We start from the raw sequence: 230686 nt of genomic DNA on the forward strand, positions 1-230686 counted from the left end.
TGGCGACACGGTCATTAAAATCATTCCAAATGCATAATATGGCCCATCCCGGCAATGAGCAACCTCAAGTCGGGACGGTCTCTGGTGTGTTTTTCTGCGGTATCAAGCACACTTGATCGCCGCTATCAGACGCTCCGCACCTTAGCCTTGAACGGCTTTGGCGAAATTTGCGAAGAACTCGTCGGCGATCTTCTTGGCCGAGCCGTTGATCAGGCGCTGACCGAGCTGGGCCAGCTTGCCGCCGATCTGGGCTTCCACATTGTAGGTCAGGAGTGTGCCGCCGTCCTTGTCGGTCAGACCGACGACAGCGCCGCCCTTGGCAAAGCCGGCGACGCCGCCCTCGCCCTCACCGGTGATCTTGTAGCCATTGGGCGGATCGAGATCGCTCAGCGTGACCTTGCCCTTGAAGCGGGCCGAGACCGGGCCGACCTTGATCTTGGCCGTGGCGCGGAAGCCGCCCTCCTCTGTAGTCTCGAGCTCTTCGCAGCCCGGGATGCAGGCCTTCAGCACTGCGGGGTCGTTGAGCTTTCCCCATACCACTTCGCGGGGCGCGGCAAGCTGGACTTCACCGCTCATCGTCATGGCCATGGGTCTGTCTCCTGAATTTGTCGCCGTCCGGAATTGAGGCTGTCATCCCCAAGGGATTGAACCCTCAATCCCAAGTAATGCACGGACGGCGCAAAGGAAAGACCGTCCGGCGAGATGGGGCGATGCCTATTCGCAGTGCAACAGACGACGGCGACAAGAAGATTGCGGGGGATTGGCAGACTCTCGCCGGAATGGTTAGGTCCCGCACAGATGAGCACATCCCTGTCCCCTCTGCTGGCACCCTTGTTGTCGAGCCCCGCGATGCGTGCGGTTTGCGATGATACCGCCCATTTGCAGCATATGCTCGACTTCGAAGCCGCACTGGCGCGGGCCGAGGCCGCAGTCGGGGTGATTCCCGCCAGCGCGGTGGCGGCCATCGAGGCCGCCTGCAAAGCCGACCAGTTCGATCTCGCTGCACTCGCCGATGCAGCCACGCGTTCCGGCAATCTCGCCATCCCGCTGGTCAAGACGCTCACCGCCAAAGTGGCGAAGGCCGACGCCGAAGCCGCGCGCTACGTACATTGGGGCGCCACCAGCCAGGACGTCATCGACAGCGCAACCATGCTCGGCCTGCGTGTCGCGATCGACGCCCTGCTCGCGGATCTCGACCGCGCCATCGCCGGCTTTGCAGCACTGGCGATCAAGCACCGCAACACCGCTGTGGTCGCCCGCACCTGGTTGCAGCACGCGCTGCCGATGCCATTCGGGCTGAAGCTCGCTGAATATGCCTCGGCACTGCATCGCTCGCGCCTGCGCCTGAAACGATTGCGCGCCGAAGGTCTCGCACTGCAATTTGGCGGCGCCGCCGGCACGCTGGCTGCGCTCGGCGACAAGGGGCTCATCGTTGCAGAGCAACTCGCCAAGGAATTGCAGTTGCCGCTCCCCGATGCGCCGTGGCACACGCATCGTGATCGTATCGCGGACGTTGCTTCGGTGCTGGCGATCCTGTCCGGCAGTTGCGGCAAGATCGCCCGCGACGTCTCGCTGATGATGCAGACCGATGTCGGCGAAGCGTTCGAGCCCTCTGGCGAAGGCCGCGGCGGCTCCTCCACCATGCCGCACAAGCGCAACCCCGTGGCATCGGCCTCTGCGCTTGGCGCCGCGACCATGGCGCCGAATCTCGCTGCAACGATCTTTGCCGCTCAGATCCAGGATCACGAACGCAGTGCCGGACCGTGGCACGCGGAATGGCCGACGCTGCCGACGCTCCTGCTGGTGACATCGGGCGCTCTTGCCGCCATTGTCGATATCGCCGAAGGACTCGAGGTCGACACCGAGCGAATGCGCCTCAATCTCGATGAAACCAACGGGCTCATTATGGCGGAAGCCGTGACCTTTGCGCTCGCCGAAAAGCTCGGCAAGAGCGACGCCCATCATCTGGTCGAGGCCGCCACCAAGCGCGCCGTCGCCGAGAAGAAACATCTGCGCGATATTCTCACGGCCGATCCCAAGGTCAATGCGCAGCTCAACGCCGCCGCCATCGCCAAACTGTTCGAGCCGATGGACTATCAGGGTGTCTCGCAAGCCCTGATCGACCGCCAGCTCGCCTCACTCAAGTAATAAAGAAACGCGGGAGACACACCATGCCCATGATCGACGCCCACGGCTGCCTGCTGAATGTCTCCGTGGAGGGCCGCGACAGCGGGCCGACGCTGATGATGTCGAACTCGCTTGGCTGCACCATGGCGATGTGGGAGCCGCAGATGCCGGCGCTGACAAAGCTGTTTCGTGTGATCCGCTACGATCGCCGCGGCCACGGCAAGTCCGGCATGAACGGCCCGACCTCGATGGAACGCTACGGCAAGGATGTGCTGGCGATCCTCGACGACCTCAACATCGATAAGGTGCACTGGTGCGGGTTATCGATGGGCGGCATGGTCGGCCAGTGGTTAGGCGCCAACGCGCCTGAGCGTTTCAACAAGATCATCCTGGCCAACACCAGCTGCTACTATCCGGATCCGACCAACTGGCATAACCGCATCAAGGCGGTGCGCGAGGGTGGCCTCAAAGCGGTGGCCGATGCCGTCATCGGCGGCTGGCTCACCGCCGACTTCCGCGAGCGCGAGCCAGAGACCACCGCGAAGATGAAGGCGATGCTGATCGCCTCGCCGGTCGAAGGTTATCTCGCCGCCTGCGAGGCACTGAGCACGCTCGATCAGCGCGCGCTGCTGCCCAAGATCAAAAGCCCAACGCTGGTGATCGCCGGCCGTCAGGACAACGCAACACCGGTTGCGGCTGGTGAACTGATCCGCAGCAACATCCCCGGCGCGAGCATGACTCTGTTGGACGCCGCACACATCTCGAACGTCGAACAGCCCTACGCTTTCACTGACGCCGTCGTTGGCTTCCTGACACAGCGCTGAACGGAGACCTAAGATGGACGAGCAACAGCGCGCCGCCGAAGGCACCGCAAAACGCCGCAAGGTTCTCGGCAATGCCTGGGTCGACAAATCGGCCGCCGGGAAAAACGCATTCAATGCGGATTTTCTCGACCTGATCAGCCGCTACGCCTGGGGCGAGATCTGGACGCGGCCGCATTTCGACGACCGCACGCGCCGCGTATTGGTGATCGGCACCATGCTCGCACTCGGCCAGTGGGACGAATTCCGCATGCATGTGCGCGCCGCCCTCACCGAAGGCGGCTTCACACCGGACGACATCAAGGAAATCCTGCTGCAACAGGCAATCTATTGCGGCGTGCCGGCGGCCAATCACGCTACCAAGGAAGCCGGAGTGATCATCAAAGAGCTCGGGCTGGCCATTTAGGCGACCTTTTATTTAGGCAACCTTCTGTAAAAGCTCCGCGTCGTTGGCTGCCTTGCCCGGCTGCCCGGGATCAAGCTCCTGCGCCGCCGCGCGGCGTAGCGGCGGCTCGATCGCCAGCAGCACTGCAGCGCCGAGCATCAACAGCAATTCTGTGATGTGCAGCCGCATCGCGGCGATCTCGCCGACCTTCGATGCCATCATCATGCTGGCGAACGAGATCACGCCGCCGATGCCAAGCGCCATCATCAACGCTTCGTCGCAGCCGCCCGTCTTGCGGATTTTCGGGCGTGTGATGAACACCAGGAATACCGTGAAGAAAGCAACCACCGTCAGCTTGCCGACGGCGAGCAGCCACGCATAGCGCACCGTGCCCATGCTGGAAAATTGCATGTAGTCGCTGAGAAACAGCGCCAGTGAAATATTGGGGCGCTCATAGAAGCCCTGGATCGGCGAGACCATGATGCGGAACGCGAAGATCGTCCAGGTCGGGATGAAATAGCAGGCGATCAGCGCGCCCGTGAACGTGCTGATCCGCCAAGTCTGAAACGTACCAGTCTGAAACGTGCCAGCCTGCAGAGTTCCACCCTGATGGGCTCCGGTCTGGTCTGCGCTGCTCTGATCCATCACGTCGTCCACCGCTCTGCCGGCGACTCGCAGGAGTCGCACGCCTGCGCCGACGTAACGCCCGTTCAATCAGACGGACAACGTAAACCAATTGGTAACCTTAATTCGAAAATTGCCGGGATAACGGCGGGGAAATACGATCGGGACTTGCCAAACGAAAAGCCCCGCCTTTCGGCGGGGCCTTCCACATGGGTCGCTGAGAACGACCCAAATCTCGATTGATGTCTGCCTGACGGCCTATCTCTGGCCCTGCCGGCCCGGGTCCTGCTCGTGGTCGGGCTTCATTCCACCGCCCTGCTGCTGACCGGGCTTCTGGCCCTGCTGCCCGGGGTTCTGGCTCTGCTGGCCTGGCTTCTGCTGACCGGGCTTTTGCTGGTTCTGATTGGACATTCTTCAATCTCCTGTGTTGAACCATTCAACGCCCGACAACGTGCAGCCCCGATCTTCGTTTCGGTTCCCACGTGATGATTGCAAGGCCGTTGCACGGCGCAACTGTGACATCGGAACAGCCGTAAATAAGGCGGGGGATTTGTGTGCGCTGCGGCGCAAGTGAACGGACGCCAATCGCCGCGAAAAACAGCATGTACAGGCTACTTTAGCCGCACCGGCCCCTGTTGCCGCCTCCAATGGCCGCTGTTAGAAAACGATACAACGACGCAATGATCCGGCTGCCGGATCATGGTGGCGCCTCACTCGAATTCGGCAGCGCATGGATTATTTCGCCCAGCAACTGATCAACGGACTCGTGCTCGGCTCCATCTATGGCCTGATCGCGATCGGCTACACGATGGTCTACGGCATCGTCGGCATGATCAATTTCGCCCATGGCGACATCTTCATGATCGGCGGCTTCATCGCGCTGATCACTTTTCTCATCCTGGTGTCGATCGGCCTTACCGCGGTGCCGGTGATCTTGCTACTGGTGCTTCTGGTCTCGATGGCAATCACCTCGCTCTATGGCTGGACCATCGAGCGCATCGCCTACCGTCCCCTGCGCCACTCCTTCCGCCTCGCGCCGATGCTGTCGGCGATCGGCATGTCTTTCGTGCTGACCAATTTCTCGCAGGTCGCACAGGGCGCCCGCGTCAAGCCGGTGCCGCCGATCATCACCGGCGGCTATACGCTGCATGAAGGCGCCGATGGTTTCGTGGTGCGCCTCTCCAACATCCAGATCATCGTGGTTATCACCACCATCGTGCTGCTGGCGCTGTTCACCTGGCTGGTCGCGCGCACGCGCCTCGGCCGCGACATGCGCGCTTGCGAACAGGACCAGACCATGGCCTCGCTGCTCGGCGTCGATGTGGACCGCACCATCTCCATGACCTTCGTGATCGGCGCTGCGCTCGCCGCCGTCGCGGGGATGATGTACCTGCTCTATTACGGCCTCGTGGATTTCTTCATGGGCTTCGTTGCCGGCATCAAGGCGTTCACGGCCGCCGTGCTCGGCGGTATCGGCTCGCTGCCCGGCGCCATGCTCGGAGGCTTGCTGATCGGCCTGATCGAGACATTGTGGGCCGCCTACTTCTCCACCGAATACAAGGACGTCGCCGCCTTTTCGATTCTGATCGTGGTGCTGATCTTCCTGCCGACCGGCCTGCTCGGCCGCCCCGAAGTCGAAAAAGTCTGACGGGATCCAAGTGGCAGCAATCGCATCACAAGCAAAGACTGCCCGCGGCCCGGACGCCGCATTCATCCTCAAGAAGGCTGTGATCTCCGCGCTGGTGGCGCTGGTGCTGTTCTCGCTGATGATCGGCATCCGAACCGAAGCCGGCTCCGACGGACAGCTGACCTGGTGGACCCGCTTCGGCGATCTCGCCGCGATGGTCGCCGTGGTGTTCGGCGGCAGTATCGTCATGGAGCTGCTGCGCCGCTGGTGGGGGCCGGTGGGTACTGCGCGCGTGATGCCGCCTTCGGCGACCAAGGCATTCTCCTTCGCCGGCCGTGCGCTGGTGCCGGCGCTGTTGATCTTCACCTTCCTCGTCCCCGTGATCTTTTACGACGAGCGCTACATCCTCGATCTCGGCATTCTCGTGCTGACCTACGTGATGCTCGGCTGGGGCCTCAATGTGGTTGTCGGCCTCGCCGGCCTGCTCGATCTCGGCTATGTCGCCTTCTATGCCGTCGGCGCCTATTCCTACGCGCTGCTGGCCACCAATTTCGGCCTGTCGTTCTGGATCTGCCTGCCGCTCGCCGGAATCCTCGCCGCGTTCTTCGGCGTGCTGCTCGGCTTTCCAGTCCTGCGGCTGCGCGGCGACTACCTCGCGATCGTTACCCTGGCCTTTGGCGAGATCATCCGCCTCGTCATCATCAACTGGCAGACGCTGACCGGCGGTCCCAACGGCATCTCCGGCATTCCGCGCCCAACCATGTTCGGCATTCCGCTGACGCCCGGCGATGACGGCCTCGCTGTCCTCCTTCGCATCGAGTTCTCGCCGACCCACCGTATCGTCTTCCTGTTCTATCTGATCCTCGCCCTCGCACTGCTCACCAACTGGGTCACCATCCGCCTGCGCCGCCTACCGATCGGCCGCGCCTGGGAAGCGCTGCGCGAAGACGAAGTTGCCTGCCGCGCGCTCGGTATCAACACAACGACGACGAAGCTCACCGCCTTTGCCACCGGCGCCATGTTCGGCGGCTTCGCCGGCGCGTTCTTCGCGACCCGTCAGGGCTTCATCAGCCCGGAATCCTTCACCTTCCATGAGTCGGCGCTGGTGCTGGCCATCGTCGTGCTCGGCGGCATGGGCTCACAGCTCGGCGTAGCGCTCGCAGCGCTGGCGATGATCGGCGGTTTCGAACTGTTCCGCGGGCTCGAGCAATTCCGCATGTTGGTATTCGGCGGCGCCATGGTGCTGCTGATGATCTGGCGCCCGCGCGGCCTGATCGGCCACCGCGCTCCCACCGTCTTTCTCGAACGCAATACGGCAATCTCGTCCGACCTCGTCAAAGAGGGACACGGATGAACATCAACGACATCCTCAGCGTTGAAAATCTGACGATGCGCTTCGGCGGCATCGTGGCCGTCAACGATCTCTCCTTCACGGCCGAGCGCGGCAAGATCACTGCGCTGATCGGTCCCAACGGCGCCGGCAAGACCACCGTCTTCAATTGCATCACCGGCTTCTACAAGCCGACATCCGGCACCATCAAGCTGCACCACAGCGACGGTGAATGGCGGCTGGAGCGGCTGAACGATTTTCGCATCTCCAAGATCGCCAAGGTTGCGCGCACCTTCCAGAATATCCGGTTGTTTCCCGGGATGACCGCACTGGAAAACCTGATGGTGGCGCAGCACAACACGCTGATGCGCGCTTCGGGCTTCACTCTTCTCGGCCTGTTCGGCGTGCCCAGCTATCGCGCCGCCGAGAAGGCTGCGATCGACCTCGCGCGCTACTGGCTCGATCAGATCGGCCTGCTGGAGCGCGCTGACGATGCCGCCGGCAACCTGCCTTATGGGGACCAGCGCCGCCTCGAAATCGCGCGTGCGATGTGTACCGAACCCGCACTGCTCTGCCTCGACGAACCCGCCGCCGGCCTCAATGCCCGCGAGAGCGCGGCACTCAATGAGTTGCTGCTGAAGATTCGCGCCGAACATGGCACATCGATCCTGCTCATCGAGCATGACATGTCCGTCGTGATGCAGATCTCCGACCATATCAACGTGCTCGATTACGGCGTGAAGATCGCCGACGGCACGCCTCAGCAAATTCGCGACAATCCCAAAGTCATCGCCGCCTATCTCGGCGCGGATGAAGAGGAAGCCATCGCGGTGATGGAGGGCGAGACGTGAGCGCCGCCCCCATGCTCGCCATCACTGGCCTGCACGCATCCTATGGCAAGATCGAAGCGCTGAAAGGCGTCGATCTCGACATCAAGCGCGGCGAGATCGTCGCACTGATCGGTGCCAACGGTGCCGGCAAGTCGACACTGATGATGACGATCTTCGGCAAGCCGCGGGCGCGCTCGGGCGTGATCACCTATGACGGGACGGACATCACCGACCTACCGACCCACGAGATCTCGCGCATGCGCATCGCGCAATCACCCGAAGGCCGCCGGATTTTCCCGCGTATGAGCGTGGCGGAAAATCTGCAGATGGGCGCCGACGTCAATGAGAGCAGTCCTGCCGAACGCGCGGGCAGCCTCGACAAGGTGTTGACGCTGTTTCCGCGCCTGAAGGAGCGCATGACCCAGCGCGGCGGCACGCTGTCCGGCGGCGAGCAGCAGATGCTGGCCATCGGCCGCGCACTGATGAGCCGCCCGCGCCTGCTGCTGCTCGACGAACCCTCCCTGGGTCTGGCACCGCTGATCGCCAAGCAGATTTTCGATGCAATCCGCGTGCTCAACAAGCAGGACGGATTGACCGTGCTGATCGTCGAACAGAACGCCAATCACGCGCTGCGTCTGGCCCATCGCGGCTATGTCATGGTCAATGGATTGATCACCCTCTCGGGCACCGGCGCCGAATTGCTGAAGGCCCCGGAGATCCGTTCCGCCTATCTCGAAGGCGGCCGACACGGCTGACGGATCGATATCCTTCATCAAATGACGCGCAGCGCGATGCAAACAATCGACACTATTCTGAAGGTAGAATGATGCGCCAATCGCGATTCCGTCACGGCGTCGCGTTTGTCTGCATTCGAACGGAACACGGGGACTCCCTATGAAATTCATCAAACTCATCGGCCTGACGGCGGGTGCTTCGATTGCGCTGGCGTCCGTTGCACTGGCGCAGGATATTCCTGTCGCCGTCGCATCCTCGATGACCGGCAGCGAATCTGCCTTCGGCCGCCAGTTCAAGAATGGCGCCGAACTTGCCGTCGCCGATATCAACGCCGCTGGCGGTCTGTTGAACAAGAAGCTGGCGCTACAGGTCGGCGATGACGCCTGCGATCCCAAGCAGGCACGCTCGATTGCCGAGAAATTCGCCAGTGCGCGCATCCCGTTCGTCGCCGGTCACTATTGTTCGTCGTCGTCGATCCCGGCGTCGGAAGCCTATGCCGACGGCAATGTGCTGCAGATCTCGCCGGGCTCGACCAATCCGCTATTCACCGAACGCAAGCTCGCCAATGTGCTGCGCGTCTGCGGCCGCGACGATCAGCAGGGTTTTGTCGCCGGCGAGTACATTGCCAAGAACTACAAGGGTAAGAATATCGCGATCCTGAACGACAAGACGACCTATGGAAAAGGCCTCGCCGACGAGACCAGGAAGGCGCTGAACAAGGCCGGCACTACCGAGAAGATGTTCGAGAGCTACAACAAGGGCGACAAGGATTTTAATGCGATCGTCTCGCGCCTGAAGCGCGACAATATCGATCTGGTTTACGTGGGCGGCTATCACCAGGAAGCCGGCCTCATCGTGCGCCAGATGCGCGACCAGGGCCTTAAGACGGTGCTGATGGCGGGCGACGCTATCAACGACAAGGAGTTTGCCTCGATCACCGGCCCGGCTGCGGAAGGCACGCTGTTCACCTTCGGTCCCGATCCGCGCAACAAGCCGACCGCCAAGGCGATCGTCGACCGCTTCAAGGCCAAGAACATCGATCCCGAGGGCTACACGCTCTACACCTATGCGGCGTTCCAGGTCTGGTCGCAGGCCGTCGCCAAGGCCGGCACCACCGACACCAAAAAGGTGATGGACGTGATCAAGGCCGGCGAATGGGACACTGTACTCGGCAAGCTGGCCTTCGACGCCAAAGGCGACATCAAGGCGATCGACTATGTCGTCTACAAGTGGGACGCCAAGGGCGACTACGCCGAACTGAAGCAATAAGCCTGCAGGCCGCACCTCTCTGCGCACAGCCAGAGGTGCGGCTCGGCTCGCGAAAGCGCTTGCGACGACCTGCCGCAGTCGGAGTCACAGGCAGGCTGTCTGCGGCCGAAAATTGCCGATGACTCGGCATCAAAATAAGTTGAGAATGATCCTATCGTTCGGGCGGCCGGATTGCGTTTGTGGCCGAAAACTCTTTGCGAGGATCATCCCCATGAAACCATTGAATGTAATCGGCCTGGCCTTTGCCGCGTCGCTGCTCTCAACCGCAGCTTTTGCACAGGACATCAACGTCGCGGTCGCCGGCCCGATGACAGGCGGCGAATCGGCCTTCGGCCGCCAGATGAAGAACGGCGCCGACCAGGCTGTGGCCGATCTCAACGCCGCTGGCGGCGTGCTCGGCAAGAAGCTGGCGCTGCAGGTGGGCGACGATTCCTGCGATCCCAAACAGGCGCGCTCGATCGCCGAGAAGTTCGCAAGCTCCAAGGTGCCGTTCGTCGCCGGCCACTTCTGCTCATCATCGTCGATCCCGGCGTCCGAAGCCTATGCCGATGGCAACGTGCTGCAGATCACGCCGGCTTCGACCAACCCGCTGTTCACCGAACGCAAGCTCGCCAATGTGCTGCGCGTCTGCGGCCGTGACGACCAGCAGGGCCTTGTCGCCGCCGACTACATTGCCAAGAACTTCAAGGGCAAGAACGTCGCGATCCTCAACGACAAAACCACTTACGGCAAGGGTCTCGCCGACGAGACCAAGAAGGCACTCAACAAGGCCGGCTTCACCGAAAAGATGTTCGAGAGCTACAACAAGGGCGACAAGGACTTCAACTCGATCGTCTCGCGCCTGAAGCGCGACAATATCGATCTGGTTTATGTCGGCGGCTATCATCAGGAAGCCGGTCTGATCCTGCGCCAGATGCGCGACCAGGGCCTCAAGACCATATTGATGGCCGGCGACGCCATGAACGACAAGGAATTCGCCTCCATCACCGGCCCCGCCGCGGAAGGCACGCTGTTCACCTTCGGCCCCGACCCGCGTAACAAGCCGACCGCGAAGGCGATCGTCGAGAAGTTCAAGGCCAAGAACATCGATCCCGAAGGCTACACGCTCTACACCTATGCAGCGTTCCAGGTCTGGTCGCAGGCCGTTGCCAAGGCCGGCTCCACCGACACCAAGAAGGTGATGGATGTGATCAAGGCCGGCGAATGGGACACCGTACTCGGCAAGATGGCGTTTGACGCCAAGGGCGACATCAAGGCGATCGACTACGTCGTCTACAAGTGGGACGCCAAGGGCAACTACACCCAGATCGACGCGAAGGGAACCTGAGGCGACGCCGCGAGCGCTTCCCTTAACCTCTCCCCGCTCTTTGCGGGGAGAGGTCGGGCGGCGAAGCTGACCGGGTGAGGGGCATGGTATGCACCTGCCCCATCTCGGACTATCGGATCGAATATTGTCCGGGCGGGTTGCTAACTTTGTTGATCTGCCGACCCGATAGATATCGGTTGTGTCTTCTCCAGCGTGAGGCTCCTCACCCGGCGCTGCGCGCCGACCTCTCCCCGCAAGTGCGGGGCGAGGTTACGAGGGACCCCCTCACCCGAAATTCTGCAGCGCGGGAAACGTCTCAAGCAGCCAGATGCTGGCATTCGAGACGGCGCCCGTGAGAAACGCAATGCCGGTGATCACCATCAACACGCCCATGGCGCGCTCGACATGGACGAGATGCTTCTTCATGCGCGCAAACACGCTGGAGAACTGCTCAACCATGAAGGCCGCGATCAGGAACGGAATGCCGAGGCCGAGGGAATAGACCGCGAGCAATCCCGCGCCCTTGGTCACCGTTGCTTCTGCCGCCGCCACCGACAGGATCGCCGCGAGGATCGGGCCGATGCACGGCGTCCAGCCAAACGCGAAAGCCAGACCCATCACATAGGCGCCCCACAGGCCAACCGGCCTGGGCATGCTCAGGCGTCCCTCGCGCATCAGCAGCCCGATGCGCGTGAGCCCGAGGAAATGCAGGCCCATCAGGATGATCAGGATGCCGGCAACGATTGACAGCTCCGCCGCATAGGAGCGGACCACGCTGCCGACCAGGCTGGCGCTGGCGCCGAGCGCCACAAACACCGTGGAGAAGCCCAGCACAAACATGCCAGCCGAGATCATCACCGCGCGCCTGGAGGCCGCCTCCTGCTCGTCATCGGCAATATGCTCGATGGTCGCGCCGGTGAGATAGATGAGATAGGGCGGCACCAGCGGCAGCACGCAGGGCGACAGGAATGAGACAATGCCGGCAATCAATGCGGCGGGGATCGTGACATCGGAGATCATGCGGCTAGATGCACTGCTGACATGACGGGATGCAAGCGGGATGGATCAAATGCCCGCCACTTCCGGCTGTTGTGATCACGCGTGATCGGTTGACCGGGCAGCCTTGCTGCGGTCTGGTCGGACCAAGAGGGAACCGCCATGAAGAACCTGCTCACCGATATCGCCGGCGTTCGCGTCGGCCATGCCGACGACGCCCAACTGGCCTCCGGCGTCACCGCCATCCTGTTCGACAGGCCGGCCGTGGCCTCCGTCGACATCCGCGGCGGCGGACCCGGCACGCGCGAAAGCGCCCTGCTCGACCCGGTTAACACTGTGGACGCCATCCACGGCCTCGCGCTGGCCGGCGGCTCCGCCTTCGGCCTCGAAGCCGGCGGCGGCGTACAGGCCTGGCTCGCCGAACAGGGCCGCGGCTACCAGATCGGCAATGCCGTTATCCCCATCGTGCCAGGCGCGATCCTGTTCGACCTGCTCAATGGCGGCGACAAGAACTGGGGCCGCTTCCCGCCCTATCGCGATCTCGGCTATGCCGCCGCGGCGGCGGCCAGCGATGACTTCAAGCTCGGCAGCGTCGGCGCAGGACTGGGCGCCACGACAGTGAACTACAAGGGCGGCCTCGGCTCGGCCTCCGCCGTCACGCCATCGGGCGTGCGCGTCGCCGCACTCGCGGCAGTCAATGCGGTCGGCAGCGTCACCATCAGCGATGGCCCACACTTCTGGGCGGCGCCATTCGAAGTCGGCAATGAGTTCGGCGGACACGGCATGCCGAACAAGTTGAAGCCCGAGGTGCTGGCGATGCGTATCAAGGGCGGACCGGCGGCAACCTCGATCGAGAACACGACCCTCGCCGTCGTCGTCACCGATGCGATCCTGACCAAGGCGCAGGCCCGGCGTCTCGCCATGATGGCGCAGACCGGATTTGCGCGCGCGATCTATCCGGTGCATGCGCCGCTCGATGGCGACATCGTGTTTGCGGCCGCGACGGGCGAGAAACCGATCGATCCGCTGGTGGGCTTGACCGAGCTCGGCATGATCGCGGGCAATGTGATCGCCCGCGCCATCGCGCGCGGCGTGTATGAAGCGACGGCGCTGTCTTTCACCGGCGCCCTCCCCGCATGGCGCGACCGTTTTCAGCGCGCGACATAATCGGCACCAACGCGCATGCCTGTTTAGGGCCGCGAGACATCGACCGGTCATCGCAAAGCTTCTAGCCGGCCACAATCGGTTCGGCTCAAAGAAAAAGGCCGGGCATCGCGCCCGGCCTCCCAATTCGCATCTTCAGTGGTCAATCAGCCAAGGTGTAAGCTACCACGTGGTCGCCCCGCTCGATGGACTGGCGCGCGCCGCCGGCGGTGATGAGCACATATTGCTTGCCCGTCGCCGGTGACTTGTAGCTGATCGGCGTCGCCTGGCTGCCGACCGGCAAGCGGCCCTTCCAGAGCTCCTTGCCGGTCGCGCTGTCGATGGCGCGCAGATAGTAGTCGAGCGTGGCGGCGAAGAAGACCAAGCCGCCCTGGGTGGCCATCGAGCCGCCGATGGTCGGCATCCCGATCGGCACCGGGAGGCCCATCTTCAGGCCGAGCGGGCCGGTGTCTTGCACGGTGCCGATCGGCTTCTGCCACGCGATCTTCTGCGTCTTCAGATCCACCGCCGTCATGGTGCCGAAAGGCGGCTTCTGACACGGCACTTTGAGGGCCGAGAGGAAGCGGTCCTTCATGATCCAGTACGGCGCACCGGTCATCGGCACGGCACCTGGCAGAATCTTCTCACCTTCCTTGCGCTCGAAGGCGCGCTGCCACAGACCGAGCCGCATGTCGTTCAGGAACAGTGTATTGCTGGTCGGATCGACCGAGATGCTGCCCCAGTTCAGGCCACCCAGCGAGCCGGGATACTGCAACTGCCACTGCTCTGCAGACGGCGGATCGAACAGGCCGATATGCTTGTAGCCCTTGAACTCAATACGGCACAGTAGCTGGTCGAACGGCGTCACGCCCCACATGTCGGCTTCGGTCAATGTGGACCTGCCGATCTCCGGCATGCCGGTGGACAGCGGCTGCGTGGGCGAATAGCGCTCGCCCTTCAGGTTGCCCGCCGGAGCCGGCACTTCCTCGACCTTGGTCAGCGGCTTGCCCGTGGCACGGTCCAGCACGAAGATCTGGCCATGCTTGGTGCCAAAGACGACGGCCGGCGTCGCCGCACCACTGGCATTCGGGAAGTCTGTCAGCGTCGGCTGCATCGGGACGTCGAAGTCCCAGAGGTCGTGATGGACACTCTGGAACGACCAGCGGACTTCACCCGTGGCTGCGTCGAGTGCAACGACCGAAGAGGCATATTTCTCCATCTCCGCCGTGCGGTTGCCGCCCCACAGGTCGGGAGCTGCGTTGCCCATCGGCACGAAGACCAGATTGAGCTTCGGGTCATAGGACATCGGGGCCCAGGAATTGGGCGAGCCGCGCGTATAGGCCTGATCCGCCGTCGGTGCACCCTTGACCGCGGGATTGCCGGCATCGAACGCCCAGCGCTGCTTGCCAGTCACCACGTCGTAGGCGCGGATGACGCCCGATGGCACGTCGATCGCCAGGTTGTCGGTGACGAAGCCGCCGAGCACGAGGACATCGCCCGCAAGCGTCGGCGCCGAGGTAACCTTGTAGACGCCCGTCGGTGCCTTACCCAGACCATCCAGCAGATTGACCCGGCCGTTATCGCCGAAGCCGGGGCAAAACGCGCCCGTATCTGCATCGATGGCAATAAGCTGACCCGTGATCGTGTTGGTGAAGAGGCGTCGCGTGCAGACGGTGCCGGAAGCGTCGCCTGTCTGGATCAGGCTCGCCGACTGACCGCGATTGGAGTCCTTGCCGCTCAGGTCGATATAGGCCAGGCCACGGCAACGCATCCAGCGGGTGTGGCGCGCATTGATGACGGTGCGCCATTTCTCTTTGCCTGTATCGGCGTCGAGCGCGATGACGTTGTTGTGCGGCGTGCAGAGATAGACCGAGCTGCCGATCTGCATCGGCGTTTGCTGGTCTTCCGAGCCGAGGCCTGAAGCGTCATTGTCTGCGATGTCGCCGGTGCGGAACGTCCAGGCGACCTTCAGCTTGTTGACGTTGCTGCGATTGATCTGGTCCAGCGCGGCAAAACGCTCGCCTCCGGGATTGTTGCCCCAGTTGTCCCAGTTCTTCTGCTCGCTGTCCGCCGTAACAGCGACCTTGCCCGTCTCCGCAGACGCGAAGGTTTCGGTGCGATCGACGAACATGCCGGCAACCGAGACGATGATCAGCACCAGCAGGACGCCAGCAACGGCGAAGCTCTTGCCAATCGCGCGTGGCAAACCTGCGCGCCCGCGCAGGAGCGGCGTCACGAGCGCGAGGGCGAACGCCGCCGCGAGGAAGATGAAGAGACGCGCGAAAAGCGGCCAGAATTCGAATCCGCTCTCCCAGACAGCCCAGATCGCGGACGCGACGAATAGCGCTGCATATAAAGGCAAAACAAAAAGCCTGCCGAGAATCAAACCAGCCCCGACGCCGCAAAGCGCGAGACCGGCGATCAGATAATACCAACTTCCACTACGCGAGATGAGAACAGCGCCACCCCAGATAAACGCAATGCCAGCCACGGCAAACAGCACCCCAAGCAAGACGAGCAATACCTTGCTCCTCCAGCCACCATTTACTTCCTTCACTATACCAGCTCCTAGCTGTAACGTTTCCAAAACGCACGCGATCGCCGTTGTTATTTTTCGATTGCGCACGTCGCACACCGTTTCCTCCCACATGCTGTGGATCACATCGGAAACCAATTTGATAGATGCCGAGCCCCTCGTTTCAGAAGGGGTGGCATATCAAAATCAGGATAAGCATCTGGCTCGATCGACATCTTCCGCGTGTGACGTTGATATGCCGATGATGTCGGCCGGTCACGTCATCACCCGCGCCATCGCGCGCGGCGTGTATGAAGCGACAGCACTGCCGTTTCCGGGCGCGCTTCCAGCGTTTCGCGACCGGAACTAGGTCATCGTTCCGCAACCAATCGCTCCGGTAATCGTTTCTACTCAGGAGACATTCGGAGGATTGCGATGCCGTCGACTGCGATTCGACATGTCACTTATGACCCGGTGAGCCGCGAACTACGCATCACCTTCACGAGCGGTCGCCGGTATGCTTATGCGCAGGTGCCGCCGGAAGTGCACGCGGCCTTCAGCAGCGCGGCGTCACGCGGCGCGTTCTTCAATCACCGTATTCGTGATCGCTTCGCCTATCGCGAACTGGCACGTTCGGGATCAGAGCGCAGATCAGGCGCTGATCGCCAACGTCGACTTCGCATTTGAGATCTGCTGCGCCTGACGCGCGATCATCTTTTCGATCGCGTTATAGGACGAGCTTGCGGTTGATGACGTGGACGACGTGGGGACGGCCGTGGTCGAACTCACCGTCGAGCCGTCCGCATATGCGATAGACGTCGTGGTGCTGCCATCGGCATTCACCGTGGTCGTTGTGGTCGAGCCGGCAGTGTCAGAGCCACCCCCAGATCCACCGCCCATACCGCCGCCGCCGGCGTGATGTGCCTTGCCGCCATTCAGCGCCGGGCTCAGTTCATCGATATTGACCGAGCCGTCACCGTTCTTGTCGAGCTCGGCGAATACCTTGTCGGCATTGGCGGTGTTGGTGCCGCCGGCGCCAAGTTTCTTCTCGAACTCCGCCTTGCTGATGCCGCCGCTGCCGTCGCTGTCGAGCATCCCCATCAGTCTTTTCAGCGAGTCGGCTCGTTTCGCCGAAGAGGCTGCCGTCGCGGGCTGGCTCTGGGCATCGAGCAGCGTGCTCATGGTGCCCGGGGCCAGCTTGTAGGAACTATTCGTGCTGCTGGTGGCGGAGGTTGCCGTCGATGACGTGGCGCTCGCCGCCGTCGACGTGCTGGCGACATCGAACGGGCTGGCGGTCTTCTGGGTGACACCGGTCGTGGTGGTCGCGGCCTTCGACTTCGACCTGGTGAGTGCCTGCAGCGCATCGATCGCGGTGGTGGCAGCAGCAAGGGCTGGCAGCATCGTCAAATTCCTGATCATGCCGCAGCGTGCGGCGTGAATTCCCTGGGGAGTACGGAGCAAGCCCCATGCCAGCGAAAAAAGTTCGATAAAACAACGGGCTTGGTCGCACGGGCCGCGCGCGTTCCCGGCAAATCGTGCCCTTGCGGCAGAATGTGCCGGGACTATCCTGCTGCAGCGCGTCGATGGCGCGGCCGTGGCTGGCGCGTTGCCCGTCCCCCGGCCCCATGTTACGCGAGGCGGTCCATTCGCCGCCGCCCAAAAATGTTCAGGAAACCCCAGGAAACCCCGATGTCCCAGAGCTTCACGCCCCGCCCGCTGGTGATCGCCCCGTCCATCCTGGCGGCTGATTTCGCGAGGCTTGGCGAGGAGGTCCGCGCTGTGGATACCGCCGGTGCCGACTGGATGCATCTCGACGTCATGGACGGTCATTTCGTGCCGAACATTTCCTACGGCCCCGACGTCATCAAGGCGATGCGCCCGCACACGACAAAGATCTTCGACGCACATCTGATGATCGCACCATGCGACCCCTATCTCGAAGCCTTCGCCAAGGCCGGCTGCGATCACATCACTGTCCACGCCGAGGCAGGCCCGCATCTGCATCGCTCGCTGCAGGCGATCCGCAATCTCGGCAAGAAGGCCGGCGTCTCGCTCAATCCCGGCACGCCCATCTCGGCCATCGAATATGTGATCGATCTCGTCGACCTCGTGCTGGTGATGTCGGTCAATCCCGGCTTCGGCGGTCAGGCCTTCATTCCGTCCGCGCTCGGCAAGATCTCGGACCTGCGCGCGATGACCGCGGGCCGTCCGATCGACATCGAAGTCGATGGCGGCGTGTCCGCTGCAGTCGCCGGACAACTCGCCGCAGCAGGTGCCAATGCCTTCGTCGCCGGCTCGGCCGTATTCAAGGGCGGCACGGTGGAAAGCTACAAGGCGAATATCGACGGCATCCGCGCGGCGGCAGCGAATGCCCGCGGCGAGATGGTGTAGTCGCTTCTCCGGATTCAAATATCAAACAGCCACGCTCTCGCATTCTCGCGGCGCTTGCGCGTCCGAGGTGTGAGCAGTCCCCCTCAAACGATGAGGGGTGGCAGCGCGCCGTGAGGCGCAAGGGGTGGTTTTATCGCGATCCGCTCCGCCGGAACGCCGGCAAGCTGCAACCGCGCAACGCCTCACGGCGCGCCACCGCGGCGATTTCTGTCCCCGGGACCGTTCTTCCGGGCAAAGGCGCAGAGCTCCGCACTCCGCTGATCCCGACGGTTTCCCGCCGTTCACCAATGCCACGTCCAGCCAGCATGAGTGGCAGACCCCCGTAGTGGGGCCGGACGGTGACCCAAGGCCTCCCGAGTGCGTGAGGGAACGTCTCCCTCCCGCCCGCAGGCGCCGCATCCCTGTTCCACCTCAAGACGCCTCTAGAAGCGCCCCTCGCGAACCGGACAATTCGGATAATAGTCCTTAGGGGAATATTGTCAACACCTGCGGAGAGCAATAAGCGCATGAACTTTGCTTCACGTAGCGCGACCAACCGGGATGACACAGCATTCAATCGCCGGCTTTCGCCGCTTCCTGCTCGCTCCCCTGCTCTCGTTCGCCTTGCTCGGCACGGCGCAGGCCGGGGATGCCGCCGCGCGCAAAGTGATCGGCTTCTCGCCGGACGGCACGCATTTCGCCTTCGAGCACTATACGCAGCTCTATGATGCGACCGAGATCGTCGCCGAGATCCAGGTGATCGACACGCGCACCGACGACTTTGCGAAGGGTACGCCCTTCTCCCTTCGCACCAAAGACGATGACGAGCGCGAAGTGGATGCCGTGCGCGCCGAGCTGATGGCCAGGGCCAAGCCGCTGCTGGGCAGGCTTGGTATCACCGAGCCCGGCACGCGCTTCGCCGGCAAACCGTCGATGGACCTCGACGAGATCGGCATCTACCAGATGGACCCGAAGCCGCTCGCCACCACGCAGGCCATCACTTTGCAGGACGGCCGCAAGCTGGTGCTGACGATCTCCGATCAAGCGCTCGGCAAGGCATCATGTTATGGCGCCGGCGGCCGCGGCACCTTTGGCAGCGTCATCATCACCGGCATGAAGCTGCAACTGAGCATCGACGGCGCCGCGCCCGTCACCCTGCAGCAGGACAAGCAACTGCCGAAGCGACGGCGCTGCGTGACGGCTTACGGGATTGCCGATGTCTATCATCACCAGGCCAAGGACGGCACGCAGACGCTGGCGGTGCTGATCGAGACCGTGGACGCGCATGAATTCCACGCCGGACCGAACCGGCGGTTTATGGCGGTGACGGCGAAGTTGCCGAAATAGCGGAAATGCCTTCGGCCGGCAGCAATATCAGAGACCTTCTCACCGTGACTGCGGGCCGTCCGATCGAGGTTGATGGCGGCGTGTCGGCAGCCGTGGCGGGACAGCTTGCGGCCGCCGGCGCCAACGCGTTCGTTACGGGCTCGGCCGGGTGGCACCGTGGAGAGCTACAAGGCCAACATCGACGGCATCCGCGCGGCGGCACCGAATGCGCGCGGGAAGATAGTGTAGGCTGCAGACGAGATTTAACGGTATTACTTGGCCTCAGATTTATTGATCAATAGAGGACCAAACGGATACATTGTCTTGAGTTCTGGATACTCGTCGCCGTTGGGAAGCTGCAGCATCCACGGCATCAACTTCGAGTAAAAACGCCGGCTCTTCTCATCGTTTTTCACAAGTCGCCTTCTTACAAAAAAAGCACAAGTATCGGCTAACTGAAGAGGTCTCGACTCCGCCTTTTCAGCAAAAAGCACGGGTCCACGTATTCTCTTTAGCGGCACCAAGTCGCTTTTTCTGAGATTGTCAGACGGATTGCGTAAGAGATCAAAACTGCCTTTTATGGCGGCGCGGGCGTCGCTATTGTCTTCGGCAACCAATTGCGCAATTTCATTGCGCCACACTAAACGCATATGCTCTTCGACGTTGAGTGTGCAAGATAGAAATGCAATCGCGTGCGCGTTAACAGAACGATCCCTAGCACTCATAGTAGCCGCGCCGGGATGCTCGCGCAGCATTACGTCCTTCGACAGCCGGCCAAACACAATCGGTATCTCTAATGCTTTAGGAATGGCGGCAAGATCATCAAGTATGCTGGCCCGCCTTTCCCATGGCCAGACATCACGGTTCTTGAAGTACTTTCCACCCGCCCAAATATCCTTGGCATGGAATACAAATCCGGTGCGATCAGGCTTTGGAATATGCTTCTCGATCAGCTCCGAAAGACGCGCCTCAAGCGGCTCTACCTGAGTATCGCCATCTACGATGACCCCACTGACAACGACCATTGGCTCATGAGCGGAAATTCCTCCCTCATCGAGAAACACAAATCGCATACCTTTTGACCTTTCGATAAAATCGCGGCAAGGCGGGGCAGCTAATGAAAACGCGATAGAATCTTCTTGCGCAAGGTAACTCAGACCCTCACCGAAGCCTCACCGGATTTCGGAAATACCGAACTCTCAGGCAATAGTGCACTGTTCTTTATTCCCTCCCTGCTCCCTTTCTGCTAAAGCGCGGCGTAACCCCCAACAGTCAGAGACGTCGATGATCCCTCGCTATACCCGTCCGGAAATGGCCTCCATTTGGGAGCCGCAGACCCGCTTCAAGATCTGGTTCGAGATCGAGGCGCATGCCGCCGATGCGCTGGCGGAACTGGGCACCATTCCGAAGGATGCGGCGAAGACGATCTGGGCCAAGGCCAAGGATGCCACCTTCAATGTGGAGCGCATCGACGAGATCGAGCGCGAGACCAAGCACGACGTCATCGCCTTCCTGACCCACCTCGCCGAGATCGTCGGCCCGGAAGCGCGCTTCGTGCATCAGGGCATGACGTCATCGGACGTGCTCGACACCTGCCTGAACGTGCAGCTCACGCGCTGCGCCGATATCCTGATCGCCGATATCGACCGCCTGCTCGCCGCGCTGAAGACCCGCGCCTTCGAACACAAGATGACGCCGACCATCGGCCGCTCGCATGGCATCCATGCCGAGCCGGTCACCTTCGGTCTCAAGCTCGCTTATGCCTATGCCGAATTCAGCCGCAACCGCGAGCGCCTCGTCGCCGCCCGCAAGGAAGTCGCGACTTGCGCGATCTCCGGCGCTGTCGGCACCTTCGCGCAGATCGATCCGCGCGTCGAAGAACATGTCGCGAAAGCAATGGGCCTCGTGCCCGAGCCGATCTCGACCCAGGTGATCCCGCGCGACCGCCACGCGATGTTCTTCGCCACGCTCGGCGTGATCGCCTCGTCGATGGAGCGCTTGGCTGTGGAAATCCGCCACATGCAGCGCACCGAGGTGCTGGAAGCCGAGGAGTTCTTCTCCGAAGGCCAGAAGGGCTCTTCGGCAATGCCGCACAAGCGCAACCCGGTGCTGACCGAGAACATCACCGGCCTCGCCCGCATGGTGCGCGCCTATGTGACGCCGGCGCTGGAAAACGTCGTGCTGTGGCACGAGCGCGATATCTCGCACTCCTCCGCCGAGCGCATGTTCGGCCCGGACGCCACGGTAACGCTGGACTTCGCGCTCAACCGCATGGCCGGTGTGATCGAGAAGCTCTTGGTCTATCCCGCCAACATGCAGAAGAATCTCGATCGTCTCGGCGGCCTCGTGCACTCGCAGCGCGTGCTGATCGCGCTGACGCAGAAGGGCGCATCGCGCGAGGACAGCTACAAGCTCGTGCAGCGCAACGCCATGCCGGTCTGGCGCGGCGAAGGCGACTTCCAGACGCTGCTGAAGAACGATCCCGAGGTGAAGAAATATCTCACCGACGACGAGATCTCCGAGAAGTTCGACCTCGGCTATCACCTCAAGCATGTGGACACGATCTTCACACGCGTGTTCGGTACCTCATCCTGAGGAGCGACGTCTTCGTCGCGTCTCGAAGGATGAGCGCCACACGCCATGGTTCGAGACGGCGCCGAAGCGGCGCCTCCTCACCATGAGGACGGAGTCCACTGGCTACATCGTCGCCGTATGCCTGCGGCGCGGCCATCACTTCAGCAAGACACCCAGCCTGAGCATTCGCCTGCTCGCGGGTCTCGGCGTCGAAGGCGACGGCCATATGGGCGCATTGGTGCAGCACCGCTACGACCGCCGCCGCGATCCCGCCAGGCCGAACCTGCGCCAGGTGCATCTGATCCCGTGCGAGCTGTTCGACGAATTGCGCGCTGAGGGCTTCACGATCCAGCCCGGCGATCTCGGCGAGAATGTCACCACATCGGGGATCGAGCTCGCCGCACTGCCGACCGGCACGCGGCTGCATCTCGGCATGCATGCGATCATCGAACTCACCGGCCTGCGCGAGCCCTGTGTACTGATGGATCGCTTTCAGCAGGGATTGAAGGCCGCGACGCAGGATCGCGATGCGGATGGCAATGTCATCTGCAAGGCCGGTGTGATGGCGGTTGTCGTTGCCGACGGCGAAGTAGCAGCGGGCGACGCGATAGAGGTCGAGTTACCGGCCGGAGCGCGACAGCCGCTAGCGCCGGTGTAACAGGTCGAGATGCGTGAGAGCGCTCCCTCTCCCCGCATCTTGCGCGGGGAGAGGGGTGGGGTGAGGGGCGAGGCATTGGCCTGTCCTAAGCGTATCGTTTTCGGATCGAAGATTCCGATCCGAGAGAGCGCAACAAGCGGTGACCGCGTGCCTTGCCCCTCACCCGCCCGGCTTCGCTGCGCTACGCCGGGCGACCTCTCCCCGTAAAGGACGGGGAGAGGTTAAGAACCGCCGCCCTTCCCGAAAAAGCCCGAATGCCCCTGTCTTGATTGCCAGACCCGCAGCAACTCCGCAGTAACCATCCTCCCCTAGGCTCTCATAATGCCGACGCGTCCCACCATCCTTGTGTTCGACTCCGGTCTCGGCGGCCTCACCGTCCAGCGCGAGATCGCAAAGGCGCGGCCGGATGCGCGCTATGTCTATGTGGCGGATGACGCGTTCTTTCCCTACGGCCAGCACACCGAGGAGGCGCTGATCGGCCGCGTCGTGCCCTTGATGGGCGAACTGATCGATGCGCACCGGCCCGACCTCGTGGTGATCGCCTGCAACACCGCCTCGACACTGGTGCTCAGCCATCTGCGCGCCGCCTATGCCGTGCCCTTTGTCGGCACCGTGCCGGCGATCAAGCCGGCCTGCGCGCGCTCGGTCAGCAAGCGCGTCTCCGTGCTCGGCACGTCAGGTACCGTGAAGCGCGAATATACCCAGACGCTGATCCGCGAATTCGGCGGCGGCTGCATCGTCACGCTGGTCGGCTCCGCCGAACTCGCCGCACTGGCGGAAGGCGCACTCGGCGGCCAAGGCATCGACGACGCCGATCTGTTTCGCGAGATCGCACCCTGCTTCGTGCAGGACGCCGCCGGTGCCCGCACCGACACCATCGTGCTCGCCTGTACGCATTATCCGCTGTTGCTCGACCACCTCAATCGCATCGCGCCCTGGCCGGTGGCATGGATCGATCCGGCCCCGGCAATCGCCCGCCGCGTGGTCGACCTGATCGGCGATCATCAGCCCGGCGTGCCGCCCGGCGATGCCGTACTGCTCTACACCTCCGGCAAGCGCCATGCCTGGCCGGAAGCACTGGCGCCGTTCTTCGGCGGACAGGTCGCGGCCTAGCGAGCGCTCGACTTTCCCTTGCGCGCTGCTAGCTTTGCGGCGCGCCGTTCCGAAAAGAGAACGGCAAAGGGAGACCAGCATGCTCGATACGAATTTTCTGAAGAATGGCCTTCTCAAGACACTGCTCGTTGGCGCGGCGATCACGGCCTGCGCCGGCGCTGCCAGTGCACAAGGCATCAAGCGCACGCCGCTGCAGGACGTCAAATATCCTGCCGGCCATCGCATCGTGACGGTCGTAGCTGAACTCGGCCCGAACCAGCTCGCCGGCCGCCATACCCATCCAGGTGTCGATACCGGTTACGTTCTCGATGGCGACGCGACGCTGATCGTCGAGGGCCAGCCGGACCAGGCACTCAAGGCCGGCGATTCCTATGCCGTCCCGGCCGGGATTCCGCATGACGTGAAGACCGGCGACAAGGGCCTGAAGATCATGGCAGTCTATGTCGTGGAAGACGGCAAGCCAGTGGCGACGCCCGCGCCGAAATAACAGGATCCAGTTTGACGATGACGACCCCCGCGCCATTTCACGATCTCAAGCAGAAATGGCGCGAGGGCCGCCCCACTTTCGGGGCCATCGCGACCATCCCGTCGATCCAGACCGTGCGCATCATGGCGCAGTCGCTCGACTGGATCATCGTCGACCTCGAACACGGCCCGATCGATCTCAACACGGCGCATGGCATGATCATAGCCACCGCGGGTACGTCCTGCACGCCGCTGGTGCGGATCGCCGCCAACGAGCCATGGCTGGCGAAAGCGCCGATGGATTTCGGCGCGATGGGCATCAACTTCCCGATGATCAACAGCGCCGACGATGCCTACAAGGCCGCGCGCAGCCTGCGCTATCCGACTCAGGGCGAGCGGCTATGGGGACCGTTCCATGCGCCGTTCCGCTGGAACACCGGCATGCCCGACTATATGGCCCGCGCCGACGACAGCATGATCTGCATGATCACCATCGAGCATATCGATGCGGTGAACCGGATCGGCGAGATCATGGCCACACCGGGCATCGACATCGCCGTGATCGGCGTCGGCGACCTCGCGACATCCATCGGCAAACGCGGCCAGCCAGGCGATCCCGAGGTGCAGGCGCTGGTGGCAAAGGCCGAAGCGGGAATCCTCAAGTCAGGCGTGCCGCTGGGCGGCGCGGCGCTGAACGCGGAGATGGGCAACGCCATGATCGAACGGGGCTATGTGGCGCTGGCGTTGGGATTCGACTGGTCACTGTTCCAGCGCGGAATCGCCGCCGGATTCGAGGGCATCAGGCGGTGAAACTGCCATTTCGAGGCCGATTTTGCGCCAAAACTGGCCGGATTGGCGCTATAAGCCCGCCAAACGGCAAAAAGCCTGTCTTTCAATTGACATAACCGGGCCTTCGCCCTAGAAACCGCCTTGCTCGCGGGCCGTTTTCGGCCCGCGAAGCGTTTCGCACCCGTGGTTCTCCACCCAGCTTTGGGAATGAACCTGTCGGTGCCGAGATTTTCCAGACTCTGGACTGATCACGGTACACAGGAGGGCGCGTCTCCTCACATTGACCATTGAACATCGAGGACGCGATGACAAAGCGTAGTGAAGCTAAATATAAAATCGACCGCCGTATGGGCCAGAACATTTGGGGTCGTCCCAAGTCTCCGGTCAACAAGCGTGAATACGGCCCCGGCCAGCACGGCCAGCGCCGCAAGGGCAAGCTCTCCGACTTCGGCACGCAGCTGCGCGCCAAGCAGAAGCTGAAGGGCTATTACGCCAACATCTCCGAGCGCCAGTTCCACTCCATCTATGTGGAAGCCGGCCGCCTCAAGGGCGACACCGGTGAAAACCTGATCGGCCTGCTTGAGCGCCGCCTCGACACCGTCGTGTATCGCGCCAAGTTCGTCGCCACCATGTTTGCGGCCCGTCAGTTCATCAACCACGGCCACATCAAGGTGAACGGCAAGCGCGTCAACATCGCGAGCTATCTCGTGAAGGTCGGCGACGTCATCGAGATCAAGGAATCCTCCAAGCAGCTCGCTTTCGTACTCGAAGCCAGCCAGCTCGGCGAACGCGACACCCCGGATTACGTCGAAACCGACCACAGCAAGATGACCGCCAAGTTCATCCGCATTCCGCAGCTGTCGGACGTTCCCTTCGCCGTGCAGATGGAACCGCATCTGATCGTCGAATTCTATTCGCGTTAATTTCTGACAGCGCAGACGAGATCAAGGCCCCGGATTTTCCGGGGCCTTTTTTGTTTGGCCTCTGTCCCATCAGCCGTCATTGCGAGGTCAAGGAAAGTTGCATGCAACTTTCCCCTTAGCGTAGCGACGAAGCAATCCAGCCTTCGCTCGTTCACTCTGGATTGCTTCGCTCAGCAAAATCGCAAGACGATTTTGCGGGCTCGCAATGACGGGGTAGCTTGTGGTGTGTAACAACGTGGAATTCCCAATGCCCTTCACCCCTGCTCGCCCCGACCCATCACAGCCGCCGGTCCGCATCAACCTTCTGTCGGACACACAGACGAAGCCCACGCCCGCGATGCGCGCGGCGATGGCTGCGGCAGATGTCGGCGATGAGCAGGTCGGCGACGATCCCACCGTCAACGCGCTCTGCGACCGCGTCGCCGAACTGCTCGGCAAGGAAGCCGCCGTGTTCATGCCATCGGGTACCATGTGCAATGTCGCCGGCCTGCTGGCGCATTGCCGGCCCGGCGACGAAATCCTCGCGCATCGCACCGCGCATATCCTCTCGCGCGAGGGCGGCACCCATGCCGCGCTTGGCGGCTTCCAGATTACCGGGCTCGACGGCGCCGATGGCAAGTTCACGCCAGATGCGCTGCGCGCCGCATTGCATCCGCGCACGCGCTACGAGGCAGCGCAGACCGTGGTCAGCGTCGAACAGACTGCCAATATCGGCGGCGGCACCATCTGGTCGAAATCCGATCTCGAAGCGATCGTCACCATCGCGCGTGACCGCGGCCTTGCTACGCATATGGATGGCGCGCGACTGATGAATGCCTGCGTCGCCACCGGTATCGGTGCGAGCAGGATGTCCGACGGCTGGGACTCGGTGTGGATCGATTTCAGTAAGGGGCTCGGCGCGCCGATCGGAGCCGTGCTCGCCGGCACGCGCGACTACATTGATGCAGTGTGGCGCTGGAAGCAGGGATTGGGCGGCTCGATGCGCCAGGCCGGTATCGTTGCCGCCGCCTGCATCCACGCGCTGGACCATCACGTCGAGCGCCTCGCCGACGATCACGCGAATGCGCACGCGCTGGCGCGCGGACTGGCCCAGATCGACGGGATCGCCGTTCAGCAGCCGGAGACCAATCTCGTCTTCTTCGATCCCGCGGGCGCAGGCATCAGCGGTGCTGCTATGGTGAAAGCCTTGCGCGCGAAAGGCGTATTGCTCGCCACCATGGACGGCCGCATCCGCGCGTGTACGCATCTGGATGTCAGTGCGGACATGATCGAGGAGACGCTGGGGTTGATCAGGGACGTGGTGCGCGGGATTTAACCTCTCCCCGCTCGCGGGGAGAGGTCGGGTTGCGAGCGAAGCGAGCAATCCGGGTGAGGGGGAGCCAGCGAGTAAAACACTGGCTCCCCCTCACCCGTCGCGGACTACGTCCGCGCCACCCTCTCCCCGCAAGCGGGGCGAGGGAGCTACAGTGTTCTTACTCCAGCGCCTCGGCGATGATCTTCCGCACATCAACCTCCATCCGCACCCGCTGCGATGGCGATTGCGCCATGACCAGCACGAACATGTCGTTCTTCGGATCGACCCAGAAGAACGTGCCGCCAACACCGTCCCAGCGATATTCGCCGACCGGGCCGGGCTCGCTGGCCAGCTCCTTGGTGCGCACGGCGAAGCCGAGGCCGAAGCCGCTGCCGGCGCCCGGGAAATAATAGTAATCGCGCTTCACGCCGCTATCAGGCCCGACGTGATCGCGCGTCATCTCGGCCACTGTTTCCGGTTTGAGATAGCGCTTGCCGTCGAGCGTGCCGCCATTGAGCAGCATCTGCAGGAAGCGCGCATAGTCCGAGATCGTGCCGACCAGACCGGAGCCCCCCGCCTCCCATTGCATGACTTCGGCGGGATCGTGCATGCCGACCACCGGCCCGACCATGCGATCTCCCGGGAACGGCTCGGCCACACGCGAGCGCCGTTCGCCATCGGTGATGTAGAACGAGGTGTCCCGCATCCCCAATGGACCGAATAGCCGTTCCTCCAGGAAATGATAGAGCGACTGGCCGGACACCACTTCGATGACGCGGCCGAGGATGTCGGTGGAATGGCCGTAGTCCCACAGCGTGCCGGGCTGCTCGGCGAGCGGCAATTTGGCGATGCGATCGGCCCAGGACGCGTTGTCCCAGTCGCGGCCGAAGATATCGAGCTGCGCATAACGTTTCCGCGCGGGATCGTCGCCATAGAAACCGTAAGTGATGCCCGATGTGTGCGTGAGCAAATCCGCGATGGTGATCGGCCGCTGCAGCGGCACGAGGCCGAATGTGGCGTGTTCGTCGCCGCCTTTGACGTCAACGCCCACCTTCGTCTTCGCGAAAGCCGGGATATATTTCGCAACGGGATCGTCGAGGCGCAGTTTGCCGTCCTCGACCAGCATCATCGCGGCGACCGAGGTGATCGGTTTCGACATGGAATACAGCCGGAAGATCGCATCCCTGGTCATCGGGTGGCCGCTGTCGAGATTGCCGAACGTATCGAAATAGACAGGCTTGCCGTGCTGTTGCACCAACACCACCGCGCCGGGAATCTTTCGCTCCGCGACCATGTCGAGAAAGTAGCGATCGAGCGCCAGCAGTTTTTCGGCAGAGAATTCGTGCGCAATGGATTGCGGTTTTTCGGCCCGGGCCGGCGGCGAAGGCATGATAACGGTGCCGACGCAGCAGAGCGCCAGCAACAGGAGTACGGCGCGCCTATTTCTCCAGCGCTTCATAGACCAACAGCTTCAGTGACCTTTGAATGCGCTGCCGTTCCGACGGCGTCTGTTCGAGCAGGATGAAGAAGAAGTCCTGTTTGGGATCGATGATGAAATAGCAACCGCTGGCGCCGTCCCATTTCAGTTCGCCGAGCGATCCCGGCGGCGACGGCTTGGCATTGCCGGGATCGGTGCGCACGGCAAAGCCATAGCCGAAGCCGAAACCGTCGCCGGGGAAATATAGATAATCGCGCGCGACGCCGGAGTCCTTGCCGATATGATCGGTGGTCATGTCCTTGAACGTCGCCGCGCTCATGTAGCGTTTGCCGTCATACTCGCCGCCGTTCAGCAGCATCTGCGCGAACTTCGTATAGTCCGCCAACGTGGAGACCATGCCGCCGCTGCCGGATTCCCATTTCTGATAGGTGTCGGGTCGGCCCTGTCGTCCGGTGCGGAAATCGCGGTCCCAGGCCATCGGCTTGGCGAGCATGACCTCCTTCGACTTCTCCTTCACGAAGAAGCCGGTGTCCTTCATACCGAGCGGCCCGAGAAACGCCTGCTCCTCGTAACCGAGCAGCGACTTGCCGGTGACGACTTCGACCACACGGCCGAGAATGTCGGTGGAATGGCCGTAGTCCCACATGGTGCCGGGCTGGTGCTCCAGCGGCAGTTGCGCGATGCGGTCGGCGAATTCCTTGTTGTCGAAATCGCCGCTGTAGATATCGGCATTGCCATAGGCGCGGCGCACCAGGCTCTCGCCATAGAAACCGTAAGTGATGCCGGACGTGTGCAGCAGCAGGTCGCGGATCGTTACCGGGCGGTTGGGCGCCACGATGTCCAGCGCCTTCTCACCATTCTCCAGCTTCTTCTCGACGCCGACCTTGGCCTTGGCGAAAGACGGAATGTATTGCGAGACGGGATCGTCGAGCTTCAACTTGCCCTGATCGATCAGCATCATCGCTGCGAAGGACGTGATCGGCTTCGACATGGAATGCAGCCGGAAGATCGTATCATCCGTCATCGGCTGCTTCGTGTCGGGATCGCGGACGCCGAAGAATTCCTTGTAGACCGGTTTGCCGTGCTGCTGGATCAGCACGATGGCGCCGGGGATCTTGCCGTCGGCGATCTGCTTGCGGAAGAACTCGCCAATCTTCGCCAGTTTCTCCTGCGAGAATTTGGCGCCGGCGGGAATGTCGAAGGTGCCTTCGGCAGCAAAGCGATCCTGGGCGAGGACGGGCGATCCGGCGAGCAACAGCGCTCCGCAGAGCAGCGCGCGTAGTCTGTGCCGCAAATTCATCGCCGCTCCTTTTGCCTGATCAAAGGAGTGTAACGGCGGGGCGTTCTCAGACAAGGGGAAGTGCGCGTGCGAGCGCGAGGCGATGCAGATCCGCCGATGGCTCGGAAAAGCAGCAGAAGGTGACGGCCGTGACCACCGGTGCGTCTTTCAGCGTCTGGATGACCGAGCCGACGGCGATGGGAGCCGCACGCGCCGCGGGAAAACCATAGACACCGGTGGAGATGGCCGGAAACGCAACGGAGGCCAGGCCATGTGCCTGACACAACATCAGCGCCCGCCGGTAGCAGGACGCCAGCGCCTCATCCTCGCCGCTCCGGCCACCATGCCAGACCGGACCGACCGCATGGATGACATACGCTGCCGGTAGCTTGTAACCTTTGGTGATTTTGGCGTCGCCGGTCTCGCAACCCTTGAGGGTGCGGCATTCAGCGAGCAAGTCGGGGCCGGCCGCCCGATGGATGGCGCCGTCCACACCGCCGCCTCCGAGAAGCGACGCATTGGCCGCGTTGACGATGGAGTCAACGCGGAGGGTCGTAATGTCGGCCACGACGACGTCGAGCGTCGCCGTGCCGATTTGTCGACTTGAAATCAGGCGGAGGCCGGGGCGGCGATCACGCCCTTCTCGGCCAGCAGGCTCTGCAACTCGCCAGCCTGGAACATCTCGCGGATGATGTCGCAGCCGCCAACGAATTCGCCCTTCACATAGAGCTGCGGAATGGTCGGCCAGTTCGAATAGGTCTTGATGCCGTCGCGCAGATCGGCGGATTCGAGAACGTTGAGGCCCTTGTAGCCGACACCCACGTGATCGAGGATCTGGACCACCTGGCCCGAGAAACCGCACTGCGGAAACTGCGGCGTGCCCTTCATGAACAGCACCACGTCGTTGGTCTTCACTTCGTTCTCGATGAATTGCTCAATGCTCATGTCACGTCCCTGTTCAAGGTCCAGATTCAAGGTCTGGAGCTGGCGGCCCAGCCATCGGGCGCTCGCCCGGTCAGACTTGTCATATATGTAGCCGAATCCGTTCCGCACCCCAAGTCTTATGGACGTGATCAAGAGCCTGAAATCACAGGCATTGGGGCTTATTGCCGGCCCGCCACGGTCACTTTTCCGCAGTTTTTGCCAAGTCCGGTCCGGCCAAAGATCATATGACGACAGGCCTTTTATAACCAATCGGATGACCTATTTAGGACAGGCTGCTCGGGAACCCATCACCAAGAGCAACGTTCTCTCCAAAATCGGAGACTTTCGTGACGAATCCAGCTTTCGCCAAGAGTTCAGGCATGAGTTCAGGCACCGCGTCCCCCGCCTCCGAATCCGCCCCCGCAGGGGCACTGGCCCAAAGACTGGGCGACGCCTTCCTGACGGTCCGCAACGAAACCGAACGCCGCGCCGCGCCGCTCTCCCCGGAAGACCAGTTGGTGCAGTCGATGCCCGACGCCAGCCCGGCGAAGTGGCACCGCGCCCATGTGACCTGGTTCTGGGAGCAATTCCTGCTCGGCGATCATGCGCCGGGCTACAAGGTCTATCACCCCGATTACGCCTACCTCTTCAATTCCTATTATGTCTCTGCCGGCCCGCGCCATGCCCGCGCGCAGCGCGGCCACCTCACCCGGCCCGGCGCCGACGAAGTCACCGCCTATCGCAAACATGTCGATGCGGCCGTCATCAAATTCTTTAACGAGACGTCAGACGAGAAACTGACCTCGCTGATCCCCCTCCTCGAAGTCGGCTTCAATCACGAGCAGCAGCATCAGGAGCTGATGCTCACCGACATCCTGCATGCCTTCGCGCAGAACCCGATCCCGCCGGCCTATGACTCTGATTGGCGCTTTCCTGCATCCAACACGTCAGGCGATGCGTGGCTCACGCTGACCGAAGGCATCCACACCATCGGCCATCAGAGCGAGAGCTTCCATTTCGACAACGAGAAGCCCGCACATCGCGCCCTTGTCGGCCCCGTCAAGCTCGCGCGCAACCTCGTCACCAACCGCGAATGGCTCGCTTTCATGGAGGCCGGCGGTTACGAGGAAGCGACGCTGTGGCTGATGGACGGCTTTGCCGCCGCCGCCCGCGAGGAATGGCAGGCGCCCGGTCACTGGCGCAAGGTCAATGGCGAGTGGCAGATCATGACCCTCGCCGGGTTGAAACCGATCGATCTCGACGCGCCGGTGTGCCACGTCAGCTATTACGAATGTGACGCCTTCGCGCGCTGGAGCGGCAAGCATCTGCCCACCGAAATGGAATGGGAAGTCGCGGCGCGTGCCGGCCAGCTCAACGACGCCTTCGGCATCGTCTGGCAATGGACGCGCTCCGCTTACGCGGCCTATCCCGGCTACCGCGCCATCGAAGGCGCGCTCGGCGAATACAACGGCAAGTTCATGATCAATCAGCTGGTGCTGCGGGGCTCGTCGCTGGCGACCCCGGACGATCACAGCCGCGTCACCTACCGCAATTTCTTCTATCCCCACCATCGCTGGCAATTCACGGGCCTGCGGCTGGCCGATTACGGCAACTGACTTCCTGACATCACGGCGCTTCGAAAGCGTTGAGGAGACTGACATGAACGTTCATGCCCCGTTGGCACTGTCGCTGCTGAATGCCTCGGCCTCCGCATTTGCCGCGGATGTCGCCGAAGCCCTGTCGCAGCAACCGAAAAAGCTGTCGCCGAAATACTTCTATGACGAAGCCGGCTCGGAGCTGTTCGAACAGATCACCAAACTGCCGGAATATTACCCGACCCGCACCGAGCTCGGCATCCTCCGCTCGCGTGGCAAGGACATCAACGCGATCATTCCGAAGAATGCCGCCTTGATCGAATTCGGCGCCGGCGCCACCACCAAGGTGCGGCTGCTGCTGGATGAATGCGACGTCGGCGCCTATGCGCCGGTCGATATCTCAGGCGACTTCCTGCAGGCGCAGGCAGCCGAGCTGCGCAAGGATTTCCCGGGCCTGAAGGTGCTGCCGGTGAATGCCGATTTCACCGCACCGTTCGATCTTCCCGCCGATATCCGGATGATGCCGAAGGTCGGCTTCTTCCCCGGCTCGACGCTCGGTAATTTCGAGCCGCACGAGGCCTGCGCCTTTCTGCGCTCGGCCCGCGCCATTCTCGGCAAGGACGCCTTGATGCTGATCGGCATCGATCTGGAGAAAGACGAGAAGCTGCTGCACGCCGCCTATAATGATGCGGCAGGGGTCACCGGCAAGTTCAACATGAATGTGCTGGTGCGCATCAACCGCGAACTCGGCGGCGATTTCGATCTCTCGGCCTTCACGCACCGCGCGATCTACAACAAGGAACGCCACCGCATCGAGATGCACCTGATCGCCAGGAAACCGCAGACCGTGCATGTGCTGGGTCGCAGCTTCGCGTTCCGTGCCGGCGAGAGCATCCACACCGAGAGCAGCTACAAATACAGCATCGAGCGTTTTGCAACGCTGGCCCGCGGTTCGGGCTGGGAGCCGAAGGCGTCATGGACGGATGCTGACAAGCATTTCTCGGTGCATGCGCTGATGGCGGTGGAGTAGCCTTCTTAACCTCTCCCCGTCCTTTACGGGGAGAGGTCGGATCGCCCTTGCGATCCGGGTGAGGGGCCGGGCACACAATTCCAACGAAGGCATGTTCTCGGGTCGGGTCGGCTCTAATCCGCTGTTTGGCCATCTGCACGTAACGCCTGGTCGAGCAGCATCAGCACGCCGTCGATATTGGACAAGACGTCGTTATTCCAGAAACGCACCACGCCATAGCCTTCCGCCCGCAGATACGTGTCGCGAATTTCATCTCGTTTGGATTCTAGGTGTTGGCCGCCGTCGACCTCGATCACGAGGCGCTGTTCCCGACAAACGAAGTCGCAGATATAGGGGCCTATCGCTTCCTGCCGGGCAAATTTAAAACCGCCGACTTGCCGGTTGCGTATGCGATGCCAGAGCTTGGTCTCGGCATCGGTCTGGTTAGCGCGAAGTTTTCGCGAGATCTGAGTGCTACGAACACGACCTCGCATCGCCCCTCACCCGTCTTCGCTGCGCGAAGCCACCCTCTCCCCGCAAGAGCGGGGCGAGGGAAAACTACGCCTCCGGCACGCCCGTCTGCAGCGCCAGCGCGTGCAGGACACCGCCCATCTGGCCTTTCAGCGACTGATAGACAATCTGGTGCTGGGCGACGCGGGATTTGCCGCGGAAGGATTCCGAAATCACGGTTGCCGCGTAATGGTCGCCGTCACCGGCCAGATCACGGATCGTCACCTGCGCGTCGGGAATCGCGGCCTTGATCATGGTCTCGATATCGCGGGCGTCCATCGGCATTAATCGGGTCTCCAGAAAGGTTCGAATCGCGGCCAGTCGGTGCCGCCTCGGATTGCGAGCCTATCGCGGCTGCCGCATGACGTCACGGCTTTCTAACGATAATCCCTCGCATGCCCCTTTTAAAGGCCAGGGGGATCGCACATCTGAAGAAGTGCAATATGACCGTTACAAGGGTTTAACCATGAAGCTTCCCGGCCCGGACCACCCGATCACCATTGCGCCCGCCGGCAAACACATCCGTGTTTCTGCCGGGGGCGTCGTGATCGCCGACACGACCAATGCCCTGAGCCTCAAGGAGGCCAGCTACCCCGCAGTGCTGTATATCCCCCGCGCGGACGCCAATATGGACGCGGTAGCGCGCACCGACCGTGTGACGCATTGCCCGTACAAGGGCGACGCGAATTATTACAGCATCAAGACCGGCGAGAAGGTTCTCGACAACGCGATCTGGACCTATGAGACGCCGTTTCCGGCGATGGCCGAGATCAAGGATTATCTCGCATTTTATCCAGACAAGGTGAAAATCGAGGAAGTGCCTGCGTGATCCTCGGCTGATTGCCGAAGCGGCTTTCGACATTTATCATGACGGCGCGCATCACTGATGCGCCCGGCGACGCCTGTTGCGCGCGGAAGCGAGGGGGCTCGCCGTTCACATGTCAGACCGTAACGCTGCGCTCGATCGCGCCCGCACCTTTGTCACGCTGCTCGTGCTGGCGAACCACGCGGCGGTCGCTTACACCGCCTTCGGGCGCTATTACCCGAACCACTATCTGTGGTCGACCGCGCCGATCGTCGACAGCCAGCGCTGGATCGGCTTCAACATCCTGACGCTGTTCAACGACACCTTCTTCATGTGTCTGATGTTCATGCTGTCGGGCCTGTTCGTGTGGCCGAGCCTGAAGCGCAAGGGCATCGCCGACTTCCTGCGCGACCGCGCGCTGCGCCTCGGCCTGCCGTTCCTGGCAATGATCTTCGTGCTGATGCCGATCGCCTATTATGCGTCGTTCAGCCTGTCGACGCACAAGACCGGCTTTGTCGAATTCTACGTCAACAATTTCAAACAAGGCCAATGGTTCGCCGGCCCCGGCTGGTTCATCTGGTATCTATTGTTTCTCGATCTCGTCGCGATCCCGGTCTTCCTGCTCGCGCCGCGACTGGTGGACGGCATCAACCGGCTGTCGATCCGTGCCTTCGAACGACCGTGGTTGTTCGCCGCTGTGCTCGCCGTCCTCGCTGTGATCTCCTATGTGCCGTTCCTGTTTACGGTCGGCGCTGTCCGCTGGTTCAGCTGGGGGCCGCTCCAGGTGCAGTTCAGCCGCATGGCGATCTATGGCGTGTTCTTCTTCGCCGGCATGGGCATTGGCGCCGCCAATATCGATCAGGGCCTGCTGGCCCGCACCGGCGCGCTGGCACGGCAATGGCTGTGGTGGACCATCGCCGCCGCCGCCTCCTTTGGCTCGCTCGCTTTTCTCGTCAATTTTCGCCGCATGAAGCTCGCCAATCTCACCGGCGCGCCGCCGTTCTGGTGGCAGTCGAGCTACGGCGTGATCTACGCAGTCGCCTGCACACTGATCTGCCTCGCGGTGCTGGCGCTGTTCCTGCGCTTCGGCCAACGCGAGAAGAGCATCTTCGATCCGCTGCGCGGCGATGCCTATGGCATCTTCGTGCTGCACTACATCCCGATGCTGTGGCTGCAATATGCGCTGCTGAACGCGCCGCTCGGCGCCGGATCGAAAGCACTGATCGCCTTCGCGGGCACGCTGGCGGCGAGCTGGGCAGCGACAAGGGCGCTGCGGGCGATCCCAGGCGTGAAACGGATTTTGTAATCCGTTCACGCCGCCCTTTTCCGACAACCGACATTGACAGTGATCTGCAGGAGACCAGCATGCGCGCGCGCAACGGCGACAAGGCGATCAATCTTCTTTTCAACGTCACGCCGGCGCTGTTCGAGGACTATCACGAACCCATTCTGGATGCGCTTCGGCGCCGGAGCATCGACGCGCGAGCCAGTCTCCTGGGTGACATTGCGCATCAGGACGTGGACTACATCATCCACGCGACCGGCGGTCCCATCAGTGATTTCGCCCCTTTCAGCAATGCGCGCGCCGTATTGAGCCTTTGGGCCGGTGTCGAGAAGATCGTCGGCAACGCGACGCTGACGCAGCCGTTGTGCCGCATGGTCGATGACGGGCTGCGGCAGGGCATGGTCGAATGGGTCGTCGGTCATACCCTGCGTGCGCATCTCGGGATGGACCGCTATGTCTGTGAAAAACCTCTGACGTGGTCGCAGCATGTTCCGCCACTCGCCACAGACCGCTCGGTCACGATCCTCGGTCTCGGCGAATTGGGATCGGCTGCGGCGAGCGCACTTGTGCAACTCGGCTTTCGCGTCACCGGCTGGAGTCGGAGCCTGCGCGAGATGCCGGGTGTCCGCTGCCTCGCAGGGATGGAGAAGCTGCCGCAGGCGCTGGCCTCGGCGGAAATCCTCATCGGCCTCCTGCCTCAAACGCCGGAGACGATTGATCTCCTGAATGCGGAGAGACTGGCGCTACTGCCGAAGGGCAGCTTCATCATCAATGCCGGACGCGGCACGCTGATCGACGACGATGCGCTGATCGCGGCACTCGACAGCGGACGCGTGGCGCAGGCGACGCTCGATGTCTTCCGCACCGAGCCCGTACCATCAGGCCATCCGTTCTGGTCGCATCCGGGTGTCACGATCTCGCCCCACATCGCAGCAGCAACGCGTGTTGCATCGGCCGCCGAAAACATCGCCGACAATATCGCACGCGCGGAAAGCGGCACGCCGCTGATGAATTTGGTCGATCGGACGCTGAGCTATTGAGACGGTTGCACGAACGCTCATGGCCTCCCTCCCCCAAGCGAAGCGCAGTGGGGAGGGTCGGCCGATAGGCCGGGGTGGGGGTGCCCCACGCTCAGCATTCCGTGGGGTTACCCCCACCCGTCCGGCCTTCGGCCGGCCACCCTCCCCGCAAGGGGGAGGGAAAAGATCAGCGCCTGTTACGACGCCTTGCCGCTCATATAGTTCGGCAGCCAGCTTTCATGCGCATGCACGAGCGCCTTGATGTCCACCGCGCGCTCGCCGGCAATCGCCACCGCGTGGCCGCCGGTCTTGCCGATCTGCACGCAGGGCACGCCAACATTCTTCAGCTTCGACAGCACGGTCAGCAACTGATCTTCCGCGACAGTCACGATGTAACGCGCCTGATCCTCGCCGAACCACCAGGCATGCGGCACCGTCGATGACGGCGCGGCATCGAGCTTGGCGCCGATGCCGGAGGCCATCGCCATTTCGGTAAGAGCCACCAGCAAGCCACCATCGGCGATGTCATGCACGGCGGTCGCGGTGCCGGCATGGATCATGCCGCGGACCACGTCGCCATTGCGCTTCTCGGTGGCGAGGTCGACCGGCGGCGGAGCGCCCTCTTCCTTGCCGCAGATGTCGCGCAGATAGACCGACTGGCCGAGCCAGCCCTTGGTTTCGCCGATCAGCAGGATCGCTTCGCCCGGCGCCTTGAAGGCCAGCGTTGCGGACTTGGTGAAATCGTCGAGCACGCCGACGCCGCCGATCGACGGGGTCGGCAGGATGCCGCGGCCGTTGGTCTCGTTGTAGAGCGAGACATTGCCGGAGACGATCGGGAAGTCGAGCGCGATGCAGGCTTCCGCGATGCCCTTCAGGCAGCCAACGAGCTGGCCCATGATTTCCGGCCGCTCCGGATTGCCGAAGTTGAGGTTGTCGGTGACTGCCAGCGGCTTGCCGCCGACAGCCGTGATGTTGCGCCAGGCTTCGGCGACGGCCTGCTTGCCGCCCTCGACCGGATCGGCCTCGCAATAGCGCGGCGTGACGTCGACGGACATCGCGAGGCCCTTGGGGCCGTCCTCGATGCGCACCACCGCGGCGTCGCCGCCGGGGCGCTGCACGGTGTTGCCGAGAATGACGTGGTCATACTGCTCCCACACCCAGCGCTTCGAGCACAGTTCGGGCGTGCCGATCAGCTTCTCCAGTGCATCCGGGACCGACGACGGCGCGGCGATATCGCGCGCATGGATCACCGGCAGCGCCGGCGACGGCACATGCGGACGATCGTAGAGTGGCGCTTCGTCGCCGAGCTCCTTGATCGGCAGATCGGCCATCACCTTGCCGCCATGCTTCACGACGAAGCGCAGCGTTGGCGTGGTGTAGCCGACGATGGCGAAGTCGAGGCCCCACTTCCGGAAAATATCCTCGGCCTGCTTTTCCTTCTCGGGCTTCAGCACCATGAGCATGCGCTCCTGGCTCTCCGAGAGCATCATCTCGTAGGCGGTCATGCCCTCTTCGCGGGTCGGCACCGCATCGAGATTGAGTTCGACGCCGAGGTCGCCCTTGGCGCCCATTTCGACAGCAGAGCATGTGAGACCCGCCGCGCCCATGTCCTGGATCGCGATCACGCAATCCGCGGCCATGATTTCGAGGCAGGCTTCCAGCAGCAGTTTTTCGGCGAAGGGATCGCCGACCTGCACGGTCGGGCGCTTCTCCTCGGAATCCTCGTCGAATTCGGCCGAGGCCATCGACGCGCCGTGAATGCCGTCGCGGCCTGTCTTGGAGCCGAGATAGACGATCGGCATGTTCACGCCGGACGCCGCAGCGAGGAAGATCTTGTCGGCATCCGCGAGACCGACGGCCATCGCGTTGACGAGGTTGTTGCCGTCGTAGCGGGTGTGGAAACGCGTCTGGCCGCCGACGGTGGGCACGCCGAACGAATTGCCGTAGCCGCCGACGCCGGCGACGACGCCCGATACGAGGTGGCGGGTCTTCGGATGCTCCGGCGCGCCGAATGACAGCGCGTTCAAACAGGCGATCGGGCGTGCGCCCATGGTGAAGACGTCGCGCAGGATGCCGCCGACACCCGTGGTCGCACCCTGATAAGGCTCGATATAGCTCGGGTGGTTGTGGCTCTCCATCTTGAACACGATGGCCTGGTTGTCACCGATATCGATGACGCCGGCATTCTCGCCCGGCCCCTGCAGCACCCACGGCGCCTTGGTCGGCAGCCCCTTCAGATGGATGCGCGAGGATTTGTACGAGCAATGCTCGTTCCACATGGCCGAGAAGATGCCGAGCTCGGTGAAAGTCGGCTCGCGCCCGATCAGCTTGAGAATGCGCTCATACTCGTCGGGCTTGAGGCCGTGGGAAGCGACGAGTTCGGGAGTGATCTTTGGCTCGGTCATGGGGTCTCTTGGCTCTGTAAGGCTTCTTCATAGGGAGATCGGAGCATGCGGAAAAGGCCTATTCCGGCCCGTTCCCCGCATGTCCCAAGCTTTGCCCGGGCAATGCCCGAACTGCTCGAAAAACAGCCTGCATAAGGCCCTGCGCCGGCGCCGGATTGCGCCCGCCGGATGGATCGGATTTAACACTTTTCGCAGCCAATCCAAGGAGTTCAGACCGTGAATGTGCCCGCCGATGCCACCATCCCGTTCCACGCCGACGCCTATACCGCGACGGAGGGGGAATTTGCGGGCTGGACCACCTGGAAGCGGGATTCCTTCGAATCGGTCTCCGGCCCGTTCTGGCACAAGGTCGAGGCCGACGGCTCCGTCCGCTGCGCCTTCCGGGTCGAGAAAAAGCACCTCAACGGCATGAAAAACGTTCATGGCGGCTGCTTCATGACCTTCGCCGATTATTGCCTGTTTGCGCTGGCCTCCCGCGAGCTGCAGGGCCCCGGCATCACCGTCTCCTTTGGTTGCGAATTCCTCGATGCGGCCCGCGAAGGCGAGCTGGTCGAATGCCACGGCGAAATGACCCGGATCGGCGGCTCATTGATCTTCCTGCGCGGAATCCTGAAAGCCGGTGAGCGTTCGCTGCTGACCTTCTCGGGCACCATCAAGCGCGTGAAGAAGCGCCCGAAGCCGGCGGCCATCGCGGCGGAGTAACCGGGCGTCGATTGGCGGGCATTGGCGCACCCTGCTAGGTTCGTCGACAACACATGTGGGCCCGAACATGCTGAGTTCATTCGAACGGCTACGTCATCCGGCAAACGCAGATCTCCTGATCGCCGCGGACGACGAGCACGCGGCTGTCGCCGGTCGCGGCGATTACGCCATGCCGTGGCACTGGCATGATTGCCTGATGTTCATCCTGCCGAGCCGCGGGACGATCGAGCTGAAGCACGAAGCCGGCCGCGAAGGCACGTGGCTGTCGCAGGACCGGTTCGCGATCGTTCCGCCGAACCAGGCGCATGAGACACGCGCGGGTATCGGTGCACATAGCCATGTCGCGATCTACGCAACTGGCTCGGTCCTGAAGCGCCTCGAAAGAGAGAACGGCTCGCTGAGCGAATTCCGCCGCAGGACATCAACGACCCGGCTGTTTCGCCGGTCAGACAGACTGCGCGCCCTGCAGGCGCTGCTGGTCGGGGATGGCAGGCACGCCTATGGCAATGCCCATGTCCGGCACGGACTGTCCTCTGCCCTGCTCGTTCAGTGCATCGCCGAGGCTCTGACCGGCGATGCCGTATCCAGTGCCTCGCATCGCGAACACGGCATGACATTGGTCGCGGAGCTGAGGGACTATCTCACCCTTCATGCCGACCGGGATGTTCCGCTCGACGCCCTGGAAGAACGGTTCGGCGTTTCGCGGCGTCATATCACCCGATTGTTCCGGGTGGGGACCGGCGCGTCGATCGGCGAATTCCAGCAACGTGTCCGCCTCGACAATGCAAGCGAGCTGTTGAAGGCAACCGATCTCCCGATCGGCGAGATCGCGCTCCGCGTCGGCTTCGACAGCGGTGCGGCGCTGGCCCATGCGATGCGCCGGGCAGACGGCCAATCGCCAAGCGAAGTTCGCAAGCGCATGGCCCGGCCGATCAAAATCTAGGGCCCGCTGCAACGCGCGTCGCAGCAACACCCCCCGTAGCTTCGCACCGGTGAATTCCGTGCAGCGCTGGCTGACGTGCAGTGCGAACGCGCGAGGCTGCTAGAGGGTGCAAACATGATGACGACATCTCCCGAACCGCAGGTTCGATTTGTCAGTGTCTTTGCGGCAGGTCCGCAGGGCGGCAATCCCGCCCCGATCGTCGTCGATGCTGCCGGCATGAGTGATGCGGAGATGCAGCAGGTCGCGCGTACCTACGGTCACGAGAGCGGGTTTGTATTGCCGCCTCCGCCGGGCTCCGACTGCGATTTCGAGTTTCGCTTCTGGGTGCCCAATCATGAGATGTCCATGTGCGGACACGCCACCGTCGGCGCGACATGGCTGCTTCAGCGGCTCGGCCGGCTGCAGCGCGATCGGATCACGATCCTGACGAAGAGCGGCCGCGTCCATGCGCGGATCAGCCAGTCGGCCGGACAGGATATCTCGGTCGAGGTCTCACAGCCTGCGGGTGTCATCGAGCCGCTTCCCGATACGCCCCGAAGCGTCGATGACATTCTCGACGTCCTCGGGATCGGTGCCGACTGCCTCGCGCCGTTCCCGATCCAGAATGCACGCACCAGCCGGATCAAGACCCTCATTCCGTTGAAGAGCGTCGCGATTCTCGACGGGCTGAAGCCTGACTTCTCGCGGATGGAGCGCCTGTGCAATGGCATCGACTCCACCGGTCTCTATCCCTACGCCGTGTCCGGCCAGGACGATCAGATCGTCGATGCCCGCCAATTTCCGAGCTCGTCGGGATATCCGGAAGACGCAGCGACTGGCATCGCGGCCTCCGCTTTGTCATTCGGTCTCCTCGCGAACCGGATGGTGGACGCGTCGGAACGGCAGATCACCATTCGCCAGGGACGCGCCATGAATCGCCCCTCAGCCATCAAGGTGCGCTTCAGCTTCGATGACGGCAATCTCAACGGCTGCTGGCTCGGCGGCGATGTTCAGCCGACCGACTGCGAGAAGATTGCGTCATGACGAGCAAGGGACAGCCATCGGCCTTCGAAGCCAACTATGGTTTTGCGCGAAGCGACGTTCGTCTCGATAACTGGCGGCAGGCGCCCTGGAATGTCTGGGCATTCCGTCACGTGTCCGAACTCATTCCGACGGCACGCATCGCAGCGACGCCGGGACTGATCGAGGATCAGTCCGTCCACGCCGGAGATCTCATCAAGCAGGCTTTTTCCACCGATGGAGAAACCGCGACGATCGAAGACGTTCTACGCAGGACCTCAACCGATGCCCTCGTCGTGATGAAATCCGGCCGTGTCGTTGCAGATTACCATGCGCCGAATTTTACTGCGCAATCGCGGCATATTCTGTTCTCTGCGAGCAAGTCGGTGACATCGATCGTCGCGGGAATTTTATACAGCGACGGCCTGATCGATTTTGACGAGACGGTCTCGCACTACGTCCCGGAACTCAAATCCTCCGCCTATTCGGACGCGAGCCTGCGCGATGTCCTCGACATGCGGGTCAGCCTCGATTTCGAAGAGACCTATCAGGATCCGCGCGGCGATTTCGCGCGGTACCGCCGCGCCGGCCTGCTCGAACCGTCGGTGCCGGGAGATACTCCGGACTCACTGATCGCTTTCCTCGCTACGCTGCAAAAGGGCCCCGGCGATCACGGGGGCCCCTTCCACTACTGCTCGCCGAATTCAGACGTGCTGGGTCTGGTGATCGAGCACGCCTCGGGCCAGCGTTTCGCCGACTTTGCCGCCGCGCGTTTGTGGCAGCCGCTCGGCGCGCGGCAGGATGCCTATATTACGGTCGATGCGATTGGCAGCGCCCGGACCGGCGGCGGCTTCTGCATGACCCCGCGCGACCTCGCGCGCATCGGCGAGATGATGCGACTGGGCGGCATGGCCAACGGCTGCCGGATCGTTGCACAGGATTGGGTGTCGGATACGATCACGAACGGCTCCGCCGAGGCCTGGCGCGCGGGCAAGTTCGTCGACTGGCTGCCAGAAGGTCGCTATCGCAACAAATGGTACCAGACCGGCAACGCAAGCGGCGCCTTCTTCGCGCTCGGCATTCACGGACAATATCTCTACGTGAATCCGCGCGCCGAACTGGTCGTCGCAAAATTCTCGTCCCAGCCGGAGCCGGTGGACAACGACCTGAAACGGCTCAACCTCGCACTGTTCGATACGCTTGCGAGATTGTACTGATGAAGCTGCTGTGTGAGCCGCCCATCTCGCCGCAATACTGCGTTGGCGAAGGTCGGCCCGCGCCTAGCTGTCGTCCGAACGAACCGACGACGGATGCCGGCACAACGGTGTCACGCTGACGCGCATGAAGGGGAAGAGCGGCAATGTCGACAGAATGTCGTGCAGCGCCTCATTGCTCGCCACATCGAAGATACTGACATTGGCGTAACGTCCGGCGACCCGCCAGAGATGGCGCCACTCGCCCGTCTTTTGCAGCTCCTGCGCGCGTTCACGCTCGGTCTTTTTCAGTTGCTCAACCACCTCGGGGGCGAGACCGGGCGGGATCTGAACGTCCATCTCCACCTGAAAAAGCATCGATCAAACTCCTGTTGTTGCGCCGGCCGGTTGAGCGCGCGGCGCGTAACCATCGCGGCGGAAGAATGCGACGCGGTCCATGTCCAGTTCGACGCCGATGCCGGGCGCCGTCGGCACCTGCAACACGAAGTCGCGGTAACGCAGAGGCGTCGCGAGGATCTCCTCGGTCAGAAGCAGCGGGCCGAACAGTTCGGTGCCCCATGCGAGTTTTGGCAGTACGGAGAACACCTGGGCCGATGCCGCGGTGCCGACACCGCCTTCCAGCATGGTGCCGCCATACAGGCCGAGACCTGCGGCATCGCCGATCGCAGCTATCTTCACGGCATCGTACAGACCGCCGGCCTGATTGATCTTCAGGGCGAACACATCCGCAGCACCGCGCGCCGCGATGTCGAAGGCATCCGTCGTGCCATGCAGTGCCTCATCCGCCATGATGGGGACGGCATAGCGACCGCTGAGGCGGGCCTGTGCCCCGCGATTGTCGCGCGACAGAGGCTGCTCGATGAGGTCCACGCCGGCGGCCTCTAAGGCGGGAATGCCGCGGCGTGCCTCGGGCTCGCTCCAGGCCTGGTTCACGTCCACCCGCACGCTGGCGCGATCTCCGAGGGCGCGCTTGATGGCCGCCACATGTGCCACGTCATCGTCCACGGACCGCAGGCCGATCTTCAGCTTGAAGATATTATGGCGGCGCGCATCGAGCATCCGCTCGGCTTCCGCGATGTCGCGGCTGGTATCGCCGCTGGCCAGTGTCCAGGCGACCGGCAAGGTGTCGTGCATGCGCCCGCCGAGCAGCTCGGACACCGGCAGGCCCAGGCGCTTGCCGAGCGCGTCCAGCAGCGCCGTCTCCACTGCGCATTTGGCGAAGCGGTTGCCCTTCACCCGTCGCTTCACGTCGGCCATGAGCACGGCGACGCGTGATGCATCCATGCCGATGATGGCCGGAGCAATATAGGTGTCCACGGTCAGCTTGATGCCCTCAGGGCTCTCCTCGCCGTAGCTGAGGCCGCCGATGGTCGTGCCCTCGCCGATTCCGACCGTTCCGTCGGAGCAGCGGATGATGACCAGAACCAGGGTCTGGCTGTTCATCGTATGCATCGACAATCGATGGGGGCGGATCGTCGGCACATCGACCAGGATGGTCTCGACCTCGTCGACGCGGACTGCCACGCTGGTGCTCATGAGGGGCATCTTCCTGTTGTCCATGGATGGGGCCTTGAACGGATCGCCGATATCTATCCGGCGATCCGTCGCATTGCCGTCTGCCGCAGCGTTACTTCTTGATCAGCGGGCAACGTGACGCCGATAGCGGCTGAAACGCGTCGTCGCCGGAGACAGTCGCCAGCAGCTTGTAGTCGTCCCAGCGTGCCTTCGATTCCGACGGCTTCTTCACTTCGAACAGGTACATGTCGTGCACCATGCGGCCGTCCTCGCGGATCCGGCCATTCTTCGCGAACATGTCGTTGATCGGCGTGTCCTTCATGACCTTCATCACGGCCGCTGAATCGGTGGTACCTGCCTTCTTCACCGCGTTCAGGTAGGTCGTGACGGAGGAATAGACGCCGGCCTGCGCCGATGTCGGCGCGCGCTTGGTCCGCTCCATGAAGCGCTTCGCGAAGGCGCGCGTTTCGTCGTTGAGATCCCAATAGAACGCCTCGGCCAGCAACAGGCCCTGCGCGGTCTCAAGCCCGACGCTGTCGATGTCGGAAATAAATGCCAGCAAGGGCGACAGCTTCTGCCCGGACTGGGTCAGGCCGAACTCGGCGGCCTGCTTGATCGCGTTGATGGTATCGCCGCCCGCATTGGCGAGGCCGATCACGCTTGCCTTGGTGCTCTGTGCCTGGAGCAGGAACGACGAAAAATCCGAGGTGTTGATCGGGTGCTTCACATTGCCGACAACCTTGCCGCCCGCCTTGGTGACGATGTTCGAGGTGTCGCGCTCCAGTTCCTGGCCGAATGCGTAGTCGGCCGTGAGGAAGAACCAGCTATTGAGGCCACGCTTCACCGTGGCCAGGCCGGTGACGCTGGCCAGCGCGTAGGTGTCGTAGGTGTAGTGGACGATGTAGGGACCGCACGCCTCGTTGGTGAGCCTGACTGCGCCGGGACCATTGAACATGATGATCTTGCCGCGCGTCCTGGCCATTTCCGCCGCAGCCAGCGCCGTGGCAGAGCCAGCCACATCGACAATGGCCTCGACACCCTGGTTGTCGAACATCTCACGGGTGAAATTCGCGGCCAGATCGGACTTGTTGAGATGGTCGGCGACCACGATCTGGACCTTGCGCCCGAGAACCTCGCCGCCGAAATCCTCAACGGCCATCTTGGCTGCAGTCTCGCTGCCTAGCCCGGTAATGTCGGCAAACAGGCCGGACATATCGAGGACGGCCCCCAGTTTCAGCGGCCCGGTGCTCTGTGCCATGGCAGCCGAAGTGGTGACGAGCATGACCGATGCCGTCAGGCCTGAAAGTAGCTTCTTCACATCATTCTCCATGAGCGCTCTCACCCCGAGCGCGCGTCTCTTGCGTGATATTCGTCGTGGATCGATCGCGGTGTGTCAGACGCCCGTCGTCACTGGCTGCCGCGAATGCCTGCGGTCTCGACGATCTGCTTCCATTTGGCGCTTTCCTGCGCCAGATGCGCAGCAAGTTCCTGGGGCGACGACGCGATGACGCGCCCGCTGACATCGGCGAAACGCTTCTGCACGTCGGGATCTGCCAGAACCTTGCGGATATCGCCGCTGATGCGCTCCGCGAGCGCCGGCGGCATCTGGCCCGGACCGAAAATGGCCCACCAGTTGGCAAGTTCGAAGCCCGGCAGACCGGATTCGCTGATCGTCGGCACGTCAGGCAGTGCGGCGATGCGCTCCTTGGTGGTGACGGCAATGGCGCGAAGGCTGCCGCCCTGCACCTGCGGAAGCGCCGTCGAGGCGTTGTCGAACATCAGGTCGATCCGGCCGGCCATCAAATCCGTCAGGGCCGGCGACGAGCCGCGATAGGGAACGTGGGTCATCTCGACCTTGGCCTGCTGCCGGAACACTTCCGCCGCCAGATGCAGGGAAGAACCCACGCCGGCTGAGCCATAGGTGGCGCCACCCGATGCCGCTTTTTCTTTCGCGAAGGCGATCAGATCCTTGATGTTCTTGATCGGCGACGAGGGCGGCACAAGCACCACGTTCGGCGTCTCGAGCGCCAATGTCAGCGGTGTCAGATCCTTCACGGGATCGTAGGGCATCGACTTGAAAAGCCACGGATTGACGGCCACGGCGATCGACGCGAGCACCAGCGTGTAGCCATCGGGGGCACTCTTGGCGGCCGCATTGATGCCGATATTCGATCCGGCCCCGCCCCTGTTTTCGACGACGACTTGCTGGCCCCAGGTCTGGCTCAACTTTTCCGCAATCGTGCGGCCGATGATGTCGGCGGCACCGCCAGCGGCGAAGGGAACGATCAACTGGACCGGCTTGGTCGGATAGTCCTGCGCCGTCGCACGGTTTGCGCCCAGGGCGATACAGCAAGCCGCCACCGCGGCGTGGGTCGCCCGGGCAAGTAAGGTGCGTCGTGACAGCATGAAAGAGCCTCCCAGTCGGTTCTTATGTTTCGAAGGCCGCACAAAAGCGTGCCGGCCAGGTCCGATATTGACAAACACTGGCACGGGACGCGTGATAGGCCAACACAGTGAAAACTATAGATGTGATAGAAGATTGTAATCAGCCATGGATCTCAGACGTCTCGGCTATTTTCTGGCAATCGCGACCCACAAACGCATGGCGAAGGCCGCAGAAGCCCTCGGCGTCGCCCAGCCAACGCTGTCGCAGCAGATACGTGCCCTCGAACAGGATCTCGGCACCGTTCTGTTCAACCGGACGCCCCAGGGCATGCAACTGACCGAGACAGGACATGCACTGCGCGAACACGCACAACGTCTGATGGTTCAGACCGAAGCGGCGCGCACGGCAATCGCCGAGCTGGAGGGCGGCATGGCCGGCACGCTGCGTGTCGGCGTCATCTACACCTACAGCACGACATTCCTGCCGAAGATCATCGGCAGCTTCGGCGAGAAATATCCTGAGGTTCGGCTCAGCGTGGAGGTCGGCTCCGCAAACGATGTCGAGCAACGCATCCTGTCCGGAGATCTCGATCTCGCGATTGCTTTCGCGCCGCCCCAGCACGCGGAGTTGGGCGTCGACCTGTTGTTCGAGGAGCGGCTCGTTCTGGTGCTTGCGAAGTCGCAAAATCAATCACGACAACAGTCGATCACGCTGCAGGCGCTCGCCCAACGTCCGTTGGCACTTTTGACCCCCGCCTTTGCGACCCGCCGCATTCTCGACCAGTCGCTGCCACCGGATACAAAACTCGACGTGCGCGTCGAGATGAACTCGGTCGAGGCCCTGATCGAACTCGCGAAATCGGGAGGGCTCCCGACGGTTCTTGCCGACCGAAGCCTGAACGCCCGAAAGGACCTTGCGATCATTCCGATCGGGCCTCCGTGGATACGCCGTTCCGGAGCCTTGCTGTGGGATGCCCATCGCTACCAGACGGCAGCCGCGCGCGCTTTCATGGCGATCGCCCGCAAGACGACCAAAAGCGCACAGACCATTCGCGCGTCATAGCGAACAATCGTGGACATCGGCATGGCGCGAGGAGCGCTGGCTGATGGCACCGCGCGCGTCGATGCGATCAGGCCGCTCAGCGTCCCAGGCGAGCAATGGCCTGGAACGTGGATTCACCGATCCCAGCGCCGGAGCCCTGCAGCAGAGAAAGCGCTGGTGACGTCTCCGTGGTGCCGTTCTTCAGGTCATACATCGCAGAGAAGCGGCCGAGCAGCTTTGTCAGCTTGGCCGGATCCTTGAGATCGCTCAGTTTGAGATACTTCTCCACCACCTTGGCCTGCTGGTCGACATCCATGGCGCCCACCGAGTCCGGCAGGTTGAACGTGGTCCGGAACACTTCACCCAGCGCCTTGTCGGCCAGGAGGTCGTAGACTGACGTGATGCTCGGCGCCTTGCGCTGGAAATAGAGCGCCAGACGCACACCCGGATTGACCTCGCCTTGTTGGGTTTCCAGGTTCTGCTGCAGATAATTGTTCTGCGTCTTCAGGAGCTGATCGCGTGTCTGCGGGCCGACCGGAGCCAGGCGTGCGATGTTGCCGTTCTTGTCGAAATTGAACGACGCCGCGATTTCCGCAAAGCGGGGATCGCTTTGCTTGCTGGCGAAACTGCGTGGATCCGACAGGTCGGAATTGAAGATCTGCTTGAGAAAATCGGTGCTGACCTTCTCGGGTTGCAGGCCTTTTGAGGTCAGGACGATATCGATCATCTTCCGATTGGCGAGCAGATCGGACACGCTCTCGATGTCCGGGATCGTGTTCTGGTAATAGACCGCATCCTTCTCGGCCTTGGCGCGGAGCCCGGCCAGTTCGGTCTCACCAGCAAATCGCGTTTGCGCGATGATGTAGTCCTTCGCGATCTGCCTCACATTGGTGGTGTCCTGGGCCACCAGCGACGTCGTCAGATTGCCCTTGCTGTCGAAATTGAACGCGCGCGCGAGCGCGATATAGCGATCGTCCTTGGTCATATTGGCGTAACTCTTGGGATCGGTCGGATCGCTCTTGAGAACCGCCTTGATGGTGGCTTGCGAGACTTTGTCGGGGTCGAGCCCGACTGCCTTCAGCGCATAGTTATACAAGTTCGGCGTTTTCACGAACACGTCGACCGACCGCACATTCGCAACATTCGCGCGGAACAGCCTGGCCATCAGAGCCGAATTCTCATCATCCGCCGCAAGATAGGCTGCGCCCTGACTGTTGACGAAAAACGCGTTCGTACTGTCACGATCGGCCGTGGTCTGCGCGTCGACACCGGCCGGCAGCGTCCCGTCAGGCGAGAACTCGAAGGCCCGCGCGATATCGAGATAACGCCCGATCATGGTGAGGCCATCATTGGCGCTGATGATATCGCCACTATTTTTCAGAACCCTGCGCTGTTCCATCACGATCTTTGACCGGAGATCGTTGAGATTGGCACCGGGCTGCGCCAGTTGCGTCATGTAGTCGGCGATCTTCAGATTGGCGTCGGCGATCTCGGTATTGGCCTTGGTGACCTTGTCATTGAGGACAGTGACCTGCGGCACCCAGACAGTGTTCACATAGCTGTTCGGGTCCGCCACGTCACTGCTCAGGACTTGCCGGATCGTGTCACGCGACCATTGCGAGTCACTGATCCCGAAGGCCGAAAACACATAAGTGCGCAGGCGGTCGTCATTCAGCAATTCGTCGGCGCTGCGAATGCTGCCGATCTTGCTGTTGTAATAGCCGGTCTGGTCGTCGATCGCGTCGACCTGTTTTTTCACCGCGGCCGAATACAGGCCGACCATCTCGTCGGTCTGACTGGCCGATTGTGCAACATAGGTCCCGGCGCCATTGAAGGAAAACGCCGCGGCAAATTCGCGGTAGCGCTTGTCGTTCAGCCGGTTGGCGAAGCTGTTGGCATCGGACAGATTGCTCTCGAGCACCTTGCGCATGAAGGCCTTGGCATAGGCCATATCTTCCAGCCCATAGGCCTTCGTCGCATACTGATAGAGACGATAGTCTTTCATCAGATCGTCGACGGTCTTCACCTTGCCGATATTATCCCGGTAATAAGCGGCTTCGCGCGTCACGCCCGCCTGCTGGGAGATCATGGTCAGGGACTGCCTGACATTGCGCTGGACGGACGTGTAGCCGAGATATGTCGACACCATGGAAACACCTATCGCTGGTTTACACCACGATACCGCCCCTGGGTTGTCTGAAGCTGGCCGGCTTCGCCCTCGTTGGTAGCCGGACCGGACGCAAACGCTCGCGGACTGACTGTCAGCGCAAGGAGGCCCGCGCCCTGGCGCGACCTACCACCAGCCGGTTTGCGGCTGGCGCTGATACGGCGCGACCCTGCGGCGAGCCTGCACGGGCGCGGGGTCCGCATTCCAGCGCTGGAAGAACGAGCCAAAGCCATCGCCATCCGCATCGTCGCTGCTCGCCATGAGATCGGCAGGCGGCGTCGGCTTACGCGTAATGAAACCACCTTGCGGCTGGTTGCTGAGCACCACGACGAATTCGGTGCGATAGTTGGTCTCGGTGCTGAGCGGCTCGTCGGAGATCACGATCGACGAGCGTGGCAATGCAGTCGCCGCGATCCGGTCGAGCACTTCCTGCGGAATGGTAATGCGGTCGAGGGCGGCCTTCGCGCTATCGCCTTCGTCGATCGTGACGGCGCTCCAGCGCAGGCCTGCGTCGTTCCGGGCCATCGCCGTGAACACATGCGTGCCGATCGGCCTGCCGGGGTCGCGGATGGTGATGGGAACTTCGATGCTTGAATCGAACACTTCGCCGCCGCCGTCCGGCGCCGGCTTGTGCGTGTTGCGCCGAACGTAAAGCATCTGCGTCTCGCGGCTGATATAGATCGAGACCGGCTCGAGTGCGAGTTTCGCATCGCTCGCTGCCTTGGCGGTGGCGACCTTTTTGGTCTCGGCCGCCTTGGCAGCGTCCTTTGCGGCGGCGGCGGCATCGAGCTTGGACGTCGTATCGGTCTTTGCGGTTTCGAATTGCGCGCCGAGTTCCGCGGCCCTAGCGGCAGCCCTCTGCTTGGCCTCCTCGGCCCGCGCCTTGGCCTCATCGGTCTTTGCCGCAACGACGGCCTTGTCGGCGGATACGAGCTCGACATCCGCGCGCGCCTTCAGCGATTGCAGCTTGCGCAGGGCTGCCGGCAGCGGCTTCGTCTCGCGCGCCGAGGTCGCTGCGAGTTTCTTCGTCGCGTCCGCGGCAGCAGCGGCCTCCGCAGCCTCGCGGGCGAGCACCTCGACACGGCCCGGAGCAGCGGCGATGGCTTCCGCTTTCGGCATCAGAAGCGCCGGATGGGAGAACTCAACGGGCGCCGCGTCATTCGGCGAGATGATCACCCGCATCCCGATCCGCGTCTTGTCGAACAACCTGTCCGCGAAGCCGTAGGGCATCCGCACACAGCCATGCGACGCGGCGTAGCCGGGCAACGGCCCGCCATGCAGCGCGACGCCGTTCCAGGTGATCCGCTGCATGTTCGGCATCGCGGCATCGTCATACATGTTGGAGCGATGGTCCTTGTTCTTCTCAAGAACGGCAAAGACGCCTGCCGGCGTCTCGCGGCCGGACACGCCAGTCGAGACCGGCGCGCGCGTAATCCATCCATCGGCGTCGTAGAACGTGACCTGCTGGCTCTTGATCGACACGATCGCCATCATCGGCTCGCCTGCTTCGCGCGGGGCGGTCGCCTCGACGACGCGGGCGGGACGCGCCTGCTTTGCGGCGGCTCCGGCCGCCGGAGCGGCTACCGCAATCATTGCTGCCAACACCACGACGGGAGATATCCAGTGCCGCATCCCGACGTTGGGTTGCGCCGTCGCCAATCGATTTGCCATTCAGTGCCTCGGTCAAATGCCTTCCGATCGCGAATCGTACAGGCGTTTGATTGCGATTGTATCAATTCGCCGCCGCTTCGCTTGCCCGATGTCTCGTTGACGCGGCGAGCGCGGCGAAAGTTCATTCGTAGCCGAGAAACGGCGCCGGACAAAGGTGGCTCACTGCCACACCCGGCACGTGGTCGACTGCGAAATCTGGACAAAACGGCGGTTGGGGCCGGAGTTCAAAATGAGCCCAGTGCGGAGCCCATGGCAATCACGGCGGCAAGAGCGACAACCGAGCTCACGATGCCGACCATCACAATGTCGAGATAACTTTGGCGATGCGTCAGGCCGCAGATCGCGAGCAGGCTGACGACCGCACCATTGTGAGGGAGAATGTCCAGGGTGCCGGAGCCGATCACAGCTACGCGGTGTAGCAACCCGGGATCGATCCCCTCCCGCGTGGCAACGTCCATATAGGTCTGACCGAGTGCATCCAGCGCGATTGTGAGTCCGCCGGATGCCGAACCTGTCAACGCGGCGAGCAGGTTCGTGGAAACGGCCAACGACACCAGCGGCCCACCCTTAATGCCCAGCGCCCAGTCCCGCACCATGTCAAATGCAGGCAGCGCTGCGATGACAGCGCCAAAGCCAACGAGGCTCGCGACAGTCAGCGCTGGCAGTACGGACGCGTTGGCCCCGGCATCCATCGTTTGCCGCAGTGCAGGCAATCGCGTCCAGTTACAGATGACGACTGTCGCGGTCGCTCCCGCGAGCGCGACGACAACGGACCACACGCCAGCAACGGCAGATAGCGACGTGCTGCCCCAGCGCTGCTCGGCCAGGAAGGAGACATCAAGCCGGGGCAGAACAACGAGCGACATCACGAGATTGACGACGACAACGACAACCAGGGGAAGAACGGCATTGACGACAGGCACTTCCGCTTCGCTGCGATGCCCGTGGGAAATTTCGGCCGGATCGAATTCGCGCGCCGTCGTGGCACGCCCGCGCAAGCGCTCGTCATCGGCAGCGGCGCTGGTCGCGATCGACAATTCTTCGCCATACCCCTCATTCGCTTGTCGTGCCGCCTTCTCGGCGCGAAGCAACCACCACAGTCCAATACCCAGCATGATCAATGACGCGATGATGCCGAGGCCCGGCGCAGCGAAAGGCGTGGTGCCAAAGAACGGCATGGGTATCGCATTCTGAATCGATGGTGTGCCCGGCAAGGCTGACATGGTGAAAGTGGACGTTCCAAGAATGACCGTCGCGGGCACGAGGCGGCGCGGAATCCCCGCGGCGCGAAACAGCGACTGGGCCATCGGAACGATCACAAAAAAAGCGACGAAAAGGCTGACGCCGCCATACGTGACCAATGCCCCCGAGAGCACCACGGCGAGGATGACCCGGCGCTCGCCAAGGCGGCGGGTGATGAAGTTCGCGACCGCAGTGACCGCACCGCTGTCGTCCATCAGCTTCCCGAATACGGCGCCGAGCAGAAAGATGGGAAAGAACTGAGCAAGAAACTGGGCTGCGCTGCCCATGAAGGTCTGCGTCCAATTGGCAAGCAATGGCTCTCTGCCGAAAGCCGCCGCAACCAGTGCGGAGAGCGGAGCAAGCAGCAGAACACTCCAGCCCCGGAAAGCCAGCCAGATGAGAAGACCAAGCCCGACGAGAATGCCGAGAAGCCCCATGACGTCAGCACTCCGCCAACAGGATGTCGAGATCGGCCGTCGAACGCTCGCCAAGATCGGCGCCATGCGCGTCGAGAAAGTCACCGGCCGCTTGCCGCCCCTCGTCGCGCAGCTTGGATAGGAAGGCCCATTCGGCGTTGAGCTTGGATGACGCAGCGAAAGTCGCGAGCAGATCGCTCTTGATCCGGTGCGTCTTCATTTGAGCCCAGCGGGCGCCCTCCCCGGTGCCGGGATCCGCCACCTGACGAAGCAGCGCAATCATCCGCAGCTCCTTTGCCAGCGGCGAGTTGAATGAAATTTCATTGAGACGGTTGAGAATGTCCGCAGCCGTGCGCGGCTCCTCCAGTCGCTCGGTCGGATTGATTTGCACGACGATGGTGTCCTGCGCGTCTGTCTCCCGAACAAGCGGCGTGATCGTGGGATTGCCTGCATAGCCCCCATCCCAATAGGCTTCGCCTTCAATCTCGATCGCGCGGAACATCGTTGGCAGGCATGCCGACGCAAGCAACACATCCGCGGTGATCTCGGCGTTACGGAAAATTCGCCCGCGACCTGTCCGTACCCGCGTGGCCGTTACGAAGAGTTTGATCGGCGCACCGGCAAGACGCTCGAAATCGATGCTCTCGGCCAGTATCTCGCGCAACGGATTGTAGCCGAGCGGATTGAGATCATAGGGCGACAGGACTCGCGACATCAGATCGGCGAAGAGATAGGCCGGAGAAGTGTCGAGCGACCAGCGTCCCATGAGGCGGTCGAGGGGTGAGCGTTGAAACGGACTGAAGGCCGCGGCACGCGAGACGCGCCGCCAGTATTTGTCCAGAGCCTCGCGTGCTCCGTCGGCACCGCCGGCAGTCCAACCGTCTGCCAGAACGGCAGCATTCATCGCTCCTGCCGATGTTCCGGATATGCCGGCAATTTGCAGCCACGGCTCCTCAAGCAGCCGATCGAGGACACCCCACGTGAATGCGCCATGGGAGCCTCCGCCCTGGAGCGCCAAATCCACGAGTACCTGCCTTCGGTTCATCATGCAGCTTCTCCAACTGCCGAGACACGCTGGTAGCCAACCGTCGAGCACTTCAGAAACCACGCGCCGAATAGGCGTGGCCATAATAGACTTGGAAAGTCTGCTTCAGGTCGCTTTCGACCGAGCCCTGCGACCTCTGCGTGCTATTTGATGCTCACCTCGCGCCAAAAGCAACCTGCCGGGGCCTGGCCAGAAACACCGTGCTGGACCCGACAATCGCACGCGGCGACCTGCAGAAGGACCTTGGCAGAGGCAAATACCAGGCCGACGCTCCGTGAATGAGGCAATGGGCGGCGCTGAAAATTTGAGCCGTACCGAGATGGCACAGCTTCGAGCAAAGGATGATTACGGCGTCAGGAGCTTGTTGTACTTCGCCACATCGCGCGTCACCAGCTGCTGCAGCACCTCCGGTGCATGCTCATTGGCGTCGGGCGCCACAGTCGACAGATCCTGGAAACGCTTTTTCACCAGATCACTCTCAACCGACGCGCGAGCAGCGGCATTCAGCTTGGCGATGATCTCTGGCGGTGTCCCCTTCGGCGCGAACAGGCCATTCCAGCCCTGCGCCTCGAAGTCGGGCAGCCCTGCTTCTGCCGAGGTCGGCAGATCGGGCAGCGTCGCCAGCCGCACGGTGGAGCCGACCACGATGCCCTTCACCAGCTTGTCGTCGATGGCCTGCGAGACGGAGGCCGCTGAATCGCAAACGCCGTCGATCTGGCCACCGATGGCATCAGTGAGCGCGGGCGCCGCGCCGCGATAGCCGACCAGCGTGACGTCGATGCCGGCGGCCTGCACGAAGCTCTTGCAGATCAGGTAATTCGAGGAGCCAATCCCGGCATGGCCGAGATTGACCTTGCCCGGATTGGCTTTGGCATAGGCGATGAAGCCCTTGAGATCACTCGCCGGGAAATCCTTGCGCAGCGCCACGACGCCGAAGGTCTTGGCCACCATGCCGATGGAGGCAAAGGAGTCCGGCGTGAAGGACAGTTTTGGGTAGATCGTGTAGGTCGCCGCACTGGTGCCGGCATTGCCGATGGCGATGGTGTAACCATCGGGCGCAGACCGCGCGGCGCGGGCCAGCGCGGTGGAGCCGCCGGCGCCGACGACATTCTCGATGATGATGGTCTGGCCTAGCGTCGCCGCCATCTGCTCGGCCACCGCACGCGCGATGACGTCCGACGTACCGCCGGCCGCGAAAGGCACGATCATGGTGATGGGGCGTTTGGGATAATCATCGGCGGATGCCGAGACGCTCGTAGCCAGCACGAGCGCAAGGGTTGCGGCGAGCTTCGACAGCCGCGCCACAGCGGCGATCACGCAGCGCGCTCCAGATGCTCGACAAGACCAGCAAACAGGCCGCGGCCGTCGGTGCAGCCCATGATGTCTTCGACGTGATTTTCCGGATGCGGCATCATGCCGAGCACGTTGCCCTTCTCGCTGACGATGCCGGCAATGGATGCGGCAGCGCCATTGATATTGTGTAGATCGCCAACTTCACCTGTCGGCGAACAATAACGATAGAGCACGCGGCCATCGCCTTCGAGGCGCTTCAGCGTTTCGGCATCGGCGGTGTAGTTACCCTCACCGTGGGCGATCGGCACGCGGATCACCTGACCGGCATTGTAACCGCGGGTAAACGCCGTGTCGGAACGCTCGACGCGCAGATGCACGTCGTGGCACAGGAATTTCAGCTTGGCATTGCGCATCAGGATGCCCGGCAGCAGGCCGGACTCACACAGGATCTGGAAGCCGTTGCAGACGCCCATCACCAGGCCGCCATCGGCCGCAAACTTCCGGACGGCGTCCATCACCGGCGAGCGTGCCGCGATGGCGCCGCAGCGCAGGTAGTCACCATAGGAGAAGCCACCGGGGACAACGACGAGATCGGTGCCCTTGGGCAGCGCGGTCTCGGCGTGCCAGACCATCGTAGACTCCTGCCCGGATGCCAGCTTGAGCGCCCGCGCCATGTCGCGTTCGCGGTTGATTCCGGGGAAGACGAGAACGGCGGATTTCATAGCGATAACCTGGCTCAGAGCACTTCGACGCGATAGTTTTCGATCACCGTATTCGCCAGCAGCTTGTCGGCTGCGGCTTTCAGCGCTTCCTCGGCTTTCGCCTTGTCGGCGCCATTCAGTTCGATGTCGAACACCTTGCCCTGCCGCACAGAGGCAATGCCATCGACGCCGAGCGATTTCAGCGCGCCTTCGATGGCCTTGCCCTGCGGGTCAAGGATGCCGTTCTTCAGGGTAACAGTTACGCGGGCTTTCACGTCTTGATCCTCAGCTCTTGACCAGTACCGGGCCGGTGCCCATCGGGCGTTCGTTTTCGGAGAGAATGCCGAGACGCTTGGCGACCTCGGTATAGGCCTCCAGCACGCCGCCGAGATCCCTGCGGAAACGATCCTTGTCCAGCTTCTCGTTCGACTTGATATCCCACAGCCGGCATGAGTCGGGCGAGATCTCGTCGGCGACGATGATGCGCATCATGTCGTTTTCGAACAGGCGACCGCATTCCATCTTGAAATCGACGAGGCGGATGCCGATGCCGAGGAAAAGACCGGTGAGGAAGTCGTTGACGCGGATGGCGAGCGCCATGATGTCATCGATTTCCTGGGGGGTGGCCCAGCCGAACGCCGTGATGTGCTCTTCCGACACCATCGGGTCGTTGAGCTGGTCGTTCTTGTAATAAAACTCGATGATCGAGCGGGGCAGCTGGGTGCCCTCCTCGATGCCGAGGCGCTGCGACAGCGAGCCCGCCGCCACGTTACGGACCACCACTTCCAGCGGCACGATCTCGACTTCGCGAATCAGCTGCTCGCGCATGTTGAGTCGGCGGATGAAATGGGTCGGCACGCCGATGTCGTTCAGATGCTGGAACAGGTATTCCGAAATCCGGTTATTGAGGACGCCCTTGCCCTCGATCACCTGGTGTTTCTTGGCATTGAACGCGGTCGCGTCGTCCTTGAAGTGCTGAATCAGGGTACCGGGCTCCGGGCCTTCATACAGGACCTTGCCCTTGCCTTCATAAATGCGACGTCGACGGCTCATGGGGATGTACCGGGTGTTGTTGAAATCCATGGATGTGGTGTGCTCCGAATAACGGGATCGACCCACGACGGAGCTGCCGTGAAGGCCAGGAACGGGAAGAAACAGAACGAGAACCGGGCCTGCAGGCAACCTACCCGATCGGCCCTGCCAGTACAATCGACCCGGCCCGCCCAGTGGGGGTTTACCCCAACCTCGCGCAAGCCTGGTCCGATAAGCCTCGCCCGATACCGTCTTGCCTGCGACCTTGCGGCCGATTGTTCCAACGGTATCTCGACCTTATTTAAGCTCCGAACCGGCGTTTACAACGTCGTCCTGACCGCCCAACAACCCCGACGGGAACTTTAACCATGTCATCATTCGACAAGCGCGGCGAAGCCTTCGAGAACAAGTATGCGCTCGATGAAAGCCAGAAGTTCAAGGCCGAGGCCCGCCGCAACAAGCTGCTGGGCCTGTGGGTCGCCGAACAGCTCGGCAAGTCCGGCGACGAGGCCGCCGCCTATGCCAAGGAAGTCGTCGCAGCCGATTTCGAGGAAGCCGGCGACGGCGACGTGGTGCGCAAGGTGCTCGCCGATCTGACCGCCAAGGGCATCGCGATCACCGAGCCGCAGCTCCGCGTGAAGATGGATCAGCTGACCGCTGAGGCCGTCGCGCAGGTGAAGGCGGGAACCTAATCTCCACAGCTTCGAGTTGCAACGAAACGTCTCGCCGCAACTCGCGACGCTTCATAGAGAGCCGCGCATCGTATGATGGCGCGGCTCTTGTCTTTTGAAACGTTCCAGACTCGCAGAGCCTGACTCACGATTCCGAATTGCGATGTGCAAATTCTGAAACAGAGTCGCAGCGTGCCGATGACGGCTCGCATGCGCGTGCTACAAATTGCTCAAAATGCACGTTGATTGTTCAATCGTGTCGCGGCTCACCTTGCGACTGCATCACCGAAGACACACAGGCTCGCCAATCTCGTCGCTTTAGAGCGATTCAACCTCCCATTCGAAGTTTTCATTCAAAGCTACTGCTAGATCGCCTGCGCATGTTTCTCAAACGCGAAGGCGACACAACGTGACGACGGACAACCATTGCAATCTCAACAGCAACGCACGCAGCATCTTCAAGTTGCGCCGCGCGTATTGGTTGATCGGCGCGACGTTCCTGCTCGGCGATTATGTGACCGGGGCCTCGATCGCCAATGCACAGACGAATACGACGCTGCCGCCGGTCACCGTCGAATCGCCGACACAGGCGCGCCGGCCCGCACGTGCTGCGAGCGCCACGCCGAGCCGGGCGCGAGCTGTCGCCGCACGCCGCAATGCCACGCCGCCGCCCGCCCCGCCGACACCGACCGAGCGCGCTATCGCTGCCGCCGCCGCGAAATACGAACAGATCCTCGGCTATCGCGCGATGCCGAATGCGACGACGCTGCGCGGCGCGACGTCGCCGCTCAACACGTCGCAGGTCGTCAACGTCGTGCCGCAGCAGGTGATCAGCGACCAGCGTCCGCGCAATCTCGATGACGCGCTGGTCAACATCAGCGGCATCACCCAGACCAATACGCTGGCCGGCACGCAGGACGCCGTGATCCGTCGCGGTTTCGGCGACAACCGCGACGGCTCGATCATGCGCAACGGCATGCCGATCGTGCAGGGCCGCTCGTTCAATCCTGCTGTTGAAAGTATCGAAGTGCTGAAGGGACCGGCGTCGCTGCTCTACGGCATCATGGATCCCGGCGGCATCGTCAACACCATCAGCAAGCGGCCGGAATTGTATCAGCACGGCGAGGTGACGCTGGAAGGCGCGACCTATGGTTCGCGCAGCGGGGCCAATGCGACCATTGATATCACCGGACCGCTCGGCAAGGATGGCCTCGCCTATCGTTTCGTCGGCTATGGCATCAACGAGGATTACTGGCGGAACTTCGGCACCCGCAAGGAGACGCTCTACGCGCCGTCGCTGGCCTGGTATGGCGACACGACCACGGTTCAGATCAACTACGAACATCGCGACTTTTATTCGCCGTTCGATCGCGGCACGGCCTTCAACAGCGTGACGAAGGCGCCGTTCGCCATTCCGGCGACACGCCGCATCGACGAGCCCTATAACAGCATGTGGGGCACGTCGGATCTCATCCAGGCCTCGGTGGATCAAAAGATCAACGAGGACTGGAAGGTCTATGCGGGCTATAGCTACAACGTCGAAACCTATAATGCTGCGCAGTTGCGCAATACGGTGGTCAACCCGACCACTGGCATCGCGACACGCAGCAATGACGGCACCTACGGCGCACTGACGTCCTCCAGCTTCGGCACCGCCTATATACAGGGCGGATTCTGGATCGGCGGCATGCGCAACGAAGTGCTGTTCGGCGGCGATGCCCAGTATCGCGTGATCTACCGCAAGGATCTGGTCCGGCAGGGGGCTGCGAATTTCAACATCTTCAATCCGGTTTATGATCGACAATTGCCCGGCACCACCGTTGTCGCTACCGACAGCGATCAGACCGACAAGCTCAGCACGCAGTCCTTGTTCTTCCAGGACACGCTGCATCTGACCAATCGGGTCGCCGTGGTCGGCGGCGTGCGTTACATGACATTCGACCAGCTGGCGGGACGCGGGCGCAATCCGTTCATCGCCAATACGGACCTGTCCGGCAACAAGGCGCTGCCGCTCGGCGGCGTGATCCTGAAGGTCACCGACGAAGTCTCGCTCTATGCCAGCTACACGGAATCGCTGAAGCCGAATTCGACCATCGCTCCCAACGGCGCGGTATTCGACTCGCAGACGAAGCCCGAGGAAGGCGTGTCGTGGGAGACCGGCATCAAGTTCGATATCAACAAGCGCCTGTCAGGCACGGTCGCGCTGTACGACATCGACAAAAAGAACGTGATGCTGTCGCAATACAATACGGTCACCACGACCAACGAGGCACGCACCGCGGCTGCGGCGCGCTCACGCGGTGTCGAAGTCGACGTTACCGGCAAGCTGACTGACAGCTGGAGCATGATCGCCAGCTATGCCTATACCGATGCGATCTTGACGCAGGACTCGCAATACACCGGAAACCACCTGCAGAATGTCGCCCTGAACACCGGGTCGCTGTATCTCGTCTATGATTTCGGCACGATGCTGCCGGGTCGTCTGCGCGTCGGCGCCGGTGCACATTATGTCGGCGATCGTCCCGGCGATGCTGCAAACAGCTTCGTGTTGCCGTCTTACACGGTGGCGGACGCCTTTGCGACCTACGAAACGAAGTACCAGACTCTGCCCGTGATCTATCAATTCAACATCAAGAACATCTTCGACAAGGTCTACTATCCATCGGCAGTGAGCCTTCCCAACGTTGCCCTTGGCGATGCGCGGCGCTTCTCGCTGGCAGCGACGGTGAAGTTCTGAGGCAACAGAATGCGACCATCGCGACGACGCAACGTTCGGGCACTACCGCTGGCTCTGACGCTTGCGTCGTCGCTCCTCCTCTTCGGCACGGCCCCAAGCCACGCCGAAGAGATCAATCTCTATTCGACCCGCGAACCGCAGCTCGTCGAACCGGTCGTCGCATCCTTCACGGCGGCGACCGGGATCACGGTCAAGCTCACCTATATCGAGGACAATCTCGTCAAGCGCATGAAGGCCGAGGGCGGCGCCTCCCCCGCCGACGTGCTGATGACCATCGGTCTCGACAAGACCTCGCAATTCGCCGCGAATGATCTGTCGCAACCGACCACGTCTCCCCTGCTCGACAAGGCAATCCCGCCGCAACTGCGCGGCAGGGAATGGATCAGCCTGTCGGTGCGTCCGCGCGTGGTGATGGTGCGGAATGACTCACCGCAAGGCGCGATCCGCTATGAGGATCTCGCCGATCCCCGCTTTCGCGGCCAGCTCTGCATCCGTTCGCCCTTGCATCAGAACAATGTCGCGCTGATATCGGCCTATCTCGTGCATCACGGCGCGGACGCCACCGAGGCCTGGCTGCGCGGCATCAAGGCCAATCTGGCGCATGCGCCTGAAGGCAAGGACAACGACGTCATCCGTCAGCTCGCGGAAGGCCGCTGCAGCATCGGCATCGCCAACACCGTGGCGCTGGCGCAATTGCGCGACGGTCGCGAGGGCGCGGACTGGACCGCCTGGGCGAATAAAGTGAAGACGGTGCCGACGACATTCGCGGGCGGCGGCACGCATGTAAATCTTACCGGCGCGGCGCTGGCGAAACACGCGCCGCATAAGGCGGCTGCGCTGAAGTTTCTGGAATTCCTGGTGACGCCGGCCGCGCAGAAACTCTATGCCGCTGCCGAACTGGAATATCCGGTGACGGCAGGTGCCGAGAGCGCACCGCTGGTGGCGGCGATGGGGGCGTTTCCGAGCGATACGCTTGATATCGATGCGATCGCTGCAAGTCAGAAGGCGGCGCGCGAATTGATCAAGAAGGTTGGGTTTGAGAAGTAGGCGCGCATGATGCGCCACCTCCGCCCACGCGTCATTCCGGGGCGCGTGCGCCTTCGCACGCGAACCCGGAATCCCGGCGTTTGGGGCATTCACCGACGCCCGTGACGTAGAGATGATGAACACGTCAAGATTCCGGGTTCGTGCTCTGCCGGCTTCGCCGGCGGCGCACGCCCCGGAATGACAGTGTGTGGTTCGGTTTCGCGTCAGCCCCTCACCGCCAGCCCATGCCGGGCGCCACGTGCTTCAAGATCGCCTCGATCACATGCGCATTGTAATCGACGCCCAGCTGGTTCGGCACCGTGAGCAGCAGCGTATCGGCCTCCGCGATCGCCTCGTCGCCCTTCAACTGCTTGATCAGTGCATCCGGCTCCGCTGCAAAGCTGCGGCCGAAGATGGCGCGCTCGGTGCCGTGCAGGTAGCCGACCTTGTCCTCGCCCTCGTTGCCCCGGCCGAAATAAGCGCGGTCGCGGTCGTCCACCAGCGCGAAGATGCTGCGACTGACCGAGACGCGCGGGTCACGCGTGTGCCCTGCCGCCTTCCAGGCATCACGATACAGCCGGATCTGCTCGGCCTGCTGCACATGAAACGGCTTGCCTGATTCGTCGATCTTCAGCGTCGATGACTGCAGGTTCATGCCCTGCTTGGCCGCCCATTCCGCCGTCGCATTGGTGGAGGCGCCCCACCAGATGCGCTCGCGCAGGCCTTCGCTATGCGGCTCGAGCCGCAGCAGGCCGGGCGGGTTCGGAAACATCGGATTGGGATTCGGCTGTGCAAAGCCCTTGCCTTGCAACACGTCGAGAAACACCTCGGTATGCCGCCGCGCCATGTCGGCATCGGTTTGGCCCTCAGGGGGCGCGTAGCCGAAATAGCGGTAGCCGTCGATCACCTGCTCCGGCGAACCTCTGGAGATGCCGAGCTGCAGCCGTCCCCCCGCGATGAGATCCGCACTGCCGGCGTCCTCCGCCATATAGAGCGGGTTCTCGTAGCGCATGTCGATCACGGCGGTGCCGATCTCGATCTTCTTGGTGCGCGCACCAACGGCGGCGAGCAGCGGAAACGGTGCGGCGAGCTGACGCGCGAAATGATGCACCCGGAAATAGGCGCCGTCGGCGCCGAGCTCCTCGGCGGCGACGGCGAGATCGATGGACTGCAACAGCGCGTCGCCCGCCGAGCGCGTCTGTGATGAGGCCGACGGGGTCCAGTGGCCGAAGGAGAGAAAGCCGATGTTCTTCATGGGACGGGTACTCGGGGTGGGTTTGCTGACCACCTATTTAGCCGTGAATGGGAGCAAGAAAAGGGAAACGATGGAAACGCATCGTTTCCAATGATGCGAGCATGTTCGCAGACTGCAGATCCGTGTCCACTTTCGCGCCCGGCACGACGTCACACAGCCCCTCGCCCGCACCCCTTAAACGTGCATCCTGTCACAAATCTTCTATAGGTTGACCAAAATACGGCGTTGGGCGAGCATCAGCGTCACGTCGAAAAACGGGGGGACAGGCCATGCGCGTTACGACGTCTGCCGGAGCTTTCGAAGCGAGCGCGATCGCGGGCACGCGCGCAATCATGATCGCCCTCAATTGCGATGAGGCAGCTTGCAAGGGGCTGCTGGGATTTGCGTTCCAGCGCGCCAAGGGCGCCGGCAGACCGGAATTCCTGCGCTCGCTGAAAGTGTTCGAAGAGGTCGAGCCAGAGCCCGACACCGAGCACGGCGAGTATTTCACCGACAAATTTCCGATCCAGAGTTTCCTCTGGAGCGACTACACCGCGGAGCCCGGCACGACTTATCACTTCGAGGTCATCCCCGTATTTGGCGATCCGACCGCGCCCGAACTGCGCGACGCCGAGAAGCTCGCCTTCACCGTCACGACGGAGAAGGAGGACGACGGTCAACACGGCATCTGGTTCAACCGCGGCGCCATTGCCAGCCAGGCCTATGCGCGCAAGTTCAAGAACCACAAGCCGACCGACGCGGAGATGGACAATCCGAAGGACGAGCACACGGTCTGGCTCTCGCGCGGCCTGCTGGAGGCCTGCCTGGACTATATCGACACGACGAAGAAGAGCGAGGCGCTGCGCGCCTGCGTCTACGAATTCACCTACGCGCCCATCATTGAGGCGTTCAAGGCGAAGATCGATGACGGCTTCGACGTCCGGCTGATCGTGCATGACGACAAGAAGGGCAAGAACCGCAAGGCGATGAAGGCCGCCGGTCTCGACGTCAAGGCGAAGCACAATGGCGAGCCGGTGGTGATCTGGCGCACGCGGCCGCCGATCCCGCACAACAAGTTCATCATCAAGCTCGACGGCGACGCGCCGCAAGAAGTGTGGACAGGCTCGACCAACATCACGCCGTCCGGATTCCTCGGCCAGTCGAATGTCGGCCACCTCGTCCATGACAGCGACGTCGCCGAACAATACCTGAAATACTGGACGATCCTGAGCGACAACCCAACCGGCAAGCCGGCGAAGGAAGGCGTCGCGGAGATCTCGCCCTACCCGCCCGCGCTCGTGAAGCCGGGATCGCAGACCTGCATCTTCTCGCCGCGCCAGACGGCGTCGATGCTGAACTGGTATGCCGACCGGATGAGCGACGCCACATCGTCGATCATGTTCACCGCGGCCTTCAACGTCGCCGCCGATTTCATCGAGCCGCTGGCGCGCGACCGCGACTTCCTGCGCTTCGTGCTCAAGGAGAAGCCGCCCACCGCCGACGAGCGCAAGGCGCTCAAGGGCGACCGCGACCTGCAGATTTCGTTCGGCGCCGTGCTGGGCGCCGAGTTCAAGGTGGTCGACGGCAAGCTGGTCGCCAAGCGCAAGGTGAAGGAATTTCCGCTGGACCGCTGGTTTCTCAAGGAGGAGCTCACCCGCGACGAAGGCAATATCTTCTTCGTTCACACGAAATATCTGCTGATCGATCCCCTCAGCGACGATCCCCTCATCTGCACCGGCTCGGCGAATTTCTCGGAGGGGTCGCTGACCACCAATGACGAAAACATGATCCTGATCCGCGGCTCGACCCGCGTGGCGGACATCTACATGACCGAGTTCGACCGGCTGTTCCGGCATTTCTATTTCCGCGATGTCGCCAATGACGTGGCCAGCAAACGCAAAAAAGGCGAGAAGCCGGAGAAGGTGTTCCTCGATCCGGACGACCGATGGACGGAGAGCTATTTCAAGCCCGGCGGATTCAAGTCGCGGCGCCGCGAGATGTTCTTCACGATCCCGGCGTCCAACTGGACCGTCAATGCCGCAACCCATAGCGATGACGAACCGGTTCGTCCGCCGAAAAAGAAGAAGGCGGCGAAGGCTGTAGCGAAGAAGGCGAAGACGAAGACAGCCAAGAAGAAAACAACCAAGAAGACGGCAAAGGCCGCGTCAGCCAAGAAGGCAAAGACCGTCAAATCCAAGAAGGTCGCGAAGGCAAAGGTCAAAAAAGCAAAGACCAAGACGACCAAGGCGAACAAAGCCAAGACCAGCAAAGCCAAGACCAAAAAGTCAAAGGCCAAGTCGAAACGTTGAGCACGACACCGCGCCGGGCCGCCCCGCGCCCGGCTCTAGCTCAGCACGCCCGTGCCATCCCGCGGCGCGCCGCCGCGGGATGTGGCGGCCTTGATGCCCCAGTCGGCCATGAATTTCGGCCGCGGCTTGTCCTGCAGCATGAGCGCGCCGCCGACCAGCGCGCGTGTCGGGATCGCATCGCGGTCGACGGCGCCTTCGAGGGTCATGGCGAGGTCGCGCGCGAAGACGCGGTTGCCGATGTGCCAGGAATGAGTGAAGTCGCCGAAGAACGTGCTCTTCTTCGGATCGAGCGTGGCGAAATAGTCCCCGCAATTGACATTGGTGGCCTTGGCATGCGCATCCGCCGGCAGGCCGACGCGGCCCGCGCGCGGCGCCACGCCGAGCCGCTTGGCATTGGAGGCCGCCAGCACGCTGTCATAGGGGTTGGAATAGTTGGTCAGGCGCAGGATGCGCTTGAACATCGGCCCCGACCAGGAGTCATTCACTGAGAGGCTCGACGACGCCACGTCGCCGGCAATGAAGGCCACCTGGCTGACGCGCCAGTTGCTCTTGAACAGCGCGCCGTCCTTCTCCGCCTGCACGAAGGCTTCCATGGCCACATAGGCGCCGGTGGAATGGCCGAGCAGATGGACATTGGTGACGCAGTCCTTCTCCTGCCCCTGCGCCAGCACGGTGATGCAATCGCTCACCAGTTTCACCGCCACTTCGGCGCCCTTGGAGCGATCCTGCCAATAGGCCAGCGTCTCGTTGTCGCTCGGCCAGTCGAAGCCGATGACGAGGCCCTTCCAGCCCTCGGCCTTGAGATCCTTCGCGAGCTGGCGCTGGCGCTTCATGATGATGTCGAGATCGTTGTTGTAGCCGTGGATGAAGACGAGGATGTCGCCGGCCACGCTGATCGAATTCTGGTTGGGATCGCCGTCGGCGATATCGCGCACCTCCTTCACCCATTTGGCGAGATCGGTCTTGCTCGATGTCGCCATCGCCGGCGTCGGGATCGCCACATTGGTCGGCACCCGCAGATAGCGGATGGTGCCGACATTCTCGTTGAAGGCAGCGCCCGAGACGCCGCGCGCGGTGATGAGATAATCGACACCTGCCATGAAATCCCCCTGCCGTTCCCGCCGGGTTTCCTCCGCATCGCGCCGCCCTCTCTTTGTGAGCCAGGCACGATCGACGTGTGCCAGCCTATCGCGCAATCACAGGTGCAGCCAAGTGACCGGATGCGCGCCTCCCACGATATCGGCGACGACGGACGGCGATGCACCGGACGCCGCACGCCCGGCTTGCGCAACCCCGTGTATAGGTATATATTCTTTAGCATGACCCATCCCTTCTTCGGCCCCATCCTCCGCCTTCGCGTCACGCCCGATGAGCCCGAGGCGCCGGATGCCTTTGTGGGCGGCCCACGCGTGCGCGGCTCAAAGCGGCCGCATGGGGATGCCAAATGCGCGCAGGTGCGCCGCCTGATCGAGACGACAGTGCTGACCTATGGCGAGATCGCGAAGCAAACCGGCGTCGGCCGCGCCTCGATCTGCCGCTGGACGCGCGACGGCGGCTGGCAGCGCCCGCTATTCGCGCCCCGCGCCACCGACACGGTGCCCTCCGCCCGCGCCTCGCAGAAACTCAAATTGCGAAAACTCGCCGAGCGGCTTCACGCGCTGGCAGAGCGCGCCGTGCGCGAGCTGGAAGCGCAGCCCGATGTCGACATCGACCGCCTGATGCAGGCGCTGCAAGTGGTGAAGATGGCGCGGCTGGAGGCGATGGGCCGCCGGCGCCCGCGCCGCCACGTCGACATGCCCGCGCGCACCGGCCGCGAGATGATGGAGCGCGACGCTGCGATCCGCACCGCACTGAAGGAGATGCGCCGCGGCGGCGTCGATGTGACACAGATTCCGGACGACGCGATGGCGCTGCTGGAAGCCGCGCATACGCCGCCGGAGCGGGATCATCCGGCGCTGCGACCAAGGGGGAGCCGGCGGAGATAGAATGCTCCGCGACACGCACACACCCGGCCTGCGTGAAGCTCGCCGTTAGCCCCACCCACTCCGTCATCCCCGGGCAAAGCGCGAAGCGCGGCTTCGCTAGATGACCCGGGGATCCACGCCTTTCTCATCTTGCGGCCAAGACGTGGATGGCCGGGTCAAGCCCGGCCATGACGTGGGGAGAGAACAACGTGCAACACGCGGTGCCGCCCGGCCATGACGTGGAGAGGACGGAGCCGCCTCACACCTCCACCGGCAGATAGAAATCGATCACCGCGCCCTTCTTGGTCGGCGCGAACTCGCTGTCATAGCGTTCGAAATCCGGCCGGTCGACGACCGTGAGCCGCGATGCCGGCACCAGCTCGCCCCAGATGGTCGCCATCGCGCGCTTGATCTGCGGATGCACCGCCCCGCCGTTCAGCACGATGCGAAACACCGCATAACGCGATGCCGCGATGCGCTTCGCCGCAAAGCCCTCAGGCAGCGCCGCGTCTTCCGCGACGCCGACGCCGGCCATGTAATCGAAACTGCCTTCGGCGCGGTCGACATTCCAGACCACGCCATAGGTGGTCCAGCTCGGCGCCTGCCCTTTGAACGGCAATGCGCCCATCAGCTTCGACCACAGTTGCGGAATCTCGGCCTTGTTCGCCTCATCGAACCGCGCCGAAGGACCTGCAACGATGAAGGCATCCAGCGCCACCAGGTCCGCCAGGCGGGTGACAGCGACGGCGACGTCATCGGGCATGGTCATCGGATATTGTCCTTCGATGGGAGTGACACTGAAGCCGCGCCTAAACCGCCCGGGCGCGACGCCGAACAGGCGGGCAAAGGCGCGCGTGAACGCCTCCTGCGAGTCGAAGCCGCAATCGAGCGCGAGATCGACCAGGCGCAGATCGGGATCGGCCGTCAGCCGCTGCGCCGCGCGCACAAGCCTGCGCCCGCGCACATGCGCCATCACGCCCCGCCCCATCGCGGCCGAGAACAGCCGCGAGAAATGATAGGGCGAGAGGTTGGCGTGCGCGGCGATGGTTTCGACGTTCAGGGGATCGTCGAGATGCTGTTCGATCCAGCCGAGGACAGCGACGAGATCGGGCGTGCGGTGCGGCATGGGCTGGTTCATGCGGCGGGTATCGCACGGGCGAATGCGGGTGTCTTGATCGGTCTTGCTGTGGAAGACCGTATGGCGGCTAATTCTGCGCACGCATCACCGCGCTACAAGTCGAGCGGAAGCACACAACGCGTGAGTTTCCGCAGACTTTACGCCATTCCGATTGCGGCGCTGCAAGAAACCATTCAGTGTCAGCTAGAGAAAACGTAGGGTTAGTTCGTGGAACAGGTCATTAAAACGCTACGGTCAATTGCGGTAGCCGTGCGCCAGTTCGTTCGAAAATGCAACAAGGCACCAGACTCCCCACAAAACCGCCAGGTTGACAAAACACATGCAGCGACGCCGCGGGACAACTTGTCAACTTTGCACTGCGAAGAAGAGCGGCTGCATGTCGCGCACCTGGAACAAACTGCGAAAGACAACGAGCTGCGCGACCATATCCATTTGATACGTGAAGCCATGAATATGATCTTCACTCTCACACACGACCACATCAACAGGAACGACGACGAGCTAGTGATGCAGTACTTTGGTATACGGCTGTTCAACACAATGGCCTCATCAATAAGGCTGTCACACGCAGGCTATTACCAAGGTGCATTTTCTTGCTTGAGGGATTTCCTAGAGACTTACTTTCTCGTGGATTACTTTGGCAGTTTTCCTGAACAAATCCAGTTGTGGAAAGCCGCTGACGAGAAGCAGTTAAGAAATGAATTTGGACCAGGGGCAATACGCAACGCGCTCGATACGCGAGACGGTTTCAAGGAGAAAAATCGCAAGAAGACCTACGACTTGATTTCACATTATGCGACTCATGCAACGCCGGGTGGATTCCATCTTGTTACGATCAACGACTTAGGCAAGATCGGCCCCTTTCAAAGGCCAGCGATGTTCACCGCCTGGATGCAGGAAGCCGTCAAGATGGCTTGCAACAGCGGCCTCGTGCTCGGAAGGGCATTCAAGGATGTAGATGCGAGCACCTCCGCTATCAAAGCTAACTATTTGGCTGACCTAAAGCATTGGCAATCCAAATATTTGCCGAACGTATAAGAGATAATATTTAGGTCCCTTGGGGATTTGTGCCGGATTCAGGTATTTAGTTGGTTTTGTGATAACTCATCAATTTCCGTGAACAGTTCCAGTAGACGCGACCCGGATGAGCGCATCGACATTCGGAACTGCCGCCCAGACCACCACATCGCGGCCTCGGCAGATACCTGAGGTTAAAGGACTAGAGCTGGAACATACTCATGAGCTCAAATAAGCGTTTCGACGAACTCAGGAAAATTCCGCCATACGCGGCTGTCGATCACCGCTTTTTTCTCGACGACGGAGGGCGAGACTCGCGATTAAGCCATCTGTCTCGAAGAGAGCGCCGTCAGTTAAAGGCTGAAGGTCGCAAAATCGGTGAGAAATATTCCCGCGTGCTGCGGGATATCGCAAAAAGCGGAGCTGGATTCCCTATAGACAAACTTTTGCGAGCATTTTCTATAGAATACACAAATCGCTATGCTTCGTCTGGAGTTATGACTCAGCCAGTCAGCTTCAACTACTTTGAAGCATTTTGCTCGATTAAGCTATTCAACGGCACTTTGGCCCCGTATGCGGAGCCTCGACCGGAGCTCGATCACCTTTTCAGCGTTCCAGATTTTTTTGATTACCTAACGGCCGAGAACGCACCCAAATTTGATCTTAGAGACCTGCACGAATTAGCCGAAGGACTAGTTCACAACTTCACTCAGAACGGTGCGATTGGAGATTTCACCTATCTAACCGCAGAAGGCAGGGAATTTGTTATTTCCGGATTCTCCATGGTTCGACACGAAAATACAATCCATTGGTCTGTCTTAGGTGGCGAAGTTCTACCCGATACTGAATGGCAGAATCGCTGTGAAAACCAAACAGAAGTTAATACCAAGGACATTCCACCAGAGAAACGTCTGTTCCTCACCGCCGTTGCAGAAAAAACAGGCGGAAAGCCAGGGGCTCCTATGGCTCTCGAGGGTACAACAACTGCAGCACGAACGATCATTGCAGGAGAGACAGACCTCGACCTGGGTAAGCACGTCTCACGTTGCTACATGAGTGAACTTGAGAATAGCTTTGTAATTTTTTGCGACGACCCTGATATATTTTCGAGTATTTCCGAGAGCTCCGAACGTGCTGACCGAATTGCCGAAATGCGCGAACGAGTCGAAAGCGCAGCAGTTATGTGGAACCTAGCGGAAGCCTTCTTCCAGTTACCGAGTTACTTTCGCTTCAAACTAGCCATATCTAGAAGCGTTGTTAAGCTGAGCGGCATGCCCAGCCCTAAGACTCAGAAAGGCGGACAAGGGATCGGCGCACGCTACAAGCACGTAAGCGCGATAGAGACTTCGGACGCCGGGAACAGTATTGTACGCTCATACACTTCGCCGCACTTAGCCGTATATACCGAAGGCTATTGGAGACGATTGGAGCCCAACGCAAACGGCACGGATCGGCAAGGAAACTCGGTCGTGGGAAGAACCTGGGTTAAATCACATGACGAATGGCGTGCCAGACCTAACGAGCAGCGTACTGTTTACATCAAATCTTCGATCGCGGCTGCTAAACTGCAAGCCTCTGAGTATCTCGACGCGGCGCAAAGACTTGACAAAGACAAAACAACGTTAAGTGAGAAAGATGGTGTTCTGTATGTGATGCGCTGCCTAGCAATGAAGGACGAAGTTTATAAAGTTGGCTGCACATCAAAAAGCGCTGACCATCGCGCGCAGGAGCTCTCCTCCGCAACCGGAGTTCCTACTGCATTTGTTGTGGTCGAGAGCTGGCAACACCCTAACCCGCAAGGCTTAGAAAAAGGTGTGCATGCTATGCTCGATCCCTATCGAGTAAATCAAGGGCGAGAATTCTTCAAACTTCAGTATCCCGAACTAAAACGTATCATCGAGACCGAAATCGAACGCGCCCGCCATCACATCGGAGGCGAGCCGTAATCTCATCGTTGTACATCTGCGGAATCTCGGTGGACCGGCAAGGCCAATATACGAAGAATTGGCGACCCGCCTCGCGTTGCATCTCAGCAACGCGAGGAAGCGTAGGATTTGAGACCCTCCACATCGCCATATTTGCTCTTGTCGTTTAAAGGACGCTCGCCTCTGGAATTGCACTTCTAACAACGTAGCAATCAAGCGGCCAAACGAACTCAGCCGTGACGGCCAGCAGATGACTGCTGAGGTCGCTCCTACCCCTCCTTGAACCCATATTCCGGCACATTGCCCGTCGCGCCGTAATACTTGTACGGCAGGAACTTGCCGGACATCGTGATCTGCACGCGGTCGCCCTTCGGATTGGCGATGCGCTGCATCACCATGTCGAAATCGATCGCCGACATGATGCCGTCGCCGAATTCCTCCTCGATCAGCGCCTTCCAGGCCGGGCCGTTCACCATCACCATCTCGTAGAAGCGATAGATCAGCGGATCCTGCGGCGGCATCTGGACGTTTTCGGCGCGCATCGGGATCTCGTTGAGCATCGCAGTCTCGCTCTTCGAGAGGCCGAACAGCTCGCCGGCATTGGCCGCCTGCGGCTTGGTCAGCTTCATGTTGCCGAGAATGGCGCCGACAATCAGCACTTCGGAATAGCCGCCGATCTGCTCGCAGATATATTTCCAGGTCCATTCCTTCTCGCGCTTGATATCGAGCAGCTTTTCGGTGAGGTCGGATCGCAGCATGATGGTTCTCCTTCGGTCGTGAGGCTTCGGGTGACGCGGCTAGCGCGTCGCGCTGTGAAGAGACGGCATCGTTGGCGCCTCGGGGAATGCGGGCCGGACCACCGGCACATGGCGCGGGTCGTGGTGCGGCGTGGTGGCGGTGAACGTCTTGCTGCGCGTCACCAGGAAATCGATGATGTGGTTGCGCAGCGCGTAATAATGCGGGTGCTTGTGTAGATCGATGCGCGAGCGATCCCGCGGCAGCGGGTTCTCGACGATCTCCGCCAGCACGGCGCCGGGGCCGTTGGTCATGAGGAAGATCTTGTCGGCGAGATACATCGCCTCGTCGACGTCATGGGTGATCATGAAAGTGGTCTGGCCGGTCTCCAGCGTCACGCGCCGCACCTCGTCCTGCAGCGTGCCGCGCGTCAGCGCGTCGAGCGCCGAGAACGGCTCGTCCATCAGCATGATCTTCGGCGTGATCGACAGCGCGCGCGCGATGCCGACGCGCTGCTTCATGCCGCCGGACAGTTCCGACGGCCGCTTGTGCTCGGAGCCCGTGAGGCCGACCTTGTCGATATAGGTCTGCGCATGCGCGCGGACTTTTGTTTTGTCCCACTTGCGCCATTTCGACGACACCGCATAGGCGATGTTGCCCATGACCGTCAGCCATGGCAGCAGCGCGTGACTCTGGAAGATCACCGCGCGGTCGAGGCTGGTGCCGGATATCTGCTGGCCGTCGACGATGACGGTGCCCTCAGAGGGCTCATCCAGCCCGGCGAGAATGTTCAGCACCGTGGTCTTGCCGCAGCCGGAATGGCCGATGATGCAGCCGAACTCGCCCGATGGCATCGACAGCCACAGATCCTCGAAGATCGTGGTGCTGCCGTTGCCTGATGACGCCGGATAGCGCTTGGCGATGCCTTCGATGGAGATGAATTTGGTGGTCATGACGATACTTTCAGCGACGCGCCACTCCTTCTCCCCGCTTGCGGGGAGAAGGTCGGGATGAGGGGGAGCCGCAGCGACGTCGTGCTGCCGAGAGTCCCCCTCACCCGACTTCCACGCGCTGCGCGCATTACAGTCGACCTCTCCCCGCCTGGCGAAGCTTCGCTTCGCTGTGCGGGGCGAGGTAAGGAAGGAGCGGCATTCATCAAGATTACAAATCGCATCAGCATCACTCCGGAAACGTGACCATGCGGGTGAAGCGCGCTAATATCTGATCGAGCAGCATGCCGACGATCCCAATCAGCAGGATCGCGATAATCACATTTGTGATCGATAAATTATTCCATTCGTTCCAGACGAAGTAACCGATGCCCGTTCCGCCGACCAACATCTCGGCGGCGACGATCACCAGCCACGCGATGCCGATGGAGATGCGCATGCCGGTGAGGATGGTCGGCGCGGCCGCAGGAAGAATGACGGTGAAGGCGCGGCGGAAGGTGCCGACTTCCAGCGTGCGCGCGACATTGATCCATTCCTTGCGCACGGCGGCGACGCCGAAGGCGGTGTTGAGCAGCATCGGCCATACCGAGCAGATGAAGATCACGAAGATCGCCGACAGCGAGGAGTCCTTGATGGTGTAGAGCGCCAGCGGCATCCACGCCAAAGGCGAGATCGGTTTCAGCACCTGGATGAAAGGATCGAGCGCCTTGTTCATCAGCGGCGACATGCCGATCAGGAAGCCGAGCGGGATCGCGACGATGACCGCGATCAGATAGCCGAGCCCGACGCGGCCGATCGAGTAAGCCAGCTGGATGCCGAGGCCCTTGTCGTTCGGCCCGTTGTCATAGAACGGCCGCTTCAGGTGCTCCCAGAGTTTGGCGCCGACATCGAGCGGCCCGGGCATCGCCGATTTGCCCGACGTCGCCGTGAGGCCCATCAATTTCGCGTATTCCGGCGACATGGTGCCGACCGTTGCTGTCTGCCGCGTGGCAAGGTGCCACACGCCGATGAAGGCGAGGAAGATCGCGATGGAGACGACGGCAGCGCGGAAGCGAAGGGATTGGATCACTGCCTTCTCCCCGCTTGCGGGGAGAAGGTGGACCGGCATAGCGCAGCGACGCCGGGTCGGATGAGGGGGACTCTCCGCGCGCTGCGGAGCGTGCGGAGAGTCCCCCTCACCCGACTTCCACGCGCTGCGCGCGCTCCAGTCGACCTCTCCCCGCAGGCGGGGAGAGGCAAGGAAGAAGCGCTCGCGGCGTTCATCGTCACGTCGCCTTCCTGATCTTAAAACTCGCCAGATATTCCTTCGGCTTTTCCGGATCGAAGGTCTTGCCCATCACCGCGAACGACTTGTAGCTCGTCGTCGGTGGCGTCAGGCCCATTTCCTTCATCACCTTGGCGGTGTCGGTGGCAAGATAGATCTGTTCGGCGACGCCCTTGTAGTCGACATCGCCCTTGATCTGGCCCCAGCGCTGCATCTGGGTCATCATCCACACCGCAAAGGACTGCCACGGGAACGGATCGAAATCGACGCGCTTGGCATCGGTCTTGATGCCACCGAGGCCGTCGGCATAGGTGCCGGTCAGCACCTGCTCCAGCACCACCGGCGGCGCATTGAGATAGGCCGCGGGCGCGATCGCCTCCGCAATCGACTTGCGGTTCTCCGCCTTGGACGCATAGGCGGTGGCATCGACGATCGCACGCGTCAGCGCGGCGAAGGAATTCGGCGACGTGGTGATGAACTCCTTGGACGCCGCGAACGAACAGCACGGATGACCGTCCCAGATCTCCTTCGACAGGATATGCATGAAGCCGACGCCGTCATAGATCGCGCGCTGGCAGATATTGTCGGGCGCCAGGAAGCCATCGATATTGTCGGCGCGCAGGTTGGCGACCATTTCCGGCGGCGGCACCGAGCGCAGCTGCACATCGGTATCGGGATCGATGCCGTGTTCGGCGAGATAGTAACGCAGCAGATAGTTGTGCATCGAATAGTCGAACGGAATGGCGAGCTTGAAGCCTTTCCAGTCCTTCGGATCGCGCTTGTCCTTGTGCTTCATGGCCAGCGTGATGCCCTGGCCGTTGATGTTCTCGATCGCCGGCACGGTATAGGGGATCGGCTGCGATCCGAGGCCCAGCGAGATCGCGATCGGCATCGGCGCCAGCATATGCGCGGCGTCATATTCCTTGTTGATGGTCTTGTCGCGAATGACGGCCCAGCCGGCGGTCTTCACCACTTCGACATTGAGGCCCTGCTTCTTATAGAAGCCGAGCGGATCGGCCATGATGATCGGCGTCGCGCAAGTGATCGGAATGAAGCCGACCTTGAGATCGGTCTTTTCCAGCTTGCCCGCGCCCTGCGCAAACACCTCGGTCGCCGTCTTGATCGGGAAGAACTGCGACAGCGCCGCCAGCGCGCTGGACGCACCGACCGACTTCAGGAAGGCGCGGCGTGCGACCTCCTTCGGGAACACCGCGCGCATCACCGCCGAGGCGACGACGCCCTCGTAGCGTTTGTCCTCGGTCTCGGGAATGTCGCAGCGAAGCTGCAGCGTGGCCTCATGTTCGGACTGGCTGGCATGCTGGCCGCAACTGCAGGCGCCGGCGCGCAAGCGGCGGGCGGGATCGAACGGATTGTCGAATGTGGACATGTGACCTCCTCGGTGACGCTCCGGTCAATTACGCAAGGAGTGTGCCATCCCCGCTCCCGCCGGAATGTCCAATCGCCGCAGGCATTTCGGGCCTGCATTGGCCATTACGAGAATTCGTGCTACACGAAAATTCGTAGCCTGATTACGATTTTTCGGAGTTTTGCCGATGGATTTTGCAACGGCCCAGCCGCATGATTTGCGGACCATCGCCTTCGATTATTCGGTCGAGCCGACGCTGCTGCTCGATCCCCATGCCGACCAGATCATCGACGCCAATCCGGCTGCCTGCACCCTGCTCGGCTATGACCGCGCGCTGCTGCGCCAGATCAAGATCAGCGCGCTGCATGCGGGCCAGTTGCCGGCGCTGATCGTGTTCACCCAGGCGGTGCTGGCCAAGGGCTCCTACTGGACCAACACGCTGACGCCGCGCCACGCCACCGGCGAAGCGTTGCAGCTCGAATATGCGGGATCGCTGGTGCCGCAAGGCGAACGCGCGCTGCTGCTGCTCACCATGAGCGATCTCGAGCAGCGTCGCCGCCGCCATGTGGACGCCGCCGCCGAGGATCACATGCGCGGCGGCATTGCCGCCTGGCAGCGCGTCGAGCGCGTGTTTCAGGACATCGAGCGCGAGAACCAGTTGATCCTGCGCGCGGCGGGCGAAGGCATTTACGGCGTCAATGCCGACGGCAAGACCACCTTCGTCAATCCCGCGGCGGAGCGCATGCTGGGCTGGACCGCCGATGAACTGGTCGGCAAGGAAATCCACCCCATCGTGCATCACAGCCATCACGACGGCAGCCACTATCCGGATCACGACTGCCCGATCTATGCGGCGTTTCGCGACGGCGCCGTGCACAATGTCGACAACGAGGTGTTCTGGCGCAAGGACGGCTCGCCGGTCTGGGTCGAATACACCTCCACGCCGATCCGCGACCGCCACATGGTGGTCGGCGCCGTGATCGTGTTTCGCGATGTCAGCCAGCGCCGCGAGGCCGATGAAAAGCTGCATGCCGCGCTGGCCGAAGTCGATCGGCTGCGCGAGCGTCTCGAACTCGAAAACGCCTATCTGCAAGAGGAAATCCGCATCGAGACCAATCCGCGCGGCATCATCGGCCAGAGCGAGGCGATCCAGAAGACGCTGCGGCAGGTCAAGCTGGTCGCGCCGACCACCGCCGCGGTGATGATCACCGGCGAGTCCGGCACCGGCAAGGAATTGATCGCGCGCGCGATCCACGAAGCCTCCGGGCGCCGCGACCGGCCGCTGATCCGCGTCAATTGCGCGGCGATCCCGCGCGAATTGTTCGAGAGCGAATTCTTCGGCCATGTCCGCGGCGCCTTCACCGGCGCGGTGCGCGACCGCATCGGCCGCTTCCAGCTCGCCGATGGCGGCACGCTGTTTCTCGATGAGGTCGGCGAGATCCCGCTGGAGCTGCAGGGCAAGCTGCTGCGCGTGTTGCAGGAAGGCAATTTCGAACGCGTCGGCGAGGAGCGCACCCGCTCCGTCGATGTCCGCGTCATCGCCGCCACCAACCGCAACCTCAAACAGGAGGTGGCGCGCGGACGGTTTCGCGAGGACCTGTATTTCCGGCTCAACGTGTTTCCCGTGGAGTCGGTGCCGCTGCGCGACCGGCGCGAAGACATTCCCCTGCTGGCGCAGCACTTCCTGCTCAGCGAGAAACTGAAATCCGATCTGCGCCTGTCCGAGGGCGATGCGCGGCGGCTGTCGCGCTACGACTGGCCGGGCAATGTGCGCGAGCTGCAGAACGTCATCGAGCGCGCGGTGATCCTGGCGCAGAACGGCCGCTTGCGGATCGACCTGCCCGATGCGCCCGGCCCGCATCAGGCGACAGGTTCGCATCGCGTGAAGTCCGACGCCCGGCCGGCGGTGATGACGTCGGCCGAACTGCGCGATCACGAACGCAGCAACATCCTCGCGGCGCTTGCCGCGACATCGGGCAAGGTGTTCGGCCCCGGCGGCGCGGCCGAACTGCTGGACATCAAACCGACGACGCTGGCGTCACGGATGAAGGTGTTGGGGATCGAAGGAATGCGGACAAGGACCGGCGCCTAGCGCAGCGTCAGTTGAGCGTCCCCCCGAAATCGGTACATATTACTTTCATTTCGGCGGGGGCCTGTGAAAGCTATGCAGCGTAGTGATCCGCGCCACAACAGGTCAGGTCTTTGTCCAATGCATCCGCGGATCTGGCGAACGTCGATGGCATGGATCCTGTCCACGCAGCTCATAGTCGCAGGCGGAGCGGCACACCTCGCCCAAGCCGCCGATCCGCAGCCGACGCTTGTTCTCTCAGCCTGCCACGGCATGGCCTCCGCAGCGCCGTTCGAGCCAACTTCGAATGCCAGCACTGCAGCGGAAAGAGAAAGAGAGTTCGTTAGAACGATCACCGACCATATGTATGGCGAAGGTTATGAGCGTTCAGTGCAGCAACTGACAGACGCCATCAAGCGCAATCCAACTAACTCCATCTTCTATATCACGCGTGGCCAAGCCCATTATGGGCACCACGAATTCGCCCGCGCTGTGGAAGATTTCAATCATGCGATCATGCTCGATCCCGATTCCTGGATCGCTTACTCTGGGCGTGGAGAGGCTTATGAGCGCATGTTTGAACATGATCACGCCATCGACGACCTCGACAGAGCTATTCAACTCTCTCCTCGCAATGCCCGAGCGCTCACTTTCAGAGGGTCTGCTTACCTCAACAAACGAGAATATGACCGGGCGATCGACGATTTCAGCAGGGCGAACAAGCTCGATCCGCGATGCTCCGCTGTCCTTGTCGCCCGGGGCACGGCCTATGAGCTGCAGGGAGACCGAAACAGCGCAGTCGCCGACCATGATGCGGCCCTTGAACTCAATGCGAGGTGGCTGAATCCTCGCGGCTTTACACTGCGCGCGAGCGCATATGGCAAGACAGGTCAGTACGACCTTGCAATACGGGACCTTAGCCAGGCTCGTGGACGCGATTCCAGAAATGTCAGCTTTTGGAATAACCTGTGTCTCTACCGGGCGATAGCGGGCGCTTTTGACAAGGCGCTTGCCAATTGCGACGAGGCGCTACGGCGTCAGCCAGACGACCCGCATGTTCTCGACAGCCGAGGCTTCACCTATCTCAAGATGGGCTCGCTCGACGAAGCTCTTGCTGACTATGAGGCCGCGCTTCGTAAGGATCCCAAGCTTGCAAATTCGCTATATGGTCGCGGCGTCGTGAAACGATTGAAGGGCGACCTCGCCGCCAGCGAGGCCGATCTGGCATCAGCGCTGGCCATCAAGCCAAGTGTAGCTGACGAAATGGCGAAAAATGGCGTGAAATGATCCGCGTGGCGATCAATCGTCCGCAGCCCGAGCGGAGCTTTTGCGTCCCGGAATGACACCAAAGCCCAGCCGCACCCGTCCGGCACCCAGCCACGCCTCGCTTGCGCTCTCCTGCAATGGGTATATATTCCAATCTCGATTGACCGCAGTCTAAAGGGAGTCAGCATGCGCTATCCTGCCTATCCTCTGTTTCCCTCCAACATCCGCGTCATCGACTCCTCCGCGGATACGGTGGCGCGCGTTCGGGTCGATGCCGATCCCGGACCGCCTCCCGTTCCGGGCGGCCGCCCCAAGGGCTGCAAGAAGCTGCACACCAATGCCACGGTCGCCGCGGCGCGCCGCCTGATCGAGGAGACGACGCTGACCTACAAGCAGATCGCGGCGAGGACCGGCGCGACCCACGGCACTGTCGGGCGCTGGGCCCGCGAGGGCGGCTGGCAGCGTCACCCGTTTGCGCCTGTGGCCAGCGATACCTTGCGGGGCGCCCGCGCCGGCCGCCGGCTGAAGCTGCGCGTGCTGCGCGAGAAGCTGCAGGCGCTGGCCGAGCGCTGTGTCACTGAGCTGTGGAACAGCCCCACGGTCGATCTCGACCGGCTGATCCAGGCCATGCAGGTCGTGAAGATGGCGCGGCTGGAAGCCATGGGCAACCGGCGCCCGCGCCGCCACCCCGATGCGCCGGCGCGCACCGGCCAGGACTGGATCGAGCGCGACACCGCGATCCGCGCGGCGCTGAAGGAGATGCGCCGCGGCGGCGTCACGATCGACCGCATCCCCGATGAAGCCATGGCCCTGCTGGAGGACGCGCATACGCCGCGCGAGCGGGACAACGCGGCGTTCCGGCCGAGGGGGAAGAGACGGAGGCTTTAGACGTGGACGAGTTTATTTGCCGAACTCGGCATCTATCCATCAACAACTGAATCGTAGGAGGATTAATTTAGCAGCCTCAGCATGCGGCGATGTCATCGCAAACAATTTAGTGATCGCGTTCAACTATTCTGGCTGATTGTTTATTCGATTAAGCCAACGGAGGTATTCGCTTGACCCTTTAGGATGCACCAGCCAATTTCCCGACGGGGGAGATTCATGGCAAGTTTAACAGCGCGCTCTTCGTCGGACGGCCAGCGTCCGCAATTGTTCGGCCAACTGGGCGCAGACATCTTCACTGTCTTTTCCGGAGGAAACCGTGTGCTCTACGAGCATGCCGTTCTCGCCGTTTACAAGGAATTCTATCGCTCCGACCTACTTTTCCCAACAGAGGCCGAGATTGTCGGCGTCATCTACAGCTGCCTCACCCGCGAGCCCACTCTCTGGGCCGAGGATGAGGCTGCGGTGGACCTCGATCGCCTCGTGACCAGGAGTGGCCGGCGCGTAAGGCGCCGCCGGGTCGCCGGCGTGGACGATCAAGGCACGGGAGCGGCCATCAGCCGATCGCGGCACATCTATAATCGGCTGCTCCAAACGGGTTGGCTGGACGAAGCAAGCTACGGACTCAAGACCACAGTCGAAATGCCGTCAGGCGCCATGCGCCTTGCCGAGTTTCTTTGCTCGCTTCAGGAAGGCGGCGCAGAACAGCTGGGTGGGCTCGTGGTCGAAGTCAGGAATGCGATAAACGCCGTGCGGGTAAAGCCCGCCGAGAATGCGTTGGGTCTCAACAAAGCTGCACAGGACGCCGCCCGCTTCGGCCGTTACCTGAGGAGCGTGCTCTCCGCTCTTCGCGAAGTCGATCGCCAAATTCTGTCGTCAGACACGCTGGCAGACCGGCTGCGCCACTATTTTGAGGATTTCGTGGAGCGCGTGCTCCTGCGCGACTACACGTCCATTACGACGACGGCACACCCCTATCGGCACCGGAGGACGATCCTTGCCTCGCTCGATGCTCTCGAGGATTCCGAAATCGATCTGGCTGCCGTCGCCGACGCCTATCTTGAAGCCCGGCTCGTATCCGATGGACAGGCGGCGCGGGATCTCGTGCAGGAGGATCTGTTCCGGATCCGCGGCGTTTTCGAGCGGATCGAGGAGTCGTTCGAGGCGATCCAGCAACATCGGTCCAGGCTGGAGACGCGGCTTCGCAACGTTGTCCGATATGCCGGCCGCCGCACGAACTTTCTCGAACGCAGCGAGCACGTCATCCAGGCCCTCGATGACGCGCTCGCGAGCGGCACGATAAAACTTACGATCCGTGGCTCGATCGAACCCCGTGTGGCGATGATCGCAGCAGAACTGCTGGCCCGACCGCGGGGCGCACGTCCTGAAATCTCCGATACCGACCTTGCGTTGCCCGCGCCCGATCCCTTGCGTGAATTCCGCCGCATGCTCGAACGCGAATATCTCGATCGTCTCACCATCTCTCCTGCCAAAGTGAGCCGATTTCTTGAGCGCCGGGTCCCGCCTTTCGGCGCGACCACTGCGGCATCAATGCGCATCGAGACCGTCGACGATTTCCTAGCCTTCGAAGCAGTCAGGATCATGGTTGCCGGAGGCCTAGTGGTGCAGGATGGCTCGCGGCTGGCAAAGGCGCTCGAAGGACGGTTCGAATTCGTCGTCACCGGAGAACGAGTCTCTAACGAGTGGCTCGACTGCGCCGACTTCCGCGTCGCGCGCCTCGACGACAGCATCACGCTGGAGGCCGGTCATGTTGCTTGAGTTCACCACGCTCGAAAGCACCAATCCGCGCGGCTTTCTGAGGGTCACCCAACTCATCGCGCATCTCATGCGCAACCAATTCGTCCATGCTGAGGATCGTGGCGCCGCGCCGCTGCTCGAAACATTGCACCGTCCCGAGCTCAACAAGCTCGTCGAGGCCTATTTCGATATTGCCGGCTATCGCCTGGTTCATCGCCAGACCGAAGGATGGGCGGGCATTCTGCCGGACCTCGAACGAGCGTTGCTGCCACGCATGCGCATTGACGAGACCGTCGTCCTTCTCGTTATGCGCCGGCTATGGGAGGAAGCGCTGCGGAATGACGAGATTTACGACAACGGAACCGTGCGGACGACCTTGAACGAGGCCTATGATGCCTATCAAAACATCGTCGCCGGAACGCGACGCGCCGGCCTCACGGCAAATGATTTTCGCGATGTCCTGCAAACGCTCGAAAGGCGGTCTATCGTCCGCCTGGGAGATCTCGATGCCGATGAGCAGAATATGGAGCTTGATATCCGCGCGCTGGTGACCAGCGTTGCCGGTGATGATTTTCTTGCATCCTTGGAACAGCTCCTCTCGCGCCCGGTCTCGGCAACGGCGGATGCAGACGATCGGACCGGAGCGGGAGGCGACGCATGATGGAATTGCGGCGCATCGTCCTCATCAATTGGCACATGATGGCGCGGGCCGACCTCGATCTCGCCGGCGACGCCGCGATCCTCGGTCAGAACAGATCGGGCAAATCCACAATCATCGATTTGATTCAGGCCATCATGGCGGGCGGTTCGTCCCGGCTATACAAATTTAACAGATCCGCAGGCGAAAGTGGCGGCAAATCGGATCGGACCCTCGGCGGGTACTGCCTCGGGCAACTCAACGAGGACACGTTTCTCAGGCCAAGCGCAAGAAGCCATATCGCGATCGTCTTCGAAGATCCCGAACAGGAACGGTTGCCCGTGAGCTTGGGACTGTCCATCGAAGCAGCCCGCGGCCAGCAGACCGAAGTGGTCGGGCATTTCGTGGCAGAGGGCGTGCGTGTCCACACGACGATGCTGCTGGAAGAAACCGACGGCGCGCTGCGCCCCGCGCCCTGGCAGGCAATCCGGCGACGTCTTGAGCAAGCCTGCTCGGGATCCGGCGCGGCCTTGCACACGCCCGACGACGCCAAGACGTTCATCCGAGAATATATGCGCGTGCTGTTCACCGGTCGTCGCACCTCTGATCCGGAGAGGTTCGTGCGCACATTCGTTGCAGCGCTGTCTTTTACCGACATCGCATCGGTCGAACAATTCGTGCACCGTTATCTCCTTGAGCCCAAGCCGATCGACATCGCAGAATTGAGGGATTCGATCGGCCGCTACCAAGAGATTCAGAAGACCATCGCTGAGCTCAATCTCAGGCTGGAGGCGCTGAAGGACATCCAGAAGCAGATCGGACAATTCGAACACCTGCTCCAAGAAGAAAGCACCTGCCGCGCCATCGAAAAAACCGCAGCGCTCGTGGAAGCGCTCGGCGGCCTGATGGCAAATGTCCAAGCGCTCAGATTCATGTCGAATGAACGTGAGAAGGTCGCATCCGAGTTTCGGCAAACAGAGATTGAAATCGCGCGTGAGAACGATGCGTTAGCCTCCATCCAATTGGAAATCGCGGCGACAGGCGTGGCCGGCAAGCGGGCGATTGTCGAAGGCGAGATCAAGACACTCGACCGCGAACATGCCTTCGTGGCGGAGCGGCTCGCTACGCGCTTTCTGCGTGCCGCGCGGGCCATACAGCTGCTCGATTCACGCGACAAGCTCGGAGTAATCAATCCCGGTGAACTCCTACAATCACTCGAACGGGTAAAGGACGCGAGCCGCGGACTTGCGCCTCCGGATTGGCCACAAGATCCCGCGACCATGGAGAGGTTACTCGCCGCAGTCGCCGATGCTGCCACGGCTCGAATGGAAAAAGCGACCAAGAGCCGCGACGATTCGATTACTTGGTACAACAATATCGAAGCCGAAATGAACAAGGATCGCGCACAGCTTGCCGAAGCACGCCGCGGTCTGATCAGCCTCAATGCGACAACTACGCAACTTATGGATGCCCTGCGACGCGAAGGCATGCGCCCTCGCACACTTTGCGAAGTCGCCGATGTCCTCGACGAGACATGGCGCAATGCAGTCGAGTCATTGCTGACGCGCGATCGAGAAGCGATCATCGTCGATCCTGAACATGCTTATCGCGCCACCGAAATTTTGCGCCATGGCCGCGGTGCCTATCCGGGCTGTCGTGTGGCCAACACCCGCAGGCTGCAGTCGCGGGCGATCACGCCAGAAAGCGGCACACTGGCGTCGATGATCCGCAGCAACGATCCGCTCGCCATGGCGTTCGTCGTCTACCGGATTGGTAATGTGCGGCTTGCCGCCGATCAGCAGGAGTTGCTGTCGGGCGGCCGCGCCGTGATGGCCGACGGTGCTTATTACGATGGGCTGATCACGGAGATCCGCCGCGCCGAAGGCGCCAAGATCGGTCGCGCGGCGGCCCCATTGATGGCGGCCGAGTTGCAACGGCGCCTCGACGAGAATGAAAAACTGTTAGATGTGCACAGCCAGAACAAGCGATTTTTCGAGGATGTCATCCGGCGGCTTGAGGACTGCAGCGCGCCCGTCAAAGACGGTGAGCAGCTCGATAACCTCGCGCTTGCCCTCGGCGATCTCATGGACAAGCGCACCGATGCACGGCGACGTTTTGAAGCAATCTCAGCCGAGACCGATCCACAACTAAATGATGCGGAACAGAGGCTAAAACTGCATCTCAGCCAGCTTGGGAAGCGGAGAGATGATCTGAACCGGCGAGACGCCTCCCTCGGTACGGAAATTGAGGAGATCGAACGCAAACTCGGTAGCTCAGTCCATCTCTTGGGTTCCCGTGATTGCCTGGCGCACCGGAGGCGAATGTTTCGTGATGCCGTAGCATCAGTCCACCAGCTCAAATCACTCCGTGAAGGCTATAGGCGACTTCGTCCGCGATCGCCGGCTAAAATTGCTGCTGATATGGCGGAAGCGGCCAACACAGCCTGGAAAGAGCACCGCGCGCTTGATCAGGATATTCGTACGGCGCTGGGGCGCTATAAACTCACCTTCCCCGACGCACTGGAAGGTTATGCCGAGGCTTCGATTACCGGCACCGTCAAGCCATGGGTCCGCGACGGCATCGCGACGCTCGAAGGCAACGAACTGACGCGATACCGTCAGCACGCCGACGAGGCAGCCGAACGAATGTCAAAACTGTTCAAGACGAATTTTATTCACGAACTCAACAATCGTTTTGGCCAGCTTGACTCGGAAATGGAGAAGCTGTCAGCGGCCCTGAAGACACGCCCGCTGCATGGGGAGACTTACCGGCTCGTTCATTCACCACGGACTGAACAGGAGGACCTCTACCGCCTCGCACGCGATAGCGAGAGCGACGAGACCGTACTCGATGCCTTGTTCGGACGGGCCGAACCGCGTGACGAGCGGCATGCGCGGGCGCTCAGGCAGGTCGAGGAGCTGTTGGTCGACGAGAATGTCGACTTCAAGATCTATCAGGATTATCGCAGCTACTTCACCTATGACCTCAGACTGCGGGACGTCGCCACGGGACGAACCACGAGTTTCGATCGCCGGCGCGGCGTCGCCAGCGGCGCCGAGCGGCAGGTCCCGTTTTACGTAGTCATCGGTGCGGCGCTCGCCAGTGTTTATCATGGTGCGCGTCAGACTTCTGTCTCGAAGAAACGCGGTATCGGACTCGCCGTCTTCGACGAAGCCTTCAGCAAGATGGACGGCCCCAACCAGAGGACCCTGCTGGATTTTTACCGGGAGATTGGGCTCCAGGTGGTGATCGCCGCGCCTACGGAAAAGCGCGCCGCCGTCTACGAGAATCTCGATTATATTATCGACGTCTTCCGCAGCGGAGACGTTTCCATGGCGGAATCCGTCAAGATCAAGGAACGTGTCCGCACGGAGATGCGGGCTGCCAATCCGCAACATGCGACGGATGATGAACTCACCGAACGGCTTGCTCTGCCAACGAGGGCTGCGGAATGAGCCGACGCCAGTTTTCGACAACGTCATCTCTCGTCAAAGACCTGCTCGCACGCTACGAGAAGAATCCCGGCGCAACCAATCTGATCGCAGCGACCGGCAATGTCTTCGCGACGGTCGATCACAGCGACGCATTCGATGAGGAACTTGCCGAGCTCGAACGCGCGGGCGGCATCGAACGCATCTGGAAAGGCCACAAATCCGAGCGGTTCGTCACCAGCGTCAGACTGAAGAATGCCGACGTCCTGTATCGGCGGGCCGGCCGACGACCATCAGGCGAGTTGGCAAGTGAATCCGTTTCAAGTTTACGCGCGAGAGCCGATCTGTCGGAGGGCGCCATGCGTCTGATCGATGACGTCGTCGACGCATGGACGCGCGGCGTTTCTCACATCGGCATCGCTTTCGGCGAGGCGGACGTACTGGCCCGCGTGATCGATCTCGCCATCGCGGTGCATCTTCGGCTTACCGGCGCCTCTTCAATTGAACAGGACTTCCGTACATTCTCGCGATTGACCGTGGGCGACAGCAAGGCTCTCGAAAAGAATGCAAGGTCGGTGATCCCTGCGATGCAAAAGATCTTCGGGACGGACGACGAACAAGCGCGCCTTGATCCTGAGGAACTTTTGGCCAGCGCTGGTATCAAGCGCCTGCCGCAACCGCTTTTGATTCACGGCCCCGTTGCGCTGAGCGGCCGATCATTCCCGTCGATGTCCTATGTGGGCATTCCGACCGAACGCGTCCATGACATCGAGCTTCTGCATGAGCCCGATTACGTCCTCACGATCGAGAACTTCACATCTTTCGTTCGCCATGTGCGAGAAATTGCGCAGCGCGAGAAAGCGCTCGTATTCTATTCTGGCGGCTTCCCCTCTCGCCCGACACTCGCAACCATCGCACGTCTGGCAGCGGAAGCCCGCGTTCCAACATTTCATTGGGGCGACATGGATATAGGAGGCGTTCGAATATTTCAGCATATCGAGCGGAAGCTCGAGGGTTACGGCATTAGCCTTCGCCCGCATTTGATGGACAAGGCATTGCTCGCACGGGTCGGGACCATGTCATCGACCGCCGGCAATACAATCAACAGCATAGGAACAAGTGCCATCGCCGAACTGGCCTATTTCATCGCAGAAAGCGGCCTAGCGCACGAGCAAGAGGAATTCGACCCGCAAAGTCCACGTGCAATCCTCTAGGCGATCATCTGACGCACATCTCCCTTCTTCAGCGAGTTGCCGCGACAACTCACTCACTTCCCGCTTTCGGAATCTTGGCCTTGCTGACAGTAGGTTGAGAGTGACGAGTTAAACTAATTCGCAAACAATTTATTCAACTCCCCGCCCTTCACCCCCTGCGCGAACGCCGTGAACGTCCCCTGCCCGGCGATCTCCTGCGACGCCTGCATGAAGCCGGCCCAGGCCACGCGCGCCAGTGCGCCGCCGACGCTGATGCGGCGGACGCCGAGGCTGGCGAGATGCGCCACGGTCATGGTCGGCTGCACGGTGAGCACGTTGAGCGGCTTGCCGCCGATCGCCTTCACCAGCGTGGTGATCTCTTCGTCCGAGGCCACGCCCGGCGCGTAGAGGCAATCGGCGCCGGCGTCCGCAAAGGCTATGAGCCGCGCCGCGGTCTTCTTGAGGTCGCACTCGCCATGCAGAAAACCTTCGCAGCGCGCGACCAGCATGACAGCGGGATCGACGCTGTCGATGGCGGCGCGGGCGGCCTTGATGCGCTCCACGGCGAGCGTGTCATCATAGAGCGGTTTGTCCGCTTTGCCGGTGGAGTTCTCGATCGACAGGCCGGCGATTCCACTTTTGACCGCGCGGGCGACATTGGCGGCGACGCCGGCGGGGTCGTCGGCGAAGCCGGCCTCGAAATCGGCATTCACGGGCAGATCAGTGGCGGCGGAGAGCAGCGCGAGATGTTCGATGACATCGTCTGCGGTGACCTTGTTGTCGGGGCGGCCGGTGGACCAGGCATAGCCGGCTGACGTCGAGGCCAGCGCCTTGAAGCCGAGATGCGCGAGATAGCGGGCGCTGCCGACATCCCAGGGATTGGGCAGCACGAAACAGCCGGACTCGTGGAGCTTGCGGAAGTTGGCGCGCTTCTCGGCGGTGGAGATGGGCATGGGGCCTCCCGGTCTTAGTGCCGCGTTGATCGCGGCCGGTCACTGCCATCGTAGCTCGGGATGCGCCATTGATCACGCCGTCATTCCGGGGCGCGCCTCTTGGCGCGAACCCGGAATCCCGGCATGGGAGTCACCGGTGAGCCAAGCCACTCAGAGATTCCGGGTTCGCTCGCCAAGTGGCGAGCGCCCCGGAATGACAGTTCTAATTATTGCCCTGCCCCGGCATTCCGCTCGCCAGCAACGCCTCCAGCCGATCCAGCTCCGCCGCAATGTCCCGGGTCACGTCATCCGCCCGCATCGCGATCACGCGATAGCCGCGCTCCTGCAGCCAGGTCTGCCGGGCGGCGCGGTCGCTGACAATCACCTCGGTCTCGCCGGGATTGACCAGTTCGATGGCGATCCGCTCCGGGAACGAGACGAAATCCGGGATGTGACGCCCCACCGGGGTCTGGCGCTTGAACTGGCCGGCGAAGCGGCGATCGGCGCGGAGCTGGTCCCACAGCAGCCGCTCGGCATCGGTCGGGTTGCGGCGGAGCATGCGGGCAAGGCCGCGGACCGTGCCGCTCTCATGCGCCTGCGCGCCCTGCCCGTGTTCGGCCAGAAGCGCCCGCAGCCGGGTCGCCTGTTCGCCGTCGAGCACGCCGCCCTTGGCCGGCCCCTTGCGGCCCTCGGCGATGGCCATGACCACCCCGTGCAAGGTGTGCATGTCCTGCTTGGTCGGCTCCATCCGGGTGAAGATGTTGCGCAGGTTGACCAGCATGGTGTCGCGCTTTTCCGGCGGGCGCAGGAATTCGACCTTGTCGAGCTCGCCGACGAGGTTCTCGAAAAAGGCCGTCATCTGGTGCTGGGAGGCCGGCTCGGACCGTTCCGGCATCGCATAGGGCAGCGCGTTGGAGGTCGCCTGCTTGAACCATTCATAGCCGCACAGCAGAACCGCCTGGGCGAGGTTGAGCGAGGCGAAGGCCGGGTTGACCGGGAAGGTGATGATCCGGTTGGCGAGCGCGACCTCCTCGTTCTGCAGCCCGTAGCGCTCCCTACCGAACAGGATGCCGGCAGTGGCACCTCCGGCGACATGGGCGATGGTCTCGGCGGCGGCGGCCTCCGGAGCGACCACCGGCTTGGCCTGATCATGCGCCCGGGCGGTGGTCGCAAACAGCAGCGTGCAATCGGCGACCGCCTGCTCGACGGTGTCGAACAGCTCGACCTTGTCGAGGATGTGATCGGCGCCCGACGCCGCCCGGCGGGCATGGACGTTTGGCCAGCCGTCGCGCGGATTGACGATGCGCAGCCGGGTCAGGCCGAAATTGCCCATGGCCCGCGCGCACATGCCGATGTTCTCGCCGAGCTGCGGTTCGACGAGGATGACAACGGGGCCGACCAGGTCGGTATGCGCCTTGGTAGAGTCGGTGCCTGAACCGGACATACACTTCACTTTCTGATTCAATCTCTGAAGGTCTTGAATCAACCCGTGAAGGTTTTGATTCAACACCTCATCCGGGCTCCCTGGCGATCGCCACATTGTTGAGCGATACAAGGGACTTAGCCGGGCATCTGGATGCGAATAACCCGCTCTCCGGGGCTATCCGCGATGCAGCCCTACGACGAATTGCCGGCGGATGCCAGACGCGGCCTGCCTGCCGCCTGACAATCCGGATGAAGGCGGGTTCCCGGCCAAGCGCTCGTGATTTGCCGGTCGTGGCAGGGGGTGGGTAATGTGCCACCCCCGGGAACGACCTTGCAGCCTTCATGCCCCAGCTCATCCTCAGCGTTCACTCCGGCGTCCATGACGCCGCCGTCGCCATTTTCGAAGATTACGATCTGAAGGCTGCCATCGCGCTGGAGCGACTGACCCGGCGCAAAAGCGATGGCAGCGCTCACCCCGATGCGGCCATCGACGAGGTGCTGTCGATCGCCGGCGCCACACGGCGCGATGTCGACGTCGTCGCCTATAGCCGCGCGATGTTTCCCAAGGCCTATTTCCCGCGCCTCGGCGGCCTCCGCTGGCTGCACGAGCAGTATCGCAGCCGGGTCGGCAAGGACCGCCTGCTGCTCGGTGCCGAGCAGCATCGCTACCGCGCGCCGCGGGCAGAGGACGTCTTCGATGCCGCGGCGTGGCGGCGCGACGGCGGTTTCCGCGACGACGCCGCGGTCCATTTTTACAACCACCACGAAGCGCATGCGCTGCCCACTTTGTTCTACAGCCCGTGGCCGGATGCCCTGCTGGTGACGGCCGATGGCGGCGGCGACAATGTGAATTACAGCTACCGGCACTTCGCCGACCACCGCCTGACGACGCTCTACGGCGACGACACCTGTCTGTTCCTGCAAAATCCCGTCGACAGCCTCGGCCGCGCCTATAGCGCAGCGACCAAGTCGCTCGGATTTCGCCCCAACCGGCACGAGGGCAAGCTGACCGGGCTCGCGGCCATGGGGCAACCGACCGTGGCCAATACGATTGCCGGGTATTTTTCGGTAACCCCCGAAGGGCGTATCCAGTCGAGCTTTCGCAGCTATCACCAGATGAACGCGTTGATGCGCCGGCTGGCCAAACAGGCCGGCCGGGAGGATTTTGCGGCGTCGATCCAGAAGGTGCTGGAAGACACCATGCTGCTGTCGCTGCAGCGCCTGTTGCAGCGGCATCCGGCGCGCCATCTCGGCCTGTCCGGCGGCGTGTTCGCCAACGTCAAGCTCAACCGCCTGCTCGCCGAGCAATTGTCGATCGATGAATTGTTCATTTTCCCGGCGATGGGCGACGACGGCCTGCCGATCGGCGGCGCGCTGTCCTATCTGATGCAGCGCGACGGCCTGGCGCCCTGGCTCGAGCGCCGCCGCGATCTCGGGGATGTCTATCTCGGCCGCGATTTTCAGGCCGGGCTCGACGCCGGCATCGCAGCCACCCCGGGGATTCACCGCGTCGACGAGGCGCCGGTCGACGGCGCGGTGAAGCGGCTGGTGGCGGGCGAGATCGGCGCAATCTACAATGGCCGGATGGAATACGGCCCCCGCGCATTGGGCGCCCGGACCATCCTCGCCAATCCGGCCCGGCGCGGCACCCACGACCTCTTGAACGAACGGCTGAGCCGTTCCGAATTCATGCCGTTCGCCCCCGTCATCACCACTGAGCGTGCCGCTGACGTGTTCGACGTCAATCCGGTCAATGCGCGCGCCTGCCGCTACATGACCATCGCCTGCGATGTGAGGCCGGAATGGCGGGACCGCATCCCCGCCGTGGTCCATGTCGATGGATCCGCGCGGCCGCAGGTGATCGCGCGTCCGGACAATCCGCTCTATTACGACATTGTCGAGGGGTTTGCAGAGGCCAGCGGATTGCCGGTGCTGGTCAATACCAGCTTCAACGTGCACGAGGAGCCCATCGTCAACAGCCCGGACGAAGCGCTGCGGGCGCTGCTCGACGGGCGGATCGATTTCCTGGTGACCACGGGCGGCCTGTACCGGCGCGACGCGGCGTAATGGCAGCCTGCCGGTGAGCTGGTACGTGGTGGCGGGCACCGCGGCGCAGGCTGCATTTTGAGCAAAAACAGCCTGCGTTTTGGGCTGAAAATTGCGCCGAAACTGCATGACGCCCCGGCTTTCGCCGGGTCCTGCGCGGTGCTATAGCCCCCCTACAAATCATCCCTCCCGCAACGCGCTAAAGGCCCGAACCACCATGGCAAAAATCAAGGTAGCCAACCCTGTCGTCGAACTCGACGGCGACGAGATGACCCGGATCATCTGGCAGTACATCAAGGACAAGCTGATCAACCCCTTCCTTGACGTCAACCTGATGTATTTCGACCTCGGGATGGAATACCGCGACAAGACCGACGATCAGGTCACCATCGACGCGGCCCATGCGATCAAGAAATACGGCGTCGGCGTAAAGTGCGCCACCATCACCCCTGATGAAGCGCGCGTGAAGGAATTCGGCCTCAAGCAGATGTGGAAGTCGCCGAACGGCACCATCCGCAACATCCTCGGCGGCGTGATCTTCCGCGAGCCGATCATCTGCAACAACGTGCCGCGTCTCGTTCCTGGCTGGACCAAGCCGATCATCATCGGCCGCCACGCCTTCGGCGACCAGTATCGCGCCACCGACATCAAGTTCCCGGGCAAGGGCACGCTGACGATGAAGTTCGTCGGTGAAGACGGCACCGTGATCGAGCGCGAAGTGTTCCAGGCTCCGGGCGCCGGCGTCGCCATGAGCATGTACAACCTCGACGACTCGATCCGCGACTTCGCACGCGCATCGCTGAACTACGGCCTGTCGCGCGGCGTCCCGGTCTATCTGTCGACCAAGAACACCATCCTCAAGGTCTATGACGGTCGCTTCAAGGACATCTTCCAGGAAATCTTCGACGCCGAATTCAAGACCAAGTTCGAAGCCGCGAAGATCACCTATGAGCATCGCCTGATCGACGACATGGTGGCTGCCGCCATGAAGTGGTCCGGTGGCTATGTCTGGGCCTGTAAGAACTACGATGGCGACGTGCAGTCCGACACCGTGGCCCAGGGCTACGGCTCGCTCGGCCTGATGACCTCGGTGCTGCTGACGCCGGACGGTTCGGTGGTGGAAGCCGAAGCTGCCCACGGCACCGTGACCCGTCACTACCGCGAGCACCAGAAGGGCAAGGAAACCTCGACCAACTCGATCGCGTCGATCTTCGCCTGGACCCAGGGTCTCGCCCACCGCGCCAAGCTCGACAACAATGCCGAGCTGGCGAAGTTCGCCAAGACCCTCGAAAAGGTCTGCGTCGACACCGTCGAAGCCGGCTACATGACCAAGGATCTGGCGCTGCTGGTCGGCGCCGATCAGCGCTGGCTCTCGACCACGGGCTTCCTCGACAAGGTCGCGGAAAACCTGACCAAGGAACTGGCGGCCTGATTTCCGCCCTCTCCTGACTGCACCATCCGAAAGTCCGGGTTGCCTCAGGCACCCCGGACTTTCTTTTTGAGACGTTCCGTTTTCGAGGTGACCCATGACTGCGCCAAATCCCGCCGACGGCAGCAATGATCCATATGTCTGGCTCGAAGAAATCGAGGGCGAGAAAGCCGTGGCCTGGGTCGAGGCACAGAATGCGCGCACCGACGGCTTCCTCTGCGGCGATGCCTACCAGCGCGACTTCGACGCAGTTATGAAGATCCTCGACGCCGACGATCGCATTCCCTTCGTCGGAAAGTCTGGCGACTATCTCTATAATTTCTGGAAAGACGCCGCTCATCCGCGCGGGCTTTGGCGCCGCACGGTGCTGGAGAGCTACAAGACCGATACGCCCAAATGGGACGTGCTGCTCGACATCGATGCACTGAACCAAGCGGAAGGCATCTCCTGGGCCTTCGCAGGTGCTGCGCGTTCCCCGGACAAGACCCGCGCGTTGATCAGCCTGTCGTTCAACGGCACTGACGCCATCGAGATCCGTGAGTTCGATATTCCCAGCAAGAGCTTCGTTGCCGACGGCTTCATCATCCCGAAAGCCAAGACGCAGGTGAGCTGGGTCGATCAAAACACGCTGCTGCTCGGCAGCGCGCAGACGCCCGAGGACAGCACCGAGGCCGGCTATACCCGCACCGTACGCAAATGGACGCGCGGCACACCGTTGGCTGCGGCTGAAACCGTCTTCGAGGTCGAGAAGCAGGACGTCGCCGCCTGGTTCGGCGTCAACCGCCGACCGAGCCATGAAGGCGTGATGTACTGGCGCGCGCTGGATTTCACGCGCTCGCATATATCAGTCGAGCGCAAGCATGGCCCGCATGCCGGGAAGCGCCTGCGCCTCGAACTGCCGGAGGAGATCTCGGTCTCGGCCGAAGCCAATGATCTTCTGGTCAGCCCGAAACAGGACTGGACCGTCGGCGACCAGACGATCCCGACCGGCGCACTCGCCGTCATCGACCTCGATCGCTTCCTGTCTGGCGCACGCGATTTCGAGATCGTCTTCATGCCGACACCGACCCGCGCGCTACAATCATGGTCGGAGACCCGGCACGGCATCGTGCTCGAAATCCTCGACAACGTCCGCGGTCGCCTCGCTCTGCTGCAGCGGAGCGAGGCTGGCTGGCACGAAACGGCACTTCCGGGATTGCCCGATAACGCCACGATCTCGGCGCAGAATTTCGGCGGCGAAGACGATCCTAATCTCGGCACCGACATGCTGCTCACCGTCACCGGCTTCGATAGGCCGACGACGACGGCACTGTGGAACGGCCAGGGCGCGCCCGAGCCGCTGAAGAGCTCGCCGCCCAATTTCAATCCCGAGGGCATCGAGGTGCAGCAGCGCCATGCGGTGGCCGCTGACGGCACCAGAATCCCCTACTTCCTGATCGGCAAAAATCTCTCGGCCGGCGCCCCGCCCCGGCCGACGATTCTCTATGGCTATGGCGGCTTCGAGATATCGCTGACGCCCGCCTATATGGGCGTCGCCGGCAAGCTGTGGCTCGAACAAGGTCATCTCTACGCCATCGCCAATATCCGCGGTGGTGGTGAGTTCGGCCCGGCGTGGCATCTAGCTTCGCGCAAGATCACCAAGCATGTGGCCCATGACGACTTCGCTGCGGTGGCGCGCGATCTCGCAGCGTCTGGTATCACGACGGCGCAAAAGCTTGCGTGCCACGGCGGCAGCAATGGTGGCCTGCTGGTCGGCAACATGCTGACGCGCTATCCGGAACTGTTCGGCGCGGTCTGGTGCAGCGTGCCGCTGCTCGACATGGCGCGCTATACCAAGTTGCTCGCCGGCGCGAGCTGGATCGCCGAATATGGCGATCCGGAAATTCCCGACGAGTGGGCCTATCTGCAGAAATACTCGCCCTATCACCTGATCGCGCCCGGTAAGACCTATCCGCCGATCTTCATCACCACCAACCGCACCGACGACCGCGTCCATCCCGGCCACGCCCGCAAGATGGCAGCGAAGCTCGAAGAGCTTGGCTATCCCGTCTGGTTCAACGAGACGGTAGCGGGCGGACACTCCGGCGCCGTGGACAATACCAAGCAGGCACAGAGCCAGGCTCTGGGATTTGCGTTTCTACGGCGGACGATTGGAGCTGCGTAAAACGAACGACAGAGCAACTACCAACCAGAGCAAGAGAGGGTTCACATGACCTGCAATACGCCCCATGTTTTCAAACGCCCGATCCTGACCACGATTGTCACGCTCTCGCTCAGTGTCGCGGGCGCATTCTCTGCTTTGGCGCAGGTGCCGGATGCGATTGCAGCCCCCGGCGAGACGCAGATCGCCAAGCTGCATGCTGAAGGCGCGCAGGTCTATGAGTGCAAGGCCGACGCTTCAGGAAAGCTGACATGGACGTTCCGCGAGCCGATCGCCACGCTGATGGCCGATGGCAAGACCGTGGGGCGGCACTATGTCGGACCGAACTGGGAATACAGCGATGGCAGCGCGGTGGTCGGTAAGGTGACCGGCAACGCACCAGGCACCACTGCCAAGGACATTCCGTGGCTCCGCCTCGAAGCCGCCTCGCATCGCGGCAGCGGCATGTTGAGCGGCGTAACCACGGTACAGCGGATCAACACAGTCGGCGGCACGCTCGCCGGCACCTGCAGCGGCGCCGGTACTTTACAGAGCGAGCCCTATTCGGCCGACTACGTGTTCCTGCGCAAGGGCTAAGGACATTTCGCCGGTGGACACTCCGGCGCGGTGGAGAATACCGAGCAGGCACAGAGCCAGGCGCGAGGTTTGCGTTTCTACGCCGAACGATTTGCCGCTAGAGCAGAGAAGACCAGAAAAACAGTCAGGGAGACCGCCTCATGTCATCTAGCAAAGTCGCCATCATCACGGCCGGTGGAAGCGGCATGGGCGCAGCATCTGCGCGCCGCCTTGCCGCCGACGGCTTCAAGGTCGCGATCCTGTCTTCATCGGGGAAAGGTGAAGCGTTGGCGCAAGAGCTCGGCGGCATTGGCGTCACCGGCTCCAACCAGTCGAGCGACGATCTGAAGCGGCTGGTGGATGGCACGCTGGAGAAATGGGGCCGGATCGACACGCTGGTAAACAGCGCCGGTCATGGCCCGCGTGCGCCGCTGCTCGATATCACCGACGAGCAGTGGCACACCGGCATGGATGTCTATCTTATGAACGTGATCCGGCCAACGCGACTGGTGACGCCGATCATGCAGAAGCAGAAATCCGGTGCGATCATCAACATCTCCACCGCCTGGGCGTTCGAACCCTCGGCGATGTTTCCGACTTCCGCCGTGTTCCGCGCCGGTCTCGCCTCCTACACAAAATTGTTCGCGGATAGTTTTGCCGCCGATAATGTACGGATGAACAATGTGCTGCCCGGCTGGATCGACAGCCTGCCCGCCACCGAAGAGCGGCGCCAGAGCGTCCCGATGCAACGCTATGGCAAGAGCGACGAGATCGCAGCCACGGTCGCATTCCTCGCATCGGATGGCGCTGGCTATATCACCGGCCAGAACATTCGCGTCGATGGCGGCATGACGCGATCGGTGTAACGATCTGATCGCAACGGCGCGACTAAACGGCCGCCGTCGCGCCGATCTGCAGCAGCATCGCCTTGGCGATTTCCTGCTCGCCCATGATCACGACATTGGCACCGTGATGTTTGAGATGCGCGATCTCCTCTTCGGAATGCGCGCGGGCGATGATTGGAAGCGTAGGGTTGAGCGCACGGGCCTTGGCGACGATCTGACCGCCTTCGAAGGCGTCCGGGATGGCGACGAGCAATCCCCTGGCGCCCATCACATTTGCAGCCTGCAACATGTCCGGCGCCGCGGCATTGCCGGTGACGACCTCAACACCTTCCTTCTGCAGACGCTCGACAACGCCCGGCGTGTCCTCGATCACCAGCAGCGGCGTGTTGTTCAAGCGCAGCGCCCTGCTGACTACGCTGCCGACACGACCATGGCCGACCAGCACGACGTGATCCTTGAGTTGCGTCTCCGGCAACGGGACGCGCGTGACCGCTTTCTCCTTGCTGTCCGCAGCGGCCGCTTCACTCGCTGCCGCCGCTTTCGCGTCCTTATCGGCCAGTAGGCGATCGAGCAACGCGAAGAACAGCGGATTGAGCATGATCGAGATGATCGCGCCGGCGAGCACGAGATCGCGACCGCGATCGGGCAGCAGACCGAGGCCCACGCCGAGGCTGACGAGAATGAAGGAGAACTCGCCGATCTGCGCCAGCGAGGCGGAGATCGTCAGCGCCGTCGAGGTCGGATAGCCGAACAGCCGGACGATGCCGAAGGCAGCCGCCGATTTGCCGAACAGGATGATGAACACGGTGGCGAGCAGCGGCAGCGGTTCGCGCAGGATGATCGCCGGATCGACCAGCATGCCGACCGAGACGAAGAACAGCACCGCGAACGCGTCGCGCAGCGGCAGCGTCTCATTGGCCGCGCGCTGGCTGAGTTCGGACTCGCTGAGGATCATACCCGCAAAGAACGCACCGAGCGCGAATGACACGTCGAATATGAGAGCTGCGCCGAAGGCGACCCCAAGCGAGATCGCGAACACCGCAAGACGAAACAGTTCGCGCGACCCGGTATGCGCCACATAGTGCAGCAGCATCGGGATGACGCGGCGGCCGACCACCAGCATGAAGATGACGAAGCCCGCGACCTTGCCGAGCGTGATCAGCACCGGCATCGCCAACGCTGACATGCTGGCACCGTTGCCCTCGCCTTTGAGAAGCCCTGCGATCGCCGGCAGCAGCACCAGCGTCAGCACCATTGCGAGATCCTCGACGATCAGCCAGCCGATGGCGATGCGGCCGCGCTCGCTGTCCACCAGCCGTCGTTCCTGCAATGCGCGGAGCAGCACCACCGTCGAAGCCACCGACAGCGCGAGGCCAAACACAAGGCCACCACCGAACGACCAGCCGAGCGCCTCGCCGAGACCGATGCCGAGCAGTGTCGCCACGGCGATCTGCACGATGGCCCCGGGGATCGCGATATTCTTGACCGACAGCAGATCCTTCAGCGAGAAATGCAGGCCGACGCCAAACATCAGCAGGATGATGCCGATTTCCGCCAGTTCATTGGCGATATTCTGGTCGGCCACATAGCCGGGCGTAAATGGGCCCATGAAGACGCCGGCGAGCAGATAGCCGACCAGTGGCGACACGCGAATGCGCTGTGCGATCAGGCCGAGGATGAATGCCAGTACGAGGCCGACGACGACGGTGGAAATCAGCGGGGTGTTATGCTCCATGCCACTTTTTGCCGCATGGGTGCGTGGGATGCCACCCTTAACGAGGGCTACTCATGGTCGCAGGCGCGAGCGGTCACGTCATCGCGAGATGGGGTTGTGTGACCCACACTGCCATTCCGGGGCGCGATCTCAGCGAAGCTGAGAGCGTGAACCTCAGCCATTCCAGTTGGAATGGCGGGGAATCTCGACATAGTAAAACACTACGGGATTCCGGGTTCGCGCCCGCCTGGCGGCGTTCGCGAGACCGGAATGACGAGATTAGTTGCCGATCGCCGCTTCGATTGCCGCCAGCGCAGCATCGGCCTTGGCGCCGTCCGGACCACCGGCCTGCGCCATGTCCGCCCGCCCACCGCCGCCTTTGCCGCCCAAGGCTTCAGAGGCGAGCTTCACCAGATCGACAGCGCTGAAACGCTTGGTCAGATCCTCGGTGACGCCGACCACGACGCCGGCCTTGCCGTCTTCACCGACATTGATGATCGCGACCACGCCGGAGCCGAGCTGCTTCTTGCCGGCATCGGCGAGGCTCTTGAGATCCTTCATCTCGATGCCCGACACACTCTTGGCCATAAGCTTGACGTCGCCGACAGTCTTGACGTCTGCGGACGCGCCACCAGCGGCCGATGCGGCAGCGGCAGCACCGCCGCCCATGGCGATGGTCTTCTTCGCCTCGGAGAGTTCACGCTCCAACTTCTTGCGCTCGTCCATCAACGCGGCGATGCGCGCCGGCATGTCGTCGAGCGTGGTGCGAAGTTCGTTCGCCGCGGTCTTCGCGAGATGGATCGTCTCGTTGGCGTGATGACGCGCATGATTGCCGGTCAGCGCCTCGATACGGCGCACGCCGGACGACACTGCGCTTTCGCCGGTGACCGAGATCATGCCGATGTCGCCGGTGCGCCGGACATGGGTGCCGCCGCAAAGTTCGACCGACCAGCCGAGCGCGTTGCTGCCGCTCTCGCGGGGCATCTTGCCCATGGAGACAACGCGAACTTCGTCGCCGTATTTCTCTCCGAACAGCGCGCGGGCACCAGCTTCGCGGGCATCGTCCACTGCCATCAGGCGCGTGGTGACGGCGTCGTTTTCCAGCACAACATTGTTGGCGATGTCCTCAACGCGGCGGAGCTCGTCGGCCGTGATCGGCTTCTGATGCACGAAATCGAAACGCAGCCGGTCCGGCGCCACGAGCGAGCCGCGCTGCGCGATGTGATCACCGAGCACCTGACGCAGCGCTTCATGCAGCAGATGCGTCGCCGAGTGATTGGCGCGAATCGACGAGCGACGGGTGTGATCGACGTCGAGCGCCAGCGCAGCGCCGACTTTCAGCGTGCCCTGCTCGAGCGTGCCGACATGCACGAACAGATCGCCTGCGCGCTTCTGAGTTTCTGTGACGCGGAAGGTCACGCCCTCGCCGGTAATCACACCAGTGTCGCCGACCTGGCCACCGGACTCTGCATAGAACGGCGTCTGGTTGAGAACGATGGCGCCGGTGTCGCCTGCCTTGAGGTTGTCGACTTCCTTGCCATCCTTCACCAGTGCCGCAACCGCACCTTCCGCAGACTCGGTCTCGTAGCCGAGAAATTCCGTCGCACCGAGTTTTTCACGCAACTCGAACCAGATCGCTTCGGTCGCGGTCTCGCCAGAGGAAAAGCGCGACGCACGTGCCTTCTGTTTCTGCTTCTCCATCGCATCGGTGAAGGACGCGATATCGACCGAGATGCCGCGGTTGCGCAGTGCGTCCTGGGTCAGATCGAGCGGGAAGCCATAGGTGTCGTACAGCGTGAAGGCGGTCTCGCCGTCGAACATGTCGCCCTTCTTCAGCGACGCGCTCTTGTCATCGAGAATGCCGAGACCACGATCCAGCGTTTTGCGGAAGCGCGTCTCTTCGAGGCGCAGCGTTTCCTCGATCAGGCTCTCGGCGCGCACCAGCTCCGGATAGGCCTGGCCCATCTCGCGCACCAGCGCCCAAACCAGGCGCCACATCAGCGGCTCCTTGGCGCCGAGCAACTGGCCGTGACGCATGGCGCGGCGCATGATCCGGCGCAGCACATAGCCGCGGCCTTCATTCGACGGCAGCACGCCATCGGCGATCAGGAACGAGGATGCGCGCAGATGGTCGGCGATAACGCGGAGCGAGGCCTTCATCGGGCCCTGCGGATCGGCCCCCGTCAAATCGGCGATGGCACGGATCAGCGCGACGAACAGGTCGATGTCGTAATTGTCGTGCTTGCCCTGCAGCACCGCAGCGATGCGCTCGAGGCCCATGCCGGTGTCGATGGACGGCTTCGGCAGCGAGATGCGGTTGCCCGGCGCCAGCTGGTCGAACTGCATGAACACCAGATTCCAGATCTCGATGAAACGGTCGCCGTCTTCATCGGGCGAGCCGGGAGGGCCGCCGGGAATCTTGTCGCCATGGTCGAAGAAGATTTCCGAGCACGGACCGCAGGGGCCCGTATCGCCCATCTGCCAGAAATTGTCCGAGGTCGGGATACGGATGATCTTGGAGTCCGGCAGGCCGATCTTCTTCCACAGTGCGAAAGCTTCATCGTCCTCGGAATAGACAGTGACCAGCAAGCGGTCCTTGGCGAGGCCGTACTCCTTGGTGATCAGGTTCCAGGCCAGCTCGATCGCGCGTTCCTTGAAGTAATCGCCGAACGAGAAGTTACCAAGCATCTCGAAAAAGGTGTGATGGCGCGCGGTATAGCCGACATTGTCGAGGTCGTTATGCTTGCCGCCGGCACGGACGCATTTCTGCGACGTCGTCGCGCGCTGATAAGGCCGCTTCTCGACGCCGGTAAAAACGTTCTTGAACTGCACCATGCCGGCATTGGTGAACATCAGCGTGGGGTCGTTGCGCGGCACCAGCGGCGACGACGACACGATGTCGTGACCATTCGCCGCGAAGTAATTCAGAAATGCCGACCTGATCTCGTTAACGCCGCTCATATCAGTCCCATTGCGCCCAAGACTTGTTACGTTCAAGACTTGGCGCCTAAAAATCGCCCACGGCCAAATTGTTTGAAGATTTGCCGCCGGCCAATGCCACAACCGGTTGCTTTTAGACCGGCGGGACTAGGGCTGTCCAGAAACTGTGCAAGAGGATGACAAGGGATCATTCAAGCGGATCAGGGGCTTGCCGCAGCAGCACAGGGCCGTTGATAGGTGCCGGAACCGCGTTGACAGATTCAGGGAACGCATGCTCTTGTGCCGGCGTTGAAAGACGTCACGTCGGGAGAGACCGGCCCCGTTTGGGCCGGCGCCGAAGGAGCAACCGCCCCGGAAACTCTCAGGCAAAAGGACCGCGTGACAGGTTAGCATCTGGAAAGAGATGCCTTTGAGCCCGAATGGGCCAATGGCGTCCGCCGACGGGATAATACTCTCAGGCACAGCGACAGATGGGGCTCGTACAGGCACTCCGGGAATGGTCCCGGGGAACCGCGAGGACCCGTCATATGTCTGCTGTCGATACGCTAGCGACCGATAAACCCTCAATTTTGAAACAAACGCCGCTGCACGCCCTCCACGTCGCCCGTGGCGGCAAGATGGTGCCCTTCGCCGGCTATGACATGCCAGTGCAATACGCCACCGGCGTGCTGAAGGAGCATCTCCACACCCGTGCTGCGGCCGGCCTTTTCGATGTTTCCCATATGGGCCAGCTAACGTTGCGGGCGAAGTCCGGCAAACTCGAAGATGCGGCCTTGGCGCTCGAAAAGCTGGTGCCGATGGACATTCTGGCGCTGGCACCGGGGCGCCAGCGTTATGCCCAGTTCACCAATGAGACCGGCGGAATTCTCGACGACCTGATGGTGGCGAATTTCGGCGATCATTTGTTTCTCGTGGTCAACGCTGCCTGCAAGGATGAAGACGAGGCGCATCTGCGCGCGCATCTCTCCGACAGCTGCATTATCGAGACCCTGCCCGACCGTGCACTGATCGCGCTGCAAGGGCCAAAGGCCGCGGATGTGCTGGCAAAGTTCTGCCCTGAGGCACCGGCGATGAAGTTCATGGATGCCGGCCCGCATCAGGTGAACGGCATTGCCTGCTTCGTCTCACGCTCCGGCTATACGGGTGAAGACGGCTACGAGATCTCGATCCCGAACGATCAGGCCGAGGCCCTTACCTCCGCCTTGCTCGATCGTCCCGACGTCCTGCCGATCGGCCTCGGCGCCCGCGACAGCCTGCGTCTCGAAGCCGGGCTGTGCCTCTACGGCCATGACATCGACACGACGACCACGCCCGTCGAAAGCGGGTTGAACTGGTCGATCCAGAAGAGCCGCCGCACCGCCGGCGCTCGCGCCGGCGGGTTTCTCGGCAGCGACAAGATCCTGGCGCAGCTCGATGGCGGCGCACCGTGCAAGCGCATCGGTCTGCTGCCGGAAGGCCGCGCGCCAGTGCGCGAAGGTGTCCTGCTGTTTGCGGATGCGACCTCCACCGAATCGATCGGCAGCGTCACCTCGGGCGGTTTCGGCCCCAGTCTCGGCGCGCCAATTGCAATGGGCTATCTGCCCAGCGCGCAGGCAGCCGACGGCACCACCGTCTATGCCGAGCTTCGCGGCCAGCGCATGCCGATGAAAGTGTCACCCATGCCCTTCGTCCCCCACAGCTACAAGCGTTGAGGAACTGCCCCATGACCACCCTGTACACCGAAGACCACGAATGGCTCCTGATTGACGGCGACGTCGTCACCGTCGGCATCACCGACTACGCGCAGTCACAGCTCGGCGACGTCGTGTTCGTCGAACTGCCCAAAGTGGGCCGCGCGCTGAAGAAGGCCGAAGCCGCCGCCGTGGTCGAATCGGTCAAGGCCGCCTCCGACGTCTATGCGCCGATCACCGGCGAGGTTGTCGCGATCAATGACGCGCTCGCGGCCGAGCCCGCGCTGGTGAATTCCGATGCCGACGGCAAGGCGTGGTTCTTCAAGCTCAAACTCGCCGACAAGAGCGAGCTTGATGGCCTGATGGATGCCGACGCCTACAAAGCCCACACCGCCTAGTTGTCGTGCCCGGCGAATGCCGGGCATGAGGACTTCTGAAATTCGTTCGAGGAACAACAGATGACCCTGAACAAATCTTCCGGCGACGTCGCCACCGATTTCGTCCGCCGCCATATCGGCCCTTCGCAAGCCGATATTCGTGTGATGCTTGAAACGGTCGGCGCGAAAAGCCTGTCCGCACTGATGGGCGAGACGCTCCCTGCCTCAATTCGCCAGAAGACGCCGCTCGATCTCGGCCGCGCGCTCAGCGAAACCGAGGCGCTGGCGCATATGACCGAGATGGCGGCCAAGAACGCGGTGTTCACGTCACTGATCGGCCAGGGCTATTCCGGCACGGTTCTCCCGACGGTGATCCAGCGCAACATCCTGGAGAACCCGGCCTGGTACACGGCCTATACGCCGTATCAGCCGGAGATCAGTCAGGGCCGACTCGAGGCGCTGTTCAATTTCCAGACCATGATCTGCGATCTCACCGGCCTCGACGTCGCCAATGCATCGCTGCTCGATGAAGCGACCGCCGCTGCGGAAGCCATGGCACTGGCCGAGCGTGCCTCAAACGTTCAGACCAAAACCTTCTTCGTCGATCATGAAGTTCATCCGCAGACCCTCGCGGTGCTGCGCACCCGCGCCGAGCCGCTCGGCTGGAAGCTTCAGATCGGCAATCCGCTCACTGACCTCGACAAAGCCGATGTGTTCGGCGCGATCCTGCAATATCCCGGCACGACGGGCATCGTGCGCGATTTCAAGCCGGCCATCGCCGCCCTTAAAGCGAAGGGCGCGCTCGCCGTCGTCGCCGCCGACCTGCTGGCGCTGACGCTTTTGGCCTCGCCAGGCGAACTCGGCGCGGACATCGCGATCGGCTCGGCGCAGCGCTTCGGCGTGCCGATGGGCTATGGTGGTCCGCATGCCGGCTACATGTCGGTGCGCGACGCGATCAAACGCTCGATCCCGGGCCGTCTCGTCGGCCTCTCCATCGATTCCCGCGGCGAGCCCGCTTATCGTCTGGCGCTGCAGACCCGCGAACAGCATATCCGCCGCGAGAAGGCGACGTCGAATATCTGCACCGCGCAGGTGCTGCTCGCCGTCATCGCGTCGATGTATGCGGTCTATCACGGCCCCGAAGGCCTCAAACACATCGCCCGCACGGTCCATCGCCGCACACTGGTGCTGGCCGCCGGCCTGAAGAAGCTCGGCTTCGCGCCGGAGAGCGAAGCGTTCTTCGATACGCTGACCGTGACCGTCGACGACAAGCGCGACGGCATCATTGCCGCAGCCCAGGCCGAGAAGATCAACCTGCGCATCGGTGACGGCACCATCGGCATCGCGCTCGATGAAACCACGACGCCGGAAACCGTCGAAGCCATCTGGCGCGCCTTCGGCGGCAAGCTTGGCTATTCAGACGTCGAGCATGGCGTCAGCGACGCCCTGCCCGCCTCGCTGAAGCGGAGCTCGGCCTTCCTCACCCATCCCGTCTTCCACAGCCATCGCTCCGAGACCGAACTCCTCCGTTACATGCGTAAGCTCTCGGATCGCGATCTGGCGCTTGATCGCGCGATGATCCCGCTCGGCTCCTGCACCATGAAGCTGAACGCGACCACCGAGATGATGCCGTTGACCTGGCCCGCCTGGGGCTCGCTGCATCCATTCGTGCCCCGCGAACAGGCCGCCGGCTATCACCAGCTTTTCGCGACACTGGAAAAGTGGCTGTGTGACATCACCGGTTACGACGCTGTATCGCTGCAGCCCAATTCCGGCGCGCAGGGCGAATATGCCGGCCTGCTCGCCATCCGCGCCTATCACGCGGCGCGCGGCGACAGCCATCGCAATATCTGCCTGATCCCGTCATCGGCACACGGCACCAATCCTGCCTCGGCCAGCATGGTCAATATGGATGTGGTTGTCGTCGCCTGCGACAAGCGCGGTGACGTGGACGTCAACGACCTGCGCATCAAGGCCGAGAAATACGCTGCCAATCTCGCGGCAATCATGATCACCTATCCGTCGACCCACGGCGTGTTCGAGGAACATATCCGCGAGATATGCGAGATCGTCCACGCCAATGGCGGTCAGGTCTATCTCGACGGCGCCAACATGAATGCGCAGGTCGGCCTGTCGCGGCCCGGCGATTACGGCGCTGATGTCAGCCATCTCAACCTGCACAAGACCTTCTGCATCCCGCATGGCGGCGGCGGCCCCGGCATGGGCCCGATCGGCGTCAAGGCGCATCTGGCGCCCTACCTGCCCGGTCATCCCTCGGCCAACGGCGATGTGCCGGTGGGGCCGGTCTCGGCCGCCCCCTATGGCTCGGCATCGATCCTGACGATCTCCTATATCTACATCCTGATGATGGGCGGTGCAGGCCTCACCTCGGCCACCGAACTTGCGATCCTCAATGCGAACTACATTGCCACACGGCTGCATCCGCATTTCCCGGTACTGTATCGCAACGAAAAAGGACGCGTGGCGCATGAATGCATCATCGATCCGCGCACATTCAAGACGTCCGCCGGTGTCACCGTCGACGACATCGCCAAACGCCTGATCGACTACGGTTTCCACGCACCGACCATGAGCTTTCCCGTCGTGGGGACGCTGATGATCGAGCCGACGGAGTCGGAATCGAAACTCGAACTCGATCGGTTCTGTGAGGCGATGATTGCGATCCGCAAGGAGATCACGGATATCGAGAGCGGCCGCTGGACCGTCGAGGCGTCGCCGCTGCGTCACGCACCGCATACGGTGCACGATATCGCGGATGACGATTGGAAGCGCGCTTACACCCGTGCCGAAGGCTGTTTCCCGGCTGGGACCTCACGCACCGACAAATACTGGTGCCCGGTTGGCCGCGTTGACAACGTCTATGGTGATCGCAACCTCGTCTGTTCGTGCCCGCCGATGGAAGACTACGCACAGGCCGCAGAGTAAAGTTCAACGCCACGCGACGGCCTCGAGCACCCTCGCCCCGCTCTTGCGGGGAGAGGGCTGGGGTGAGGGGCTCTTGCGATCCGCAAATTGTGTAGTCGAGGTGAGCACCTTGCCATGCCCCTCACCCGCCGCGAAGACGCGGCGACCTCTCCCCGCGCAGAGCGGAGAGAGGTTAAGCAAGCGCCACCGATGCAAATTAGTCTACGCCGCAGCAGCCAGATTGACTGCCGATTTCGCCAGCACCGACAATGACTCATCGGTCTTCTTTTCCTGATTGAGCGTCTCGTCGAGCAGCCGCACCGCGTCCTTCATGCCGAGTTCCGTGGCCCAGGCCTTCAAGGTGCCATAGCGCGAGATCTCATAGTGTTCGACGGCCTGTGCCGCAGCAAGCAGGCCGGCATCGAGCGAACTCGTCCCCTTGTACTCGTCCATGATCTCCTTGCCTTCGTCGAGGATACCCAGGATGGCGTCGCAGGTCTTGCCGCGGGCGGGTTTGTCGAGCAGCTCGAATATCTGTTCCAGGCGCTCGACCTGGCCTTCGGTTTCGTCGTGGTGCTTTTCGAAAGCGGCGCGCAATTTGTCCGAGGTTGCGGCCTTGGCCATCTTCGGCAGGGCCTTCAGGATCTGCTTTTCCGCGAAGTAGATATCCTTGAGCGTATCGAGAAAGAGGTCGTTGAGGTCTTTGTCCTTAGTCGCCATGACGCGCACTCCGTTAAGCCAGGGGTTGTTTCCCGCGGCTCAACGTCACCTGTTGTGTCTTGTTCCTGAGGTTGTGACGCAACTATTCAAAATCATTGCGTGGACGCCCGCTGTCAGGCCGCCAGCGTGGTCTCCACCAGCTTCACCCAATAGGACGTGCCGTAGACGATGGCGTCGTCGTTGAAATTATAGGCGGGGTGGTGCAGCCCGGCGCTGTCGCCGTTTCCGCAGAAGATGAAGGCGCCGGGGCGCGCTTCCAGCATATAGGCGAAGTCTTCGGCGCCCATCACCGGCGGCATGTCGATATTGACCTTCTCAGCCCCGGAGATTTCGCTGGCGACCCGCACCGCCATGTCGGTCTCGGCGCGGTGGTTGACCACCACGGGATAGCCGCGGTCATAGTCGAGCACGATCTTCGCGCCGGTCTGCAGCGCGACGCCGTTGACCACCTCATTCATACGCTTCTCCATGAGATCGCGCACTTCGGCGTTCAACGTTCGCACGGTGCCGCGCAGTTCAGCGGTCGCCGGGATGACGTTGCTGGCATGGCCGGCATGGAATTCACAGATCGACAGCACCGCGGATTCCAGGGGATTGACGGTACGGGAAACGATCGTCTGCAGCGCCATCACGAGCTGCGAGCCGACCAGCACGGAATCGATGGTCTTGTGCGGATAGGCGGCATGGCCACCCTTGCCCTCGATCTGGATCGAGATGCGGTCCATCGCCGCCATGATCGGACCCGGACGCAGCGCGAAGGAGCCGACCGGCATGCCGGGATTGTTGTGCATGCCATAGACCTGATCGATCTTGAAACGGTCCATCAGGCCGTCCTTGATCATCGCCGCCGCGCCCGCACCGCCCTCTTCGGCCGGCTGGAAGATGACGACGGCATCGCCCGCGAAATTGCGTGTTTCGGCGAGATATTGCGCCGCTCCCAGGAGCATGGACGTGTGGCCATCGTGACCGCAGGCATGCATCTTGCCGGGGGTCTTCGAGGCGTAAGGCAGATTGGTCTCTTCCTCGATCGGCAGCGCGTCCATGTCGGCGCGCAGCCCGATCACCTTGTGCTCGCCCGAGGCCGGCTTGCGGCCCCTGATGACGCCCACGACACCCGTTCGTCCCAGGCCCGTCACAACTTCGTCGCAACCGAACTCCTTCAGTCGTTCCGCCACGAAGCCCGCGGTCCGGTGCACGTCATACATCAGCTCGGGATGGGCATGCAGGTCACGGCGCCAGGCCATGATTTCCGGTTGCAGATCGGCGACACGATTGATGATGGGCATGGGTCAAGGTCTCGATGCGGTGGAACGGCGATATCCTTGTCTAGCATGTCGCGTGCCAACGGCCCACCCCACCGGCCCCATCACACGCTGTACAGACGCCCGCCGCCTCGTTAATCCCTTTCGGCACGGCAGGTGAGACCGTGAAACGGATGCGGCAGGGAAACGATGACGACACGGCTCGAGGGTGATTTCGATTATATCGTGGTTGGTGCGGGTACCGCCGGTTGCATCGTCGCCAATCGCCTTTCGGCAGATCCCGGCAAGCGCGTCCTCATCCTGGAGGCCGGCGGCAACGACAACTGGATCTGGTTTCACATTCCGGTGGGCTACCTCTTTGCCATCGGCAATCCCCGCTCCGACTGGATGTTTCGCACCGAGCCGGAGCCCGGCCTCAATGGCCGCGCGCTGGCCTATCCGCGCGGCAAGGTGATCGGTGGCTCCTCCGCGATCAATGCCATGATCTCGATGCGCGGCCAGGCGGCCGACTACGATCACTGGCGCCAGCTCGGCCTCAATGGCTGGGGCTATGACGATGTGCTACCGGCGTTCAAGACATTGGAAGATCATTTCCTTGGCGCCAGCGAACACCATGGCGCAGGCGGCGGCTGGCGCATCGAAGAACCACGGCTGTCGTGGAAGGTACTCGACGCCGTCGGCAATGCTGCGGCTGAAATGGGCATTCGCAAGACCGCCGATTTCAACACCGGCGACAATGAAGGCATCGGCTATTTTCACGTCAACCAGAAGCGCGGTCGGCGCTGGTCGTCGGCCCGCGGCTTTCTCAAGCCCGCACTGCACCGCCCGAACCTGCGGCTCGAAACCAAGGTGATGGTCGATCGCCTGATCGTCGAAAACGGCCGCGCCGTCGGCGTACGCTTCACCCAGAACGGCCAAGAGATCGAGGCACGCGCCAGGGGTGAAGTCGTCCTGTGTGCTGGCGCGGTTGGCTCGCCGCATCTGTTGCAGCGCTCCGGCATCGGACCCGCGGAGTGGCTGTCCGCCGCTGGTGTCGACATCACGCTCGATCGTCAGGGCGTCGGTCGTAACCTGCAGGACCACCTGCAGCAGCGCGCGATTTACAAGGTCTCCGGCGTGCGCACGCTGAACGAGACCTACTACAATCTGTTCCGCCGTGGCTGGATGGGCGTCGATTACGCGCTTCGCCGCCGCGGGCCGCTCACCATGGCGCCATCGCAGCTTGGCATCTTCACGCGCTCCGATGCCCATCGCGAACGCGCCAACATCCAGTTTCACGTGCAGCCGCTCTCGCTCGACAAATTCGGCGATCCGCTGCATCGCTTTCCGGCGATCACCATTGCTGCCTGCAATCTGCAGCCGACATCGCGCGGCGAGATCAAACTGCGCTCGGCGAAGCCCGATGACGCACCCGCAATTGCTCCCCACTACCTCTCGACAGACGACGACCGTCAGGTTGCTGCCGATGCGATCCGCGTGACACGCAGGTTGATGAAGCAGCAGGCGCTCGCCGCCTATCATCCCGAAGAATATCTGCCGGGGCCATCGGTTGGTGACGATGCGGCGTCCCTGGCCAAGGCCGCCGGCGATATCGGCACCACCATCTTCCATCCTGTCGGGACCGCGAAGATGGGCACAGCCTCGGACCCGATGGCCGTGGTGGACGAGCGGCTGCGCTTTTACGGGATCTCCGGATTGCGCGTCGTGGACGCCTCGGTGATGCCGACGATTACATCGGGCAATACCAACACGCCAACCGCAATGATCGCGGAAAAAGGCGCGTCGATGATCATCACGGATTCGCGATAACCTCATTTCGCGGGAATAAACACCCGCCATCTCCGATCCAGTCCCCATAGCCCAATGCAGGGCGATGGAGATTGGCGATGAGTGCATTCGATCACGATCATTCCCAGGACGACCCGAGACTTAGCCGTCGAAAGGTATTGGAATGCATGACGTGGGCCGGCACCGGCGTGCTCTGGAGCATTTCCGGTGGCGTCCCGCACGCCCTTGGACTCATTGATTCAGCACAAGCGGCAGAGCCCACCGGCCTGACGTTCCTGCAGATCAGTGACAGCCATATCGGCTTCGACAAGCCCGCCAACCCCAACGTCATCGGCACGCTCGAGGAAGCCATCGGCCGGATCAAAGCCATGCCGGTGAAGCCGTCGTTCATGATCCATACCGGCGATATCAGCCACCTCTCCAAGGCCTCCGAATTCGACGATGCCGACCGCATCATCTCGCAGGCGCGGCTCGATGTGCATTACGTCCCCGGCGAGCATGATTTCATCGACGAGGAGGTCAAGCTCTACCGCGAGCGCTACGGACGTGGGACCAAGGGCTCCGGCTGGTATTCCTTCGACGCAAGCGGCGTACACTTCATCGGGCTTGTGAACGTCGTCGATCTCAAAGCGGGCGGACTTGGAAACCTCGGCGCCGAGCAACTCACGTGGCTGGAAGACGATCTTCGCGGCCGATCAAAATCGACACCTATCGTGGTGTTTGCGCATATTCCACTCTGGACCGTTTATCCGACCTGGGGATGGGGCACCGAAGACGGTGCGCGCGCGCTGGACTACCTCAAGGGCTTCGGCTCGGTCACGGTGCTGAACGGCCATATCCATCAGGTGATGCAGAAAGTGGAAGGCAACGTCACGTTCCACACCGCACGCTCTACTGCGTTTCCACAACCGGCACCAGGGACAGCGCCCTCACCCGGCCCCATGAAGGTGGCCGACGACAAATTACGCGGCCTGCTGGGCATCGCCAGCATCATCTTCAAACCCGGCGATGAACGCCTCGCCATCATCGATACCCCGTTGCAAGGCTGAGGGCATCGCAACATGACATCGGTCGCCTTACGCAACATCTGCATCCGTGTCGCCGTTTTTGCCGTCATAGTCTCTTGCATGACAGCGGCGCGCTGCGAAGACCTCGCGGTGATGATCGACAACTTCACCTTCGAGCCGGCGCAGCTCACCATCAAGGTCGGCATGACCGTCACCTGGAAGAACCGAGACGACATCCCGCACGCCGTGGTCTCAGCCGGAAAATTCAGGTCGAAAACGCTCGACACTGACGACAGCTATTCCTTCACGTTCACGTCACCGGGTGACTACGCGTATTTTTGCTCGCTGCATCCGCATATGACGGGGATGATCAAGGTTGAGTAACCGCCAAAACCAAGGCATCACAACGATGCCCGGCCTCTGGAAACCCGGCAGCCGGGCATCGGCCGGCAAGGACAAGTCGATGCCAGCGCACAGAGCTGACGACGATGGCGAAAGGACGCGCCGTTTTCGCGACGCCGCGCTGCCATGCCTCGACGACGTCTATACGCTGGCCCGCTATCTGCTGCGCGATGCCGACGCCGCCGAAGACGCCGTCCAGGAATGCTATCTGCGCGCGCTGAAACATTTCGACAGCTATCGTGGCCCTGCAATCAAACCATGGCTGTTCGCCATCCTGCGCAATATCTGCCATGCGGAGTTCGCCCGTCGCATGAACTCACCAACCGCGATCGCCGAAATCGCCGAGGCAGAGTCGCAGGAAGCCGCGCCGCTCTGGCATGAGGCACAAGCTTCACCGGAGGCGGAATTGCTCCGACGTCGCGATGCCACGACGATCCAGCGTCTCGTAAGCGCGCTTGCCGAACCGTTCAGGGAAATCCTCGTGCTGCGAGAAATGCAAAACCTGTCTTACCGCGAGATTTCCGACATCGTCGGCGCACCCATCGGCACCGTGATGTCACGCCTCGCCCGCGCACGCGCGATGCTCCGCACCGCGTGGATGGCCGAAGAGGAGCCGCACAAATGACCTGCGATGAGGCCGAGATCCTTCTTCACGCATTGCTCGATGACGAGCTCGATGCCGGGCATGTCCGTGAGGTCGAGGCGCACATTGCCACTTGCCAGCGCTGCGCTGCTCAACTGAACGCCTATCGCGACATGCGATCCGCAATGGCCACCAGCGATCTGCATTTTACGGCGCCTCCACAGCTACGCCAGCGCATCGAGGCGGCGCTCCCCAAGGCTCACACGCCGAGTCGTCGCGCCGTGCTGAAAGGCTTCGCGATGGGATCGGTGTTGTCCGCTGTAGCTGCAACCGGCCTCGTCGTCGTCGTACTTCGCCATGAAGACGAGCAGCGCATTCTTTCGGAGGTGGTATCGGCGCATCTGCGCGCGCTGCAGGCCGGACATCTCGCCGACGTGCTCTCCACCGATCAGCACACGGTGAAGCCCTGGTTCAACGGTCGGCTTGACGTGGCGCCGCCGGTTGTCGATCTCACTGCGCAGGGTTTCACGCTCATCGGCGGGCGGCTTGATTATGTCAATGGACGAGCGATCGGTGCCATCGTCTACCGGCGGCGCACCCATGTGATCAATCTGTTCGTTGCACAGACGACAAATGCAGAATCACGGATGGCCAAGATCGAGACCGTTCAGGGCTTCAACATTCGCCACTGGAGCGAGCGCGGCCTGACCTACTGGGCGGTCAGCGATTTGAATGCCGATGAACTTGCTGATTTCGGCAGCAAGGTCGAACTTGCAACGGGAGCGAGCTGAAACCTAGGCTGACTTCCGCACGGCGTTGTCGACCAGCGTCTTGCCGAGCGACCAGATCGCACCAGGAACCTTATGGCTATCGGCGATCACGGTACGGAACGAGTTCTCGATCCACTTTCCGTCGTCCTCGGTGACCACCAGCGGCGGCAGTAGCTTGATCGTGTGACTGCCGTGGCCGGAGACCTGAGTCAGGATCTTCTGCTCCTTGAACAGTGGTACGGTGATCAACTGGCAGAACAGGCCTTTGCTGGCCGACTCCAGGATGTTCCATGATGCCTTGAGGCGCAGCGACTTCGGCGGGCCGAATTCGACACCGATCATCAGGCCCTTACCGCGCACTTCCTTCAGAAGCTCGAATTCGGGAATCATGTTCTGCAGAGCGAGCCGCAATTCGGCACCACGCTTGGCCGCGTTCTCGACCAGCTTCTCGTGCTTCATGATCTCCAGCGTGGCAATGCCGGCGGCCATCGCCAGATCGTTCTTGCCGAAGGTCGAACCATGGACCAGCGAGCGATCCATCCGGTTGAAGATCTTGTCGAAGATGCTTTTTCGCGTCAGCAGCGCGCCAACAGGAACATGACCTCCCGACAAGGCTTTTGCGAGAAGGATCATGTCGGGCTCGACATTCCAGTGCTCGATCGCCAGAAATTTTCCGGTGCGTCCGAGGCCGGTCTGGATTTCATCGGCGATGAACAGCGTGCCGTATTTGCGGCACAGCGCAGCGGCGCCCGACAGGAATTCGTCGGTGGGCAGGTTGACGCCTTTGCCCTGGATCGGTTCGACGATGAAGCCGGCAACCTGCTTGGACGACAGCGCCTTCTCCAGCGCTTCGAGGTCGTTGAATGGCACCGTGGTGCAGCCCGAGAGCAGCGGGCCGAAGCCGGTGCGGAAATTGGTGTCGTCGGTCAGCGACAGCGCGCCATAGGTCAGTCCGTGATAGGCGTGATCGCAATATACGATCCCGTCGCGGCCGGTCGCATTGCGAGCAAATTTGATCGCCGCCTCGACGGTTTCCGCGCCCGAGTTCGCGAAAAACACCTTGTCCATATAGGGGACGTTTTCCAGCAGCTTCTCTGAGAGGATACCTGCGAGTGTGGAAACATCCATTTGCACCAAATTGGGCATGTCGGCGTCGAGCACGCTTTTGAGCGCATTCCGCATCACCGGATGGTTCCGGCCAATCGCAAAAACGCCAAATCCGCTCAGTAGATCGAGATAACGGGCGCCGTCCCGGTCGAACAAATACTGGCCGATGCCTCGCTGAAAGCCAACGTCATATCCGATGGTCTTGAGGACTCGAACGAGCTGTTCATTAAGATGGCGCGTATGCATCGAGCTACGCTGCGCCTCCCGTTCAACAAACATCTCGGAAACGTCTAGATTCGGATATACCATGAGTTACATACGTCGGTTGATGGTCGCTTCGTCAACTGAAAACCGTAAATGCGGCGATTTGACTTCGCCGAGAACCGCTACTTAAGCATAGGTCTAAACATGTTGCAGCGCCCACGCATTACTACGCGTACTCTTACATATTGCGGAATCCTTTTTTCGGCAGGCTTGTTTTCGGCAGGGCTGGCTCCCGCATTTGCAGCTGACCCGACCGGCGATTGGAAGGTCGAGGACGGCGTCGCGCATATTCGTGTTGCTGAATGCGGTGGCAGCATGTGGGGGGCCGTAGCCTGGGAAAAGACCCCCGGCGGGATCGACAAGAACAATCCCGATGCCACCAAGAAGGCCCGCCCCACTCTGGGCATCGTGACATTGCTGGACATGAAAAAGAATGCCGCAAACGACAAATGGGCGGGTCAGGTCTACAATGCCAAGGACGGAAAATTCTATAAATCGACGATCAAGCTCGGTGATACTGCTGACGAACTTGAAATCGAAGGATGCGTCCTTGGTTTCCTGTGCGGCGGTCAGACCTGGACGCGCGTAGGCCCGTCGATTCCGTCGAGCCCCTCGAACCTCACCGCCAAGGGTGCCCTGCCCAAGGCGGGCGCTACCACCGGCGGCAAGATGGCCCCAGCGGCTACTCCGACAGCTGCTGCTGCACCCAAGGCTGCACCGGCTCCCGCTGCCGGCGCACCCAAGGCCACCGCTCCAGCCGGTCAGAAAACCGCTGCAGCAACGGCGCCGGGACAGCCGGCCGATATCGGCGATATCTGCCTGCTGCCCGAGATCAACAAGGTCACTCACTAGTCTCGCGCGGCTTACCCATGAGAGCCGGCTGGAATAGCAGCACGGCCGCCAGCGTCACGACAAAGGACATCGCGAGCAGTTTACCCATGCTCGCGGTGCCCGGATGGTTCGACAGCCACAGGCTACCGAACGCCGTGGCAGTCGTCAGCGCGCTGAAGAAAATCGCGCGTGTCAGCGATGACTGCAGCAAGTTCTTGTAGCCTGCCCGCCAGGCCGTCACATAGTAGATCTTGAACGCCACGCCGACGCCGAGCAGCAGCGGCAGCGCGATGATGTTGGCGAAGTTCAGTGGCAAGCCGATCAGCACACAGATCTCCAGCGTGACCGTTCCCGCCACCAGCAAGGGAACGATCGTCAGCAACACGTCGCTGATGCGCCGCAAAGCCAGCCACAGCAACAACGAGATCGAAAGCAGCGCCCAGATGCCCGCATGAATGAAGGCGGTGACAATGGTGTCGCCCGACTTCAGGATCGAGATCGGGCCACCGACGGCGAGCGGCTCGGACTTCAGCACGGCATCGGCGAACTTGCGCAACGTATCGTTATCGTTCGGATCGCCGTTGGGCTGCGCCTCGACGCGGATCTGGCCATCCTTGGTCTTCCACGAATTCACCAATTCGGCTGGCAAGGTCTGCAAACTGATCGGGCTCGCCTGCATCAGATTACGCAACTGCCCCAAAGCGAGCTTGAGCGGCACCACAAAGGTCGCCTGCACCTGGTCGCGCACAGGCTGGCTGGCATCAGCGGTCTTGGCCAATGCATCCGCCAGACGCTTCGCGGCGACAGCGCCGGGGCTGGTCTGCGTTCCCGCAAGTTTGCGCAGGCTCGCCGCCGAGTCCTTCAGAGAGGTGACATTTTCCGCATCGGTTGGCGCCTTGTCGATCGACTCAGGGTTCAAAGCCGGCTCGAGAATCTTCGCACCCTCCTGGATCGCCTTCAGCTTGGCGGGCTGATCCTCAGGCACGAAGCTGCCGAGCGAAATCGTACGAGCAACTTCCGGGACCTTCGAGAGACGTTCTTCGACCTGCTTCGCAGCGGCCTCGTTCGGCGCCATGATATTGACGGCATTGGCGCCAGTGTTCGGATCCTTGCGCAGATCGAGGAATGTCGCGATCGACTCGACGTTCGGATTGCGCAGGTTGATCGGATTGAAGTCGAACTTCAGGAAGTAGAGCAATGGCAGACCGGCGATCGTGAGCGCCAATGTGATGCCGATAATCCAGAAGCGCTTCTCTTCCAGGAAACGGTCGACAGGCGCCAGGAACGCATAACCGACGGGCTCCTTTTCGCCCGCGGGATTCAGGAGATCGAGCAGTGCCGGCAGAACGGTGATGCTGGTCAGGAACGCGATCATCATGCCGGCGCCCGCGATCTTGCCGAGTTCAGACACGCCTTTGTAATCGGTCGGCAGGAACGACAGAAAGCCGGCAGCCGTTGCGAAAGCGGCGAGCGACAGCGGCACGGCGCAATATTCGGCCGCCTTCGTCAAAGCGAGCGGCAGGTTGTCGTTCTTGTAACGCTCGGAGCGGTAACGCACGCTGAACTGGATGCCGAAATCGACACCCAAGCCGACGAACAACACGGCAAATGCAATCGACAGTAGGTTCAGCGAACCCACCATCATGAGACCGACGGCGGTCGTTGTGGCGAGGCCCACGAATAGCGTTGCGAACACGGCACCGATGATCTTGGCCGAGTGCAACGCCATCCAGAGGATGACCAGCACGATCAAAACCGTACCGATCCCGTTGACGATGGCGCCATCCTGCACGGTGGAGAATTCCTCGTTTGCGATGGGGACCGGGCCGGTCAACCGCACGCGTGCGCCGTATTCGCCAGCGATGTTCAGGTCGATGGCAGCCTGCCGGATCGCATCTGTCGCGGTCTTGCCGGGCTCAAGCGCGTTGAAGTCGAGGATAGGCTTGATTTCGATGAAGCCACGCTTGTCGCCATCCGTCAGAGGCTTGTCGCTGACCAGCCCGCGCCATGAGAAGGTGCCCTTGCCGTTTTTCAGCACGTCCTCGATGGTCTGCGAGACGGCGTTGAAGGTCGGCGCTGCAGCGTCAAGCTGAAGCTGCCCGCGGCGAATGCCGGTAAGACCGGTCTCCAGCGCGCCGGTGAGACCGCGCAGACTGGGATCGCCGGCCATGATTTCAATCAGGGGAGCAGCTTGCTGGAACTGGCCCGTCAGTTGCGCAACTTCCTTGGTCGGCAGGAACAGCAAGCCGTTTTTCTCGAAGAACGCTCCGCCATCCAATCGGCGAACCGAGTCGAAATCCGTCTTGTTGGTGACCAGCTTCGCTTCCATCGCATTGGCTGCGGCATTGGCGAATTCAGGCGTGGGCGCCTCAACCACCGCGATAATCAGGCGCTCCTGGTCGAAGGCCTTGTCGAAGGCAATGTCGCGCTGACGCCAATCGAGATGGGGCGAGATCAGCTTGTTGATGTCTGTATTGATCGAGAAATTCTTCGCCGTGTAATAGCTCGCACCAATCGAAAGAAGCACACAAACGAGCACCACCGGCAGGGCAAACCGGGTGCAGAAGTTCACGACCGAGACGACAACTCTTGTCAGCACGCTTTTTCTTTCTATTTGGACGAGGCTCGCAAAGAATGCGGTTCACGAGTGAGGGTTCCGCAAACCATTACTTTCGCATTGGATGCGCTTTGCTTTCAGCAATGTGATGGGATGGCATAAAACGTGCTGATCACCGTAGCAACGGCCGTGTTAGCGACGCCTCGTCGCGCCGTAAAGTGACGAACAAGTGAGAGTTTTCAGGTTCTTGGGCGCAACCGCAAGATATTACCGCAACCCGGCCAGTTGTCGCAAACCACGTTTTCGGTTCGTGATTGCATACTGAGTGATTTTTGTCACACAGAACGGCTCAAATATCCAGCTGGGCTGGATATGTGCCTGATTGTGGTACAGAATTAAGGATTATACCGGAATCGATTATGGACTTTGTACCACGTGCTTGATCGTCGTCCCCTTGAAATCTTTCTGGCTCAGCCGCGCGGCTTCTGCGCGGGCGTCGTGCGTGCCATCGAGATCGTCGAGCGTGCTCTCGAGCGCTATGGGGCGCCGGTCTATGTCCGCCATGAGATCGTCCATAACAAATACGTGGTCGAGAGCCTGAAGGCCAAGGGTGCCATTTTCGTCGAGGAACTCTCCGAAGTACCTCCGAATGCCATGACCGTCTTCAGCGCCCACGGCGTCGCCCGGAGCGTCGAGGAGGAAGCGGCCGCCCGTGGCCTGCCTGTTTTGGATGCAACTTGCCCGCTCGTCACCAAGGTCCACAACCAGGGCAAACGGTATATGTCCAAGGGCCGTAAGGTCATCCTGATCGGCCACGCAGGCCATCCGGAGGTCGACGGTACCATGGGACAGGTACCCGGCCCGGTTTACCTTGTTCAGAGCGTTGAGGACGTCAAGGCACTCACGCTGCCACCGCAGGAACCGGTCGCCTATATCACCCAGACGACCCTCAGCGTGGATGACACCAAGGACATCATTTTAGCTCTGGAACAGCGTTTCAGTGACATTGAGGGCCCCGATACCCGCGATATCTGCTATGCAACACAAAACCGCCAATCTGCGGTAAGAGACCTCAGTAAACTTGTAGACGTCATCCTGGTCGTCGGGGCGACCAACAGTTCCAACTCGAACCGGTTGCGCGAAATCGGCACCGAGGTCGGTGTCGCAAGTTACCTCATTGCCGATGGCAGCGAACTCAACCCCGCCTGGTTGAAGGATGCGCGTGCCGTAGGCATCACGGCTGGCGCATCCGCGCCAGAAGTGCTTGTAGATGACGTGATCGAGACCTTACGGCGGATCGGACCGGTTGCGGTGTCGGTGTTGCCCGGACGTGAAGAGAATATCGAATTCAAACTACCCGCCGAACTGACCGCGGTTTGATCCACCTTCGTCACGATGTGATGCGCAGAGAGAAAATTCGAAATGGCCATTCCGTTTTTTAAAGAAATGAAGATCGGCTCCTATCTGTTGAAGAAGAAGCTGACCGGCCAGAAGCGCTATCCGCTCGTGCTGATGCTGGAACCCCTCTTTCGCTGCAACCTGGCCTGTGTCGGCTGTGGCAAGATCGACTATCCGAACGCTATCCTCAATCGCCGCATGTCGGCGCAGGAATGCTGGGATGCTGCGGACGAGTGCGGCGCGCCGATGGTTGCGATCCCGGGCGGCGAGCCGCTGATCCACAAGGAAATCGGCGAGATCGTGCGCGGCCTGGTCGAGCGCAAGAAGTTCGTCTCACTCTGCACCAACGCGCTGCTGCTTGAGAAGAAGCTCGACCTGTTCACCCCTTCGCCTTACCTGTTCTTCTCGGTGCATCTCGACGGTCTCAAGGACCACCACGACAAGGCTGTTTCGCAGGAAGGCGTGTTCGACCGCGCCGTCTCCGCGATCAAGGCCGCCAAGGCCAAGGGCTTCGCCGTCAACGTCAACGCGACCATCTTCGACGGCCATGCCGCCGAGGACATCGCCAAGTTCCTCGACTACACCGTGGAGCTCGGCGTCGGCGTCTCGATGTCGCCTGGCTATGCCTATGAGCGTGCACCGGATCAGGAGCACTTCCTGAACCGCACCAAGACCAAGAAGCTGTTCCGCGACGTCTTTGCGCTCGGCAAGGGCAAGAAGTGGAACATCATGCATTCCGGCCTGTTCCTGGACTTCCTTGCCGGCAACCAGGAATACGAGTGCAAGCCGTGGGGCATGCCTGCGCGCAACATCTTCGGCTGGCAGAAGCCCTGCTACCTGCTCGGTGAAGGCTACACCAAGACCTTCAAGGAATTGATGGACACCACCGATTGGGACACCTACGGCACCGGCAAGTACGAGAAGTGCGCCGACTGTATGGCCCATTGCGGCTACGAGCCGACCGCCGCGGACGCAGCCATCAGCAACCCGTTCAAGGCCATGTGGGTGGCGATGCGCGGCGTGAAAACGTCGGGCCCGATGGCGCCGGAAATCGACCTTACCAAGCAGCGTCCGGCACAGTACGTGTTCTCGTCGGAAGTGCAGAAGCGCCTGTCGGACATCCGCAAGGAAGAAGCTGTCGCCGCTGCCGCAAAGGCCGAGGAAAAGGCCCAGAAGGCTTCGACCGCCGCCTGAGCGATTTCGAGCTGAATATAAAAAAGGGCGCGATGCAAATCGCGCCCTTTTTCTTTGAAAGATTGAATTCGCGAGACGCCCGGCAAACACCGCCAGAGCAGCGCTCAGACGTCCGCGGAAACGAGGTTGGTGTGACCCAGCAGATAGCTGCGGCAGTCGCGCAGGCTGCGTAGCGCGCGATTGAAGTCGCGCCCGGTCGAAACCAGCGCCCGAATCACCAGCGGATTGCGGGCGATGCCGCGCAGCACCTTGCGCAGATCGACATCACCATTGGGTTTGATCGCAGTGGTGGCGATTTCCGGCAGGGCGCGATGGGCGGGATCGCTGACGACGCGCAGTGCGGCGAACGGCAGTCCGGCCATGGCGGCAAATTCCGCGGCGATGTGGCTTTCCATATCGACGGCAGCGGCGCCGAATTCCGAGCGCAGCGCGGCCTTGCCGGCCTGCCCCGTCACGACCTTCTCGACACCAACCAGACCGCCACGAAACACCTTCTGGCGGCCGACGCCGGCACCGGCGATCAGTTCGTCGCTAAGGATCTCAGACGCTGACCAACGGCTGTTGCCGGCCACCACTTCCGTGGCCACAACGACAGCGCCTGATTTGAGATCGGGATCGAGACCGCCGGCGACGCCGAAGCTGATGACGCCGCGGATGGTGGCGGGGTCGAAGTCAGCCAGCAGGCTGCGGAGCTGAACAGGGTCGCTTGAGCTGCAAATCACGGTCATTCCCGGCCCGGCAGCGATCTTCGCTTCCTGGACCAGCCCCGTGACGATCAATACCGGCCGCGGGTCGGTTGTATCACCCGCGGTCGAAATGCCCCCATCGCCCAAAATCACATCCCAACCCCTACGGTCTTGCTGTTGGTGCTCTTCAAATTCCGGAACCGCGCCAACGCCCAGAGCGGGAAGAATTTCGAGTAGCCATGATAACGCAGATAAAACACACGGGGGAAGCCGGTAGCGGTGTAACGGGCCTCGTCCCAGAGTCCTTTTTCCGTCTGTGTGTCCATCAGGTACCGCGTTCCACGGGCGACAGCCGGATTATCGACCTCGCCTGCCGCCATCAGGGCAAGCAAAGCCCATGCCGTTTGCGACGACGTGCTCGGGGCCGCCTCGAATCCCTTGTAATCGAGTCGGTAGCTGACCGCATCTTCGCCCCAGCCGCCGTCCTCGTTCTGGATCGACAGCAGCCAGGCCACCGCCTTGCGGAACGCCGGATCCTGGTGGTCAATGCCAACAGCATTCAGCGCACACAGCACCGACCAGGTGCCGTAGATGTAGTTCAGGCCCCAGCGGCCATACCAGGAGCCCTCCGCGAGCTGGGTACGGCGCAGATATTCCACACCGTCTGCCAGCGGCTTTGAGGTCTCGACGGTGTCACCAAGCTGCGCCAGCATCGAGACGCAGCGCGCGGTGACGTCCTCCGTCGGCGGATCGAGCAGTGCGCCATGGTCCGAGAACGGGATGTTGTTGAGGTAATATTCGAGGTTATCGACCTCGAACGCCGCGAAGCCTCCGTCGCTGCTCTGCATGCCCAGGATCCACTCCCGACCGCGATCGAGCGCAACGTCGTATTCCTTGCCACCAGTCTGACGGCGTGCGCGGTCCATCGCCATCATCACCACGGCCGTATCGTCGAGATCCGGGTAATAGGCGTTGTTGTACTGGAACGCCCAGCCGCCCGGACGCAGGTCCGGCCGCTTCACCGCCCAGTCGCCCTTCACGTCGAGCACCTGCTTCGTCGCCAGCCAGTCGAGCCCTTCTTTCGCCGGACCGAACGCTTCATCGCCGCCGGTCTCCAGCATCGCATGCGCGGTCAGCGCGGTGTCCCACACAGGCGATACGCAAGGCTGGCAATAGGCTTCGACCTCACCGACAATCAGAAGCTTGTCGATACCGCGCCGCTGGATGGCGCGGGGCGGATAGTCGGCGGGGAAGCCGAGCACTTCATACATCATGACCATATTGGCCATCGGCGGATAGATCGCGCCGAGACCGTCTTCGCCGTTCAGGCGCTCCTCGCAGAACTCGACGGCTTTCGCGATCGAATGGGCGCGGAGTTTCTTTGGGAAATACGGTTCGGCGGCGCGGAGCAGAATATCGATACCGGTGAAGAAGGCGAACATCGCGCGGCTCTGATGCGGCGCGCGTTTAATGCCACCGATCCTGGATGGATCTTCCAGGAACAGCTCGTCGATGCCGACGCCCTTCTTGTTCTGCGCGCGCGGCTTCAGCGCTGCGAGCACCATGAGCGGCACGATCGTGGTGCGCGCCCAGTAGGACATCTTGTTGAGGTGGAACGGAAACCACATCGGCAGCAGCATGATCTCAACCGGCAGCACCGGAGTGGCGCGCCACGAGAGGATGCCGAACATCGCCAGCAGGAAGCGTGTGAAGACGTTGACGTTGACGGCGCCGCCGCGCGAGCGGATCGCTTCGCGGGCGCGGACCATATGCGGCGCGTCGATCGAATCGCCGATCATCTTCAGCGCGAAATACACTTTCACGCTGGCGCTCATATCGAAGTCGCCGTCCTGCACCAGCGCCCAGCCGCCATGCTTGCCCTGGGTGCGGCGCAGATAGTTGGCGATCTTGCCTTCAAGCTCGGCATCGACGGGCTCGCCGAGGTAGTGCCGCAACAACACGTATTCTGACGGGATCGTGCCGTCGGCTTCGAGCTCAAATACCCAATGGCCGTCAGGCTGCCGGAACTTCAGCAGGCCCTGCTTCGCCGCAGCGATGCTCGTCTCGAGCGCCGCGTTCTGAATTGTGATCTCTGGACTGACCGAATGCATCTCGCTCGCCATATCTCCGTACTCGTCGTGAATGATCGTCTGGCTGCGCAACGGTCAGCGCATCGCCAGAACGAGATCCGCCGCGCGGTCACCCGACCGCACCGATCCCTCAATAGTCGCCGGCAGACCGGTATCGGTCCAATCGCCTGCAAGAAACAGGTTCTTGAAATCGGTGCGCGTGCCCGGACGCAAGGCATCTTGGGCAGGCGTAGCCGCAAAAGTAGCACGGCGCTCGCGCACGATCTGCCAGGCGGGCAGCGGCGCCTGGATATTCGAAATCTTGCAGATCTCGTCCCAGATCTGTTGCGCAAACTGTTCGCGCGGTGTGTTCACGAAACGATCGCCATTGCTGATCGTGATCGACAGGCGATTGTGGAAAGCAAACAGCCATTCCACCACACCGCCGACAACGCCAATCAGCGGCGCGTGGCCTGCTGGCGGAACATAATTGAAATGCGCGTTCACGATCGCGCGGAATTCGGTCGGCGTCTTCACACCTGGCAATAGCGACTTCGCGGCCCATGGCGGAACAGCCATCACCACGACATCGTCCGCGCCAAGCGTGATGACGTCATCAGCGCCAAACTTCAGCTCGGTGACGCGATCACCACTCATGGTGTAACCGCGCAGCTCATGACCAAAATGAACGCCAGCGCCCTTGGCACGCAGCAATTCGATCGCAGGCTCGACCAGAACATCGCTAAGACCAGCGCGCGCGATCAGCGGGCGGCACGCCTGGCCGCCTGCCAGCAGCGTTTCGCGCACGATGGCGCCGGCCAGACCAGCCGACCCTTCCGGCGGATCGACATTGAGCGCGGCCAGCAACAGTGGCTGTACCAGACGATCGTAGAGGACGCCTTCACAGCGAATGGCGTCGCCGACCAGGCGACTATTCGATGACCAGATCAGCGGCGACAGCGCGAGATAATCGGCGACTGATGTGTCCGGGACGCGGCGCGTCTTGTCGAACAACCATGTCGGGATCTTGCCATCGCCGAGATCGAGCTGCCAGCGCTTGCCAGTCTTGGCATCGGCAAATGCAAATTGCGCCCGCTGCGGACCAACGAGCCCGGCTTCGGTGCCGATCGACTTTGCATAAGCGACGACATGGCTGTTGCCCGACAGAACCAGATGATTGCCATTGTCGATCTGGAGCTGGGTCTGCGCGTCAAAATACGACCGGCAGCGGCCACCGGCCTGCTGCGTCGCCTCATGGACGTGGACCTTGAAGCCGGCATTGACGAGACGCACGGCGGCCGACAGGCCGGAAACGCCGGCACCAATGATATGAGCGGTCTTTTGCATCAGATGATCGCGTATCGCAGCAGGATCGCTATCTTGGAGGCCTTGCCGAGACGAACGGGGTCGCGCGGCAAAGCAAAGCCGCGCGCCACCAGCAATTCCAGGATGGCGTGATAATATTTCGACATGATCCGCGGCGCGCGCACCACGCGGCGCTTGTTACGCGCCATGATCTCGTCGGACTTTTCGAAATGCGCCTGCGCCCGCTTCACCAGCGGCACACAGACCTTCGGCAATGCCGGGCTGGCGCGCACCACGTCCGGATCGCTCGACGTGATGCCGGCGTGATAGAGCAGCTCACGCGGCAGATAGAGACGACCGATACCGGCGTCTTCGTCGATATCGCGCAGGATATTGGTGATCTGCAGCGCACGACCGAGATGATGCGCAAGCAGAATGCCATCTTCGTCCGGCATGCCGAACACCTTCACCGACAGGCGGCCGACGGCACTGGCAACACGATCGCAATACAGATCGAGCGTTGCGTCATCGGGCGCGCGAATATCTGCGGGGATATCCATCTCCATGCCGTCGATGACGGCGATGAAATCCTCCTTGCGCATGCCGAATTGCTTGATTGGCCCGACATAGTCGCGCACACGCGCCGGCGGATTGCCTGCATAGAGCGCATCGATATCTGCGCGCCACTGCTGCATGTCGGCGAGCCTGACGTCGCGCGGACCATCGGAATCCGCGATATCGTCGACCTGACGGCAGAAGCTGTAGATCTGGAACATCGCATCGCGCTGGGCACGCGGCAGAATGCGCATCGCGGCATAGAACGAGCTGCCGGCAGCAACGCCCTGAACCTCGCTCTGAGATTCGCTATTATTCACCTGGCTCGTCATCTGGTTCATGCGCCCGGCGTCGTCGAACGAGGCATCGGCGCGCTGGTGGTGGCGCGGCGCCACAGCCCGCCGGCAATGCCGGCCAGCGCGTAGCCAGCCATGCTGGCCTTAGAGAGGTGAACCTTCTCGCTGAGCGGATCGCGCAACTTCAGCATCTTCAGGATCTGCCAGGCAAAAGTCTCGATGACGGCCACATCGCAGCCCAGCCGGACGTCGGCGATATGGACCGTCAGTGTCTCGCTCTCATGCATCAGGGTCTCGGTCTTGGCGACCAGCTCGCGAATACAGGCCAGCAGCGCCGGCAACGCCTTCGCCTGCTTGAGATCTTCCACCGAGGCGCCGTGCCGGTCCAGCGTGTCCTGCGGAATGTAGACCCGATCGAGATCGCGATAGTCGTTGCCGCAATCCTGCAGGTGATTGTTGATCTGCAAGGCCGCGCACAGCGCATCCGACGCCGGCCAGGTGGCTTTGCTTTCGCCGTGCACGTCGAGCATGAAACGTCCGACCGGCATCGCCGAGAACGAACAATAATGAATGAGCTCATCCCAGTCGGCGTAGCGCAGCTTGGTCACGTCCATCCGAAAAGCTGTCAGGACGTCGAGCGCATGACGCGGGGGCATCTCGCGCATCTGGAGCGCCTCGCGCAGAACGACGGCTTCGGCCTGGCCGTCACCCTGACCGAGCAGGTCGGCCTCCAGCTCGTCGAGCAGGGCCAGTTTCGCCGGCGCATCGAGCAGCGCGTGATCGGCAATGTCGTCCGCGGTCCGGACGAAATTATAGAAGGCAAGAATCAGCGCCCGGTGGCGCGGATGGATAATCCACGACGCGACAGGAAAATTCTCGTCACGATCGGTCTTGCCGGATCGCAGTTCGCTCGCAGGGGTCATCCAGAACTGGCTACGTTGGATTTGAACAGGGTGGCTCGGGGGCCGCCAAGGTCCGGTAATACCGGCAGGCGGGGTCGGCCGCGAGCCCCCATATAGGGCAAATTGGCCCGTGAGACCAATGCCAATATGCCACTTTCGGCCGCAGCCAGTGCCGGACCGGATCACGTCTTGGCGGGCTCGCGGCGAGACCAAAACGGCGCCACGAGCCCGGAATCTCGCATTAGGGCGGGTTATTGGCCGTGGCTGACCAGCACGTCGTTGCAGGCCTTGCTGATCTTGGGGCGGTTTTCCTTCAGGCAGGACAGAACCACGAGGTCGCCCTGATCCATGACGGCGCGGCAGAGCTTCTGCACATCGCGGGTACAGGCCTTCTGCTCCGCGTCGGTGCCGCTGCGGGGCTGGTTTTGCTGGGCCAATGCACCGGTCGAGGCAGATGCGGAAAGCACGGACAGTACCAGGAGAAATTTACGCATTGTCTTCCTTCAGTATGGTGACGAGATCACAGCCCGTGTGGTGCATAGCATAAACTGAAACATTCGCATCGCCGGGAAGGCTTTATCTTCAGGTACATCGGCGAATTCGCGGCGATGGATGCAATCAGGACACAGAACATTCCCGCCCCCACAGACATGAATAAATGCGGCGAAAACTTGCGCACATGGCCGCACTGGCTGCAGGACCGGCCGATGCCACCCCCGCAGGACAAGATAAGGTTTTAGGACAATTGTTCAGACGCGCATGACCTCCACCCGTTCCGCTCCGGGAACCTTCACGCTTGTGGGCGGTGACATGTTACTTTTACAATCGTCCAATTATGATCGCTCTATTGAACCTAAAGATGTGCAGCGACACTTAAGCTTCGATGAGGCGCGGCATAACTCGGTTACACAGCGCTATTTTGGGAAAACTTACATGACATTCCATTCTGCAAAGCGGTTCGGGCACGCCCTCAAGGCCGCTGGCGCTGGCGCGATCCTGCTGCTGTCGGTATCCGCAGGCCATGCCCAGTCCGGACCGTTCGCCGGCTTCGACGGGGCCTGGAGCGGTACCGGAACGGTCTCCATGTCGGACGGGTCCTCGGAGCGCATTCGCTGCCGGGCGACCTACAAGGTGGATGGCGGCGGCAGCGCACTGGCGCAGACGCTGCGCTGCGCCAGTGACAGCTACAAGTTCGACCTCTCCAGCAATGTCACCAGCCAGGGCAACAACGTGTCCGGCAGCTGGAGCGAAGCCAGCCGCAACGTCTACGGCAATCTGGTCGGCAAGGCTGGCGGCGGCCAGATCGACGTCTTCGTCGAGGCCGCGGGCTTTGCGGCCAACATCACGCTGACGACCCGCGGTAACAAGCAGTCGGTGTCGATCAGCTCCAAGGGCGAAATTCGCGGCGTTTCGATCAATATGGTCAAGAGCTGAGACGTGACCCGTGCATCAGGTGCGAAGCCACAGGCTTCGCGCCGCAGAAATTCATTCGACCTCGTCGCATAGATAGCGATTGATCTGGTAGGGACGCGCTGCCAGTCCCGGACAGAACGATGCCACCACAGGCTCCAGGCGCTCGAACAGACCACGCCATTCCGCATTGAGTATCTCGAGCCGATCTCGCGCGGCCTCCGCTTCCCGTGCCAGTCTGGCCATGTCCAGCGTCAGCAAGCGGCCGTCGCGAACCACAAAGCTGCCGCCGATCATCACGTGGCGCACCGAGGTCGCATCTTCGGTATGAACCAGTTGGTTGACGCTCCAGTTGTGCGGGATCCAGTTGATCGCCCCGAGATCCAGGAACACGATGTCGGCCTTGTAGCCCGGCGCCAATACGCCGGTATGCGACAGCCCGAGCGCCCGCGCCGAGCCGGCCGTGGCAGCATAATAAATCTCCTCGACCGCAGCCCATTTGCGTGGGTCGGGCCCTTGTACCTTGGAAGCCATCGATGCGTAGCGCATCGCCTCATACATGTTTTGATTGTCGGAGCAGTTCGCACCGTCTGTCCCGATGCCGACATTGACGCCGAGGTCGAGCGCACGGCGCATCCTGAACAGGCCGTTGCCCAGCCGCATGTTGCTGCCAGCGTTATGCGCCAGCGAGGCGCCACGGTCGGCCATCAGCCGAAAATCATCATCATCGAGCCAGACCGCATGAGCCGCGGAGAATTGTTCGTTGATCAGGCCTAGTTCGTCGAGATGCGCAATCAGCGTCTTACCGTAACGTTCCTTGCCGACCACCGCCTGCACCTTGCTCTCGCCGACATGGCTCTGCAGGGGAATGCCATGGTCGCGTGCCAGCTTGGCGCAGCCGCACATGAAACTGTCGCTGCAATGGATCGGAATGGTCGGCGCCACCGCAGGTCGGATGTCATGTGAAGACCATTTCCAGCGTTCGAGAATCGATCCGATGGCCGAAATAGTCCGATCGCCCGGCCCCAGCCGTAGCCGATCGACCTGGTGCTGAAGATCTTCCGGAAGCGCATCGCGCAGTCCGGGAATGGCTTCGTAGAAACTGTGATCCGCGACCATCGGCGCGATGACGGCACGCATGCCGACTTCCGCATAGGCCTCAGCGACGGCATCCATGCCGTCGATGCTCGGTGCCGGATATTCGTAGTACAGATCATAGGCCGCGGTGCAGCCTTTCAGCACCATTTCGGCAGCGCAGATCTGGGTCGTGAGCTTCTTGTCCTGCAGCGAGCGGCTACCGCTGATCCACGGGGCGGCAGCCAGCAGCACCTCCAGCGTCCAGCGATCGCCCTGTCCGCGGCCGAGGCCACCATGGCCATGGGTATGGGCGTTGACGAGGCCGGCATGAACCAGCATGCCGGAGGCATCGACGATGTTCGCGCCGTCTGGCGCGGCAAGATCAGGCCCCATTTCCGCAATGATCCCGTCTTTGATCAGAATATCGCCCTTCACGCCGCGGCGGGACCCCGCGTCGGAGATCAAAGCGTCACGGATCAGTACATATCCCGGATAGTTCTTTGCCATTGCACCTGACCTAGTTGTTGTCGTTGGAGTTGCTGTCCAGATTGCTCGACCACGGCACGAGCAGGCGCTCGATGACCTCGACCAGTTGGAACAGCGCGATGCCCATGATGGCGAGAATCACCACCGCGCCGAACGCGACCGGTGTGCGGAAGAACGCCATCGAGGTCTGGATCAGATAGCCGAGGCCGGAATCCGCGCCGACGAATTCGGCCACCACGGCACCCACTACGCAAAGGGCAGCCGCGACGCGCAATCCGCCGAACACGAAAGGCAAAGCGTATGGCAGACGGATGCGCAGCAATTCCTGGACACGGGTCGCGCGGCACGAACGTCCGAGTTCGATCAGTTCGGGCGGCGCGGCCAAGAGTCCCGCGACAGAACTCACCACGAGCGGGAAGAACGCGACGAGGAAGGTAATGATCACCCTTGAAAACTCGTTGGCCCCGAGTGCCACCAGAAGAATCGGCGCCAGTGCCACCTTGGGCACCGACTGGGTGAGCACCAGCAGTGGATAGATTGCCGCCGACATCGTGCGCGAGCTTGCAATCAGCATGGCAAGCGGCAGGCTGATCGCAATGGAAGCCGCGAGCCCGAGCAGAACGGTCCGCAGCGTAGTCACCGTATGCATGGCGATGTTGGGCCAGACCGGTACTACCGCTGTCCAGATCGCGCTCGGCGACGGCAACAGGAACGGCCTGATGCCAAACCCTCGGCAGAGCAGTTCCCAGCCGAGCAGGAATGTCAGGGTCGACACGATGACCGGCAGGTTGCGGCGGCCCCAGTCTGCAGCATTAGTGAGCATGGGCCGCTCCGCCATAGATCCGGTCGCGGATCAGTTTCGAGCAGCGGTGGAATTCCGCGCTGGCTTCCTGGTCGAACGATCGCGGGCGAGGCAGATTGACCTCCACGATCTCCGCGACACGGCCCGGCCGCGGCGACATCACCACGACCCGATCCGCAAGCAGCACGGCTTCGGAAATCGAATGAGTCACGAACAGCACCGCCATCGGATTTGCCTGCCACAACGCGAGCAGGGACAGACTCATCTCCTCGCGCGTCAGAGCATCGAGTGCGCCGAATGGTTCATCCATGAGCAGGATGCGCGGCTGTTGCACAAGGCCGCGGCAGATCGCGACGCGTTGCTGCATGCCACCAGAGAGTTCACGCGGCATCCGATGCTCGAAGCCCGCGAGACCCGCCGAATGCAGCAGCACGCGAGCGCGCTCGCGCGCTTCGGGCCCATCACCGCCAGACAGGCTCAATGGAAATGCAACGTTGCGCTCCACATTCATCCACGGCAGCAGGGTCGGCGATTGGAACACCATCGCCGTGCCTTTCGTCGCCCCTGTGACCAGTTTGCCGTCGAGCGTGAGATGCCCGATATCGGGCAGCACCAATCCGGCCACCATGCGCAGCAACGTCGACTTGCCGCAGCCGGAGGCACCGACGATGGCGACGAACTCCCCCGGCCGTATGGAGATCGTGACGTCGTCCAACGCCTGCACATGGCCGCCGCGGCGGGTCTTGAAGGTCTTGCCGACCCGGGCAAGCGAGATCACGGGACGAAACTGTCGTCGATGGCCTGGGCCGGATTCCACGACGCATCGAGTTTGAGGCTCTCGGCCACGGCCTTCCACGTATCTGCCAGGCGATCTTTTGCGAAGTGCCCCTGCCCTGTTGCACGCTGGTGATCGTTGAAGATGAAGCCCATCGTGGCCTTCTGCGACGCTTCGCATTCGTCCTGCAGGACTTCCGGATTTTTCTGCACATGGAGCTTGCAGGTCTCGCCCGGATTGTCGCGCGCCCACGCGTAACTCTTCACAGCGGCACCGACGAAACGCCTCACGAGATCCGGATTGGTCTTGATCGTCTCATCGGTGGCGATCAACGATGACGCATAGATCGCAAAGCCCGCCGAGACGAAGGGCAGCGCTACGATTTCCTCGCCGGCCTGCATGGCTGCCTTGTTCTGATAGTATTGATGGATGGAGTAGAATGGCGCCGCATCGACGCGCTTGGCAATCAACATCGCCGCCATTGCCGATGCGTCCGTCGTGACCCAGGTTACGCTCTCCGGGTCGATTCCGACCCGGCGTGCGACTTCCGGAAAATAGATCCGGTGACTGTTGCCCGGGCTCACGGCGATTTTCTTGCCGGCAAGATCCTTGAAGCCCTTGATCGCTGACGATTTCAGAATGAACAGCGAGTGCGGCGAATAGGTATAGACCGCCACAATCGATTTGACCGGTACTGACTGTTGCGCGCGTCCCGCGAGCACCGCGCCGACGTCGGCAACGCCGAACTTGGCCGCGCCTGCCGCCACCTTGTTCACCGTGTCGCCCGATCCATAACCCCTGACGATGGTGAGATCGATACCAGCGTCCTTGAAAAATCCGCGCTGCTGGCCCGCAAAATACGCCGCGTGCTCCCCTGTCGGGATCCAGTCGAGCTGCAATATGGCCTTGTCCTCGGCGTATGCGCCTTGCGACAGGCCTGCGGCCAATACAACCGCCAGCAGTAAACGCTTCATGCTCATGAACAACCTCGTGAATGTTGCAGTCCGGCTGCCGCCGTTCTCCTCCATTCCCAAGCAACACTGATGCCGAGATACCGGCTGGCATTGTCCAAAAATGAAAGTATGATTTTCAATTATAGACAGTGGCGGGGCAGCAAAGATGGCCGCGTTTACATGGGACGACCTGCGCGTGGTGCTGGCCATCGAGTCCAGCGGCACGGCGCTTGGCGCTGCCAAGCAGCTGGATGTCAGCCACAGCACGGTCCTGCGCCGGCTGGCAACGCTCGAGCTCGCGCTGGACACCAAACTGTTCCGGCGCAGTGAGGGCCGCCTGATTGTGAGCCCGCCCGCGGCCGCGCTGATCGCGAAGGCACGATCAATTGCGGAAGCCCTCGACGCGCTTCCGCAACTGATCGATGGCCCTCATTCAGAGCTGGAAGGGGTCGTTCGCGTTGCCGCGCCCCACGCATTGATCTGTCACGCGCTGACCGATGCCTTCGCCGATTTCCGCAACACGCACCCTTCGATCCGGATCGCACTATGCGCCGACATGCAGTTCGACGAATTCCGGCGCGGCCACGCCGACGTCGCACTGCGGATCAGTCTTGCGGTTCCCAACGAACTCGGAATCCGCCGGCTCTGCGACTACCGCTTCGCCCTTTACGCCCGTGATGATCTGGCGCTCCGCCTGCGTGAGGGTGCCACGTTGGCGGAGATGCCTTTTATCCTTCTCTCCAACGCAAGCCGCGAGATGCCGGAGCGGAAGTGGATGGTCAGTCTCGCCAAGGGGCGTGCACCGGCGGTGGAAGCCAGCTCGACCGTTTCGCTGCGCGCGGCGGTGGCCTCTGGCCTGGGCGTCGGAGTGCTTCCCTGCTACGTGGGCGATGCCCTGCCTGGCGTCACGCGTATCGAGATGGGTCCTGCGGCGCCCCGCGAGGGCATCTACCTGATCACCCATCCGACCCAGAGCAAGCTGGCCAGGTCGCGTGCGGTTGCCGACTTCCTGGTCAAGTTCATAGCGCGCAATCGCGACATGTTTTCCGCCGTCAGACGTAGCTGAGCGGCGGATGCAGCGCCGGCTGACTACTTCTCTTGCTTCGCCAGAACCGAACTGCCCGTAAGGCGCTGCTGCAGATTGATCAGCCACATCGCGGTCGGGCGCAGGATGAACAGATCGGCCACCAGTGCCGCGACCATCGAGAAGGCACTGAGCCAGCCGAACAGCCGCAGCGACGGCAGATCTGAGAATACCGTCACCACGAGGCCGCAGGCCAGCACCACCGTCGTCAGGATCAGCGCGGGACCAACGAGCACAGTCGCACGCTCGACGGCGATCGCGGGATCGGTGCCCGGCGTGTCTTCCAGACGCAAGCGGTTGAGGAAGTGAATCGTCGCGCTGAGGCCGAGGCCGAATGACACCGTGAGTGCCACCACACTGGCGAATTGCAGCCCCTCCCCGAGCAGCCACAACACAAAACCGGCCAGCACCACAGGGAAGATGCCCGGCAGGATACAGGCCAGCATCACCACCCACGAGCGGAACGCGAGGCCGATGAAGACGGCGACCAATCCGAACTCAATGGTCAGGCCGTGATTGAGCTTCTCGATCATCCCGGCGCTGTTGCGCGCCGCGATGGCCGAGAGACCAGTCACCGCGATCTCATAGCCGGGATGCTTGGTGCGAACGGCGTTCAGCGCATTGTCGAGCTTGTCGACCACCGGCAGGATCTTGCTCGAATCGCTGTCGGGCACACGGCCGGACACCACCACCGCCGTCTGATCCGCCGAGATGAAGCGGCGCACCAGATGTTCGGGTATCACGCTGACATATTCCTTCAGCGTCGCGACATCCGACGAACCGGCCTTTTCCGCCAGCCAGCGCCGCAGCGTTTCCAACGACCAGACATTGCCGACACCCGCCTGCTTCTCGACCATGGCGTGGACTTCGGCGATGGTTGCCAACGTGTCCGGCGAATAAAGATCCGCGCCCTTCGGAAATTCGATCAGCACGTCGATCGGATTGGCGCCGGTCAGCTTGGCGTCGAGCCGTCCGCTGGCCGCAACCGCCTGCTCCTTGTCCGGCACCTGATCGGCCAGCCGATAGCGCGGCTCGAGATTGGCGTAAACGATCCCGAGACCAACGACGACGACGAGCGAGATCAGGCTGAACAGGCCAGGACGGCCGACCATGCGCACCGCAATCCAGTAGCAGAAGGCGCGCAGCGCCTGCACGCCGGCATCGGCGGTCTGGAACTTGGCAGCAAAAATCTTCTCGTTACGCACCAGCAGCACGCCGAACACCGGCACCAGCGACAGCACCGCGACCAGCGCGATGATGGTCGCGGTGAGACCGGCCTCGCCGAAGGCGCGGATCAGGTCCGAGTCGGAGAACTGCAACGCCAGGAACGAAATGCCGGCGGTGCCATGGGTGAGGACGCAGGCCGGACCCACGACACGAACGGCATTCGTAAATGCTGAATACTTGTCCTCGCCTGCAATCAACCGGTCACGCGCCGCGAAAGTGAGCTGCATCGAGTCGGCAAAACTGATCACCATGATCAGCGGCGTCATCACATTGAGGAACATGTTAAGGCTGAAGCCGGCCCAGCCGAGCGCGCCGAGCGACAACAGGATCGCCAGCAGCGGCGGAAACGCCGCGATGATCATGAACGAGATCTTGCGGAAGAAGATGATCGCAATGACGCAGCCGGCGAGAATACCGGCGATGTTATAGATCAGGCCGTCGCGCTCGACCGCATTGCGGATTTCGAGCTGCATCACCGGCACGCCCGACAATTCCTTGGTCAGACCGCTATTGGCCAGGTCCTCATTCATGGTCTTGCGGATATCGGCAACCACGGTGCTGAGCTTGCTGTTGCTGACCACGGCCGGGTCGAGCGACAGCACCACCAGCGCCAGAGTTCCATCGTCGGACAAAAGCTTGCCGCGGATCAGCTCGTTCTGCTTCACCGTCTCGATGAACTTGTCGTAGTCGGCGCCTTCAGGAAGATCGTTGGGAAACAGCGCTGCCGGCAACTTGCCGGGGGCCGGCGTCTGGCGCGCCGAGAAGATCGAGATCAGCCCCCGCACGCCATCGACCAATTGCAGGTCGGTGACGAGGTCGCGCATCTTTCCAAGATTGTCGCGCGCAAGCAGCGTCTTGCCTTCGAGCACCACGAGCACGTCGAACTCGGTGGACGGGAAGCGCTTCGTCACTTCCTCGTATTGCTTGTATTCCTTGCTGTCAGAACGAAATAGCTGGCTCAGCGAATCGTCGATCTTGATGCGCTGGATGCCAAAGATCGCACCGATCACCAGCGCGAGCAGGATCACGCAAGACAGCACCGGTGCCTTCACCGCGATCAGACCGATGCGCTCGAGCCCGAAGGCGATGCTGATCGGCCCCTTGCGCAATTTATTCATATCCGCGTCGTGGGGGGGAACCGTATCGTGCATACCCTATCCAGTCCTGTCGTCAGCGGCGTCTGCCTAGCAAGCGTCGCGGGCAGTAGTAAGGCTGGAATCGGCGAGACCGAACAGCGCTAGCCCTTGAAAACATGCGGTAAATTTGCCGCGGGCAGATGTAGCAGGTCTGTATGACATATCGCAAGGCGGCGCGCGCGCCGAGGTTGCGTTTCAGGTCACAAAATGGAGCGCAGAGGCTGTTGTTTCATGCTGGTGCAACGAGCGGTGCTACCAGTTGCAGACCGCTTTCGTCTTTCAGAGCCACACCGGTGATGTTGCGATTCAGCCCTTCGCGCGCCAGCCAGGCAATCTTGCTCGCTGCCTCCTCGAAGGACAGACCGGCCACCTGGATGTTCGACACGCAGTTGCGCGCAGCGTCCGTCAGACCCGGCTGCGGTGCGAAGGTCAGGTAGGCACCGAGACTCTGCGGCGCCGAGAGACCCGGACGTTCGCCGATCAGCATGATCGTCATCCGGGCCCTCAATAACGCACCGATCTCGTCGCCGAGCGCGACTCTGGCCCCGCCGGCAACCACAACAGCGCCGATCCCGACCCCCGCCAATTTGGGCATTAACGCGCCCAGTAGGCCAAGCGCATGCGCATTGACCGCAGCCGGAGACAGGCCGTCCGCAATCACGATCACCAGATCGCACGCGGCGCTGTCGCGACCTTCAAGCATCTCCTGTGACTCGCGAGACAGTCGGCGGCCGAGATCGGGGCGCTTGAGATAGTCGGCCCGATCCGCGACCTGGCTCATCACGACCAACGCGTTCGTCCCCTGCCCGGCCAATACGGCCGCGATGGCTTCAGCCTCGAAGGGCGCATGGACCGCGTCACGGGCGCGGGCATGATCGAGCGTGAAATCAAGCAGGGCCTGCGTGGTCAGACTGGCTCCGGTCCGGCCGAGCCCGACACGCGCCGGGGTCAGCGCCCGCAGCTCTGCGAGAGAGCGCTCCGGCACCGGCGGCGTCACATCATTCCGATCTGTCATGACGCCAGCCTATCGCTCATTCGGCCGGAACGGCAGCGTCCTGCAGCTTCAACGAATAATAGGACGCGTTGGTCTGACCACCGGACGCATCGCGGGCAAAGTTGATCAGGTGGTGCGCCACCATGATCCCGCTGATGAGATACTCGATCTCGCCGCGCGCCAGTCGCCGGAATGCGAATTTCCAGAACGCCCGCTTGTAATCGCCGAGCACACCGACCTTCCAGAAGATGTTGCGCAGCATCACCAGCCCGAGCCGGATGCTTTTCCAGGTGAGCATGGCGCCGATCGGCGGCTTGATCCGGTTGGGATAGGTATGGCGGATCTGGTACTCGAAGCGCTCGAGCAGCTTCTCCGGCACATAGGCACTGCCCATGGCGCGCCGCCAGCTTTTCACCACGTCCTCATACGGCAACAGGAAGTCGACGTTGGAATCGCGGCCCTCGTCCTCGTTCAGGCGGCCTTCCTTCTTCAACCTGTCCCATAGCGGCGTCTGCGGCAGTGCCTGAAGCAGGTTGATGGTCAGAAGCGGAATCTGTGACGTTTCCACGAACTCGAGCAAATGCTGGCCGGTCTCGGGCTTGTCGGTATCGAGGCCGAGGATGATGCCGGACACGACTTCCATGCCAAAACTGTTCAGCGTCTCGATCGCCTCCATGATGGGGACCATCATGTTGTGATCCTTCTTCATCGCCTTAAGGGCGACGGGATCGGGCGTCTCGATGCCGCAGAAGATCGTGCCGAACCAGGCTTCGCGCATCAGCGAAAGGATTTCCGGCCGCTTGGCGATGTTCAGCGTCGCTTCGCAGGACAGGCGCAAGACAAAACCGGTCCTCTTCTGCCACTCGACGAGATGCGGCAGCAGATCGAGTGCGGCCTTGCGGTTGCCGATGAAGTTGTCATCGACGAAATACACTGAGCCCATGATGCCGCATTCGAGCAGCTTGTCGAGTTCGGCGGTGATCTGCTCAGGCGACTTCAGGCGCGGATTGCGACCATAGAGGCCGGGGATATCGCAGAATTCGCACTGATACGGGCAGCCCGAGGAATACTGGATGCTGCCCAGGAAGTAGCGCGGAATATCGGCCAGTTCATAGGCCGGAATCGGAAACCTGGTCATGTCCAGACGGTCGGTGGTCTTCAGCACGACCTGCTGGTCCGGGCGCGACGTATCCTTTTCCAGGATATCGATCAGTTGATCGGTGGCATCACCGAGTTCGCCTATATGGAGATAGTCGAAAGCCGGGTAGTAATCGGGGCATGACGAGACCGACGGCCCTCCGATCGCCACCGGAAGATCGTAGGAATGCGCGCGATAGCAGATGTCGTTCATCTGCGTGCGCTGGATGTGCATGCCTGACACCAGCACAACTTCGGCCCACAGGAAATCATTGGGCGTGGCGGCGCGGATGTTCTCGTCGATGAAACGGACTTCCCAGTTCTCGGGCATATATGCGGCAATCAGCAGCAAGCCCTGGGGAGGCATGAAGGCCTGAACGCCGTCGGTCAGAGGATATGAATATTCAAACGTACCAAATGAAGACGTGTATCGCGGAAAGACGCACAGGATGCGCCGGACCGTCTGCCTGCCCTCAGCTCTCATCAAAATTCCTCTGTGAATGCATCAGCGGTCCCCATAAGCGCTGAACCTTCAATAACGTCGCCGAGCTAAAACCGTTCCACTCCTGCCGAATACTTTGAGCGATCTAATCACGACGTCCGAATCTGGGCCAGAATTTCTTCAAGATTGTGGCAGGCGGTGACAAGGTCGTGACCAGCTCCGCGCAAGTGCGCACAAAGCGCCAAGCCTTATGACGGTTTATTGACGTCAGGCGATCAGACGTGCGGCCAGATCGGGCAGCAGGCCTTCGCGGTCGCGAATGCGAAGGTCCGCTCCGGAGAGCCCGACCCGTTGCAGCCAGTCGTCGAATTCCGGTGCGCGTTTGAGCCCAAAGAGGTCGCGGATATAGAGCGCGTCGTGAAATGACGTCGACTGGTAGTTCAGCATCACATCGTCGGCGCCGGGGACGCCCATCACGAAAGTCACACCGGCCGCGGCCAGCAGCGTCAGCAGATTGTCCATGTCGTCCTGATCGGCTTCGGCATGGTTGGTGTAACAGACGTCGACACCCAGCGGCAGGCCAAGCAGCTTGCCACAGAAATGATCCTCCAGCCCGGCACGGATGATCTCCTTGCCGTCATAGAGATATTCGGGGCCGATGAAGCCGACGACGCTGTTCACCAGGAGAGGATCGAACGCCCGCGCAACTGCATAGGCCCGCGCTTCCAAAGTCTGCTGATCGACGCCGTGATGGGCGTTGGCCGACAGAGCCGAGCCCTGCCCGGTCTCAAAATACATAACGTTCTGGCCAAGCGTGCCACGTTTCAGCGAAAGCCCGGCGGCATGAGCTTCCTTCAGGATCGCCAGATCGATGCCGAAGCTCTTATTGGCGGCTTCGGTCCCGGCGATCGACTGAAACACCAGATCGACCGGGGCGCCCTGGTTGATGAGATCAAGACTGGTCGTGACATGGGTGAGCACGCAGCTCTGGGTCGGAATATCCAGCTTGGTGATGACATCGTCGAGCAGCCGCACCAACCCGCCCAGCACCGCCGGATCGTCGCTTGCCGGATTGATGCCGATACAGGCATCGCCGGAGCCCAGCATCAACCCGTCGAGGATGGATGCCGTGATGCCCCTGATATCGTCGAATGGGTGGTTCGGCTGCAACCGCACGCTCATGCGCCCGCGCAACCCGATAGTGTTGCGAAAGCGCGTGATCACCTCGCACTTCCTGGCCACCAGGATCAGGTCCTGATTACGCATCAGTTTCGAGACCGCGGCGGCCATTTCCGGGGTGATGCCGCGGGCGACGGTCTGAAGGACTTGCGGCGTGGCCGTGTCTGACAGCAACCAGTCGCGAAAGCCGCCGACGGTCAGCGACGAGATCGTGGAGAATGCGGCGGCATCATGCGTATCGACGATAAGACGCGTGACCTCATCGCCCTCGTAAGGCACGACCATTTCCTGCAGGAACTGTTTGAGCGGCACATCCGCGAGCGCCATCCGCGCGGCGATCATCTGCTCGGCGGTCTCGGCTGCAATCCCGGCCAACCTGTCGCCGGATCGCGGCGGCGTTGCCTTGGCCATGAGGTCGCGCAGATCCGCGAAGACATGCGTATGGTCACCGATGGCGTGGCGATAGATCATGGCCGGATTGTTGGATATTCGCCGGAGGCTGTCTAGACGTGCCGCCCCGCGGCAACGCCCGACGACCACGCCCATTGGAAATTGAAGCCGCCGAGATGGCCGGTGACATCGATGACTTCGCCGATGAAATACAGCCCCGGCACCGATGTCGCCTCGAACGTTTTCGATGACAGTTCTGTGGTGTCCACACCGCCAAGGGTTACCTCGGCCGTGCGATAACCTTCGGTGCCGTTCGGCCGCACGCGCCACTCCTTCACCGCTGCCGCCACCGACGCCAGAAGCTTGTCCGAAAAATCCGCCAGCCGCGGTGGGCCGGCGATCTTGTCGGCGATCATCTGCGCCAGTCGCTTGGGCAAGAGGTCGCCAAGCACGGTCGCCAGTTCCTGCCGCGGACGTTCGCGGCGTGCCTCCTTCAAGGCGGCGAGCACATCGCGCGTCGGCGCCATGTCGATGACGACATCGAGCCCGTCGCGCCAATAGGACGAAATCTGCAAGATCGCCGGCCCGCTGAGACCGCGATGGGTGAACAGCAGCGCCTCGTCGAATTTGGTCTTACCGACGCTGACGACGGCATCGACGGCAACGCCTGCGAGATCCTTGAATTGCGCAAGCGCCGCAACGTCGAAGGTCAGCGGCACAAGCGCTGCCCGCGGCGCGATCATCTTCAGCCCGAACTGCTGCGCCAGCTTGTAGCCGAAGGCACTGGCGCCCATTTTAGGGATCGAGGGCCCGCCGGTGGCGATCACCAGCGACTGGCCGCGATACTCGCCCTGATCGGTAGCGACCACAAAGCCGCTGTCGTTCTTCGTCACACCGAGAATGCCGACGCCGAGCCGCATCTGCACGTCGCCGCGGCGGTTTTCGTCCAGCAGCATGTCGATGATCTGCTGGGACGAGCCATCGCAGAACAATTGCCCGCGCGTCTTTTCGTGATAGGCGATGCGATATTTCTCGACCAGCGCGATGAAGTCCTGCTGGGTGAAGCCCTTCAGTGCGGATTTGCAGAATTGCGGGTTCTGCGACAGGAAATTCGCCGGCGTCGTATGCAGGTTGGTGAAATTGCAGCGCCCACCGCCCGAGATGCGGATCTTCTCGCCCGGCGCCCTCGCCTGCTCCAGCACCATCACCGAGCGACCGCGTTGCCCTGCAATGCCGGCGCACATCAGGCCGGCCGCACCGGCACCGAGAATGACGATGTCGGCCGTATTATGCGCGCGACGAACGATGGTCATTCCAGCAGCAGCACATCGACGGCAACGGCGAGCTTCTGCTTGCGGGCCCCAACGATCACACCATCGACCGGCGACACGTCGGAGAAGTCGCGGCCGATCGCCAGCACGATGTGATCGTTCTCGACCAAAATGTCGTTGGTCGGATCGAAGCCGATCCAGCCGAGTTCCTCACCGCACCAGACCGACACCCAGGCATGGGTCGCGTCGGCGCCCTGCAGGCGTTCCTTGCCCGGCGGGGGAATGGTACGCAGATAGCCGCTGACATAGGCGGCAGGCAGGCCGAGGCCGCGCATGCCCGCAATCATGATATGCGCAAAATCCTGACAGACGCCGTGGCGCTTATCCAGCACCTCCTGCAACGGCGTCGAAATTACCGTGGCCTTCGGATCGTATTTGAACTGGGTGCGGATGCGATGCATCAGGTCGACGGCGCCCGCGAGAATCCCGCGGCCTTCAGTAAAGCTCACCGCCGCATAGTCCGTGACGGCATCGATGATCGGCACCAGCGGACTGGCGAAGACATAGCCGATCGGCGAGGCACCGCTGAGGTCGCTGGAATCGAACGCCGCCTCGCGGACGCTCTCCCAGGAAGGGCTGTCGTCGCCGCGCCCCGGCGCAAAACGTTCGACATAGACGCGCGACCGGCTGTCGATCCGCAGCACCCGATGCGGGCTTTCGATCAGAACGCTTTCCGTCGGCGTGCCGAAGAAATCCGTCCGCATGGCGCGGGCCGCCGGCAGCGGTTTGATATCGACGCTGTGCGAGACCAGTTGCTGACCGGCGCTGCTGTTGGGCTGCAGCCGCAGCGAGCAGCGCGCATAGCTCACCGAGCTCTCATAGCTGTAGGTCGTGACATGGCGGATTTCGTAGATCACGCCAGCCCCGTCAGCTTTTCAGGACGCGATGCGCTGGCGCCGTGCGGGAAGTAATGCAGGCCGATCGAATCCGCGAGCGTCAGCAGATCCTGCTCCAGCGCAAACAGTGACTTGGTATGAATCTCGGATGCCTCGCCGGTGACCAGCGACGAGCGCAGCGCCACCGCCAGCCGCTGCGGCCGTTCCATCAGGCCGTTTTCCTTCAACGTCGGGAGGCTGGCAATGTGATCGTTCAGTGCCGAGACCTGGAATGCCACCGAGCGCGGATTATAGGGATCGAGTACGACGAGATCGCGCACCGGCGCCAATAGTGGGCCAACGAGATAACGCGAGCGATAGGTGATCTGGCAATCCACCAGCGTCAGCAGGATGTCGAGATCGTCGCTCGTCGCCTCGTCGGACGCGAATTGCCGCGCAAAGCGCGTGGTGTTGATGGCGCGTTCGGCACGGCGCCCCATTTCGAGGAAACGCCAGCCGGCGGCACGGTTCATGTTTTCCTGCGCGAGACCGGCGAAGCTCGCCAGTTCCTGCAAGGTCAGCTCGGCCGCACTGACGACGTCATCGTCATCTTCGACTTCATGCGCAAGCCGCTCGGCCATTTCGGTGATGACCTGCCAGGCATCCGGCGACAGCCGTTCGCGCAGCGAGGTTGCGGTCCGCAATGCCGAGCGCACCAGCGATAGCGCTGAGCCAAACTGCTCCTCGCCCTGCAATGCCTGAGCCGCGATCTTGGCCGGCTGGGAGCGCGAGGTGAGCGATGTCGCGCCCCAGGTCATCAGCATGCGCTGGATGCGTTCGATCGACTGCTGCGTGGTGGCGCCGCCCTTGCCGGGATCGCGCTGCGGCACGCTGAGTGCACGGATCAGACGCAGTGTGGATTCGGCGCGCTCCAGATAGCGCCCGAGCCAGAACAGATTGTCAGCGGCCCGGCTCGGCACCCAGCCGGCAATGCGGCGGATACGCACATTGTCGACGGCTGGCAGCAGCGTCGAGGCAGGGACGGCCTTGTCGGCCACCACCCAGACGTCGGCTGCGCGCGCGCCGGCGCCCATAGATACAGCGCGCGCATCGGGTTGATCCGCAATCCGGCAGAAGCCGCCGGGCATGACGGTCCAGCCCTCAGGCGTCGCCGCCGCGAAGACGCGCAGCACGAAGGGGCGCGGCGCGAGCCGGCCATTGTCCCAGACCGGCGTGGTCGACAGCTGCACCAGCTCCTGCCCGACATAATCGACGCCGCGATTGGAGATCGCTGCCTTCAGGCGCTCGCGTTCATCCGGCGAGAGCTGCGACGGCAGCACCGGCGAGTAGCCAGGGAAACCGGGCACCGCTCCGCCATAGGCGCCTTCGATGGCAAAGTCGTCGAGCCGCGCCAGCACTTCCTCGCGCGCCGATTTCTGGCCGCACCACCAGGTCGCGATATGCGGCATCTTGAGTGGTTCGCCGAGCAGCTTCCGGCTCAAGCTTGGCAGAAAACCCAAAAGCGCGCGCGCTTCCATGACGCCGGAGCCGGGCATGTTGGCGACCACGACGCCATTCTTTCTGACAACGTCGATCAGCCCGGGCACACCGAGTTGCGACGACGCATCGAGCTCCAGCGGGTCGAGCGAATTAGCATCCACGCGGCGCAGCAGCACATCGAGGCGCTTCAAGCCGGCCACAGTGCGGATGTGCACACGGTCGCCTGAGACTGCGAGGTCATCGCCTTCCACCAGCAGGAAACCGAGATAGCGCGCCAGCGTCGCGTGTTCGAAATAGGTTTCGCTGAACGGCCCCGGTGACAACAGGCCCACACGCGGTTCGTCGCGGTCGGCCGAGGCGCGCAGACTGTCGCGAAAGGCTTCAAAGAACGGCGCGACGCGCTCGACATTCATCGACTTGTAGAGGTCGGTGAAGGCGCGCGACAGCACCAGCCGGTTTTCCAGCGCATAGCCCATGCCGGACGGCGCCTGCGTGCGATCGCCGAGCACCCACCAGCGGCCGTCAGGGCCGCGGCCGAGATCGGCGGCATAGACGTTGAGATAGCGACCGCCCGGCGGCTTCACGCCGCGCATGGCCCGCAGATATTCCGAGCTGCCGGCAATCGCCGCCGCCGGGATCGCGCCGGACGCGACGAGGCTGGCATCGCCATAGAGGTCGCCGAGAATCTTCTCCAGCAACTCCGCGCGCTGCGTCATTGCCGCTGAGATCTGTAGCCATTCGGATTCGTCGATCAACAGCGGCACATGGCTGAGTGGCCAGATCCGGTCAGCGATTTCGCCGGGCGCGCGGTAGGTGACGCCGGCTTCCCGGAGATGACGGTCAGCGGAACCGAAGCGGCGTTCGATCTCGACGGGCGCCATGGCGCCGAAGGCCTCGAAAAACCGCGTCCAGACCTCGCGGGGCGTGCCGTCCTGGGCGATGAATTCGTCGGGAATCCCGGGCAGCCGCTCGTAGTCGCGGGTCCATTGCGCGACTTTACGATGTCCCGGACGGGGCTTTTTCCCCTGACCGGCCTGTCCCGTCATTCCGACTCTCCAGCCCAAACTGCCTGCATTCTCAATGCAGGAGAGGCGTTCGCAAGTCGAGGGTCAATGGGAATTCAAGTGTGCGTTCTGCCCTTGGCGGAGCGATTTCGCCGGGCGTGTGGCCGATCTCCTCGAAACGGGCCAGCCGGCGGGCTTCCGCCTCATAGGCATTGACCGGTTTTGTCTCGTAATTGCGGCCGCCGGGATGCGCCACATGATAGACGCAACCGCCAAGCGACCGCCGATTCCAGCTGTCATAAATATCGAAGACCAGCGGCGCATGGACCGGAATCGTCGGGTGCAGGCCGGACGCCGGCTGCCAGGCCTTGAAGCGGACGCCGGCGACCACCTCGCCGGCCCGGCCCGTATCGGTCATCGGCAGCGCCCGGCCGTTGCAGGTAATGATGTGCCGCCCCTGCGTGAAACCGTTGGCCTTCAATTGCAACCGCTCCACCGAAGAATCCACATAGCGCACGGTGCCACCGGCAGACCCCTCCTCGCCCAGCACGTGCCACGGCTCCAGCGCCTGCCGGACTTCCAGCGTCACGCCGCCATAGGTGACGTGGCCGAACACGGGAAAGCGGAATTCGAGCTGCGCCTCGAACCACTCCTTGGAGAATTCGTAACCGGACCGGCCGAGTTCACTCAGCACGTCCTGGAAATCCTCCCAGAGGAAGTGCGGCAGCATGAAGCGATCATGCAGCGCGGTGCCCCAGCGCACGAACTTGCCGTCCTGCGGCTCGCGCCACATCCGGGCGATCAGCGCGCGGATCAGGAGCTGCTGCGCCAGCGACATGCGCGGATCGGGCGGCATCTCAAGCGCACGGAATTCGACGAGACCCAAGCGACCCGTCGTGCCATCGGGCGAATAGAGCTTGTCGATACAGATTTCGGCGCGATGGGTATTGCCGGTGATATCGACGAGGATGTGCCGGAACAGCCGATCGACCAGCCACAGCGGCGCCTTCTCGCCGGGCGGCGGCACCTGCGCCAGTGCGATCTCCAATTCATAGAGACCGTCATGCCGTGCTTCGTCGATGCGCGGTGCCTGACTTGTCGGGCCGATGAACATGCCGGAGAACAGATAGGACAGCGATGGGTGCCGCTGCCAATACAGCACAAGACTCTTCAGGAGATCCGGCCGTCGCAGGAACGGCGAGTCCGCCGGCGAGCTGCCTCCGACGACCACGTGATTGCCACCACCGGTGCCGGTGTGACGGCCATCGATCAGAAACTTGTTGGCGCCGAGCCGCGTCTTCGCGGCCTCCTCATAGAGAAACGTCGTGGTATCGACGGCCTCGCGCCAGCTCGAGGCGGGATGGATGTTGATCTCCAGCACGCCGGGATCGGGCGTCACCTTGATGACCTCGACGCGCGGATCGAATGGCGGCGGATAGCCTTCGACATGCACCTGCATCTGCAGTTCTTCGGCCGTCGCCTCCAGCGCCGTCACCAGTTCGAGATAATCTTCAAACTTCTCGACCGGCGGCATGAAGGCACAGAGAATGCCGTCGCGAATTTCAATCGACATCGCCGTGCGTACGCCGCCGGAACGAATCTGCTGCTCCTGGACGTATTGCGCGGCAGGCTGGTTTTCCGCAGACGCGATTTCGTCGAACACCGGCATGTCGCCACGCGGCTCCAGCGGATCCTGCTCGACGATGAACGGATATTCCTCTTCGGTGAGGTGCGGCAGCGACGACAATGGCAGGCGCAGGCCCATCGGTGAATCGCCGGGTGTCAGGAACAGGTTGCCGCGGCGCAGCTTCCACCGCTCGGACCGCCAGCGTCTGTCGGCGGCCGCCTCCGTATTCCAGCGCTGGATCGGCAGCACGAACCCTTTCGGCCTGTCGAGTCCATGTTCGAAGACCCGCGCCATGCGCGCGCGTTCCTCCGGATCGGGCAATTTGGAGTCGCCGGGCACGACATTGTTCGGCAGGTTCGATTCCTTCTGCTCCCAATAGACGGGATCCTCGAAGGCCGGGATGACATAGTCCTTCGGCAGGCCAAGCCGCCGCGCCGTGCCTTCGGCAAAACGCTCGGCGCCGCCAATATCGGCACTGCGCGGACCTTCGATCCGTGAGATCAGTGCGTCGTTCTTCCAGATCGGCACGCCGTCCTTGCGCCAATACAGGCCGAACGCCCAGCGCGGCAGGCTCTCGCCGGGATACCATTTGCCCTGGCCGTAATGCATCAGGCCGCCCGGCGCGAAACGCGTGCGCAGGCGACGGATCAGATCGTCGCCGAGGCCGCGCTTGGTCGGGCCGACGGCGGCCGTATTCCACTCCGGCGATTCCATATCGTCGACCGACACGAAGGTTGGCTCGCCGCCCATGGTGAGGCGCACGTCATGGGCTTTGAGATCGGCGTCGACCTTCTCGCCGAGTGCATCGAGCCTGGCCCAGGATTCATCCGAGAACGGTTTGGTGATCCGCGGCGCCTCGCGAATGCGTTTGACGCCCATCGCGAACGCGAACTCGACTTCGGCAAAGCCGGCCATGCCGGAGATCGGCGCCGCCGACCGGAAATGCGGCGTCGCTGCCACGGGGACGTGCCCCTCGCCTGTCAGCATGCCCGAGGTCGCATCGAAGCCGACCCAGCCGGCGCCGGGGATATAGACTTCGGCCCAGGCGTGCAGGTCGGTGAAGTCGGCTTCGACCTCGGGTGGCCCTTCGATCGGATCGATGTCCGGGCGCAACTGGATGAGATAGCCGGAGACGAAACGCGCGGCGAGGCCGAGATGGCGCAGTGTCTCGATCAGGAGCCACGCAGAGTCGCGGCATGAGCCGGCGCCGGACAGCAGCGTCTCTTCCGGAGACTGCACGCCGGGCTCCATGCGGATGATGTAGTTGACCTTCTCGCGCAGGCGCGCATTGAGGTCGACGAGGAAGTTCACGGTGTTCGGCGCTTCCTTCGCGATCTCCGCCATATAGGCCGTGAAGCGCGGACCCGGCTCCGTCGTCGCCATATAGGGCGCGAGTTCGCTCTTCAGGTCGTCGGTATAGGCGAAGGGAAATGTCTCGGCATAAGGCTCAACGAAGAAGTCGAACGGATTGATCACCGTCATCTCGGCGGTGAAGTCGACCTCGATCTTCAATTCGTTGGCCGGTTCCGGAAAGACGAAGCGCGCCAGCCAGTTGCCCTGCGGATCCTGCTGCCAGTTCACGAAGTGATTGGTCGGCGTGACCTTCAGCGAATAGCTCAGGATTGGCGTGCGCGCATGCGGCGCGGGTCGCAGCCGGATGGTCTGCGGCCCCAGCGTGATCGGCCGATCATATTTGTAATGGGTGACGTGGTTCAGTGCGACGAAGATCGACACAGTGGCGCAACTCCAGCAGCTTTTTTAAGCAGAACACCGGAGGTGCCAGGGATCAAGCTCTAACAACGGGCACGATGTGCCTCGATTGGGGGCGCTTCACCTAACTCAGCCCTCATGGTGAGGAGCGCGCCGCTTGGCGCGCGTCTCGAACCATGAATCGGAGTGCTGGGCCATCCTTCGAGACGCGGCGCAAGTGCGCCGCTCCTCAGGATGAGGACGGAGCAGCGGTCACCCTCACATCGTCGCGCCGAGCACCCAGGGCGCGAACTCCGCGCCGCCGAAATCGAAGCTTTCGCTCTTGGTCGGCGCACCGGACGCGGTCTTGAGCATCAGCTCAAAGATGCGCTGGCCGCATTCCTGCACCGTCTCGTCGCCATCGAGGATGGTTCCGCAATTGATGTCCATGTCCTCTTCCATGCGCTTGAACATCGGCGTGTTGGTGGCGAGCTTGATGGACGGCGCCGGCTTGCAGCCGAACACGCTGCCGCGGCCGGTGGTGAAGCAGACGAGATTGGCGCCGCCGGCGACCTGCCCTGTCGCCGCAACGGGGTCGTAGCCGGGCGTGTCCATGAACACAAAACCCTTCTTGGTGATCGTCTCGGCATAGTTCAGCACATCGACGAGATTGGTCGAGCCGGCCTTGGCCATCGCGCCCAGAGATTTTTCGAGAATGGTGGTGAGGCCGCCGGCCTTGTTGCCGGGGCTCGGATTGGCGTTCATCTCGGCGCCCTCGCGTTCGCAATAGGCGTCCCACCAGCGCATCAGCCCGACCAGTTTCTCGCCGACCTCGCGCGACACCGCGCGGCGCGTCAGCAGATGTTCGGCGCCATAGGTCTCCGGCGTTTCCGACAGCACCACGGTGCCACCGTGACGCACGAGCAGATCGCTCGCGGCGCCGAGCGCGGGATTGGCGGATATGCCCGAATAGCCATCAGAGCCGCCGCATTGCAGAGCGACGGTCAATTCGCTGGCGGAGACTTCCTCGCGCGTGACGTTGTTGGCATCGGCCAGCACTTCATTGACGAAGGCAACACCGGCTTCGGTGGTCTTGCGGGTGCCGCCGATTTCCTGGATCTGCATCTCGCGCAGACGCCCTGCGAGCTTCTGCTCCTGCATCAAGCCGCCGATCTGGTTGATCTCGCAGCCGAGGCCGAGCACGACCACGTGGGAGAAATTCACGTGGCGCGCGTAGCCGCCGAGAGTTCGGCGCAGCAGCGTCAGCGGCTCGTCCTGTGTCATGCCGCAGCCGGTCTTGTGCGTGAGGGCGACGACGCCGTCGACATTGGGATAGTCGGCGAGCGGATTGTGCCCGGTGAAGGGATTCTTCTTGAACACGTCGGCAACCATGCTGGCGACATGGGCGCTGCAATTCACCGAAGTGAGGATACCGATATAGTTGCGCGTGGCGACGCGGCCATCGCTGCGTTTGAGACCCATGAAACTCGCGGGCAGATCGAAATTCGGCGTCGGCTTGACGTCCACGCCATAGGCATAGTCGCGGTCGAAATCGCCCATGCCCATGTTCTGCGTATGGACATGCTGGCCGGGCGCGATCGGCTGCGTGGCAAAGCCGATGATCTGCCCGTAGCGGCGGATTTCCTCGCCGGTGGCGATGGGCCGGATCGCGACCTTATGGCCCGCGGGGATGCGCTCCGACGTCACGACGCCTGTCGTCACCTCGATACCGGGCAGCAGCGTGGTGCGCGCGATCAATACGGCGTCGTTGTCATGCAGACGAATAACGGGAGACGGAACCATCGGGATTTCCTCGCGAGATTGGTTTTCCTTGTTTGGAATGACTCTAGCGACAAGACGCCGCGAGGGGTAGCCGTCATTCCGGGGCGGGTCCGGCGCCGAAGGCGACGGGACCGAACCCGGAATCTTGGTGTGTTCAACACCTCTCTCGTCCGGATGGAGAGAGGTGTTGAACACATCGAGGTTCCGGGTTCGCATCCGGCAAGAGCCGGCTGCGCCCCGGAATGACGAGTGTGTGGCCGGAATGACGTGCGTGGGATCTCCAGACATGCGTCATCGCCCCCATTGTTTGCGGCGCGGGGGCGCCGTCGTCTGCTGCATTCCCTGCCCCCTGTGAGAGGGCGTGCGGAACGCCGGGTGCCCGTTGCACCCTTGGGCCTGATGCGAATGCGGTCTTCCGCAATTGAGAGTGCATCAGGACTTTCGGAGGCGCCGAGCAAGTGCCCGACGTTCCGCCTGCGGTGTTTTTTCGGTTGCTTGCACTTTGCCTCGACGAACGCTCCGATCGCGAATTAAAGTCCCAAGGCGATGGGAAGGGAGCCTCAAGCGAGTAAGCCGAACGCGTTTTGACTTGGTCGTCCGTCACACTGTCCAGGAGTCTTTCCATCCCAAGGCCGGTCGTCTCCTTGCCAGTGGCAGTGCTGGCGCAGATTCGTCCTGCCCGAAGACAGACGTTCCCCATGAACCGCGTGACGCCGCATCTCCGGCGTCCACCGCATCCCACCCCGCGAACGTGACGATCGCGATCGCCCCTCTCGGTGGGGCAGGACAACGGGGAATATAAACCTGATAGGGATGTTGTCAACGGGATATAGGAATAAATGTTTAGGCGCGGGCTTGCCCCCCCTTGTCATTCCGGGGCGCGGGCGCATCTTGCGCGCGCGAACCCGGAATCCCGACCTGCTTTGCGCTGAACACTCTGAGATTCCGGGCTCAGTCCGGCCCGCTTCGCGGTCCGTCCTGCCCCGGAATGACAGTGGCCGCGCCCCGGAATGACGAGCATGGTTCCGCGTATGTGCGCGGCTTGCGCCGCGAACACGCCGGAATGACGCATAATTACTGCGGCTGCGGCCCGAGGCTCGCGGCGAGCTCGGCCCAGACCGGCGCCTCTTCCTTGTAGAGCGCCTGGCTCGCTTCCAGCGTCATCGGGCCCTCATCGATACCTTGGCTCTTGAGCAGTTCACGCACGCGATCGCTCTTGCCGGCGCCAACAAACAGCGCTGACAGTTTTGCGACCACCTCCGGCGGCGTCTTCGCCGGAGCCACGCAGCCCTGAAAGGTCAGCAGGCTGTGCGCGCGTGAGGTTGCGCCCTGTTCGAGGAATGTGCCGACGTCGGGAAGATCCTTGATGCGGCGGCGCGATACCGCGACGGCGCGCGCTTTCCCGGTTTGCAGCACCGGCAGTGCCGCGGCGTAACTGCCGATGCCAGCATCGATGGACCCACCGGCGAGATCCTGCCACATCGGCGCCTCGCCGCGATAATGCACAGCCTCCATCTTGAGCCCGTACTGCTTGTTGAGCTCGACAATGACCATGTGCGCGAAGGAGCCGGACGCATATGTGCCGACATTCACCTTCTCGGTCTTGCGCGCATAGTCGATGAAGTCCTTCAGCGTCTTTGCGCCGACCTTCTCGCTCACCATCAGCGGCAGGCTGCCGCCCGGCATCACCGCGACCCAGGCGAAGTCCTGCGGGACACTGTATTTGATGTCCTTGATGAGAACGGGATTGAGCATATAGGCGGTGGTGTTGCAGATCATCAGCGTGTGGCCGTCGGGATCGGAGCGTTTCAGCTCCATCGCTGCAACGGCGCCGCCGGCACCGGCCTTGTTCTCGACCACCACGGTCTGCCCGAGTTCACGCGACAGATACTCGCCATAAACGCGCGAGAACTGATCGGTCTGGCCGCCGGCCGCGGAGCCCGCGAGAATCTTGATCGGCTTGGTCGGCCAGCTATTGGCGCGGACGAGTGACGGCGCACTCAACAATGCAGCAGCGCCTGCGCCCACGGTGACGAATTGGCGTCGATTGAGCAGACGCAAGTTGTTTCGCACGATCATTCTCCCGATTTGATCTTATCTCTGCGGATAAGTGTATCGAGTATGACCGGCTTCGCCTGCGAAGGCAAAGCAGGGTGACACGCACAGGCGTTCGGAGAACACATGCGGCAACGTCGCCTCCGGCGTGCATGCCATCAGCCGGAATATTGCCCGGCCGTCAGCGGCGCGTCATGGCTTCGGCGGAAAATGCGTTCGCCAATGCTGTGCGACATCGATGCCGCGGCAGAACCATACGCCATCATGCGCGCTCATATGTTCGAGCATCTTGATGAGCCCGCCAACACGGCCAGGACGGCCGATCAAACGGTCATGCAGACCGATGGACAGCAGTTTCGGCGCGCCGGCGACGCCTTCCGCGTAGAGAACATCGAACGCATCGCGCATGTAAGTGAAGAACTGCTCGCCGGTCGAGAAGCCGGAATTCTCGTTGAAGCGATTGTCGTTGGATTCATAGGAGTAGGGCACGACGAGAAACGGGCCGTGCTCGGTCTTCACCCAGTAGGGCAGCTCATCCGCGAGCGAGTCGCGGTCGTAGAGAAAGCCGCCCTCTTCGGCGAGCAGGCGCCGCGTGTTGGGACCGGGGCGGCCGGTCATCCAGCCGAGCGGGCGGCTACCGGTCAGCTTGGTGAGTATCTCGATCGCCTTGCGGATATGCGCACGCTCGGTCGCTTCATCCACATGGCAATAGTCGATCCAGCGATAGCCGTGGCTGACCATCTCGTGGCCGCGCGCAACGCAGGCTTTCGCCAGCTCCGGATTCTGCTCCATCGCCCGCGCGACGCCGAGAATACTGACCGGCACCTTGAAGCGATCGAGAATATCAAGAATGCGCCAGGCGCCGCGACGGCTGCCATATTCGAACACGGACTCCACCAGCGGAACGCGAACGCCCTCCTTCGTCGGCACGCCGATGTCATTCAGCATGCCTTCGGAGACTGCATCGCCATTCACCAGCGTGGACTCGCCGCCACCTTCGATATTCAGGCTGATGCTGACCGCGATCTTCGCGCCGTTCGGCCAGCGCGGATCGGGTGACGTGGCGCCGTAACCAACGAGATCGCGTTCGATCATCGGCTCCGGTCGGATGTCGCCGGGCTTCATCGCTGCAAATTCGGACATAGGGCCTCCGGAATGGCTCGGTCGAGCGGCACGGTGCAAGCATCATAACCGAAGAACCAGTCGGTCTCGGTCGGGCCATGCATCCATGAATTGGCGATGGAAATCTGCTGGATGTCGGCGACCCGCGGGATTCGGATCATCGTGTAATGCGCGAAAGCCGTGGCGGAATCGCCGAATTCGGCGATGCAGCGGCCGAGGATCGCGGCGTCCTCGATGGCCGCCGAGCCGCCGGCCGCCATGAACGGACGCACCGCATGGCAGGCATCGCCCATCAGCACCACGCGGCCCTTGTGCCAGGTGTCGTTGCGGGGCCGGTCGAAGATCGGCCACACGGTGACGTCTTCGGCTGCCTCCACTGCGCGTTTCAGATCGGGATGCGCATCGTCGAAAGCGGCGATGAATTCGTCGCGGTCGCCCTTCACCGGTGAACCGTCGCCATCCCAGCGCGCCATCGGCAGCGCGGCCATCACATAAACCTCGTTGCGGTCGGGCGTCATATAGTATGCGAGCGTATGCCGGTCCGGCGCCCACCACTTGGTACAGTCGTCGATGGGGTCACCCTTGATCCGGCTCGCCGGAAACACCGCGCGCGGTGCAGAACGCCCGATGAAGCGCGGCTCTTCCGCGCCAAGGATGAGTTCGCGGGTGATGGAGCGAATGCCGTCAGCGCCGATGGCGATATCGGCTTCCGCGCTTGTGCCGTTCTCGAAGCGCAAGGTGAGCGCGTCGCCGCGCTCCGCGATGCCGGTGAGCTTGTGGCCGAAACGGATGGTCCCGGGCGCGAGCGGTCGCTGCAGCAACTGATGCAAATCAGCGCGGTGGATATTGACAAAGGGGCCGCCGAAACGCGCTTCGCATTCCGCATCGAAATCGAGCCTGTAGAGCTGCTCGCCCGTATCCCATGCGCGGCTGAGAAACGCATCGGGGCGAATGCCGGTGGCGGCAAAGGCGTCTTCGAGATCGAGCCGGCGCAGCACTTTCGAAACGTTGGCGCCGAGAATGATGCCGGCGCCGATGCGCGAAAAACTCGGCGACTGCTCATAGACCGCGACCGAGAAGCCGGCGCGCTGCAGCAGCCCCGCCACCGTCAATCCGGCGAGACCCGCGCCGAGAACGGCGATCCGTGTTCCGCGATCCATCTCTCACCTCGTTCCAGCGGCGCCACAGCATCCGGGCCGCAGATCATTCGACAGCTAATGATTTCGCATAGAACGGGCCGATCGCGGCTGTCAAGCGACGGCCTGAGCCGCCTCAGAAACGAGCCATATGCGCGGATTTTACGCGGAATTTCGTTTATCTCGATGAGTTTTTGGGCAGCGCCGCCGTTGATCTTCCTCAAATCCGCCCTTAGCATTTATTCGAATGCGAACGAATTTGGGTGCGCCGCTTGCGCACCGAAAGCCGGCCTCCTCCTCACCCGTCACTGAAGGTCAGACCATGAAATTCCGCGCTCGCCTCACCGCCGCCCTGCTTGCGACCCTGGCCACGGCCGGCGTCTCCAGCGCGCAGGCTGCCGAGATCAATTTCATCACCGATTTCGGCTTCAACGGCCGCCACGCTTATTTCTACGTCGCCCGCGAGAAGGGCTACTACAAGGCCGAGGGCTTCGACGTGACCTTCGTGCGCGGCCAGGGCTCGGCCGACGCCATCAAGAAGGTTGCTGCCGGCGTCGCCACCTTCGGCTTCGCCGATGCCGGTTCGCTGGTGCTGGCGCGCGGAAATGACGGCGTGCCGGTGAAGCTGGTCTCCGTGGTCTATGCGAAGCCGCCGCAGGCAATCTTCGCCATCAAGGGCAGCGGCATCAATTCGCCGAAGGATCTCGAAGGCAAGACCGTCGCCGACACCGCATCAAGCTCGGTGCGCCTGCTGTTCCCGGCTTTCGCCAAGGCCGCCGGCATCGACGCCAGCAAGGTGAAGTGGGTGGTCGCCGAAGGCTCGGCGCTGCCGTCGCTGCTCGCCAATGGCCGCGCGGATGCGATCTGCCAGTTCTCGGTCGGCGAGCCGCTGATTGCAGCAGCTGTGGCGCCGAAGGAAGTCACCCGCATCAATTACGCCGACTCCAATCTCGATTATTACGGCAACGGCCTGATCGCCTCTGAGGAGATGATCGCAAAGAGCCCGGATCAGGTGAAGGCCTTCGTCCGCGCCACCATCAAGGGCATGAAGGACGCCTTCGCCAATCCTGCGGAAGCCGCCACCATCATGGCGAAGTATCAGAAGGAGCTCGCACCTGCCGTGATCGAAGGCGAGACCAGGCTGGTGAAGGAACTCGCGGAGGTGAAGGGATCGCTCGGCCATATCGAGCCGAAGAGCATCGCCAGCACCGTCGATGTGATGTCGGCCAACTTCACGCTGAAGAATCCCGTGAAGCCGGAAGACCTGTTTGCGCCGGGCTTCATCGACTGATGACGGCGATCCCCGCACACAATGATGCGCCGTCGCGGACTGCCGCGGCGGTGGTTCCTGCGATCGACCTCAAGGGCGTCACCAAGACCTATCCCGGCAAAGGCGGCAACGCGACCCATGCACTCGGCCCGGTCGATCTGCGCATCGATCCCGGCAGTTTCGTCTCGGTGGTCGGCCCATCAGGCTGCGGCAAGTCCACGCTGCTGCGCCTCGTTGCCGGGCTGGAAATGCCCGACACCGGCACCATGCAGCGCTATGGCACGCCGCTCGACGGCCCATCGCATGAAGTGGGCATCGTGTTTCAGGAGCACGTGCTGTTTCCATGGACCAGCGTGCTCGACAACGTATTGCTTCCCGCCGACGTGCTGGCGCTGCCGAAAGCCGCCGCGCGCGAGCGGGCGCTGAAGCTGCTCGAACTCACCGGCCTGAAGGATTTCGCCCATCAGCGCCCGCAGGCACTGTCCGGCGGCATGAAGCAGCGCGCCGCCTTCTGCCGCGCCATGATCTCCGATCCGCGCCTGCTACTTCTCGACGAACCCTTTGGCGCGCTCGACGCGCTCACCCGCGAGGAATTGTCGCTCGAACTCTCGCGCCTCTGGCAGGAGCTGGGCCGCGCCGCGCTGCTCATCACCCATGACATCGAGGAGGCGATCCTGCTCGGTGACCGGGTGCTGATCATGTCGGAACGCCCCGGCACCATCCGTGCCGACATCACCATCGACCTGCCGCGTCCGCGCGATGCCGACACCGTGAAGCTGCCGCGCTTCCAGGAGATCAAGAACCAGATCCGCGACATCATCTTCAACCGGGCATCGACATGACCTCGCGTTTCATCGACCGCGCCGCGACGCCGCTAATCTATCTCGGCCTGCTGATTGGCTGGGAGCTGATCTGCGATACGTTGAAAATCCCGACATGGATTCTGCCTGCCCCGTCGGAGATCTATGCATCCGCGGTGAAATGGGCGCCTGAACTCGCATCGAACACCATCGTCACGCTGCGCGAGACCGTGCTCGGCTTCGTCTTAGCCATAGCCCTGTCGCTGCCGCTGGCGATCGTGATCAGCCTCAATCCGCTGGCGCGCCGGATCATCTATCCGATCCTGCTCGGCCTGCAGTCGGTGCCGAAGGTCGCCGTGGCGCCGCTGATCATCCTGTGGTTCGGTCTCGCTGAATGGCCCAAAATCATCGTCGTCGTGCTGGTCTGCTTCTTCCCGATCCTCGTGAACATGGTCGCCGGCTTCGAGGCCGCACCAAAGACCATGCTCGATCTGATGCGCTCGCTCGGCGCTTCGCCGCACACGGTGTTCCGCCGGCTGCGCATTCCCGTGGCGCTGCCGCACTTCTTCACCGGCTGCAAGGTGGCGGTCACCTTCGCCGTGATCGGCGCCGTGATCAGCGAATTCGTCGCGGCGCAGGACGGGCTCGGTTACCTGATCCTGACCTCCACCGCGCAGTCGCAGACGCCACTCGCTTTCGCCGCCATCGCATTGCTCACCGTGCTGAGTATTGCGCTCTTCCACGGCATCGAGTTTATCGAGAAGCGTGTGATCGACTGGACGCCGTGACGCCATGACTGACGAGACATCGAAACCGCCCTCGCGCCGCCCGACGCGCGCCCGCGCAGCGATGCGCGAACAGGTCGATGCGATCTTCGCGCAGTGGCAGGCGGAACGGCCGGATATCGATCCGAGCCCGGTGCACATCTACGGCCTGATCGGCCGCATCCAGATGCAATGCACGGCGCTGATCGACGAGGCGCTGGCACCGTTCGAACTGACCCGCGGCACTTATGACGTGCTGACGGCGCTGCGCCGCGCCGGCGCGCCCTACAGCCTGTCGCCGAAGCAGATCGCCCAATCGCTGCTGCTGTCAGGCGCCGGCCTGACCAGCCGGCTCAATAAGCTGGAAGCGCAGAACTACCTAGCGCGGCTGCCGGAGCCGAATGATCGCCGCACGCTGCGTGTTCAGCTCACCTCAGCGGGCGAGGCCGTCATCAACGAAGCGATTCCGCGGGTGTTCGACGTGCAGCGGGAGTTGTTGGCACCGCTCGGCCCGGAGGGGCAGCAGCGGCTGATGCAGGAGCTGATGCGTTTTGCAGATGTGATCGACGGGCGGTCGAGCGAAGTGAAAGCGGACGCTGGGTCGGTTGGGGAATAATCTTCCGCCTTTAACACAGTCATTCCGGGGACGGACCGACGCCGCAGGCGGCGGGACGGAGCCCGGAATCTCGACATGGGAGTCTTCGTAGAGCAAAGCATCTCGGGATTCCGGGTTCGCGTGCGGCTTGCGCCGCCCGCGCCCCGGAATGACGAGAGTGTGGTGGCGCGCGCCTTCCGCTTACGCCTTGCCGCCCGAACCCTTGCGGGTGTCGTTGACCCAGCTCTTCGCGCCGGTGGCGAGAATGCCGCTGTCGTTGAGCAGCGTCACCAGCTTGAAGCCCATGCCGATGTTCTTGGCGGCGCCGGCGGGACCCGAGCAGTGGATGCCCGGATTGAGGCCGCGCTTGTCGCATTCCTTGATCAGCTTGTCGTAGATCTTGAGGATCTCCGGCTCTTCGCGGTCGAGCTTCGGCACCAGGCCGTAGGAGAAGCCGAGGTCGGACGGCCCGACATAGACGCCGTCGATGCCTTCGACATCGAGAATGGCTTCCATGTTGTCGACCGCGGTCTTGGTTTCCAGCATCGGCAGGCAGATGATGTCGGCATTGGCCGTCTTCTGATAGTCGCCGGCGCCGCCATACATGCCGGAACGGATCGGACCGTTCGAGCGCGTGCCGCGCGGCGGATACTTGCAGTACTGAACGAAGTTCTCGGCTTCTTCCTTGGTGTTGACCATCGGACAGATCACGCCATAGGCGCCGCCATCGAGCACCTTGCCGATGATGCCGGGCTCATTCCATGGCACGCGGACCATCGGCGTCACCGGATGCGCACCCATCGCCTGGAAGCACTCCACCATCGACATATAGTCCTGCACGCCGTGCTGGATATCGACGGTGACGCTGTCGAAACCGCACTGCGCCATCACTTCCGCAGAGAAGCCCGACGGAATCGCGAGCCAGCCGTTGACGGCAACCTTGCCCGCCTTCCAGATTTCCTTGACTTTGTTTGCCATCGTCGATGGTCCTTCTTTTGGTTGGTAGTGATGACTTGAGTGCAGCAGAGTTGAGTTCGAGAAATTACGACGTCGCCTTCTTCACGGCGTCTTCGCTGACGCCGACGTCGCGTGCAGTCTGCACGATGGCAGCCCAGGTCTCATCCGGCAATGGCACGCCATTCGCGGTACGCTCGGCGCGAGTCTTCGCTTCGTTGTCGCCGGGGATCAGAACCGCATCGACGCCGGCGGCCGGCTTGGCGCTCTTGAAGAAGTCGACGTAACGCGCGACTTCGCCGTCGAAGAAGTTCGCGGGGTCGATCACCTTCGGATCGATATAGATCGAGAACATGCCATTGGCGAATGGCCGATCATACTTGGTGGCACCGTTGCCGGTGAGCGCTCCGCCGAGCAGTTCGCAGATCAGCGCGAGGCCGGAGCCCTTGTGATCGCCGAAGGCGCGGATCGCGCCGGTGCCCTTGGAGTGATCGCGCGGACCTTGCATCTCATGCGGGCCGTAAAGCAGCGCCGGGTCTTCGCTCAGCGTGCCATCGGGCGCAATCAACGCGCCCTTCGGCAGCTTCTTGCCGCCGCGCGAGGCGACCAGCACCTTGCCTTCGGCGACAACCGAGGTCGCGAAATCCAGCACCACCGGCATCTGTCCGGGACGCGGAATGCCGACGCAATAGGGCGCGGTGGAGAGACGGCGCTCGACACCGCCATAGGGCGCGACCAGCACGGAGCCTGCCGCGGTGACAAAATGGATCGAGACCAGGCCCTCGGCCGCGGCCATCTCGGCCCAGTCGCCGATGCGGCCGATGTGACCGGAATTCTTGGTGGCGATGGCGGAGAGACCAGCCGCCTTGCACTTCTCGATGCCGAGCTTGACCGCCTGCGGGCCGACTGTCTGGCCATAGCCGAAGCGGCCATCGACGACGGCGAGCGATGGCGTATCGACAGGGATTTCGATGGTCTGGTTCGGGGTGATCATCCCGTTATTGCGCCAGCGGATATAGACGGGCACGCGGATGACGCCGTGGCTGTCATGGCCGGTGAGGTTCGCGGTGGTGAGATAGGTCGCGATGCGCCGGGCTTCTTCCGGAGAAGAGTCGGCATGGCTGAAAACGTCGGCAACGAAATCGATGAGCTTGTTGACTTGAACTGTAACCATGGCGGGACATTCGTCCTTGTTGATGGGCAGCGGGGCCGTCGGGCAAGACCCTCAATGGGCCGCAAGACCCGCTGCAGGTTTGCCATGACCGCCGAGATAGGCGGCCGCGATGGCCTCGTTGGCCCAGAGATCCTCCGGCTTGCCGCCAAGCACGATACGGCCGGTTTCCAGCACGTAACCCTGATCGGCGACGGATAGTCCCATGCGCGCATTTTGCTCCACAAGCAAGACCGTGGTGGAGAGGCGGATTTCCGTGATGATGCGGAACACCGCCTGTACGATGACCGGCGCGAGGCCGAGCGACGGCTCGTCCAGGAGTAGCAACCGCGGCTTGGCCATCAGGCCGCGGGCGACCGCCACCATCTGCAACTGACCGCCAGACAGCGTCCAGCCGAGCGCACCAGAGAATTTCCGTATGTCGGGAAACAGGTCGAACATCGCGTCGGCTTCACCAGACAATTCGGCCTTGCTCGCTTTGCGATTGGAGCCGCCAAGCATGATGTTCTCTTTCACCGTCAGGCCGGGAAATACCCGCCTGCCCTCCGGCACATGGGAGATGCCCATCCGCACGATGGCTTCCGGGCCCAAACCTGCGATCGACTTGCCGTCGAACAGGATGTCGCCCGAGGCCGGCTTGGCGAGACCGGAGATCGCACGCAGCGTGGTCGACTTGCCGGCGCCGTTGGCACCGAGCAGCGTCACCACCTGCCCTTCCTCGACATTGAACGACACACCGCGGAGCGCGACGATTTCGCCGTAACGGACATTGAGATCGTTGATTTCAAGCAGCGGCATCAGTCTGTTCCGAGATAGGCCGAGACGACGTCGGGATGGCGGAGCACCGCCATCGACTCGCCATCGGCAATGCGCCGTCCGAAATTCAGCACGGTGATGTGCTGCGCTGCTTCCGACACCAGCGTCATGTCGTGATCGATGATCAGGATGGTCAGCCCCTGCGCGGCGATGCGCTTGAGCAGTTCATGCAGTTCGAGCTTCTCGGTCGAGTTCAGACCGGCGGCGGGCTCGTCGAGCAACAGCAGCGTCGGGTTCGCCGCCAGTGCGCGCGCGATCTCGATGAGGCGCTGATGGCCGTAGGAGAAGCTGGAGATCAACTCCATGGCGCGCGGGCCGAGGCCAACGAAAGTGAGTGCCGCCAGCGCCCGCTCGGTCAGCGCGGCTTCATCGCCCTTGCCGGTGAGCGTATTGCCCGGCCGCTCGGCGCCGATGATGACGTTTTCCAGCGCGGTCATCGAGCGGAACAGGCGGATATTCTGGAAGGTGCGGCCGAGCCCCGCCGCTGCGCGCAGATGCGGCGGCATCGTGGTGACGTCGGTGCCGTCCAGCACCACCTTGCCCGAGGTCGCATTGTAGAGACCCGACAGCACATTGAGCGTCGTGGTCTTGCCGGAGCCGTTGGGGCCGATCAGCGCATGCACGCCGCCGCGGCGCACGGATATGTCGACCTGATCGACGGCTTTCAAACCGCCGAAGTGTTTCGACAGGCCGGTGACTTCGAGCACCATGTCACCGCCGGTCGCCGCCGGCCTGAGCTGCAGCGGCGCGCTGGTCACAGCCACCTTCTTGCTGCTTCGCATGCGATCATAGGCCGCGGTGACGAAGCCCCAGATGCCGTCGGGCATGAAGCGGATGATCAGGATCACCGACAAGCCGTAGATCGCCAGATAGAGGCCCGGCACGCTCTTGAGGAAGCGCAGCCATTCCGGAATGAGGATCAAGAGACCCGTGCCGATGGCCGAGCCGATCGGCGACGCCACGCCGCCGAGTAGCGACATGGTCAGGAACACGATGGATTCGGCGAAGGAGAACTGATCCGGCGAGATATAGGCGAAGCCGCCGGCGAACAGACCGCCGCCGAGCCCGCCGAGCACGGCCGATATGGCGAAGGCATAGACCTTGGTGCGGAACACATCGATGCCGTTGACGCCGGCGGCGAGTTCATTGTCGCGCACCGCGCGCATGGCGCGGCCAAGCCGCGTCTCCGGCAGATGCCAGACGATGTAACCGACCAAAGCGAGCATCGCGACGCAGAAAGCGAGATAGGACTGCGACGACAGGAACAGCGACGGACGCCCGATCTTCGACACGCCGTCCGGCCCCTTGGTGAGCCAGATCGCATTGATCATCACCAGCGTGACAATCTGCTGGAACGAGATCGTCACCATCGCGAGGTAATGGCCGCCGAGCCGTAGCGTCGACAGGCCGAGCACCGCGCCGGCGACGAGTGCCATCACGCAGCCCGCCACCAGACACAGCCAGTAGCTGAGCTGATAGTCCGTGGTGCCGATACCGACCGCATAGGCGCCGAAGCCGAAGAACGCCGCCTGCGCCAGATTGATCTGGCCGCACAGGCCGAGCACCACCGACAGGCCGAACACGGCGATGGCGAAAGTGGTGGCCTGCATCAGGATGTTGAGGATGTAGCCGTCGAACTGCATCGACGCGGCGAGGAAGACCACGATAGCCGCGCCGATGAAATACGGCGCGTGACGCAGCAGCAGCGGTTTCGGACGCGTGATGACTACTGCCGGGATGTTGTCGCTGGAGGTGCTCATGCTTTCTCCGCGACACGTTCGCCGAAGATGCCCTGCGGACGGAACACCAGGAACAGCACCAGCACGAGGAAGGCGAAGCCATCCTTGTAGGGTACGGAGATATAGGCGGCGCCGAACGTCTCGATGATCCCGAGCGCGAGACCGCCGATGATGGCGCCGGTGACATCGCCGAAGCCGCCGATGATGGTGGCCGCAAACGCCTTCAGCGCGATGGTGGAGCCCATCTGGATCGAGACGAACAGGATCGGCGCGACCAGAAGCCCGGCGAGACCGCCGAGCACGGCCGAATAGATGAAGGTGACCATGATCATGGTGGAAACGGAAATGCCGAGCAGCGACGCCATCTCCTTGTCCTGCGATGTCGCCTGCAGCTTCTTGCCGATCATCGTGTGTTCGAAGAACCAGTAGTTGAAGATCACCAGCGCAATGGTGACCACGATGATCAGCAGATACTGGCTGTCGAGATAGACCGGACCGAGCTGGATGCCTGGCGTGTCGAACCAACCCGGCAGCACCTGCGGCTGCGGGCCATACAGCGCCAGCACGCCATTGGCCATCAGGATCGAGGCGCCGATGGTGGCGATGATCACAGGCAGATAGGTGCGGTGGCGCAGCGGATAATAGACGCCGAGATTGAAGATGACGCCGATGACCGCCATGCCGGCGAGCGCAATAATGAAGGACAGCCAGTAAGGCAGTTCCAGATCGACGGCGCAGACCACCATGAGATAGGCGGCGACCATCGAGAACTCGCCCTGCGCAAAATTGACGACATTGGTGGCGCGGAAGATCAGCACGAAGCCCAGCGCCACCAGCGCATAGACGGCTCCGATGCCGATTCCCGTAAACAGTAATTGCAGTACCAGATCCATCAGGCGTGCTCGGTGGGAGGTGATTTTGCCAAGAACTCGTCATTCCGGGATGCGCCCGCTTGGGCGCAGACCCGGAATCTCGACATGGTGAGCGCGGCAACAGGCGCTGAACATTTCGGGATTCCGGGTTCGCGATCGCCTGACGGCGCTCGCGCCCCGGAATGACAATTGTGTGGCGGGTTCACGCGCGGAAGACGCGCGTGCCCCGGGATGACGATTTAGGCCGTCGGAAGACGGCCCTCACCGTCAATTATCGAATTCGATGTGCTTGTCGAAGACGATGTTGCCCTTTTCGTTCTTCACGATGTTGTAGCCGTGCAGACCGTCGCCGTTCTTGTCGAAGTTGTATTCGCCTTCGGCTCCCGGATATTTCTTGACCGTGAGAATCGCCTCGCGGATCTTCTGCGGATCGGTCGAGCCGGCATTCTTGATCGCCGTTGCCAGCACGTTGATCGCATCATATGGCCAGGAGCTCTGGTTATCCGGTGCAACCTTGTAGGCATCGCGATAGGCCTTGCCGAAGGCCTTCGACGCCTCGGAGGAATCTTCCGCGTAATCGGCGACGCCATAGGTGCCGTAGAGCGCGGGGCCGGCGAGCTTCAATGCCGTGACATTGACGATCGAGGGCGAGCCCACCCACGGAATGTTGACGCCGAGTTGGCGGAGCTGGCGGGCAAAAATGCCGAGATCGTTTTCGAAGGTGAAATAGGAACCGAGAATATCGGCGCCGGACTGCTTGATCGCCAATACGACAGGCGTGAAATCCTGGCTCTGATTGGCATAGCCCTGATCGAGCGCGACGGTTGCACCCAGCGGCCCGAGCGCTTCGGTCAGTGCCTTGCCGCCCGCGGTGCCGAACGCATCGGTCGAATGCAGCACGGCCCACTTCTTCTTGTCGAGATTCTTGACGCCATATTCGGCGATGACGCGGCCGGAATAGCTGTCATTCGGACGGAAACGGAACAGCCAGGGATTGCCGAGCTTGGTGAGGTTGGGATCGGTGCCGCCGAACATCACCGGCTTGCCGAGCTTGAGCACGTCAGGCGCCATCGCATGCACCTGAGTCGAACGGATCGAGCCGAGGAAACCGACGATGTCGGGATTGGCAGCAAGCTTGGAGAAGGCCAGCACGATGCCGGGATTGGTGGTCTGGTCGTCCTCGATGATCAGTTCGATCTGTTTGCCGAGGATGCCGCCTGCCTTGTTGATGGCCTCGACTGCGAGCTTGGCGCCGCCGGTGGCATATTTGCCCGCTTCGGCGGCCGGCCCCGTAATCGGCGCGCACATGCCGATCTTGATCGTTCCGCCGCCCTGGGCGCGCGCGCTGCCAATGATGTAGGGGGCGGTCAGACCAGCGGCCAATCCTGCCGTGAATCCACGTCTCGTGAGCGTCATCGTTCTCTCCCTAAGAGGCCGGACTTGAGCGCCAGCCTTCTTTTGATGGCGGGAGTTGAGCGAAAAATTCTTCTCCTGTCTACAGCCCAGCGAAATTCGTACGACGAATTAACGCTCGCGTGACGTGCGACGGCCTTGCCGCAAAAATATGCAGATCAGTTATTCACCAGCGTCATCGTCTTCCGCCCCATCGGCAGCTGGCATGGCCAGCAGCGCAGCTTCCAGCTCATGCAACAGGGCCTGCAGGTCGGACAATTTGCGCGCGCCGAAGCGCTTCGTCATCTCGGCATAGATTGCCTCCGATGTGGGCGCGACAGCCTCGATCAATTTCAATCCCTTTGACGTGATCGAAACAATGCTGCGGCGCAAATCGGCCTTCAGCAGCCGCCGTTCGATCAGCTTGCGCCCTTCGAGATCGCGCAGGATGCGCGACAGGCTCGGCCCCAGCAGGAAGGCGACACGCGCGAGTTCCGTCACCTCGATCTCGCCCGACGCCGCGAGCGCGCGCAGGATGCGCCATTGCTGTTCGGTGAGATCATGCGCGCGCAGCGATGGCCGAAAATGTCGCATCACCGATTCCCGCGTTCGCAGCAGCGACATCGGCAGCGACTGCGAGAAGTCGCGCATCGGGATTTTCGCAGCGACCTTGGCGGCGGTCCGTGGCTTTGATGCTGTCGTCATGATCGCCTCTATAGGATGATTCTGGCGCATCCCAGTGTGCAACGCACAATCGAATTGTCACGGCCGGGGTTTGATCGCAACAACTTAACATGTTAATCGGTTTTCCGCGCGGCTTTTCTGCGCGGGATGACGACGCGATGGCACTCACCTATTCAGACATATCAAGCGCGGCGCAGCGCCTGCATCACGCCGAGAAGACGCGGACGCAGATCCGTCAACTATCGCTGGATCATCCCGGCATGACCATCGACGATTCCTACGCGATTCAGAAAGCCTGGATTGCAATCAAGACCGGTGAAGGCCGCATCGTGCGCGGCCACAAGATCGGCCTCACCTCCAAGGCAATGCAGAGCGCGCTGAATATCGACGAGCCGGATTCCGGCGTGCTGCTCGACGACATGTTCTTCGCCGATGGCGGCATCGTTCCCACCGATCGCTTCATCGCAACCCGGGTCGAGGCCGAGCTGGCTTTCGTGATGAAGACGCGGCTCACAGGCCCGGATTGCACGATGTTCGACGTGCTCAATGCCACCGACTTCGTGGTCCCGGCACTCGAGATCCTCGACACGCGTGTCGAGCGCGTCGATGCCGCAACCAAAGCCACGCGAAAGATCTTCGACACCATCGCCGACAATGCGGCGAATGCCGGGATCGTGCTCGGCGGCCGGCCGATGCGGCCGCTGGAGACTGACCTGCGCTGGGTCGGCGCCATGTGCCATCGCAACGGCCAGCTCGAAGAAACCGGCCTGGCCGCTGGTGTGCTGAATCATCCCGCCACCAGCGTCGCCTGGCTGGCCAACAAGATCGCGCCGCATGGGCTAGCGCTGGAACCCGGCCAGGTCGTTCTCGCCGGCTCGTTCATTCGCCCCATCGAGACCCGCAAAGGCGACACGATCCAGGCGGACTATGGCCCATGGGGCACCGTGAGCTGCTACTTCGGCTGAACAGGGATCACGCACCATGCCGCATTTCACCATCGAATATTCGGCCAATCTCGACGGCGCGATCGATATCAGCGCGCTCTGCGAGGTCATCCGCAATGCTGCGGTGCAGACCGGCATCTTTCCGCTCGGCGGCATCCGCGTCCGCGCGATCCGCTGCGAGCATTATGCCATCGCCGACGGCCGCGCCGGCCTCAGCTTTCTCGATATCCTGCTGCGGATCGGCGAAGGCCGCTCGCTCGAGGCTCGCCAGACAGCCGGTGCGCATATCTTCGATGTGGTCTCGACCCATCTCGACAATGTTTTCGCCGGCGGCCGATTTGCGCTGTCCTTCGACATGCAGATCAACGACAGCGCGACGAGCTGGAAGCGCAATCCCATTCACGACCTGCTGAAAGCCGAGGCCAACAATGGCTAAGACCCCTGCCGATCCCGCCGCTGTCCTTCAGGCCAACACCGAGCGCGCCGCGCCGCTGCTGAAGAAGCTCTCGGTCGACGGTATCGGCAATATTATCGATGGCCGGATCGTGCCGTCATCGTCGGGTGAGGTGTTCGAAACGACGTCGCCCATCGATGGCACCGTGCTGGCACAGGTCGCGCGCGGCACGGCAGCGGATATCGACAGTGCCGCCAAGGCCGCCCATCGCGCCTTCAAGGAATGGCGCGACATGGCGCCGACTGCGCGCAAGAAGCTGCTGCACCGCGTCGCCGATGCCATCGAGGACAATGCCGACGACATCGCTGTGCTGGAATGTATCGACACCGGCCAGGCGCATCGCTTCATGGCCAAGGCCGCGATCCGCGGCGCCGAGAATTTCCGCTTCTATGCCGACAAATGCCTGGAGGCGCGCGACGGCCAGAACATGCCGGCGGATGAGCACTGGAATGTCTCGACCCGCGTGCCGATCGGCCCGGTCGGCGTCATCACGCCGTGGAACACCCCGTTCATGCTGTCCACCTGGAAGATCGCGCCGGCGCTGGCTGCCGGTTGCACGGTGGTGCACAAGCCGGCCGAATGGTCGCCGGTCACGGCGGATCTCCTCGCAAAGCTCGCGAAGCAGGCCGGACTTCCCGACGGCGTGCTGAACACCGTGCACGGCTTCGGCGAAGAATCCGGCAAGGCGCTAACCGAACACCCGGCCATCAAGGCCATCGCCTTTGTCGGCGAAAGCGCCACCGGCTCCGCGATCATGGCGCAGGGTGCGCCGACCCTGAAGCGCGTGCATTTCGAACTCGGCGGCAAAAATCCGGTGATCGTGTTCGATGATGCGGACCTCGACCGCGCGCTCGATGCCGTGGTGTTCATGATCTACTCGCTGAATGGCGAGCGCTGTACCTCGTCCAGCCGGTTGCTGGTGCAGGCGAGCATTGCCGATACATTCATCGAGAAGCTCACGGCCCGCGTGCAGGCACTGAAGGTCGGGCATCCGCTCGATCCCAGAACCGAAGTCGGCCCGCTGATCCATGCGCGGCATCATGCCAAGGTGTGCAGCTATTTCGACATCGCGCGGCAGGACGGCGCGACCATCGCCGTCGGCGGCAAACCATATGACGGCCCTGGCGGCGGGCATTATGTGCAGCCGACGCTGGTGACCGGCGCGCACAAGGACATGCGCGTGGCACAGGAGGAAGTGTTCGGCCCGTTCCTCACGGTGATCCCCTTCAGCAACGAAGCCGAAGCCATTGAGATCGCCAATGCCGTGCAATACGGCCTCACCGGCTATGTCTGGACCAATGATGTGGGCCGCGCGCTGCGCGTGGCCGACGCGCTGGAGGCCGGCATGATCTGGCTCAATTCAGAAAATGTCCGCCACCTGCCGACGCCATTCGGCGGCATGAAAGCCTCCGGCATTGGAAGGGATGGCGGGGATTATTCGTTCGAGTTCTACATGGAAACCAAACACATCTCGCTGGCGCGCGGGACGCATAAGATACAGCGCCTCGGTATCTAGACTGTCATTCCGGGGCACGTGCGCCCTTACGCACGTGAACCCGGAATCTCGTGCGGTTCATCCCCCTCTGAACCGCCCGGCATCGAGAAGTGATGAACATATCGGGATTCCGGGTTCACGTGCGCTAGTGCGCACGCGCCCCGGAATGACGAGATAAAAACGCAGGAAACGCCCATGCCCGTGCCGACCCACGTGTTCGATCCGCCCTTCAACATCCTGCGCTCCAGCCACGTCGTGCTGGATGTCACTGATCTCAAGGCCAGCCGCGCATTCTATGAGAACGCCGTCGGCCTGCATGTCGAGGACGCCGACAGCGACACCGTCTATCTGCGCGCCGTCGAGGAGCACCAGCATCACTCGCTGGTGTTGCGCAAGGCGGCAACATCAGCTTGCCATCGGCTGGGCTTCCGCGTCGCCAGCGAGAACGATCTCGACAAGGCCGCCGCCTGGTTCGCTGCCAACGGCATTGTCTACTCCTTCGTCGAGCGCCCGTTCCAGGGCCGCACGATGCATGTCACCGATCCGTTCGGCTTCCAGATCGAACTCTATGCAACCATGGAGAAGCGCCCGCATCTGCTGCGCCGCTTCGACCTTTACAAGGGTTGCCATCCACAGCGGCTCGATCACTTCAACGTCTTCGCCGCCGAGGTGCAGGACACCGTCGACTTCTATGCGCGGCTCGGCTTCCGGCTGACCGAATATGGCGAGGAGGACGGCGAAGGCGGCCGCATCGCCGCTGCCTGGATGCATCGCAAGGGCAATGTCCACGACTTCGCCATCACCAATGGCAAGGGGCCGCGGCTGCATCATTTCGCCTATTGGGTGCCGACCGCGATGAACATCCTGCATCTTTGCGACGTCATGGCGTCATCGGGCTATCTGAAGAACCTGGAGCGTGGCCCCGGCCGCCACGGCATCTCCAATGCGTTCTTCCTCTATGTCAGGGATCCCGACGGCCATCGCCTCGAACTCTACACGTCAGACTACCAGACCATGGACACCGACCACGAGCCCCTGCGCTGGTCGCTGAAGGACCCGCGCCGCCAGACCCTGTGGGGCGCGCCTGCGCCAAGGTCATGGTTCGAACAGGGTTCGCCATTCAATGGGCAGGCCGTGCGTGAGCCGGCGTTTGTAGCGGATGTGACGATTGCGGATTGAGTGTGAGATGATGATGGGTGGTGACGTGATACGCACCGTCGACATATTTTCCCTCCCCCTTGCGGGGAGGGTCGGCCGAACGAAGCGATGCGAAGCATCGCTGACGTGGAGGCCGGGGTGGGGGTGCCCCACGCTCCGACGTCACGTGGGGCACCCCCACCCGACCGGCCCAATAAGAAGAATTGGGCCGGCCACCCTCCCCTCCCTGCACAGCTTCGCTGTGCTTGGGGGGAGGAATCATCGGAGCGTCGCGGCAATATCGGAGCGCAACCTATGACCCACTCCCGCCTCGCCACCTTCACCGTCAACGGAGTCCTGAAATACGGCGCCGTCACTGACGATGGGATCGTCGATCTGTCGGCGCGCTACGGCGGGGATTATCCGACGCTGCGCGAGGCCATCGCCCATGGCGCCTTGCATCGCCTCGCCGATGCCGCGGCCAACCAGCCTGCGGATTTTGCACTGGAGAGCATCACCTGGCAGCCGCCGATCCCCGCACCGGAAAAGATCATCTGCATCGGCGTCAACTATCCGGACCGCAACGCCGAATACAAGGACGGTCAGGACGCGCCGAAATATCCGAGCATGTTCATGCGCACGCCGCGCTCCTTCGTCGGGCATGAGGCGCCGCTGGTGCGGCCGCGCGTATCCAGGCAGCTCGACTATGAAGGCGAAGTGGTGCTGGTGATCGGCAAGGCCGGACGCCACATCGCCGAGGGCGATGCGCTGGACCACATCGCCGCCTTGACGCTCTGCAACGAAGGCACCATCCGCGACTGGGTACGCCACGCCAAGTTCAACGTTACGCAAGGCAAGAATTTCGACTCCACCGGCAGCCTCGGGCCATGGATCGTGCCCTATAGCGACGAAAGCCAGATCGCTGACATCCGCCTCACCACGCATGTCAACGGCGAGCTGCGGCAGGACGATCGCACCTCGCGGCTGATGTTCGGCTTCCGCTATCTCCTGAGCTATATCTCGACCTTCACGACCCTCGTGCCCGGCGACGTGATCGTCACCGGCACGCCGACCGGCGCCGGTGCGCGCTTCGATCCGCCACGCTATCTTGTCCCCGGCGATGTAATCGAGATCAAGGCGGACGGCATCGGCACGCTGCGCAATGGCGTCGTCGACGAACACTAACGGATTGGAATACGCATGACTGTTCTCACCGGTGGCGAAGCCATCGTAAGCGGGCTCAAGGCACATGGCGTTGATACGGTGTTCGGCCTGCCCGGCGCGCAGGTCTATGGTCTGTTCGACGCCTTTCATCAGGCGAAGCTGAACGTCATCGGCGCGCGCCACGAACAGGCCTGCGGCTATATGGCGTTCGGCTACGCCCGCGCCTCCGGCAAGCCCGGCGTGTTCAGCGTGGTGCCCGGCCCCGGCATTCTCAATGCCAGCGCGGCGATGCTGACCGCCTTCGGCTGCAACGAGCCGGTGATGTGCCTCACCGGTCAGGTGCCGAGTGATTACCTTGGCAAGGGCCGCGGTCATCTGCATGAGATGCCGGACCAGCTTGCGACACTCCGCAGTTTCGTGAAATGGGCCGAGCGCATCGACTATCCCGGGGACGCGCCGACCAAGGTGGCACGCGGATTTCAGGAGATGATGTCCGGCCGCCGCGGCCCCGTGGCGCTGGAAATGCCGTGGGATGTGTTCACGCAGCGCGCGGACACCGCCGCAGCGACGACGCTTGAGCCGTTCGCCGCGCCCTCGCCCGATCCTGACCGGATCAAGGCCGCAGCCGTGCTGATCAAGGCGAGTAAAGCGCCGATGATCTTTGTCGGCGCGGGCGCGATGGATGCGGGCGACGACATCCTCGCACTCGCCGAGATGATCGACGCGCCCGTGGTTGCGTTCCGCTCCGGCCGCGGCATCGTCAGCAATGCACATGAACTCGGCCTGACCATGGCGGCCGCCTATAATCTGTGGCCGCAGACCGATCTGATGATCGGCATCGGCTCGCGGATGGAATTGCCGACCACGTTCCGCTGGCCGTTCCGGCCGGAGGGGCTGAAGTCTATCCGCATCGATATCGATCCCGTCGAATTCCGACGGCTCACGGTCGATGCGCCGATCGTTGCCGATGCGACAGAAGGAACGCGCGCGCTGGTCGCCGCCGTGAGCAAGGCCGGATATACGAAGACGGCCGGGCGTCGCGAGACGATCCGCGCAGCCTCGGCGAAAGCGCAGAAAGACATCCAGGCGATCCAGCCGCAGATGGCCTATCTCGACATCCTGCGCGATGTGTTGCCGGAGAATGCCATCGTCACCGACGAGCTGTCGCAGGTCGGCTTCACCTCATGGTTCGGCTTCCCGGTCTATCAGCCCCGCACCTTCATCACCTCGGGCTATCAGGGCACGCTCGGCTCGGGCTTTCCTACCGCGCTCGGTGCCAAGGTCGCGCAGCCGGACCGGCCGGTGGTGGCCATCACCGGCGATGGCGGATTCATGTTCGCGGTGCAGGAACTGGCGACGGCCGTGCAGTTCAAGATCGGCGTGGTGACGCTGGTGTTCAACAACAATGCCTATGGCAATGTGCGGCGCGACCAGTTGCAGGTGTTCGACGGCCGCGTAGTGGCCGCCGATCTGGTCAATCCGGATTTCGTCAAGCTCGCGGAGTCATTCGGCGTCGGTGCTATCAGGGTGACGTCACCGGCGGAGTTCAAGCCGGCGCTGGAGAAGGCGCTGGCGGACGGTGGGCCGTACCTGATCGCGGTGGATGTGGTCAGGGACTCGGAAGTCAGTCCGTGGGCGTTCATTCATCCGAAGAAGCCAGCTTAACCTCTCCCCGCTCTGCGCGGGGAGAGGTCGACCGGCGTAGCGCAGCGAAGCCGGTCGGGTGAGGGGCGAGGCAAGAAAGAGGACACATGTTCAACCTCTCGGATCGAAGATGTGCGATCCGAGAGGAATAGTTCGCAGCGACTGCAGTGGATGCCCCTCACCCGCCGCGCCCCTCGATGCTGCGCATCGAAAGGCGCGTCGACCTCTCCCCGCAAATGCGGGAGAGGTTAGTACGCCCCGGAACGACGAGTTTATTGTTTGACCGGCGGATCCAGCATCGTGCATCCACCTTCCGCGATCGGGCGCATGATGTCTTCGGCCTTCACCTTGCCCTTGATGCTCAGCAGGTCCCACTCGCCCTTGACCTCCGACGGCTTCTTCACTTCTGCCAGCAGCATGTCATTCATCAGCCGGCCGTCCTCGCGTACGCGGGCGCCCGGCGCGAAGAAATCGTCGACCGGCATCGCCTTCATCTGACGCATCACCTTCAACCCGTCATTCTCGTTGGCGGCTTCCGCAGCGCGCAGATAATGTTTCACGGCGCTATAAACGCCGGCCTGCGCATGGGTCGGCATCTTGCCGTGCTTGGCCATGAAGCGTTTGCCGAATTCGCGGCTGGCATCATCGTTGTCCCAATAATAGCCCTCAAGATACTGCACGCCCTGCGTGGCTTCGGAGCCGAGCGCCTTCACCGAGGTGAGATAGAAGATCAGCACGGCGAGCTTCTGTTTGCCCTCGCCGATCTGGAATTCGCGCGCCTGCTTGATATTGGTGACGGTGTCGCCCGAGGCATTGGCCAGCGCGATCACCTTGGCGCCGGAGGATTGCGCCTGCAGCAGGAAGGACGAGAAATCCATCGTGCCGACCGGATGCTTCACCGCGCCGAGCACCTTGCCGCCGGCAGCTTCCACCACTTTCGAGACTTCCGCCTGCATGGCGATACCGAACGCGTAATCCGCTGTGATGAAATACCAGGTATCGCCGCCCTGCTTGACCACGGCCTTGGCGATGCCCTGCGCCAGCGAATAGGTGTCGTACAGCCACATCGCGGCGGTCGGCGCGCATTGCTTGCCGAATACGTCGGCCGTGGCCGAGCCGACATGCACCAGCACCTTGCCGCGCTCGCGCGCCATGTTCTGCACTGCCAGCGAGATCGCAGAATTGCCGATGTCGAAGATCGCATCGACGCCCTGCTGATCGTAGAGATCGCGCGCCAGCGACACGCCGATATCGGTCTTGTTCTGATGATCCGGCCCGAGCAGTTTCACCGGCTGGCCACGCACCTTGCCGCCAACATCGTCGATCGCAAGCTGCGCCGCGACCACGCTGCCGGTGCCACCGGCATCGGAGAACACCGAACTCTTGTCGTTCAGCACCGCGATGGTGAGAGGTTTGGTGATGGGGTCGGCAAGCGCCGAACCGTTCAGGCAAGCAACAGCAATGGCAGCCAATATGCCCATTCGGGTCATTGTCGTTTCCTCGTTCTGGTTTTTATTGAGGAAAGCGTAATGGCGGCCGAATGCCTTGGCCAGCGAAATTTAATCGATCGATTAAATCGAATTCCGACGCGCGGAAAGCATCAGACGATTGGTATCGATGCGCTCCGCCGCTGCAGCCGAACCGCAGCGAGCGCCAGTAGTCCAGCACCGGCGACCGCCCAGCATGCGACGGGCGCCCAGTGCAGCAACGGCGCATAGTCCGGCAGCTTCTGCAATCCGCCGGCGACGGCGGCCATGCGTGCGAAGGTTGCGAGCGCGAGCGCCGAGAAGACGAGACCGATGACCTTGCCCTCGGCGCCGGTCTCGCCGATCGCCATCGCCGCCGACACCGCGCTCATCATCACGCAGCCCCATGCCGCGCCGGCGATGAATTGCGCCGCGATCAGCATGTTGAGATTCACAGCGAACTCCGCGCCGATCACCGCAAGCGCGCCGAGCAATCCGGCGGTGCCAATGACGACGATGCCGCCCTGACGCTTGACCACCGCGCTGGCCGGAAACATCGCGATGTTGAATCCGATCCAGAAGATCGGCATCAGCCATTCCAGATCGGCCGGCTTGGCGAAGCGCAGGAACATCGGCGCGCTGTTGATGCTGAAATGCAGCTGGAAGCCGAGCGCGAGAATGACCATCGCAGCGATGAACAGCATGGGCATGCGGCCGAGCGCCTTGCCTTGTGCCGGCAAAGCCTTTGCCTCGCGGGCGCTGACCTGCACGAGTCCGCGCTCGACGCGCGACAGCGCCAGCGTCACGATCAGCAAGACGACGCCGGCAAGTACGAAAGGCAGCCGCGCATCGACGCCGCGCAATGTCGTGCCGAGATAGGGCGCGAGCGCGCCGGCAACGCCATAGCCGAGCATGGCCAACGCCGCGAGAAATGGCCGCGATGGGCGCGCCGCATATTTGCCAAGCAATGTCAGCGGCGGCGCGCGCAAGGCGGAAGATGTCGCCGACCAGATCACGATCAATGCGATCAGCGCGACCTGCGCCTTCGGTCCCTGCCCGGCAACGAAAGGCAGCGCGACGAAGGCTGCACAGGACACCGCGGTCAGGATGCCGACAATGAGGCCGAGCCGGCCGACCACGCGCGCGACCCTGTCGGCAACCAGACCCATCGCCGTATCCGTAACAGTGAAGATCGCCTGATCGAGCATCAGGATGAAGATGACGACGGTCGGTGCAATGCCGGCATCGGCGGCGAGCTTCGGCAGATAGATCACATAGCTGACCCAGCCCAGCGTGAAGACCAGTTGCAGGACGGCGAGATAGATGCCCGCAGCTTTGCCGGAGACGGCTTGTGTGCCGGTTCGTTCCTGCTCGCTCATGGTCCCCTCACCCCGCCCGACCATAGAATGGTCGCGGCAGCCAAGGAAAGCGTTCAACGCGCGCCGTTCAACACGTCTTGCGGAAGGTCAGGTTGATGCGCTGGCCGCCCATGACCGGGTGCGTGCCGTCCGGCAGCGGCGCGACGCCGTGATAGGCCAGCCGCGACGGGCCGCCCCAGACCACCACATCGCCATGGGTCAGACGATAGCGCCTCGTTGGCGCGCTGCGGGTGAGACCGCCGAACAGGAATGTTGCCGGCAGGCCGAGCGAAACCGAGACGATGGGCGCGCGCAGATCGAGTTCGTCCTTGTCCTGGTGCAACGAGAGTTTGGCGCCGGGCTTGTAGCGGTTGATCAGGCACGCATCCGGCACGAAGGCCTCGAAGCCGGCCTGAACGGCAGCGCGGGCAGCGAGATCGCGAAACGATGCCGGCATTTCGGGCCATGGCTTGCCGCTCTCGGGATCGAAGGGATCGTAGCGATAGCCTGATGGATCCGAGACCCATCCGACACGGCCGCAATTGGTCATGGCGACCGACATGGTGTGACCGCCCGGCGTGACCAGATGGCGGAACGGCGCCGCCTTCACGATCATACGCAGCGCGGCGATTACATCCGGCTGTTCGGCGGCGAAGAAATTTCGCAGCAGAACGGCACCTTCGGCGAGCTCTTCGCGCGCTGGCTGATCATCCCTGATATCTGCGAACAGGTCGGTCATCGCGGTGCTTCAGTCGTCCCGTCACTTCGCATCGTGAAAGATCACCCCGAGCGTATGGCGACGGCCCGACTTCACCCGGCTGACGCCATGGCGCAGATTGACGCGATAGCTGCCGCGTGTGCCGGCAACCGGCCGGTGATGCACGGCGAACACCACGGCATCGCCCTGCCGCAAGTCTACCACTTCGGCGCGCGACTGCATGCGCGGACGCTGCTCCGTCAACACGAATTCTCCGCCGGTGAAATCCTCCGACGGCTCCGACAGCAGGATCGCGACCTGTAGCGGAAACACGTGTTCGCCATAGAGATCCTGATGCAGGCAGTTGTAGTCCCCGGCTTCATATTGCAGCAGCAGCGGCGTCGGTCGGGTCTGTCCGGCGTCGTGGCAGCGCTTGAGAAACGCGGCGTGATCGGCGGGAAAGCGCACGTCGATCCCCATCGCCTCGTTCCAGCGATTGGCGATCGTGCTCAATGGTCCGTAGAGCGCCGGACGCAGGCCGGCGATCGGATCGGGCAGCGGATAGTTGAAATATTTGTATTCGCCGCGGCCGAAGCCGTGGCGGCCCATGACGATGCGGCTGCGGAAACGGGAATCGTCGGGATAGAGCGATGCGAGGTGACGACACTCATCGGGCGTGAGCAGTTTCTCGAACACGGCACAGCCCTGGGCGTCAAGTTCGGCGCCGATGCGCTGCCAGTCGATGGCATCGACGCGCGCCTGCGGCGCGTCATTGTTTTCTGGGCGCTTCTTCGCGAGTGAAACCATGTCATCGCCTCCGTCATCCGGCCGCGATCATGTTGTCATGGCCTGTTGGCCATTTTGGGGAGATGGGCGGGTGAAGCCACCCGATTTCCGGGCAACTAACCTCTCCCCGCTCTTTGCGGGGAGAGGTCGGACGGCGAAGCCGGCCGGGTGAGGGGCGAGGCAGGAGAGAAAAGACAGGCGCAGAACTATCGGATCGAAGGACGGGAGACCCGGGAGCGCGCGCGCGTGGTGACGACGGTGACCGCCCCTCACCCGCTCCGGCTGCGCTGCGCTTCGCCGGATCGACCTCTCCCCGCAATGCGGGGAGAGGTTAAGAACCTCAGCCCACCACCGGCAATGTCTTCACATCATAGCCATGGCTAATCTTGCGCTTCAGCACGGGATCTTCGATCTCGTAATCAAAACGCTCCGCCGGTCGGATGCCGCCCTTGGCGGCGAAGGTGCCGCCGAACATGGCGGTGCCGTCGGGCAGCTTGTCGCTGTCAAAGCCCTTCTTGATCAACTCGGCCACCGGCAGCATGCCGCTGAGCAGACCCTCCTGATACAGCACCTTCTCGCCCTTGATGGTGGCCCAGGAGCGCAGGATGATCTGGTCCCAATGGGGAAGCAGTTCGGACAGTTCCCACACCACCGGCGCGATCGGCTTGTCGCACATCTGCTTCGACACAGTGATGTTGTAGGTCTCGACCTTGCGGTCGGTATGGTCGGAGCCGACGCCGACATAGGTCTTGCCGCCTGACGCAATCAGGCAGAACTCGACTTCGCCCGACGAATTCTCGTCGGTGCATTCGATCATGCCATCGGTGGTGAAACGGCGCGCCGAGCAGCGGTAGTAGATCGGCGTCGAGGCCGGCGGCGCGATGCCGAGCGCCTCGAGTTCCTTGATGTGATGATCGCGCGCGACGGGATCGCGGCCGGTCCAGCCGGCGATGACGCCCTGCGTGATCTTGAGCGTCAGCGGCGACTTGGTGCCTTTTGCGTCCAGCGTGAACGCGATCTCGGTGGTCATGCGTGTATCCTCAGGTTTCAGAGATTAACCGCGAACGGTGGTTTCAATGCCCGCAGCGAGTTCGAAGATGCGACGGTCGGCGCCGCCGGCGGCTGCCAGCATCAGGCCGACGGGCGCTTCGTCCTTTGCGTGGATCGGCAGCGAGATGGCGCAGCCGTCGATCATGTTGATTAGCGTGCAGTTGCGCAGCGCCATCAGGTTCTGCTTCGAGAACACCTTGTCGTCAGCCATGTCGGCAATCGACGGCGGCGTGATCGCGCAGGTCGGCAGCACCAGCGCATCGTAAGGCGCGATGCGCTTTTCAGTGCGTGCGATCAGCGAGCGGCGCATCGGCAGCAGATCGAGATAGTCGGCGGCATTCTGGGTCTCGCCGCGCTGGATGCGCAGCGCAACGCGGGGATCATAGACGTCGCCCTTGCTGGCGAGCAGATAGCGATGCCAGGCATAGGATTCCGCAGCGGTGAAGCCACCCTTGGTGCTCATCGGTGCGATACCATTGAATTCAGGCACCTCGATGCGCTCGATGATCGCGCCCTTGTCGGCGAGCTTCTTCAGCGCGCGTTCGAAGGCGGTTGCGACGACGGGGTCGAGATCGTCCATCGCCAGCGTGGTCGGCACCGCGAGACGCATGCCCTTGATGGGGCGCGGGGTGAGTTCAAACTCGGGCTCGCCGGCGAGCACCGCATCCATCGCCGCGCAGCAGGCGACCGAGCGCGCGAGCGGGCCGATGCTGTCGAGCGTAAAGGACAGCGGCACGGCGCCATCGAGCGGCACGCGGCGCTGTGTCGGCTTGTAGCCAACGATGCCGTTGAAGGCTGCCGGAATGCGGCAGGAACCGCCGGTGTCGGTGCCCAGCGCCGCATGCGCCATGCCATCGAGCACGGAGACGGCGGCACCGGAGGACGAGCCGCCGGGCACATGGCCGACCTCGCGCTTCCACGCCCCCTTCGGCGTGCCGTAATGCGGATTGGTGCCAATGCCCGAATAGGCGAATTCGACCATGTTGGTGCGGCCGATCACCACGAAGCCGGCACGGCGCAGACGCGCGACGGTGGGCGCGTCGGCATCGGCCGGCGCCGAGTCGTCCAGCGCGCGGGAGCCTGCGCGGGTCACCTGACCCTTGATGTCGAACAGGTCCTTGATGGAGATCGGAATGCCGGCAAAGCGCGACGGCGCGGCATTGGCCTTGCGCAGCGCATCCATGGCATCGGCGGCGGCCAGAGCCGCATCCTTGTCGACGTGAATGAAGGTGCGCGCGCCCTCGCCGTTCGGATCGGCGATTTTGGCCAGACAGGCTTCGACCAGCTTGCGGGACGTGGTGCGACCGGCGGCAAGGTCAGCGGCCAGGCTGGCGAGGGTCGGTGCGGTCTGGTGGAAGTCGTTGCTCATGGTCGCGGCATCCTGTGTGTCTTGCCGGACCCGCAAGTGGTCACGGCGCCCGGTCGGTATCGCCGAAAGTGTCCTCGATTTCCAGATCGAGCAGCGCGGAGCTGAGCGATTTGCCATGCGCATCGAGCGCGAGCGATCGCGTCACCCCGCCGCCAAGCGCCTGATCCATGACGAAATTCAAGGCCGCCAGATTGGGCAGTTCATAGCGGACCACCTCGCCCGCGACGATGCCCGCAAACAGGGCCTTCACGCGCGCGGCGGTCACCTGGGATACTATCAACGGATATAGCTTTGCGTCAAAGGCAATTACCGAGATGTTGGAAATGTTGCCTTTGTCACCTGTGCGGGAATGGGCGATCTCGCGCAGCTTCACGTCATGCTCCCTGAACCATCCGTACCAACCTACCCTGCCTGGTTGCAGCGGGACAAGCCTCGCACGTATTTCAACCTGAATTCCACGTCGTCCCGCAGTGAGCAGATACGGCCATGCAGCACGCGCGCTGGACCGCCCCCGGTGGAATGTGGAATGTCCATCCAGAGGACAACGAACGGGGCCAAATCCCCGTCCAAGGGAGAGAAGACGACACATGGCTGAACCAGCCCGCGCGCGGCCGAAACCGACACCGGAAACCCAGCATTATTGGGACGGCGCAAAAGCCGGCGAACTCCGCCTGCAGCGCTGCGACGATTGCAGCAATGTGTATTTTCCGCCGCGGCCGTTCTGTCCGTCCTGCGCCTCGCGCAAGGTTTCGGTGTTCAAGGCCTCGGGCAAGGGTTTCCTGTACAGCTACGTCATCAATCACCGCCCCGCTGCGCCGGGCTTCACGCCGCCTTACGCGATTGCCGTGGTCGAGCTTGAGGAAGGTCCGCGGCTGATGAGCAACATCATCGATTGTCCGCAGACGCCCGAAGCGCTCGAACTCGACATGAAGCTCGAGGTCGCCTTCGAGAAGCTCGACGACGCCATCACCCTCCCCGTATTCCGTCCGGCGAAGGGCTGAGATCATGCGCAGAAACGCAGTCGCCGTTGTCGGCGCAGCCGAGACCACCGAGCTCGGCGTCATCCCCAACATGTCGCAGATCCAGCTTCACGCGGATGCGGCGCTCAACGCCATCAAGGATGCCGGGCTGAAACTGTCTGATATCGACGGCATCGCCACAGCCGTCGAGACACCTCAGCAGATCGCGCATTATCTCGGCATCACGCCGACCTGGGTCGACGGCACATCAGTGGGCGGTTGCTCGTTCATGCTGCATGTTCGCCACGCGGCCGCGGCGATCGAGGCCGGCCTGTGCAAGACGGTTCTGATCACGCACGCGGAGTCCGGCAAGTCGATGATCGGCAAATTGCCACGCTCGATTCCGGCAGACAGTCTGCAGGGCCAGTTCGAGGCGCCCTATGGTGTCTACGGTCCGCCGAGCATGTTCCCGATCCCTGTCCTGCGCTACATGAAGACGCATGGCATCACCCATGAGCAGATCGCCTCGGTCGCCGTATTCCAGCGCGAATGGGCGGCGAAGAATCCGCGCGCGATGATGAAGGCGCCGATCACGGTCGAGGACGTGCTGAACTCGAAGATGATCGCCTATCCGTTCCGCATCCTGCAATGCTGCCTCGTCACCGATGGCGGCGGCGCGCTGATCCTGACCTCGGCCGATCGCGCGAAGGATTTCCCGAACAAGCCGGTCTATATTCTCGGCACCGGCGAGAGCGTGGAAACGCCGATGGTGAGCCAGATGAAGACCTTCGATTCATCGCGCGCCTTCACCGTGGCCGGACCGACCGCATTCCGCGAGGCGGGGATCGCGCATAAGGACGTCGATCACCTGATGATCTACGATGCCTTCGCGCATCTGCCGCTGTATGGTCTCGGCGATCTCGGCTTCATGCCGCATGAGGAAACCGGCAAGTTCATCGCGGAGGGCAACACCCGCCCCGGCGGCAAGCTGCCGATGAACACCAATGGCGGCGGCCTCAGCTACATGCATTCCGGAATGTACGGCATGTATGCACTGCAGGAGAGCGTGCGCCAGATGCGCGGCATCGCGCCGGCGCAGGTGCCGGGTGCGAAGATATCAGTGTGCCACGGCGTCGGCGGCATGTTCGCTGCGTCGGGGACTGTAATTTTTACGAACGAAGCCTAACTCGTCATTCCGGGGCGCGAACGCCACTTGGCGGTCGCGAACCCGGAATCTCGACCTGGGAGTCTCCGACAGTGCCAAGCCATTTCGGGATTCCGGGTTCGCCCGCGGCTGACGCCGCGTTCGCCCCGGAATGACGAGCTAGCCAATCAAGAACAACCACCACCAAAAGGAACCACCACATGGCATCTACCAAATCACTCGACGGCAAGGTCATCGTCGTCACCGGCGCAGGGCGCGGCATCGGCCGCGGCATTGCGCTGCTCTGCGCCGCTGAAGGCGCCAAGGTCGTCGTCAACGATCCCGGCGTCGGCACCGACGGTTCGGGCGGCGACGGCGCGGCTCCGGCCGAGCAGGTCGTCGAGGAAATCAAAGCAGCCGGTGGCACCGCCGTTGCGAACTTCGAGTCGGTTGCCGAAGCGATTCCGGCCAGCAAGATCATCAAGCAGGCCGTGGACACCTATGGCAAGATCGACGGCGTGGTGAACAATGCCGGCATCCTGCGCGACGCGATCTTCCACAAGATGTCGATCGATGCGTTCGAGATGGTGATCAAGGTCCATCTGATGGGCTCGTTCTACACCTCGCACGCCGCCGCGCGTTACTTCCGCGAGCAAAACTCCGGCTCGTTCGTGCACTTCACCTCGACCTCGGGCCTGATCGGCAATTTCGGTCAGGCTAACTATTCGGCCGCCAAGCTCGGCATCGTCGGTCTGTCGAAGTCGATCGCGCTCGACATGGGCCGCTTCGGCGTCAATTCGAACTGCGTCTCGCCCTTCGCCTGGAGCCGCATGATCGGCAGCATCCCGACTGAGACCGAAGCCGAGAAGGCCCGCGTCGAACGCATGCAGCGCATGGGTCCGGAAAAGATCGCACCGCTGGTGGCGCATCTGCTCTCCGACGACGCCAAGGAAATCTCCGGGCAGATTTTTGCCGCGCGCATGAACGAGATCTTCCTGATGGGCCAGTCACGCCCGCTGCGTTCGATCCACCGCGCCGAAGGCTGGACCCCGCAGACCCTCGCCGAACACGGCATGCCGGCGCTGAAGTCGTCGTTCTACAAGCTCGACCGCTCGGCTGACATTTTCAGCTGGGATCCAGTCTAAGCGTTTAAGTCGGCTCGCGGGAGCATCACTCCCGTGAGCCGATTTCTACAACCCAGAATTTAAAACGAAACAATATTACTCAAATAGCTATGCATAGCGGTCTTATCTGACCCGAGATCGGGCTAATTTCGTCATAAAGAATTCAAACGCCGGCCAAGACCGGCTATGTCACCAGCAATCAACGGGTTTGACGTCACGCATGTGCGGACGAAACCGCATTTGCTGGACGAACATCATGACAGATCACGCGGGCGCGATGCCCTCCGCGGCCATGCCGCATTCCAAGCCGCTGAATTCCCCCGCCCGCGTTCTGCTGGCGAGCCTGATCGGCACCACGATCGAATTCTTCGACTTCTACGTCTATGCCACCGCCGCGGTGCTGGTGTTTCCAAAACTGTTCTTCCCGGCCGGCAACGACACCGCCGCGCTGCTCGCGTCCTTCGCGGTGTTCTCGATCGCGTTCTTTGCGCGTCCGTTCGGCGCGGTTGTGTTCGGCCATTTCGGCGATCGCGTCGGCCGCAAGACCACGCTGGTCGCAGCCTTGCTGACCATGGGCATTTCGACCGTGCTGATCGGCCTGCTGCCCACGCATGCGCAGATCGGCCTCGCAGCGCCGCTTCTGCTGGTGCTGTGCCGTTTCGGCCAGGGCTTTGGACTCGGCGGTGAATGGGGCGGCGCCGTGCTGCTCGCCACCGAGAACGCGCCGGAAGGCAAGCGCAACTGGTACGCCATGTTCCCGCAGCTCGGCGCGCCGCTCGGCCTGTTCCTCTCGTCGGGCACATTCTTCATCCTGCTGCATTTCGTCTCGCCGGAAACGTTCCTGAGCTGGGCGTGGCGCGTGCCGTTCCTCGCCTCCATCGTGCTGATCGCCATCGGATTGTGGGTGCGCCTGTCGATCACCGAAACGCCGGAATTCCAGAAGGCCATCGAGAAGGCCGAGCGCGTTGCCGTCCCCAGCATGGAGCTGTTGCGCAAGCACAAGCGCAGCCTCATGCTCGGCACACTGGTCGGTCTGATGACCTTCGTATTCTTCTATGTCTGCACGGCCTATCTGCTGTCCTACAATGTCGGTATCGCGAAGATGACGTTGCTCGATGCGCTCAAGGTGCAGATTGCCGGCGCCGTCGCTTTCGGCACCACCAACATCCTGGCCGGCCTGCTCGCGGACAAGATCGGTCGCCGCACGCTCCTGATCACCAATTGCCTGATGGTGATCGTGTTCTCGTTTTTCCTGGCACCGCTGCTGTCAGGTGGCGTGGCGGGCATCTATGCCTTCGCGCTGATCGGTCTGGCGATCTTCGGCGTCAATTATGGCCTGATCGGCGCCGCGCTGGCGGCACCGTTTCCGACCGCCGTACGCTATACCGGCTCGTCGATGACGTTCAATCTGGCGAGCATCTTCGGCGCCTCACTGGCGCCCTATATCGCCACCTGGCTGCAGGCAAATTACGGTCTCGCTTACATCGGCTATTACGTGCTCGCCGCCGCGACGATCACGCTCATCGCGATCTTCGCTTCGGACAAGCACGAGGTCTGAGCGCGCTTGCCGGCAAACGTCAAAAAAGGGGCAGTGCCAACGCTGCCCCTTTTTTATTGATCAGCGCGCCGCCTGCTGCCGCCTGAGCTCGGCGCGAGCCGCGTCACGCTCGAATTCGCCATCGCCCCGGCACACTTCAGCTGCCTGTTTCAGATAGGGCAGCGCCTCCTGCGGCTTGTGCTTCACCATCAGATACTGGCCGAGATAGAACGACACGCCGCAAGGACCGAAGTCGTCCTCCAGCCGCATGTTCTTCATTTTGGCGAGCATCTCCTCCCGACTCATCTGGCCGAGATAGACCGCGACCATCGGCCATGGCCAGCCCTTGCGATCGAGCTTGTCGGTATTGCGTTTCAGCTCGCCGATGTCGTTGTCGCCGCTGCGCGCCCGCGCGATGTAGCGTAGCAGCTTGCCCAGCTCGTATTCCGGCGTCTTCTCGACCACATCGCCGAAATCGGCGGCAGCCTCGGCGAAATGTCCCTCGATGAAGTTCATATGCGACCGCCGGTTGCGGGTGTCGGGATCATCCGGCCTCAGCTTCAGCGCCGCATCCAGGTCCGGGATCGCGCCGGCGAAATCGCCCTTGCGCGCGAAGGCGATGCCGCGGTCAACATGGGCGCCGACGTCGTTCGGATTGCCGGCCAGAACGACATCGAAATCCGCGATCGCGCCGTCATTGTCGCCGCGTCGAATCCTGATGTCGGCGCGACCACGGTGGGCATAGCTGTCGCCGGGCTCGATCTGTAGCGCAGCGTCATAGTCGGCCAACGCCCTCTCGTAGTCTTTCTTGGCGGCACGGCTGTTGCCGCGCAATGCAAACGCCGCATAGTCTTTCGGATCGAGGCGGATGGCTTCCGAGAAATCCGCGATCGCGCCATCGATGTCGGCCAATCTCTTCCGCAACATTCCGCGTCCGCGGTGGTAGGACGAATTGCCCGGCTGCAGGCGAATCGCCTTGTCATAGTCGGCGCGCGCCCGCACGAAATCGCCCTTGGATTCATAGGCGCTCGCCCGCGAGCCGAAGCCCGAGGAGTAAGTGGGATCGAGGGCGATCGCCTTGTTAGCATCCGCGATAGCCAGATCGAATTCGTCGAGGCGGTTGTGGACCATGGCGCGCGCGCCATAGCCTTTCGCAAAATCAGGATTGAGTGCGATGAACGCAGTAAAATCCGCGCGCGCCGCCTCCATATGGCCGAGTTCGAAGTTCCCGATGGCGCGAAGGCGAAGCGCTTCGGAGCGCTCGGCATCCGTTGCGCCGGGACGATCGATGATATCGCTACAGCCTGCGATCATCCGCTGATCCATCGGCGGGCGACATCCATTATCCGCGTGTGCTGACAATGATGTGGCGAACAGCAATGCTGCAGAAGCGACTGCAACACATATGTGACAGCGAAACAACGACATGGGGAACCGCGCATCAAATGAGAGCTTTGGTGTTGGTCGCATGGAACTATCAAAACGTTCACTGCGCTGCGATGCGCGCTTGTGCACCGCCATGACCGCGCGGCAGCATCGAATTGTGTAGCATCGCCGTCGCAACGGTATTTAGACTGCTGGCAATAACTGGAGCAAACCAGAAAAGCCGGGAGGACGACGATGCCAACTCAGCTCGACGCGAACGACGCAGTTCAACCCGCCGCAATATCCAACTCACTCAGTCGCAGAAAAATCCTGAGCGGCGCCGCGGCAATGGCCGCGACATCGCTGATCGCGCCCGATGCGCTGGCGCGAAATTTCAACCGCGGCGCGGAACCGCAGCGCTATCCCGATCCCGATATCGTCGTCATCGACGCCAATCGCTTCAAGGCGAGAGTCGGCAACACCGTCATCAAGCGGCTCTATACGGGCTGCCTGTGGGCGGAGGGACCGGCGTGGAATGCACAGGGTCAGTATCTGATCTGGAGCGATATCCCTGCCAATCGCCAGTTGCGTTATCTCGACGATGACGGCCACATCTCCGAGCGCTTCCGCTATCCATCCGAGGAGAGCAACGGGAATTCGTTCGACACAGAGGGCCGCCAGCTTTCCGCGCAGCGCACGCGCCTTGTCCGCTTCGAGCACAATGGCAGCGTCACGACGCTGGCTGAACAGGCAAACGGCAAGCCGCTGAACGGGCCGAACGATATGGTGGTCAATCCGATCGACAAGGCGATTTGGTTCACCGATCCCGGCTACGGCGCCATCAATCTCTATGAAGGACAACGCGCGGCGCCGGGCGTCACGCAGCCGCACCAGAAGGAAGCGGTATATCGCATCGATCCAACGAACGGCCAGATCAGCAAGGTCGCAGACGATCCGTTCAAGCCGAATGGTCTGGCCTTCAGCCCGGACTACAAGAAGCTCTATGTCTGCGACACCGGCATCACGCATTATCCCAATGCCAAGAATGTCGTCTGGCAGTACGACGTCGACGGCGGCAAGCTCTCGAATGGCAAGCCGCTGATCGACATGACGCTGGATGGCAAGTCCGGCTTCCCTGACGGGCTGCGCGTCGATACCGAAGGCAATATCTGGGTCGGTGCCGGCTGGGTCGGCGACGGCTATGACGGCGTGCAGATCTTCGCGCCGGACGGCCAGCGCATCGGCCAGATCAAGCTTCCGGAGACCTGCGCGAATGTCTGTTTCGGCGGCAAGAAGCGCAACCGGCTGTTCATGACGGCGAGCCAGTCACTCTATGCGGTCTATGTGGAAACGCAGGGCGCGCATTTCTGTTGAGGGGCCTACGTCGCAGCCAGCGGCTTCGCGCAACTCTCTCCACGTCATGCCCGGGCTTGACCCGGGCATCCAGCTTTGCGGCAAGCAACGGAGAAGATGGATGGCCGGGTCAAGCCCGGCCATGACGTAGGGAGAGGACGTAGCCTCTCGACGACTACCCGCTGTTCCTGAGTCCCGCCGAGATCCCGTTGATCGTCAGCTGAATCCCACGCAGCACCTGCTCGTCCGGATTATTCGCGCGGTGCTCTTTCAGCAGCTCGACCTGCACGTGGTTGAGCGGATCGAGATACGGGAAGCGATTGCGGATCGAGCGATCGAGCAGCGGATTGTTTTGCAGCAGGCGCTCCTGCTCCATAATATCCAGCAGCGTCTCGATGCACAGATGCCATTCGCCGCGGATGCGGCCGAAGATGGTCTCGCGCAGCTTCTGGTCGGCGACGAGCTCAGCATAGCGCGAGGCGATGGCGATGGAGCTCTTGGCCAGCACCATGTCCATGTTGGACAGCAGCGTGCGGAAGAACGGCCATTCGCGGTGCATCTCCTGCAGGAAGGCCATGCCCTTGTCGGGATGATTGGCGAGCCACGCCTCGATGGCGCTGCCGAAACCGTACCAGCCCGGCAGCATCAACCGGCATTGCGCCCAGGAGAACACCCAGGGGATGGCGCGGAGATCCTCGATAGCGCGGGTCTTCTTGCGCGAGGCCGGACGGCTGCCGATGTTCAGCGTCGAGATCTCGTTGATGACGGTAGATTCCCAGAAGTAATCGACGAAGCCTTCGGTCTCGTAGACGAGGCCGCGATAAGCTTTGAAAGCGAGTTCGGAAATCTCCTCCATGGCTTCGAGATATTCGCGGCGCGGCGCGCTGTGCTTCGGCGCCAGCAGGCTTGCTTCCAGCGTTGCAGCGGCGAGGATTTCCAGATTGTTGCGGCCGACCTCGGCGTTGGAATATTTGCTGGAGATGATTTCCCCCTGTTCGGTGATGCGGATCTGCCCATCCACCGCGCCGCCGGGCTGCGCCAGGATCGCATCGTGGCTCGGGCCGCCGCCGCGGCCCACAGAGCCGCCGCGGCCGTGGAACAGCCGCAGCCGGATGTGATGCCGCTCGAACACTTCGATGAGCTCGATCTCGGCCTTGTACAGTTCCCAGCCGGAGGTGACGAAGCCGCCATCCTTGTTGCTGTCGGAATAGCCGAGCATGACTTCCTGCACCGCGCCGCGGCTATCGACCAGCTTGCGATAGTCGTGCAGCGAGAACATGCGGTCCATGATGGCTGCAGAGGCCTGCAGATCCTCGATGGTTTCGAACAACGGCACGATGTTGATGCCGCTGCGGCCGGAGCAATCGACGAGCCCCACCTCCTTCAGCAGCACTGCGACTTCGAGCATGTCGGAGACGCCCTTGCACATGGAGATGATGCATTGGGGGATTGCCGCCGCGCCGAATTTCGCATGAACCTGCGCCGCCATACGGAACAGTGCGAGTTCGCCGAGCGTCTCATCGCTGTATTTGACGAACAGCGAGCCGAGCGGCCGCGCATTCTTCAATTCATTCGTCAGCAGCGCGATGCGCGCTTCCTCGCCGAGCGCGAGATAGGACGTGCCGGGCATCGCCGCATCGATCAGTTCGGCGACGGTGCGCTCATGCACAGCGGAATTCTGCCGGATGTCGAGACTGGCGAGATAGAAGCCGAAACAATCCACCGCGCGGCGCAGTTGCCGCAGCCGGCCGCGGGCGATGACTGCGGAATTATCAGCGATCAGCGAACGATCGAGCACGTCGAGATCGGCCTTGAACTCCTGCGCCGATGCGTAAGCCGGGGCATCGCCCACGGCCGCGCGGCGGTTCGGCAATTCGAGCGCATGGGCCGTTGCCGCCATGCGGGCATAGACGCCGGAGATCGCCAGACGATAGGGCTCGCCGGCGCGGTGCGGCGATGGATCAGGAGAGCGTTCGGCCAATGCGCGCAGCTCATCGGAGACATCGGCGAGATGCGCCGCCATCGACAGCTCTGCGCCCAGCGCGTGAAGTTCGTCGAGATAGAAGCTGAAGGCGCGCCTGCTCTGCAGCATCATGGTGCCGCGCATCACATCTGCCGTGACGAACGGATTGCCGTCGCGGTCGCCGCCGATCCAGCTGCCCATGCGCAGGAACGAGCCGAGTTCGGCAGCGCCGCCCTGCGCGCGCAGGCTGTCCTCCAGCACGCAATGCAGACGCGGCACCTCACGCAGGAACGTGTAGTCGTAGAACGACAATCCGTTGGCGACTTCGTCGAGCACCGTCAACTTGCTCCGGCGCAGCAGATTGGTCTGCCACAGGGTGACGACGGCGCGGCGCAATTGCTCTTCCGACGCCTCGATCTCCTCGGCGGTGAGCTGCATGCGCTCGCGCCGGTCCAGCAATGCCGCGATTTCCATTTCGCGGTCGATGGTGCTCTTGCGCCGCACTTCGGTGGGATGCGCGGTCAGCACCGGCGAGATCAGCGCCTGTCCGAAGAACTTGCTGAGCAGCGCGGCATCGATGCCGGCCTCGCGCGCGCGCTTCACCGCATGGGCCAGCGTGCCCGATGCGTTGGCCGCATTCGCGCGCTGCGCCCGCATCCGGCGGATGTTGTTCTGGTCCTCCGCTATATTGGCGAGATGGGAGAAATAGCTGTAGGCGCGAACGATGCGCACGGTCTCGGCGATCGACATGCCGTCGAGAATGGCTTCGAGTTCACGCCGCGCCAGCTTGTCCTCGTCGCGGTGAAAACGGACCGAGGTCTGACGGATGTTTTCGACCAGGGCGAATACCGCTTCGCCTTCCTGATCGCGCACGGTGTCGCCAAGGATGCGGCCGAGCAGCCGGATGTCCTCGCGCAGCCGGGCATCGGCCTCCTGGTGAGCAGGATCGTCACCGCGCTGGGATGCGGGTTCTTCGGTGGACAGGGTCAGGGACACAAGGACGCTCCAGGAAGTTGCCGGCGCCCCATTTGGTCGCAAGTCATGCTGCGACGCAAGACGAAGTTGTGTGGCGGATGACGACCCTCAGGTGTCGTCCCCGCGAAGGCGGGGACCCATAACCTCCGACAAAGAAATATAGACGGCAGAGCCGCGGCGATCCCGCTTCAACTAAAGCCTCGGTGTGTATGGGTCCCCGCCCCGCGTGCGCCGAAGGCGCACTAGGCGGGGACGACAACCGCGTTTACGGAACTCAGCCCTTCGGCTTCACCTTCGCCAGAATCCGATCCGCCTCTGTCCGCCAGTCGGCGCTGCGCGCGAAACCCGCCTCATCCTTGGTACCGAACAGGCCATCATCGGCGAGATCGGCGACCCAGCCCTGCCGCTCGGCCGTCCCTTCCGCCGACCATGGCGTGAGGCCGATCTCGCGCACGGTCTCGGCGACCTCGCGGACTTCCTCGCTGCGGCGGCGGCCGTGTTCGATGACACGTTGGAAGAAATAGGCGCCCTGCTTCTCCCAGTCGATGCTCGGAAACGTCTCGACCAGCGAGGCAATCACCGCGTCCTCGACGCCATAGGCGCGCGCGGTCGTAAAGCTCTCGATCACCATGGCCTCGAGGCCCTTGATCATGATGCTGCGGCACATCTTGGTGGCCGAGGCGACGCCAAGCCTGTCACTGGCGACTTTCGCATCGAAGCCGATGGCGTTGAGCAGCGGCGCGAGATCGCGCGCGCCGGTGCCGCCGAGCAGCAGCGGCACCCTGATGCGGTATGGCGGGATGGAGGTCATGACCGCGCCCTCGACATAGCGCCCGCCGGCGCCATCGATCAGCGCCGCCGCACGTTGCTTCGCGCCGGGCGATGCCGAGTTGAAGTCGAGAAACCACGCTTGCGGCTTCAGACCGGGCACGCAAGCCTGCGCGGCCGGCACGGTCTGGCTCGCGGTGACAGCGCAGACGATGAAGTCGGCGCGTGACGCCAAATCGGCATGCGAGGATGCGAGCGTGACGCCATGGGTCTCGGCATGGTCGCGCAGCGCCCCGGCATCTGCGCCGTCGAGCTTGAGATCATAGGCGCTGACGCGGAGATCCTGCTTGCGCAGGTCTTCGGCGAGAATGCGCCCGACTTCGCCATAGCCGATCAGGCCGACGTGCCACTGGTTCGAACGTTCAGTCATATTGCTTACTGGACCTTGATGTTTGCCGCCTTCAGCACCGGCCCCCATTTGTCCGCTTCGGCATGCATGAACTTGTCGAAATCTGCGGGCGAGGAACCGACCGGCGTGGCATCGATCTTCTTCAGCGCCGCCAGCACCACCGGATCCTTCAGCGCCGTCACCAGATCCGCATGGATCTTCGCCACGATATCGGCCGGCATGCCGGCAGGTCCGAGGAACCCCCACCACACCGCCGTATCATAACCGGCGACACCGGATTCGGCGACCGTCGGCACATTGGGCAGCGCCGCCGAGCGCGTCGCCGTCGTCACCGCGACGGCACGCACCGCGCCGCCTTCGAGCTGACCGACGATCTCGGGCAGCGGATTGATGCTCATGGGAATGTCGCCGGCAATCACCGCGGTGAGCGCAGGCGCACCGCCCTTGTAGGGAATCGAGACGATTTTCGTGCCGGCCATATGGTTCAGCAATTCGCCGGCAAGATGCGCCGAGGTGCCATTGCCCGACATGCCGTAGGACAGCGAGTCCGGCTTGGCTTTCGCCTGCGCCAGCAGCTCCTGCAGGTTCTTCGCCGGATTGTCCTTCGACACCACGATGGCCAGCGGCGAATAGGCGACTTCGCTGATCGCCGTGAAATCCTTGAACGTGTCGTAAGGCAGCTTCGGATAGAAGAACTGATTGAGCGGATGGCCCGATGCGACGAGGATCAGCGTATAGCCATCGGGCGGCGACTTCGCGAGGGCCTGCGAGGCGATGATGCCACCGGCGCCCGGACGGTTGTCCACCACCGGCTGCTGCCCCCAAGTCTTTGACAGCGACTGCGCAAAGGTCCGCGCCAGCACGTCGACCGCGCCGCCGGCCGCATAGGGTACGAGGATCGTCACCTGCTTGCTCGGAAACGTCTGGGCGTGCAGCGACGGGCTGGTGAAAGACAGCAGCGCAGCCGCCGTGGCGATGGCCAGTTTCATGGGCGCAGGCAAAGACACGGGCATGGGTTGTCGTCCCTCTTGTAATATCGCGCAACAATCTCGTGTCGTTGCTACTTGATATAGCTACTTGGCTGTGGTCGCGGCGCGCAGTCCGGACCGTGCGATGGCCGCATCGACCAGTCCCTGCGCCTTCACATCCTCGGTGAATTTGCGGACAAATACCATCCCCTCGTCGCGACCCTTGGGGATCGCGATGGCATGCCGCTCGACGCCCCAGCGTCCCTCCAGCACCTTCGCCCCCGGTGCCTGTTCGGCGAGTTCGAACAGCGTCGCCTTGTTGGTGGCGAACACATCAATGCTGCCGGCCATCAGCAGGCCGGGCGCAAGCCTGATGGCCGGCACGCGAACGACCTCGGCATTCTTCAAATCGCGCGACAGAACGGCATCGGATGAACTTCCGGCGGTGACGCCGACATGGACGCCTTTGACATCGACATCATCAGCCCCCGCAACCCTGGACTCTTTCGCGACGAGATAGCCAAGATCGCTTTCCAGATAAGACGGGCCGAAATCCATGTCCTTCGCACGCGCGGCCGACGCATTGGTGAAGGCGGCATCGACGGCGCCTGTCTTCACCGCTTCGAGAACCTCGGCATTCCTGGAGAACACCACCGGCTCATAGGGCACGCCCAATTGGCGCGCGAGCTCCTTGCCGAGATCGTAGCCGACACCACGCGGGCCTTCGGTTTGCGATACGAGAATAGACGTCGGTGTTCCCGGATAGAGCCCGACACGCAGCTTCCCGCTTGGAGCGAGGATCTGCTTCGGTTCGAGATCGACGGCGACTGCAGGACCGACAAACGCTGCCACCAGGAGAGCGATCGCCGCGATCTGCGCGGCAAGTTTGTTTCCAATCATTGCCACGCGCATCATCACCCTCCTAGATCGTCCGCCCAGCCTTGGCCCAATAAGGATCGCGCAGCCGGCGCTTGAAGATCTTGCCGGAGTCTTCGCGCGGCAGATTGCTCTGGATCTCCATCTGCTTCGGCACTTTATAGTCGGCCAGCGCCTTCTTGAGGTCCGCGCGCACAGTCGCAAGGTCGAGCACCACACCCGGCTGCGGCTCGATCACCGCCATCAGGGACTCGCCGAATTCCTCGTCGGGAATACCGAACACGGCACAGTCATGCACACCGGGCACGGCATGCAGCGCGGCTTCGATTTCGGCGGGATAAATGTTGACGCCGCCGGAGATCACCATGTCGCGCTTGCGGTCGCAGATGAAGACATAGCCGTCGGCATCGAGATAGCCGACGTCGCCGGAGGTGATGAAGCCGTCGCGGTCGATCTCGGCGCGCTTTTCGGGTTTGTTGTGATAGGTGAAATCCGGATTGCCTGATATGCGCGAATAGATCTCGCCGATCTCGCCCTGTGGCAGTATCTGGCCGTCATCGCCGAGAAAACGCAGTTCGGCGCCGGGCGCGATCTTGCCGACGGTGCCGGGCTTCTTCAGCGCGTCCTCGGAATTGGCGAAGGTCACCGCGCCCGATTCGGTCGAACCGTAGAATTCGTAGATCACCGGGCCCCACCAGTCGATCATCGCGGTCTTGACGTCGGCCGGGCACGGCGCAGCGGCATGGATGATGTGGCGCAGCGACGACATGTCGTATTTCTTGCGGACGTCTTCCGGCAGCTTCATCAGCCGGATGAACATGGTCGGCACCATGAAGATGGTGTCGATCTTCTCGTCCTGCACCACGCGCAGGAATTCTTCGGGATCGAAGCGCGGCATCATCACCAGCGCGCCACCGAGGCGCCCAGCGCGCAGCGCGAAGGCATTGGGCGCCGAGTGATAGAGCGGTCCGGGCAGCAAAGCGCGTGCACCGGGCTTGAGGCCATAGACGCGTGCACGCATCTGGTCGGCGGACGCCGCCTGCTCCGGCGTCGGCGCAAAACGGCGCACACCCTTTGGATGGCCGGTGGTGCCCGACGTGTAGATCATGTTGTGCGGCTGCGGCAGCGCGGGGCCGTCATAGGGCGCCTGTTCGGTCAGCCAGCTCTCCAGATCGATGGCGCCGTCCGGGGTGCCGAGCCGTGCGGGATCGACCTTGTAGTTCGCGATGATCTCCGGCGGCGTCGGCACGCTCAGCGACACGATGCCCTGCGGGATCGCCTCGCGCAGCTGATGCAACATGTCGGCATGGGCGATCAGGACGTTGCTGCCGGAATCCTTGATGACATAGGTGATCTCTTCCGGCTTGAAGTGCCAGTTTACCGGCACGCCGTAAGCGCCGAGCTGCGCCACCGCATAGGCGGCTTCGATAAACGCGATGTCGTTGCGCATCAGGATGCTGACGCTGTCGCCCTGCTTGACGCCAAGCCGCGACAACCCGCCGGCAATGCGGCTCGCACGTTCGGTCAGTTCGGCAAAGCCGCGGCGGCGATCGCCTGAGATGACGCCTTGAAACAGGGAATTTGTCGACATGGATACGTTTCCGGATTTTTGTTTTTGATTTTTGATGAACTCTTTGCCGTCATTGCGAGGAGCCCTTGCGACGAAGCAATCCAGTCTTCGTTTGTGACTTTCTGGATTGCTTCGCCCAAAGAAAGTTGGAAGTCCAACTTTCTCAGGGCTCGCAATAACGGCTGAGAACGTCGCGGGCTAATCCACAAATTTCGGCGCACGCTTCTCGATATTCGCGCGCACGGCTTCGGTCTGGTTCGGTCCACCCATCAGCTTCATCTGCTCGACGGATTCGGCGAGCAGCGCCGGGCCGGGATCGACCGTCAGATTGTTGAGCATGCGCTTGGCGGCGCGGATCGCGTCGGGGCTCTTGCCGGCGATCTCGCGCGCGGTCTCGAGCGCAGCGGCGCGCGGGTCGTCGCAGATGCGCGTGGCGAGGCCATAGCTCAGGGCTTCCTGTGCCGAGAAGATGCGGCCGGTATAAGTGAGGTCGCGCAGGATATCGTCGCGCACGAGGCTGGCGAGGATCGGCGTGCCCGCCATGTCGGGCACCAGGCCCCATTTGATTTCCATGACCGACATGCGCGTGTCCGGTGCGAGAAAGCGCATGTCGGCACCGAGCGCGACCTGGAAGCCGCCGCCGAAGGCGACGCCATGCACAGCGGCAATCACCGGCACCGGCAATTGACGCCAGCCCCACACCGCCTGCTGGGAGTGATTGCAAAGACCGTGCGTGCGCAGCGCGAGGTCACGCTTCTGACCGCCGCCGATACCGTCGCCGCCGCTCTCATTCATCGCGGCGAATCGTCCCATGTCGAGGCCGGCGCAGAACGCCCGGCCCTCGCCGGACAGCACGACCGCGCGCAGGCCCTTCTCGTGGCTCAGGCGCTCGGCGGTATCGACCAATGCCGCAAACATCGCCGCATCCAGCGCATTCATCTTGTCCGCGCGGACCAGCCGAACATCGGCAACGCCATCCGTCATGGACACAGAGATGCGGTCTTCCATGGGTGGTTTCCTTCCTAGACTTGTTTTTCTTCCCGCTTTACACGCAAGCGGTATCGGGTTTAGTCAATCAACTAATTAACCCGTCCGCATCCTCTTAAAGCAGGACCCTCCCATGTTCAATCAGCAGCTCCTCGCAGGCCGAAAAATCCTCGTCACCGGCGGTGGCACCGGTCTCGGCAAATCGATGGCGGCGAAATTCCTCGAACTCGGCGCCGAAGTGCATATCTGCGGTCGCCGCAAGGCTGTATGCGACGAGACCGCAACCGAGCTGATGGCGGAATTTGGCGGCAAGGTCTCCAGCCACGGTGTCGACATCCGCGACGCCGCGGCGGTCGATGCGATGATCGAAGGCATCTGGGCCGATGGCCCCCTCACCGACCTGATCAACAACGCCGCCGGAAATTTCATCTCGCGGACGCAGGACCTGTCGGCGCGCGGCTTCGACGCGGTCGCCAACACGGTGATGCACGGCACATTCTACATGACCCATGCAGTCGGCCGGCGCTGGATCGCCGACAAGGTGCCGGGCAACGTGGTCTCGATCACCGTGACCTGGGTACGCAATGGCAGCCCCTATGTGGTGCCCTCCGCCATGAGCAAATCGGCGATCCATGCCATGACCATGTCGCTGGCGACCGAATGGGGCCGCTACGGCATCCGCCTCAACACCATCGCGCCCGGCGAAATCCCCACTGAAGGCATGAGCAAGCGCATCAAGCCCGGCGACGAGGCCGGTGCACGCACCCGCGCGCAGAACCCGATGGGCCGCGTCGGCAAGATGGAAGAACTGCAGAACCTTGCGGTGTTCCTGATCTCCGGCGGCTGCGACTGGATCAGTGGCGAGACCATCGCCATGGACGGCGCACAAGCGCTCGCCATGGGTGGCAACTTCTATCAGCTGCGCGACTGGTCCGATGCCGAATGGATCCAGGCACGCGACAGCATCAAAGCGCAGAACGAAAAGGACAAGGCGCAGCGGGGGTAAGGGCCGCCAAAATAATTCGACCGGCAGCGAGGCTCTCCCATGCGGGAAGCCTCGCTTTGTTTTTTGATCAACGCGCAACCTGCAACCGCTCGTGCGCAACCCTCATGGCCTCGTCCTCGGACGCAACGACCGCGGAACTGATGCCGAACGCCTTCGTCGCAAGTGCCGACTGGGCCTCCACGAGAACGCGTGTGACGGCATTCGGCTCGACGGCAATGATGGCACGGCAAAGCAGCGCGAGCGTCGCTTTGTTGCGCTTGAGCCAAAGCCCCCTCGCTTTGCGATCTTCATGCGCCTCATCATGATGATGACTGGCCATGATCATGACGAAAGGCTGCTTGCGGCCGATGAGATCGTCCATCTCGACCTCCCACTGCGCCGCACTTCCCGGCTGAAGCTCATCGTGCCGGACCCACACGATCGGGAACGCCGCAACATCGTGAATGAGAAAGGCACCGCTATCGAGGCTCATCGTCGTCTCCTGACTGTTCGTTGATCTGCATGCGGAGATAGACCCGGTCGCTCAAACCCGTTAACGACATTCGGACGCAAAATAATGAGAATCGGCCAGGCTGGAGCGGTTCTGAAAAGGCATGGTGTCATGACCTCGCTCACCGAACGCCTCGACGGACCATCCGCAATCGCCATCTGGGGCAGCGATGAGCCCGGCGATGCATTTCGGCTCGGCACCCGCGAACTCGACTGGCATCATCACCGCCGCGGCCAGTTGTTCTGTATCGAAAGCGGATTGATCCGCCTGCACACGAAACAGGGCTCGTGGCTACTGCCGCCGCAGCGCATCGGCTGGCTGCCGCCCGGGCTCCATCACAAGGTGACCCTGAGCGGTGTACTGAGCGGATGGGGCGTGCTGCTGACGCCGGCCGCGAGCCGGACATTGCCGTCGCAGCCCTGCGTCATGGGTGTCAGCGATCTGCTGCGCGCGCTCGTCAGACGCGCTGCGGGTTGGACGAATGCGGATCGGCTCACGCCGGCGCAGACGCGCGTCGTGGCCGTGCTGCTCGACGAAATCCGCGGTGCTCCGCAGGAGCCGCTGCATCTGCCGATGCCGACGGATATCCGCGCCTTGCGTATCGCCAATGCGCTGATCCGGCGGCCGCATGACGCGCGCACGCTGCATGAGCTTGGCGAATGGGCTGGCCTGTCGGAACGAACGGCACGTCGCATCTTCATGGCGGAGACCGGCATGGGCTTCACGCAGTGGCGGCAGCAGGCGCGTCTCACGCTGGCGTTGGAACGGCTGGCCGCCAATGAACCCGTCGCGGATGTCGCCGAAGCGCTCGGCTATGCCACGTCCAGCAACTTCATCGCGATGTTTCGACGGGCGTTTGGCGAGCCGCCCGCGCGCTATTTTGCAAAACAGCGTAGGACGCGCAACGTCGGCTGAACGACCTCCCGGCACCTGTCTCACCGCACCGCAGCACCTTTCCCATCTTGTCAGCACAACCGGACGCCCGCACACTCGCCGCAACTAATAAACTGAGGGAGGGAGACACATGTCCGTTGCGGAAGCGGCCACGCTGGCCGATGTCATTCGCGTGCAAGCACAGACGCGCGGCGATTCAATTGCGCTGGTGTTCGAGGGCCGCGAGGCCAGCTACAGATCACTCGATCGCAATGCCAACCGGGTCGCCAACGGGCTCATTGCCCTCGGCATCAAGCCGAACGAACGCGTCGCCTATCTCGGCAAGAACAGCGACCTCTTCATCGAACTGCTGATCGGCGCCGTGAAGGCCAAGGTGGTGACGGCGCCGGTGAACTGGCGCCTCGCCGGACCGGAGATCGCCTTCATCATCGATGACGCGAAGGCACAGGTGCTGTTCGTCGGACCGGAATTCGTCGATCTCGTACGCAGCCTCAAGCCACAAATGCCGGGCGTGCGTATCGTCATGACCATGGAAGGCGGCGCAACCGAGTGGCAGGACTTTACGGCCTGGCGTGACGCGCAGAGCGAGCGCGATCCTAACCTCACAATGACCAAGGACGATGTCGCGATCCAGCTCTACACGTCGGGCACCACAGGAAAACCAAAAGGCGCGATGCTGTCGCATCAGAATTTCCTGTCACTGCTGCGCATCGGCGGCACCGACGAGAACCCTGACTGGAATGTCTGGACCGCCGACGACGTCTCGCTGGTGGCGATGCCGGTATTTCATATCGGCGGCGTCGGCTGGGCGGTGTTCGGCCTCTATCACGGCGCCAAGAGCGTGATCGCCAGGGAGTTCGATCCCAACAAGGTGCTCGATTTCTTCCGGGACTACGGCATCAGCAAACTGTTCCTGGTGCCGGCAGCGATGCAGTTCATCGTGCGGCAGCCGCGTGCGCGAGAGATGGATTTCAGCAAGTTGCGCTACATCATGTATGGCGCATCGCCGATCCCTGCCGCCCTGCTCAAGGAATGCATCAGCGTATTCGGCTGCGGCTTCGTGCAGATGTACGGGATGACCGAGACCACCGGTACCATCGTGGTGCTCGCCCCGGAAGATCACGTCGAGGGCCGCGACTGCATGCGCTCCGCCGGCAAAGCGCTGCCGGGGATCGAGATCGCCATTCTCGATGTCGACGGCAAGCCGCTTGATGTGGGCGAAGTCGGCGAGATCGCGACGCGCTCGGCGTCCAATATGGTGGGCTACTGGAATCTGCCGGACGCCACCGCGCGCACGCTCGGCCGCGACAACTGGCTGCGCACCGGCGATGCCGGCTATCTCGACAAAGACGGCTTCCTCTACATCCACGACCGCATCAAGGACATGATCATCTCCGGCGGCGAGAACATCTATCCCGCCGAAGTGGAGAGCGCGATCTGCGATCATCCGGATGTCGCCGAAGTCGCCGTCATCGGTATTCCCGACGATACATGGGGCGAAGCGGTGAAGGCCGTGGTGGTGCTGAAGCCCGGCAAGGAGCTCGGCGCAACCGAACTGATGAAGTTCACGCGCGAGCGCATCGCGGGATTCAAGGCGCCGAAGACCATCGACTTCATCGCAGCATTGCCACGCAATGCATCGGGCAAGATCCTGCGACGGCAGTTGCGCGATCCCTATTGGGTGGGGAAAGAGCGGCAGGTGAACTGAGAACCTGTGTAGCTACCGCCTTATCTGTCGGCGCTGGGTATATCGATACAGCGAATGCGAGGAACTTCGTCATCTCGCTACCGCGCGGCTCCTCCGGGATCAGCCAATTTGCGTTTTCAGCTAATTGTCTGACAGGGACGTTGAGCGTAGCGTCATGACGGTCGACCGAACGGCTAGTGAACCTCGTGTGTCCGTTGTAGAGGCGCGAAGTCATGCGCGGCGAGATTCGTGACATCAGTTCAGGCAGGGGTAAGGACCCTGCCACCCCGCGCGTCGGAACGCCGCGTCGCCTTGCGGCGATCGTTGTGGGGGACATCTGCGGATATAGCCGCCTCATGGAACTCGACGAGGAAGAAACGCATGCGCGCGTCAAGCGCATCGAGCGTGACCTCATCGAGCCGAGCATTACCGAGCACGACGGCAAACTCGTCAAAAGGACTGGCGATGGGTTCATTGCGATATTCGATAGTCCGGTCGAAGCCGTTCGATGCGGTATCGTCATCCAGCAAAGCATGATCGGACGCAACGCCGCGCTGCCAAAGAGCTCCTGGATCGAATATCGCATTGGCGTCAATCTGGGAGACGTGATCATCGAGCCCAATGATGTCTTCGGCGATGGCGTCAATATCGCTGCGCGCCTCGAGGGGATCGCCGACCCCGGCCAAGTGTACATCTCGGGTGGCATCTACGAGCAGATCAAGCACAAGCTCGTCTGCGGCTACGAGTCGCTTGGAGACCGCAAGATCAAGAACATTACCGATCCGGTGCGCGTTTACCGGGTGCTTCCTGATCCCGCGGCATTCAACAAGGCGCGGAAGCGGCGTGAACATGTTCTGATCGTTTCGTTTTGCGCCATCCTGCTGGCTCTCGCAGGCGCCGGCGTCTGGTACATGAAGACTTATCCGCGCAGTGAAATCGGCAATCAGGCGTCAGCTCCCGTAACGCCTCCGCAAGAGACAGGGAATGCAAGCACCCGATCAGCGCCCGCGCCCGCCGCCAAGCAAGCCCGGCCTGAACCTGCTCCGGTGGTAACGCCTGCCCCGCCTCCGCCGCCAGCACCACCAAAGCCGGTCATAGAGCCCGTCATGGTCCCGCTCCCTGGCGGGACCTTCGCGATGGGCAGCAATGACGACATATCGGAAAAGCCGGTCCACCAGGTCACGATCAAGCCCTTCGCTATCAGCAAGTATCCGGTCTCGGTTCGGGAATGGAACGCGTGCGCTGCTGCGAATGCATGCGCGTTTCTGGTGACAGGGCGGGACGACATTCCGGTCACGGATGTGAGCTGGACCGATGCCAAGCAGTTTGTCGCATGGCTCGCGAAGGAAACGCAAAAAGCCTTCCGGCTCCCGAGCGAAGCTGAATGGGAGTATGCCGCGCGTGGCGGCACGCAAACGAAATACTGGTGGGGCGATCAGCTCCAGCCCGGCATGGCCAATTGCAAGAACTGCACGGACGCCGCCGCCGAACAGCCGCTCAAGCTCGGCAGTCTGAAGCCAAATCCGTTCGGGCTCTACGATATGGGTGGCGGCGTCAATCAATGGACAGAGGATTGCTGGCACAAGAACTATCAGGGTGCCCCGCAGAACGGCGCGCCATGGGTCGAGAACGACTGCGTCTCGCACGTCATTCGATCGGGCTCCTGGAAAAACGATGCGCGTTACGTCCGACCCGCAAGCCGCGATGGCTACGACACCAATGTGCGATATCCGACCCACGGCTTCCGGATTGCCATTTCGTCCTGAGACCGCCCCCGAAGGAAAGGCTGCGTCATGAGGATCACCGGGCTCATCGTGTTGTCCGCCATGCTGTCAACGGCGCCCCTTGCAGTCCATGCGCAAGGAAAGTCCGCACCGAAGGATGCGGTCCTCTATTTCGTGTGGCCACAGGACAAAGCGGTGATCAAGGGCGGGTTCTGGTGTCGTTTCGGTTTGCGCAACATGGGCGTCACTCATGCAGGCGATAATTTCCAGAACAGCGGCCATCATCATTTGCTGATCGATGTGAATGACCCGCTCGATCCGAAGGAGCCGATCCCGCAGGACAAGTCGCATCTCCATTTCGGAGCCGGCCAGACCGAAGCACGCATCGAATTGCCCCCCGGCAAACATACGCTCCAGCTCGTGCTGGGAGACGGCGCTCATTATCCCTTCAACCCGCCAATTGTCTCGAACAAGATCACCGTGACAATCAAGTGAGCGTGCTTCCGATGCCGGGACGCACGGCCTGCTCTGGCGGAACGACGAAAAAAAGGCCCGCTTGCGCGGGCCTTTCGAATTCATGTCGCTTGATCGCGTGTGGATCAGGCGGTCTTGGCGAACGACGTCGCCTTCGAGAAGTTGTCCTGCGCGCTCTTGGCGCCTTCCGACACGAGCTTGCCGAGATATTCGGTCGACGCCTTGGCGCGCGAGCTCAGCACTTCGCCATGGGCGCGCACGAGATCGGTCTGCACCTGGAAGGCTTCGGTCAGCGATTTCGCCGAAGCGAGCTTGTCGATGCCAGCGAAGAACGACTGGACGTCGGCATAGAACGCGTCCTGAACGTTGCGGCTGATCTTGGTCGCCTCAGAGACCGAGTTCGACACAGCGGTTTCGATGGCGGAGGTCACCTTCTCGGAATTGGCCTGGAAGTCGGCGGCCTTGTCCTTGGCAGTGCCGGCAGCGCGCTTGACGAAGTCACGGGTCGCTTCGGGCACTTCCATGTTCTGCAGCTTGGTGAACGCCTCGGTGACGGGCGCGAAAGCCTGCTTGACGTTGTTCAGCACGGAATTGGTTTCGGTTTCGATCGTCATGTTCGTCTCCATCCTCGGGTTGGGCCGCCTCTGCAAAGCTCATGCTTGCACTCAGGCTCGGCTCACCCCGTCCCGCCGTTGTGGGCCCGGGGTGCAACTTCTATGACATAGTAAATAATGCACTGCAACATCGATGGTGCATCGCAACATCACAAACCCGTGATATGCTCGGTAATCAGGCGGCGCCTGATGCATTAACGGGCTACCGCCGGAGATCTGAAACAGGAGAGTAACCGACGTGTTGATTTAGCTTTATAATTTAGCATTTCGAGCCGCGGATTCTTCGGATATCCAACTGGGCAAGGCAAATGGCACCTGCCCTTTAAGTCGGCAAACCGACCTCCCAACGCCTCGACGACCCCAGCCTTAAGTCGTGGGCCTGGCCGGTGTCCGGCCTCGCCTTTGCCATTGCATATTCGCCCCGCGCGCAGGCACACTCATCGGTAGAGCGCCGCAAAGGCGTCGGTGACCATGCGAGGGAGGGACGTATCATGGCGGAAGCCAGCAGGAAGCTGTCCTCAATGGACGCGTCGTTTCTGTATCTGGAAACGCCGGAGATGCCGATGCATGTCGGCAGCATGGCAATCTTTCGCCTGCCCGACGACTACAAGGGCGACTTCTTCGAGGACTTCAAGGCGATGATCGCCTCGCGCCTCCATGTGGCGCCGATCCTCAAGGCCCGACTGGAAAAGGCCCCGCTGGATATCGACCATCCCTCCTGGGTCGAGGACGACCAGTTCGACATCGATCGTCACATCTTCCGCGGCAGCCTGCCCGCGCCCCATGACCGTCCCACGCTGGAGCGCATCGTCGGCTGGATGCATGCCAAGCTGCTGAACCGCGCCCGGCCGCTGTGGGAGTTCTATGTTTTCGAGGGCATGAAGGACAACGAGATCGGCCTGTATTCGAAGATGCACCATGCCTGCATCGACGGCGGCGCCGGCGCGGCCCTCACCAGCATGATCTATGACGTGACGCCGATCCCGCGCGAGATCGAGAAGCCGGAAGTGCGCGCCAAGCAGCGTCAGGAGCCGCGCGATATCGCAGCGAGCTTCATCGACTCTTACCAGCAGCTCTGGCGTCAGCCGCTGGAGAATTCCGGAAAAGGCATCGAACTGCCGCGCTCCGGCAAGAGCGATATCGGCTCGATCCTGTTCGACAACGCCATGTTCCAGATCGAGAGCGCGGTGAAATTCGCCGGCTCGATCCCGACCATGGTGAAGAGCGCGTCCGACGTGATGGCGAAGATTGCCGATCCGAAATCGCGCGACAGTCTCAACAGCATGCTGTCGCCGCCGACGCTGCTCAACAAAACCATCTCCTCGGAGCGCAGCTTTGCCGGCGTGTCGGTGCCGCTGTCAGCCGCGAAGGCCGTTGCCAAACAAGCCGGCGGCAAACTGAACGACGTTGTGCTGGCGCTCTCATCAGGCGTTGTCCGACGCTATCTCAAGGAAAAAGGCGCCCTGCCCGCCAAGTCCCTGACTGCCGCGGTGCCGATCTCGCTGCGCGAGGAAGGCAACACCGATTCCAACAATCAGGTGTTCGGCATGATCTGCTCGATCGCCACTAATATCGAGGACCCAAAGGAGCGGCTGGAAGCGATCATCGCGCAATCGACAAAATCCAAGGAGATGTCGCATCCGCTACGCGCATTGATGCCGCAGGTCTCCAACATCTCCATGCTGGGCGCACCGATCATGGTGCAGATCCTGGCGCTGCTCTACAGCCGCACCAACCTCTCCGACGTGTTGCCGCCGGCGGCCAACATCACGGTGTCCAACGTGCCCGGTCCGCGGCAGACACTCTATGCGGCCGGCGCCGAGCTGCTGCACATCTTCCCGGTCTCCATCGCCACCCATGGGCTGGCGCTGAACATCACCGTGCAGAGTTATCGCGACCAGCTCGATTTCGGCTTCATTGCCGGCGCCAACATCATCCCGCATGTGCAGGTGCTCGCCGACATGATGCCGGACGAATTCGCGCTGCTGCAGGCGGCGTTTGCGCCGCCCGACGTTCTCAAGACCGCTAGCTAGGGAATAACCATGATTGAAATGCCCCCGTTGCAGTTCGCCAAGCTGAATGGCATTCGCATGGGATATTACGATGCCGGCCCCATGAGCGACACACCACCGATCGTGTTGTGTCATGGCTGGCCGGAAATGGCGTTCTCCTGGCGGCATCAGATCAAGGCACTGGCCGCAGCCGGCATCCGTGTCATCGCGCCGGACCAGCGCGGCTATGGCGCGACGTCGCGGCCCAACGCGGTCGAGGACTACAGCATCGAACATCTCACCGGCGATCTCGTCGCATTGCTCGATCATCTCAAGATCGACAAGGCGATCTTCGTCGGCCACGACTGGGGCGGCTTCATCGTCTGGCAGATGCCGCTGCGGCATCGCGACCGTGTCGCCGGTGTGGTCGGCGTGAATACGCCGCATACCGACCGCGCGCCGGTCGATCCGTTGCAGATCTACAAGAAGCGCTTCGGCGAGACGATGTATATCGTCCAGTTCCAGGATCCCGCGCGCGAGCCGGATCGCATCTTCGGCGAGAATGTCGACAAGGCGTTCGACTTCTTCATGCGCAAGCCGATGCCACGCAAGCACGCCAACGTTGGCGAAGCGCCGGTCGGCGGCATCGGCGCGTCGTCGAAGACCAATCTGGCATTTCCGCAAATGGTGGCGGGCTACGATCCCGCGAAGGACCCGCGCCAGAAGATTCTCTCCGACGAGGAAAAGCAAATCTTCGTCGACGCCTTCAAGGAATCCGGCTTCACCGGCGGCATCAACTGGTATCGCAACATGAGCGCCAACTGGGAGCGCGCCAAAGGGCTCGATCACACCGTGCGCGTGCCATCGCTGATGATCATGGCGGAGAACGACGCAGTGCTGCCGCCCTCCTCAGCCGACGGCATGGAAAACATCATTCCCGATCTGGAGAAATATCTGGTGAAGGACAGCGGTCACTGGACCCAGCAGGAGAAGCCCGACGAGGTCAGCCAGGTGCTGATCGACTGGCGGCGCCGGCGGTTCGGTTAAGCGCATACGGGCAGGAAAGATTTTTGAAATGACGTCCACCAACAAACTCGCCCCGATCCCGCATCCGCCGAAGAAACCGGTCGTCGGCAACATGCTGTCGCTGGACGCCAATGCGCCGGTGCAGGATCTGGCGCGGCTGAGCAAGGAGCTCGGGCCGATCTTCTGGCTGGACATGATGGGCTCGCCCATCGTGATCGTCGGCGGCCATGATCTGGTGGACGAGCTCAGCGACGAGAAGCGCTTCGACAAGGCGGTGCGCGGCGCGCTGCGCCGGGTCCGCGCGGTCGGCGGCGACGGACTGTTTACGGCTGATACCAAGGAGCCGAACTGGACCAAGGCCCACAACATCCTGCTGCAGCCATTCGGCAACCGCGCGATGCAATCCTATCACCCGAGCATGGTGGATATCGCCGAGCAGCTGGTGAAGAAATGGGAGCGCCTCAATACCGACGAGGAAATCGACGTCGTCCATGACATGACGGCGCTGACGCTGGACACCATTGGCCTGTGCGGTTTCGACTATCGCTTCAACTCGTTCTACCGCAGCGACTACCACCCCTTCGTGGAATCACTGGTGCGCTCGCTCGAAACCATCATGATGACCCGCGGCCTGCCGCTGGAAAGTCTGTGGATGCAGAAGCGCCGCCGCGATCTCGCCGGCGACGTCGCCTTCATGAACTCCATGGTCGACGAGATCATTGCCGAGCGCCGCAAGGCCGCCGAGGCGGCGGACGGCAAGAAGGACATGCTGGCGGCGATGATGACGGGCGTTGACCGCGCCACCGGCGAACAACTCGACGACGTCAACATCCGCTACCAGATCAACACCTTCCTGATCGCCGGCCACGAGACCACGTCGGGCCTGCTGTCATGTGCGATCTACGCGATGCTGAAACATCCGGAGGTGCTGAAGAAGGCCTATGAGGAAGTCGACCGCGTCTTCGGCCCCGATGTGAATGCCAAGCCGACCTATCAGCAGGTTACGCAGCTGCATTACATCACGCAGATCCTGAAGGAGTCGCTGCGGCTGTGGCCGCCGGCACCGGCCTATGGCATCGCGCCGGTACAGGACGAGACCATCGGCGGCGGCAAGTACAAGCTGCGCAAGGGCACCTTCGTCACCATCCTAGTGCTGGCGCTGCATCGCGATCCCTCGGTCTGGGGACCCAATCCCGACGCCTTCGATCCCGAAAATTTTTCGAAGGAGGCCGAAGCCGCACGGCCAATCAATGCGTGGAAACCGTTCGGCAATGGCCAGCGCGCCTGTATCGGCCGCGGCTTCGCTATGCACGAAGCCGCGCTGGCGCTCGGCATGATCCTGCAGCGCTTCAAGATGACCGACCACAAACGCTACCAGATGGTGCTGAAGGAAACGCTGACCATCAAGCCCGACGGTTTCAAGATCAAAGTGCGCCCGCGCCACGATCACGAGCGCGGCGCCTATGCCGGCCGCACAAACGTGGCCACCTCGGCTGCCGCGCCGCTCGCGCCCGTCGCCACCGGCCGCGCGCGGCCCAGCCATAACACACCACTGCTGGTGCTGTACGGCTCCAATCTCGGCACCGCCGAGGAACTGGCGACGCGCGTCGCCGATCTCGCCGAGGTCAACGGCTTTGCGACGAAACTCGCGCCGCTCGACGATTTCGTCGGCAAGCTGCCGACCGAGGGCGGCGTGCTGATCTTCTGCGCGTCCTACAACGGCGCGGCGCCTGACAACGCCACGCAATTCGTCAACTGGCTCGGCACTGATCTGCCGAAGGACGCCTTCGCCAAGGTGCGCTACGCGGTGTTCGGCTGCGGCAACAGCGACTGGCTGGCGACCTATCAATCAATCCCTAGATATATCGACGACAGACTGCGCGAACATGGCGCGACCAATGCCTATGTGCGCGGTGAAGGCGATGCGCGCGACGATCTCGACGGTCAGTTTGAAGACTGGTTTGCGAAACTGCGTCCGCTCGCGGTGAAGGAATTCGGCCTCGACACCGGCTTCGAGCGCAGCGCCGACGATGCACCGCTCTATCAGATCGAACCTGTCGCGCCGAGCGCGGTGAACACCGTCGTCGCCCTCGGCGGCGTGGTCCCGATGAAGGTGCTGGGCAACAGGGAATTGCAGAACGGTGCGTCCGATCGCTCGACACGTCATATTGAGATCGAGCTTCCTGCCGGGACCAGCTACCGCGTCGGCGATCACCTCAGTGTGGTGCCGCGCAACGATCCCGCGCTGGTCGATGCAGTCGCGCGCCGTTTCGGCTTCCTGCCGGATGACCAGATCCGGCTGCAGGTCGCGACGGGCCGCCGTGCGCAGTTGCCTGTCGGTGATGTCGTCTCTGTCGGCCGATTGCTGACGGAGTTCGTCGAGCTGCAGCAGGTCGCCACCCGCAAGCAGATCCAGATCATGGCGGAGAACACGCGTTGCCCGATGACCAAGCCGAAACTGCTCGGTTATGTCGGCGACGATCCCGCCGCAAGCGAGCGCTATCGCAGTGACATCCTTGCCAAACGCAAATCGGTGTTCGACCTCCTCGAAGAACATCCGGCCTGCGAATTGCCGTTCCACACCTATCTGGAAATGCTGTCGCTACTCGCCCCGCGCTATTACTCGATCTCGTCGTCGCCGCAAGGCGAGACGTCACGCTGCAGCGTCACCACCGCCGTGGTGCAAGGCCCGGCGCATTCCGGCCGCGGGATCTATCGAGGCGTCTGCTCCAACTATCTGAGCGGCCGCCGCGCCGGCGATACCGTGCATGCCATCGTGCGCGAGACCAAGGCCGGCTTCCGCCTGCCCGCCGATCCCGCGGTACCATTGATCATGATCGGACCCGGCACTGGCCTCGCGCCGTTCCGCGGCTTCCTGCAGGAGCGCGCGGCATTGAAAGCGCAAGGTGCTACGCTTGGCCCTGCGCTGTTGTTCTTCGGCTGCCGCCATCCCGATCAGGACTTTCTCTATGCCGAGGAGCTGAAGGGTTTCGCCGCCGATGGTATCTGTGAACTACACACCGCTTTCTCGCGCGGCGATGCACCGAAGACCTATGTGCAGCACCTCATCACCCAGCAGAAGGACCGCGTCTGGGATCTGATCCAGCAAGGCGCCATTACTTATGTCTGCGGCGACGGCGGCAAGATGGAGCCGGATGTGAAGGCATCGCTGATGGCGATCCAGCGCGAGCGCAGCGGCGGCGATGACGCTGCGGCGCTGACCTGGATCGACGACCTCGGCACACGCAATCGCTACGTGCTCGACGTCTGGGCCGGGAGCTAGCGAGAGGCCGATACCAGTTCCATTGTCACAATCGCTGTCACAAAAGCCCGCGCGCACTGTCACAATTGCCATACGCGCAATCTCTCATTAATCGCTGCGACGATTTGTTTGGCGCATGACGCGGTTGTCACTTTTTCGCAGGGACTTTCCGTGTCATATGTTTGACATGAGCCCACGTTCCGCCCGATCCCCCGAACCGATTGATGTCCCGTACGAGCCGCCACAGCTGGCGCGCGCGAACGGGATCGATATCTGTTTCGATGTGTTCGGCTATTCGGATGCGGAACCGATGGTGATGATCATGGGTCTTGGAGCCCAGATGATTCACTGGGACGACGACTTCTGCCGCGAATTGGCCAGCAATGGCTTTCGCGTGATCCGTTTCGACAACCGCGACATCGGCCTGTCCTCCAAGATGGCCGGCGGCAAGCCGTTCACTCTGTACGAACTGGCCAAGCTGCGCTTCCTCGGTACGCCCGTCTCCGCCCCTTACAAGCTCAGCGACATGGCGACCGATGTGGTGGCCCTGCTCGACGTGCTGCGCATCCGCTCCGCACATGTGGTTGGCGCCTCCATGGGCGGCATGATCGCGCAGGAAATGGCGATCACCTATCCGGAGCGCTTGCGCTCGCTGACCTCGATCATGTCGACCACAGGCAATCCGCGCCTGCCGCAGCCGAGCCGCGCGGTATCACTGCTGCTGCTGAAGCCGCAGCCGACCGGCTATGAGGCGTTCCTCGAACGCTTCAAGCAGACCTGGCTGTTCCTGCGGGTCGGCAGCTTCCCCGACGACGAAGCCAGGGATCTCGACCGCGCCGAGCGGACCTATGCCCGCGGCCTGAGCCCGGCGGGCGTCGGCCGTCAACTCCGCGCCATCCTCGCGTCGGGCAGCCGTAAAGAAAGACTCGCCACGGTCACCGCGCCAACGCTGGTGATCCACGGTAAGATCGATCCTCTGGTGCATCCGGCCGCCGGCCGCGATACGGCGGCGTCGATTCCCGGCGCAAAGTTGATGATGGTCGACCGGATGGGCCACGCTCTGCCGATCTCGATGTGGTCCCTGGTGATCGACGCCATCTCGCGGCATGCGCATGGCGCGAAGCTGCAGCAGCCGTTACAGGCCAACGGGCGCCGCGCGGGCTGAGCCCGCGCCTACTTCTTGTCCTTCGGCCGTGCAGCGCCGAGGCCGGCCATATTGGCGAACATCTCCTGGAAGCGCTCGCCCATCTTCGGATCGAACGAGAACCAGCTCTGCATGATCGACTCCGGCGAGAACTTGTCGATGTTGTCCATCATCTTTTTCTGCATCTGATCCATCATCGCCGACTGCATCGGCTGCACATCAGGCAGCCCCAGGAATTCGCGCGCCTCAAGCGGCGTACAGTCCACGGTGACGATCACTTTCATTATCAGCTCCTGAGGCAAACCGGCCGCTCACGCGAACATGGCGGCGCAGCGGCAGTATCGCCGCTGACACCTACCCGATGCAAGCGATGTGACATTTACATTGCAGTTGCGAGATGTCAGCCGAAGCGTTCGGCCGCGAAGGCTTTGGGATCGGTGAACGGCGTGGTGCCCGTCACCATGTCCGCGATCAGACGGCCGGTCACCGGCCCCAGCGTGAAGCCATGATGCTGGTGGCCGAAATCGAACCACAGGCCCTTGTGGCGTGGCGCCTTGCCGATCACCGGCAGCATGTCCGGCAGGCATGGCCGCGCGCCCATCCAGGGCTTCGCCTCGACGGGATTGCCGAGCGGAAAGGTCTGCCGTGCGATCGGCAGCGCCCGCTCGATCTGCGCTGGCGTCGGCGGGGCATCGCGGAGCGCGAATTCGGCGCCGGTGGTCAGCCGGATGCCGCGATTCATCGGCGCCAGCAGATAGCCGCGATCGGCATCGAGAACCGGATGGCGCAGCACCGCATTGCCGGATGGCGCCAGATGGATGTGATAGCCGCGCTTGCTCTTGAGCGGGATGTTGTAGCCGAGCGGCCGAAACACCTGATCCGACCATGGCCCGAGCGCGACCACGACATCGCGCGCGACCAGCGCCCCGTTCGGCCCGGCCACGCGCCATTTGCCGTCGCTCTGCTCCAGCGTCCGGGCGTCAGCGGCAATGAAACGGCCGCCCTTGCGGATGAACAGCGCGGCATAGGCTTTTGCGAGGCCGCCAGGATCGGGCACGAAGCCCGGAGACGTCCAGTGGATGGCACCCGCAAAATCGGTAGATAGGTTCGGCTCCTGCTCTGCAATGGCAGCGGCGTCCAGAACGTCACCCGGCACGCCATAGGCGCGATGGCGTTCGAGATCCGCTATGCCTTTCGCCAGCGTAGCCTCGGAGCGAAACGCGTTGATCCATCCCATCCGGCGCAGCAGCTCCGGCACGCCGGCCTCCGCGATCAGGGCCTCGTGCTCGATCAGGCTGCGCTGGATCAGCGGCAGCGCCGCCATCGCACTGCGGAGCGCTCCCTCAGGCGACGAGTTCAGGAAATATCTGACGATCCATGGCAGCATGCCGGGCAGCGCGTTGAGATGATAGTGCACCTCCGGCGCGCGGTTCAGCGCATATTTAAACAGCTTGGTGAGGTCGCGCGGCAGCATATAGGGAAAAATCGAACAGCACTGGATCAGCCCGGCATTGCCATAGCTGGTTTCCTCGCCGGCCTTCTCATGCCGGTCGACCAGCACCACGTTGCGGCCGCGCGCCTGCAGATGCAGCGCCGCCGACACACCGACCATACCTGCGCCGAGCACAAGCACATCAGCCTTGAGTTCCGCCATTCCTGCTCCGAAATCTTGCCGTTCTGGCGGTTCTGTTAGCGCCGTGACGTGACCGAATGATGCACGCGCGCAACGCGTGGAATTCTTATACCCGACCCTAGCAAGGATTGCGCCAGCTGCTTCATTGTGCAGCGCATAGCTGACAAATGCTGCTTGCGCGGCGTGCAATCTCCGCCAACAATGTGACACTCGCTCAACTGTCGGGCGGCCGCGCGGTGATGCAATCGCGGCAATGCAATGGAGAAGCTCAGTATGTCGATCCGTCAGACGTTCATTGCCGCCGCTGCATCGCTGATCGCCTTTGCCACAGTTTCTGCCTCCGTACTGCCCGCCTCCGCACAAACGCTGCGCTATGCCAATCAGGGCGACCTGAAATCGCTCGATCCCTATACGCTGCGCGAGACCACGACGATCGCCCATCACGGCCAGGTCTATGAAGGCCTTGTCGGGCGCGGCAAGGATCTGCAGATCATCCCGGCGCTTGCCGAGAGCTGGGAAACACCGGAGCCGACGCGCTGGCGCTTCCATCTGCGCAAGGGTGTCAAATTCCACAATGGCGATCCCTTCACGGCCGATGATGTCGTGTTCTCCGCCGACCGCGTGCGCGCCAAGGGCTCCGACTTCACGACGGTCATTCCGGGCGATGCCAAGGTGCTCAAGATCGACGACTACACCGTCGATTTCGTGCTGACCAAGCCCAATCCCATCCTGACGTCGCAATGGGACGTCTGGTACATCATAGACAAGAAATGGGCGGAGGCGAACAATGCCAACGCGCCGACGCCTGCCGCGGCGACGTCGCCAAGCTTCGCGTCGTTGAATGCGAACGGCACGGGCCCTTTCACCATCGAGAGCCATCAGCCGGGCGTGAAGACCGTCTTCAAGGTCAACCCGAACTGGTGGGGCAAGCCCGAGCATAATCTCAAGGAGATCATCTTCACGCCGATCGCCTCCGATGCCACCCGCGTCGCGGCGCTGCTGTCCGGCGAAGTCGACATCATCGAGCCGGTACCGGTGCAGGACATCGCCCGCGTCAATGGATCAGCCAACGCCGCCGTGATGGCCGGGCCGGAGCTGCGCACCATCTTCCTCGGCATGGACCAGATTCGCGACGAGCTTCTTTTCTCGAATATCAAGGGCAAGAACCCGTTCAAGGACATCCGCGTCCGCGAGGCCTTCTACAAGGCCATCGACATCGAACTGATCAAGAGCCGCGTCATGCGCGGCCTGTCGACACCATCCGCTTTGATGATCGCGCCGCCGCTGTTCAAGCTCTCCGGCGACTTCACGCGGCCGAAATACGACGCCGACGGCGCCAAGAAGTTGCTGGCCGATGCCGGCTATCCCGACGGCTTCGAAGTCGGCATGGATTGCCCGAACGATCGCTATGTCAACGACGCCGCGATCTGCCAGGCGGTGGTCGGCATGCTCGCGCGCATCGGGGTGAAGGTGATCCTGAACGCGCAGCCGAAGGCGCTGTATTTTGCCAAGGTGTTCAAGACCGGCGGCTTCAACACCTCATTCTATCTGCTCGGCTGGACACCGGGCACGCAGGATTCGCACAATGTGATGCATGACATCATGGGCTGCCGCGACGATCCTGCGAGCCCGCGCGGCGCCACCAATCTCGGCGGCTATTGCAACAAGCAGTTCGACGCCCTCACCGACCAGGTGCTGCAGGAGACCGACACCGCCAAGCGCGACCAGCTCATCAAACAGGCTTATGAGATCGCCGCCAAGGACTGGGCCTATATCCCGCTGCATCAGCAGGCGCTGGCCTGGGGCGTCTCCAAGAAGGTGAAGATCGTGCAGCGCCCAGACAACCAGGTGCTGCCATACTGGGCGGTGAAGTCGGAATAGGTTTGGCATCCGCGTGGAAGGCCAGGTCGCCCCGATCTCAGTCCTCATCCTGAGGAGCGGCGCCTTCGCCGCGTCTCGAAGGATGGTGGCCTGCATTATCTCATGGTTCGAGACGGCGCTGAAGAAGCGCCTCCTCACCATGAGGTCCCAGATGTTTCAATAACAGAAAGCGAAATAGCCCATGCTCGCTTTCATCCTGCGCCGCGCATTGCAGTCCATTGGTGTGATGATCGCCGTCGGCATCATCGCCTTCACCATGTTCCGCTTTGCCGGCGATCCCGTGAACCAGATGGTGGCCATCGACACCACGCCGGCGCAGCGCGCCGAGGTGCGCGCGTCGCTCGGCCTCGACGACCCCGTCCCGGTGCAGTTTGCGCGCTACTTCATCAATGCCGTGCAGTTCAAGTTCGGCGTCTCCTACCAGTTTCGCCAGCCAGTCTCGGCGCTGCTGAAGGAGCGCATGCCGGCAACGCTGGAACTCGCCACCTGTGCCACGGTGATCGCCATGGTGTTCGGCATCCTGATGGGGATCTATTCGGCGCTGCGGAAGGATTCGTTTTTCGCCAAGGTGCTGCAAGCGGTGTCGCTGATCGGCATCTCGCTGCCGACCTTCCTGATCGGCATTCTGCTGATCTATCTGTTCGCGGTCACTCTGGGCTGGCTGCCCTCCTTCGGGCGCGGCGATGTCGTGAAATTCGGCTGGTGGACCACCGGCCTGCTGACATTCTCCGGCCTGAAGGCGCTGATCATGCCATCGGTGACGCTCGGCCTGTTCCAGATGACACTGATCATGCGTCTCGTCCGCGCCGAGATGCTGGAGGTGCTGCGCACCGACTATATCCGCTTCGCGCGGGCCCGCGGGCTGACGACGCGCGCGATCCATTTCGGCCATGCGCTGAAGAATACGCTGGTGCCGGTCATCACCGTGGCCGGGTTGCAATTCGGCTCGGTCATCGCCTTTGCGATCATCACCGAGACGGTGTTCCAGTGGCCGGGCATGGGGCTTCTGTTCGTACAGGCCGTGCAGAATGTCGATATACCGATCATGGCCGCCTATCTCCTGGTGGTGTCGCTGATCTTCGTCACCATCAACCTGATTGTGGACATCCTCTACACCATCGTCGATCCGCGCCTGCGCGCGACGATCAACCGGCCGGCATGAGGGTGTGACATGACCGACGCGCCCCTCCCCCGCACACCCTCCCTCCTCGCCCGCACCATCGACAGCGACATCTTCTATTCGTTCCGCCGCTCCAAGCTCACAATGGTCGCGGCTGCGGTCGTGTTCGTGCTGCTGATGATGGCGCTGTTCGCGCCTTTACTCGTCGTGCAGAATCCGTTCGACCCGGCGCAGCTCGAACTGATCAACTCCCGCATCTCGCCGCTCTGGACGGCGGAGGGCCAGAGGCCGTTCCTGCTCGGCACCGACGAACAGGGTCGCGATATCTATTCGGCAATGCTCTACGGCATGCGGATCTCGCTGGTGGTCGGCGTGCTCGGCGTCAGTTTTGCGGCGGTGCTCGGCATCGGGCTGGGCCTGATCGCTGGCTACGTCGGCGGCGCCGTCGACAGCCTGATCATGCGCATCGCCGATGTGCAGCTCACTTTTCCAGCGATCCTGATCGCGCTCTTGATCGACGGCGTGGTGAAGTCGGCGCTCGGCAATCATCTCGATGCCTCGACCACGCTGATCGTGCTGGTGGTGGCCATCGGGCTCAGTTTCTGGGTGCAATATGCCCGCACCGTGCGCGGCTCGGTGATGGTGGAGAAGAACAAGGACTATGTCGCCGCAGCGCAGCTGATCGGCCTGCCCGCACGGGTGATCATGATCCGCCATGTGCTGCCGAACACGATGGGGCCGATCCTGGTGATCGCCACCATCAATCTGGCGCTCGCCATCATCACCGAGGCGACGCTGTCGTTTCTCGGCTCCGGCATGCCCGACACGATGCCATCGCTGGGCACGCTGATCCGCATCGGTAACAACTATCTGTTCTCCGGCGAATGGTGGGTCATCGCCTTTCCCGGACTCGCGCTGGCCTCGCTGATCCTCTCGATCAACCTGCTCGGCGACTGGCTGCGCGATGCGCTGAACCCGAAGCTGCAATGATGCCTCACATCACACAGTGCCCGACATGAGCGTCCCCGTCCTCTCCGTGCGCAACCTGCGCGTCGAATTCGCCAGCCGGCGCGGCGCGCTGCGTGCCATCGACGGCGTGTCCTTCGATATCGCCAAGGGCGAGGTGCTGGGCGTGGTCGGCGAATCCGGCGCCGGAAAATCGGTGACGGGACTTGCGGCCATCGGCCTGATCGATCCGCCCGGACGGATCGCGGGCGGCGAGATTCTGCTGTCCGGATTGCGCATCGACAATCTACCGCCGGAGGCGATGCGCCGGATTCGCGGCAAGCGCATTGCCATGATCTTTCAGGATCCGCTGACCAGCCTCAATCCGCTGTATCGCATTGGCGATCAGCTGGTGGAGACGATCCGCACCCATCTCAACATGAACGAGACGCAGGCGCGCAAGCGCGCGGTGGATCTGCTGGCCGAGGTCGGCATTCCCGCGCCTGACAAGCGCGTCGATGCCTATCCGCATGAGTTCTCCGGCGGTATGCGGCAGCGCGTGGTGATCGCGCTGGCGATCGCGGCCGAACCCGAACTGATCATCGCCGACGAGCCGACCACCGCGCTCGATGTCTCCGTGCAGGCGCAGATCATCGCGCTGATCAAGCGGCTCGGCCGCGACCATGGCACCGCCGTGATGCTGGTCACCCACGACATGGGCGTGATCGCCGAGACGTCCGACCGCGTCGCCGTGATGTATTCCGGGCGCATCGCCGAGATCGGACCGGTGCGCGACGTGGTGCAGAACCCGCTGCATCCCTATGCCAAGGGGCTGATGGGCGCGATCCCGACGCTGACCGGCGACGCGTCGCAGCGGCTGGTGCAGATTCCAGGCTCAATGCCGCGGCTGTCGGCCGTTCCACCAGGCTGCGCCTTCAATCCGCGCTGCAGTTTTGCGTTCGACCGCTGCCGTATCGAGCGGCCGGAGCCGATCGCTGTGGGTGCGCAGCAGGTCGCCTGTCATCTCTATGACCCCCTCCATCTCCATGACCACGCCCCTGCGGAGAGCGCGGCATGACGGCGCTGGTGCAGGCACGCAATCTCAAACGGGCCTTCGACGTCTCGAAGCCCTGGCTCAACCGCGTCATCGAGCGCAGCCCGATGGAGTTTTTGAAAGCGGTCGACGGCGTGTCGTTCGAGATCAGGCGCGGCGAAACCTTTGCGCTGGTCGGCGAATCCGGCTCGGGCAAGAGCACGGTGGCGCGGATGGTGGTCGGGCTGCTGCCGCCGACATCGGGCGACGTCATCATCGACGGCATCTCGATGAGCGATCCCAGCCAGGCTAGCGCGCGCAAGCTGCTGCGCAAGCGGATCCAGATGATCTTCCAGGATCCCTATGCGAGCCTCAATCCGCGGCTGCGGGTCGATGCGATCATCGCCGAGCCGATCCGCGCCTTCGATCTCATTCAGGGCGAGCGCGACATTCGCGCCCGCGTTGGCGAATTGCTGACGCTGGTGGGCCTGCATCCCGACGACGGGCAGAAATATCCGCACCAGTTCTCCGGCGGCCAGCGCCAGCGTATCGCCATTGCCCGCGCACTCGCCTCAGAGGCGGAGTTCATCGTCTGCGACGAGCCGACCTCAGCGCTGGATGTCTCGGTGCAGGCGCAGATTCTCAACCTGATGCGCGAGCTGCAGGACAAATTCGGCCTGACCTATCTGTTCATCAGCCACAACCTTGCTGTGGTCAGGCATATGGCTGACCGGATCGGCGTGATGTATCTCGGCCGAATCGTGGAGATTGCGGAAGGGCGCGAACTCTTCCGCGCGCCGCGCATGCCCTATACGCGCATGCTGCTGGGCGCTGTGCCGGATCTGGCCATGTCTGGCCGCGCACGCATCGCGGTCTCCGGCGAGATTCCCAATCCGATCGATCCGCCCTCCGGCTGCACGTTTCATCCGCGCTGCCCGGAAGTGTTCGATCTCTGTCGCAAAGTCGTGCCGGATCTGGTCGACGGCGTCGCCTGTCATGCGGTGAACAAACTGATCGCACCACCGATCGAGGCTGTCCCCGCCGCGCGGCGATAATTGCGATCAGCGCGCACCAAAATCAGAGCGCCCTGAAACGACAACGCGGCAGGCACCGCAGGGAATCGGCAACAGACCCCTACAGCACCCACCGCGAAATCATTCAGCCGACACTGTCGGCTGCAAGATCGGCCCAGTAAGATCACTGCGCATGAACGTCAGTGCGTCTCCGGGCCTGATCCGATCAATCTTCTGCCGGCTCCTCGCCGTCACCGCCGTCTTCATCGCGCTCGACCGGACCGGCAAGAATCTGTTCAGCGATCAGGCCGGAATTCTGCCGGATCGAGGCTTCGATCTTGGCGGTCATGTCCGGATTGGCTTTCAGGAAGGCCTTGGAATTCTCGCGGCCCTGGCCGAGACGCTGGCTGTCATAGGAGAACCAGGCGCCGGACTTCTCGACGATTCCCGCTTTCACGCCGAGATCGAGGATCTCGCCCATCTTGGAGACGCCTTCGCCATACATGATGTCGAATTCGACCTGCTTGAAGGGCGGCGCCAGCTTGTTCTTCACGACCTTGACGCGGGTCGAATTGCCGACCACTTCGTCGCGCTCCTTGATCGCGCCGATGCGGCGGATGTCGAGACGCACCGAAGCATAGAATTTCAGCGCATTGCCGCCGGTGGTGGTTTCCGGCGAGCCATACATCACACCGATCTTCATGCGGATCTGGTTGATGAAGATCACCATCGTATTGGATTTGTTGATCGAGGCAGTCAGCTTGCGCAGCGCCTGGCTCATCAGACGAGCCTGCAGGCCGGGCAGCGCGTCGCCCATTTCGCCTTCGAGTTCGGCGCGCGGCACCAGCGCGGCCACGGAGTCGATGATCAGCACGTCCACCGCGCCGGAGCGCACCAGCGTGTCGGCGATTTCCAGCGCCTGTTCGCCGTGATCCGGCTGCGAGATCAGGAGTTCATCGACATTGACGCCCAGCTTGCGGGCATAGACCGGGTCGAGCGCGTGTTCGGCGTCGATGAAGGCGCAGATGCCGCCCTTCTTCTGGGCCTCGGCGGCGCAATGCAGCGCCAACGTGGTCTTGCCCGAGGATTCCGGTCCGTAGATCTCGATCACACGGCCCTTGGGCAGACCGCCGACGCCGAGCGCGATATCGAGGCCGAGCGAGCCCGACGAAATCACCTCGATGTCCATCGACCGGTCGTTCTTGCCGAGCTTCATCACCGAGCCCTTGCCGAACTGGCGCTCGATCTGGGAGAGCGCGGCCGACAGGGCCTTGGTCTTGTCCATGGAGGATCCTTCAACGATACGCAGGGCAGTCGGAGTGGTAGCCATTGATCTAGCTCCTTATGAAGGGATTCGCGACAGGACAAACGGCAAGCGCCAAAGGATGGCGGCGCTGTTCGGGTTGAGAACAATGTACCCTATCTGTTCTATGTTCGCAATATGTTCTTTTGAGAATTTCGGTACTGGCCTGTTTCCGACCGCAGTGGCCTAATTTGAATTTGGCAGTGGCCTGATTTGGAATGTGGGAAGGAAAAGAGGGAGCCAGCTGGATGCACAAGAAGCGATCTGTTCTTGAGAGCCGAATAAAGAAATTAAATGCCAAAGGGAGAATATCTTACGTAGAGGCCTTCAAACAATATTCAGACGATGAGGTAGTCCAAAAAATTGCCAGCGACATAGGAGCAGAATTTGCAAAGAAACTGCTCGAATTTCACAAAGTAAAAATCAAAAGATCGCTGGGCATCATAGAGTATGACGCAAGTCTGGAGGTCATCGTTCCCCGAACGCCGAGGGAGAAAAATCGTAAGAGACGAAGGTAAGGCCGCCTCAGTGGGCGGCTCTTTCATTTTGTACCTTCGTTTCCAGTCCACGGCATATTTTGTCCCGGCGCATAGCCGGGAGGCGGCGGAATTTGAGGCGTGGCGTCCTTATAGATCATCTTGAAGATGCTGGCGGCAGTATCGAGCCATAACTTGCGCTGCGGTTCTGGCCAAGCAGTTCCTGATGCAGGGAGTTCTTTTAGAAGCCCCTGAATGAATGGGTGCAGATCAGGCGGATCGCCGTCGCCGTTACCTACTCCGATCTTACCTTTGCCTCCCTTGTCGCCCTCATCAGAGGGTGGCGGCGGCGGTGGCGGATCATCAGCTTTGGAGGCAAAAGCAGGCATCACCAAACGCGTTTTGCCATGCTCGAAGTACCCAGCCTGTTCGGCCGACCGTTCAAAAACTTGTCGGGCACGACCCGTTTGTTTTTCGGCAACACCCAACCCGATCATGTCGCGCTCAAGCGCTGCAGCAGGCGGGAGAACGCCGTTCTTATAGTTTTCGAAGATGGCCTTGTAGAGCGGGACATTCTGAAAGGCCCGCGCCCGCGCCTCTCGCTCGCGCTGGGGATCGACCATCATGCGCCCGAGGGGCGAAAGCTTGTGATGCCCGGACGTCGTTTCGATCACTCCAAACATGCGCGCGGCTGAGAGCTGCATGCGAAAGCCGCTGCTCTTGGGGCTCACGTTCATCCACGCGGACAATTGCGAGTCGTCGCAGTCGCTCGTCCCTGCATGCGAATGGATAGCCTGCGCAACCTCAAGAGCGTCACCTAGATTGTTGTACGGAAAACCGATGGTGGAACGCTGGCGCGCGTCGGCGTCGTCCTGCGCCGCATCCACTACACTGGTTACGTTGTCTCCTGACATGTGGCTTCTCCCTATCCGGTCGCGAGAACTCCGCTGAAACACACCATAGGGGTTCCTATCCACAGCGTCAACTCTTTATCCAAAATTGGTAGACAGGCATTGACGCTATCCAATTTGTCTGCCAGAAATGGATTAACGCTGAGGTGACGCCATGACAACAGTTTGAGCCTTTCGAAGCGCTGGCCGAGCATCGAAGGGCACGGAAAAAGGAAGGGCCGCTGCGCCAAACCTCGGGGGAGGAACGCAACGGCCCTGCAATCGGCTTCAAGTTCTCAGGGATCGTCTAATGGTAGGACACCCGCCCCTACAAGTGTGGAGATGTCGGTCCGAGTCCGGCTCCCTGAACCATCAATCGAGTGGGACCGACCGCGTTGGCGCGCTGCCGATCCCGAGTTACCTACCCCGGGATTGCGCCCCGAAGCGATAGTCAAATCGGAACATACGCCTTGGCGGGCGGATTTTCTAGAGTCGCTGACGGGCAAATCCCTTCACATGATGAAGGATTGCGCCCTCATGAACGTTCTCCCCCCGCGAAAAGTAGATTGAAGTCATTGCCGCCCTTTGCGAAGGCGTCGGCATCCGCACCGCGCCTCGCCTTAGGACTTCTGGGCATCTTCGACTTCTTTCAGAGCGAGATTGGCCCCCTCTAACCGGCCAGCTAGCTGCTCCAACCTCATGGAAGTAATATCTTCGCCACTGGGCGAGGTCGCTTTCCCTCCGGCCTTAAAATATTTGATCTCCTCACGGAGATACTCGCGCTCGGTTCGGGCCCATTTCTCCAACATGCTCGTCATATGCGCTCCTGCTTTCCGCTAAGCATACCACGGCGACAGGGCGGGCACGACCCGGCATCAAGCCGGATTATTTTCAAACCGAGACACTACCGAGAATTGATACTGGCCTGTTCCGACCTCAGTGCCCTGGTTCGAAAACGACAGCCGCCCGATCTGGACTAATCGAGCACCTTTGAACCTTCCTGCGCGTTTCCCGCACAACAGGATGTTCGCATCGCTTATGCGTTCAATCCGACATGGGAAGGTCACACGCCGTGAAGACGATCGCACTGCTCTCCGCCGCTGCCCTGTTGCTCGTCGAACTCAGCGGCGCGATGCCCAGGTCGAGCGTGGGTGGCCCGATGACCATCATGCTGATCATGTTTATCGCCATGCTGGCGGTGGGAATTCACGAGGCCTGGACAAAGAAGCGCGGCCCGCTTGGATGGATTGTGAGTATTGTCGCTGCGGTCATCGGCGGCTTCGTGGCGGCGAGCCTGGTCGGCATGGTCATGGACATGATAGGCCCGCACCTGCACCTGAACGGGTCGCTCGTATCCTCACAACATCCTCTGCTCTATATCTCGTTCGCGGGCATGGCGATCCTCACGGTGCTCGGATCATGGATCACGCTGCAGATCCCAGACTGGCTCCTGAAACGCAGCGAAGCCCCCCGTAGCGGTGCATGAGGCGAGTCCCCTTCTTTGAACCTTCATGCAGCTTTCCTGCACAACAGGGGGTGAAGCCAGCGAGTAAAATCCGATGAACAGAAATCAGCGCATGGTCGTGGCAACAGCACTCTGCGTGATCGCAACCGTGCTGGCATTTACATTTCTCGTGTGGTCACACGGGCACATATCCAACGCCGCAAAATTTGTCGTCTTCTATACGAACACCGATTCCCGTTACCCCGGCCTCGTCAACTATTGGGGCATCTACATTCGACACGGCCTTGCCGGATACCTGCTCGGTCTGATTGCGCCCATCTGCCTTCTGGCAGTCGCAGCATTCGTTGCCCTGGGCAGGCCTTCATCGAGCGATCTGGGAACATTGCCAAGGTAAGGCCGCCTCGGGGCGCGGCCTCTTTTGGTCAGTGCAGCGGTTGAACCCGCCGGACGCCCGGGTCACCCCAAGACAGGCAAGTCGGGTCACACAAATTGCGAGCCCGGCACGCTCTGGACAGTTCCCTGCCACCACTTTAGAACGCTTCTAGCCAGGGAGCGTGGATGCCCAAGCCAAAGAAAACCGCCGCCGAACTTCAGAAGATCATTCGAGAAGCCGCCGCAATCGCCGGGCCATGGCCCAAGAACATGAGCGTGATCATCTATTCGCTGGATGACAGCTGGCGCGTCATCGTCAGTTACTCGGATCCGGCACAGACGCCTTTTCGCGACCGGTTGATGGAGATCTGCCGGGGGCTCGCCCATTTCTACGATCTGGACGAGCCAGTCTAGAGTCGCCCGGCGCCGCGCACCGGCCCATGTCACCTGTGCCTTATCCCGCGAGATGCGTTTCGCGCGTGGCGATCAGGTCGCGGATCGGCTGCGCGATCGGTACCGGACGATGGGTCTTCTGATCGGTATTGACCCAGACGATCTCGCCGGTGGCAAACAGATCGCCGGCTGCGCGCGCGAAGATGCCGAGTTCGAACACCAGACTGGAGTTGCCGATCCGCGCCACGCGCGCGGCGACGTCCAGCTCCTGATCGAACAGGATCGGCGCCTTGTATTCGATCACCGATTTGACGACGTGAAAGTCGACGCCGCTCGCCTTGGCATCGGCAAACTGGTCATAGCCGAGCGCACGAAAATATTCGGTGATGGTCGTATCGAAGTAAGTGAGATAGTGCGCGTTGAACACGACGCCCTGGCCGTCGATCTCGGAATAGCGCACCCGAAACGGGTGGAAGAACCAGAACCGGTCGCGTGACATATGCCCCTCGCCCATGACGGCGGCTTCGTTCTCCGCCCTGATGCTCCCCTAGCCTCTCTTGCGCGGCGAAGCCAGCCGCCGCAGGGAGACGTCATGCCGCAACTCAGCTCCGCTTGATGGCCTTCAGCACAATGAAAATGTGCGACGCTGCGATGATTACCGACGCCAGCATGAGTCCGAGATTGGCGCCATGAACCTTCTCCGGTGCGAAGGTTGTCGCCGTCCAGATGATCAAGCGCACCGTCAGCATAAAAACGACCATGCCCCACAGTGCAATCCGCTTCGGCGCATCCCATGTCGGCTTGCCGTCGAAGCCCCACTGCATCGCAACGCGCTCACCTGCAATCCGCGGCTCGCCATAGAGGTTGCACCCGATCATCACGACCAGAGCACACGCAAATACGATATCGGCCGACGACATGATTGCCCCATATGTGAAATCGCGGCCGGATGACTCCCGTATCTCATCCCATCATACCGCAACGATCATGGCGCCCGATACAACGGCCGCCTTCGATGACAACCCAGAGATGCATCACGGTTCCGAAAGCGGATTCCTGCACGCGACGGGCTGCGCAAAAAAACCGTTTATTTGCCGCAAATTTTGCACATTTCTATCGACGCACGGAACAAGTTAGTTTAGCGGTATCATTGTCTTACAGCAACCTCAGGTGCTGCAAGCCATTTACACGCGCGCCAGCTGTGGTCGTTTCCCGTGCCTCGATATTTCTTTCATATTATCGCCGAAAACACGTTCCTCGACGAAGAAGGGACGAGCTTCAAGGACGATCAGGAAGCGATGCTGCACGCACGTCAGCTCGCATCGGAGATGGTGCGCAGCCTCGGCGTCGTGAGGGGCGCGATCGTCGTCGAGAATGAAGACAGCGGCGGATTGTTCGAAGTGCCGCTGTCCTGGAGCAACTGACACAGGCGCATATGTCAGTGGCCGCGCGCAGGCTTAGTCAATTTGCGCGCCCGGCGGCACGAGCCGCCGATGCCACGTCATCGCCTGATCAATTCGCAGCGCTGCCGGTCTTGGTGCGTGGCTGTTTCGCGGGTGCAACGGCTTTCGGCGCATCGCTGCGCACATTGCCCCATGGATCGGCCGCGGCTTTGGTGTCGGGAATCTTGCGCAGCGACTCGCGATACGCCTTCTCGGTGATCGCGTCCTGCTCCTTCTCCTCCGCCGACTTGGACTTCACCTCCGGCATCAGGTTCATCATCTGCGCGGCGGCCGGGCCGGTCAAAAGCGCGAGCACTGCGACGACGCTGAATAGTTGGCTGGATCGTTTCATGGCACCAAAGCTCCGTGAATTTCGGAGGCGTTATACCACTGGCCATTCGGGCACGCCAATCGCCTGACGCAAGGCACCCCGTCGTGCCTCACGCAGGTTGAAACCTTCGGAAACCGGGAAACCCGGGCGCTGGCCGGGACTGGAGCCTAGTCGCCCAGCACTTTCTCCGCGGCCGTCACGATGCTGATGGTCGGGTGCGCCGCGCAATAGGTGCCGAACTTCTTGGCGTTCTCGACGAACACCTCGGTGTCAATGATCGCATCGTCCGAGTCGCCCTTGTACCAGCCGTCCATCCAGGTCAGCACCATCTTGATCTCGTCGGGGCCGGATTCGACGAATTGCTTGCAGGACATGGTGGACAGATCGAGCACGACAGCCTGGGCGGGCGCGGCAGAGAACATGGCAGCGGCAGTCAGAAACGCGCAGGCGAATTTCATCATGGTCCCCTTCCCCGAAAAATGACGCCGGCCAATGGCTGGCCCGAGCGTTCAACAGCCCGACGGTATCATGGAGCTCATTTCCTTGATTTGATATTTTTATGAAATATTCTGATCCTCCAGAACTTCACGAAGGATGAACAGGCGGGTCCGAATCTCTGCGATCGGTTTTATCGGCCGGCAAGATCGCGGTGCTAGACATGGCGCATGCAGACGATGCGGACGGCGACCATGATCGAGAAACGAACGGCTCCACGACACCGGGTTCTGAAGCGCGGCACGCTGGCCTTTGGCGGCGGCGGTATCGATTGCACCGTCCGCAACCTCTCGGCCTCTGGCGCGCGTGTCGATATCGCGAGCCCGCTCGGCTTGCCCTCGAATTTCATGCTGGTGATCGAGGCGGATCACTTCATCCGCCGCTGCCGTCCGGTCTGGAATAACGACCGCCAGCTTGGCGTGGCGTTCGAGTAGGCGCCCCGTCAGTAGCCCCCGCGGCCGCCATAGTTGCCGCCGCCGTAACCGCCATAGCCTCCACCGCCGTAATAGACGCGCGGTAGCGGCTCGTAATAGACCGGCGGCGCACGGCGGATAATGACCTCTTCCTCGACGATCTCACGGCTGCGCCGCGGCGGTGGCGATGGCTTGTCGGCGCGCTTCTTCGCAGGCTCGGTGGCTTTCTCGGCCTTCTTCGATGCAGGCGCTGCTGCGGGCGGCGCACCGCACGGGCATGTCAGGCCCGGTCCGGCCAATGCGACATTGGTCGGCGCGTTCGCTACCGCATCCGGCACCGGCCTGTTGCGCGTGCGCTCCTCAAGCTTCTGCGCGGTCGATGTCAGATCGCTGTCGGGATATTTCGCCAGGAAGTCGCGATAGGACGGCGCGGTGTTGGTGATGACGGCGTTGTTCCACGCCACCATCTTGTAGTGACGGTCGAGCCATTCTTTCGCCTGCGGGCCGAGCGGCGGCTCGGCATAGAGGCCGACAAAGGCCTCATAGGCTTCCACCGACCCATCCGAGACGATCAGATTGTTGGCGTCCTGCACCGGCTTGCCCTGCAGCTCCTTGCGCCATTGATCGACGGTCTTCTTGGTCACGGCGGACTTGGCGCCGGCATCAGTGCCAAAGAAGCGAAAGTCATTGACCAGCGATGAGCTCTCCCACGGCGTCTGACGACCTTCGGTGGCCTGATTGACCGACAGTCGCACGCGCTTGAACGCATCCTCGATCGGCAGGCCCGGCTCGCGCCCCGCCTTCAGCAGCGCCGTCGTATAGGGGCTGTTGCCGTCCTTGCCGTCTTCGGCTTCGGCGCCGGGCGACGTCGAGAAGGACAGCAACGTGCCGGGCGTGCCGAATTTCACGTCGACCTGGGCGAGCCCGCGGCCGGTGGTCTTGCTGATAGCCGGAAACGGATTGTTGCGGCAGGCATCGAGCAGGATGATGCGGCTCTTGCTCGGCACGGATGTCAGCGTGTTCAGGATGTCATTGAGGCGCACCGCCTGCAGTGGAATATCGGCTTCGCGCTTCGGATCGATATCGACCGGCACCAGATAGTTCTCGCCGTCGATCTGCAAACCGTGGCCGGCATAGAACACCAGCGCCACCGTGTCGGGCCCCTTGGCGGACACATTGGCGGCGAAGCCGGCGATCCTGGCGCGCAGATCGGTCTGCGACAGGTCCGTGGCCGACTGCACCTCGAAGCCGGCATCGCCGAGCATCTGCGCCATGGCCTTGGCGTCATTGACCGGATTGGGGAGCGGCGCGATGGACCGATAGGAGGACTGCCCGATCACCAGCGCCAGACGACTCTCCGCCCATGCGGCTTGCGAGCCGAGCATTACCGTGGCTGCAACGATCGCGCTGCGAATGACAGGACGAACCATCGAACAGTCTCCCCGGCCTGGGCCAGCTCGCGCGACGGATAATTCCCCGCCTGATTCAACTGAAATCAGGATGGCCGCACGCCAACAATGCGACGGCCTGCCGCTGCCAAATTTGGTCGCTGTCAACGCAAGCGCGGTTCATGGGAACCGCGCGGAGCGTTCGCTGTCTGAAGATTACTTTTTCTTCGCTGCCGTTGCAGGCGTAGGAGCCGGTGCGACGCCGCCCCATGGATCGTATTTTTCCTTCGGAGTCGGAACGCGCTCCAAGGCGGCCTTGTAAGCCTTCTCGTCGATTTTCGGCTTTTCGGGCCCAGGCGCATGATCGGCGCCGCCGCGCTTGCCGCCCATCTGCGCTGTCGCCGGCGCAGCCAGAAGCGCCACTGCCGCGATCGCCAATACCAATGCTCTCATCATGCGTCCCTCCGGCGCCTTGATAGCCTGACGTGCAGGCCATTTTCCAGCCCCAACATGGCGAGGCCGCGACCATCGACCGCAGGTCCGCCCGTCCTTGGAAACGAGCGAATACTCCGGCACCCGCCACCCCGGCCGACCTATATCCGCTGAAAACACAGGCTTTTCAGCGACCGTTTGGTGAACGATCGGTTGCACATTCCCGTCAAATTTCATGTCCGGAAAAACCGGATCTTGGAATGTTTCGCCTAGTCTCCGCAGACAGCAATGGAGAAGCGGCCTGCGCCGCCTTCCTTGCGACGGGGATCGGGGACGTGGTCGACATTGCAAACCCAGCCGGCATGCATGGCAGCAGAGCAACGGGCGCCGGGATGACCGCGGCGAACCGCCCAGCGTCTGCGCCCGATGCGCTTGCGCCGCTCGCAGCAATCGCGCCCGAGCCATGGCGCGCGCTCGCGCAGCAGGCCGTCGAGCCGAACGGCTATTACCTCGCCGACTGGGAACTGGCCGTCAATGCATCCGCGCGCGGCCGCACCGATGTCGCCGCGCTCAGCGCCTGGGCGAGCGACACCGGAACGCCCCGCTTGATCGGGCTGCTGCCGGTGATCACCGCGCGGCGCGCCTATCGCATTCCGCTCCCGGCACTGGTGAGTGCCGATCCCTATGGCACCCTCTCGACGCCGCTACTCGATCGCGACATGGCGCCAGACGCCGTCACGCGCCTGCTGGAACAGGCCCGCAAGGCTGGCGCGCATGCGCTGATCCTCGAGAACGTCTCGCTCGACGGCGCCGCAATGCAGACGATCCGCAAGTCGCTCGCCATGCAGGACCTGGCGCCGCGTATCCTGCAATCGCACGCCCGCGCCTACCTCGATGCCACGCGCGATGCCGATGACCTGCTGCGCGACGCGCTCGGCGCGAAGAAGCTGAAAGAACTGCGCCGCCAGCGCAATCGTCTCGCCGAGCATGGCGCGGTGACGTTCCACATTGCGCGCACGCCGGCGGAGATCGCTGCGACCATCGACACATTCCTGACGCTGGAAGCGAGCGGCTGGAAAGGCAAACGCGGCACCGCCCTGATGCAGGATGCCGGCGACAATGCCTTCATCCGCAGCGCCACCAAGGCGCTCGCCGAACACGGCCAATGCGAGATCGTCACGCTTCGCGCCGGCGACACGCCGGTCGCCTCCGGTGTGCTGCTCAGGCATCTCGATCGTGCCTTCTATTTCAAGCTCGGCGTCGACGAGCGCTTCGCCAAACTGTCCCCTGGTGTGCAGCTCACGCTCGACGTGACGCGGCATCTCTGCGCCGATCCCGTGATTGCAAGTGCCGACTCCACGGCCAATGCCGGTCACCCGATGATCGACCCGATCTGGCGCGGCCGCCTCGCCATCGGCGACGTGCTGATTCCGCTGCGCAAGCACGACCCGCTCGTCTCACTGATTCACGGCGCGCTGACGCTGCGTCGCTCCATCCGCGAGCCGCTACGACGCGTGGCCCGCTCCCTCCGCAACCGTCTCCGCTAGATATCGGGGTTCAACCATGAACGCAGCTACTGACGTCGCGCCGATGATCTCGGCCGCCAATCAATCGCTCAAGAACGATTTTCCGCTGAAGCCGTTCGCCATCAGGCACAAGCTCGCCGGACATCCGCTGCTGACGCTGCCGCGTATCGCGCAGCTCGCATCCGAACTGCCGCGCGATCTCATCGAATACAATTCGGGCAAGGTCGCGATCAGCCAGGACCCCGACGCGATCCCGTCGGTGGATCTCGATCCCGTTGAGGTGGTCAATCGTATCGAGACCGCTGGTGCATGGATGGTGCTGAAGCGGATCGAGAACTCGCCCGAGTATCGTCAACTGCTCGAAGACACGCTGCTGTCGGTGGCGCGCGCCCGCGGCTTCAACAGCCTGCTCGATGCCGGCTTCGAACAGCTCGAAGGCTTCCTGTTCGTGTCGTCGCCGAATTCGACCACGCCGTTCCATCTCGACAGCGAGGATAACTTCTTCGTCCAGATCCACGGCGAGAAGTTCTTCACGATCTATGACAACAAAGACCGCGCCATCGTCTCCGACGACGAGATCGAGCGTTCGATGACCAAGCACCGCAACCTCAAATTCGACGACAGTTTCGCACCGCGCGCGGTCGAGTTTCACATGTTCGATGGCGACGGTTGCTACGTGCCCTATCAGTGGCCGCATTGGGTGCGCACCGCCGGATCGTTCTCGATCTCGATGGCAATCACCTGGAAGACCAAGGAAGTGCGCCGCATCAACGACCTGCACTTCTTCAATTCGATGCTGCGCGGCATCGGCTTCCCACAGAAGCCGCCCGGCCAGCAGCCGGTACTGGATATGCTGAAGCTGGCCTTCTACCGGACCGTCACCACGGCAATCAAACCGCTGCGTAGCTCACTGGCCATTCGCAAACTGCTGCGCCGCATCGCGCTCGGCAAGAAGGCGAATTACTATCTGAAGGGCGCGTAAGCGCGCGCCCTTACTCGGCCGCCTCCGCGTTCACTTCCGCCGAGACCTGACGGATCGCGCGCGCGAGCTTCTCCGCATCCTGCGCACCGGACACCGCATATTTGCCGGCGAACACGAAAGTCGGTACGCCGGAAATGCCCTTGTCGGCGGCTTCCTTGGCGTTGCCTGAGATCAGCGCGACGTCCTCATCAGTGGCGAGGCGCTTGCGGATATCGTCCGCATCGAGTCCGACATCGGCCGCCGCCTGGACCAGCGTCTCGCTTTGGGTGAGGTCGCCGCCGTCGCGGAAATACAATTCCATCAGACGCTGCTTGACCTCGGCCGACTTGCCGGAGGCTTCGGCCCAATGGATCAGCCGGTGGCAATCGATGGTGTTCGGCTGGCGCTTCACGCTGTCCGGCCGGTAGGTCAGGCCCTCCTGCTCGGCCGCATCGACGACACGGCCGGCGATGCCTTTGTAGGCTTCGACAGAACCGAATTTGGTCTCCAGATAGGTCGAGCGATCAATGCCCTCGCGCGGGATCCACGGATTGAGGAAGAACGGCCGCCAATTGACATGCACCGGCACGTCGGGGACCAGCGCCAGCGCATTCTCGATGCGGCGTTTGCCGATATAGCACCACGGGCACACGACGTCGGAGACGATATCGATCTGAAGCGGCTTGATGGTGCTCATGGGCGGGCTCCCTGTATTTGTTCCGCCCACAAATAGGCGTCGTGGACATCGCGGACAAGGCCGTTAGTTCCCGTTTGAAGCGATCTCCCGGAGCCTGTTCGCCGTGACATCATCCGCCGGAAAGAACGTCTCGATGGCGATTTCCGACAGGGTGATATCCAGCGGCGTACCGAAGGTCATGGTCGTCGACATGAAGCTCAGCACATCGTCGCCCAGCCTCATCCGGAACGGCACCACGACGCTGTCAGCCGCGATCGGCGCCGACCGCGCCGGCACCGGATAGGTCTTCAATTCCTGATACAGTTTGAGCAATTCCGGATCGGCGGTCGCCTCGCATTGCCGGTGCAGCCGCTCCAGCAGATGCGCGCACCATTCACCAAGATTGACGGTGCGCGGGGCCAACGCCTCCGGATGAAAGCTCAGCCGGAGCACGTTGAAGGGCTGCCCGAGCAAGCGCGGCGCGATGCCTTCCAGTAGCGGCATCACCATTCGGTTGGCCGCGACCAGATTCCAGTGCCGATCGACCGCCAGCGCCGGATTGGGCTCATGGGCCTTCAGCACGAGGTCAATGGCCTGTCGCGCTGAATTCAGCGCGGGATCGTCCAGCGCCCGCTGCGGAAAGGCCGGTGCGAAGCCGGCAGCCACCAGCAAGACATTGCGCTCGCGCAGCGGCACGTCGAGCCGTTCGGCCAGCCGCAACACCATCTCGCGCGACGGCGAGGCGCGGCCGGTCTCCAGGAAACTCAGATGACGCGTGGAAATCTCGGCATCGCCGGCCAGATCGAGCTGGCTCAGGCGGCGGCGCTGCCGCCATTCGCGCAAATGATGGCCGATCCCGGCGGGCCGGGATGTTGCTAGCTGTGTGCTCATGGCAAAAAGCTAGCATGCGAATTTCGCAGCTTCCATGACCTCACAGGTAATCGATTTGGCTCCGCGGCGCCGGCATCTTCGGGACATCCACAACGACCAACCGAAGGACAACGACCATGATCAATCCCTCTCTCCTGCTCCGCCGCGCCATCCAGATCGACGCCGCCGTCAGCGGCGCCATGGCGCTGCTGCTGACCTTTGCCGCGGGCGTGCTGGCACCGCTGCTGCATCTGCCTGAAGCGCTGCTGCTGGAATCCGGCCTGTTTCTGATCGCCTATGCGGCGCTGGTCGGCTGGCTCGGCACCCGCGCGACCATGCCGAAGCTGCTGGTGCTGGTGATCATCGTCGGCAACGCCCTGTGGACTCTGGGCAGCATCGGCCTGCTGTTCTCGGGCGCGGTGACGCCGAACCTGCTCGGCCAGATTTTCGTGGCCGCGCAGGCAATCGCAGTCGGTGTGTTTGCGGAGCTGCAATATATCGGGCTGCGCCGGAGCGCAGCGGCACAGGCGGCTTAAACCGCCTTGCTCCTGGCATTGCCGGCCTTTGCCTTGCTGGCCTTGGCCGACCTGTTAGTTGACTTGGCCTTAACAGACTTGTCCTTGGTCGCTGCGGAGGTCTTCTTCGCGGCGGCCTTGGTCGTTTTGGCTTTGCCCGAAGCCGCTTTGCCCGAAGACTTGGCCTTCTTGGCCTTATCTTTAGCCCTCTTGGCCTTCGCCTTTTCTTCCTTCTTCAGCGCCTTACGCTCGGCCTTCTCCTTGGCCTTGAGCTTCTCGGCACGTGCCTCGGCGCGCTTCTTCTTCCGCTTCTTCTCGCAGGAATCGCATTTGCAGCCGATCGGCTTCAGGTATTCCTTGAAATACTCCGTGCCGTAATCGTAGTTGATCTCTTCGCCCGGCTCGATCTTCTTGATCGAGCGGATGATGATCTTCTTCTTCGCCGCATTGACGTCGGACTCGGCGTTCGGCTTGCAGGCGTGGTTGATATAGCGCGCAATGTTCTTGCGGATCGAACCATCGACGGTCCAGCGCTTGCTGATCTGGAACAGATACTTGTTCTCGATCGCGTCGTGCTTCTCGTTCTTCGAATCCAACAGGGGCCCGAAGTATTGGACGATCTTGACGCCCTTCTTGATCGGCTGGGTGGCGAAAAGACCGAGACCGGTTTTGGAACGGCCGATGCGATATGGCTTGGCGGAGGTCGAGGCGGGCATGGGATGAGGAACTGACGCTGCTGGAGACGAAATGAAGGCTGACCAAGCTGTCTAGCGCGATTCAACCAGCCCTGTCAGCCGCTTCCGTTGAACCTTCCCCAGCTTGTGAGCGTCAAAGCAGCACCTTTCCCGTGCTGGATGCCCTTGAATGCCCCGCCTGCCCGCCCT

At 62.3% G+C, this 230686-nt stretch carries 201 protein-coding genes, 1 pseudogene and 1 riboswitch (1 of these 203 only partly in view); of the genes and pseudogenes, 102 read left to right on the forward strand and 100 right to left on the reverse strand.

Annotated features, from left to right (window positions below; genetic code table 11):
- Window positions 1-141 precede the first annotated feature (141 nt).
- Entirely contained in the window at window positions 142-588 is a 447-nt protein-coding gene (locus BLW80_RS00810) for an SRPBCC family protein (protein WP_089264991.1), read from the reverse strand.
- Window positions 589-798: 210 nt separating this feature from the next.
- Here BLW80_RS00810 and BLW80_RS00815 point away from each other — a divergent pair, with 210 nt between their 5' ends.
- Genes BLW80_RS00815 through BLW80_RS00825 form a run of 3 tightly spaced genes read left to right on the forward strand, consistent with a single transcriptional unit; the run spans window position 799 to window position 3354 of the window.
- The gene (locus tag BLW80_RS00815; protein ID WP_093756451.1) at window positions 799-2148 is read left to right on the forward strand and encodes a 3-carboxy-cis,cis-muconate cycloisomerase; all 1350 of its coding nucleotides are present in this window, start codon (window positions 799-801) and stop codon (window positions 2146-2148) included.
- A gap of 23 nt (window positions 2149-2171) precedes the next feature.
- Window positions 2172-2951 (forward strand): 3-oxoadipate enol-lactonase, encoded by a 780-nt coding sequence (gene pcaD, locus BLW80_RS00820; RefSeq protein ID WP_093756452.1) that lies wholly within the window; start codon window positions 2172-2174, stop codon window positions 2949-2951.
- Between the two features lie 13 nt (window positions 2952-2964).
- Window positions 2965-3354, forward strand: a complete 390-nt coding sequence (locus BLW80_RS00825; RefSeq protein ID WP_093756453.1) for a carboxymuconolactone decarboxylase family protein — start codon at window positions 2965-2967, stop codon at window positions 3352-3354.
- Window positions 3355-3366: 12 nt separating this feature from the next.
- On the opposite strand, the gene BLW80_RS00830 is transcribed toward BLW80_RS00825, so the two are convergent.
- Both BLW80_RS00830 and BLW80_RS30150 read right to left on the reverse strand, forming a co-directional pair.
- Entirely contained in the window at window positions 3367-3978 is a 612-nt protein-coding gene (locus tag BLW80_RS00830) for a hypothetical protein (RefSeq protein WP_210185291.1), read from the reverse strand.
- Window positions 3979-4215: 237 nt separating this feature from the next.
- Window positions 4216-4368, reverse strand: coding sequence for a hypothetical protein (locus tag BLW80_RS30150; RefSeq protein WP_170849538.1), 153 nt, complete (start codon window positions 4366-4368; stop codon window positions 4216-4218).
- A 319-nt stretch (window positions 4369-4687) separates the two neighbouring features.
- On the opposite strand from BLW80_RS30150, the gene BLW80_RS00835 reads away from it, so the two are divergent.
- From BLW80_RS00835 to BLW80_RS00860, 6 genes are all read left to right on the forward strand, one after another.
- Window positions 4688-5605 (forward strand): ABC transporter permease subunit, encoded by a 918-nt coding sequence (locus tag BLW80_RS00835; protein ID WP_092146777.1) that lies wholly within the window; start codon window positions 4688-4690, stop codon window positions 5603-5605.
- A gap of 10 nt (window positions 5606-5615) precedes the next feature.
- Window positions 5616-6938 (forward strand): high-affinity branched-chain amino acid ABC transporter permease LivM, encoded by a 1323-nt coding sequence (gene livM, locus BLW80_RS00840; protein WP_093756454.1) that lies wholly within the window; start codon window positions 5616-5618, stop codon window positions 6936-6938.
- Window positions 6935-7765, forward strand: a complete 831-nt coding sequence (locus BLW80_RS00845; protein ID WP_093756455.1) for an ABC transporter ATP-binding protein — start codon at window positions 6935-6937, stop codon at window positions 7763-7765. Before livM ends, BLW80_RS00845 begins: the two co-directional genes overlap by 4 nt.
- Before the next feature lie 11 nt (window positions 7766-7776).
- Window positions 7777-8499, forward strand: a complete 723-nt coding sequence (locus tag BLW80_RS00850) for an ABC transporter ATP-binding protein (protein ID WP_093757275.1) — start codon at window positions 7777-7779, stop codon at window positions 8497-8499.
- Between the two features lie 139 nt (window positions 8500-8638).
- The gene (locus BLW80_RS00855) at window positions 8639-9748 is read left to right on the forward strand and encodes a branched-chain amino acid ABC transporter substrate-binding protein (protein WP_093756456.1); all 1110 of its coding nucleotides are present in this window, start codon (window positions 8639-8641) and stop codon (window positions 9746-9748) included.
- Window positions 9749-9959: 211 nt separating this feature from the next.
- Window positions 9960-11075 carry a branched-chain amino acid ABC transporter substrate-binding protein gene (locus BLW80_RS00860; RefSeq protein ID WP_093756457.1) on the forward strand — a complete coding sequence of 372 codons (1116 nt, stop codon included), beginning with the start codon at window positions 9960-9962 and terminating at the stop codon, window positions 11073-11075.
- A gap of 264 nt (window positions 11076-11339) precedes the next feature.
- On the opposite strand, the gene BLW80_RS00865 is transcribed toward BLW80_RS00860, so the two are convergent.
- Entirely contained in the window at window positions 11340-12074 is a 735-nt protein-coding gene (locus tag BLW80_RS00865; RefSeq protein WP_170849539.1) for a cytochrome c biogenesis CcdA family protein, read from the reverse strand.
- A 138-nt stretch (window positions 12075-12212) separates the two neighbouring features.
- Between BLW80_RS00865 and BLW80_RS00870 the strand changes: the two genes are divergently transcribed.
- Window positions 12213-13217 carry a P1 family peptidase gene (locus BLW80_RS00870; protein WP_093756458.1) on the forward strand — a complete coding sequence of 335 codons (1005 nt, stop codon included), beginning with the start codon at window positions 12213-12215 and terminating at the stop codon, window positions 13215-13217.
- A 139-nt stretch (window positions 13218-13356) separates the two neighbouring features.
- On the opposite strand, the gene BLW80_RS00875 is transcribed toward BLW80_RS00870, so the two are convergent.
- Window positions 13357-15750: a membrane-bound PQQ-dependent dehydrogenase, glucose/quinate/shikimate family gene (locus BLW80_RS00875; RefSeq protein WP_244527885.1), complete on the reverse strand. Its 2394-nt coding sequence runs from the start codon at window positions 15748-15750 to the stop codon at window positions 13357-13359.
- Between the two features lie 91 nt (window positions 15751-15841).
- Between BLW80_RS00875 and BLW80_RS29765 the strand changes: the two genes are divergently transcribed.
- Entirely contained in the window at window positions 15842-16078 is a 237-nt protein-coding gene (locus BLW80_RS29765) for a hypothetical protein (RefSeq protein WP_139285769.1), read from the forward strand.
- Window positions 16079-16143: 65 nt separating this feature from the next.
- Complete coding sequence (locus BLW80_RS00880; RefSeq protein WP_093756460.1) at window positions 16144-16395, forward strand: KTSC domain-containing protein; 252 nt, start codon at window positions 16144-16146, stop codon at window positions 16393-16395.
- On the opposite strand, the gene BLW80_RS00885 is transcribed toward BLW80_RS00880, so the two are convergent.
- A complete protein-coding gene (locus tag BLW80_RS00885; RefSeq protein WP_093757277.1) occupies window positions 16360-17109 on the reverse strand; it encodes an EF-hand domain-containing protein in 750 nt (249 codons plus the stop codon). The genes BLW80_RS00880 and BLW80_RS00885 overlap by 36 nt on opposite strands.
- 288 nt (window positions 17110-17397) lie before the next feature.
- On the opposite strand from BLW80_RS00885, the gene rpe reads away from it, so the two are divergent.
- The 3 genes and pseudogenes from rpe to BLW80_RS00900 all read left to right on the forward strand — a co-directional run.
- The gene (gene rpe / locus BLW80_RS00890; RefSeq protein ID WP_093756461.1) at window positions 17398-18099 is read left to right on the forward strand and encodes a ribulose-phosphate 3-epimerase; all 702 of its coding nucleotides are present in this window, start codon (window positions 17398-17400) and stop codon (window positions 18097-18099) included.
- Between the two features lie 540 nt (window positions 18100-18639).
- A complete protein-coding gene (locus tag BLW80_RS00895) occupies window positions 18640-19425 on the forward strand; it encodes a DUF2259 domain-containing protein (RefSeq protein ID WP_093756462.1) in 786 nt (261 codons plus the stop codon).
- A pseudogene (locus BLW80_RS00900) lies at window positions 19425-19653 on the forward strand (ribulose-phosphate 3-epimerase); the annotation flags it as partial. The gene BLW80_RS00895 and the pseudogene BLW80_RS00900, both read left to right, overlap by 1 nt.
- Window positions 19654-19676: 23 nt before the next feature.
- On the opposite strand, the gene BLW80_RS00905 reads toward BLW80_RS00900, so the two are convergent.
- Window positions 19677-20477, reverse strand: coding sequence for a DUF3800 domain-containing protein (locus BLW80_RS00905; protein WP_093756463.1), 801 nt, complete (start codon window positions 20475-20477; stop codon window positions 19677-19679).
- Between the two features lie 211 nt (window positions 20478-20688).
- On the opposite strand from BLW80_RS00905, the gene purB reads away from it, so the two are divergent.
- From purB to BLW80_RS00940, 7 genes are all read left to right on the forward strand, one after another.
- Entirely contained in the window at window positions 20689-21999 is a 1311-nt protein-coding gene (purB, locus tag BLW80_RS00910) for an adenylosuccinate lyase (protein ID WP_093756464.1), read from the forward strand.
- 82 nt (window positions 22000-22081) lie between these two features.
- Entirely contained in the window at window positions 22082-22636 is a 555-nt protein-coding gene (locus BLW80_RS00915) for an MOSC domain-containing protein (protein WP_093756465.1), read from the forward strand.
- A 321-nt stretch (window positions 22637-22957) separates the two neighbouring features.
- Complete coding sequence (gene murI, locus BLW80_RS00920) at window positions 22958-23749, forward strand: glutamate racemase (protein WP_093756466.1); 792 nt, start codon at window positions 22958-22960, stop codon at window positions 23747-23749.
- A 79-nt stretch (window positions 23750-23828) separates the two neighbouring features.
- Window positions 23829-24236, forward strand: coding sequence for a cupin domain-containing protein (locus BLW80_RS00925; RefSeq protein WP_093756467.1), 408 nt, complete (start codon window positions 23829-23831; stop codon window positions 24234-24236).
- 17 nt (window positions 24237-24253) lie between these two features.
- Window positions 24254-25024 carry an HpcH/HpaI aldolase family protein gene (locus BLW80_RS00930; protein ID WP_170849593.1) on the forward strand — a complete coding sequence of 257 codons (771 nt, stop codon included), beginning with the start codon at window positions 24254-24256 and terminating at the stop codon, window positions 25022-25024.
- A 284-nt stretch (window positions 25025-25308) separates the two neighbouring features.
- A complete protein-coding gene (gene rpsD, locus BLW80_RS00935) occupies window positions 25309-25926 on the forward strand; it encodes a 30S ribosomal protein S4 (RefSeq protein ID WP_089265666.1) in 618 nt (205 codons plus the stop codon).
- Between the two features lie 247 nt (window positions 25927-26173).
- Entirely contained in the window at window positions 26174-27241 is a 1068-nt protein-coding gene (locus BLW80_RS00940) for a threonine aldolase family protein (protein WP_093756469.1), read from the forward strand.
- A 157-nt stretch (window positions 27242-27398) separates the two neighbouring features.
- Here BLW80_RS00940 and BLW80_RS00945 read toward each other — a convergent pair whose 3' ends face one another.
- Genes BLW80_RS00945 through grxD form a run of 4 tightly spaced genes read right to left on the reverse strand, consistent with a single transcriptional unit; the run spans window position 27399 to window position 30882 of the window.
- Complete coding sequence (locus BLW80_RS00945) at window positions 27399-28679, reverse strand: serine hydrolase domain-containing protein (RefSeq protein ID WP_093756470.1); 1281 nt, start codon at window positions 28677-28679, stop codon at window positions 27399-27401.
- Window positions 28660-29958, reverse strand: a complete 1299-nt coding sequence (locus BLW80_RS00950; protein WP_093756471.1) for a serine hydrolase domain-containing protein — start codon at window positions 29956-29958, stop codon at window positions 28660-28662. The genes BLW80_RS00945 and BLW80_RS00950 overlap by 20 nt, the downstream gene beginning before the upstream one ends.
- A gap of 46 nt (window positions 29959-30004) precedes the next feature.
- Complete coding sequence (locus tag BLW80_RS00955; RefSeq protein WP_093757278.1) at window positions 30005-30547, reverse strand: O-acetyl-ADP-ribose deacetylase; 543 nt, start codon at window positions 30545-30547, stop codon at window positions 30005-30007.
- Entirely contained in the window at window positions 30547-30882 is a 336-nt protein-coding gene (gene grxD / locus BLW80_RS00960; protein WP_068736311.1) for a Grx4 family monothiol glutaredoxin, read from the reverse strand. The genes BLW80_RS00955 and grxD overlap by 1 nt, the downstream gene beginning before the upstream one ends.
- Window positions 30883-31241: 359 nt before the next feature.
- Here grxD and egtB point away from each other — a divergent pair, with 359 nt between their 5' ends.
- On the forward strand, window positions 31242-32477 hold the full coding sequence (gene egtB / locus BLW80_RS00965; RefSeq protein WP_093756472.1) for an ergothioneine biosynthesis protein EgtB: 1236 nt from the start codon (window positions 31242-31244) through the stop codon (window positions 32475-32477).
- A 43-nt stretch (window positions 32478-32520) separates the two neighbouring features.
- Window positions 32521-33486 (forward strand): L-histidine N(alpha)-methyltransferase, encoded by a 966-nt coding sequence (egtD, locus tag BLW80_RS00970; RefSeq protein WP_093756473.1) that lies wholly within the window; start codon window positions 32521-32523, stop codon window positions 33484-33486.
- Window positions 33487-33599: 113 nt separating this feature from the next.
- On the opposite strand, the gene BLW80_RS00975 is transcribed toward egtD, so the two are convergent.
- Together BLW80_RS00975 and BLW80_RS00980 are read right to left on the reverse strand one after the other, a co-directional pair.
- Complete coding sequence (locus BLW80_RS00975) at window positions 33600-33959, reverse strand: endonuclease domain-containing protein (protein WP_093756474.1); 360 nt, start codon at window positions 33957-33959, stop codon at window positions 33600-33602.
- 64 nt (window positions 33960-34023) lie between these two features.
- Window positions 34024-34260, reverse strand: coding sequence for a BolA family protein (locus BLW80_RS00980; RefSeq protein WP_068735968.1), 237 nt, complete (start codon window positions 34258-34260; stop codon window positions 34024-34026).
- A 181-nt stretch (window positions 34261-34441) separates the two neighbouring features.
- Here BLW80_RS00980 and BLW80_RS00985 point away from each other — a divergent pair, with 181 nt between their 5' ends.
- From BLW80_RS00985 to BLW80_RS00995, 3 genes are all read left to right on the forward strand, one after another.
- Window positions 34442-34804, forward strand: a complete 363-nt coding sequence (locus BLW80_RS00985; protein ID WP_093756475.1) for a DUF427 domain-containing protein — start codon at window positions 34442-34444, stop codon at window positions 34802-34804.
- 109 nt (window positions 34805-34913) lie between these two features.
- The gene (locus tag BLW80_RS00990) at window positions 34914-36086 is read left to right on the forward strand and encodes an acyltransferase family protein (protein ID WP_093756476.1); all 1173 of its coding nucleotides are present in this window, start codon (window positions 34914-34916) and stop codon (window positions 36084-36086) included.
- A 59-nt stretch (window positions 36087-36145) separates the two neighbouring features.
- Window positions 36146-37105, forward strand: a complete 960-nt coding sequence (locus BLW80_RS00995) for a 2-hydroxyacid dehydrogenase (protein ID WP_093756477.1) — start codon at window positions 36146-36148, stop codon at window positions 37103-37105.
- 176 nt (window positions 37106-37281) lie between these two features.
- Here the strand turns inward: BLW80_RS00995 and purL are convergent, their stop codons facing one another.
- Window positions 37282-39489 carry a phosphoribosylformylglycinamidine synthase subunit PurL gene (purL, locus tag BLW80_RS01000; RefSeq protein ID WP_093756478.1) on the reverse strand — a complete coding sequence of 736 codons (2208 nt, stop codon included), beginning with the start codon at window positions 39487-39489 and terminating at the stop codon, window positions 37282-37284.
- A gap of 222 nt (window positions 39490-39711) precedes the next feature.
- Here purL and BLW80_RS01005 point away from each other — a divergent pair, with 222 nt between their 5' ends.
- From BLW80_RS01005 to BLW80_RS01020, 4 genes are all read left to right on the forward strand, one after another.
- The gene (locus BLW80_RS01005) at window positions 39712-40191 is read left to right on the forward strand and encodes a PaaI family thioesterase (RefSeq protein ID WP_371419948.1); all 480 of its coding nucleotides are present in this window, start codon (window positions 39712-39714) and stop codon (window positions 40189-40191) included.
- 67 nt (window positions 40192-40258) lie between these two features.
- Complete coding sequence (locus tag BLW80_RS01010) at window positions 40259-41134, forward strand: AraC family transcriptional regulator (RefSeq protein ID WP_139285770.1); 876 nt, start codon at window positions 40259-40261, stop codon at window positions 41132-41134.
- Between the two features lie 114 nt (window positions 41135-41248).
- Window positions 41249-42157 carry a PhzF family phenazine biosynthesis protein gene (locus BLW80_RS01015; protein ID WP_244527887.1) on the forward strand — a complete coding sequence of 303 codons (909 nt, stop codon included), beginning with the start codon at window positions 41249-41251 and terminating at the stop codon, window positions 42155-42157.
- Window positions 42154-43350, forward strand: a complete 1197-nt coding sequence (locus BLW80_RS01020) for a serine hydrolase domain-containing protein (RefSeq protein ID WP_093756481.1) — start codon at window positions 42154-42156, stop codon at window positions 43348-43350. Before BLW80_RS01015 ends, BLW80_RS01020 begins: the two co-directional genes overlap by 4 nt.
- Window positions 43351-43413: 63 nt before the next feature.
- Here BLW80_RS01020 and catC read toward each other — a convergent pair whose 3' ends face one another.
- The 4 genes from catC to BLW80_RS01040 all read right to left on the reverse strand — a co-directional run bounded on the left by catC (window position 43414) and on the right by BLW80_RS01040 (window position 47268).
- Window positions 43414-43704, reverse strand: a complete 291-nt coding sequence (gene catC / locus BLW80_RS01025; RefSeq protein ID WP_093756482.1) for a muconolactone Delta-isomerase — start codon at window positions 43702-43704, stop codon at window positions 43414-43416.
- A gap of 3 nt (window positions 43705-43707) precedes the next feature.
- Complete coding sequence (locus BLW80_RS01030; protein WP_093757279.1) at window positions 43708-44883, reverse strand: muconate/chloromuconate family cycloisomerase; 1176 nt, start codon at window positions 44881-44883, stop codon at window positions 43708-43710.
- Window positions 44884-44974: 91 nt separating this feature from the next.
- Window positions 44975-46180 (reverse strand): ABC transporter substrate-binding protein, encoded by a 1206-nt coding sequence (locus tag BLW80_RS01035; RefSeq protein WP_093757280.1) that lies wholly within the window; start codon window positions 46178-46180, stop codon window positions 44975-44977.
- 89 nt (window positions 46181-46269) lie between these two features.
- Window positions 46270-47268: a Bug family tripartite tricarboxylate transporter substrate binding protein gene (locus BLW80_RS01040; RefSeq protein ID WP_093756483.1), complete on the reverse strand. Its 999-nt coding sequence runs from the start codon at window positions 47266-47268 to the stop codon at window positions 46270-46272.
- Window positions 47269-47413: 145 nt separating this feature from the next.
- Here BLW80_RS01040 and BLW80_RS01045 point away from each other — a divergent pair, with 145 nt between their 5' ends.
- Window positions 47414-48310 carry a LysR substrate-binding domain-containing protein gene (locus BLW80_RS01045; RefSeq protein ID WP_093756484.1) on the forward strand — a complete coding sequence of 299 codons (897 nt, stop codon included), beginning with the start codon at window positions 47414-47416 and terminating at the stop codon, window positions 48308-48310.
- Window positions 48311-48386: 76 nt separating this feature from the next.
- Here BLW80_RS01045 and BLW80_RS01050 read toward each other — a convergent pair whose 3' ends face one another.
- The 8 genes from BLW80_RS01050 to purC all read right to left on the reverse strand — a co-directional run bounded on the left by BLW80_RS01050 (window position 48387) and on the right by purC (window position 57877).
- On the reverse strand, window positions 48387-50438 hold the full coding sequence (locus BLW80_RS01050) for a DUF1217 domain-containing protein (RefSeq protein WP_093756485.1): 2052 nt from the start codon (window positions 50436-50438) through the stop codon (window positions 48387-48389).
- A 144-nt stretch (window positions 50439-50582) separates the two neighbouring features.
- Complete coding sequence (locus tag BLW80_RS01055; protein WP_093756486.1) at window positions 50583-52127, reverse strand: L,D-transpeptidase; 1545 nt, start codon at window positions 52125-52127, stop codon at window positions 50583-50585.
- Window positions 52128-52351: 224 nt separating this feature from the next.
- Complete coding sequence (locus BLW80_RS01060) at window positions 52352-53806, reverse strand: GntP family permease (protein ID WP_093756487.1); 1455 nt, start codon at window positions 53804-53806, stop codon at window positions 52352-52354.
- Window positions 53807-53810: 4 nt separating this feature from the next.
- Window positions 53811-54830 carry a patatin-like phospholipase family protein gene (locus BLW80_RS01065; RefSeq protein WP_093757281.1) on the reverse strand — a complete coding sequence of 340 codons (1020 nt, stop codon included), beginning with the start codon at window positions 54828-54830 and terminating at the stop codon, window positions 53811-53813.
- Window positions 54831-55175: 345 nt separating this feature from the next.
- Window positions 55176-56135, reverse strand: coding sequence for a tripartite tricarboxylate transporter substrate-binding protein (locus BLW80_RS01070; RefSeq protein WP_414716902.1), 960 nt, complete (start codon window positions 56133-56135; stop codon window positions 55176-55178).
- A gap of 8 nt (window positions 56136-56143) precedes the next feature.
- A complete protein-coding gene (purQ, locus tag BLW80_RS01075) occupies window positions 56144-56845 on the reverse strand; it encodes a phosphoribosylformylglycinamidine synthase subunit PurQ (RefSeq protein WP_093756489.1) in 702 nt (233 codons plus the stop codon).
- Window positions 56846-56859: 14 nt separating this feature from the next.
- Window positions 56860-57099, reverse strand: a complete 240-nt coding sequence (gene purS, locus BLW80_RS01080) for a phosphoribosylformylglycinamidine synthase subunit PurS (protein ID WP_089265033.1) — start codon at window positions 57097-57099, stop codon at window positions 56860-56862.
- A 10-nt stretch (window positions 57100-57109) separates the two neighbouring features.
- Window positions 57110-57877, reverse strand: coding sequence for a phosphoribosylaminoimidazolesuccinocarboxamide synthase (purC, locus tag BLW80_RS01085; RefSeq protein WP_170849540.1), 768 nt, complete (start codon window positions 57875-57877; stop codon window positions 57110-57112).
- 347 nt (window positions 57878-58224) lie between these two features.
- Between purC and BLW80_RS01090 the strand changes: the two genes are divergently transcribed.
- From BLW80_RS01090 to BLW80_RS01100, 3 genes are all read left to right on the forward strand, one after another.
- Window positions 58225-58548: a DUF1476 domain-containing protein gene (locus BLW80_RS01090; RefSeq protein WP_093756490.1), complete on the forward strand. Its 324-nt coding sequence runs from the start codon at window positions 58225-58227 to the stop codon at window positions 58546-58548.
- 388 nt (window positions 58549-58936) lie between these two features.
- Window positions 58937-61264 (forward strand): TonB-dependent siderophore receptor, encoded by a 2328-nt coding sequence (locus BLW80_RS01095; protein WP_439061771.1) that lies wholly within the window; start codon window positions 58937-58939, stop codon window positions 61262-61264.
- Between the two features lie 9 nt (window positions 61265-61273).
- Window positions 61274-62311 (forward strand): extracellular solute-binding protein, encoded by a 1038-nt coding sequence (locus BLW80_RS01100; RefSeq protein ID WP_093756491.1) that lies wholly within the window; start codon window positions 61274-61276, stop codon window positions 62309-62311.
- A 211-nt stretch (window positions 62312-62522) separates the two neighbouring features.
- Here the strand turns inward: BLW80_RS01100 and BLW80_RS01105 are convergent, their stop codons facing one another.
- The gene (locus BLW80_RS01105; protein ID WP_093756492.1) at window positions 62523-63545 is read right to left on the reverse strand and encodes an LLM class flavin-dependent oxidoreductase; all 1023 of its coding nucleotides are present in this window, start codon (window positions 63543-63545) and stop codon (window positions 62523-62525) included.
- A 269-nt stretch (window positions 63546-63814) separates the two neighbouring features.
- On the opposite strand from BLW80_RS01105, the gene BLW80_RS01110 reads away from it, so the two are divergent.
- Entirely contained in the window at window positions 63815-65833 is a 2019-nt protein-coding gene (locus BLW80_RS01110; protein WP_093756493.1) for a phospholipase D-like domain-containing protein, read from the forward strand.
- 35 nt (window positions 65834-65868) lie between these two features.
- Here the strand turns inward: BLW80_RS01110 and BLW80_RS01115 are convergent, their stop codons facing one another.
- The gene (locus BLW80_RS01115) at window positions 65869-66933 is read right to left on the reverse strand and encodes an alpha/beta fold hydrolase (RefSeq protein ID WP_093756494.1); all 1065 of its coding nucleotides are present in this window, start codon (window positions 66931-66933) and stop codon (window positions 65869-65871) included.
- A gap of 219 nt (window positions 66934-67152) precedes the next feature.
- Between BLW80_RS01115 and BLW80_RS01120 the strand changes: the two genes are divergently transcribed.
- Window positions 67153-67818, forward strand: coding sequence for a hypothetical protein (locus BLW80_RS01120; RefSeq protein ID WP_093756495.1), 666 nt, complete (start codon window positions 67153-67155; stop codon window positions 67816-67818).
- A 238-nt stretch (window positions 67819-68056) separates the two neighbouring features.
- Here the strand turns inward: BLW80_RS01120 and BLW80_RS01125 are convergent, their stop codons facing one another.
- Window positions 68057-68935, reverse strand: a complete 879-nt coding sequence (locus tag BLW80_RS01125; protein WP_093756496.1) for an AraC family transcriptional regulator — start codon at window positions 68933-68935, stop codon at window positions 68057-68059.
- 207 nt (window positions 68936-69142) lie between these two features.
- On the opposite strand from BLW80_RS01125, the gene BLW80_RS01130 reads away from it, so the two are divergent.
- Both BLW80_RS01130 and BLW80_RS01135 read left to right on the forward strand, forming a co-directional pair.
- A complete protein-coding gene (locus tag BLW80_RS01130; protein ID WP_139285771.1) occupies window positions 69143-69973 on the forward strand; it encodes a hypothetical protein in 831 nt (276 codons plus the stop codon).
- Between the two features lie 200 nt (window positions 69974-70173).
- On the forward strand, window positions 70174-71898 hold the full coding sequence (locus tag BLW80_RS01135) for a GIY-YIG nuclease family protein (RefSeq protein ID WP_093756498.1): 1725 nt from the start codon (window positions 70174-70176) through the stop codon (window positions 71896-71898).
- A 248-nt stretch (window positions 71899-72146) separates the two neighbouring features.
- Here BLW80_RS01135 and cynS read toward each other — a convergent pair whose 3' ends face one another.
- The 4 genes from cynS to BLW80_RS01155 form a co-directional block, all read right to left on the reverse strand.
- Window positions 72147-72635 (reverse strand): cyanase, encoded by a 489-nt coding sequence (gene cynS, locus BLW80_RS01140; RefSeq protein ID WP_092146678.1) that lies wholly within the window; start codon window positions 72633-72635, stop codon window positions 72147-72149.
- A gap of 39 nt (window positions 72636-72674) precedes the next feature.
- A complete protein-coding gene (locus BLW80_RS01145; RefSeq protein ID WP_093756499.1) occupies window positions 72675-73565 on the reverse strand; it encodes an ABC transporter ATP-binding protein in 891 nt (296 codons plus the stop codon).
- Window positions 73566-73791: 226 nt separating this feature from the next.
- A complete protein-coding gene (gene ntrB / locus BLW80_RS01150; protein ID WP_093756500.1) occupies window positions 73792-74631 on the reverse strand; it encodes a nitrate ABC transporter permease in 840 nt (279 codons plus the stop codon).
- Between the two features lie 196 nt (window positions 74632-74827).
- Window positions 74828-76213 (reverse strand): CmpA/NrtA family ABC transporter substrate-binding protein, encoded by a 1386-nt coding sequence (locus BLW80_RS01155; protein ID WP_093756501.1) that lies wholly within the window; start codon window positions 76211-76213, stop codon window positions 74828-74830.
- 166 nt (window positions 76214-76379) lie between these two features.
- On the opposite strand from BLW80_RS01155, the gene BLW80_RS01160 reads away from it, so the two are divergent.
- The 7 genes from BLW80_RS01160 (at window position 76380) to BLW80_RS01190 (ending at window position 87451) form a co-directional block, all read left to right on the forward strand.
- On the forward strand, window positions 76380-78284 hold the full coding sequence (locus BLW80_RS01160) for a sigma 54-interacting transcriptional regulator (protein ID WP_093756502.1): 1905 nt from the start codon (window positions 76380-76382) through the stop codon (window positions 78282-78284).
- Between the two features lie 144 nt (window positions 78285-78428).
- Window positions 78429-79547 carry a tetratricopeptide repeat protein gene (locus BLW80_RS01165; protein ID WP_170849541.1) on the forward strand — a complete coding sequence of 373 codons (1119 nt, stop codon included), beginning with the start codon at window positions 78429-78431 and terminating at the stop codon, window positions 79545-79547.
- Window positions 79548-79712: 165 nt separating this feature from the next.
- Window positions 79713-80414 (forward strand): hypothetical protein, encoded by a 702-nt coding sequence (locus BLW80_RS01170; RefSeq protein ID WP_093756504.1) that lies wholly within the window; start codon window positions 79713-79715, stop codon window positions 80412-80414.
- Window positions 80415-80630: 216 nt separating this feature from the next.
- Complete coding sequence (locus BLW80_RS01175) at window positions 80631-82190, forward strand: Wadjet anti-phage system protein JetA family protein (RefSeq protein ID WP_093756505.1); 1560 nt, start codon at window positions 80631-80633, stop codon at window positions 82188-82190.
- Entirely contained in the window at window positions 82180-82830 is a 651-nt protein-coding gene (locus tag BLW80_RS01180; protein ID WP_093756506.1) for a DUF4194 domain-containing protein, read from the forward strand. Before BLW80_RS01175 ends, BLW80_RS01180 begins: the two co-directional genes overlap by 11 nt.
- Window positions 82827-86261 (forward strand): SbcC/MukB-like Walker B domain-containing protein, encoded by a 3435-nt coding sequence (locus BLW80_RS01185; RefSeq protein WP_093756507.1) that lies wholly within the window; start codon window positions 82827-82829, stop codon window positions 86259-86261. Before BLW80_RS01180 ends, BLW80_RS01185 begins: the two co-directional genes overlap by 4 nt.
- The gene (locus BLW80_RS01190; RefSeq protein ID WP_093756508.1) at window positions 86258-87451 is read left to right on the forward strand and encodes a Wadjet anti-phage system protein JetD domain-containing protein; all 1194 of its coding nucleotides are present in this window, start codon (window positions 86258-86260) and stop codon (window positions 87449-87451) included. Before BLW80_RS01185 ends, BLW80_RS01190 begins: the two co-directional genes overlap by 4 nt.
- A gap of 113 nt (window positions 87452-87564) precedes the next feature.
- Here BLW80_RS01190 and BLW80_RS01195 read toward each other — a convergent pair whose 3' ends face one another.
- Together BLW80_RS01195 and BLW80_RS01200 are read right to left on the reverse strand one after the other, a co-directional pair.
- Window positions 87565-88383, reverse strand: a complete 819-nt coding sequence (locus BLW80_RS01195) for an isocitrate lyase/PEP mutase family protein (RefSeq protein ID WP_093756509.1) — start codon at window positions 88381-88383, stop codon at window positions 87565-87567.
- A 202-nt stretch (window positions 88384-88585) separates the two neighbouring features.
- The gene (locus BLW80_RS01200; protein WP_093756510.1) at window positions 88586-89806 is read right to left on the reverse strand and encodes a TrmJ/YjtD family RNA methyltransferase; all 1221 of its coding nucleotides are present in this window, start codon (window positions 89804-89806) and stop codon (window positions 88586-88588) included.
- A 323-nt stretch (window positions 89807-90129) separates the two neighbouring features.
- Here BLW80_RS01200 and BLW80_RS01205 point away from each other — a divergent pair, with 323 nt between their 5' ends.
- From BLW80_RS01205 to BLW80_RS01225, 5 genes are all read left to right on the forward strand, one after another.
- Window positions 90130-91854: a carbamoyltransferase C-terminal domain-containing protein gene (locus BLW80_RS01205; protein ID WP_093756511.1), complete on the forward strand. Its 1725-nt coding sequence runs from the start codon at window positions 90130-90132 to the stop codon at window positions 91852-91854.
- A 196-nt stretch (window positions 91855-92050) separates the two neighbouring features.
- On the forward strand, window positions 92051-93265 hold the full coding sequence (locus BLW80_RS01210) for an NADP-dependent isocitrate dehydrogenase (protein ID WP_093756512.1): 1215 nt from the start codon (window positions 92051-92053) through the stop codon (window positions 93263-93265).
- Between the two features lie 94 nt (window positions 93266-93359).
- Complete coding sequence (locus tag BLW80_RS01215; RefSeq protein WP_093756513.1) at window positions 93360-95426, forward strand: prolyl oligopeptidase family serine peptidase; 2067 nt, start codon at window positions 93360-93362, stop codon at window positions 95424-95426.
- 45 nt (window positions 95427-95471) lie between these two features.
- On the forward strand, window positions 95472-95999 hold the full coding sequence (locus tag BLW80_RS01220) for a DUF3455 domain-containing protein (RefSeq protein WP_093756514.1): 528 nt from the start codon (window positions 95472-95474) through the stop codon (window positions 95997-95999).
- A 140-nt stretch (window positions 96000-96139) separates the two neighbouring features.
- Window positions 96140-96844 carry an SDR family oxidoreductase gene (locus tag BLW80_RS01225; protein WP_089265057.1) on the forward strand — a complete coding sequence of 235 codons (705 nt, stop codon included), beginning with the start codon at window positions 96140-96142 and terminating at the stop codon, window positions 96842-96844.
- A 22-nt stretch (window positions 96845-96866) separates the two neighbouring features.
- Here BLW80_RS01225 and ybaL read toward each other — a convergent pair whose 3' ends face one another.
- The gene (gene ybaL / locus BLW80_RS01230) at window positions 96867-98558 is read right to left on the reverse strand and encodes a YbaL family putative K(+) efflux transporter (protein ID WP_093756515.1); all 1692 of its coding nucleotides are present in this window, start codon (window positions 98556-98558) and stop codon (window positions 96867-96869) included.
- Window positions 98559-98816: 258 nt separating this feature from the next.
- Window positions 98817-101498 (reverse strand): alanine--tRNA ligase, encoded by a 2682-nt coding sequence (gene alaS, locus BLW80_RS01235; protein WP_093756516.1) that lies wholly within the window; start codon window positions 101496-101498, stop codon window positions 98817-98819.
- A 272-nt stretch (window positions 101499-101770) separates the two neighbouring features.
- Window positions 101771-101864: riboswitch (glycine riboswitch) on the forward strand.
- A gap of 140 nt (window positions 101865-102004) precedes the next feature.
- Between alaS and gcvT the strand changes: the two genes are divergently transcribed.
- Genes gcvT through gcvP form a run of 3 tightly spaced genes read left to right on the forward strand, consistent with a single transcriptional unit; the run spans window position 102005 to window position 106470 of the window.
- Window positions 102005-103168: a glycine cleavage system aminomethyltransferase GcvT gene (gcvT, locus tag BLW80_RS01240; RefSeq protein WP_093756517.1), complete on the forward strand. Its 1164-nt coding sequence runs from the start codon at window positions 102005-102007 to the stop codon at window positions 103166-103168.
- Window positions 103169-103179: 11 nt separating this feature from the next.
- Window positions 103180-103545 carry a glycine cleavage system protein GcvH gene (gcvH, locus tag BLW80_RS01245; protein ID WP_093756518.1) on the forward strand — a complete coding sequence of 122 codons (366 nt, stop codon included), beginning with the start codon at window positions 103180-103182 and terminating at the stop codon, window positions 103543-103545.
- Between the two features lie 60 nt (window positions 103546-103605).
- Window positions 103606-106470, forward strand: a complete 2865-nt coding sequence (gene gcvP, locus BLW80_RS01250) for an aminomethyl-transferring glycine dehydrogenase (protein WP_093756519.1) — start codon at window positions 103606-103608, stop codon at window positions 106468-106470.
- A gap of 201 nt (window positions 106471-106671) precedes the next feature.
- Here gcvP and BLW80_RS01255 read toward each other — a convergent pair whose 3' ends face one another.
- Both BLW80_RS01255 and BLW80_RS01260 read right to left on the reverse strand, forming a co-directional pair.
- Window positions 106672-107169 carry a YciE/YciF ferroxidase family protein gene (locus tag BLW80_RS01255; protein ID WP_089265675.1) on the reverse strand — a complete coding sequence of 166 codons (498 nt, stop codon included), beginning with the start codon at window positions 107167-107169 and terminating at the stop codon, window positions 106672-106674.
- A 113-nt stretch (window positions 107170-107282) separates the two neighbouring features.
- On the reverse strand, window positions 107283-108455 hold the full coding sequence (locus tag BLW80_RS01260; protein WP_093756520.1) for a M20 aminoacylase family protein: 1173 nt from the start codon (window positions 108453-108455) through the stop codon (window positions 107283-107285).
- Window positions 108456-108620: 165 nt separating this feature from the next.
- Between BLW80_RS01260 and BLW80_RS01265 the strand changes: the two genes are divergently transcribed.
- From BLW80_RS01265 to BLW80_RS01285, 5 genes are all read left to right on the forward strand, one after another.
- Complete coding sequence (locus BLW80_RS01265) at window positions 108621-110240, forward strand: GMC family oxidoreductase (protein WP_093756521.1); 1620 nt, start codon at window positions 108621-108623, stop codon at window positions 110238-110240.
- A gap of 77 nt (window positions 110241-110317) precedes the next feature.
- Window positions 110318-111268 (forward strand): metallophosphoesterase family protein, encoded by a 951-nt coding sequence (locus tag BLW80_RS01270; protein WP_093756522.1) that lies wholly within the window; start codon window positions 110318-110320, stop codon window positions 111266-111268.
- Between the two features lie 12 nt (window positions 111269-111280).
- Window positions 111281-111610 carry a cupredoxin domain-containing protein gene (locus BLW80_RS01275; RefSeq protein WP_093756523.1) on the forward strand — a complete coding sequence of 110 codons (330 nt, stop codon included), beginning with the start codon at window positions 111281-111283 and terminating at the stop codon, window positions 111608-111610.
- Window positions 111611-111689: 79 nt separating this feature from the next.
- Window positions 111690-112253 carry a sigma-70 family RNA polymerase sigma factor gene (locus BLW80_RS01280; RefSeq protein ID WP_093757283.1) on the forward strand — a complete coding sequence of 188 codons (564 nt, stop codon included), beginning with the start codon at window positions 111690-111692 and terminating at the stop codon, window positions 112251-112253.
- Window positions 112250-113002, forward strand: a complete 753-nt coding sequence (locus BLW80_RS01285; RefSeq protein ID WP_093756524.1) for an anti-sigma factor family protein — start codon at window positions 112250-112252, stop codon at window positions 113000-113002. The genes BLW80_RS01280 and BLW80_RS01285 overlap by 4 nt, the downstream gene beginning before the upstream one ends.
- Before the next feature lie 3 nt (window positions 113003-113005).
- On the opposite strand, the gene hpnO is transcribed toward BLW80_RS01285, so the two are convergent.
- The gene (gene hpnO / locus BLW80_RS01290) at window positions 113006-114397 is read right to left on the reverse strand and encodes an aminobacteriohopanetriol synthase HpnO (protein ID WP_089265067.1); all 1392 of its coding nucleotides are present in this window, start codon (window positions 114395-114397) and stop codon (window positions 113006-113008) included.
- 99 nt (window positions 114398-114496) lie between these two features.
- Here hpnO and BLW80_RS01295 point away from each other — a divergent pair, with 99 nt between their 5' ends.
- The gene (locus tag BLW80_RS01295; RefSeq protein ID WP_093756525.1) at window positions 114497-115204 is read left to right on the forward strand and encodes a DUF2147 domain-containing protein; all 708 of its coding nucleotides are present in this window, start codon (window positions 114497-114499) and stop codon (window positions 115202-115204) included.
- Here BLW80_RS01295 and hpnN read toward each other — a convergent pair.
- On the reverse strand, window positions 115194-117782 hold the full coding sequence (gene hpnN / locus BLW80_RS01300) for a hopanoid transporter HpnN (RefSeq protein ID WP_093756526.1): 2589 nt from the start codon (window positions 117780-117782) through the stop codon (window positions 115194-115196). The two genes, BLW80_RS01295 and hpnN, sit on opposite strands and share 11 nt — an antisense overlap.
- 393 nt (window positions 117783-118175) lie before the next feature.
- Between hpnN and ispH the strand changes: the two genes are divergently transcribed.
- Both ispH and hpnH read left to right on the forward strand, forming a co-directional pair.
- The gene (gene ispH / locus BLW80_RS01305) at window positions 118176-119120 is read left to right on the forward strand and encodes a 4-hydroxy-3-methylbut-2-enyl diphosphate reductase (protein ID WP_170849542.1); all 945 of its coding nucleotides are present in this window, start codon (window positions 118176-118178) and stop codon (window positions 119118-119120) included.
- 42 nt (window positions 119121-119162) lie between these two features.
- Window positions 119163-120332, forward strand: a complete 1170-nt coding sequence (gene hpnH / locus BLW80_RS01310) for an adenosyl-hopene transferase HpnH (RefSeq protein ID WP_093756528.1) — start codon at window positions 119163-119165, stop codon at window positions 120330-120332.
- A 104-nt stretch (window positions 120333-120436) separates the two neighbouring features.
- On the opposite strand, the gene BLW80_RS01315 is transcribed toward hpnH, so the two are convergent.
- The 6 genes from BLW80_RS01315 to BLW80_RS01340 form a co-directional block, all read right to left on the reverse strand.
- Complete coding sequence (locus tag BLW80_RS01315; RefSeq protein ID WP_093756529.1) at window positions 120437-121171, reverse strand: phosphorylase; 735 nt, start codon at window positions 121169-121171, stop codon at window positions 120437-120439.
- Window positions 121168-123141: a squalene--hopene cyclase gene (shc, locus tag BLW80_RS01320; protein ID WP_502688578.1), complete on the reverse strand. Its 1974-nt coding sequence runs from the start codon at window positions 123139-123141 to the stop codon at window positions 121168-121170. The genes BLW80_RS01315 and shc overlap by 4 nt, the downstream gene beginning before the upstream one ends.
- A gap of 42 nt (window positions 123142-123183) precedes the next feature.
- Window positions 123184-124434 carry a hydroxysqualene dehydroxylase HpnE gene (gene hpnE, locus BLW80_RS01325; RefSeq protein WP_089265073.1) on the reverse strand — a complete coding sequence of 417 codons (1251 nt, stop codon included), beginning with the start codon at window positions 124432-124434 and terminating at the stop codon, window positions 123184-123186.
- The gene (hpnD, locus tag BLW80_RS01330) at window positions 124434-125288 is read right to left on the reverse strand and encodes a presqualene diphosphate synthase HpnD (protein ID WP_439066587.1); all 855 of its coding nucleotides are present in this window, start codon (window positions 125286-125288) and stop codon (window positions 124434-124436) included. Before hpnD ends, hpnE begins: the two co-directional genes overlap by 1 nt.
- Window positions 125285-126166, reverse strand: a complete 882-nt coding sequence (hpnC, locus tag BLW80_RS01335) for a squalene synthase HpnC (RefSeq protein ID WP_093756530.1) — start codon at window positions 126164-126166, stop codon at window positions 125285-125287. Before hpnC ends, hpnD begins: the two co-directional genes overlap by 4 nt.
- A 230-nt stretch (window positions 126167-126396) precedes the next feature.
- On the reverse strand, window positions 126397-126639 hold the full coding sequence (locus BLW80_RS01340; RefSeq protein WP_068735855.1) for a cysteine rich repeat-containing protein: 243 nt from the start codon (window positions 126637-126639) through the stop codon (window positions 126397-126399).
- A gap of 439 nt (window positions 126640-127078) precedes the next feature.
- Here BLW80_RS01340 and BLW80_RS01345 point away from each other — a divergent pair, with 439 nt between their 5' ends.
- On the forward strand, window positions 127079-127579 hold the full coding sequence (locus BLW80_RS01345; protein ID WP_068735853.1) for a hypothetical protein: 501 nt from the start codon (window positions 127079-127081) through the stop codon (window positions 127577-127579).
- 51 nt (window positions 127580-127630) lie between these two features.
- On the opposite strand, the gene BLW80_RS01350 is transcribed toward BLW80_RS01345, so the two are convergent.
- Genes BLW80_RS01350 through BLW80_RS30675 form a run of 4 tightly spaced genes read right to left on the reverse strand, consistent with a single transcriptional unit; the run spans window position 127631 to window position 131675 of the window.
- A complete protein-coding gene (locus BLW80_RS01350) occupies window positions 127631-129139 on the reverse strand; it encodes an amidohydrolase family protein (RefSeq protein WP_093756531.1) in 1509 nt (502 codons plus the stop codon).
- A 10-nt stretch (window positions 129140-129149) separates the two neighbouring features.
- Complete coding sequence (locus BLW80_RS01355) at window positions 129150-129941, reverse strand: ABC transporter permease (RefSeq protein WP_093757285.1); 792 nt, start codon at window positions 129939-129941, stop codon at window positions 129150-129152.
- Complete coding sequence (locus BLW80_RS01360; protein WP_093756532.1) at window positions 129931-130698, reverse strand: ABC transporter ATP-binding protein; 768 nt, start codon at window positions 130696-130698, stop codon at window positions 129931-129933. Before BLW80_RS01360 ends, BLW80_RS01355 begins: the two co-directional genes overlap by 11 nt.
- On the reverse strand, window positions 130695-131675 hold the full coding sequence (locus tag BLW80_RS30675) for an ABC transporter substrate-binding protein (RefSeq protein WP_093757286.1): 981 nt from the start codon (window positions 131673-131675) through the stop codon (window positions 130695-130697). Before BLW80_RS30675 ends, BLW80_RS01360 begins: the two co-directional genes overlap by 4 nt.
- A 139-nt stretch (window positions 131676-131814) precedes the next feature.
- On the opposite strand from BLW80_RS30675, the gene BLW80_RS01370 reads away from it, so the two are divergent.
- Window positions 131815-132714: a LysR family transcriptional regulator gene (locus BLW80_RS01370; RefSeq protein ID WP_093756533.1), complete on the forward strand. Its 900-nt coding sequence runs from the start codon at window positions 131815-131817 to the stop codon at window positions 132712-132714.
- A 23-nt stretch (window positions 132715-132737) separates the two neighbouring features.
- On the opposite strand, the gene BLW80_RS01375 is transcribed toward BLW80_RS01370, so the two are convergent.
- The 12 genes from BLW80_RS01375 to BLW80_RS01430 all read right to left on the reverse strand — a co-directional run bounded on the left by BLW80_RS01375 (window position 132738) and on the right by BLW80_RS01430 (window position 153322).
- On the reverse strand, window positions 132738-135077 hold the full coding sequence (locus tag BLW80_RS01375; protein WP_231079997.1) for an efflux RND transporter permease subunit: 2340 nt from the start codon (window positions 135075-135077) through the stop codon (window positions 132738-132740).
- A 247-nt stretch (window positions 135078-135324) separates the two neighbouring features.
- Complete coding sequence (gene eutC / locus BLW80_RS01380) at window positions 135325-136110, reverse strand: ethanolamine ammonia-lyase subunit EutC (RefSeq protein ID WP_093756535.1); 786 nt, start codon at window positions 136108-136110, stop codon at window positions 135325-135327.
- Between the two features lie 16 nt (window positions 136111-136126).
- Window positions 136127-137710: a B12-binding domain-containing radical SAM protein gene (locus BLW80_RS01385; protein WP_093756536.1), complete on the reverse strand. Its 1584-nt coding sequence runs from the start codon at window positions 137708-137710 to the stop codon at window positions 136127-136129.
- 225 nt (window positions 137711-137935) lie between these two features.
- Entirely contained in the window at window positions 137936-139318 is a 1383-nt protein-coding gene (locus tag BLW80_RS01390) for an ethanolamine ammonia-lyase subunit EutB (RefSeq protein WP_093756537.1), read from the reverse strand.
- Between the two features lie 32 nt (window positions 139319-139350).
- A complete protein-coding gene (locus BLW80_RS01395; protein WP_093756538.1) occupies window positions 139351-140550 on the reverse strand; it encodes a BaiN/RdsA family NAD(P)/FAD-dependent oxidoreductase in 1200 nt (399 codons plus the stop codon).
- A complete protein-coding gene (locus BLW80_RS01400) occupies window positions 140547-141425 on the reverse strand; it encodes a transglutaminase family protein (RefSeq protein WP_093756539.1) in 879 nt (292 codons plus the stop codon). Before BLW80_RS01400 ends, BLW80_RS01395 begins: the two co-directional genes overlap by 4 nt.
- Window positions 141422-143929, reverse strand: coding sequence for a circularly permuted type 2 ATP-grasp protein (locus BLW80_RS01405; protein ID WP_093756540.1), 2508 nt, complete (start codon window positions 143927-143929; stop codon window positions 141422-141424). Before BLW80_RS01405 ends, BLW80_RS01400 begins: the two co-directional genes overlap by 4 nt.
- Window positions 143930-143960: 31 nt before the next feature.
- Window positions 143961-147248, reverse strand: coding sequence for a transglutaminase family protein (locus BLW80_RS01410; RefSeq protein ID WP_093756541.1), 3288 nt, complete (start codon window positions 147246-147248; stop codon window positions 143961-143963).
- A gap of 234 nt (window positions 147249-147482) precedes the next feature.
- Window positions 147483-149006, reverse strand: a complete 1524-nt coding sequence (locus tag BLW80_RS01415; protein WP_093756542.1) for a UxaA family hydrolase — start codon at window positions 149004-149006, stop codon at window positions 147483-147485.
- Window positions 149007-150059: 1053 nt separating this feature from the next.
- On the reverse strand, window positions 150060-151058 hold the full coding sequence (locus BLW80_RS01420) for a Bug family tripartite tricarboxylate transporter substrate binding protein (protein ID WP_244527891.1): 999 nt from the start codon (window positions 151056-151058) through the stop codon (window positions 150060-150062).
- A gap of 174 nt (window positions 151059-151232) precedes the next feature.
- The gene (locus BLW80_RS01425) at window positions 151233-152183 is read right to left on the reverse strand and encodes a polysaccharide deacetylase family protein (RefSeq protein ID WP_244527892.1); all 951 of its coding nucleotides are present in this window, start codon (window positions 152181-152183) and stop codon (window positions 151233-151235) included.
- Window positions 152162-153322: an FAD-dependent oxidoreductase gene (locus tag BLW80_RS01430; RefSeq protein WP_093756544.1), complete on the reverse strand. Its 1161-nt coding sequence runs from the start codon at window positions 153320-153322 to the stop codon at window positions 152162-152164. Before BLW80_RS01430 ends, BLW80_RS01425 begins: the two co-directional genes overlap by 22 nt.
- A gap of 298 nt (window positions 153323-153620) precedes the next feature.
- Between BLW80_RS01430 and BLW80_RS01435 the strand changes: the two genes are divergently transcribed.
- From BLW80_RS01435 to BLW80_RS01450, 4 genes are read left to right on the forward strand one after another with little or no spacing between them, the layout of a single operon-like run.
- Window positions 153621-154589 (forward strand): ABC transporter substrate-binding protein, encoded by a 969-nt coding sequence (locus BLW80_RS01435; RefSeq protein WP_093757288.1) that lies wholly within the window; start codon window positions 153621-153623, stop codon window positions 154587-154589.
- Window positions 154589-155410, forward strand: coding sequence for an ABC transporter ATP-binding protein (locus BLW80_RS01440; protein ID WP_093756545.1), 822 nt, complete (start codon window positions 154589-154591; stop codon window positions 155408-155410). Before BLW80_RS01435 ends, BLW80_RS01440 begins: the two co-directional genes overlap by 1 nt.
- On the forward strand, window positions 155407-156156 hold the full coding sequence (locus BLW80_RS01445; RefSeq protein WP_093756546.1) for an ABC transporter permease: 750 nt from the start codon (window positions 155407-155409) through the stop codon (window positions 156154-156156). The genes BLW80_RS01440 and BLW80_RS01445 overlap by 4 nt, the downstream gene beginning before the upstream one ends.
- A 4-nt stretch (window positions 156157-156160) precedes the next feature.
- Window positions 156161-156748 carry a MarR family winged helix-turn-helix transcriptional regulator gene (locus BLW80_RS01450; RefSeq protein ID WP_093756547.1) on the forward strand — a complete coding sequence of 196 codons (588 nt, stop codon included), beginning with the start codon at window positions 156161-156163 and terminating at the stop codon, window positions 156746-156748.
- Between the two features lie 180 nt (window positions 156749-156928).
- On the opposite strand, the gene BLW80_RS01455 is transcribed toward BLW80_RS01450, so the two are convergent.
- The 7 genes from BLW80_RS01455 to hpaR all read right to left on the reverse strand — a co-directional run bounded on the left by BLW80_RS01455 (window position 156929) and on the right by hpaR (window position 164376).
- Entirely contained in the window at window positions 156929-157705 is a 777-nt protein-coding gene (locus tag BLW80_RS01455) for an HpcH/HpaI aldolase family protein (protein ID WP_092146581.1), read from the reverse strand.
- 64 nt (window positions 157706-157769) lie between these two features.
- A complete protein-coding gene (locus BLW80_RS01460) occupies window positions 157770-158855 on the reverse strand; it encodes a malate/lactate/ureidoglycolate dehydrogenase (RefSeq protein ID WP_093756548.1) in 1086 nt (361 codons plus the stop codon).
- A gap of 51 nt (window positions 158856-158906) precedes the next feature.
- A complete protein-coding gene (locus BLW80_RS01465; RefSeq protein WP_068735820.1) occupies window positions 158907-159650 on the reverse strand; it encodes an ABC transporter ATP-binding protein in 744 nt (247 codons plus the stop codon).
- Window positions 159650-161428 (reverse strand): branched-chain amino acid ABC transporter ATP-binding protein/permease, encoded by a 1779-nt coding sequence (locus tag BLW80_RS01470; protein ID WP_093756549.1) that lies wholly within the window; start codon window positions 161426-161428, stop codon window positions 159650-159652. Before BLW80_RS01470 ends, BLW80_RS01465 begins: the two co-directional genes overlap by 1 nt.
- Window positions 161425-162300, reverse strand: coding sequence for a branched-chain amino acid ABC transporter permease (locus BLW80_RS01475; protein ID WP_089265092.1), 876 nt, complete (start codon window positions 162298-162300; stop codon window positions 161425-161427). The genes BLW80_RS01470 and BLW80_RS01475 overlap by 4 nt, the downstream gene beginning before the upstream one ends.
- Window positions 162301-162546: 246 nt before the next feature.
- A complete protein-coding gene (locus tag BLW80_RS01480; protein WP_089265093.1) occupies window positions 162547-163695 on the reverse strand; it encodes an ABC transporter substrate-binding protein in 1149 nt (382 codons plus the stop codon).
- Between the two features lie 159 nt (window positions 163696-163854).
- Complete coding sequence (gene hpaR / locus BLW80_RS01485; RefSeq protein ID WP_115029794.1) at window positions 163855-164376, reverse strand: homoprotocatechuate degradation operon regulator HpaR; 522 nt, start codon at window positions 164374-164376, stop codon at window positions 163855-163857.
- A gap of 137 nt (window positions 164377-164513) precedes the next feature.
- Here hpaR and hpaH point away from each other — a divergent pair, with 137 nt between their 5' ends.
- The 6 genes from hpaH (at window position 164514) to BLW80_RS01515 (ending at window position 171214) form a co-directional block, all read left to right on the forward strand.
- Entirely contained in the window at window positions 164514-165320 is an 807-nt protein-coding gene (gene hpaH / locus BLW80_RS01490) for a 2-oxo-hept-4-ene-1,7-dioate hydratase (RefSeq protein WP_093757289.1), read from the forward strand.
- Between the two features lie 16 nt (window positions 165321-165336).
- Window positions 165337-165735: a 5-carboxymethyl-2-hydroxymuconate Delta-isomerase gene (locus BLW80_RS01495; RefSeq protein WP_093756551.1), complete on the forward strand. Its 399-nt coding sequence runs from the start codon at window positions 165337-165339 to the stop codon at window positions 165733-165735.
- Window positions 165728-167269, forward strand: a complete 1542-nt coding sequence (hpaE, locus tag BLW80_RS01500) for a 5-carboxymethyl-2-hydroxymuconate semialdehyde dehydrogenase (protein WP_093756552.1) — start codon at window positions 165728-165730, stop codon at window positions 167267-167269. The genes BLW80_RS01495 and hpaE overlap by 8 nt, the downstream gene beginning before the upstream one ends.
- Before the next feature lie 174 nt (window positions 167270-167443).
- Window positions 167444-168427: a 3,4-dihydroxyphenylacetate 2,3-dioxygenase gene (hpaD, locus tag BLW80_RS01505; protein ID WP_093756553.1), complete on the forward strand. Its 984-nt coding sequence runs from the start codon at window positions 167444-167446 to the stop codon at window positions 168425-168427.
- A 273-nt stretch (window positions 168428-168700) separates the two neighbouring features.
- Window positions 168701-169570: a fumarylacetoacetate hydrolase family protein gene (locus BLW80_RS01510; RefSeq protein WP_093756554.1), complete on the forward strand. Its 870-nt coding sequence runs from the start codon at window positions 168701-168703 to the stop codon at window positions 169568-169570.
- 15 nt (window positions 169571-169585) lie between these two features.
- Complete coding sequence (locus tag BLW80_RS01515) at window positions 169586-171214, forward strand: thiamine pyrophosphate-dependent enzyme (protein ID WP_093756555.1); 1629 nt, start codon at window positions 169586-169588, stop codon at window positions 171212-171214.
- A gap of 251 nt (window positions 171215-171465) precedes the next feature.
- Here the strand turns inward: BLW80_RS01515 and BLW80_RS01520 are convergent, their stop codons facing one another.
- The 7 genes from BLW80_RS01520 to BLW80_RS01550 form a co-directional block, all read right to left on the reverse strand.
- Window positions 171466-172683, reverse strand: a complete 1218-nt coding sequence (locus BLW80_RS01520) for an ABC transporter substrate-binding protein (protein WP_093756556.1) — start codon at window positions 172681-172683, stop codon at window positions 171466-171468.
- Window positions 172684-172793: 110 nt separating this feature from the next.
- Window positions 172794-174038 carry an MFS transporter gene (locus tag BLW80_RS01525; protein WP_093756557.1) on the reverse strand — a complete coding sequence of 415 codons (1245 nt, stop codon included), beginning with the start codon at window positions 174036-174038 and terminating at the stop codon, window positions 172794-172796.
- Between the two features lie 67 nt (window positions 174039-174105).
- Window positions 174106-174756: a DNA oxidative demethylase AlkB gene (gene alkB / locus BLW80_RS01530; protein ID WP_093756558.1), complete on the reverse strand. Its 651-nt coding sequence runs from the start codon at window positions 174754-174756 to the stop codon at window positions 174106-174108.
- 21 nt (window positions 174757-174777) lie between these two features.
- Window positions 174778-175521, reverse strand: coding sequence for a 2OG-Fe(II) oxygenase (locus BLW80_RS01535; RefSeq protein WP_093756559.1), 744 nt, complete (start codon window positions 175519-175521; stop codon window positions 174778-174780).
- A 319-nt stretch (window positions 175522-175840) separates the two neighbouring features.
- Window positions 175841-176530: a DUF2848 domain-containing protein gene (locus tag BLW80_RS01540; protein WP_093756560.1), complete on the reverse strand. Its 690-nt coding sequence runs from the start codon at window positions 176528-176530 to the stop codon at window positions 175841-175843.
- A 24-nt stretch (window positions 176531-176554) separates the two neighbouring features.
- On the reverse strand, window positions 176555-177919 hold the full coding sequence (locus BLW80_RS01545) for an amidase (RefSeq protein WP_093756561.1): 1365 nt from the start codon (window positions 177917-177919) through the stop codon (window positions 176555-176557).
- 40 nt (window positions 177920-177959) lie between these two features.
- Entirely contained in the window at window positions 177960-178292 is a 333-nt protein-coding gene (locus BLW80_RS01550) for an AtuA-related protein (protein WP_068735784.1), read from the reverse strand.
- A gap of 214 nt (window positions 178293-178506) precedes the next feature.
- On the opposite strand from BLW80_RS01550, the gene BLW80_RS01555 reads away from it, so the two are divergent.
- The 4 genes from BLW80_RS01555 (at window position 178507) to BLW80_RS01570 (ending at window position 182704) form a co-directional block, all read left to right on the forward strand.
- The gene (locus tag BLW80_RS01555; RefSeq protein WP_093756562.1) at window positions 178507-178920 is read left to right on the forward strand and encodes a Zn-ribbon domain-containing OB-fold protein; all 414 of its coding nucleotides are present in this window, start codon (window positions 178507-178509) and stop codon (window positions 178918-178920) included.
- A 4-nt stretch (window positions 178921-178924) separates the two neighbouring features.
- A complete protein-coding gene (locus BLW80_RS01560) occupies window positions 178925-180064 on the forward strand; it encodes a thiolase C-terminal domain-containing protein (RefSeq protein ID WP_093756563.1) in 1140 nt (379 codons plus the stop codon).
- A gap of 179 nt (window positions 180065-180243) precedes the next feature.
- Window positions 180244-181167 carry an SDR family NAD(P)-dependent oxidoreductase gene (locus BLW80_RS01565; RefSeq protein ID WP_093756564.1) on the forward strand — a complete coding sequence of 308 codons (924 nt, stop codon included), beginning with the start codon at window positions 180244-180246 and terminating at the stop codon, window positions 181165-181167.
- Between the two features lie 235 nt (window positions 181168-181402).
- Window positions 181403-182704, forward strand: a complete 1302-nt coding sequence (locus BLW80_RS01570) for an MFS transporter (RefSeq protein ID WP_093756565.1) — start codon at window positions 181403-181405, stop codon at window positions 182702-182704.
- 60 nt (window positions 182705-182764) lie between these two features.
- Here BLW80_RS01570 and BLW80_RS01575 read toward each other — a convergent pair whose 3' ends face one another.
- Complete coding sequence (locus BLW80_RS01575) at window positions 182765-183997, reverse strand: tetratricopeptide repeat protein (protein ID WP_170849543.1); 1233 nt, start codon at window positions 183995-183997, stop codon at window positions 182765-182767.
- Window positions 183998-184396: 399 nt separating this feature from the next.
- On the opposite strand from BLW80_RS01575, the gene BLW80_RS01580 reads away from it, so the two are divergent.
- Window positions 184397-185422, forward strand: coding sequence for an SMP-30/gluconolactonase/LRE family protein (locus tag BLW80_RS01580; RefSeq protein WP_244527893.1), 1026 nt, complete (start codon window positions 184397-184399; stop codon window positions 185420-185422).
- 154 nt (window positions 185423-185576) lie between these two features.
- Here BLW80_RS01580 and ppc read toward each other — a convergent pair whose 3' ends face one another.
- The 6 genes from ppc to BLW80_RS01610 all read right to left on the reverse strand — a co-directional run bounded on the left by ppc (window position 185577) and on the right by BLW80_RS01610 (window position 193938).
- Window positions 185577-188354 (reverse strand): phosphoenolpyruvate carboxylase, encoded by a 2778-nt coding sequence (gene ppc / locus BLW80_RS01585; protein ID WP_420882356.1) that lies wholly within the window; start codon window positions 188352-188354, stop codon window positions 185577-185579.
- Between the two features lie 259 nt (window positions 188355-188613).
- Window positions 188614-189537, reverse strand: a complete 924-nt coding sequence (locus tag BLW80_RS01590; RefSeq protein WP_244527895.1) for an NAD(P)-dependent oxidoreductase — start codon at window positions 189535-189537, stop codon at window positions 188614-188616.
- A gap of 5 nt (window positions 189538-189542) precedes the next feature.
- Complete coding sequence (locus BLW80_RS01595; protein ID WP_244527897.1) at window positions 189543-190529, reverse strand: tripartite tricarboxylate transporter substrate binding protein; 987 nt, start codon at window positions 190527-190529, stop codon at window positions 189543-189545.
- A gap of 60 nt (window positions 190530-190589) precedes the next feature.
- Complete coding sequence (locus BLW80_RS01600) at window positions 190590-191396, reverse strand: transporter substrate-binding domain-containing protein (protein ID WP_244527899.1); 807 nt, start codon at window positions 191394-191396, stop codon at window positions 190590-190592.
- A gap of 10 nt (window positions 191397-191406) precedes the next feature.
- Complete coding sequence (locus BLW80_RS01605; protein WP_093756570.1) at window positions 191407-192951, reverse strand: acyl-CoA synthetase; 1545 nt, start codon at window positions 192949-192951, stop codon at window positions 191407-191409.
- A 177-nt stretch (window positions 192952-193128) separates the two neighbouring features.
- The gene (locus BLW80_RS01610; protein WP_093756571.1) at window positions 193129-193938 is read right to left on the reverse strand and encodes a crotonase/enoyl-CoA hydratase family protein; all 810 of its coding nucleotides are present in this window, start codon (window positions 193936-193938) and stop codon (window positions 193129-193131) included.
- 112 nt (window positions 193939-194050) lie between these two features.
- Between BLW80_RS01610 and BLW80_RS01615 the strand changes: the two genes are divergently transcribed.
- Window positions 194051-194923 (forward strand): SDR family oxidoreductase, encoded by an 873-nt coding sequence (locus tag BLW80_RS01615; RefSeq protein WP_089265117.1) that lies wholly within the window; start codon window positions 194051-194053, stop codon window positions 194921-194923.
- A 67-nt stretch (window positions 194924-194990) separates the two neighbouring features.
- Here the strand turns inward: BLW80_RS01615 and BLW80_RS01620 are convergent, their stop codons facing one another.
- Window positions 194991-195284, reverse strand: coding sequence for a hypothetical protein (locus tag BLW80_RS01620; protein ID WP_139285773.1), 294 nt, complete (start codon window positions 195282-195284; stop codon window positions 194991-194993).
- Between the two features lie 240 nt (window positions 195285-195524).
- Here BLW80_RS01620 and BLW80_RS01625 point away from each other — a divergent pair, with 240 nt between their 5' ends.
- From BLW80_RS01625 to BLW80_RS01640, 4 genes are all read left to right on the forward strand, one after another.
- A complete protein-coding gene (locus BLW80_RS01625) occupies window positions 195525-196328 on the forward strand; it encodes an AraC family transcriptional regulator (protein ID WP_210185293.1) in 804 nt (267 codons plus the stop codon).
- Window positions 196329-196437: 109 nt separating this feature from the next.
- Window positions 196438-198015, forward strand: coding sequence for a fatty acid--CoA ligase (locus BLW80_RS01630; protein ID WP_093756574.1), 1578 nt, complete (start codon window positions 196438-196440; stop codon window positions 198013-198015).
- 212 nt (window positions 198016-198227) lie between these two features.
- Window positions 198228-199760, forward strand: a complete 1533-nt coding sequence (locus tag BLW80_RS01635; protein ID WP_093756575.1) for an SUMF1/EgtB/PvdO family nonheme iron enzyme — start codon at window positions 198228-198230, stop codon at window positions 199758-199760.
- Between the two features lie 27 nt (window positions 199761-199787).
- Window positions 199788-200213 carry a DUF4399 domain-containing protein gene (locus BLW80_RS01640; protein ID WP_089265122.1) on the forward strand — a complete coding sequence of 142 codons (426 nt, stop codon included), beginning with the start codon at window positions 199788-199790 and terminating at the stop codon, window positions 200211-200213.
- Between the two features lie 104 nt (window positions 200214-200317).
- Here BLW80_RS01640 and BLW80_RS01645 read toward each other — a convergent pair whose 3' ends face one another.
- Entirely contained in the window at window positions 200318-200806 is a 489-nt protein-coding gene (locus BLW80_RS01645; protein WP_244527903.1) for a phasin family protein, read from the reverse strand.
- A gap of 491 nt (window positions 200807-201297) precedes the next feature.
- Here BLW80_RS01645 and BLW80_RS01650 point away from each other — a divergent pair, with 491 nt between their 5' ends.
- From BLW80_RS01650 to BLW80_RS01665, 4 genes are all read left to right on the forward strand, one after another.
- The gene (locus tag BLW80_RS01650; RefSeq protein WP_093756577.1) at window positions 201298-202839 is read left to right on the forward strand and encodes a WS/DGAT/MGAT family O-acyltransferase; all 1542 of its coding nucleotides are present in this window, start codon (window positions 201298-201300) and stop codon (window positions 202837-202839) included.
- A 9-nt stretch (window positions 202840-202848) separates the two neighbouring features.
- The gene (locus tag BLW80_RS01655) at window positions 202849-203844 is read left to right on the forward strand and encodes an alpha/beta fold hydrolase (RefSeq protein ID WP_093756578.1); all 996 of its coding nucleotides are present in this window, start codon (window positions 202849-202851) and stop codon (window positions 203842-203844) included.
- 28 nt (window positions 203845-203872) lie between these two features.
- On the forward strand, window positions 203873-207106 hold the full coding sequence (locus BLW80_RS01660) for a bifunctional cytochrome P450/NADPH--P450 reductase (RefSeq protein WP_093756579.1): 3234 nt from the start codon (window positions 203873-203875) through the stop codon (window positions 207104-207106).
- Between the two features lie 166 nt (window positions 207107-207272).
- A complete protein-coding gene (locus tag BLW80_RS01665; protein WP_093757292.1) occupies window positions 207273-208250 on the forward strand; it encodes an alpha/beta hydrolase in 978 nt (325 codons plus the stop codon).
- 8 nt (window positions 208251-208258) lie between these two features.
- On the opposite strand, the gene BLW80_RS01670 is transcribed toward BLW80_RS01665, so the two are convergent.
- A complete protein-coding gene (locus BLW80_RS01670; protein ID WP_089265127.1) occupies window positions 208259-208513 on the reverse strand; it encodes a DUF6489 family protein in 255 nt (84 codons plus the stop codon).
- Between the two features lie 116 nt (window positions 208514-208629).
- On the reverse strand, window positions 208630-209883 hold the full coding sequence (locus tag BLW80_RS01675) for an NAD(P)/FAD-dependent oxidoreductase (protein ID WP_093756580.1): 1254 nt from the start codon (window positions 209881-209883) through the stop codon (window positions 208630-208632).
- 252 nt (window positions 209884-210135) lie between these two features.
- Here BLW80_RS01675 and BLW80_RS01680 point away from each other — a divergent pair, with 252 nt between their 5' ends.
- The 5 genes from BLW80_RS01680 (at window position 210136) to BLW80_RS01700 (ending at window position 215896) form a co-directional block, all read left to right on the forward strand.
- Window positions 210136-211743, forward strand: coding sequence for an ABC transporter substrate-binding protein (locus tag BLW80_RS01680; protein ID WP_093757293.1), 1608 nt, complete (start codon window positions 210136-210138; stop codon window positions 211741-211743).
- A 181-nt stretch (window positions 211744-211924) separates the two neighbouring features.
- Window positions 211925-212905 carry an ABC transporter permease gene (locus BLW80_RS01685; RefSeq protein ID WP_093756581.1) on the forward strand — a complete coding sequence of 327 codons (981 nt, stop codon included), beginning with the start codon at window positions 211925-211927 and terminating at the stop codon, window positions 212903-212905.
- Between the two features lie 9 nt (window positions 212906-212914).
- Entirely contained in the window at window positions 212915-213853 is a 939-nt protein-coding gene (locus tag BLW80_RS01690; RefSeq protein WP_093756582.1) for an ABC transporter permease, read from the forward strand.
- A gap of 25 nt (window positions 213854-213878) precedes the next feature.
- Window positions 213879-214886 carry an ABC transporter ATP-binding protein gene (locus tag BLW80_RS01695; RefSeq protein ID WP_093756583.1) on the forward strand — a complete coding sequence of 336 codons (1008 nt, stop codon included), beginning with the start codon at window positions 213879-213881 and terminating at the stop codon, window positions 214884-214886.
- Window positions 214883-215896, forward strand: a complete 1014-nt coding sequence (locus BLW80_RS01700; RefSeq protein WP_093756584.1) for an ABC transporter ATP-binding protein — start codon at window positions 214883-214885, stop codon at window positions 215894-215896. Before BLW80_RS01695 ends, BLW80_RS01700 begins: the two co-directional genes overlap by 4 nt.
- A 184-nt stretch (window positions 215897-216080) precedes the next feature.
- Here the strand turns inward: BLW80_RS01700 and recA are convergent, their stop codons facing one another.
- The 3 genes from recA to BLW80_RS01725 all read right to left on the reverse strand — a co-directional run bounded on the left by recA (window position 216081) and on the right by BLW80_RS01725 (window position 219341).
- Window positions 216081-217184, reverse strand: coding sequence for a recombinase RecA (recA, locus tag BLW80_RS01705; RefSeq protein ID WP_093756585.1), 1104 nt, complete (start codon window positions 217182-217184; stop codon window positions 216081-216083).
- Window positions 217185-217698: 514 nt separating this feature from the next.
- Window positions 217699-218547 carry a hypothetical protein gene (locus tag BLW80_RS01715; RefSeq protein ID WP_093756587.1) on the reverse strand — a complete coding sequence of 283 codons (849 nt, stop codon included), beginning with the start codon at window positions 218545-218547 and terminating at the stop codon, window positions 217699-217701.
- 596 nt (window positions 218548-219143) lie between these two features.
- Entirely contained in the window at window positions 219144-219341 is a 198-nt protein-coding gene (locus BLW80_RS01725) for a hypothetical protein (RefSeq protein WP_093756588.1), read from the reverse strand.
- Window positions 219342-219595: 254 nt separating this feature from the next.
- Here BLW80_RS01725 and BLW80_RS01730 point away from each other — a divergent pair, with 254 nt between their 5' ends.
- From BLW80_RS01730 to BLW80_RS01740, 3 genes are all read left to right on the forward strand, one after another.
- Window positions 219596-220009: a hypothetical protein gene (locus BLW80_RS01730; RefSeq protein ID WP_093756589.1), complete on the forward strand. Its 414-nt coding sequence runs from the start codon at window positions 219596-219598 to the stop codon at window positions 220007-220009.
- 73 nt (window positions 220010-220082) lie between these two features.
- A complete protein-coding gene (locus tag BLW80_RS01735) occupies window positions 220083-220382 on the forward strand; it encodes a hypothetical protein (RefSeq protein ID WP_093756590.1) in 300 nt (99 codons plus the stop codon).
- A gap of 164 nt (window positions 220383-220546) precedes the next feature.
- A complete protein-coding gene (locus BLW80_RS01740) occupies window positions 220547-220774 on the forward strand; it encodes a hypothetical protein (RefSeq protein WP_093756591.1) in 228 nt (75 codons plus the stop codon).
- A 40-nt stretch (window positions 220775-220814) separates the two neighbouring features.
- Here the strand turns inward: BLW80_RS01740 and BLW80_RS01745 are convergent, their stop codons facing one another.
- Together BLW80_RS01745 and BLW80_RS01750 are read right to left on the reverse strand one after the other, a co-directional pair.
- Window positions 220815-221252 carry an acyl-CoA thioesterase gene (locus BLW80_RS01745; protein ID WP_093757294.1) on the reverse strand — a complete coding sequence of 146 codons (438 nt, stop codon included), beginning with the start codon at window positions 221250-221252 and terminating at the stop codon, window positions 220815-220817.
- A gap of 103 nt (window positions 221253-221355) precedes the next feature.
- Window positions 221356-221673, reverse strand: a complete 318-nt coding sequence (locus BLW80_RS01750; RefSeq protein ID WP_093756592.1) for a hypothetical protein — start codon at window positions 221671-221673, stop codon at window positions 221356-221358.
- 294 nt (window positions 221674-221967) lie between these two features.
- On the opposite strand from BLW80_RS01750, the gene BLW80_RS01755 reads away from it, so the two are divergent.
- Window positions 221968-222177: a DUF6894 family protein gene (locus BLW80_RS01755; RefSeq protein ID WP_089265143.1), complete on the forward strand. Its 210-nt coding sequence runs from the start codon at window positions 221968-221970 to the stop codon at window positions 222175-222177.
- Window positions 222178-222265: 88 nt separating this feature from the next.
- On the opposite strand, the gene BLW80_RS01760 is transcribed toward BLW80_RS01755, so the two are convergent.
- Together BLW80_RS01760 and BLW80_RS01765 are read right to left on the reverse strand one after the other, a co-directional pair.
- Window positions 222266-222547, reverse strand: a complete 282-nt coding sequence (locus BLW80_RS01760; protein ID WP_093756593.1) for a hypothetical protein — start codon at window positions 222545-222547, stop codon at window positions 222266-222268.
- A 146-nt stretch (window positions 222548-222693) separates the two neighbouring features.
- Window positions 222694-222987: an HdeA/HdeB family chaperone gene (locus BLW80_RS01765; RefSeq protein ID WP_414716866.1), complete on the reverse strand. Its 294-nt coding sequence runs from the start codon at window positions 222985-222987 to the stop codon at window positions 222694-222696.
- A gap of 204 nt (window positions 222988-223191) precedes the next feature.
- Between BLW80_RS01765 and BLW80_RS01770 the strand changes: the two genes are divergently transcribed.
- Window positions 223192-223455, forward strand: a complete 264-nt coding sequence (locus tag BLW80_RS01770; RefSeq protein WP_244527905.1) for a PilZ domain-containing protein — start codon at window positions 223192-223194, stop codon at window positions 223453-223455.
- A gap of 8 nt (window positions 223456-223463) precedes the next feature.
- On the opposite strand, the gene BLW80_RS01775 is transcribed toward BLW80_RS01770, so the two are convergent.
- Window positions 223464-224864, reverse strand: a complete 1401-nt coding sequence (locus BLW80_RS01775) for a caspase family protein (protein ID WP_093756594.1) — start codon at window positions 224862-224864, stop codon at window positions 223464-223466.
- A gap of 174 nt (window positions 224865-225038) precedes the next feature.
- Window positions 225039-225275 carry a hypothetical protein gene (locus BLW80_RS01780; RefSeq protein ID WP_093757296.1) on the reverse strand — a complete coding sequence of 79 codons (237 nt, stop codon included), beginning with the start codon at window positions 225273-225275 and terminating at the stop codon, window positions 225039-225041.
- A 314-nt stretch (window positions 225276-225589) separates the two neighbouring features.
- Between BLW80_RS01780 and BLW80_RS01785 the strand changes: the two genes are divergently transcribed.
- On the forward strand, window positions 225590-226801 hold the full coding sequence (locus tag BLW80_RS01785) for a GNAT family N-acetyltransferase (protein ID WP_502688587.1): 1212 nt from the start codon (window positions 225590-225592) through the stop codon (window positions 226799-226801).
- Window positions 226802-226817: 16 nt separating this feature from the next.
- Window positions 226818-227762, forward strand: a complete 945-nt coding sequence (locus tag BLW80_RS01790; protein ID WP_093756595.1) for a JmjC domain-containing protein — start codon at window positions 226818-226820, stop codon at window positions 227760-227762.
- A 10-nt stretch (window positions 227763-227772) separates the two neighbouring features.
- Here BLW80_RS01790 and BLW80_RS01795 read toward each other — a convergent pair whose 3' ends face one another.
- Together BLW80_RS01795 and BLW80_RS01800 are read right to left on the reverse strand one after the other, a co-directional pair.
- Complete coding sequence (locus BLW80_RS01795; protein ID WP_093756596.1) at window positions 227773-228438, reverse strand: DsbA family oxidoreductase; 666 nt, start codon at window positions 228436-228438, stop codon at window positions 227773-227775.
- Between the two features lie 63 nt (window positions 228439-228501).
- Window positions 228502-229308, reverse strand: coding sequence for a helix-turn-helix domain-containing protein (locus BLW80_RS01800; protein WP_093756597.1), 807 nt, complete (start codon window positions 229306-229308; stop codon window positions 228502-228504).
- A gap of 116 nt (window positions 229309-229424) precedes the next feature.
- On the opposite strand from BLW80_RS01800, the gene BLW80_RS01805 reads away from it, so the two are divergent.
- Complete coding sequence (locus tag BLW80_RS01805; protein ID WP_093756598.1) at window positions 229425-229823, forward strand: hypothetical protein; 399 nt, start codon at window positions 229425-229427, stop codon at window positions 229821-229823.
- Here the strand turns inward: BLW80_RS01805 and BLW80_RS01810 are convergent.
- Window positions 229820-230518, reverse strand: a complete 699-nt coding sequence (locus tag BLW80_RS01810) for an SET domain-containing protein (protein WP_093756599.1) — start codon at window positions 230516-230518, stop codon at window positions 229820-229822. The two genes, BLW80_RS01805 and BLW80_RS01810, sit on opposite strands and share 4 nt — an antisense overlap.
- 148 nt (window positions 230519-230666) lie before the next feature.
- Here BLW80_RS01810 and BLW80_RS01815 point away from each other — a divergent pair, with 148 nt between their 5' ends.
- Window positions 230667-230686, forward strand: the 5' portion of a protein-coding gene (locus BLW80_RS01815) for a hypothetical protein (protein WP_093756600.1). The gene runs 616 nt beyond the window's last position; only the first 20 of its 636 coding nucleotides appear in the window; its start codon is at window positions 230667-230669; its stop codon lies off the right edge, out of view.

Source organism: Tardiphaga sp. OK245 (genome assembly GCF_900108575.1).
Lineage (GTDB): Bacteria > Pseudomonadota > Alphaproteobacteria > Rhizobiales > Xanthobacteraceae > Tardiphaga > Tardiphaga robiniae.

Coding starts and splice junctions, on each gene's coding strand:
- BLW80_RS00810 (WP_089264991.1), bottom strand. CDS start 588: ATGGCCATGACGATGAGCGGTGAAGTCCAGCTTGCCGCGCCCCGCGAA.
- BLW80_RS00815 (WP_093756451.1), top strand. CDS start 799: ATGAGCACATCCCTGTCCCCTCTGCTGGCACCCTTGTTGTCGAGCCCC.
- pcaD (WP_093756452.1), top strand. CDS start 2,172: ATGCCCATGATCGACGCCCACGGCTGCCTGCTGAATGTCTCCGTGGAG.
- BLW80_RS00825 (WP_093756453.1), top strand. CDS start 2,965: ATGGACGAGCAACAGCGCGCCGCCGAAGGCACCGCAAAACGCCGCAAG.
- BLW80_RS00830 (WP_210185291.1), bottom strand. CDS start 3,978: ATGGATCAGAGCAGCGCAGACCAGACCGGAGCCCATCAGGGTGGAACT.
- BLW80_RS30150 (WP_170849538.1), bottom strand. CDS start 4,368: ATGTCCAATCAGAACCAGCAAAAGCCCGGTCAGCAGAAGCCAGGCCAG.
- BLW80_RS00835 (WP_092146777.1), top strand. CDS start 4,688: ATGGATTATTTCGCCCAGCAACTGATCAACGGACTCGTGCTCGGCTCC.
- BLW80_RS00845 (WP_093756455.1), top strand. CDS start 6,935: ATGAACATCAACGACATCCTCAGCGTTGAAAATCTGACGATGCGCTTC.
- BLW80_RS00850 (WP_093757275.1), top strand. CDS start 7,777: ATGCTCGCCATCACTGGCCTGCACGCATCCTATGGCAAGATCGAAGCG.
- BLW80_RS00855 (WP_093756456.1), top strand. CDS start 8,639: ATGAAATTCATCAAACTCATCGGCCTGACGGCGGGTGCTTCGATTGCG.
- BLW80_RS00860 (WP_093756457.1), top strand. CDS start 9,960: ATGAAACCATTGAATGTAATCGGCCTGGCCTTTGCCGCGTCGCTGCTC.
- BLW80_RS00865 (WP_170849539.1), bottom strand. CDS start 12,074: ATGATCTCCGATGTCACGATCCCCGCCGCATTGATTGCCGGCATTGTC.
- BLW80_RS00870 (WP_093756458.1), top strand. CDS start 12,213: ATGAAGAACCTGCTCACCGATATCGCCGGCGTTCGCGTCGGCCATGCC.
- BLW80_RS29765 (WP_139285769.1), top strand. CDS start 15,842: ATGCTGTGGATCACATCGGAAACCAATTTGATAGATGCCGAGCCCCTC.
- BLW80_RS00880 (WP_093756460.1), top strand. CDS start 16,144: ATGCCGTCGACTGCGATTCGACATGTCACTTATGACCCGGTGAGCCGC.
- BLW80_RS00885 (WP_093757277.1), bottom strand. CDS start 17,109: ATGCTGCCAGCCCTTGCTGCTGCCACCACCGCGATCGATGCGCTGCAG.
- rpe (WP_093756461.1), top strand. CDS start 17,398: ATGTCCCAGAGCTTCACGCCCCGCCCGCTGGTGATCGCCCCGTCCATC.
- BLW80_RS00895 (WP_093756462.1), top strand. CDS start 18,640: ATGACACAGCATTCAATCGCCGGCTTTCGCCGCTTCCTGCTCGCTCCC.
- BLW80_RS00905 (WP_093756463.1), bottom strand. CDS start 20,477: ATGCGATTTGTGTTTCTCGATGAGGGAGGAATTTCCGCTCATGAGCCA.
- purB (WP_093756464.1), top strand. CDS start 20,689: ATGATCCCTCGCTATACCCGTCCGGAAATGGCCTCCATTTGGGAGCCG.
- BLW80_RS00915 (WP_093756465.1), top strand. CDS start 22,082: ATGAGGACGGAGTCCACTGGCTACATCGTCGCCGTATGCCTGCGGCGC.
- murI (WP_093756466.1), top strand. CDS start 22,958: ATGCCGACGCGTCCCACCATCCTTGTGTTCGACTCCGGTCTCGGCGGC.
- BLW80_RS00925 (WP_093756467.1), top strand. CDS start 23,829: ATGCTCGATACGAATTTTCTGAAGAATGGCCTTCTCAAGACACTGCTC.
- BLW80_RS00930 (WP_170849593.1), top strand. CDS start 24,254: ATGACGACCCCCGCGCCATTTCACGATCTCAAGCAGAAATGGCGCGAG.
- rpsD (WP_089265666.1), top strand. CDS start 25,309: ATGACAAAGCGTAGTGAAGCTAAATATAAAATCGACCGCCGTATGGGC.
- BLW80_RS00940 (WP_093756469.1), top strand. CDS start 26,174: ATGCCCTTCACCCCTGCTCGCCCCGACCCATCACAGCCGCCGGTCCGC.
- BLW80_RS00945 (WP_093756470.1), bottom strand. CDS start 28,679: ATGAAGCGCTGGAGAAATAGGCGCGCCGTACTCCTGTTGCTGGCGCTC.
- BLW80_RS00950 (WP_093756471.1), bottom strand. CDS start 29,958: ATGAATTTGCGGCACAGACTACGCGCGCTGCTCTGCGGAGCGCTGTTG.
- grxD (WP_068736311.1), bottom strand. CDS start 30,882: ATGAGCATTGAGCAATTCATCGAGAACGAAGTGAAGACCAACGACGTG.
- egtB (WP_093756472.1), top strand. CDS start 31,242: ATGAGTTCAGGCACCGCGTCCCCCGCCTCCGAATCCGCCCCCGCAGGG.
- egtD (WP_093756473.1), top strand. CDS start 32,521: ATGAACGTTCATGCCCCGTTGGCACTGTCGCTGCTGAATGCCTCGGCC.
- BLW80_RS00975 (WP_093756474.1), bottom strand. CDS start 33,959: ATGCGAGGTCGTGTTCGTAGCACTCAGATCTCGCGAAAACTTCGCGCT.
- BLW80_RS00980 (WP_068735968.1), bottom strand. CDS start 34,260: ATGCCGATGGACGCCCGCGATATCGAGACCATGATCAAGGCCGCGATT.
- BLW80_RS00985 (WP_093756475.1), top strand. CDS start 34,442: ATGAAGCTTCCCGGCCCGGACCACCCGATCACCATTGCGCCCGCCGGC.
- BLW80_RS00990 (WP_093756476.1), top strand. CDS start 34,914: ATGTCAGACCGTAACGCTGCGCTCGATCGCGCCCGCACCTTTGTCACG.
- BLW80_RS00995 (WP_093756477.1), top strand. CDS start 36,146: ATGCGCGCGCGCAACGGCGACAAGGCGATCAATCTTCTTTTCAACGTC.
- purL (WP_093756478.1), bottom strand. CDS start 39,489: ATGACCGAGCCAAAGATCACTCCCGAACTCGTCGCTTCCCACGGCCTC.
- BLW80_RS01010 (WP_139285770.1), top strand. CDS start 40,259: ATGCTGAGTTCATTCGAACGGCTACGTCATCCGGCAAACGCAGATCTC.
- BLW80_RS01015 (WP_244527887.1), top strand. CDS start 41,249: ATGATGACGACATCTCCCGAACCGCAGGTTCGATTTGTCAGTGTCTTT.
- BLW80_RS01020 (WP_093756481.1), top strand. CDS start 42,154: ATGACGAGCAAGGGACAGCCATCGGCCTTCGAAGCCAACTATGGTTTT.
- catC (WP_093756482.1), bottom strand. CDS start 43,704: ATGCTTTTTCAGGTGGAGATGGACGTTCAGATCCCGCCCGGTCTCGCC.
- BLW80_RS01030 (WP_093757279.1), bottom strand. CDS start 44,883: ATGAGCACCAGCGTGGCAGTCCGCGTCGACGAGGTCGAGACCATCCTG.
- BLW80_RS01040 (WP_093756483.1), bottom strand. CDS start 47,268: ATGCTGTCACGACGCACCTTACTTGCCCGGGCGACCCACGCCGCGGTG.
- BLW80_RS01045 (WP_093756484.1), top strand. CDS start 47,414: ATGGATCTCAGACGTCTCGGCTATTTTCTGGCAATCGCGACCCACAAA.
- BLW80_RS01050 (WP_093756485.1), bottom strand. CDS start 50,438: ATGGTGTCGACATATCTCGGCTACACGTCCGTCCAGCGCAATGTCAGG.
- BLW80_RS01055 (WP_093756486.1), bottom strand. CDS start 52,127: ATGGCAAATCGATTGGCGACGGCGCAACCCAACGTCGGGATGCGGCAC.
- BLW80_RS01060 (WP_093756487.1), bottom strand. CDS start 53,806: ATGGGGCTTCTCGGCATTCTCGTCGGGCTTGGTCTTCTCATCTGGCTG.
- BLW80_RS01065 (WP_093757281.1), bottom strand. CDS start 54,830: ATGAACCGAAGGCAGGTACTCGTGGATTTGGCGCTCCAGGGCGGAGGC.
- purQ (WP_093756489.1), bottom strand. CDS start 56,845: ATGAAATCCGCCGTTCTCGTCTTCCCCGGAATCAACCGCGAACGCGAC.
- purC (WP_170849540.1), bottom strand. CDS start 57,877: ATGAGCCGTCGACGTCGCATTTATGAAGGCAAGGGCAAGGTCCTGTAT.
- BLW80_RS01090 (WP_093756490.1), top strand. CDS start 58,225: ATGTCATCATTCGACAAGCGCGGCGAAGCCTTCGAGAACAAGTATGCG.
- BLW80_RS01100 (WP_093756491.1), top strand. CDS start 61,274: ATGCGACCATCGCGACGACGCAACGTTCGGGCACTACCGCTGGCTCTG.
- BLW80_RS01105 (WP_093756492.1), bottom strand. CDS start 63,545: ATGAAGAACATCGGCTTTCTCTCCTTCGGCCACTGGACCCCGTCGGCC.
- BLW80_RS01110 (WP_093756493.1), top strand. CDS start 63,815: ATGCGCGTTACGACGTCTGCCGGAGCTTTCGAAGCGAGCGCGATCGCG.
- BLW80_RS01115 (WP_093756494.1), bottom strand. CDS start 66,933: ATGGCAGGTGTCGATTATCTCATCACCGCGCGCGGCGTCTCGGGCGCT.
- BLW80_RS01120 (WP_093756495.1), top strand. CDS start 67,153: ATGACCCATCCCTTCTTCGGCCCCATCCTCCGCCTTCGCGTCACGCCC.
- BLW80_RS01125 (WP_093756496.1), bottom strand. CDS start 68,935: ATGAACCAGCCCATGCCGCACCGCACGCCCGATCTCGTCGCTGTCCTC.
- BLW80_RS01135 (WP_093756498.1), top strand. CDS start 70,174: ATGAGCTCAAATAAGCGTTTCGACGAACTCAGGAAAATTCCGCCATAC.
- cynS (WP_092146678.1), bottom strand. CDS start 72,635: ATGCTGCGATCCGACCTCACCGAAAAGCTGCTCGATATCAAGCGCGAG.
- BLW80_RS01145 (WP_093756499.1), bottom strand. CDS start 73,565: ATGACCACCAAATTCATCTCCATCGAAGGCATCGCCAAGCGCTATCCG.
- BLW80_RS01155 (WP_093756501.1), bottom strand. CDS start 76,213: ATGTCCACATTCGACAATCCGTTCGATCCCGCCCGCCGCTTGCGCGCC.
- BLW80_RS01160 (WP_093756502.1), top strand. CDS start 76,380: ATGGATTTTGCAACGGCCCAGCCGCATGATTTGCGGACCATCGCCTTC.
- BLW80_RS01165 (WP_170849541.1), top strand. CDS start 78,429: ATGGCATGGATCCTGTCCACGCAGCTCATAGTCGCAGGCGGAGCGGCA.
- BLW80_RS01170 (WP_093756504.1), top strand. CDS start 79,713: ATGCGCTATCCTGCCTATCCTCTGTTTCCCTCCAACATCCGCGTCATC.
- BLW80_RS01175 (WP_093756505.1), top strand. CDS start 80,631: ATGGCAAGTTTAACAGCGCGCTCTTCGTCGGACGGCCAGCGTCCGCAA.
- BLW80_RS01180 (WP_093756506.1), top strand. CDS start 82,180: ATGTTGCTTGAGTTCACCACGCTCGAAAGCACCAATCCGCGCGGCTTT.
- BLW80_RS01185 (WP_093756507.1), top strand. CDS start 82,827: ATGATGGAATTGCGGCGCATCGTCCTCATCAATTGGCACATGATGGCG.
- BLW80_RS01190 (WP_093756508.1), top strand. CDS start 86,258: ATGAGCCGACGCCAGTTTTCGACAACGTCATCTCTCGTCAAAGACCTG.
- BLW80_RS01195 (WP_093756509.1), bottom strand. CDS start 88,383: ATGCCCATCTCCACCGCCGAGAAGCGCGCCAACTTCCGCAAGCTCCAC.
- BLW80_RS01200 (WP_093756510.1), bottom strand. CDS start 89,806: ATGTCCGGTTCAGGCACCGACTCTACCAAGGCGCATACCGACCTGGTC.
- BLW80_RS01205 (WP_093756511.1), top strand. CDS start 90,130: ATGCCCCAGCTCATCCTCAGCGTTCACTCCGGCGTCCATGACGCCGCC.
- BLW80_RS01210 (WP_093756512.1), top strand. CDS start 92,051: ATGGCAAAAATCAAGGTAGCCAACCCTGTCGTCGAACTCGACGGCGAC.
- BLW80_RS01215 (WP_093756513.1), top strand. CDS start 93,360: ATGACTGCGCCAAATCCCGCCGACGGCAGCAATGATCCATATGTCTGG.
- BLW80_RS01220 (WP_093756514.1), top strand. CDS start 95,472: ATGACCTGCAATACGCCCCATGTTTTCAAACGCCCGATCCTGACCACG.
- BLW80_RS01225 (WP_089265057.1), top strand. CDS start 96,140: ATGTCATCTAGCAAAGTCGCCATCATCACGGCCGGTGGAAGCGGCATG.
- ybaL (WP_093756515.1), bottom strand. CDS start 98,558: ATGGAGCATAACACCCCGCTGATTTCCACCGTCGTCGTCGGCCTCGTA.
- alaS (WP_093756516.1), bottom strand. CDS start 101,498: ATGAGCGGCGTTAACGAGATCAGGTCGGCATTTCTGAATTACTTCGCG.
- gcvT (WP_093756517.1), top strand. CDS start 102,005: ATGTCTGCTGTCGATACGCTAGCGACCGATAAACCCTCAATTTTGAAA.
- gcvH (WP_093756518.1), top strand. CDS start 103,180: ATGACCACCCTGTACACCGAAGACCACGAATGGCTCCTGATTGACGGC.
- gcvP (WP_093756519.1), top strand. CDS start 103,606: ATGACCCTGAACAAATCTTCCGGCGACGTCGCCACCGATTTCGTCCGC.
- BLW80_RS01255 (WP_089265675.1), bottom strand. CDS start 107,169: ATGGCGACTAAGGACAAAGACCTCAACGACCTCTTTCTCGATACGCTC.
- BLW80_RS01260 (WP_093756520.1), bottom strand. CDS start 108,455: ATGCCCATCATCAATCGTGTCGCCGATCTGCAACCGGAAATCATGGCC.
- BLW80_RS01265 (WP_093756521.1), top strand. CDS start 108,621: ATGACGACACGGCTCGAGGGTGATTTCGATTATATCGTGGTTGGTGCG.
- BLW80_RS01270 (WP_093756522.1), top strand. CDS start 110,318: ATGAGTGCATTCGATCACGATCATTCCCAGGACGACCCGAGACTTAGC.
- BLW80_RS01275 (WP_093756523.1), top strand. CDS start 111,281: ATGACATCGGTCGCCTTACGCAACATCTGCATCCGTGTCGCCGTTTTT.
- BLW80_RS01280 (WP_093757283.1), top strand. CDS start 111,690: ATGCCAGCGCACAGAGCTGACGACGATGGCGAAAGGACGCGCCGTTTT.
- BLW80_RS01285 (WP_093756524.1), top strand. CDS start 112,250: ATGACCTGCGATGAGGCCGAGATCCTTCTTCACGCATTGCTCGATGAC.
- hpnO (WP_089265067.1), bottom strand. CDS start 114,397: ATGGTATATCCGAATCTAGACGTTTCCGAGATGTTTGTTGAACGGGAG.
- BLW80_RS01295 (WP_093756525.1), top strand. CDS start 114,497: ATGTTGCAGCGCCCACGCATTACTACGCGTACTCTTACATATTGCGGA.
- hpnH (WP_093756528.1), top strand. CDS start 119,163: ATGGCCATTCCGTTTTTTAAAGAAATGAAGATCGGCTCCTATCTGTTG.
- shc (WP_502688578.1), bottom strand. CDS start 123,141: ATGGCGAGCGAGATGCATTCGGTCAGTCCAGAGATCACAATTCAGAAC.
- hpnE (WP_089265073.1), bottom strand. CDS start 124,434: ATGCAAAAGACCGCTCATATCATTGGTGCCGGCGTTTCCGGCCTGTCG.
- hpnD (WP_439066587.1), bottom strand. CDS start 125,288: ATGAACCAGATGACGAGCCAGGTGAATAATAGCGAATCTCAGAGCGAG.
- hpnC (WP_093756530.1), bottom strand. CDS start 126,166: ATGACCCCTGCGAGCGAACTGCGATCCGGCAAGACCGATCGTGACGAG.
- BLW80_RS01340 (WP_068735855.1), bottom strand. CDS start 126,639: ATGCGTAAATTTCTCCTGGTACTGTCCGTGCTTTCCGCATCTGCCTCG.
- BLW80_RS01345 (WP_068735853.1), top strand. CDS start 127,079: ATGACATTCCATTCTGCAAAGCGGTTCGGGCACGCCCTCAAGGCCGCT.
- BLW80_RS01350 (WP_093756531.1), bottom strand. CDS start 129,139: ATGGCAAAGAACTATCCGGGATATGTACTGATCCGTGACGCTTTGATC.
- BLW80_RS01355 (WP_093757285.1), bottom strand. CDS start 129,941: ATGCTCACTAATGCTGCAGACTGGGGCCGCCGCAACCTGCCGGTCATC.
- BLW80_RS30675 (WP_093757286.1), bottom strand. CDS start 131,675: ATGAGCATGAAGCGTTTACTGCTGGCGGTTGTATTGGCCGCAGGCCTG.
- BLW80_RS01370 (WP_093756533.1), top strand. CDS start 131,815: ATGGCCGCGTTTACATGGGACGACCTGCGCGTGGTGCTGGCCATCGAG.
- BLW80_RS01375 (WP_231079997.1), bottom strand. CDS start 135,077: ATGAATAAATTGCGCAAGGGGCCGATCAGCATCGCCTTCGGGCTCGAG.
- eutC (WP_093756535.1), bottom strand. CDS start 136,110: ATGACAGATCGGAATGATGTGACGCCGCCGGTGCCGGAGCGCTCTCTC.
- BLW80_RS01385 (WP_093756536.1), bottom strand. CDS start 137,710: ATGAGAGCTGAGGGCAGGCAGACGGTCCGGCGCATCCTGTGCGTCTTT.
- BLW80_RS01390 (WP_093756537.1), bottom strand. CDS start 139,318: ATGATCTATCGCCACGCCATCGGTGACCATACGCATGTCTTCGCGGAT.
- BLW80_RS01395 (WP_093756538.1), bottom strand. CDS start 140,550: ATGACCATCGTTCGTCGCGCGCATAATACGGCCGACATCGTCATTCTC.
- BLW80_RS01405 (WP_093756540.1), bottom strand. CDS start 143,929: ATGACGGGACAGGCCGGTCAGGGGAAAAAGCCCCGTCCGGGACATCGT.
- BLW80_RS01415 (WP_093756542.1), bottom strand. CDS start 149,006: ATGGTTCCGTCTCCCGTTATTCGTCTGCATGACAACGACGCCGTATTG.
- BLW80_RS01425 (WP_244527892.1), bottom strand. CDS start 152,183: ATGTCCGAATTTGCAGCGATGAAGCCCGGCGACATCCGACCGGAGCCG.
- BLW80_RS01430 (WP_093756544.1), bottom strand. CDS start 153,322: ATGGATCGCGGAACACGGATCGCCGTTCTCGGCGCGGGTCTCGCCGGA.
- BLW80_RS01435 (WP_093757288.1), top strand. CDS start 153,621: ATGAAATTCCGCGCTCGCCTCACCGCCGCCCTGCTTGCGACCCTGGCC.
- BLW80_RS01440 (WP_093756545.1), top strand. CDS start 154,589: ATGACGGCGATCCCCGCACACAATGATGCGCCGTCGCGGACTGCCGCG.
- BLW80_RS01445 (WP_093756546.1), top strand. CDS start 155,407: ATGACCTCGCGTTTCATCGACCGCGCCGCGACGCCGCTAATCTATCTC.
- BLW80_RS01450 (WP_093756547.1), top strand. CDS start 156,161: ATGACTGACGAGACATCGAAACCGCCCTCGCGCCGCCCGACGCGCGCC.
- BLW80_RS01455 (WP_092146581.1), bottom strand. CDS start 157,705: ATGGCAAACAAAGTCAAGGAAATCTGGAAGGCGGGCAAGGTTGCCGTC.
- BLW80_RS01460 (WP_093756548.1), bottom strand. CDS start 158,855: ATGGTTACAGTTCAAGTCAACAAGCTCATCGATTTCGTTGCCGACGTT.
- BLW80_RS01465 (WP_068735820.1), bottom strand. CDS start 159,650: ATGCCGCTGCTTGAAATCAACGATCTCAATGTCCGTTACGGCGAAATC.
- BLW80_RS01470 (WP_093756549.1), bottom strand. CDS start 161,428: ATGAGCACCTCCAGCGACAACATCCCGGCAGTAGTCATCACGCGTCCG.
- BLW80_RS01475 (WP_089265092.1), bottom strand. CDS start 162,300: ATGGATCTGGTACTGCAATTACTGTTTACGGGAATCGGCATCGGAGCC.
- BLW80_RS01480 (WP_089265093.1), bottom strand. CDS start 163,695: ATGACGCTCACGAGACGTGGATTCACGGCAGGATTGGCCGCTGGTCTG.
- hpaR (WP_115029794.1), bottom strand. CDS start 164,376: ATGACGACAGCATCAAAGCCACGGACCGCCGCCAAGGTCGCTGCGAAA.
- hpaH (WP_093757289.1), top strand. CDS start 164,514: ATGGCACTCACCTATTCAGACATATCAAGCGCGGCGCAGCGCCTGCAT.
- BLW80_RS01495 (WP_093756551.1), top strand. CDS start 165,337: ATGCCGCATTTCACCATCGAATATTCGGCCAATCTCGACGGCGCGATC.
- hpaE (WP_093756552.1), top strand. CDS start 165,728: ATGGCTAAGACCCCTGCCGATCCCGCCGCTGTCCTTCAGGCCAACACC.
- hpaD (WP_093756553.1), top strand. CDS start 167,444: ATGCCCGTGCCGACCCACGTGTTCGATCCGCCCTTCAACATCCTGCGC.
- BLW80_RS01510 (WP_093756554.1), top strand. CDS start 168,701: ATGACCCACTCCCGCCTCGCCACCTTCACCGTCAACGGAGTCCTGAAA.
- BLW80_RS01515 (WP_093756555.1), top strand. CDS start 169,586: ATGACTGTTCTCACCGGTGGCGAAGCCATCGTAAGCGGGCTCAAGGCA.
- BLW80_RS01520 (WP_093756556.1), bottom strand. CDS start 172,683: ATGACCCGAATGGGCATATTGGCTGCCATTGCTGTTGCTTGCCTGAAC.
- BLW80_RS01525 (WP_093756557.1), bottom strand. CDS start 174,038: ATGAGCGAGCAGGAACGAACCGGCACACAAGCCGTCTCCGGCAAAGCT.
- alkB (WP_093756558.1), bottom strand. CDS start 174,756: ATGACCGACCTGTTCGCAGATATCAGGGATGATCAGCCAGCGCGCGAA.
- BLW80_RS01535 (WP_093756559.1), bottom strand. CDS start 175,521: ATGGTTTCACTCGCGAAGAAGCGCCCAGAAAACAATGACGCGCCGCAG.
- BLW80_RS01540 (WP_093756560.1), bottom strand. CDS start 176,530: ATGACCACCGAGATCGCGTTCACGCTGGACGCAAAAGGCACCAAGTCG.
- BLW80_RS01545 (WP_093756561.1), bottom strand. CDS start 177,919: ATGAGCAACGACTTCCACCAGACCGCACCGACCCTCGCCAGCCTGGCC.
- BLW80_RS01555 (WP_093756562.1), top strand. CDS start 178,507: ATGGCTGAACCAGCCCGCGCGCGGCCGAAACCGACACCGGAAACCCAG.
- BLW80_RS01560 (WP_093756563.1), top strand. CDS start 178,925: ATGCGCAGAAACGCAGTCGCCGTTGTCGGCGCAGCCGAGACCACCGAG.
- BLW80_RS01565 (WP_093756564.1), top strand. CDS start 180,244: ATGGCATCTACCAAATCACTCGACGGCAAGGTCATCGTCGTCACCGGC.
- BLW80_RS01570 (WP_093756565.1), top strand. CDS start 181,403: ATGACAGATCACGCGGGCGCGATGCCCTCCGCGGCCATGCCGCATTCC.
- BLW80_RS01575 (WP_170849543.1), bottom strand. CDS start 183,997: ATGATCGCAGGCTGTAGCGATATCATCGATCGTCCCGGCGCAACGGAT.
- BLW80_RS01580 (WP_244527893.1), top strand. CDS start 184,397: ATGGCCGCGACATCGCTGATCGCGCCCGATGCGCTGGCGCGAAATTTC.
- BLW80_RS01590 (WP_244527895.1), bottom strand. CDS start 189,537: ATGACTGAACGTTCGAACCAGTGGCACGTCGGCCTGATCGGCTATGGC.
- BLW80_RS01595 (WP_244527897.1), bottom strand. CDS start 190,529: ATGCCCGTGTCTTTGCCTGCGCCCATGAAACTGGCCATCGCCACGGCG.
- BLW80_RS01600 (WP_244527899.1), bottom strand. CDS start 191,396: ATGCGCGTGGCAATGATTGGAAACAAACTTGCCGCGCAGATCGCGGCG.
- BLW80_RS01605 (WP_093756570.1), bottom strand. CDS start 192,951: ATGTCGACAAATTCCCTGTTTCAAGGCGTCATCTCAGGCGATCGCCGC.
- BLW80_RS01610 (WP_093756571.1), bottom strand. CDS start 193,938: ATGGAAGACCGCATCTCTGTGTCCATGACGGATGGCGTTGCCGATGTT.
- BLW80_RS01615 (WP_089265117.1), top strand. CDS start 194,051: ATGTTCAATCAGCAGCTCCTCGCAGGCCGAAAAATCCTCGTCACCGGC.
- BLW80_RS01620 (WP_139285773.1), bottom strand. CDS start 195,284: ATGGACGATCTCATCGGCCGCAAGCAGCCTTTCGTCATGATCATGGCC.
- BLW80_RS01625 (WP_210185293.1), top strand. CDS start 195,525: ATGACCTCGCTCACCGAACGCCTCGACGGACCATCCGCAATCGCCATC.
- BLW80_RS01630 (WP_093756574.1), top strand. CDS start 196,438: ATGTCCGTTGCGGAAGCGGCCACGCTGGCCGATGTCATTCGCGTGCAA.
- BLW80_RS01635 (WP_093756575.1), top strand. CDS start 198,228: ATGCGCGGCGAGATTCGTGACATCAGTTCAGGCAGGGGTAAGGACCCT.
- BLW80_RS01640 (WP_089265122.1), top strand. CDS start 199,788: ATGAGGATCACCGGGCTCATCGTGTTGTCCGCCATGCTGTCAACGGCG.
- BLW80_RS01645 (WP_244527903.1), bottom strand. CDS start 200,806: ATGACGATCGAAACCGAAACCAATTCCGTGCTGAACAACGTCAAGCAG.
- BLW80_RS01650 (WP_093756577.1), top strand. CDS start 201,298: ATGGCGGAAGCCAGCAGGAAGCTGTCCTCAATGGACGCGTCGTTTCTG.
- BLW80_RS01655 (WP_093756578.1), top strand. CDS start 202,849: ATGATTGAAATGCCCCCGTTGCAGTTCGCCAAGCTGAATGGCATTCGC.
- BLW80_RS01660 (WP_093756579.1), top strand. CDS start 203,873: ATGACGTCCACCAACAAACTCGCCCCGATCCCGCATCCGCCGAAGAAA.
- BLW80_RS01665 (WP_093757292.1), top strand. CDS start 207,273: ATGAGCCCACGTTCCGCCCGATCCCCCGAACCGATTGATGTCCCGTAC.
- BLW80_RS01670 (WP_089265127.1), bottom strand. CDS start 208,513: ATGAAAGTGATCGTCACCGTGGACTGTACGCCGCTTGAGGCGCGCGAA.
- BLW80_RS01675 (WP_093756580.1), bottom strand. CDS start 209,883: ATGGCGGAACTCAAGGCTGATGTGCTTGTGCTCGGCGCAGGTATGGTC.
- BLW80_RS01680 (WP_093757293.1), top strand. CDS start 210,136: ATGTCGATCCGTCAGACGTTCATTGCCGCCGCTGCATCGCTGATCGCC.
- BLW80_RS01685 (WP_093756581.1), top strand. CDS start 211,925: ATGCTCGCTTTCATCCTGCGCCGCGCATTGCAGTCCATTGGTGTGATG.
- BLW80_RS01690 (WP_093756582.1), top strand. CDS start 212,915: ATGACCGACGCGCCCCTCCCCCGCACACCCTCCCTCCTCGCCCGCACC.
- BLW80_RS01695 (WP_093756583.1), top strand. CDS start 213,879: ATGAGCGTCCCCGTCCTCTCCGTGCGCAACCTGCGCGTCGAATTCGCC.
- BLW80_RS01700 (WP_093756584.1), top strand. CDS start 214,883: ATGACGGCGCTGGTGCAGGCACGCAATCTCAAACGGGCCTTCGACGTC.
- recA (WP_093756585.1), bottom strand. CDS start 217,184: ATGGCTACCACTCCGACTGCCCTGCGTATCGTTGAAGGATCCTCCATG.
- BLW80_RS01715 (WP_093756587.1), bottom strand. CDS start 218,547: ATGTCAGGAGACAACGTAACCAGTGTAGTGGATGCGGCGCAGGACGAC.
- BLW80_RS01725 (WP_093756588.1), bottom strand. CDS start 219,341: ATGACGAGCATGTTGGAGAAATGGGCCCGAACCGAGCGCGAGTATCTC.
- BLW80_RS01735 (WP_093756590.1), top strand. CDS start 220,083: ATGAACAGAAATCAGCGCATGGTCGTGGCAACAGCACTCTGCGTGATC.
- BLW80_RS01740 (WP_093756591.1), top strand. CDS start 220,547: ATGCCCAAGCCAAAGAAAACCGCCGCCGAACTTCAGAAGATCATTCGA.
- BLW80_RS01745 (WP_093757294.1), bottom strand. CDS start 221,252: ATGTCACGCGACCGGTTCTGGTTCTTCCACCCGTTTCGGGTGCGCTAT.
- BLW80_RS01750 (WP_093756592.1), bottom strand. CDS start 221,673: ATGTCGTCGGCCGATATCGTATTTGCGTGTGCTCTGGTCGTGATGATC.
- BLW80_RS01760 (WP_093756593.1), bottom strand. CDS start 222,547: ATGAAACGATCCAGCCAACTATTCAGCGTCGTCGCAGTGCTCGCGCTT.
- BLW80_RS01765 (WP_414716866.1), bottom strand. CDS start 222,987: ATGATGAAATTCGCCTGCGCGTTTCTGACTGCCGCTGCCATGTTCTCT.
- BLW80_RS01770 (WP_244527905.1), top strand. CDS start 223,192: ATGCAGACGATGCGGACGGCGACCATGATCGAGAAACGAACGGCTCCA.
- BLW80_RS01775 (WP_093756594.1), bottom strand. CDS start 224,864: ATGGTTCGTCCTGTCATTCGCAGCGCGATCGTTGCAGCCACGGTAATG.
- BLW80_RS01780 (WP_093757296.1), bottom strand. CDS start 225,275: ATGAGAGCATTGGTATTGGCGATCGCGGCAGTGGCGCTTCTGGCTGCG.
- BLW80_RS01790 (WP_093756595.1), top strand. CDS start 226,818: ATGAACGCAGCTACTGACGTCGCGCCGATGATCTCGGCCGCCAATCAA.
- BLW80_RS01795 (WP_093756596.1), bottom strand. CDS start 228,438: ATGAGCACCATCAAGCCGCTTCAGATCGATATCGTCTCCGACGTCGTG.
- BLW80_RS01800 (WP_093756597.1), bottom strand. CDS start 229,308: ATGAGCACACAGCTAGCAACATCCCGGCCCGCCGGGATCGGCCATCAT.
- BLW80_RS01805 (WP_093756598.1), top strand. CDS start 229,425: ATGATCAATCCCTCTCTCCTGCTCCGCCGCGCCATCCAGATCGACGCC.
- BLW80_RS01810 (WP_093756599.1), bottom strand. CDS start 230,518: ATGCCCGCCTCGACCTCCGCCAAGCCATATCGCATCGGCCGTTCCAAA.